The organism is Streptomyces sp. NPDC012474 (assembly GCF_042955185.1).
GTDB lineage: Bacteria > Actinomycetota > Actinomycetes > Streptomycetales > Streptomycetaceae > Streptomyces > Streptomyces cahuitamycinicus.
Window position 1 is genome coordinate 1 of record NZ_JBIBEP010000013.1, and the last position, 227,938, is coordinate 227,938.

At 71.8% G+C, this 227,938-nt stretch carries 205 protein-coding genes, 1 tRNA gene, 2 rRNA genes and 3 pseudogenes (1 of these 211 cut by a window edge); 131 read left to right on the forward strand and 80 right to left on the reverse strand.

What is annotated here, in order from left to right:
- From ACFY9S_RS25965 to ACFY9S_RS25980, 4 genes are all read left to right on the forward strand, one after another.
- Window positions 1-73 (forward strand): 23S ribosomal RNA (locus ACFY9S_RS25965); the annotation flags it as partial.
- Between the two features lie 105 nt (window positions 74-178).
- Window positions 179-295 (forward strand): 5S ribosomal RNA (gene rrf / locus ACFY9S_RS25970).
- Window positions 296-348: 53 nt separating this feature from the next.
- Window positions 349-1,950, forward strand: a complete 1,602-nt coding sequence (locus tag ACFY9S_RS25975; RefSeq protein ID WP_391132800.1) for a beta strand repeat-containing protein — start codon at window positions 349-351, stop codon at window positions 1,948-1,950.
- Complete coding sequence (locus ACFY9S_RS25980) at window positions 1,887-2,690, forward strand: hypothetical protein (RefSeq protein WP_391132763.1); 804 nt, start codon at window positions 1,887-1,889, stop codon at window positions 2,688-2,690. Before ACFY9S_RS25975 ends, ACFY9S_RS25980 begins: the two co-directional genes overlap by 64 nt.
- Window positions 2,691-2,773: 83 nt before the next feature.
- Here the strand turns inward: ACFY9S_RS25980 and ACFY9S_RS25985 are convergent, their stop codons facing one another.
- Window positions 2,774-4,066: a DUF1015 family protein gene (locus ACFY9S_RS25985; RefSeq protein ID WP_391132426.1), complete on the reverse strand. Its 1,293-nt coding sequence runs from the start codon at window positions 4,064-4,066 to the stop codon at window positions 2,774-2,776.
- Between the two features lie 72 nt (window positions 4,067-4,138).
- Here ACFY9S_RS25985 and ACFY9S_RS25990 point away from each other — a divergent pair, with 72 nt between their 5' ends.
- The 4 genes from ACFY9S_RS25990 (at window position 4,139) to ACFY9S_RS26005 (ending at window position 8,236) form a co-directional block, all read left to right on the forward strand.
- Window positions 4,139-5,170, forward strand: coding sequence for an HAD hydrolase-like protein (locus tag ACFY9S_RS25990; protein ID WP_391132428.1), 1,032 nt, complete (start codon window positions 4,139-4,141; stop codon window positions 5,168-5,170).
- Between the two features lie 104 nt (window positions 5,171-5,274).
- Entirely contained in the window at window positions 5,275-6,318 is a 1,044-nt protein-coding gene (locus ACFY9S_RS25995; protein ID WP_391132430.1) for an iron chelate uptake ABC transporter family permease subunit, read from the forward strand.
- Window positions 6,315-7,355 carry an iron chelate uptake ABC transporter family permease subunit gene (locus ACFY9S_RS26000; protein WP_391132432.1) on the forward strand — a complete coding sequence of 347 codons (1,041 nt, stop codon included), beginning with the start codon at window positions 6,315-6,317 and terminating at the stop codon, window positions 7,353-7,355. The genes ACFY9S_RS25995 and ACFY9S_RS26000 overlap by 4 nt, the downstream gene beginning before the upstream one ends.
- Window positions 7,352-8,236 (forward strand): ATP-binding cassette domain-containing protein, encoded by an 885-nt coding sequence (locus ACFY9S_RS26005; RefSeq protein WP_391132434.1) that lies wholly within the window; start codon window positions 7,352-7,354, stop codon window positions 8,234-8,236. The genes ACFY9S_RS26000 and ACFY9S_RS26005 overlap by 4 nt, the downstream gene beginning before the upstream one ends.
- On the opposite strand, the gene ACFY9S_RS26010 is transcribed toward ACFY9S_RS26005, so the two are convergent.
- Window positions 8,220-8,567, reverse strand: a complete 348-nt coding sequence (locus tag ACFY9S_RS26010) for a hypothetical protein (protein ID WP_062926032.1) — start codon at window positions 8,565-8,567, stop codon at window positions 8,220-8,222. The genes ACFY9S_RS26005 and ACFY9S_RS26010 overlap by 17 nt on opposite strands.
- A 42-nt stretch (window positions 8,568-8,609) precedes the next feature.
- Here ACFY9S_RS26010 and ACFY9S_RS26015 point away from each other — a divergent pair, with 42 nt between their 5' ends.
- From ACFY9S_RS26015 to ACFY9S_RS26035, 5 genes are all read left to right on the forward strand, one after another.
- A complete protein-coding gene (locus ACFY9S_RS26015; RefSeq protein WP_391132436.1) occupies window positions 8,610-8,885 on the forward strand; it encodes a hypothetical protein in 276 nt (91 codons plus the stop codon).
- Between the two features lie 7 nt (window positions 8,886-8,892).
- Window positions 8,893-9,708 (forward strand): TlyA family rRNA (cytidine-2'-O)-methyltransferase, encoded by an 816-nt coding sequence (locus ACFY9S_RS26020; RefSeq protein WP_391132438.1) that lies wholly within the window; start codon window positions 8,893-8,895, stop codon window positions 9,706-9,708.
- On the forward strand, window positions 9,705-10,610 hold the full coding sequence (locus ACFY9S_RS26025; RefSeq protein ID WP_031112347.1) for an NAD kinase: 906 nt from the start codon (window positions 9,705-9,707) through the stop codon (window positions 10,608-10,610). Before ACFY9S_RS26020 ends, ACFY9S_RS26025 begins: the two co-directional genes overlap by 4 nt.
- Before the next feature lie 168 nt (window positions 10,611-10,778).
- Window positions 10,779-12,497 (forward strand): DNA repair protein RecN, encoded by a 1,719-nt coding sequence (gene recN, locus ACFY9S_RS26030; protein ID WP_391132765.1) that lies wholly within the window; start codon window positions 10,779-10,781, stop codon window positions 12,495-12,497.
- A gap of 210 nt (window positions 12,498-12,707) precedes the next feature.
- A complete protein-coding gene (locus ACFY9S_RS26035) occupies window positions 12,708-13,850 on the forward strand; it encodes a glycosyltransferase (RefSeq protein ID WP_391132440.1) in 1,143 nt (380 codons plus the stop codon).
- 41 nt (window positions 13,851-13,891) lie between these two features.
- Here ACFY9S_RS26035 and ACFY9S_RS26040 read toward each other — a convergent pair whose 3' ends face one another.
- Window positions 13,892-15,571, reverse strand: coding sequence for a PucR family transcriptional regulator ligand-binding domain-containing protein (locus ACFY9S_RS26040; RefSeq protein ID WP_391132442.1), 1,680 nt, complete (start codon window positions 15,569-15,571; stop codon window positions 13,892-13,894).
- A 173-nt stretch (window positions 15,572-15,744) separates the two neighbouring features.
- Between ACFY9S_RS26040 and ACFY9S_RS26045 the strand changes: the two genes are divergently transcribed.
- A complete protein-coding gene (locus tag ACFY9S_RS26045; protein WP_391132444.1) occupies window positions 15,745-16,701 on the forward strand; it encodes an LLM class F420-dependent oxidoreductase in 957 nt (318 codons plus the stop codon).
- A gap of 21 nt (window positions 16,702-16,722) precedes the next feature.
- Here the strand turns inward: ACFY9S_RS26045 and ACFY9S_RS26050 are convergent, their stop codons facing one another.
- Entirely contained in the window at window positions 16,723-18,525 is a 1,803-nt protein-coding gene (locus ACFY9S_RS26050) for a glycoside hydrolase family 15 protein (RefSeq protein WP_102908654.1), read from the reverse strand.
- Window positions 18,526-19,053: 528 nt separating this feature from the next.
- Here ACFY9S_RS26050 and ACFY9S_RS26055 point away from each other — a divergent pair.
- The 11 genes from ACFY9S_RS26055 (at window position 19,054) to ACFY9S_RS26105 (ending at window position 31,872) form a co-directional block, all read left to right on the forward strand.
- Entirely contained in the window at window positions 19,054-20,712 is a 1,659-nt protein-coding gene (locus ACFY9S_RS26055; protein ID WP_391132768.1) for a CTP synthase, read from the forward strand.
- A 94-nt stretch (window positions 20,713-20,806) separates the two neighbouring features.
- On the forward strand, window positions 20,807-21,433 hold the full coding sequence (locus ACFY9S_RS26060; RefSeq protein WP_391132446.1) for an NUDIX domain-containing protein: 627 nt from the start codon (window positions 20,807-20,809) through the stop codon (window positions 21,431-21,433).
- Window positions 21,434-21,685: 252 nt separating this feature from the next.
- The gene (locus ACFY9S_RS26065; RefSeq protein WP_391132448.1) at window positions 21,686-23,725 is read left to right on the forward strand and encodes a tetratricopeptide repeat protein; all 2,040 of its coding nucleotides are present in this window, start codon (window positions 21,686-21,688) and stop codon (window positions 23,723-23,725) included.
- A 137-nt stretch (window positions 23,726-23,862) separates the two neighbouring features.
- Complete coding sequence (ald, locus tag ACFY9S_RS26070) at window positions 23,863-24,987, forward strand: alanine dehydrogenase (protein WP_391132450.1); 1,125 nt, start codon at window positions 23,863-23,865, stop codon at window positions 24,985-24,987.
- Window positions 24,988-25,412: 425 nt separating this feature from the next.
- On the forward strand, window positions 25,413-26,540 hold the full coding sequence (locus tag ACFY9S_RS26075) for a ParA family protein (RefSeq protein WP_079128914.1): 1,128 nt from the start codon (window positions 25,413-25,415) through the stop codon (window positions 26,538-26,540).
- Window positions 26,525-27,109: a hypothetical protein gene (locus tag ACFY9S_RS26080; RefSeq protein ID WP_391132452.1), complete on the forward strand. Its 585-nt coding sequence runs from the start codon at window positions 26,525-26,527 to the stop codon at window positions 27,107-27,109. Before ACFY9S_RS26075 ends, ACFY9S_RS26080 begins: the two co-directional genes overlap by 16 nt.
- 18 nt (window positions 27,110-27,127) lie before the next feature.
- Window positions 27,128-28,327, forward strand: a complete 1,200-nt coding sequence (locus tag ACFY9S_RS26085; protein WP_391132454.1) for a segregation/condensation protein A — start codon at window positions 27,128-27,130, stop codon at window positions 28,325-28,327.
- On the forward strand, window positions 28,324-29,013 hold the full coding sequence (gene scpB / locus ACFY9S_RS26090) for an SMC-Scp complex subunit ScpB (protein ID WP_102908647.1): 690 nt from the start codon (window positions 28,324-28,326) through the stop codon (window positions 29,011-29,013). The genes ACFY9S_RS26085 and scpB overlap by 4 nt, the downstream gene beginning before the upstream one ends.
- Window positions 29,013-30,074 (forward strand): pseudouridine synthase, encoded by a 1,062-nt coding sequence (locus ACFY9S_RS26095; RefSeq protein ID WP_102908646.1) that lies wholly within the window; start codon window positions 29,013-29,015, stop codon window positions 30,072-30,074. The genes scpB and ACFY9S_RS26095 overlap by 1 nt, the downstream gene beginning before the upstream one ends.
- 62 nt (window positions 30,075-30,136) lie before the next feature.
- Entirely contained in the window at window positions 30,137-30,856 is a 720-nt protein-coding gene (locus tag ACFY9S_RS26100; protein ID WP_391132771.1) for an NUDIX domain-containing protein, read from the forward strand.
- Window positions 30,853-31,872: an ADP-ribosylglycohydrolase family protein gene (locus ACFY9S_RS26105; protein ID WP_391132456.1), complete on the forward strand. Its 1,020-nt coding sequence runs from the start codon at window positions 30,853-30,855 to the stop codon at window positions 31,870-31,872. The genes ACFY9S_RS26100 and ACFY9S_RS26105 overlap by 4 nt, the downstream gene beginning before the upstream one ends.
- 24 nt (window positions 31,873-31,896) lie before the next feature.
- On the opposite strand, the gene ACFY9S_RS26110 is transcribed toward ACFY9S_RS26105, so the two are convergent.
- Complete coding sequence (locus ACFY9S_RS26110; protein ID WP_391132458.1) at window positions 31,897-32,337, reverse strand: Rieske 2Fe-2S domain-containing protein; 441 nt, start codon at window positions 32,335-32,337, stop codon at window positions 31,897-31,899.
- Window positions 32,338-32,517: 180 nt separating this feature from the next.
- Here ACFY9S_RS26110 and aroH point away from each other — a divergent pair, with 180 nt between their 5' ends.
- The 5 genes from aroH to der all read left to right on the forward strand — a co-directional run bounded on the left by aroH (window position 32,518) and on the right by der (window position 37,121).
- Window positions 32,518-32,880, forward strand: coding sequence for a chorismate mutase (gene aroH, locus ACFY9S_RS26115; protein ID WP_031106761.1), 363 nt, complete (start codon window positions 32,518-32,520; stop codon window positions 32,878-32,880).
- Window positions 32,877-33,962, forward strand: a complete 1,086-nt coding sequence (locus ACFY9S_RS26120) for a prephenate dehydrogenase (protein WP_391132460.1) — start codon at window positions 32,877-32,879, stop codon at window positions 33,960-33,962. Before aroH ends, ACFY9S_RS26120 begins: the two co-directional genes overlap by 4 nt.
- A 283-nt stretch (window positions 33,963-34,245) precedes the next feature.
- On the forward strand, window positions 34,246-34,908 hold the full coding sequence (gene cmk / locus ACFY9S_RS26125) for a (d)CMP kinase (protein WP_391132462.1): 663 nt from the start codon (window positions 34,246-34,248) through the stop codon (window positions 34,906-34,908).
- Entirely contained in the window at window positions 34,905-35,552 is a 648-nt protein-coding gene (locus ACFY9S_RS26130) for a 1-acyl-sn-glycerol-3-phosphate acyltransferase (protein ID WP_391132464.1), read from the forward strand. The genes cmk and ACFY9S_RS26130 overlap by 4 nt, the downstream gene beginning before the upstream one ends.
- A gap of 78 nt (window positions 35,553-35,630) precedes the next feature.
- Window positions 35,631-37,121: a ribosome biogenesis GTPase Der gene (der, locus tag ACFY9S_RS26135; RefSeq protein ID WP_391132466.1), complete on the forward strand. Its 1,491-nt coding sequence runs from the start codon at window positions 35,631-35,633 to the stop codon at window positions 37,119-37,121.
- A 61-nt stretch (window positions 37,122-37,182) separates the two neighbouring features.
- Here der and ACFY9S_RS26140 read toward each other — a convergent pair whose 3' ends face one another.
- Both ACFY9S_RS26140 and ACFY9S_RS26145 read right to left on the reverse strand, forming a co-directional pair.
- Window positions 37,183-37,572 (reverse strand): hypothetical protein, encoded by a 390-nt coding sequence (locus ACFY9S_RS26140; protein ID WP_391132468.1) that lies wholly within the window; start codon window positions 37,570-37,572, stop codon window positions 37,183-37,185.
- An 85-nt stretch (window positions 37,573-37,657) separates the two neighbouring features.
- Window positions 37,658-38,455 (reverse strand): hypothetical protein, encoded by a 798-nt coding sequence (locus ACFY9S_RS26145; RefSeq protein ID WP_391132470.1) that lies wholly within the window; start codon window positions 38,453-38,455, stop codon window positions 37,658-37,660.
- 543 nt (window positions 38,456-38,998) lie between these two features.
- On the opposite strand from ACFY9S_RS26145, the gene ACFY9S_RS26150 reads away from it, so the two are divergent.
- Window positions 38,999-39,631, forward strand: a complete 633-nt coding sequence (locus ACFY9S_RS26150) for a transglycosylase family protein (protein WP_391132472.1) — start codon at window positions 38,999-39,001, stop codon at window positions 39,629-39,631.
- 72 nt (window positions 39,632-39,703) lie between these two features.
- On the opposite strand, the gene ACFY9S_RS26155 is transcribed toward ACFY9S_RS26150, so the two are convergent.
- The 3 genes from ACFY9S_RS26155 to ACFY9S_RS26165 are packed head-to-tail and all read right to left on the reverse strand — an operon-like array spanning window position 39,704 to window position 43,892.
- Complete coding sequence (locus ACFY9S_RS26155) at window positions 39,704-40,345, reverse strand: ATP-binding cassette domain-containing protein (RefSeq protein ID WP_391132474.1); 642 nt, start codon at window positions 40,343-40,345, stop codon at window positions 39,704-39,706.
- On the reverse strand, window positions 40,342-43,416 hold the full coding sequence (locus tag ACFY9S_RS26160; protein WP_391132476.1) for an ATP-binding cassette domain-containing protein: 3,075 nt from the start codon (window positions 43,414-43,416) through the stop codon (window positions 40,342-40,344). Before ACFY9S_RS26160 ends, ACFY9S_RS26155 begins: the two co-directional genes overlap by 4 nt.
- The gene (locus tag ACFY9S_RS26165) at window positions 43,416-43,892 is read right to left on the reverse strand and encodes a hypothetical protein (protein ID WP_391132478.1); all 477 of its coding nucleotides are present in this window, start codon (window positions 43,890-43,892) and stop codon (window positions 43,416-43,418) included. Before ACFY9S_RS26165 ends, ACFY9S_RS26160 begins: the two co-directional genes overlap by 1 nt.
- Window positions 43,893-44,037: 145 nt before the next feature.
- Here ACFY9S_RS26165 and ACFY9S_RS26170 point away from each other — a divergent pair, with 145 nt between their 5' ends.
- Genes ACFY9S_RS26170 through ACFY9S_RS26180 form a run of 3 tightly spaced genes read left to right on the forward strand, consistent with a single transcriptional unit; the run spans window position 44,038 to window position 46,929 of the window.
- Entirely contained in the window at window positions 44,038-44,589 is a 552-nt protein-coding gene (locus tag ACFY9S_RS26170; RefSeq protein ID WP_391132480.1) for a hypothetical protein, read from the forward strand.
- Window positions 44,564-45,850, forward strand: coding sequence for an ABC transporter substrate-binding protein (locus ACFY9S_RS26175; protein ID WP_391132481.1), 1,287 nt, complete (start codon window positions 44,564-44,566; stop codon window positions 45,848-45,850). The genes ACFY9S_RS26170 and ACFY9S_RS26175 overlap by 26 nt, the downstream gene beginning before the upstream one ends.
- A 38-nt stretch (window positions 45,851-45,888) precedes the next feature.
- On the forward strand, window positions 45,889-46,929 hold the full coding sequence (locus ACFY9S_RS26180) for a WYL domain-containing protein (protein ID WP_391132483.1): 1,041 nt from the start codon (window positions 45,889-45,891) through the stop codon (window positions 46,927-46,929).
- 43 nt (window positions 46,930-46,972) lie between these two features.
- On the opposite strand, the pseudogene ctaD reads toward ACFY9S_RS26180, so the two are convergent.
- Window positions 46,973-48,499: pseudogene (gene ctaD, locus ACFY9S_RS26185) on the reverse strand (cytochrome c oxidase subunit I); the annotation flags it as partial.
- A 430-nt stretch (window positions 48,500-48,929) separates the two neighbouring features.
- On the opposite strand from ctaD, the gene ACFY9S_RS26190 reads away from it, so the two are divergent.
- The gene (locus ACFY9S_RS26190) at window positions 48,930-49,145 is read left to right on the forward strand and encodes an I78 family peptidase inhibitor (protein WP_191847553.1); all 216 of its coding nucleotides are present in this window, start codon (window positions 48,930-48,932) and stop codon (window positions 49,143-49,145) included.
- 100 nt (window positions 49,146-49,245) lie between these two features.
- Here the strand turns inward: ACFY9S_RS26190 and ACFY9S_RS26195 are convergent, their stop codons facing one another.
- Both ACFY9S_RS26195 and ACFY9S_RS26200 read right to left on the reverse strand, forming a co-directional pair.
- The gene (locus ACFY9S_RS26195; protein WP_391132486.1) at window positions 49,246-50,217 is read right to left on the reverse strand and encodes a phosphatase PAP2 family protein; all 972 of its coding nucleotides are present in this window, start codon (window positions 50,215-50,217) and stop codon (window positions 49,246-49,248) included.
- Between the two features lie 227 nt (window positions 50,218-50,444).
- A complete protein-coding gene (locus ACFY9S_RS26200; protein ID WP_391132488.1) occupies window positions 50,445-51,629 on the reverse strand; it encodes a mannosyltransferase family protein in 1,185 nt (394 codons plus the stop codon).
- A 263-nt stretch (window positions 51,630-51,892) separates the two neighbouring features.
- On the opposite strand from ACFY9S_RS26200, the gene ACFY9S_RS26205 reads away from it, so the two are divergent.
- Both ACFY9S_RS26205 and ACFY9S_RS26210 read left to right on the forward strand, forming a co-directional pair.
- Window positions 51,893-53,494, forward strand: coding sequence for an MFS transporter (locus ACFY9S_RS26205; RefSeq protein ID WP_391132490.1), 1,602 nt, complete (start codon window positions 51,893-51,895; stop codon window positions 53,492-53,494).
- Window positions 53,495-53,739: 245 nt separating this feature from the next.
- The gene (locus ACFY9S_RS26210; protein WP_102913535.1) at window positions 53,740-54,930 is read left to right on the forward strand and encodes an acyl-CoA dehydrogenase family protein; all 1,191 of its coding nucleotides are present in this window, start codon (window positions 53,740-53,742) and stop codon (window positions 54,928-54,930) included.
- Window positions 54,931-54,979: 49 nt separating this feature from the next.
- On the opposite strand, the gene ACFY9S_RS26215 is transcribed toward ACFY9S_RS26210, so the two are convergent.
- Window positions 54,980-55,420 (reverse strand): cell division protein SepF, encoded by a 441-nt coding sequence (locus ACFY9S_RS26215; protein ID WP_388250965.1) that lies wholly within the window; start codon window positions 55,418-55,420, stop codon window positions 54,980-54,982.
- A 289-nt stretch (window positions 55,421-55,709) separates the two neighbouring features.
- On the opposite strand from ACFY9S_RS26215, the gene ACFY9S_RS26220 reads away from it, so the two are divergent.
- The 3 genes from ACFY9S_RS26220 (at window position 55,710) to ACFY9S_RS26230 (ending at window position 59,653) form a co-directional block, all read left to right on the forward strand.
- On the forward strand, window positions 55,710-56,960 hold the full coding sequence (locus tag ACFY9S_RS26220) for a DUF5685 family protein (protein WP_391132493.1): 1,251 nt from the start codon (window positions 55,710-55,712) through the stop codon (window positions 56,958-56,960).
- Between the two features lie 279 nt (window positions 56,961-57,239).
- On the forward strand, window positions 57,240-58,145 hold the full coding sequence (locus ACFY9S_RS26225; protein WP_391132494.1) for a trypsin-like serine protease: 906 nt from the start codon (window positions 57,240-57,242) through the stop codon (window positions 58,143-58,145).
- A 425-nt stretch (window positions 58,146-58,570) separates the two neighbouring features.
- Window positions 58,571-59,653 carry an alpha-lytic protease prodomain-containing protein gene (locus ACFY9S_RS26230; protein WP_391132496.1) on the forward strand — a complete coding sequence of 361 codons (1,083 nt, stop codon included), beginning with the start codon at window positions 58,571-58,573 and terminating at the stop codon, window positions 59,651-59,653.
- A gap of 285 nt (window positions 59,654-59,938) precedes the next feature.
- On the opposite strand, the gene ACFY9S_RS26235 is transcribed toward ACFY9S_RS26230, so the two are convergent.
- Window positions 59,939-60,961: a DUF3533 domain-containing protein gene (locus tag ACFY9S_RS26235; RefSeq protein WP_391132498.1), complete on the reverse strand. Its 1,023-nt coding sequence runs from the start codon at window positions 60,959-60,961 to the stop codon at window positions 59,939-59,941.
- A 154-nt stretch (window positions 60,962-61,115) separates the two neighbouring features.
- Here ACFY9S_RS26235 and ACFY9S_RS26240 point away from each other — a divergent pair, with 154 nt between their 5' ends.
- On the forward strand, window positions 61,116-64,607 hold the full coding sequence (locus ACFY9S_RS26240; RefSeq protein ID WP_391132500.1) for a DNA polymerase III subunit alpha: 3,492 nt from the start codon (window positions 61,116-61,118) through the stop codon (window positions 64,605-64,607).
- Window positions 64,604-65,587, forward strand: a complete 984-nt coding sequence (locus tag ACFY9S_RS26245; RefSeq protein ID WP_391132502.1) for a hypothetical protein — start codon at window positions 64,604-64,606, stop codon at window positions 65,585-65,587. The genes ACFY9S_RS26240 and ACFY9S_RS26245 overlap by 4 nt, the downstream gene beginning before the upstream one ends.
- Window positions 65,588-65,603: 16 nt before the next feature.
- On the opposite strand, the gene ACFY9S_RS26250 is transcribed toward ACFY9S_RS26245, so the two are convergent.
- Complete coding sequence (locus tag ACFY9S_RS26250) at window positions 65,604-65,978, reverse strand: cupin domain-containing protein (protein ID WP_102914264.1); 375 nt, start codon at window positions 65,976-65,978, stop codon at window positions 65,604-65,606.
- Window positions 65,979-66,057: 79 nt separating this feature from the next.
- Here ACFY9S_RS26250 and ACFY9S_RS26255 point away from each other — a divergent pair, with 79 nt between their 5' ends.
- Both ACFY9S_RS26255 and ACFY9S_RS26260 read left to right on the forward strand, forming a co-directional pair.
- Window positions 66,058-66,504, forward strand: a complete 447-nt coding sequence (locus ACFY9S_RS26255; RefSeq protein WP_391132504.1) for a MarR family transcriptional regulator — start codon at window positions 66,058-66,060, stop codon at window positions 66,502-66,504.
- A gap of 172 nt (window positions 66,505-66,676) precedes the next feature.
- Window positions 66,677-67,549, forward strand: a complete 873-nt coding sequence (locus tag ACFY9S_RS26260; RefSeq protein ID WP_391132506.1) for an alpha/beta fold hydrolase — start codon at window positions 66,677-66,679, stop codon at window positions 67,547-67,549.
- A gap of 117 nt (window positions 67,550-67,666) precedes the next feature.
- Here ACFY9S_RS26260 and ACFY9S_RS26265 read toward each other — a convergent pair whose 3' ends face one another.
- Window positions 67,667-68,680, reverse strand: a complete 1,014-nt coding sequence (locus ACFY9S_RS26265) for a lytic polysaccharide monooxygenase (protein ID WP_391132508.1) — start codon at window positions 68,678-68,680, stop codon at window positions 67,667-67,669.
- Between the two features lie 302 nt (window positions 68,681-68,982).
- Here ACFY9S_RS26265 and ACFY9S_RS26270 point away from each other — a divergent pair.
- Window positions 68,983-69,090: pseudogene (locus tag ACFY9S_RS26270) on the forward strand (GNAT family N-acetyltransferase); the annotation flags it as partial.
- Window positions 69,091-69,121: 31 nt separating this feature from the next.
- Here ACFY9S_RS26270 and ACFY9S_RS26275 read toward each other — a convergent pair.
- Complete coding sequence (locus ACFY9S_RS26275) at window positions 69,122-69,256, reverse strand: hypothetical protein (RefSeq protein ID WP_102913163.1); 135 nt, start codon at window positions 69,254-69,256, stop codon at window positions 69,122-69,124.
- 138 nt (window positions 69,257-69,394) lie between these two features.
- On the opposite strand from ACFY9S_RS26275, the gene ACFY9S_RS26280 reads away from it, so the two are divergent.
- Window positions 69,395-70,027 carry a methyltransferase domain-containing protein gene (locus tag ACFY9S_RS26280; protein WP_391132510.1) on the forward strand — a complete coding sequence of 211 codons (633 nt, stop codon included), beginning with the start codon at window positions 69,395-69,397 and terminating at the stop codon, window positions 70,025-70,027.
- Here the strand turns inward: ACFY9S_RS26280 and ACFY9S_RS26285 are convergent.
- Together ACFY9S_RS26285 and ACFY9S_RS26290 are read right to left on the reverse strand one after the other, a co-directional pair.
- Window positions 69,986-70,486, reverse strand: a complete 501-nt coding sequence (locus ACFY9S_RS26285; protein WP_391132512.1) for a DUF402 domain-containing protein — start codon at window positions 70,484-70,486, stop codon at window positions 69,986-69,988. The two genes, ACFY9S_RS26280 and ACFY9S_RS26285, sit on opposite strands and share 42 nt — an antisense overlap.
- The gene (locus ACFY9S_RS26290) at window positions 70,467-71,396 is read right to left on the reverse strand and encodes a GNAT family N-acetyltransferase (RefSeq protein WP_391132514.1); all 930 of its coding nucleotides are present in this window, start codon (window positions 71,394-71,396) and stop codon (window positions 70,467-70,469) included. Before ACFY9S_RS26290 ends, ACFY9S_RS26285 begins: the two co-directional genes overlap by 20 nt.
- A 71-nt stretch (window positions 71,397-71,467) precedes the next feature.
- Between ACFY9S_RS26290 and ACFY9S_RS26295 the strand changes: the two genes are divergently transcribed.
- The gene (locus ACFY9S_RS26295; protein WP_391132516.1) at window positions 71,468-71,836 is read left to right on the forward strand and encodes a GntR family transcriptional regulator; all 369 of its coding nucleotides are present in this window, start codon (window positions 71,468-71,470) and stop codon (window positions 71,834-71,836) included.
- A gap of 13 nt (window positions 71,837-71,849) precedes the next feature.
- On the opposite strand, the gene ACFY9S_RS26300 is transcribed toward ACFY9S_RS26295, so the two are convergent.
- The 6 genes from ACFY9S_RS26300 to ACFY9S_RS26325 all read right to left on the reverse strand — a co-directional run bounded on the left by ACFY9S_RS26300 (window position 71,850) and on the right by ACFY9S_RS26325 (window position 77,205).
- On the reverse strand, window positions 71,850-72,626 hold the full coding sequence (locus ACFY9S_RS26300) for a DUF72 domain-containing protein (protein ID WP_391132518.1): 777 nt from the start codon (window positions 72,624-72,626) through the stop codon (window positions 71,850-71,852).
- An 80-nt stretch (window positions 72,627-72,706) separates the two neighbouring features.
- Complete coding sequence (locus ACFY9S_RS26305) at window positions 72,707-73,102, reverse strand: hypothetical protein (RefSeq protein ID WP_391132520.1); 396 nt, start codon at window positions 73,100-73,102, stop codon at window positions 72,707-72,709.
- A gap of 305 nt (window positions 73,103-73,407) precedes the next feature.
- Window positions 73,408-74,502, reverse strand: a complete 1,095-nt coding sequence (locus tag ACFY9S_RS26310; protein WP_391132522.1) for a DUF5925 domain-containing protein — start codon at window positions 74,500-74,502, stop codon at window positions 73,408-73,410.
- A gap of 75 nt (window positions 74,503-74,577) precedes the next feature.
- Window positions 74,578-75,378 (reverse strand): polysaccharide deacetylase family protein, encoded by an 801-nt coding sequence (locus ACFY9S_RS26315; RefSeq protein ID WP_391132524.1) that lies wholly within the window; start codon window positions 75,376-75,378, stop codon window positions 74,578-74,580.
- On the reverse strand, window positions 75,371-76,387 hold the full coding sequence (locus tag ACFY9S_RS26320) for a glycosyltransferase (RefSeq protein ID WP_391132526.1): 1,017 nt from the start codon (window positions 76,385-76,387) through the stop codon (window positions 75,371-75,373). Before ACFY9S_RS26320 ends, ACFY9S_RS26315 begins: the two co-directional genes overlap by 8 nt.
- On the reverse strand, window positions 76,384-77,205 hold the full coding sequence (locus ACFY9S_RS26325; protein ID WP_391132527.1) for a glycosyltransferase: 822 nt from the start codon (window positions 77,203-77,205) through the stop codon (window positions 76,384-76,386). The genes ACFY9S_RS26320 and ACFY9S_RS26325 overlap by 4 nt, the downstream gene beginning before the upstream one ends.
- A gap of 712 nt (window positions 77,206-77,917) precedes the next feature.
- Here ACFY9S_RS26325 and ACFY9S_RS26330 point away from each other — a divergent pair.
- Entirely contained in the window at window positions 77,918-78,724 is an 807-nt protein-coding gene (locus tag ACFY9S_RS26330; protein ID WP_391132529.1) for a GDSL-type esterase/lipase family protein, read from the forward strand.
- Between the two features lie 4 nt (window positions 78,725-78,728).
- Here ACFY9S_RS26330 and ACFY9S_RS26335 read toward each other — a convergent pair whose 3' ends face one another.
- The 4 genes from ACFY9S_RS26335 to ACFY9S_RS26350 form a co-directional block, all read right to left on the reverse strand.
- Window positions 78,729-80,372, reverse strand: a complete 1,644-nt coding sequence (locus tag ACFY9S_RS26335; protein ID WP_391132531.1) for a protein kinase — start codon at window positions 80,370-80,372, stop codon at window positions 78,729-78,731.
- A gap of 114 nt (window positions 80,373-80,486) precedes the next feature.
- Complete coding sequence (locus ACFY9S_RS26340; protein ID WP_391132532.1) at window positions 80,487-82,097, reverse strand: nickel transporter; 1,611 nt, start codon at window positions 82,095-82,097, stop codon at window positions 80,487-80,489.
- A complete protein-coding gene (locus ACFY9S_RS26345; RefSeq protein WP_391132534.1) occupies window positions 82,094-83,704 on the reverse strand; it encodes a tetratricopeptide repeat protein in 1,611 nt (536 codons plus the stop codon). Before ACFY9S_RS26345 ends, ACFY9S_RS26340 begins: the two co-directional genes overlap by 4 nt.
- A 101-nt stretch (window positions 83,705-83,805) precedes the next feature.
- Window positions 83,806-85,338 (reverse strand): DUF4331 family protein, encoded by a 1,533-nt coding sequence (locus ACFY9S_RS26350; protein WP_391132536.1) that lies wholly within the window; start codon window positions 85,336-85,338, stop codon window positions 83,806-83,808.
- A gap of 227 nt (window positions 85,339-85,565) precedes the next feature.
- Here ACFY9S_RS26350 and ACFY9S_RS26355 point away from each other — a divergent pair, with 227 nt between their 5' ends.
- The 3 genes from ACFY9S_RS26355 (at window position 85,566) to ACFY9S_RS26365 (ending at window position 87,310) form a co-directional block, all read left to right on the forward strand.
- Window positions 85,566-86,108: a sigma-70 family RNA polymerase sigma factor gene (locus ACFY9S_RS26355; RefSeq protein WP_102911009.1), complete on the forward strand. Its 543-nt coding sequence runs from the start codon at window positions 85,566-85,568 to the stop codon at window positions 86,106-86,108.
- Window positions 86,105-86,917 (forward strand): anti-sigma factor domain-containing protein, encoded by an 813-nt coding sequence (locus ACFY9S_RS26360; protein WP_391132538.1) that lies wholly within the window; start codon window positions 86,105-86,107, stop codon window positions 86,915-86,917. Before ACFY9S_RS26355 ends, ACFY9S_RS26360 begins: the two co-directional genes overlap by 4 nt.
- Window positions 86,918-87,043: 126 nt before the next feature.
- Complete coding sequence (locus ACFY9S_RS26365) at window positions 87,044-87,310, forward strand: hypothetical protein (RefSeq protein WP_033312817.1); 267 nt, start codon at window positions 87,044-87,046, stop codon at window positions 87,308-87,310.
- Between the two features lie 173 nt (window positions 87,311-87,483).
- Here ACFY9S_RS26365 and ACFY9S_RS26370 read toward each other — a convergent pair whose 3' ends face one another.
- Window positions 87,484-88,266 (reverse strand): ABC transporter permease, encoded by a 783-nt coding sequence (locus tag ACFY9S_RS26370; RefSeq protein WP_391132540.1) that lies wholly within the window; start codon window positions 88,264-88,266, stop codon window positions 87,484-87,486.
- Complete coding sequence (locus ACFY9S_RS26375) at window positions 88,263-89,255, reverse strand: ATP-binding cassette domain-containing protein (protein ID WP_391132542.1); 993 nt, start codon at window positions 89,253-89,255, stop codon at window positions 88,263-88,265. Before ACFY9S_RS26375 ends, ACFY9S_RS26370 begins: the two co-directional genes overlap by 4 nt.
- Window positions 89,256-89,318: 63 nt before the next feature.
- On the opposite strand from ACFY9S_RS26375, the gene ACFY9S_RS26380 reads away from it, so the two are divergent.
- Window positions 89,319-90,035 carry a TetR/AcrR family transcriptional regulator C-terminal domain-containing protein gene (locus ACFY9S_RS26380; protein ID WP_391132544.1) on the forward strand — a complete coding sequence of 239 codons (717 nt, stop codon included), beginning with the start codon at window positions 89,319-89,321 and terminating at the stop codon, window positions 90,033-90,035.
- Here the strand turns inward: ACFY9S_RS26380 and ACFY9S_RS26385 are convergent.
- The 3 genes from ACFY9S_RS26385 to hmgA all read right to left on the reverse strand — a co-directional run bounded on the left by ACFY9S_RS26385 (window position 90,032) and on the right by hmgA (window position 93,376).
- The gene (locus ACFY9S_RS26385) at window positions 90,032-91,186 is read right to left on the reverse strand and encodes a type ISP restriction/modification enzyme (protein WP_391132546.1); all 1,155 of its coding nucleotides are present in this window, start codon (window positions 91,184-91,186) and stop codon (window positions 90,032-90,034) included. The genes ACFY9S_RS26380 and ACFY9S_RS26385 overlap by 4 nt on opposite strands.
- Window positions 91,187-91,212: 26 nt before the next feature.
- The gene (locus ACFY9S_RS26390; protein WP_391132548.1) at window positions 91,213-91,962 is read right to left on the reverse strand and encodes a UTRA domain-containing protein; all 750 of its coding nucleotides are present in this window, start codon (window positions 91,960-91,962) and stop codon (window positions 91,213-91,215) included.
- A gap of 67 nt (window positions 91,963-92,029) precedes the next feature.
- Entirely contained in the window at window positions 92,030-93,376 is a 1,347-nt protein-coding gene (gene hmgA / locus ACFY9S_RS26395; protein WP_391132550.1) for a homogentisate 1,2-dioxygenase, read from the reverse strand.
- A 153-nt stretch (window positions 93,377-93,529) separates the two neighbouring features.
- Here hmgA and ACFY9S_RS26400 point away from each other — a divergent pair, with 153 nt between their 5' ends.
- The 11 genes from ACFY9S_RS26400 to ACFY9S_RS26450 all read left to right on the forward strand — a co-directional run bounded on the left by ACFY9S_RS26400 (window position 93,530) and on the right by ACFY9S_RS26450 (window position 107,941).
- Window positions 93,530-94,126, forward strand: coding sequence for a hypothetical protein (locus ACFY9S_RS26400; RefSeq protein WP_391132552.1), 597 nt, complete (start codon window positions 93,530-93,532; stop codon window positions 94,124-94,126).
- Window positions 94,123-94,743, forward strand: a complete 621-nt coding sequence (locus ACFY9S_RS26405; RefSeq protein ID WP_391132554.1) for a TetR family transcriptional regulator — start codon at window positions 94,123-94,125, stop codon at window positions 94,741-94,743. Before ACFY9S_RS26400 ends, ACFY9S_RS26405 begins: the two co-directional genes overlap by 4 nt.
- 93 nt (window positions 94,744-94,836) lie before the next feature.
- Window positions 94,837-97,104 (forward strand): molybdopterin-dependent oxidoreductase, encoded by a 2,268-nt coding sequence (locus ACFY9S_RS26410; protein ID WP_391132556.1) that lies wholly within the window; start codon window positions 94,837-94,839, stop codon window positions 97,102-97,104.
- Between the two features lie 135 nt (window positions 97,105-97,239).
- A complete protein-coding gene (locus ACFY9S_RS26415) occupies window positions 97,240-98,658 on the forward strand; it encodes a citrate:proton symporter (RefSeq protein ID WP_391132557.1) in 1,419 nt (472 codons plus the stop codon).
- A 24-nt stretch (window positions 98,659-98,682) separates the two neighbouring features.
- Complete coding sequence (locus tag ACFY9S_RS26420; protein WP_391132774.1) at window positions 98,683-99,990, forward strand: MFS transporter; 1,308 nt, start codon at window positions 98,683-98,685, stop codon at window positions 99,988-99,990.
- A 100-nt stretch (window positions 99,991-100,090) separates the two neighbouring features.
- Window positions 100,091-100,678: a hypothetical protein gene (locus ACFY9S_RS26425; RefSeq protein ID WP_391132559.1), complete on the forward strand. Its 588-nt coding sequence runs from the start codon at window positions 100,091-100,093 to the stop codon at window positions 100,676-100,678.
- 445 nt (window positions 100,679-101,123) lie between these two features.
- Window positions 101,124-102,278: a class F sortase gene (locus ACFY9S_RS26430; RefSeq protein ID WP_391132561.1), complete on the forward strand. Its 1,155-nt coding sequence runs from the start codon at window positions 101,124-101,126 to the stop codon at window positions 102,276-102,278.
- Window positions 102,279-102,448: 170 nt separating this feature from the next.
- Entirely contained in the window at window positions 102,449-103,783 is a 1,335-nt protein-coding gene (locus ACFY9S_RS26435; protein WP_391132563.1) for an ATP-binding cassette domain-containing protein, read from the forward strand.
- A gap of 128 nt (window positions 103,784-103,911) precedes the next feature.
- A complete protein-coding gene (locus ACFY9S_RS26440) occupies window positions 103,912-105,300 on the forward strand; it encodes an aldehyde dehydrogenase family protein (protein ID WP_391132564.1) in 1,389 nt (462 codons plus the stop codon).
- A 22-nt stretch (window positions 105,301-105,322) separates the two neighbouring features.
- Window positions 105,323-106,405, forward strand: coding sequence for a zinc-binding dehydrogenase (locus tag ACFY9S_RS26445; protein ID WP_391132566.1), 1,083 nt, complete (start codon window positions 105,323-105,325; stop codon window positions 106,403-106,405).
- A gap of 192 nt (window positions 106,406-106,597) precedes the next feature.
- Window positions 106,598-107,941 (forward strand): MFS transporter, encoded by a 1,344-nt coding sequence (locus tag ACFY9S_RS26450; RefSeq protein WP_391132568.1) that lies wholly within the window; start codon window positions 106,598-106,600, stop codon window positions 107,939-107,941.
- Here ACFY9S_RS26450 and ACFY9S_RS26455 read toward each other — a convergent pair.
- From ACFY9S_RS26455 to ACFY9S_RS26465, 3 genes are all read right to left on the reverse strand, one after another.
- Window positions 107,930-108,892, reverse strand: coding sequence for an EamA family transporter (locus tag ACFY9S_RS26455; RefSeq protein WP_391132777.1), 963 nt, complete (start codon window positions 108,890-108,892; stop codon window positions 107,930-107,932). The genes ACFY9S_RS26450 and ACFY9S_RS26455 overlap by 12 nt on opposite strands.
- 62 nt (window positions 108,893-108,954) lie before the next feature.
- Window positions 108,955-109,665 carry a helix-turn-helix domain-containing protein gene (locus ACFY9S_RS26460; protein WP_391132570.1) on the reverse strand — a complete coding sequence of 237 codons (711 nt, stop codon included), beginning with the start codon at window positions 109,663-109,665 and terminating at the stop codon, window positions 108,955-108,957.
- Between the two features lie 46 nt (window positions 109,666-109,711).
- On the reverse strand, window positions 109,712-110,353 hold the full coding sequence (locus tag ACFY9S_RS26465) for a TetR/AcrR family transcriptional regulator C-terminal domain-containing protein (protein ID WP_391132571.1): 642 nt from the start codon (window positions 110,351-110,353) through the stop codon (window positions 109,712-109,714).
- A gap of 76 nt (window positions 110,354-110,429) precedes the next feature.
- Here ACFY9S_RS26465 and ACFY9S_RS26470 point away from each other — a divergent pair, with 76 nt between their 5' ends.
- The 3 genes from ACFY9S_RS26470 (at window position 110,430) to ACFY9S_RS26480 (ending at window position 112,594) form a co-directional block, all read left to right on the forward strand.
- On the forward strand, window positions 110,430-111,581 hold the full coding sequence (locus ACFY9S_RS26470) for an acyl-CoA dehydrogenase family protein (RefSeq protein WP_391132573.1): 1,152 nt from the start codon (window positions 110,430-110,432) through the stop codon (window positions 111,579-111,581).
- A 60-nt stretch (window positions 111,582-111,641) separates the two neighbouring features.
- Window positions 111,642-111,887, forward strand: a complete 246-nt coding sequence (locus ACFY9S_RS26475; RefSeq protein WP_391132575.1) for a YiaA/YiaB family inner membrane protein — start codon at window positions 111,642-111,644, stop codon at window positions 111,885-111,887.
- A gap of 71 nt (window positions 111,888-111,958) precedes the next feature.
- On the forward strand, window positions 111,959-112,594 hold the full coding sequence (locus tag ACFY9S_RS26480) for a TetR/AcrR family transcriptional regulator (RefSeq protein ID WP_102912100.1): 636 nt from the start codon (window positions 111,959-111,961) through the stop codon (window positions 112,592-112,594).
- 179 nt (window positions 112,595-112,773) lie between these two features.
- Here ACFY9S_RS26480 and ACFY9S_RS26485 read toward each other — a convergent pair whose 3' ends face one another.
- Window positions 112,774-113,235 carry a MaoC family dehydratase gene (locus tag ACFY9S_RS26485; RefSeq protein ID WP_102912099.1) on the reverse strand — a complete coding sequence of 154 codons (462 nt, stop codon included), beginning with the start codon at window positions 113,233-113,235 and terminating at the stop codon, window positions 112,774-112,776.
- A 106-nt stretch (window positions 113,236-113,341) separates the two neighbouring features.
- On the opposite strand from ACFY9S_RS26485, the gene soxR reads away from it, so the two are divergent.
- Window positions 113,342-113,809, forward strand: a complete 468-nt coding sequence (gene soxR, locus ACFY9S_RS26490) for a redox-sensitive transcriptional activator SoxR (protein WP_102912098.1) — start codon at window positions 113,342-113,344, stop codon at window positions 113,807-113,809.
- Here soxR and ACFY9S_RS26495 read toward each other — a convergent pair.
- Together ACFY9S_RS26495 and ACFY9S_RS26500 are read right to left on the reverse strand one after the other, a co-directional pair.
- A complete protein-coding gene (locus ACFY9S_RS26495) occupies window positions 113,766-114,533 on the reverse strand; it encodes a 3-keto-5-aminohexanoate cleavage protein (RefSeq protein ID WP_391132779.1) in 768 nt (255 codons plus the stop codon). The genes soxR and ACFY9S_RS26495 overlap by 44 nt on opposite strands.
- 75 nt (window positions 114,534-114,608) lie before the next feature.
- Window positions 114,609-115,211, reverse strand: a complete 603-nt coding sequence (locus ACFY9S_RS26500) for a hypothetical protein (RefSeq protein ID WP_391132576.1) — start codon at window positions 115,209-115,211, stop codon at window positions 114,609-114,611.
- Between the two features lie 262 nt (window positions 115,212-115,473).
- Here ACFY9S_RS26500 and ACFY9S_RS26505 point away from each other — a divergent pair, with 262 nt between their 5' ends.
- A complete protein-coding gene (locus ACFY9S_RS26505) occupies window positions 115,474-118,272 on the forward strand; it encodes a penicillin acylase family protein (protein WP_391132577.1) in 2,799 nt (932 codons plus the stop codon).
- A 157-nt stretch (window positions 118,273-118,429) separates the two neighbouring features.
- Here the strand turns inward: ACFY9S_RS26505 and ACFY9S_RS26510 are convergent, their stop codons facing one another.
- A complete protein-coding gene (locus ACFY9S_RS26510; protein ID WP_391132578.1) occupies window positions 118,430-119,746 on the reverse strand; it encodes a serine-threonine protein kinase in 1,317 nt (438 codons plus the stop codon).
- 93 nt (window positions 119,747-119,839) lie between these two features.
- Window positions 119,840-121,075 (reverse strand): exo-beta-N-acetylmuramidase NamZ domain-containing protein, encoded by a 1,236-nt coding sequence (locus tag ACFY9S_RS26515; RefSeq protein WP_391132580.1) that lies wholly within the window; start codon window positions 121,073-121,075, stop codon window positions 119,840-119,842.
- Window positions 121,076-121,271: 196 nt separating this feature from the next.
- Here ACFY9S_RS26515 and ACFY9S_RS26520 point away from each other — a divergent pair, with 196 nt between their 5' ends.
- Genes ACFY9S_RS26520 through ACFY9S_RS26530 form a run of 3 tightly spaced genes read left to right on the forward strand, consistent with a single transcriptional unit; the run spans window position 121,272 to window position 124,328 of the window.
- Window positions 121,272-122,045, forward strand: a complete 774-nt coding sequence (locus ACFY9S_RS26520) for an SDR family NAD(P)-dependent oxidoreductase (protein WP_391132581.1) — start codon at window positions 121,272-121,274, stop codon at window positions 122,043-122,045.
- On the forward strand, window positions 122,042-123,706 hold the full coding sequence (locus ACFY9S_RS26525) for an AMP-binding protein (protein ID WP_391132583.1): 1,665 nt from the start codon (window positions 122,042-122,044) through the stop codon (window positions 123,704-123,706). The genes ACFY9S_RS26520 and ACFY9S_RS26525 overlap by 4 nt, the downstream gene beginning before the upstream one ends.
- A gap of 28 nt (window positions 123,707-123,734) precedes the next feature.
- The gene (locus tag ACFY9S_RS26530) at window positions 123,735-124,328 is read left to right on the forward strand and encodes a TetR/AcrR family transcriptional regulator (protein WP_102911776.1); all 594 of its coding nucleotides are present in this window, start codon (window positions 123,735-123,737) and stop codon (window positions 124,326-124,328) included.
- 133 nt (window positions 124,329-124,461) lie between these two features.
- On the opposite strand, the gene ACFY9S_RS26535 is transcribed toward ACFY9S_RS26530, so the two are convergent.
- Both ACFY9S_RS26535 and ACFY9S_RS26540 read right to left on the reverse strand, forming a co-directional pair.
- Window positions 124,462-125,676 (reverse strand): acyl-CoA dehydrogenase family protein, encoded by a 1,215-nt coding sequence (locus ACFY9S_RS26535; protein ID WP_391132586.1) that lies wholly within the window; start codon window positions 125,674-125,676, stop codon window positions 124,462-124,464.
- A 5-nt stretch (window positions 125,677-125,681) separates the two neighbouring features.
- On the reverse strand, window positions 125,682-126,716 hold the full coding sequence (locus tag ACFY9S_RS26540; RefSeq protein ID WP_391132588.1) for a phosphotransferase: 1,035 nt from the start codon (window positions 126,714-126,716) through the stop codon (window positions 125,682-125,684).
- 198 nt (window positions 126,717-126,914) lie between these two features.
- Between ACFY9S_RS26540 and ACFY9S_RS26545 the strand changes: the two genes are divergently transcribed.
- The gene (locus ACFY9S_RS26545) at window positions 126,915-127,859 is read left to right on the forward strand and encodes a zinc-binding dehydrogenase (protein ID WP_391132590.1); all 945 of its coding nucleotides are present in this window, start codon (window positions 126,915-126,917) and stop codon (window positions 127,857-127,859) included.
- Between the two features lie 59 nt (window positions 127,860-127,918).
- Here the strand turns inward: ACFY9S_RS26545 and ACFY9S_RS26550 are convergent, their stop codons facing one another.
- The 4 genes from ACFY9S_RS26550 to ACFY9S_RS26565 form a co-directional block, all read right to left on the reverse strand.
- On the reverse strand, window positions 127,919-128,254 hold the full coding sequence (locus tag ACFY9S_RS26550) for a DUF202 domain-containing protein (RefSeq protein ID WP_391132592.1): 336 nt from the start codon (window positions 128,252-128,254) through the stop codon (window positions 127,919-127,921).
- The gene (locus ACFY9S_RS26555; protein ID WP_391132594.1) at window positions 128,251-128,643 is read right to left on the reverse strand and encodes a DUF202 domain-containing protein; all 393 of its coding nucleotides are present in this window, start codon (window positions 128,641-128,643) and stop codon (window positions 128,251-128,253) included. Before ACFY9S_RS26555 ends, ACFY9S_RS26550 begins: the two co-directional genes overlap by 4 nt.
- A gap of 10 nt (window positions 128,644-128,653) precedes the next feature.
- Window positions 128,654-129,196, reverse strand: a complete 543-nt coding sequence (locus ACFY9S_RS26560; protein WP_391132596.1) for an NUDIX domain-containing protein — start codon at window positions 129,194-129,196, stop codon at window positions 128,654-128,656.
- A gap of 201 nt (window positions 129,197-129,397) precedes the next feature.
- Window positions 129,398-130,303 (reverse strand): DMT family transporter, encoded by a 906-nt coding sequence (locus tag ACFY9S_RS26565; RefSeq protein ID WP_391132598.1) that lies wholly within the window; start codon window positions 130,301-130,303, stop codon window positions 129,398-129,400.
- 364 nt (window positions 130,304-130,667) lie between these two features.
- On the opposite strand from ACFY9S_RS26565, the gene ACFY9S_RS26570 reads away from it, so the two are divergent.
- The 4 genes from ACFY9S_RS26570 (at window position 130,668) to ACFY9S_RS26585 (ending at window position 134,632) form a co-directional block, all read left to right on the forward strand.
- Window positions 130,668-131,618, forward strand: a complete 951-nt coding sequence (locus tag ACFY9S_RS26570) for a hypothetical protein (protein ID WP_391132600.1) — start codon at window positions 130,668-130,670, stop codon at window positions 131,616-131,618.
- 34 nt (window positions 131,619-131,652) lie between these two features.
- Entirely contained in the window at window positions 131,653-133,188 is a 1,536-nt protein-coding gene (locus ACFY9S_RS26575; RefSeq protein WP_391132602.1) for an APC family permease, read from the forward strand.
- A gap of 87 nt (window positions 133,189-133,275) precedes the next feature.
- Window positions 133,276-134,025, forward strand: a complete 750-nt coding sequence (locus ACFY9S_RS26580) for a molybdopterin-dependent oxidoreductase (RefSeq protein ID WP_391132604.1) — start codon at window positions 133,276-133,278, stop codon at window positions 134,023-134,025.
- The gene (locus tag ACFY9S_RS26585; protein WP_102912533.1) at window positions 134,009-134,632 is read left to right on the forward strand and encodes a cytochrome b/b6 domain-containing protein; all 624 of its coding nucleotides are present in this window, start codon (window positions 134,009-134,011) and stop codon (window positions 134,630-134,632) included. The genes ACFY9S_RS26580 and ACFY9S_RS26585 overlap by 17 nt, the downstream gene beginning before the upstream one ends.
- Window positions 134,633-134,707: 75 nt before the next feature.
- Here ACFY9S_RS26585 and ACFY9S_RS26590 read toward each other — a convergent pair whose 3' ends face one another.
- The 4 genes from ACFY9S_RS26590 to ACFY9S_RS26605 are packed head-to-tail and all read right to left on the reverse strand — an operon-like array spanning window position 134,708 to window position 138,509.
- A complete protein-coding gene (locus ACFY9S_RS26590) occupies window positions 134,708-135,739 on the reverse strand; it encodes an alcohol dehydrogenase catalytic domain-containing protein (RefSeq protein ID WP_391132606.1) in 1,032 nt (343 codons plus the stop codon).
- 20 nt (window positions 135,740-135,759) lie between these two features.
- Complete coding sequence (locus tag ACFY9S_RS26595; RefSeq protein WP_391132608.1) at window positions 135,760-136,524, reverse strand: SDR family oxidoreductase; 765 nt, start codon at window positions 136,522-136,524, stop codon at window positions 135,760-135,762.
- Window positions 136,525-136,537: 13 nt separating this feature from the next.
- Complete coding sequence (locus ACFY9S_RS26600; RefSeq protein WP_391132610.1) at window positions 136,538-137,935, reverse strand: gluconate:H+ symporter; 1,398 nt, start codon at window positions 137,933-137,935, stop codon at window positions 136,538-136,540.
- A gap of 55 nt (window positions 137,936-137,990) precedes the next feature.
- Window positions 137,991-138,509: a gluconokinase, GntK/IdnK-type gene (locus tag ACFY9S_RS26605; protein ID WP_391132612.1), complete on the reverse strand. Its 519-nt coding sequence runs from the start codon at window positions 138,507-138,509 to the stop codon at window positions 137,991-137,993.
- Window positions 138,510-138,647: 138 nt separating this feature from the next.
- On the opposite strand from ACFY9S_RS26605, the gene ACFY9S_RS26610 reads away from it, so the two are divergent.
- Window positions 138,648-139,349: an FCD domain-containing protein gene (locus ACFY9S_RS26610; protein WP_391132614.1), complete on the forward strand. Its 702-nt coding sequence runs from the start codon at window positions 138,648-138,650 to the stop codon at window positions 139,347-139,349.
- A gap of 64 nt (window positions 139,350-139,413) precedes the next feature.
- Here the strand turns inward: ACFY9S_RS26610 and ACFY9S_RS26615 are convergent, their stop codons facing one another.
- Together ACFY9S_RS26615 and ACFY9S_RS26620 are read right to left on the reverse strand one after the other, a co-directional pair.
- Window positions 139,414-139,788 (reverse strand): YchJ family metal-binding protein, encoded by a 375-nt coding sequence (locus tag ACFY9S_RS26615; protein ID WP_391132616.1) that lies wholly within the window; start codon window positions 139,786-139,788, stop codon window positions 139,414-139,416.
- A gap of 63 nt (window positions 139,789-139,851) precedes the next feature.
- Window positions 139,852-139,936, reverse strand: a tRNA-Leu gene (locus ACFY9S_RS26620).
- Between the two features lie 195 nt (window positions 139,937-140,131).
- On the opposite strand from ACFY9S_RS26620, the gene ACFY9S_RS26625 reads away from it, so the two are divergent.
- The 3 genes from ACFY9S_RS26625 (at window position 140,132) to ACFY9S_RS26635 (ending at window position 142,811) form a co-directional block, all read left to right on the forward strand.
- Complete coding sequence (locus ACFY9S_RS26625; protein ID WP_391132617.1) at window positions 140,132-141,457, forward strand: M20/M25/M40 family metallo-hydrolase; 1,326 nt, start codon at window positions 140,132-140,134, stop codon at window positions 141,455-141,457.
- Between the two features lie 161 nt (window positions 141,458-141,618).
- A complete protein-coding gene (gene chpH / locus ACFY9S_RS26630) occupies window positions 141,619-141,852 on the forward strand; it encodes a chaplin ChpH (protein ID WP_391132619.1) in 234 nt (77 codons plus the stop codon).
- 131 nt (window positions 141,853-141,983) lie between these two features.
- Window positions 141,984-142,811, forward strand: coding sequence for a chaplin family protein (locus ACFY9S_RS26635; RefSeq protein WP_391132621.1), 828 nt, complete (start codon window positions 141,984-141,986; stop codon window positions 142,809-142,811).
- A gap of 79 nt (window positions 142,812-142,890) precedes the next feature.
- Here ACFY9S_RS26635 and ACFY9S_RS26640 read toward each other — a convergent pair whose 3' ends face one another.
- A complete protein-coding gene (locus ACFY9S_RS26640) occupies window positions 142,891-143,079 on the reverse strand; it encodes a DUF5703 family protein (RefSeq protein WP_033311872.1) in 189 nt (62 codons plus the stop codon).
- Window positions 143,080-143,126: 47 nt separating this feature from the next.
- Here ACFY9S_RS26640 and ACFY9S_RS26645 point away from each other — a divergent pair, with 47 nt between their 5' ends.
- Entirely contained in the window at window positions 143,127-143,825 is a 699-nt protein-coding gene (locus ACFY9S_RS26645) for a hypothetical protein (protein ID WP_391132623.1), read from the forward strand.
- A gap of 62 nt (window positions 143,826-143,887) precedes the next feature.
- Here ACFY9S_RS26645 and ACFY9S_RS26650 read toward each other — a convergent pair whose 3' ends face one another.
- The 3 genes and pseudogenes from ACFY9S_RS26650 to ACFY9S_RS26660 all read right to left on the reverse strand — a co-directional run.
- Window positions 143,888-146,254 carry an ATP-binding domain-containing protein gene (locus ACFY9S_RS26650; RefSeq protein ID WP_391132625.1) on the reverse strand — a complete coding sequence of 789 codons (2,367 nt, stop codon included), beginning with the start codon at window positions 146,252-146,254 and terminating at the stop codon, window positions 143,888-143,890.
- Entirely contained in the window at window positions 146,251-147,237 is a 987-nt protein-coding gene (locus ACFY9S_RS26655) for an aldo/keto reductase (protein WP_102910098.1), read from the reverse strand. The genes ACFY9S_RS26650 and ACFY9S_RS26655 overlap by 4 nt, the downstream gene beginning before the upstream one ends.
- Before the next feature lie 112 nt (window positions 147,238-147,349).
- A pseudogene (locus ACFY9S_RS26660) lies at window positions 147,350-148,450 on the reverse strand (polysaccharide lyase family 1 protein); the annotation flags it as partial.
- A gap of 209 nt (window positions 148,451-148,659) precedes the next feature.
- Between ACFY9S_RS26660 and ACFY9S_RS26665 the strand changes: the two are divergent.
- Entirely contained in the window at window positions 148,660-149,715 is a 1,056-nt protein-coding gene (locus ACFY9S_RS26665) for an LLM class F420-dependent oxidoreductase (protein WP_391132627.1), read from the forward strand.
- A gap of 252 nt (window positions 149,716-149,967) precedes the next feature.
- Window positions 149,968-150,756: a ferritin-like domain-containing protein gene (locus ACFY9S_RS26670; protein WP_391132629.1), complete on the forward strand. Its 789-nt coding sequence runs from the start codon at window positions 149,968-149,970 to the stop codon at window positions 150,754-150,756.
- A gap of 10 nt (window positions 150,757-150,766) precedes the next feature.
- Here the strand turns inward: ACFY9S_RS26670 and corA are convergent, their stop codons facing one another.
- Window positions 150,767-151,762 (reverse strand): magnesium/cobalt transporter CorA, encoded by a 996-nt coding sequence (gene corA / locus ACFY9S_RS26675; protein ID WP_391132630.1) that lies wholly within the window; start codon window positions 151,760-151,762, stop codon window positions 150,767-150,769.
- Between the two features lie 61 nt (window positions 151,763-151,823).
- On the opposite strand from corA, the gene ACFY9S_RS26680 reads away from it, so the two are divergent.
- From ACFY9S_RS26680 to mshC, 4 genes are all read left to right on the forward strand, one after another.
- A complete protein-coding gene (locus tag ACFY9S_RS26680; protein ID WP_391132632.1) occupies window positions 151,824-152,510 on the forward strand; it encodes an MSMEG_4193 family putative phosphomutase in 687 nt (228 codons plus the stop codon).
- A 78-nt stretch (window positions 152,511-152,588) separates the two neighbouring features.
- Window positions 152,589-153,176 carry a DUF3090 family protein gene (locus ACFY9S_RS26685; RefSeq protein WP_391132634.1) on the forward strand — a complete coding sequence of 196 codons (588 nt, stop codon included), beginning with the start codon at window positions 152,589-152,591 and terminating at the stop codon, window positions 153,174-153,176.
- On the forward strand, window positions 153,140-153,970 hold the full coding sequence (locus tag ACFY9S_RS26690) for an SCO1664 family protein (RefSeq protein ID WP_391132635.1): 831 nt from the start codon (window positions 153,140-153,142) through the stop codon (window positions 153,968-153,970). Before ACFY9S_RS26685 ends, ACFY9S_RS26690 begins: the two co-directional genes overlap by 37 nt.
- Before the next feature lie 94 nt (window positions 153,971-154,064).
- On the forward strand, window positions 154,065-155,294 hold the full coding sequence (mshC, locus tag ACFY9S_RS26695) for a cysteine--1-D-myo-inosityl 2-amino-2-deoxy-alpha-D-glucopyranoside ligase (RefSeq protein WP_391132637.1): 1,230 nt from the start codon (window positions 154,065-154,067) through the stop codon (window positions 155,292-155,294).
- 62 nt (window positions 155,295-155,356) lie between these two features.
- Here the strand turns inward: mshC and ACFY9S_RS26700 are convergent, their stop codons facing one another.
- The 6 genes from ACFY9S_RS26700 to ACFY9S_RS26725 form a co-directional block, all read right to left on the reverse strand.
- On the reverse strand, window positions 155,357-156,340 hold the full coding sequence (locus ACFY9S_RS26700) for a PAC2 family protein (protein WP_391132639.1): 984 nt from the start codon (window positions 156,338-156,340) through the stop codon (window positions 155,357-155,359).
- 158 nt (window positions 156,341-156,498) lie between these two features.
- Window positions 156,499-157,170: an FCD domain-containing protein gene (locus ACFY9S_RS26705; RefSeq protein ID WP_391132640.1), complete on the reverse strand. Its 672-nt coding sequence runs from the start codon at window positions 157,168-157,170 to the stop codon at window positions 156,499-156,501.
- Window positions 157,171-157,297: 127 nt separating this feature from the next.
- Entirely contained in the window at window positions 157,298-158,914 is a 1,617-nt protein-coding gene (locus tag ACFY9S_RS26710; RefSeq protein WP_102910722.1) for a glycerol-3-phosphate dehydrogenase/oxidase, read from the reverse strand.
- 8 nt (window positions 158,915-158,922) lie between these two features.
- Entirely contained in the window at window positions 158,923-160,461 is a 1,539-nt protein-coding gene (gene glpK / locus ACFY9S_RS26715; protein WP_391132643.1) for a glycerol kinase GlpK, read from the reverse strand.
- Between the two features lie 84 nt (window positions 160,462-160,545).
- On the reverse strand, window positions 160,546-161,340 hold the full coding sequence (locus tag ACFY9S_RS26720; RefSeq protein WP_102910724.1) for an MIP/aquaporin family protein: 795 nt from the start codon (window positions 161,338-161,340) through the stop codon (window positions 160,546-160,548).
- Window positions 161,341-161,615: 275 nt separating this feature from the next.
- Window positions 161,616-162,389 carry an IclR family transcriptional regulator gene (locus ACFY9S_RS26725; RefSeq protein ID WP_102910725.1) on the reverse strand — a complete coding sequence of 258 codons (774 nt, stop codon included), beginning with the start codon at window positions 162,387-162,389 and terminating at the stop codon, window positions 161,616-161,618.
- A 305-nt stretch (window positions 162,390-162,694) separates the two neighbouring features.
- Between ACFY9S_RS26725 and metH the strand changes: the two genes are divergently transcribed.
- The 4 genes from metH (at window position 162,695) to ACFY9S_RS26745 (ending at window position 170,750) form a co-directional block, all read left to right on the forward strand.
- Window positions 162,695-166,216 carry a methionine synthase gene (metH, locus tag ACFY9S_RS26730; RefSeq protein WP_391132645.1) on the forward strand — a complete coding sequence of 1,174 codons (3,522 nt, stop codon included), beginning with the start codon at window positions 162,695-162,697 and terminating at the stop codon, window positions 166,214-166,216.
- Between the two features lie 126 nt (window positions 166,217-166,342).
- The gene (locus ACFY9S_RS26735) at window positions 166,343-167,044 is read left to right on the forward strand and encodes an HAD-IA family hydrolase (protein ID WP_391132647.1); all 702 of its coding nucleotides are present in this window, start codon (window positions 166,343-166,345) and stop codon (window positions 167,042-167,044) included.
- 409 nt (window positions 167,045-167,453) lie between these two features.
- Window positions 167,454-169,058, forward strand: a complete 1,605-nt coding sequence (locus ACFY9S_RS26740) for an ABC transporter substrate-binding protein (RefSeq protein WP_391132648.1) — start codon at window positions 167,454-167,456, stop codon at window positions 169,056-169,058.
- Between the two features lie 108 nt (window positions 169,059-169,166).
- Window positions 169,167-170,750, forward strand: a complete 1,584-nt coding sequence (locus ACFY9S_RS26745; RefSeq protein WP_391132650.1) for an ABC transporter substrate-binding protein — start codon at window positions 169,167-169,169, stop codon at window positions 170,748-170,750.
- Between the two features lie 72 nt (window positions 170,751-170,822).
- Here ACFY9S_RS26745 and ACFY9S_RS26750 read toward each other — a convergent pair whose 3' ends face one another.
- Window positions 170,823-171,494, reverse strand: coding sequence for a response regulator transcription factor (locus ACFY9S_RS26750; protein ID WP_062925905.1), 672 nt, complete (start codon window positions 171,492-171,494; stop codon window positions 170,823-170,825).
- Window positions 171,495-171,548: 54 nt separating this feature from the next.
- Entirely contained in the window at window positions 171,549-172,556 is a 1,008-nt protein-coding gene (locus ACFY9S_RS26755; protein ID WP_391132652.1) for a PD-(D/E)XK nuclease family protein, read from the reverse strand.
- A 606-nt stretch (window positions 172,557-173,162) separates the two neighbouring features.
- On the opposite strand from ACFY9S_RS26755, the gene ACFY9S_RS26760 reads away from it, so the two are divergent.
- From ACFY9S_RS26760 to ACFY9S_RS26770, 3 genes are all read left to right on the forward strand, one after another.
- A complete protein-coding gene (locus tag ACFY9S_RS26760; protein WP_391132782.1) occupies window positions 173,163-174,842 on the forward strand; it encodes a site-2 protease family protein in 1,680 nt (559 codons plus the stop codon).
- A 52-nt stretch (window positions 174,843-174,894) separates the two neighbouring features.
- A complete protein-coding gene (locus ACFY9S_RS26765) occupies window positions 174,895-175,797 on the forward strand; it encodes a tRNA (adenine-N1)-methyltransferase (RefSeq protein WP_102912043.1) in 903 nt (300 codons plus the stop codon).
- 319 nt (window positions 175,798-176,116) lie between these two features.
- Complete coding sequence (locus tag ACFY9S_RS26770; RefSeq protein ID WP_391132654.1) at window positions 176,117-176,695, forward strand: hypothetical protein; 579 nt, start codon at window positions 176,117-176,119, stop codon at window positions 176,693-176,695.
- Window positions 176,696-176,754: 59 nt separating this feature from the next.
- Here ACFY9S_RS26770 and ACFY9S_RS26775 read toward each other — a convergent pair whose 3' ends face one another.
- On the reverse strand, window positions 176,755-177,060 hold the full coding sequence (locus tag ACFY9S_RS26775; protein WP_102912045.1) for a ferredoxin: 306 nt from the start codon (window positions 177,058-177,060) through the stop codon (window positions 176,755-176,757).
- 245 nt (window positions 177,061-177,305) lie between these two features.
- On the opposite strand from ACFY9S_RS26775, the gene arc reads away from it, so the two are divergent.
- The 6 genes from arc (at window position 177,306) to prcA (ending at window position 183,467) form a co-directional block, all read left to right on the forward strand.
- Complete coding sequence (gene arc / locus ACFY9S_RS26780) at window positions 177,306-179,072, forward strand: proteasome ATPase (protein WP_391132656.1); 1,767 nt, start codon at window positions 177,306-177,308, stop codon at window positions 179,070-179,072.
- Window positions 179,073-179,306: 234 nt separating this feature from the next.
- A complete protein-coding gene (gene dop / locus ACFY9S_RS26785) occupies window positions 179,307-180,818 on the forward strand; it encodes a depupylase/deamidase Dop (RefSeq protein WP_342751761.1) in 1,512 nt (503 codons plus the stop codon).
- Between the two features lie 178 nt (window positions 180,819-180,996).
- Complete coding sequence (locus ACFY9S_RS26790; protein ID WP_019757212.1) at window positions 180,997-181,215, forward strand: ubiquitin-like protein Pup; 219 nt, start codon at window positions 180,997-180,999, stop codon at window positions 181,213-181,215.
- Between the two features lie 44 nt (window positions 181,216-181,259).
- Complete coding sequence (locus tag ACFY9S_RS26795) at window positions 181,260-181,871, forward strand: endonuclease domain-containing protein (protein ID WP_391132658.1); 612 nt, start codon at window positions 181,260-181,262, stop codon at window positions 181,869-181,871.
- Window positions 181,823-182,668, forward strand: a complete 846-nt coding sequence (gene prcB / locus ACFY9S_RS26800; RefSeq protein WP_102912048.1) for a proteasome subunit beta — start codon at window positions 181,823-181,825, stop codon at window positions 182,666-182,668. The genes ACFY9S_RS26795 and prcB overlap by 49 nt, the downstream gene beginning before the upstream one ends.
- 67 nt (window positions 182,669-182,735) lie before the next feature.
- The gene (gene prcA, locus ACFY9S_RS26805) at window positions 182,736-183,467 is read left to right on the forward strand and encodes a proteasome subunit alpha (RefSeq protein ID WP_102912049.1); all 732 of its coding nucleotides are present in this window, start codon (window positions 182,736-182,738) and stop codon (window positions 183,465-183,467) included.
- A 206-nt stretch (window positions 183,468-183,673) separates the two neighbouring features.
- Here the strand turns inward: prcA and ACFY9S_RS26810 are convergent, their stop codons facing one another.
- On the reverse strand, window positions 183,674-184,726 hold the full coding sequence (locus ACFY9S_RS26810) for a substrate-binding domain-containing protein (RefSeq protein ID WP_391132660.1): 1,053 nt from the start codon (window positions 184,724-184,726) through the stop codon (window positions 183,674-183,676).
- A 56-nt stretch (window positions 184,727-184,782) separates the two neighbouring features.
- On the opposite strand from ACFY9S_RS26810, the gene ACFY9S_RS26815 reads away from it, so the two are divergent.
- The 10 genes from ACFY9S_RS26815 (at window position 184,783) to tatC (ending at window position 193,398) form a co-directional block, all read left to right on the forward strand.
- Complete coding sequence (locus tag ACFY9S_RS26815) at window positions 184,783-186,042, forward strand: MFS transporter (RefSeq protein ID WP_391132662.1); 1,260 nt, start codon at window positions 184,783-184,785, stop codon at window positions 186,040-186,042.
- Window positions 186,043-186,051: 9 nt separating this feature from the next.
- Window positions 186,052-187,413 (forward strand): Pup--protein ligase, encoded by a 1,362-nt coding sequence (gene pafA, locus ACFY9S_RS26820; RefSeq protein ID WP_184913310.1) that lies wholly within the window; start codon window positions 186,052-186,054, stop codon window positions 187,411-187,413.
- A 190-nt stretch (window positions 187,414-187,603) separates the two neighbouring features.
- Entirely contained in the window at window positions 187,604-188,584 is a 981-nt protein-coding gene (locus tag ACFY9S_RS26825; protein ID WP_391132665.1) for an FKBP-type peptidyl-prolyl cis-trans isomerase, read from the forward strand.
- Between the two features lie 56 nt (window positions 188,585-188,640).
- On the forward strand, window positions 188,641-189,012 hold the full coding sequence (locus ACFY9S_RS26830; protein WP_102910350.1) for an FKBP-type peptidyl-prolyl cis-trans isomerase: 372 nt from the start codon (window positions 188,641-188,643) through the stop codon (window positions 189,010-189,012).
- 129 nt (window positions 189,013-189,141) lie between these two features.
- The gene (locus ACFY9S_RS26835) at window positions 189,142-190,119 is read left to right on the forward strand and encodes a WYL domain-containing protein (protein WP_391132666.1); all 978 of its coding nucleotides are present in this window, start codon (window positions 189,142-189,144) and stop codon (window positions 190,117-190,119) included.
- A gap of 17 nt (window positions 190,120-190,136) precedes the next feature.
- Entirely contained in the window at window positions 190,137-191,213 is a 1,077-nt protein-coding gene (locus ACFY9S_RS26840; RefSeq protein ID WP_391132668.1) for a WYL domain-containing protein, read from the forward strand.
- Window positions 191,214-191,312: 99 nt separating this feature from the next.
- Window positions 191,313-191,606 carry a hypothetical protein gene (locus tag ACFY9S_RS26845; protein WP_391132670.1) on the forward strand — a complete coding sequence of 98 codons (294 nt, stop codon included), beginning with the start codon at window positions 191,313-191,315 and terminating at the stop codon, window positions 191,604-191,606.
- A 45-nt stretch (window positions 191,607-191,651) separates the two neighbouring features.
- The gene (locus tag ACFY9S_RS26850; protein ID WP_097215657.1) at window positions 191,652-191,846 is read left to right on the forward strand and encodes a hypothetical protein; all 195 of its coding nucleotides are present in this window, start codon (window positions 191,652-191,654) and stop codon (window positions 191,844-191,846) included.
- 257 nt (window positions 191,847-192,103) lie between these two features.
- Window positions 192,104-192,391 carry a Sec-independent protein translocase subunit TatA gene (gene tatA / locus ACFY9S_RS26855; protein WP_391132672.1) on the forward strand — a complete coding sequence of 96 codons (288 nt, stop codon included), beginning with the start codon at window positions 192,104-192,106 and terminating at the stop codon, window positions 192,389-192,391.
- 47 nt (window positions 192,392-192,438) lie between these two features.
- Entirely contained in the window at window positions 192,439-193,398 is a 960-nt protein-coding gene (gene tatC, locus ACFY9S_RS26860; protein ID WP_391132673.1) for a twin-arginine translocase subunit TatC, read from the forward strand.
- Window positions 193,399-193,465: 67 nt separating this feature from the next.
- Here the strand turns inward: tatC and ACFY9S_RS26865 are convergent, their stop codons facing one another.
- Window positions 193,466-193,966, reverse strand: a complete 501-nt coding sequence (locus ACFY9S_RS26865) for a hypothetical protein (protein WP_391132675.1) — start codon at window positions 193,964-193,966, stop codon at window positions 193,466-193,468.
- A gap of 160 nt (window positions 193,967-194,126) precedes the next feature.
- Between ACFY9S_RS26865 and ACFY9S_RS26870 the strand changes: the two genes are divergently transcribed.
- The 6 genes from ACFY9S_RS26870 (at window position 194,127) to ACFY9S_RS26895 (ending at window position 202,013) form a co-directional block, all read left to right on the forward strand.
- On the forward strand, window positions 194,127-196,976 hold the full coding sequence (locus tag ACFY9S_RS26870) for a DEAD/DEAH box helicase (RefSeq protein WP_391132677.1): 2,850 nt from the start codon (window positions 194,127-194,129) through the stop codon (window positions 196,974-196,976).
- A gap of 371 nt (window positions 196,977-197,347) precedes the next feature.
- A complete protein-coding gene (locus ACFY9S_RS26875; RefSeq protein ID WP_391132679.1) occupies window positions 197,348-198,991 on the forward strand; it encodes an ATP-binding protein in 1,644 nt (547 codons plus the stop codon).
- Window positions 198,988-199,395 (forward strand): roadblock/LC7 domain-containing protein, encoded by a 408-nt coding sequence (locus ACFY9S_RS26880; RefSeq protein ID WP_031141974.1) that lies wholly within the window; start codon window positions 198,988-198,990, stop codon window positions 199,393-199,395. The genes ACFY9S_RS26875 and ACFY9S_RS26880 overlap by 4 nt, the downstream gene beginning before the upstream one ends.
- A complete protein-coding gene (locus tag ACFY9S_RS26885) occupies window positions 199,392-199,790 on the forward strand; it encodes a DUF742 domain-containing protein (RefSeq protein WP_391132681.1) in 399 nt (132 codons plus the stop codon). Before ACFY9S_RS26880 ends, ACFY9S_RS26885 begins: the two co-directional genes overlap by 4 nt.
- Window positions 199,771-200,391: an ATP/GTP-binding protein gene (locus tag ACFY9S_RS26890; protein ID WP_391132683.1), complete on the forward strand. Its 621-nt coding sequence runs from the start codon at window positions 199,771-199,773 to the stop codon at window positions 200,389-200,391. The genes ACFY9S_RS26885 and ACFY9S_RS26890 overlap by 20 nt, the downstream gene beginning before the upstream one ends.
- A 68-nt stretch (window positions 200,392-200,459) precedes the next feature.
- Window positions 200,460-202,013 (forward strand): cytochrome P450, encoded by a 1,554-nt coding sequence (locus tag ACFY9S_RS26895; RefSeq protein WP_391132685.1) that lies wholly within the window; start codon window positions 200,460-200,462, stop codon window positions 202,011-202,013.
- On the opposite strand, the gene ACFY9S_RS26900 is transcribed toward ACFY9S_RS26895, so the two are convergent.
- The gene (locus ACFY9S_RS26900; RefSeq protein ID WP_391132687.1) at window positions 202,007-202,999 is read right to left on the reverse strand and encodes a pseudouridine synthase; all 993 of its coding nucleotides are present in this window, start codon (window positions 202,997-202,999) and stop codon (window positions 202,007-202,009) included. The two genes, ACFY9S_RS26895 and ACFY9S_RS26900, sit on opposite strands and share 7 nt — an antisense overlap.
- Before the next feature lie 79 nt (window positions 203,000-203,078).
- On the opposite strand from ACFY9S_RS26900, the gene ACFY9S_RS26905 reads away from it, so the two are divergent.
- On the forward strand, window positions 203,079-203,675 hold the full coding sequence (locus ACFY9S_RS26905) for a GNAT family N-acetyltransferase (RefSeq protein ID WP_391132689.1): 597 nt from the start codon (window positions 203,079-203,081) through the stop codon (window positions 203,673-203,675).
- Between the two features lie 12 nt (window positions 203,676-203,687).
- Here the strand turns inward: ACFY9S_RS26905 and ACFY9S_RS26910 are convergent, their stop codons facing one another.
- Window positions 203,688-204,530, reverse strand: coding sequence for a siderophore-interacting protein (locus ACFY9S_RS26910; protein WP_391132691.1), 843 nt, complete (start codon window positions 204,528-204,530; stop codon window positions 203,688-203,690).
- Window positions 204,531-204,633: 103 nt separating this feature from the next.
- A complete protein-coding gene (locus ACFY9S_RS26915) occupies window positions 204,634-205,563 on the reverse strand; it encodes a 5'-3' exonuclease H3TH domain-containing protein (protein WP_391132785.1) in 930 nt (309 codons plus the stop codon).
- A 169-nt stretch (window positions 205,564-205,732) separates the two neighbouring features.
- On the opposite strand from ACFY9S_RS26915, the gene ACFY9S_RS26920 reads away from it, so the two are divergent.
- The 4 genes from ACFY9S_RS26920 (at window position 205,733) to ACFY9S_RS26935 (ending at window position 211,050) form a co-directional block, all read left to right on the forward strand.
- Window positions 205,733-206,824 (forward strand): betaine/proline/choline family ABC transporter ATP-binding protein, encoded by a 1,092-nt coding sequence (locus ACFY9S_RS26920; protein WP_391132693.1) that lies wholly within the window; start codon window positions 205,733-205,735, stop codon window positions 206,822-206,824.
- Window positions 206,817-209,432, forward strand: coding sequence for a glycine betaine ABC transporter substrate-binding protein (locus ACFY9S_RS26925; RefSeq protein WP_391132694.1), 2,616 nt, complete (start codon window positions 206,817-206,819; stop codon window positions 209,430-209,432). The genes ACFY9S_RS26920 and ACFY9S_RS26925 overlap by 8 nt, the downstream gene beginning before the upstream one ends.
- 332 nt (window positions 209,433-209,764) lie before the next feature.
- Window positions 209,765-210,334 carry a helix-turn-helix domain-containing protein gene (locus ACFY9S_RS26930; protein ID WP_102912170.1) on the forward strand — a complete coding sequence of 190 codons (570 nt, stop codon included), beginning with the start codon at window positions 209,765-209,767 and terminating at the stop codon, window positions 210,332-210,334.
- Window positions 210,331-211,050 carry a helical backbone metal receptor gene (locus ACFY9S_RS26935; protein WP_391132697.1) on the forward strand — a complete coding sequence of 240 codons (720 nt, stop codon included), beginning with the start codon at window positions 210,331-210,333 and terminating at the stop codon, window positions 211,048-211,050. The genes ACFY9S_RS26930 and ACFY9S_RS26935 overlap by 4 nt, the downstream gene beginning before the upstream one ends.
- Here the strand turns inward: ACFY9S_RS26935 and ACFY9S_RS26940 are convergent.
- The gene (locus ACFY9S_RS26940; RefSeq protein WP_391132700.1) at window positions 210,962-212,113 is read right to left on the reverse strand and encodes a TDT family transporter; all 1,152 of its coding nucleotides are present in this window, start codon (window positions 212,111-212,113) and stop codon (window positions 210,962-210,964) included. The two genes, ACFY9S_RS26935 and ACFY9S_RS26940, sit on opposite strands and share 89 nt — an antisense overlap.
- Before the next feature lie 71 nt (window positions 212,114-212,184).
- Between ACFY9S_RS26940 and ACFY9S_RS26945 the strand changes: the two genes are divergently transcribed.
- Window positions 212,185-213,114, forward strand: coding sequence for a LysR substrate-binding domain-containing protein (locus ACFY9S_RS26945; protein ID WP_391132702.1), 930 nt, complete (start codon window positions 212,185-212,187; stop codon window positions 213,112-213,114).
- A gap of 98 nt (window positions 213,115-213,212) precedes the next feature.
- On the opposite strand, the gene ACFY9S_RS26950 is transcribed toward ACFY9S_RS26945, so the two are convergent.
- The 3 genes from ACFY9S_RS26950 to ACFY9S_RS26960 form a co-directional block, all read right to left on the reverse strand.
- A complete protein-coding gene (locus ACFY9S_RS26950; protein ID WP_391132788.1) occupies window positions 213,213-213,887 on the reverse strand; it encodes a gamma-glutamyl-gamma-aminobutyrate hydrolase family protein in 675 nt (224 codons plus the stop codon).
- Between the two features lie 36 nt (window positions 213,888-213,923).
- Window positions 213,924-215,369: an ethanolamine permease gene (gene eat / locus ACFY9S_RS26955; RefSeq protein WP_391132705.1), complete on the reverse strand. Its 1,446-nt coding sequence runs from the start codon at window positions 215,367-215,369 to the stop codon at window positions 213,924-213,926.
- 153 nt (window positions 215,370-215,522) lie between these two features.
- Entirely contained in the window at window positions 215,523-216,263 is a 741-nt protein-coding gene (locus ACFY9S_RS26960; protein ID WP_391132708.1) for an FCD domain-containing protein, read from the reverse strand.
- Window positions 216,264-216,347: 84 nt separating this feature from the next.
- Here ACFY9S_RS26960 and ACFY9S_RS26965 point away from each other — a divergent pair, with 84 nt between their 5' ends.
- From ACFY9S_RS26965 to ACFY9S_RS26980, 4 genes are read left to right on the forward strand one after another with little or no spacing between them, the layout of a single operon-like run.
- Complete coding sequence (locus tag ACFY9S_RS26965; protein WP_391132711.1) at window positions 216,348-217,712, forward strand: glutamine synthetase family protein; 1,365 nt, start codon at window positions 216,348-216,350, stop codon at window positions 217,710-217,712.
- An 8-nt stretch (window positions 217,713-217,720) separates the two neighbouring features.
- Window positions 217,721-219,094, forward strand: coding sequence for an aldehyde dehydrogenase family protein (locus tag ACFY9S_RS26970; RefSeq protein ID WP_391132714.1), 1,374 nt, complete (start codon window positions 217,721-217,723; stop codon window positions 219,092-219,094).
- A complete protein-coding gene (locus tag ACFY9S_RS26975) occupies window positions 219,091-219,876 on the forward strand; it encodes a 3-oxoacyl-ACP reductase (RefSeq protein WP_391132715.1) in 786 nt (261 codons plus the stop codon). The genes ACFY9S_RS26970 and ACFY9S_RS26975 overlap by 4 nt, the downstream gene beginning before the upstream one ends.
- 48 nt (window positions 219,877-219,924) lie before the next feature.
- The gene (locus ACFY9S_RS26980; RefSeq protein ID WP_391132791.1) at window positions 219,925-220,824 is read left to right on the forward strand and encodes a DUF2510 domain-containing protein; all 900 of its coding nucleotides are present in this window, start codon (window positions 219,925-219,927) and stop codon (window positions 220,822-220,824) included.
- Window positions 220,825-220,853: 29 nt separating this feature from the next.
- Here the strand turns inward: ACFY9S_RS26980 and ACFY9S_RS26985 are convergent, their stop codons facing one another.
- Window positions 220,854-222,056, reverse strand: a complete 1,203-nt coding sequence (locus tag ACFY9S_RS26985) for an alanine racemase (RefSeq protein ID WP_391132717.1) — start codon at window positions 222,054-222,056, stop codon at window positions 220,854-220,856.
- A 400-nt stretch (window positions 222,057-222,456) separates the two neighbouring features.
- On the opposite strand from ACFY9S_RS26985, the gene ACFY9S_RS26990 reads away from it, so the two are divergent.
- The 3 genes from ACFY9S_RS26990 to ACFY9S_RS27000 all read left to right on the forward strand — a co-directional run bounded on the left by ACFY9S_RS26990 (window position 222,457) and on the right by ACFY9S_RS27000 (window position 226,343).
- Window positions 222,457-224,331, forward strand: a complete 1,875-nt coding sequence (locus tag ACFY9S_RS26990; RefSeq protein ID WP_391132719.1) for a hypothetical protein — start codon at window positions 222,457-222,459, stop codon at window positions 224,329-224,331.
- A complete protein-coding gene (gene mycP, locus ACFY9S_RS26995) occupies window positions 224,328-225,536 on the forward strand; it encodes a type VII secretion-associated serine protease mycosin (protein WP_391132722.1) in 1,209 nt (402 codons plus the stop codon). The genes ACFY9S_RS26990 and mycP overlap by 4 nt, the downstream gene beginning before the upstream one ends.
- A gap of 75 nt (window positions 225,537-225,611) precedes the next feature.
- Complete coding sequence (locus tag ACFY9S_RS27000; RefSeq protein ID WP_391132725.1) at window positions 225,612-226,343, forward strand: SseB family protein; 732 nt, start codon at window positions 225,612-225,614, stop codon at window positions 226,341-226,343.
- 25 nt (window positions 226,344-226,368) lie between these two features.
- On the opposite strand, the gene ACFY9S_RS27005 is transcribed toward ACFY9S_RS27000, so the two are convergent.
- Window positions 226,369-226,725: a DUF1844 domain-containing protein gene (locus tag ACFY9S_RS27005; protein ID WP_031142026.1), complete on the reverse strand. Its 357-nt coding sequence runs from the start codon at window positions 226,723-226,725 to the stop codon at window positions 226,369-226,371.
- Between the two features lie 395 nt (window positions 226,726-227,120).
- On the opposite strand from ACFY9S_RS27005, the gene infC reads away from it, so the two are divergent.
- Both infC and rpmI read left to right on the forward strand, forming a co-directional pair.
- Complete coding sequence (gene infC / locus ACFY9S_RS27010; RefSeq protein WP_102913429.1) at window positions 227,121-227,783, forward strand: translation initiation factor IF-3; 663 nt, start codon at window positions 227,121-227,123, stop codon at window positions 227,781-227,783.
- 108 nt (window positions 227,784-227,891) lie between these two features.
- A protein-coding gene (gene rpmI / locus ACFY9S_RS27015; protein ID WP_003977225.1) for a 50S ribosomal protein L35 crosses the window boundary here: on the forward strand, window positions 227,892-227,938 show its beginning. It continues 148 nt past the right edge of the window; 47 of the gene's 195 nt are visible here — the first part of the coding sequence; it begins with the start codon at window positions 227,892-227,894; its stop codon lies beyond the right edge, outside the window.

Here is a 227,938-nt window from a genome sequence, read left to right on the forward strand (position 1 = left end):
GTTGATAGGCCGGATATGGAAGCACGGTAACGTGTGGAGTTGACCGGTACTAATAGGCCGAGGGCTTGTCCTCAGTTGCTCGCGTCCACTGTGTTAGTTCTGAGACAACGAACAGTTGTCGGCTTTGAGCAGAACAGACAATAGAAGAGTGTGCTTGTTCGCTCGAAACCATTAGGGTTTCGGTGGTTATAGCGTAGGGGAAACGCCCGGTTACATTTCGAACCCGGAAGCTAAGCCTTACAGCGCCGATGGTACTGCAGGGGGGACCCTGTGGGAGAGTAGGACGCCGCCGAACAATCTTTGGAAGGACCCTTGGTCCCAGCGTTCAGCTGGGACCAAGGGTCCTTTTTGTTTTTGCAGTGCGCACCGGGCAGCCGGCTGCGCGAGAATGACTTGCGGTACCTAAGACAGGAGTCACCATGTCCACCAACTCTCCCGACGACCGACCGGAGCGCGACCAGCGGCGACGGGAGGGCGACCGGAACGACCGTGGCGGTCAGCGCGGGGGCCGCGGAGACCGTGGAGGCTTCAGCCGCGACAATGACCGGGGCGGCAACGACCGGGGCGGAAACGACCGTTCGGGTCACGGGCGTCGTGAAGGCGACCGGGGCGATGGCCCTGACCGCGGAGACCGTGGCGGCTTCCGCCGGGACGACAACCGCGGTGGGGGATACGTCCGGCGTGACGACCGCGACCGTGGGCCGCGCAGGGATGACCGCGACCGCGGTGGGTTCCGGCGTGACGACCGTGGTGACCGCCCCGCCCCCCGGCGGGACGACCGTGGTGAGCGTCGAGACGACCGGGACCGTGGCGGTTTCCGGCGGGACGACAACCGCGGTGGTGGGCACGTCCGGCGTGACGACCGCGACCGTGGGCCGCGCAGGGATGACCGCGACCGCGGTGGGTTCCGGCGTGACGACCGTGGTGACCGCCCCGCCCCCCGGCGCGACGATCGCGGTGACCGCCCGGCCTTCCGTCGGGACGAGCGTAGTGACCGCCCCGCCCCCCGGCGCGACGATCGCGGTGACCGCCCGGCCTTCCGTCGGGACGAGCGTAGTGACCGCCCCGCCCCCCGGCGCGACGACCGTAGTGACCGTCCCGCCTTCCGTCGCGACGACCGTAGTGACCGTCCCGCCTTCCGTCGGGACGACAGGCGTGACGACCGTCGCGATGACCGGCGTGATGATCGTCGGGGCGAAGGGCGCGAGGGCGACCGCGGTGGCTTCCCCCGCCGCGACGACCGTGGCGGTTTCCGTCGCGACGACAACCGCGACCGCGGCTTCCGCAGCGACGATCGTGACCGTTCCAGGGACGGCGACCGCGGTTTCCGGCGTGACGACCGCGGTGGATTCCGGGGCCGTGACGAGCGCCGCGGGGACGACCGTGGGGAGCGTGGCGGTTTCCGCCGAGACGACGCCGGTCGGGGCGACCGTCCGGCCTTCCGTCGCGAAGACGGCCCTCGCGGTGACCGTCCGGCTTTCCGTCGGGACGACAGCCGCGGTGACCGTCCGGCTTTCCGTCGGGACGACAGCCGCGGTGACCGTCCGGCCTTCCGTCGCGAAGACGGCCCTCGCGGTGACCGTCCGGCTTTCCGTCGGGACGACAGCCGCGGTGACCGTCCGGCCTTCCGTCGCGAAGACGGCCCTCGCGGTGACCGTCCGGCTTTCCGTCGGGACGACAGCCGCGGTGACCGAGGTGGCTTCCGCGGCCGTGACGACCGTGGCGCGCGCGGTCCCCGGCGTGACGACCGTGGCGATCGCCCGGGCTTCCGGCGTGACGGCGATCGGCGTGACGGCGACCGGGGTGGTTTCCGCGGCCGTGACGACCGGCATGGTTCCGGCCGGTTCCGCGAGGAGCGGGAGCGGGACAGGGAGCCCATCAAGCGGCTGCCGATCCCGGAGGACGTCACGGGCGAGGAGATCGACAAGGATGTACGGCAGGAGCTGCTGAGCCTGCCCAAGACGCTCGCCGACGATGTCGCCAAGAACCTGGTGATGGTCGCGCGGCTCCTCGACGAGGACCCTGAGGGCGCGTACGGCTACTCCAGGGTGGCGCTGCGGCTGGCATCGCGTGTCGCCGCCGTACGGGAGGCCGCCGGATTCGCCGCGTACGCCAGCCAGAAGTACGGCGAGGCGCTGGCCGAGTTCCGGGCCGCCAAGCGGATGACCGGGAACATCGACCTGTGGCCCGTCATGGCCGACTGCGAGCGCGGGCTCGGGCGGCCGGAGAAGGCGCTGGACATGGCCGGGGCGCCCGAGGTGCACAAGCTGGACAAGGCCGGGCAGGTCGAGATGCGACTCGTCGCGGCCGGTGCGCGGCGGGACATCGGGCAGCTCGACGCGGCCATCGTGACGCTGCAGAGCCCGGAGCTGGCCGCGAACTCCGTGCAGCCGTGGACCGCGCGACTGCGGTACGCGTACGCCGACGCGCTGCTCGCCGCCGGGCGGGAGAGCGAGGCGCGGGAGTGGTTCGCGAAGGCCGTCGAGGCCGATCGCGACGGCAGCACCGACGCCTCGGACCGGCTCGCCGAGCTGGACGGCGTGGAGTTCGTCGACGCCATGGTCGAGGACGAGGGCGACGAGCCCCAGGATCCGGCCTCGCCGACGGCGGACGAGGACGACCAGCACGAGGGCGACAAGCTCGAGAGCGACAAGCTCGAGAGCGAAGAGGACGAGGGCGACAAGGACTGACGTCCGTAGGGGAAGGGGCGGGATCCGGGCCGAGAGGCCTCGGGGTCCCGCCCCTTCGTCGTGTCAGCGCTGTTCCGGTCCGGTCAGAGGTCCAGCGCCCGCAGGACCAGACCCGTCGCCGGCTTCGGGCCGAACGACGTCGACTTGCGGGGCATCGTGACGCCCTGGCGGGCCAGGTCGCGGACGACCTCCTCGCGGACCGGGTGCATCAGGACGGCCGTTCCGCCGTCGCGTTCCGCCTTCTCCACCGTGGCCGTCGTGTCGTGGATGTAGGCGACGTGGGCGGGGGAGTCCTCGGAGATGCGCCACACGTGCTCCAGGAGCGTGGCGTGCAGGACCGTCGCGTCGAGGGTGCGCCAGGCCTCCGGGCGGTCGGCGGGGATCGTGCGGGCCAGCAGGTCCGGGTCCGGGTGGTCCACGAGGTGGAAGGCGCCGTCCCCGGCCAGCAGGAACGCGTTGCCCGCGCGGGCCGCTCCGGCCAGCGTGTCCAGGGCCTCGGGCAGCGGCACTTCGAGGCGGCGTACACGGAAGCGGCCCTCCAGGGCGGCCACGGCGTCGCCGACCGGCAGGTCGTGCAGGAGACGGTGGATGGCGCGCACCCGGAGGGGATAGCGGGCCGTGTCGACGAGGAGGACCAGGCCGTGGTCCCACGGGCTGGGGGAGGGGTGCTCCGTGCGGAGGCGGCGGTAGGTCGCCCAGCGGTGGTGGCCGTCGGCGATGAGGGCCTGGTGCCGGCCGAGGTCGGTCTGGATCGTGGCCAGGTCGTCGGGGGAGGTCACCGACCACAGGCGGTGGCGGAAGCCGTCCTCCGTCGTGGTGGCGAGGAGCGGAGGCCGTTCGGCGGTGCGCTCGATCAGGTCCGCCGTGACGGCCGTCGAGCCGTCGCCCCGGTAGGTGAGGAGCAGGGGTTCGAGGTTGGCGGAGGTGGCGCGCATGAGGGCGGCGCGGTCGGCGACGACGTGCGGCATGACGTCCTCGTGCGGCAGCACCACCTGCTCGGCGGGGTCGGACACGCGCAGGGCGCCGATGATGCCGCGTTGCAGCATGCCGTCGCCGTCCTGCTGCTCGTAGACATAGAGACCCGGTTCCGGGTCGGTGGTCAGGACGCCCTCGGACAGCCAGCGGCGCAGGGTGTCGGCGGCCCGTTCGTTGCGGGCGCTGGGCGTGGCCGCCTGGGGGAGGATCAGGCGGACGATGTTGTACGGGTCGGCGGACTCGAGGTGGTGCAGGCCGTCGGGGCGCACCACGACGTCGTACGGCGGAGATGTGACGGCGGCAAGACTGCCGACCCGGTCGGGGTCGTAACGAAGGCCTCGGAACGGGGTGAGTTCCAGGCCTCGGTGCGTCGTTGCCTCCGAGTGACCTGCTGAGTTCATCCCGGCATCGTACGGCTGTCGGTGGCATGGGGGATGATCGGGGGAAAGCCGTCGAACGAGGAGCGATGCGGGATGAGCCGGAGCGTCAGGACGAGGCCCGAGGCCAGTGGGCAGGCCCTGAGCGAGGCGTACGACACGGCGCTGCTCGATCTGGACGGAGTCGTGTACGCGGGCGGGAGCGCGATCGCGCACGCGGTCGAGTCGCTGGCCCGGGCCCGGGAGGGCGGGATGCGTCTGGCGTACGTGACGAACAACGCGCTGCGGACGCCGGACACGGTGGCCGGGCATCTGACCGAGCTGGGGATACCCACGGGCGCGGAGGACGTCATCACCTCGGCGCAGGCGGTCGCGCGGCTGATCAGCGAGCAGGTGCCGCAGGGCGCCCGGGTGCTCGTGATCGGCGGTGAGGGGCTGCGGGTCGCGTTGCGCGAGCGCGGGCTGGTGCCCGTGGAGTCCGCGGACGACGATCCGGCGGCCGTGGTGCAGGGGTTCGGCGGGCCCGATCTGCCGTGGGGCCGGTTCGCCGAGGCGTCCTACGCGGTGGCGCGGGGCGTGCCGTGGTTCGCGTCCAACACCGACCTGACCATTCCGAGCGGGCGGGGGATCGCACCGGGCAACGGCGCCGCAGTCGAGGTCGTCCGGATCGCCACGGGTGCCGAGCCGCAGGTCGCGGGCAAGCCCCTGCCCCCGATGCACCGGGAGACGATCCTGCGGACCGGGGCGCAGCGACCACTGGTGGTGGGGGACCGGCTGGACACGGACATCGAGGGTGCGTTCAACGGCGACGTCGACTCGCTGCTGGTCCTGACCGGTGTCACCGACGGCGCGCAGCTGCTGGCCGCACCTCCGCAGCACCGGCCGACGTATGTGGACGCGGATCTGCGCGGGATGCTCGGCCGTCAGCCGGAGGTCGTCGCAGTGGGCGAGGCCGGGTTCCGGTGCGGTGGCTGGACGGCGACGGCCGGTGCGGACCGGCTGGAGCTCGACGGCGAGGGTGGGGCTCTGGACGGGCTGCGCGCGTTGTGCGCCGCGGCGTGGACGGCGGCCGGTGAGGGTGCGTGCGGGCTGGACGGGGGGAAGGCGCTGGCGCGGCTGGGTATCTGAGCGCCTGTCAGCGCCCGGGCCGGGTACCCGGAACGGACCGGGAAGCCGGAACGGACCGGGAAGCCGAATCTTGCTCGAATGCGAGGGTAGGCTAACCTAACTGGGTGTTGGTCGAGAGTCCCCCTGAACAGCGCGCGGAGACCGCCCCCGCGCCCCCGACCCGAGGGGCGGTGCGAGCCTTCGGGCTGTTGCTGTCCGTCGCGATCCTGGTGCTCGTCGCGCTGGCGAGTATCGCGATCGGTGCGAAAGAGCTCTCCCTCGGTCAGGTCTGGCACGGCCTGTTCGATGACTCGGGGACCTACGGGGACGTCGTCGTCGCGGAGCGGCTGTCGCGGACCGTGCTCGGGCTGCTCGCGGGCGCCGCGCTCGGCCTGGCCGGAGCGGTCCTGCAAGCCCTCACCCGCAACCCGCTGGCCGACCCGGGTCTGCTCGGCATCAACGCCGGTGCCTCCGCCGCGGTCGTCACGGCCATCACCTACTTCGGGGTGACCTCGCTCAGCGGCTACGTATGGTTCGCGTTCTCCGGCGCGGCCGCGGTCGGGGCGCTGGTGTGGTTCCTCGGCGGCAGCCGGGGCGCGACGCCGGTGCGGCTCGCGCTCGCCGGTACGGCCATCAGCGCCGCGCTGTACGGCTACCTCCAGGCCGTGATGATCATGGACGAGGCGGCGCTCGGCAAGATGCGCTTCTGGACGGTCGGTTCGCTGGCCTCGGCGACCGACTCGACCATCACACAGGTCCTGCCGTTCCTGCTGACCGGCACGGTCCTGGCGCTGGCGTTGGCCCGGCCGCTCAACGCGATGGCCATGGGCGACGACACCGCCAAGGCCCTCGGAGCCAACCTGAACCGGACGCGGGCGCTGGCGATGCTGGCCGCGACCGTACTGTGCGGGGCCGCGACCGCCGCGTGCGGGCCGATCGTGTTCGTCGGGCTGATGGTGCCGCACGTCGTGCGCTCCTTCACCGGGCCCGACCTGCGCTGGATCCTGCCGTACGCGGCGCTGTTGTCGCCCGTGCTGCTGCTCGGCGCCGATGTCATCGGCCGCATCGTGGCCCGGCCCTCGGAGCTCCAGGTGGGCATCGTCACCGCGATCCTCGGCGGGCCGGTGTTCATCTTTCTCGTACGACGGCGGAGGACGGCGCAGCTGTGAGGACCACCAACCGTGCCGTGCGGAGCCCGGGCGGGCTCTCGATACGCCTGGACGTGCGGGCCGTCACCGTCGTGCTCCTGCTGATCGTCGCGACGCTCGTGGCGAGTGTCGTGCTCATCGGCACCGGCGACTTCCCGATCCCGGCCGCCGACGTGCTGCGGACGCTCGTCGGCGGGGGCAACCCGGGCCAGGAGTTCATCGTCACCGAACTGCGGCTGCCGCGGGTCCTCGTCGGGCTGCTGGTCGGCGCCTCACTCGGACTCGGCGGGGCGCTGTTCCAGGCCATCTCCCGCAACCCGCTGGGCAGTCCGGACGTGCTCGGTCTCGGGCAGGGGGCGACGGCCGGCGCGCTCGTGGTGATCGTGCTGAGCTCCGGGAGCGCCAACCAGGTCGCCGCCGGGGCGCTGGTCGGCGGCCTGGTGACCGGGCTCGCCATCTATGTGCTCGCCTGGAAGCGGGGTGTGCACGGCTACCGGCTGGTCCTGGTCGGTATCGGCGTCTCCGCGATCGTCACGGCGGTCAACGGCTACCTGCTCACCAAGTCCGACATCGTGGACGCGGCCCGCGCGGTCGTGTGGATGACCGGGTCCCTCGACGGCCGGGACTGGGACCAGGTGTGGCCGCTGCTCGCGCTGACCGCCGTGCTGGTGCCGCTCGTCCTCGTCAACGCGCGGGGCCTGCGGATGATGGAGATGGGCGACGACGTGTCGTACGCCCTGGGGGTGCGGGTCGAGCGTGTCCGGCTGCTGCTGATGGTGGCGGCGGTGCTGCTCACAGCGTCCGCCACCGCCGCGGCCGGCCCCGTCAGCTTCGTCGCGCTCACCGCGCCGCAGCTGGCCCGGCGTCTGACCCGCTCGCCCGGGCCGAACCTGCTGCCCTCACTGTGCATGGGCGCCGCCCTGCTGGTCGTCGCCGACTGGGTCTCGCAGCGGGCGTTCGGCGCCGAGCAGTTGCCCGTGGGGGTGGTCACCGGCGTGCTCGGCGGGGTCTACCTGCTGTGGCTGCTGGTCAGCGAGCGCAGGGCGGGCCGGATATGAGCACCGGGACGGAGAAAAGCACCAGCGGACTGAACAACCAAGGGAGCACCGTGAACCGCCTGTCCGCCGAGAACGTCACCCTCGCCTACGACCAGCGGATCATCGCGGAGCAGTTGTCGGTGGAGATACCCGACAACTCCTTCACCGTGATCGTGGGCCCCAACGCCTGCGGCAAGTCGACACTGCTGCGGGCGCTGTCGCGCATGCTCAAGCCGAGCGAGGGCCGGGTGCTGCTCGACGGGCAGGTCATCCAGTCGATGCCCGCGAAGAAGGTCGCGCGGACCCTCGGCCTGCTGCCTCAGTCGTCCATCGCGCCCGACGGCATCACGGTCGCCGACCTGGTCGGCCGCGGCCGTTACCCGCACCAGGGCATCCTGCGCCAGTGGTCGGCCGAGGACGAGCGCGTCGTCCAGGAGTCCATGCGCCAGACCGGCGTCGCAGAACTCGGCGACCGCTACGTCGACGAACTCTCCGGCGGCCAGCGCCAGCGGGTGTGGATCGCCATGGCCCTCGCCCAGCAGACGCCGCTGCTCCTCCTCGACGAGCCGACGACGTTTCTGGACATCCAGCATCAGATCGACGTACTGGACCTGTGCGCTGAGCTGCACGAGGAGCAGGGGCGCACGCTCGTCGCCGTGCTGCACGACCTGAACCACGCCGCCCGCTACGCCACCCACCTCATCGCCCTGCGCGAGGGCCGGGTCGTCGCCGAGGGCCCCCCGAAGGACATCGTCACGGCCGGACTGGTCGAGGAGGTCTTCGGGTTGCGCTGCCAGGTCGTCGAGGACCCGGAGACGGGCACGCCGCTGGTCGTGCCGGCGGCCCGCAAGGCTCGCGCCCGGGCCACGGTCGCGAAGGTCGCGGCTACAGAAGCTTCCTGAGCTGGAGCAGGTCCCGCACGCCCGCGTGCAGTTTCACACGGCCGGAGCCCCAGGCCTTGGCGAAGCTCAGTTCGCCGCCGACCAGCGCGACCAGGTCGTCGCCGGTCATGGCCAGTCTGATCTCGGCCTTGCCGGGCGGCGGCCCCGGCACGGTGTCGTGCACCTCGATCCGCCCGCCGCGCATCCGGCCGGCGAAGGTGACGTCGAGGTCCGTGATGTGGCAGCTCACCGAGCGGTCCAGGGCCGCGGCGTCGCGGACGTCCCCTTCGGCGCGCTGCATCGTGTCCGAGAGCTTGTCGAGTGCGCTGCGGCACTCCTCGATCGTGGCCATCGCGATCGACGGTACCGCAGCGGTTCGCGGTAGCGTCGGGGCATGGACGACGCAGTTCCCGAGATGCCGCCGGCGGCGGAGGACGAGCCGGCGTACGACCCCGCCGCCCCGGCCCCCCTGAACGTGCCGCGCTCGCCGACCGGCGACGCCGGTGTGGACGCCGCCCTGGACCGGCTCGGCGACGCGGACCACCTCGCCACGGACGGGCATGTCGGGGTGTACGAGGATGTACACCGGGGGCTGCGCGACGCGCTGACCGCGCTCGACGCACGCCCGGGACCTCCCGCGCCCCCGACGCCGCCTGGACCTAGGAGCTGAACCGAACGTGGCAGGAGTCGCACGCCGCCGTCTGGACGCGGAGCTGGTCCGCCGGAAGCTCGCGCGCTCGCGCGAGCATGCCGCGCAGCTGATCGCCGCCGGGCGGGTCTCCGTCGGCAGGACCGTCGCGACCAAACCCGCCACGCAGGTGGAGACCGCGGCAGCGATCGTGGTGACCAAGGACGACAGCGACCCCGACTACGTCTCGCGCGGCGGCCACAAGCTGGCCGGCGCGCTCGCGGTGTTCGGGCCGCTGGGGCTGGCCGTCGAAGGGCGCAGGGCGCTCGACGCGGGCGCCTCCACCGGCGGTTTCACCGATGTCCTGCTGCGGGCGGGCGCCGCCCATGTCGTCGCCGTGGACGTCGGATACGGACAACTCGCGTGGTCCCTGCAGAAGGATGAACGCGTCACCGTCAAGGACCGTACGAACGTACGCGAGTTGACGCTTGAAGCGATCGATGGGGAGCCAGTGGATCTTGTCGTGGGGGATCTGTCCTTCATCCCGCTCGGGCTGGTCCTGCCCGCTCTGACGCGGTGCGTGAAGCCGGACGCCGACCTGGTGATGATGGTCAAGCCGCAGTTCGAGGTGGGCAAGGAGCGCCTCGGCAGCGGGGGAGTGGTACGCAGCACCCAGCTGCGGGCCGACGCGGTACGGGGGGTGGCCGGGAAGGCCTGGGCGCTGGGGCTCGGGGTGAAGGGCGTGACGGCCAGTCCGCTGCCCGGACCGTCGGGAAATGTCGAATACTTTCTGTGGCTGCGGTCCGGGGCACCGGCACTGGACCCGGCCGAGGCAGACCGTGCAGTGGCGGAGGGGCCGCGTTGACCGAGAACCGAGCTCGTACTGTTTTCCTGCTCGCCCACACGGGGCGGCCCGCCGCCGTCCGCAGTGCCGAGCTCGTGGTGAAGGGGCTGCTGCGCTCCGGTCTCGGCGTGCGCGTCCTGGAGGCCGAGGCGCGCGACCTGCCGTTGCCGGCCGAGGTGGAGCTGGTCAAGGAGGCCACTCCCCAGTGCCTCGACGGTTGTGAGCTGCTCATCGTGCTGGGCGGTGACGGCACGCTGCTGCGCGGTGCCGAGTTCGCGCGGGCGTCGGGCGTGCCGATGCTCGGCGTCAACCTCGGGCGCGTCGGGTTCCTCGCGGAGGCCGAGCGGGACGACCTCGACAAGGTCGTCGACCGGGTGGTGACCAAGGCGTACGAGGTCGAGGAGCGGATGACCGTCGACGTCGTCGTGCACCGCAACGGGGACATCGTGCACACGGACTGGGCGCTGAACGAGGCGGCCGTGCAGAAGGTGTCCGCCGAGCGCATGCTGGAGATCGTCCTGGAGATCGACGGGCGGCCGGTGACGGGGTTCGGCTGCGACGGGATCGTGTGTGCGACGCCCACGGGGTCGACGGCGTACGCCTTCTCGGCGGGTGGGCCGGTGGTGTGGCCGGAGGTCGAGGCGCTGCTGATGGTGCCGATCTCCGCGCACGCGCTGTTCGCGAAGCCGCTCGTGACATCGCCGGATTCTGTGTTGGCTGTGGAGGTTCTGCCCCACATTCCGCCCGGGGTGCTGTGGTGCGACGGGCGGCGGACCGTGGAGTTGCCGCCGGGGGCGCGGGTGGAGGTGCGGCGTGGGGCCGTGCCGGTGCGGCTGGCGCGGCTGCACCACGCCTCGTTCACGGACCGGCTGGTGGCGAAGTTCGCACTGCCGGTTTCCGGGTGGCGGGGGGCTCCTCACTAGCGGTTCGCAGGGGGTGGTCGCTCGTCGGCGGCGGGTGCGGGTCGGCTGTGGCCGTGCGCGCAGTTCCCCGCGCCCCGTGAGGTCGGTGTCCACCCGCGTGGGTGACAGAGACGGGCCAGTCGCAATTGGTTGCCCGGACCTCGTAAGGTCGTGTCCGTGTTGGAGGAGATGCGGATACGGTCGCTGGGCGTGATCGACGATGCTGTCGTCGAGCTGTCGCCCGGGTTCACCGCGGTCACCGGTGAGACGGGTGCGGGCAAGACCATGGTGGTCACCAGCCTGGGGTTGCTGCTGGGCGGGCGGGCCGACCCGGCGCTCGTGCGGATCGGGGCCGGGAAGGCCGTCGTGGAGGGGCGGATCACCGTCCCCCGGGACGCCGCGGTCGCCGTACGCGCCGAGGAAGCCGGGGCCGAGCTCGACGACGGGACCCTGCTGGTCAGCCGTACCGTCTCCGCCGAGGGGCGCTCACGGGCGCACCTGGGTGGGCGCAGCGTGCCCGTGGGCGTACTGGCCGAGCTCGCCGACGAGCTGGTGGCCGTGCACGGGCAGACCGACCAGCAGGGGCTGCTCAAGCTGTCCCGGCAGCGGCAGGCGCTCGACCGGTACGCGGGCGACGCGGTCGCCGGGCCGCTGGCCAAGTACGGCGAGGCGTACAAGCGGCTGCGGGCCGTCGCCGCCGAACTCGACGAGATCACCACCCGGGCCCGGGAGCGGGCCCAGGAGGCCGACCTGCTGCGCTTCGGGCTCGACGAGATCGCCGCCGTCGAGCCCCGCGCCGGTGAGGACGTGGAGCTGGCCGAGGAGGCCGAGCGGCTCGGGCACGCCGAGGCGCTGGCGTCCGCCGCCGCGGTCGCGCACGCCGGTCTCGCGGGCAACCCCGAGGACCCGGAGGGGGTCGACGCCGGGACGCTCGTCGCGGGCGCGCAGCGGGCCCTGGACGCCGTACGGGCGCACGACCCGGCGCTGGCCGCGCTCGCCGAACGCATCGGAGAGATCGGGATCCTGCTGCGCGACGCGGCCGGCGACCTGGCGGGGTACGCCGACGATCTCGACGCCGATCCGCTGCGGCTGGCGGCCGTCGAGGAGCGGCGGGCCGCGCTCACCGGGCTGACGCGCAAGTACGGCGCGGACATCGCCACCGTGCTGGCCTGGGCCGAACAGAGCGCCGCCCGGCTGACCGAACTGGACGGCGACGACGAGCGGATCGGGGAGCTGACCGCCGAGCGGGACGCGCTGCGGTCCGAACTGGGCGGGCTGGCGCAGGCGCTGACGGACGCCCGGACGGAGGCCGCCGAGCGGTTCGCCGCCGCGGTGACCGCCGAGCTGGCCTCGCTCGCCATGCCGCACGCGCGTGTGTCCTTCGACATCCGGCAGACCGAGGATCCGGAGGGCGTCGAGGTCGGCGGGCGCCCGGTAGCCTACGGTCCCGCGGGTGCCGACGAGGTCGAGCTGCTGCTCGCCCCGCACCCGGGGGCGCCGCCCCGGCCGATCGCCAAGGGCGCGTCCGGCGGTGAACTGTCGCGTGTGATGCTGGCAGTGGAGGTCGTGTTCGCGGGGACGGATCCCGTGCCGACATACCTCTTCGACGAGGTCGACGCCGGAGTCGGCGGCAAGGCGGCGGTCGAGATCGGCCGGCGGCTCGCACGGCTGGCGAAGACCGCGCAGGTCGTGGTCGTGACGCATCTGCCCCAGGTGGCCGCCTTCGCCGACCGCCAGCTGCTGGTCGAGAAGACCAACGACGGGTCGGTGACCCGGTCCGGCGTCAAGGTCCTCGAAGGCGAGGACCGGGTCCGGGAGCTGTCCCGTATGCTCGCCGGGCAGGAGGACTCCGAGACGGCCCGGGCGCACGCGGAGGAGCTGCTGGCGGCGGCTCGGGCGGACGGCTAGCCCGCAGCGGCGCACCGGCAGTGGTGCGGCAAGGCCGGGCGGGTCGCCCGATTTCACTCGTGTGGGTGACCCGGCCCGGGGCATTCCCCCGGTGCCGCGCCCCGCTGCCACGGCGCAGGGGTTCCGGCGTTCCCGGAACCCCCTTGTGTCCTGGCATCCTTGGCGGAGTACGCGTCGTGACCGCCCGACCCGAACCAGGAGCCCGGCCACGTGACCCCCGTGAGCAGCCACTCACCGCATGGCCAGTCGCCGCTGCGCACCGTGCAGGTGCTGGGCGGAGGCAACGCCGCCAGCAGTGCGCATGTGCGCTCGCTGGCCGCGGGGCTCGTCGCGCGGGGCGTGAAGGTCACGGTGTGCGCCCCCTATGAGGCCGATCGCGCCTATGACTTCAGTGGTATCGGGGCCGACCACGTGCACGTGCCGCGCAGCAGCGACCCGGTGTCGGTGGCCGCGCTGCGGGCGGCCTGCGCCAACGCCGATCTGGTGCACGCGCACGGGCTGCACGCCTCCTTCCGTACCGCGCTCGCCCTCAGCGGGCGGCGCGTGCGTACTCCGCTTGTGGTGACGTGGCACGACCGGGCGCACGCCGACGGGGCGCGGGCCCACATGCTGCGCGTGCTGGAGCGAAGGGTCGTGAAGGCGGCCACGGTGGTGCTGGGGACGACCTCGGCGCTGGTGGACCGGGCCCGGCTCACCGGCGCGCGCGACGCCCGGCTCGCGGCGGTCGCGCTGCCCGGCCCCCGCAGGCCCCGCGAACCCGACGACCCCGACCGGCGTCGGCCCAAGGTGCGCGCCGAACTCGGCGCCATCGGAAGGCCGTTGCTGATGGCCGTCGGCTCCCTGGAACGCCACCGTGGATACGACGTGCTGCTGGACGCCGCGCGCGCCTGGCGCCGCCTCGATCCCGTGCCACTGGTCGTGATCGCCGGGGAGGGACCGCTGCGCGGTGAACTGCAGGGGCGGATCGAGGAGGAGGGGCTGCCGGTCCGGCTCGTCGGGCGGCGCGACGACATCACCGACCTGCTCGCCGCGGCCGACCTCGCCCTGCTGCCGAGCCGCTGGGAGGCGCGCTCCGTCCTCGCCCAGGAGGCCCTGCACGCCCGCGTGCCGCTCGTCGCGACGGATGTCGGCGGCATCCCCGAACTCGTCGGCGACGCGGCCGAACTCGTCCCGTACGGGGACGCCAGGGCCCTCGCCGACTCCGTCGTCCGGCTGCTCGGCGACCGGGAGCGCCGGGAACTGCTGGCCGACAGGGGAGCCCGGCAGGCCGCCACGTGGCCGACCGAGGACGAGACGGTCGCCCAGGTGCTCAGCGTGTACGACGAGCTGACCCAGCCCCAGCCCCTGCCCTGAAGGCTGAGGCTGGAGGGCTGAGGGTCGAGGGCCGCCGGCCTCTAGGGCACGTGCCGGCGGGCCCGCAGTGCCAGGCTCAGGGCCAGGACCGTCTGCGGGTCGTCGAGGTCCGTGCCCAGCAACTCCCCGATGCGGGCCAGGCGGTTGTACAGGGTCTGCCGGTTCAGATGCAGTTCGCGGGCCGTCTCCGCCTTGCGTCCCGCGTGGGCGAGGTAGGTCGTGAGGGTGGGCAGCAGCGGCGGCCGGGAGCGGCGGTCGTGCTCCAGCAGCGGGCCGAGGGCGCGGTCGACGAAGGCCGCCAGGTCCTCGTGGTCGCGCAGCCGCCACAGCAGCAGGTCGATGTCGAGGCGGCGGGCGTCGTACCAGGGCCGGTCCGGCAGGCCCTGGGCCGCCGTGGCCGTCTCGGCAGCGTGCCGCAGGCCCGAGGCGGCCGCCGGCCACCCGCCGGCCGTCCCCACGACCATCACGGGCGGCTGTCCGCCGGGTCGCGGCAGCCCGGCCCGGCCCACACCGGCTCGCAGCGCTGCCGCGACCCGGTCCGCGACCGCCGCCCGCTCCGACTCCGCACGCAGCCCGAGCAGCACCAGCACCCGGCCCTCCACCGGCCGCACCCCGAGCAGCACCGGCACGCCCACCGACGCCAGCTCCTCCGAGACCGCCCGGGCCAGCACGGCCCAGCCGCCGCCGCTCTCGGCTCCACCGGGGCGGCCGCCGCCCCCGTCCGGGGCCAGGGCGTCCCCCAGCCGCATGACCACCGGCAGCAGCGGGCCGCTGCCCGGCCGGAAACCCAGCACGCGGGCCTGCGCCGGGGCGTCCTGGGCCGTGACCCGGCCTTCGGCGAGGTCGGTGAGGAAGTCGCCGCGACCCCGCGCCGCCAGTTCCTCCTCCTGCCGGGCCTGCATCAGCACCACGGCCAGGATGCCCGCGGCCCGCTCGGCGGCCATCCGGTGCACCGGAGCCAGGGGAGACCGCACGGGCAGCAGAATGAGCCGGGCCCGGACGCCCCCGCTGCCGGGCCCGCCGCCCGGCACGTCCACGAGCACCGAACCCGCCAGCTGCGGCTCGTCCTTGTGCTGGCCGCGCAGCCCCTCCCACACCTGGAGCGGGTCCGCGCCCTCGGGCCCGGACCCGGCCGCGTACAGCAACTGGCCGTCCGCCGTCTCCAGGAACACGGGGTTCCCGGCGAAGTCGGCCAGGATCCCCAGCACTTGGGGCACACCGCCGCCGCCCAGCACGGCCTGCGTGCACCGCCGGTGCACCTCCTCGGCCCGCTGCAGCAGCGCGTAGTGGCCGTTGACGATCTCGGTGTGCACCTCCTCCGTGACCGTGACGAAGGGCACCTCGCGATGCAGCTGGACGAGCGGCAGCCCGGCTGCGCGTGCCGTGTCGACGAGCGCCGCGGGCAGCCGGGTGAAGCGCGGACCGAGCTCCACGACCAGGGCCGCGATGCCGCGATCGGCCAGGGTGCGCACGAACGCCCGCTGCTCGGCGGGGCGGGTACCGAGCCCGTAGCCCGTGGTCAGCAGGAGTTCGCCGCCCTTGAGCAGGGAGGCGATGTGCGGCACCTCGCCGGCGTGCACCCAGCGCACGGTCCGCCCGAGCCGCTCGGCGCCCGCCAGCACCTCGGGCAGCCCGCTGCGCAGCCCCGGCAGCTCCAGCGCCCGCTGCACGGTGATCCCGGCGCCCTGGGTGTCGTAACCGCTGTCCGTCCCGCTGTCCATGTGCCGGACGCTACCCGCGCGGATGCCTCCCGGACATCTCCGGCGGGGCACCCAAACGATCACCCCTGGGAGCCCGCACTGGACCAGGCGCCGAATCACGCACTGGATCATGCATGGGAAACGCTCTGGAATTCCCCGGATTGGCGCGTGATCGACCGGGTACGGGCGCGGTCATGGACATGAGCGTGGTGGCGGTAGGGCGGGAGGACGACAGTCCGGTCGAGGAGCCGTTGCGGGTCGCGGTGCTCGCCGACCGGCTCGGGTACCGGGAGGTCTGGGCGGGCGAGGGACCCACGTGGGACTCGTTCGTCCTGGCGGCGGCGATCGGCGCGGCCACCGAGCAGGTCGCGCTGACCGCCGGGCCCGTACCGGTGTCGGTGCGCGATCCGCTCACCATCGTCCGGGGCGCCGCCTCCACCGCGGCCGTCACGGGCCGGCCCGTCGGCGTGGCCCTGGGCACCTCCAGCAAGCGGGTCGTCGAGGGCGTGCACGGCCGGCCGCGGATCCGGCCCGCGGCGGCCCTCGCGGAGTCGGCGGCGGCCGTACGGGCTCTGATGGACGGCGTGCCGGGCGAGCCGATCGTGCCCGGCAGCGGGTTCCCGCGCCGGCTGCCACCGCCCGGAGGCATGGTCACCGTCGCCGCGTTCGGGGAGCGGGCGGTCGCCGCCGCCGTCGCGCACTCCGACCGGATGCTGCTCGACCTCGTCTCGCCCGAGCAGGTCCGCATGCTGCGCGGCCGGATGCTCGCGGCCGCCGAGAAGGCGGGCCGTACGCCGCCGCGGCTGGCCGCCTGGCTCCCCGCCGCCGTCGATCCGGAGCCGGAGACGCTCAGGCAGGTCCTGCGCAGCGTCGTCGGCTACCTCGCGGTGCCGGGCTACAGCGACATGTTCGTCGACGCGGGCTTCGCCGAGGTCGTCGAGCTGGCCGCCAAGGGCGCCGACGCGGACACATTGCTGCGGGCGCTGCCGCCCGAGGCCGCCGGCACGGTAGCTCTCGTCGGCGACACCGACACCGTCCGCGCCCGTGTCGCCGCCTACGCCGAGGCCGGACTGGACGAGATCGCCCTCGTCCCGGCCACGGCCGGTGATCCCGCGGGGGAGCGCACGCTCACGGCCCTCAGGCCGGAGTGAGACCCCGGCGGGCCGCCCCGCTCAGCCGCCGTACGCGCCCGAAGCCGTCAGGCGCAGTGCCGTGTCGATGAGCGGCACGTGGCTGAAGGCCTGCGGGAAGTTGCCGACCTGGCGCTGCAGACGCGGGTCCCACTCCTCGGCCAGCAGACCGAGGTCGTTGCGCAGGGACAGCAGCTTCTCGAACAGCTTGCGGGCCTCGTCCACGCGGCCGATCATCGCCAGGTCGTCGGCCATCCAGAACGAGCAGGCCAGGAACGCGCCCTCGTCACCGGGCAGACCGTCGACGTTCTCGTCACCGCTGGTGGTCGGGTAGCGCAGGATGAAGCCGTCCGACGTGGACAGCTCACGCTGGATCGCCTCGATCGTGCCGATGACCCGCTTGTCGTCCGGCGGCAGGAAGCCCATCTGCGGGATCAGCAGCAGCGAGGCGTCCAGCTCCTTCGAGCCGTACGACTGTGTGAAGGTGTTGCGCTCCTTGTCGAAGCCCTTGTCGCACACGTCCCGGTGGATGTCGTCGCGCAGCTCCCGCCAGCGCTCCAGCGGGCCGTCCGCGTCGCCGGACTCGATCAGCTTGATCGTGCGGTCCACCGCGACCCAGGCCATCACCTTGGAGTGCACGAAGTGGCGGCGCGGCCCGCGCACCTCCCAGATGCCCTCGTCCGGCTCCTGCCAGTGGTCCTCCAGGTAGCGGATGAGCTTCAGCTGGAGCAGCGAGGCGTAGTCGTTGCGGGCGAGGCCCGTCATGTGGGCCAGGTGCAGGGCCTCGGTGACCTCGCCGTACACGTCCAGCTGGAGCTGGTGCGCCGCGCCGTTGCCGACCCGGACCGGGGTGGAGCTCTCGAAGCCCGGCAGCCAGTCCAGCTCCGCCTCGCCGAGCTCGCGCTCCCCGGCGATGCCGTACATGATCTGCAGGTTCTCCGGGTCGCCGGCCACCGCGCGCAGCAGCCACTCGCGCCAGGCCCGGGCCTCCTCGCGGTAACCGGTGCGCAGCAGGGAGGACAGGGTGATCGCCGCGTCGCGCAGCCAGGTGTAGCGGTAGTCCCAGTTGCGGACGCCGCCGATGTCCTCCGGCAGGGAGGTGGTCGGCGCGGCGACGATGCCGCCGGTCGGGGCGTACGTCAGGGCCTTCAGCGTGATCAGCGAGCGCACCACGGCCTCGCGGTAGGGGCCGTGGTACGTACAGTGATCGACCCACTCGCGCCAGAAGTCCTCCGTCGCCTCCAGCGACTGCTCCGGCTCGGGCAGCGGTGGCGGCTCCTTGTGCGAGGGCTGCCAGGAGATCGTGAACGCGATCCGGTCACCCGGCGCGACCGTGAAGTCCGCGTACGTGGTGAGCGACTTGCCGTAGGTCTCCGCGGATGTGTCGAACCACACGGAGTCGGGGCCCGCGACGGCCACCGTGCGCCCCTCGTGCTTGTGCACCCACGGCACCACCCGCCCGTAGGAGAACCGCATCCGCAGCGCCGAGCGCATCGGTACCCGGCCCGAGACGCCCTCCACGATGCGGATCAGCTGCGGAGCGCCGTCACGCGGCGGCATGAAGTCCGTCACCCGGACCGTGCCCCGCTGGGTGTCCCACTCGGACTCCAGGATCAGCGAGTCGCCCCGGTAGCTGCGCCGCGCGGCGGTGGGGGGCTGCTGGTCGGAGGCGTACGCGGGGCCGAGCCGCCAGAAGCCGTGTTCCTCGGTGCCCAGCAGGCCGGCGAAGATGGCGTGCGAGTCGAAGCGGGGCAGGCACAGCCAGTCGACCGTGCCGTCCCTGCAGACCAGGGCAGCGGTCTGCATGTCTCCGATGAGTGCGTAATCTTCGATGCGCCCGGCCACGTGCAACTCCAGTCGAACGGCCACGTCACCCCACGAGGGGGGCTGTCGCTAGTGCGGTCAAGGGGGGTTTCAGCAAGTCTTGCAATGCGTCGTTGAGCACTGAAGCAAAACAGGTCACTCAGCCGTGATGCAAAGCGCCAATTGTTGCTCAACGAACTGACGAGCTCACGTTGTTCCGGTGCTTACGGGCGGGGGGTGGTGCCGTTGGGCCGGACGGGCTCGGCAGCGAGTGTCCGAGCAGGATACGACGCACGAGGATGATCCGGGTGCCCGTCCGGACAAGGGGAGTACGCCGAACGAGTGAGCAACGGGTGAGGAAGCGGTGAGTGTGGTCGCCTCCGTGTCGGAATGTGTGCGGAGCGTGGCCGGAAGCCATCGCCCCGCGGCGCTGATACGCTGGTAGCCCGTGGACCGGTGGGCCCCTTCCCGACAGGGAACCCCCGAACCGCAGCGACGGCACCCCGGAGATATCCGGTGGGCAGCCGCACCGCACCCCCAGACCGCGACCACGGGAGCCCCGTCTTGGCCATGCCGCCCGCCGCTTTTCGTAATTCGACGACCAAGCACATCTTCGTCACCGGGGGTGTCGCCTCCTCGCTGGGCAAGGGCCTGACAGCCTCCAGCCTCGGCATGCTGCTCAAGGCCCGGGGCCTGCGCGTCGTGATGCAGAAGCTCGACCCGTACCTGAACGTGGACCCGGGCACGATGAACCCCTTCCAGCACGGTGAGGTGTTCGTCACCAACGACGGCGCCGAGACCGACCTGGACATCGGCCACTACGAGCGCTTCCTCGACCGCGACCTCGACGGCTCCGCCAACGTCACCACCGGCCAGGTGTACAACACCGTGATCGCCAAGGAGCGGCGCGGCGAGTACCTGGGCGACACCGTGCAGGTCATCCCGCACATCACCAACGAGATCAAGCACCGCATCCGCCGCATGGCGACGGACGAGGTCGACGTCGTGATCACCGAGGTCGGCGGCACGGTCGGCGACATCGAGTCGCTGCCGTTCCTGGAGACCGTCCGCCAGGTCCGTCACGAGGTCGGCCGCGACAACGTGTTCGTGGTGCATATCTCGCTCCTGCCGTACATCGGCCCCTCGGGTGAGCTGAAGACGAAGCCCACCCAGCACTCGGTTGCGGCCCTGCGCAACATCGGTATCCAGCCGGACGCGATCGTGCTGCGCTGCGACCGCGAGGTCCCGACCGCGATCAAGCGGAAGATCTCGCTGATGTGCGACGTCGACGAGGCCGCCGTGGTGGCCTGCCCCGACGCCCGCTCGATCTACGACATCCCGAAGACGGTGCACGGCGAGGGGCTGGACGCCTACGTCGTCCGCAAGCTCGACCTGCCGTTCCGCGACGTCGACTGGACGACCTGGGACGACCTGCTCGACCGCGTCCACAACCCCGACCACGAGATCACCCTCGCCCTGGTCGGCAAGTACATCGACCTGCCCGACGCCTACCTGTCGGTCACCGAGGCGCTGCGCGCGGGCGGCTTCGCCAACCGGGCCCGCGTGAAGATCAAGTGGGTCACCTCCGACGACTGCAAGACCGCGGCGGGCGCCGCGGCGCAGCTCGGCGATGTCGACGGCATCTGCATTCCCGGCGGCTTCGGCGACCGCGGTGTGCTCGGCAAGGTCGGCGCGATCAAGTACGCACGCGAGAACAAGATCCCGTTGCTCGGCCTCTGCCTCGGCTTGCAGTGCATCGTGATCGAGGCCGCGCGCAGCCTGGCCGACATCACCGACGCCAACTCCACCGAGTTCGACCCGGCCACCTCCCACCCGGTCATCTCCACCATGGCCGAGCAGCTCGACATCGTCGCCGGTGAGGGTGACATGGGCGGCACCATGCGGCTCGGCATGTACCCGGCCAAGCTGGCCGAGGGCTCGATCGTGCGCGAGGTGTACGACGGCAAGGAGTACGTCGAGGAGCGTCACCGGCACCGCTACGAGGTGAACAACGCCTACCGGGCCGAGCTGGAGAAGCAGACGGGCATCCTGTTCTCCGGCACCTCGCCGGACGGCAAGCTCGTCGAGTACGTCGAGTACCCGCGCGACGTCCACCCGTACCTGGTCGCCACGCAGGCCCACCCGGAGCTGCGCTCGCGCCCGACGCGCCCGCACCCGCTGTTCGCCGGGCTCGTCAAGGCCTCGGTCGAGCGGAAGACTTCGAAGTAACACACCAGTTGTACGGTGGCCGGGGTGCATCCCTTCAAAGGGTGTGCACCCCGGTTTCGTTTCGGCAGGTCGGGTGGCACGTGGAAGGACAGGCATGACGATCAAGGACGCCCCGGAGGAGTGGGAGATCCGGGCGACGCAGACTCCCTTCGTGGGCAACAAGACCTCCGTCCGCACCGACGACGTGGTCATGCCCGACGGCACCGTGGTCGGCCGTGACTACCAGGTCCACCCCGGATCCGTGGCCGTCCTCGCCCTGGACGCGGACGACCGCGTGCTGGTGCTGCGCCAGTACCGCCACCCCGTGCGCCACAAGCTGTGGGAGATCCCGGCCGGACTGCTCGACGTCCCCGGCGAGAACCCGCTGCACGCCGCGCAGCGCGAGCTCTACGAGGAGGCGCACGTCAAGGCCGAGGACTGGCGGGTGCTGACCGACGTCTACACCACGCCCGGCGGCTGTGACGAGGCCGTCCGGATCTTCCTGGCGCGTGACCTGTCCGAGGCCGAGGGTGAGCGCTTCGCCGTCGAGGAGGAAGAGGCCGACATGGTCCTCGACCGGGTGCCGGTCGAGGACCTCGTGCGAGGAGTGCTGGCCGGCGAGCTGCACAACAACTGCCTCGTCGTGGGCGTCCTCTCGCTGGTCGCCGCCCGGGGCGGTGACGGCCTGGAGGCCCTGCGCCCGGCCCAGGCGCCCTGGCCGGCCCGCCCGTTCGAGGTGTAGGCGCTCCGCTGGGGGCCGTGTAGGCCGTCGGCCGTGTGCGGCGGTGTCGTGGCTTGTCGCGCAGTCCCCGCGCCCCTATGGGGCGGCCCCTGACGCTGTCAGTCCTACGATCTGCTGATCCGATCGGGGGATGCGCCCGCCGTGCCCGCCGTGCTCCTCCGGGAACGTTGCAGAGCGTGAACTAGGCTCTGGAGCACGCCCGAACCGGAGTCCCGGCGGGCTCGCGTGCGCGGTGGGACGGGAGTGTGGCCCGTGGCGGATCAGGTCGTGGAGACAGGCGACGTGCGGCCGGCCGGGCGCGCTGCCGGGGAGATCGAGTTCCTGGGCCGCACACGGGAGTTGAAGGAACTGCGCGCCGACATCGAGCGTGCCGGGCTGGACACCCTGGCCGGCCGGAAAGCACCTCGCGCGCGCGTGCTGCTCATCGCCGGCAGGCCCGGTTCGGGCCGCACGGCACTCGCCGAGGAACTCGTCCGGCAGGTTGCGGACCGTTACCCCGACGGAGTGCTGCGGGCGAGCCTGACCGAGCCCGGCGGCACCCCGGTCCCCGTCGGACGTGCCGCCCGTGACCTTCTCACCGCCCTGGACGAGCCGGCGCCGGCCGGGGCCTGCGACGACGACCTCACCGACGCCCTGCGCACCGCACTGGCCCACCGCCGCGCCGTGCTCCTGCTCGACGACGCGGCCGACGCCGAGCAGGTCGACGCCCTGCTGCCCGACACCCCGGACTGCCTCGTCGTCGCGGTCTCCGGAGGCCCGCTGACCGGCATCTCCGACGTCCGCCCCTGCACCCTGGGCGGCCTGGACGCCAAGTCCGGGGTGGAACTGCTGACCCGGCACACCGGCTCGGTCCGCATCACCGTCGACCCCCGTGCCGCCGAGGGCCTCGCCGAGGAGTGCCAGGGGCAGCCCGCCGCGCTGATGCTGGCGGGGGGCTGGCTCGCGGCACGCCCCCAGGCCGCCGTCTCCGACCTCGCCAAGCAGCTGCGCGCCGAGGACACCGAGGGCACCGCCCTGACCCGGGTGTTCCGGCTCGCCCACGCCGCCCTGCCCGCCGGCGCCGCGCGGATGCTGCGCCTGCTCGCCCTCGCCCCGGCCGGACTGGTCGACCCGCAGACCGCCTCCGCGCTCGTCGGCTGCTCGGTCGGCAGCGCCCGCACCACGCTCGACGACTTCGTCGCCCTGGGCTTCCTGCACACGGTGGACTCACCGCTGCCGCAGTACGAGGTGCCCGCCTGCCTGCACCCCCAGCTGCGGATCCTCGCCGAGCACCACGAACGCCCGGCCGAGCTCCAGCTGGCGCGCGCACGCATGCTGGAGCGGACCGTACGGCTGCTCCAGGCCTGCCGGGCGATCACCGAGACCGACAGCCCCCAGGCGCGCCAGAAGCTCCTCGACATGCCGCGCGCCCTGCGCTTTCCCACCCCGCGGGACGCCGCCGACTGGCTGCGCCTGACCCGGCCCGCCCTGCTGGCCTCGGCCCGGCTCGCGGTCGCCGACGGGGAGCTGGACACTCTGGCCCGGCGGCTGATGTCCCAGCTGGTCCGGGCGATGGCGGCGCACATCGGCACCCAGGCCGCCGCCGCCGACCTCTACGACATCCACAGCCTCGTCCTCGGCATCGCCGAACGCCGCGACCTGCCCCGGGAGCGTGCGGCGGCCCTGCTCAACCTCGGCGACCTCGACGCCCGCACCGGCCGCACCGCCGACGCCCTGACCCGCTACCGGGCCGCACTGGACGCCGGGCGCGAGGTGAACGACCCGTACGCGACCGGCCGCGCGATGGAATCCGTAGGCGGCGCGCACCTGGAGCTCGGCGACTACGACCGGGCCGCCGACTGGTTCGGGCGCGCGCTGGCCGAACGGCTCGCCCGGGACGAGCGCGCCGAGGCCGCCCGGCTCTACGGGCGGATCGCCGCCGCCCACACCTTCGCGGGCCGCTACGGCGAGGCCCTGCGGAACTGGCGCGCGGCGGTCGCCGGTCACCGCAAGAACGGCGACGTGGCCGCTCAGGCGCGGGCGCTGAGCGAGCTGGCGCGGGTCCAGGAGTACGCGGGCCGGCCCGAGGAGTCGCTGCGCACCTGCCGGGAGGCCGTGGAGTGGGCGCGGCGCGCCGAGGATCCGCGGTTGCAGGCCGCCCTGCACCTGCGGGTCGCCGACACCCTGGAACGCCTGGGTGATCCCGCGTCGGCCGGGCTGCACCGGGGCGCCGCCGAGCGGATTCTCGGCGACTCAAACCTTCAAAACGACCCTGACGCCTGCGAAATCCGTACCGCATCACCTGGAGATTGATGCAATGAAAGGCTAGACAGCGAGAACGCCTTCATTAGACTGGCTCTGCCGCACGTTCTCCTGCGGTCTCTCCCGGTGTGCCCGCGTGTGCCCGGGTATGTCTTAGTAAGACCCCCATACCCTCTGAGCCAAGGACCGTGATCGACGTGAAGGTCGGCATCCCCCGCGAGGTCAAGAACAACGAGTTCCGGGTGGCCATCACCCCCGCCGGCGTGCACGAGCTGGTGCGCCACGGCCACCAGGTCGTCATCGAGCGCGGCGCCGGCGTCGGCTCCTCGATCCTGGACACCGAGTACGTCGCCGCCGGTGCGCACATCCTGGACACCGCCGACGAGGTGTGGGCCGCCGCCGACCTGCTGCTGAAGGTCAAGGAGCCCATCGCCGAGGAGTACCACCGCCTCCGCAAGGACCAGACGCTCTTCACCTACCTGCACCTGGCCGCCTCCAAGGAGTGCACGGACGCACTGCTGGAGTCCGGCACCACGGCGATCGCCTACGAGACGGTCGAGCTGCCCAGCCGCGCGCTGCCGCTGCTCGCCCCGATGTCCGAGGTCGCGGGCCGGCTGGCCCCGCAGGTCGGCGCCTACCACCTGATGCGCGCCAACGGCGGCCGCGGCGTGCTGCCCGGCGGCGTCCCCGGCGTGCTGGCCGGCCGCGCCGTCGTGATCGGCGGCGGCGTCTCCGGCTGGAACGCCGCGCAGATCGCCATCGGCATGGGCTTCCACGTGACCCTGCTCGACAAGGACATCAACAAGCTCCGCGAGGCCGACAAGATCTTCGGCACGAAGATCCAGACCGTCGTCTCGAACGCCTTCGAGCTGGAGAAGGCCTGCCTCGAGGCCGACCTCGTCATCGGCGCGGTGCTGATCCCCGGCGCCAAGGCCCCGAAGCTGGTCACCAACGAGCTCGTCTCGCGGATGAAGCCCGGAAGTGTTCTTGTCGACATCGCGATCGACCAGGGCGGCTGCTTCGAGGACTCCCGCCCGACGACCCACGCCGAGCCGGCCTTCCAGGTCCACAACTCGGTCTTCTACTGCGTCGCCAACATGCCCGGCGCCGTGCCGAACACCTCCACCTACGCGCTGACCAACGCGACGCTGCCGTACATCGTCGAGCTGGCCGATCACGGCTGGGCGGACGCGCTGCGCCGCGACCCCGCGCTGGCCAAGGGCCTCAACACCCATGACGGCAAGGTCGTTTACCGCGAGGTCGCCGAGGCGCACGGCGTGGAGCACGTGGAGCTGACCTCGCTGCTCGGCTGAGCCGCCGACCCGCACGCGACGGCCGGTAAGTCGGCTAAGTCATCAACCGGCAAAGGCGATACGTCAACACAGGTCGTCAACGCCGCACGCCCGGCCGGACCTTGCCCGACAAGGTCCGGCCGGATGTGTGTATGGTCACTTCGCGATTCTCGCGCAACTCGCCTCGAACGTAACCCTTCAACCGATTCGCACACCGGTGAAACCTGCCGTGCGACGGCCGTACGCCCTTGACAGCGGGATGTTTCATTGCCGACACATCGGGCCGGGTCCGGCGGATTGTGTTGCTGCGGACGCCCGACACGCCATAGAGTCGCCAACCGTCGGCATGGTGCCACGCTGACCTGTCTAGAAGTTTCCTGGTCACCAAGGAGGTAAGACGACTTGTGAATGAGTCGACATTTACTCCCGGGGGTGGTCAACCAGGAATGCCTGCACCGGGCCAGGGGCCCGCGGGGTTCGAGGCTGTCGGCTCCGTCGCTGTGCGCACCTTCGCAGCCCACCAGAGTCAGCAGGCGACTCACACTGCACACCAGAAGATGGATGGCCATCACGTGAACGCCATGGCCGGCGACGGAAGTGGCGCGCCCCACAACCACTTCGCCGACTACGACGAACTGCCCGAGGGGCACTTCTACGACCCCGACGCGGAGTACGAGCCCGACCCCGAGTACGCGGCCACTCTCGCGCCCGACGCGGCCAGACAGCGCCGCGAGCGGGTAGGTCCGACCGGGCGCCCGCTGCCGTACTTCCCGATCCCGGGCCCGCTGCCCGAACACGGACCCGCGAAGATCATCGCGATGTGCAACCAGAAGGGCGGCGTCGGCAAGACCACGTCGACCATCAATCTGGGTGCCGCGCTCGCGGAGTACGGACGCCGGGTCCTGCTCGTGGACTTCGACCCGCAGGGCGCGCTGTCGGTCGGACTCGGCGTCAACCCGATGGAACTCGACCTCACCGTCTACAACCTGCTCATGGAGCGGGGAATGGCGGCCGACGAGGTGCTGCTGAAGACGGCGGTCCCCAACATGGACCTGCTGCCCAGCAACATCGACCTGTCGGCGGCCGAGGTCCAGCTGGTCTCCGAGGTCGCCCGCGAGTCGACGCTGCAGCGCGCCCTCAAGCCGCTGCTGCCCGACTACGACTTCATCGTCATCGACTGCCAGCCCTCGCTCGGCCTGCTCACGGTGAACGCCCTGACGGCCGCGCACAAGGTGATAGTGCCTCTGGAGTGCGAGTTCTTCGCGCTGCGCGGCGTGGCCCTGCTGACGGAGACCATCGAGAAGGTCCAGGAACGGCTCAACCCCGAGCTGGAGCTCGACGGCATCCTCGCCACGATGTACGACTCGCGCACGGTGCACAGCCGTGAGGTGCTCGCACGTGTGGTCGAGGCGTTCGACGACCACGTCTACCACACGGTCATCGGGCGCACGGTCCGCTTCCCGGAGACCACGGTCGCCGGTGAGCCGATCACCACGTACGCCTCCAACTCCGTCGGTGCCGCCGCCTACCGCCAGCTCGCCAGGGAGGTGCTCGCCCGGTGTCACGCCGAGTGAGTCTGCCGGGGGCCGACGAACTCTTCCGTACGACAGGGGGGATGGCGCTTCAGTCGTCCCAGCCCAGGCGTCAGGCCAACGGCGACGCCCGGGTGCCCGCTCCGGCGGGGGAGGGCGACGCGGCAGCGGCCGGGGAGGACGCACCGCAGTCGGTGCCCGCGCAGGGCGGTGACGGCGGGGGTGCCGAGCACGTCGCGGCGGACGCGGAGCCGGCCGAGGCCGGGGAGGCGCACAGCCGTTCCGCGACCGCCGAGCGCTCCGGCTCCGCCCGTCGGCAGACGGCGCAGGAAGGTTCTGCCGCCGGTGCCGCCGGGGCCGCGCCCCGCAAGCGCGGGCGGAACCCCTCGCGCCGCCCCAGCGGCCGTGAACGGCACGACGAGAAGATCACGGTCTACGTGTCGGCCGAGGAGCTCATGGACCTCGAACACGCCCGTCTGGTGCTCCGCGGCGAGCACGGCCTGGCCGTCGACCGCGGGCGCATCGTCCGCGAGGCGGTCGCGGTGGTCCTCGCCGACCTGGAGACCCGCGGAGACGCCAGCATCCTCGTACGACGACTGCGCGGGCGGTAGCGGTAGCCTGCGGGGGCCATGACCTCGAACGCTTCCCCTCCTCCCCCCGGCGTCCCGGCCGGCCGCCGGCGTGCGCTGGGGAGGGGGCCGGCGGCTTCGCCAGTGGAGGAGCCCGGGGCTTCTGTGGAGGCGGGCCGGGCGGTCGCGTCGGCCGAGGAGCCCGGGTCGCCCGGTGAGGCGGGCCGGGCGGCTTCCCCGGGGGACTCCCCGAGCGCCGTGGTCCCCGGGCCGGTGAAAACGACCGAGCCCCTGGCACCGCCTGCGGACGCGGCCGGGCCGGTGGCCGTGGGTGAGCCGGGCGGGACCACTGCCCGGACGCGGCCCGGGAGTCCGCAGGCCGCGTCCGAGGAGTCCTCCGGGACCGCCCAGGGACCCCGGCCTCCGGCCGATGACGCCGAGGCGGCCGGCAGCGGGGTCTTCAAGGTCCGGCTCGCCAACTTCGAGGGACCCTTCGATCTGCTCTTGCAGTTGATCTCGCGGCACAAACTGGACGTCACCGAGGTCGCGCTGTCGAAGGTGACCGACGAGTTCATGGCCTACATCCGGGCGATGGGGCAGGACTGGGACCTGGACGAGACGACCGAGTTCCTGGTCGTCGCCGCCACCCTGCTCGACCTCAAGGCCGCGCGCCTGCTGCCTGCCGCCGAGGTCGAGGACGAGGGCGATCTCGCGCTGCTCGAAGCGCGGGACCTGCTGTTCGCCCGGCTGTTGCAGTACCGCGCGTACAAGCGGGTCGCCGACATCTTCAGCGGGCGCCTCGACGACGAGGCCCGGCGCTACCCCCGTACCGTCGGCCTGGAAGCGCACCACGCCGAACTGTTGCCGGACGTCGTCATCAGCATCGGGGCGGAAGGATTCGCCAAGCTCGCCGTGAAGGCGATGCAGCCGCGGCCCAAGCCGCAGGTCTACGTGGACCACATCCACGCCCCGCTGGTCAGCGTGCAGGAGCAGGCGCAGATCGTCGTGGCCCGGCTCAGAGAACTCGGCGAGGTCGCCTTCCGTGCCCTCGTGGCGGACACCGACGACACCCTGACCGTCGTGGCGAGGTTCCTCGCCCTGCTGGAGCTGTACCGCGAGAAGGCCGTCGAGCTGGAGCAGGAGACGGCGCTCGGGGAGCTGCTCGTGCGGTGGACCGGCGGGGACGGGGACGAGACACCGGCCGTCACCGACGAGTTCGACCGGCCGCCCGAGCCGCCGAAGGAGGAGAAGAAGGCGTGAGCGAGCGAACGACAGACCTGCCGGCCGGGCCGAGTGCCGTCGCCGGACTCGATCTGAAACCGGCCCTGGAGGCCGTCCTCATGGTCGTGGACGAGCCCGCGACCGAGGAGCACCTCGCGAAGATACTGGAGCGGCCCAGGCGCCAGATCGCGGACGCCCTGCGCGAGCTGGCCGACGAGTACACCGTCCAGGGCCGCGGTTTCGAGCTGCGGTACGTCGCGAACGGCTGGCGCTTCTACACCCGGGCCGCCTACGCGCCGGCCGTCGAACGCTTCGTCCTGGACGGCCAGCAGGCCCGCCTCACCCAGGCCGCCCTGGAGACCCTGGCCGTCGTCGCCTACCGCCAGCCGGTCAGCCGCAGCCGGGTCTCGGCCGTACGCGGAGTCAACTGCGACGGTGTCATGCGCACCCTCCTCCAGCGCGGTCTGATAGAGGAGGCGGGCACGGAACCCGAAACAGGTGCGATCCTGTACAGGACGACGAACTACTTCCTGGAGCGGATGGGCCTGCGTGGTCTGGACGAGCTCCCGGAGCTCGCGCCCTTCCTCCCGGAGGCGGAGGCGATCGAGGCCGAGACCCAGGAAGGCGTACCGTCGTTCGACCCGGACGCGCCTGACGACGACGTGCCGGGCAGCCGCCCGGCCACCCCGGGTACCGACGACGAAGACGACCAGACGGAACTTTGATGCGAAGCAGCGGCAGCGGCAAGAGCGGCGGACGCGGTAACCACCGCGGCGCCGGCAACAACAGGGACCAGAAGCAGGGGCAGGGCCGCCCCAGCAAGCCCCGCCCCGAGGAGCGCCGCTACGACGTGGGCCCCGGGGGGACGAAGGAGGGCCCCAAGTCCGGGCGCGGCGGCTCGGCCCGGGGCGGCGCCAAGGGCGGCCCCAAGCAGCCCCAGAAGCAGGGGCGTACGGCCCCGGCTCGCCCGCGTGAGTACGAGGCGCAGGTCGAGGAGCGCAACCGCGACCGGTACGCCGGGAAGAAGGAGGTCAAGCTCCCGAAGACCTTCCCCGGTGCCGAGCAGGAGGGCGAGCGGCTGCAGAAGGTCCTCGCCCGGGCGGGCTTCGGCTCCCGGCGGGCCTGCGAGGAACTGATCGAGCAGGCCCGGGTCGAGATCAACGGCGAGATCGTCCTGGAGCAGGGGCGGCGCGTCGACCCCGAGAAGGACGAGATCAAGGTCGACGGGCTGACCGTCGCCACGCAGCGCTTCCAGTTCTTCGCGCTGAACAAGCCCGCCGGTGTCGTCTCGACGATGGAGGACCCGGAGGGCCGGCAGTGCCTCGGTGACTACGTCACCAACCGCGAGACCCGGCTCTTCCACGTCGGCCGGCTCGACACCGAGACCGAGGGCGTCATCCTGCTCACGAACCACGGTGAGCTGGCCCACCGGCTGACCCACCCGAAGTACGGCGTGAAGAAGACCTACCTCGCGCACATCGTCGGACCCATCCCGCGCGACCTGGGCAAGCAGCTCAAGGACGGCATCCAGCTGGAGGACGGCTACGCCCGCGCGGACCACTTCCGGGTCGTCCAGCAGACCGGCAAGAACTACCTCGTCGAGGTCACCCTCCACGAGGGCCGCAAGCACATCGTGCGCCGGATGCTGGCGGAGGCCGGCTTCCCGGTCGACAAGCTCGTCCGGGTCGCCTTCGGGCCGATCACCCTGGGCGACCAGAAGTCGGGCTGGCTGCGGCGGCTGTCCAACACGGAGGTCGGGATGCTGATGCAGGAGGTCGACCTCTAGGCCTTGTGAGCAACCCCCACCCCCTTTTATAGTCGCACTGACTATAAAAGGGGGTGCTCTTGATGGACGGCTACGACAAATACGCCCACGAACCCTTCGCGGTGACCGTCGACCTCGCGGTGTTCACCCTGCGGGACGCCGCGCTGCACGTGCTGCTCGTCGAGCGCGGACAGGAGCCGTACGCCGGACGCTGGGCCCTGCCCGGCGGATTCGTGCAGCCGGACGAGTCCGCGGAGACGGCCGCCCGGCGTGAACTCGCCGAGGAGACCGGCCTGTCCGATGTTTCCGCACTCCATCTGGAGCAGCTGCGGACGTACAGCGAACCCGGCCGCGACCCCCGGATGCGGGTCGTGTCGGTCGCCTTCGCCGCACTGCTGCCCGACGCTCCGGAGGCGCACGGCGGCAGCGACGCCGCCGACGCCCGCTGGGTGCCCCACGGCACGTCCGGGCCGCTCGCCTTCGACCACGACCGCATCCTGGCCGACGCCCATGACCGGGTCGGCGCCAAGTTCGAGTACACCTGCCTCGCCACCGCCTTCTGCCCGTTCGAGTTCACCCTCGGTGAGCTCCAGCAGGTCTACGAGACCGTGTGGGGCACCGAACTCGACCGGCCCAACTTCCGGCGCAAGGTGCTCGCCACGCCGGGGTTCGTCGAAGCCGTCCCGGGCGCCGCGCGACTGACCGGCGGCCGCGGCAAACCCGCCGCGCTGTACCGCGCCGGAACCGCCACCGCCCTCCACCCGCCTCTCCTCCGGCCCACCCGGGAAGGACGCCCCGCATGACCATGCTCGTCCACAAGCAGGCCGCCACCGGAGCGCTCACGGGCCTGGCCCTCGGAGACGCATTGGGGTATCCGACCGAGTTCAGTGACGTTCCGTCGATACTCGCCGCGTTCGGCCCCTGGCGGCAGCTGGACCTGCCCGAGCGGGCCACCGTCTCGGACGACACCCAGATGACGCTGGCGCTGGGCCGGGCGGTGCGGACGGCCATGGACCGAGGGCTGCTCACCCCGCTGCGACTGGCCCGGTCCCTGCGTGAGGAGTTCGTCGACTGGTACCAGTCCCCCGAGAACAACCGGGCCCCGGGCCGCACCTGCATGAAGGCCTGTCACCTGCTGAAGGACGAGAACCGCCCCTGGCAGGACGCCAGCCAGATCGGCTCCAAGGGCTGCGGCGCCAACATGCGCGTCGCGCCCCTGGGTCTGGTCCCCGGCCTCAGTGACGAACAGCGCGCGGGCGCCGCCCAGTTGCAGTCCGCCCTCACCCACGGGCATCCCACCGCGCTGGCCGCCTCCGACCTCACCGCACACGCCGTACGGCTGCTCGCGCGGGGCGCCGAGCCGACGGGGCTGATCGGCCTGCTCCGCTCGTACGCCCTGGAGAACCGCAGCCGCTACCACGAGCGCTGGCTCGGCGACCTGTGGCGGCGGGCCGGGGACCCGAGTCCCGAGCGGTTCATCGCACGCGGCTGGGACGAGTGCCTGGAGGCCCTCGAACGGCTCCGGCACGCCGTGCGCACCGTCTCGCGGGAGACCGACCCGTGTCTGGCCACCGGCGAGGGCTGGATCGCCGAGGAGGCCCTGACGACCGGGCTGCTGTGCTTCCTGCTCTTCGTCGACGAGCCGCTGACGGCCCTGCGCCGTGCCGCCTGCACCGCCGGCGACTCGGACTCGATCGCCTGTCTGGCGGGCGCCTTCGCCGGCGCGTACCAGGGTGCGGAGGCCTGGCCCGCCGAGTGGGCCGACCGCGTGGAGTACCGGAGCGACCTGCTCACCCTCGGGGCGCTGTGGGACGCGTGACACCGCGGAGCCGTCCGCGGGGCCTCACGTCAGGCGAATCGCGTTTCCCTCCACGGTGATCTGCTCGGCGGGCAGTGGCCGGGTCGCCGGGCCCTGGGCCACCGCGCCGTCGGCGATCTGGAACCTGCTGCCGTGGCAGGGGCAGTTGATCGTGCCGTCGGAGACGGACCCCACCGTGCAGCGCTGGTGGGTGCAGATCGCTGAGAAGGCCTTGAACTGCCCCTGCTCCGGCTGGGTCACCACGACTTCCTCGTCCTTGAAGATCTTGCCGCCGCCGACCGGGATCTCGTCGATGTTGGCCAGGACCTGGCCGGCGGGTGCGCTCGTCGCGTCCTGGCCGGCGGGAGAGCTCGTCGACGCGGAACCGTTGTCGTCGCCCCCGCCGCCGCAGGCCGCTACGAGCGCCGCCGCGCCCGTAGCACCCGTCGCGAGGAGAACCGTGCGGCGCGTGGTCTCGTGGGTCATGTCGTCACTCCGGAGATGCAGAAAAGGGGGTAAATCGCAATGTGCCTCATCTTGGCACTGAACCTGCCCAAAGGTGTCGATCCCGGCGTCTCAGCGAGCGAGCGCCGCGCACCCGGGCCGCGCGGGCTGACTAGGCTGGTCGGACGTAGAGCGACACGCACGTCAGCAAGGAGCATCGCCGTGGCGGTACGAGCGGTCCGGGGCGCCGTCCAACTCGAACGGGACGAGGCCGGGCACATGGACGAGCAGGTCGGAGCCCTGCTCACGGAGATCCTGGAGCGCAACGATCTCGCCGCCGACGACCTGATCAGCATCTGGTTCACGGCCACCCCCGACCTGCACAGCGACTTTCCGGCGGCGGCCGCCCGCAAGCTGGGCATCGTCGACGTGCCGCTGATCTGCGCCCAGGAACTGGACATCGAAGGCGCCATGCCGCGTGTCGTCCGGGTTCTCGCGCACATCGAGTCCGACCGGCCCCGGGCCGATATCGCCCACGTCTACCTCGGCGCCGCGGCTGCCCTGCGCAAGGACATCGCCCAGTGAGGACCGCACTCGTCATCGGCACCGGCCTCATCGGCACGTCCGCCGCGCTGGCCCTGTCCCAGCGCGGCGTCACCGTGCACCTCGCCGACCCGGACCCGGAGCAGGCCCGTACGGCGGCCGCGCTCGGCGCCGGCACGGACGAGGCACCGGACGGGCCCGTCGACCTCGTGATCGTCGCCGCCCCGCCCGCGCACGTGGCCGACGTGCTCACCGACGCCCTGCGCCGCGGTGCCGGACGCGGCTACCTCGATGTCGCCAGCGTCAAGGGCGGGCCGCGCCGAGAGCTGGAGGCGCGCGGTCTCGACCTGTCGGCGTACATCGGCTCGCACCCCATGTCGGGGCGTGAGAAGTCCGGCCCGCTGGCCGCGACGGCCGACCTCTTCGAGGGCCGTCCCTGGGTGCTGACCCCCAACCGGGACACCGACACCGAGGTGCTGAACCTCGCCCTGGAGCTGGTCTCGCACTGCCGGGCCGTGCCGGTCGTCATGGACGCCGACGCCCACGACCGGGCCGTCGCCCTCGTCTCGCACATGCCCCACCTGGTCTCCAGCCTGGTCGCCGCGCGCCTGGAGAACGCCGAGGAGTCCGCCGTACGGCTGTGCGGGCAGGGCATCCGGGACGTGACGCGCATCGCCGCCTCCGACCCGCGGATGTGGATCGACATCCTCTCCGCGAACCCCGCGCCGGTCGCCGACCTGCTCACGGACGTCGCCGCCGACCTGGAGGAGACCGTGCGGGCCCTGCGCGCCCTGCAGTCCTCCGACGACCACAAGCGCCGCGAGGGCGCCGGCGGGATCGAGGACGTGCTGCGGCGCGGCAACGCCGGGCAGGTCCGCGTCCCCGGCAAGCACGGATCCGCGCCTCGGGCCTACGAGGTCGTGGCCGTGCTCATCGACGACCAGCCCGGACAGCTGGCCCGGATCTTCGCCGACGCGGGTCTGGCCGGCGTCAACATCGAGGACGTGCGGATCGAGCACGCGACGGGGCAGCAGGCCGGTCTGGTGCAGCTGATGGTGGAGCCCAAGGCGGCCCCGGTACTGAGCGCCGCGCTGCGGGAACGGGGCTGGGCTCTCCGGCAGTAGCGGGGTGTGGGCCGGTGGGCCGGTTCCCTGGGCTGCCGCCCTCCGGGGCCCCGCTCCGGCCTGACCGGCCTTGTCCTCGAACGCCGGACGGGCCGGGTGGTGCCGGGCGCGGCCGTCGGCCGTATGCCGGGTCGGCCGAGCGCCGTCGGCAGTCGCGCCCAGCCGTCCCGGACGCGCGGCCGGACGAGTGACGCGAACCCAGTAACCTTGTGCGGGGCACTCGCGCCCTCACCCACGCCGAGCCCGGTCCAGGAAGGTCCCCACTGTGGAAAGCGCCACGCCAGTGATTGTCGCCATCGACGGCCCCGCCGGCACCGGCAAGTCGAGCACCTCGAAGGCCGTGGCGGCCCAGCTCGGGCTGAGCTACCTGGACACCGGCGCCCAGTACCGGGCGATCACCTGGTGGATGGTGAGCAACGGCATCGACATCGACGACCCCTCCGCCATCGCCGCCGCCGCGGGCAAGCCCGAGATCGTCTCCGGTACCGACCCGGAGGGCCCCGCCATCACGGTCGACGGCGTGGACGTGGCCGGTCCGATCCGCACCCAGGAGGTCTCCTCCAAGGTCAGCGCGGTCAGCGCGGTGCCCGAGGTGCGCGCCCGGATCACCGAGCTGCAGCGCTCGATCGCCGCCTCCGCGGAGCAGGGCATCGTCGTCGAGGGCCGGGACATCGGCACGACCGTGCTGCCCGACGCCGACCTCAAGGTCTTCCTCACCGCCTCCCCGGAGGCGCGCGCCGCCCGCCGCAGCGGCGAGCTGAAGGGTTCGGACGTCCACTCCACCCGTGAAGCCCTGATCAAGCGGGACGCAGCCGACTCCAGCCGCAAGACCTCCCCGCTCGCCAAGGCGGACGACGCCGTCGAGGTGGACACCACCGAGCTCACGCTGGCCCAGGTCATCGAGTGCGTCGTCACCCTCGTCGAGGAGAAGCGGGCCGGAAAGTGACCGAACTGCCTTCGGCGCGGGGCGCCGAGGTCGGGCGGCGCATCGGCGTCGGCCTGATGTACGGGCTGTGGAGGCCGCGCGTGCTCGGCGCCTGGCGGGTGCCCGCGAGCGGGCCGGTGATCCTCGCGGTCAACCACTCCCACAACATCGACGGCCCGATGGTCATGGGCGTTGCGCCCCGGCCGACACACTTCCTGATCAAGAAGGAAGCGTTCATCGGGCCGCTGGACCCCTTCCTGCTCGGCATCGGGCAGGTGAAGGTCGACCGCGACACCACCGACCGCACGGCGATCACCCACGCGCTGGGCATCCTGGCGGGCGGCGGCGTGCTCGGCATCTTCCCCGAGGGCACCCGGGGCGAGGGCGACTTCGCCTCGCTGCGCGCCGGGCTCGCGTACTTCGCGGTGCGCAGCGGCGCCCCCATCGTCCCGGTCGCCGTGCTGGGAAGTTCCGACCGGCCCGGACGGTTGATAAAGATGCTGCCTCCGCTGCGCTCCCGCGTCGACGTCGTCTTCGGCGAGCCCTTCGAGGCGGGCGACGGCAGCGGTCGCCGGACGCGCAAGGCCCTGGACGAGGCGACCGGGCGCATCCAGAAGCAGCTCGCGGCCCACCTGGAAAACGCCAGGCGCCTCACCGGGCGCTAGGCGAGACTGAGTAGTGGACCAGCCCGGAACAGCGGGTACTCCACCGACCACCACGATGAACGACGAGGTACGGACTTCATGAACGACCACATCCAGCCCGACGGCTCGGACGCGTCCGAGGGCGCGCACGAGCACGACCACGGGGCGCTCGGCGACGCCGAGTTCGCGGAGTTCATGGAGCTCGCCGCGGAGGAGGGCTTCGCCCTCGAGGACGTCGAGGGCGCCATCGAGGCGGCGGGCCACGGTCCGCTGCCCGTGCTCGCCGTCGTCGGCCGCCCCAATGTCGGCAAGTCGACCCTGGTGAACCGCATCATCGGGCGCCGCGAGGCCGTCGTCGAGGACAAGCCCGGCGTCACCCGCGACCGCGTCACCTATGAGGCCGAGTGGGCGGGCCGCCGATTCAAGGTCGTCGACACCGGCGGCTGGGAGCAGGACGTCCTCGGTATCGACGCCTCCGTGGCCGCCCAGGCCGAGTACGCCATCGAGGCCGCCGACGCGGTCGTCTTCGTCGTCGACGCCAAGGTCGGCGCCACCGACACGGACGAGGCCGTCGTCCGGCTGCTGCGCAAGGCCGGCAAGCCGGTCGTGCTGTGCGCCAACAAGGTGGACGGCCCCAGCGGCGAGGCCGACGCCTCCTACCTGTGGTCGCTGGGCCTGGGGGAGCCGCACCCGGTCTCCGCGCTGCACGGCCGCGGCACCGGCGACATGCTCGACCAGGTCCTGGAGGTGCTCCCCGAGGCCCCGCGCGAGACCTTCGGCGGCGGTATCGGCGGCCCGCGCCGGATCGCCCTGATCGGGCGCCCGAACGTCGGCAAGTCCTCCCTGCTGAACAAGGTTGCGGGCGAGGAGCGTGTCGTCGTCAACGAGCTGGCGGGCACCACCCGCGACCCGGTCGACGAGCTGATCGAACTCGGCGGAGTCACCTGGAAGTTCGTCGACACGGCGGGCATCCGCAAGCGCGTCCACCTCCAGCAGGGCGCCGACTACTACGCCTCGCTGCGCACCGCGGCCGCCGTCGAGAAGGCGGAGGTCGCGGTCATCCTGATCGACGGCTCCGAGTCCATCTCGGTGCAGGACCAGCGGATCGTCACCATGGCCGTCGAGGCGGGCCGCGCTGTCGTCCTCGCGTTCAACAAGTGGGACACCCTCGACGAGGAGCGCCGCTACTACCTGGAGCGGGAGATCGAGACCGAGCTCGGCCAGGTGGCGTGGGCGCCGCGGGTGAACGTCTCGGCACGCACCGGGCGGCACATGGAGAAGCTGGTCCCGGCGATCGAGACGGCTCTGGCGGGCTGGGAGACCCGGGTCCCGACGGGCCGGCTGAACGCCTTCCTCGGTGAGCTGGTCGCCGCCCACCCGCACCCGGTCCGGGGCGGCAAGCAGCCGCGCATCCTGTTCGGCACGCAGGCGGGCACCAAGCCGCCGCGGTTCGTGCTGTTCGCCTCCGGTTTCATCGAGGCGGGCTACCGGCGCTTCATCGAGCGCCGGCTGCGCGAGGAGTTCCGCTTCGACGGGACACCGATCCACATCTCCGTGCGGGTGCGCGAGAAGCGCGGCAGGAAGAAGTAGCGCGAACCACTGGAAAGGGCGGCCCCGAAGGGGGCCGCCCTTTCCAGTGTCCGGTGCTCGCTCAGACGCCGCCGCGCCGCCCGGGCGGCAGCGCGGCCGGTACGTGGTGCATCCCCGTGCTGTGTGAGCCGATGGTCCCGACGCGCTGCCACTGCGGCTGCTGCCCGGCGGCATGGCGGGCGCTCTGGGCGCCCGCGCTGTAGGCACTGTAGGAGCTGCCGTACGCCCCTGCGTACGAGCCCGGACTGTGCGGGGTGTTCCCGAAGGCGGTGAAGCCCAGCTTCTCCTCGCCGCTGCGGTCGCCGGGCAGTGCGCGGAAGGACTTGACGTACTCGGCGTAGAGCGCGTCATAGATCGGCGTGGCCGATGGGCCGCCCTGGGAGTCCTGAGCCGATCGCGCGGACGGGATCGGCGAGAAGGACTGGCGGCGGGGAACGTCGTATGCGTGCACGTATGTCCAAACGACCCCGCGGGTCAGGGGATGCGGTCCGGGTACGGCTTTCGCAGGTCTGCGGCGTGCGCGGGTGACGGGCGGTTCAGGTGCCGGCCAGCGGCAGCGCCGAGCCGACCAGCTTTCCGTTCGCCGCCGCCTTGTCCAGCGCGTCCCGCAGCAGGTCCTCGCGCGGCTGGCGGCCGATCGAGCCGACGGGCGCGGCGAACATCAGCACCTGCTGGTGCTTGTTGGCCGCCGCGCGCCAGCCCTCGGTCACCTGGAGCGGCTGGTGCGCCTGCCACCAGGCCACCGGCTGGCCGCCGTCGCTGCCCGGCTGGAGCACCGCGTGCAGCTGGCCCACGGCGAGCAGCACCGACCAGCCGTGCAGCACCGGAGGTACGGAGGACAGCTCCGTCAGCGGCATGAAGCCCTGCTCGATGAGCAGCGGCAGGAAGTCGTCGCCGGTGCCGCTCGTGCCGGGCCGGGCGATGGGGCCGGTCGGCTCCACCACCAGGGCCGGGTGGAGCTCCCCGCCGATCAGGACGAGCCCGCTGGTCACGCCGAGCACCGCCTGCTCGGGCACCGCCTTGTCGGGCACCACCCTGTCGGGCTCCAGGTCGACGGTGTCGCCGGCGATGGACTTCACGGCGCCCCGCAGCTGCTCCTCGGTGACCTGCACGACCTGCGAGGGCAGACAGCCGGCGTGGGCGAAGGCGAGGACGGCGGTCTCGTCACCGATGAACAGGACGGTGCTGGTGCGCTCCTGCTCGGAGTCGCCCGGAGTGCGGCAGGACGTGCAGTCGTAACTGCCCGGGGCGGTCTCTCCGGCGAGCAGGCGGTCGGCTTCTTCGTCGCCGATCTCGGCGCGTACCTCGTCGCTGACGTCGAGCATGCGCGGCACGGGTGGCTCCCTCGGGGGTGCGGTGCGTGGCTAAGCCGGGTGGCTCCCGGCCTGTGGTCCGGGTAGGTCCCGGCTCATGAAGAAGACAACGGGCGATCTGTGGCGGGAGTCACGCCCCAGAGCGAACGGAATCGAACCAACCGGCGCGCAGGGTCACGCTTCACGCGGAATCGCGCACTCACCGTCAACTCGCCGGTATGCAAAGGGCGTTGGCGGGGTGAAGTGGGTCACAGATCGTCAGGGGAGTTGGTGAACAAATCCGGAAATCAACGAATGAAGTGGGTGTCCGGAAATGGCCGTTACCCGAGGTATCGGTGAACTGGCCTGCCCGGACGGGTGACCGGTTGATGTCGGCCGCCGGCCTCCTTGGATTCCTCCGCCGTGTGCAACGAGCACCGCTCGGGTACGTCCACCGGCCGCCGGGTTCCCAGGAACCGGGCACGGCACCGCTCCGGTGGACGGGGCGAGCGCGACCCTCGCGCCCCATGGCGCGGGAGTGGCGCTCCGCCTTGGGGGATCCCGGGTGTTCCGAAAGGGACTTACATGTCCGAATGTGCCGATTCCTCTCGCCCCGACGCCCGGAAGAGCCGGGTTCGTACGACGGCGGTCCTCGCCGGGGCGGCACTGCTCGCGCCCCTCGGACTGCTCGCCGCGACCGGTAACGCCGCGGCGGCCGACAGCGGAGTGTGGGACCGCATCGCCCAGTGCGAGAGCGGCGGCAACTGGCGCATCAACACCGGCAACGGCTACTACGGCGGACTCCAGTTCGCCGCCTCCACCTGGAACGCCTACGGCGGCACGGCCTACGCGCCCACCGCCGACCGGGCGAGCAGGTCCCAGCAGATCGCCGTCGCCACCAAGGTCCAGCGCGCCCAGGGATGGGGCGCCTGGCCGACCTGCTCGGCACGCGCCGGGGCGAGCGGCGGCGCACCCGCCGCCGACCCGGTCACGTCCACCGCGCCGGCCCCGGCGAAACCGCCGAAGGCGCCGGCGCGTCCCACGGAACACGCGGACCGCGGCGCCTCCCGCGGTGACTACACCGTCCGCCGGGGCGACACCCTGAGCGGTGTCGCGGCCCGGCACGGGACCACCTGGCAGCGCCTCTACGCCGCCAACAAGGACGCCATCGGCGAGGACCCCGACGTGATCGTGCCCGGCCTGCGCCTCACGTTCTGAGCCGCTGATCCCCCTCGCCGGGACACGGGCCCCGTCCGGTCGGCCGACCGGACGGGGCCTCGGTGTCCGGCATCACCCCGGGAGTTCGCCCGCCTCCCCGGCGAACACGACGGTCCCGCGGCGCAGTTCGTAGACGATCGCGGACCGGTCCCGCAGAGTGGGCGGCAGCCGCTGCTCGGCGACCACCACACACGCGTCCAGTGCGCCCAGCAGCTCGTACGTCCGGGCCGCGACCGGGGGCGACATGCCCTGGGCGGGCTCGTCGACGAGCACCACACGCGCGCGTGCGAGCAGGGCCCGCGAGAGGGCGAGCATGCGCTGCTCCCCGCCCGAGAGGGTGCCGGCGCGCCGCTCCAGCAGGGGCCGCAGCTGCGGGTAGGCGTCGAGGGCGGTGGTGTGGTCGCGGGCGGCGAGTGCCAGATTCTCGCGCACGGTGAGCGAGCCGAACACGGCCTGCCGCTCCGGCACCAGGCACATCCCCCGCCGGGCCCGTTCGTACGCCGGGACGCGGGTCACGTCCGTGCCGTCCCACACCACCGTGCCGCCCGACAGGGGCACGGTGCCGGCCAGAGCGCGGAGCGCGGTGGTGCGGCCGGAGCCGTTGCGGCCGAGCAGCACGGTGAGGCCCGGGCCGGGGGCGGCGAGGGTGACGCCGTGCAGGGCCTCCAGGGGGCCGTAGCGCACGCGGGCGTGGCGCAGGGAGACGGTCGTCATCGTCCGGCCCCCGGCTTCAGGGCGTCCAGCACGCGCCCGGGCGGGCCGGAGGCGACGATCCGGCCCGCGGTCATCACGTGCACGACGTCGGCGAGACCGGCCACCAGATCCAGGTCGTGCTCGACGACGAGGAGGGCCGTGCCGTCGGCGGCCAGGGCCTTCAGGACCCGGGTCAGGGCGCTCACTTCGGCGGTGTCGAGACCGGCGGCGGGCTCGTCGAGAAGCAGGACGCGGGGACTTCCCGCGAGGACCCGGGCCAGTTCGACGCGGCGCAGCGTCCCCGTGGGCAGCCCGGCGGCGGGCCGTGCGCGCAGGGGTCCGTCGAGCCCGAGCAGCCTGAGGGCGTGCTCCACGGCGCCCGGGTCGGTCACCAGGCCCTGCTCGGCGCCGACACGGACGTTCTCGGCCACGGTCAGCGAGGGGAAGACGGCCAGTTGCTGGAAGGTCCGTGCGACACCGAGCCGGGCGCGGGCGTGGGCCGGCAGCGCGGTGATGTCCCGCCCGCCGAGACGCACGGTCCCGCGCGCGGGCGGCAGCGTCCCGGCCAGGCAGTGGAACAGGGTGCTCTTCCCGGCCCCGTTGGGCCCGACGACCGCGGTGATCCGGCCGGGGGAGAGGTCCAGGTCCACTCCGTCGAGGGCGGTGAAGCCGCCGTAGCGGGCGTGGAGGCGGCGGGCGGTGAGGAGGGGGACGGCGGAGCCATCGGCCGTCGGGGCTGTGGGCGGCGCGGCGTCTCCCCTGGGCGCCGCCGCACGCGGCCCGGGGCCTGGGGGCGGCTCGGGCCGGGGGGCGGGGGAGGGCTCGGGGGGCGGCTTGGAGTGTGTGGTTGGAGGGGGTTTGGGGGGTGCCTCGGGCCGGGGGGCTGGGGTCGGCTCGGGCCGGGTGGTCGGGAAGGGCTCGGGCGGTGCCTGGGGCGGGGTGGCCGGAGAGGGTTCGGGGGTCGGCTCGGGCCGGGTGGTCGGGAGAGGCTTGTGTGGTGCCTGGGGCCGGGTGGTCGTGGAGGGCCCGGGTGCCTCCGGGGCTCCCTCGGGCCGGGTGGCCCGAGGGCCGTTGCCGTCGCTCGGCAGGCCCGGGACGGTCCGGCCCGGCGGGCGGCGTTCCGGGCGGCGCTCGCCGTCTCGGGGCTCGCGCCGGCCGGACGCTCCCGCACTCTCCGCCCGGTGCGCCACCCGCGTCGCCCCGGTCGGCACGCCCGCCCCCGCGGCCGCCCGCGCCGCCGAGGGGCGCAGCCGCCCGCGGGCCCGGGCGCCCACCGGAGTCGGAGCCGGGGTGCGGCGCAGCCGGAGACGTTCCGATGCCGTGCGCAGAGCCTCGTAGGGGCCGCCCGGGAAGCGGCCCACCAGGATCGCCAGGACGCCGATCAGGGCTGCCGCGACGCCGCCCCGGGTACCCGCGTCCAGCCCGACCAGAAGAGCCGCCGCCGCGAGGGCGCCGAGCGTGCTGTCGGCACCCAGCACCACCACCGCGGCGAACCACAGCAGGCCGCGCACGGGGTCGTAGGCGGCGGCGTCGAAGGCGCGCAGGCCCATGCCGAGCATGCCGCCGCCCAGCGCTGCCAGTGCGGCGCCCGCGACGAAGGCCAGCAGCTTGAGGGACGGCACCCGCACGCCCGCCGCCTGCGCGCCCCGCTCGTGGTCCCGCATGGCGGCGAGGGCCCGGCCCGTCCGCCCCCGGCGCAGCGCGTGCGTCGCCAGCAGCGCGACCGCCAGCAGGAGCAGCTCCAGGAGGTAGTACGCCCGGTCCCCGTCGAAACCCGCCGGGCGGTCCAGTGACAGGCCCGAGGTGGCGTACGGCTGGGCGAAGACGAAGCGGCTCACTCCCACCCCGACCGCGAACGTCGCGAGCGCCAGTGCGAAGCCCCGGCGGCCGATCGCCGGCCAGCCCGTCAGCAGGCCGAGCGGTGCCACCAGGACCACCGACACCCCGAGGGCCGCCAGCTCCGGCAGGGCGGGCAGCCCCGGGAAGCGGCCCGACGCCAGCATCGCCGTGAACAGGGCGCCCAGGCCCGCGTACGCCGCCTGCCCCAGGGAGATCTGGCCACCGCGCCCGGTGACGACCACCAGGGACAGCAGGATCACGGCCAGCGCCGGCACCTGGACCGAGGTGTGCAGGTCCCGGCCGGCCAGGCCCAGCGGCAGCAGGAACAGCACGAACACCACGATCCAGGCACCCGGCGGGGTCGGCACGCGCGCGGTGGCCGTGTGCGGCAGCGCGTCCCGTTGCCCCGTACCCGGCAGTACCAGCGCCGCGACCAGCAGCGCGACGACGAACAGGTTCGTGCCCACCGCCTGGAGCAGCGGCTCGGCCCAGCCCGACGGGTGCAGCCGCGTCAGCTGGCTCTGCGCCACCCCGACGCCGAGCGCCACCACCACCGCGACCGGCAGGCTCCGCATCCGCGCCGCCACCGCGACCGCCACGACCTCCATGACGAGCAGCGACAGACCGTACGGGTCGAGCCGCACGTACGGCGCCAGCAGCACACCCGTCAGACCGGCCGTGAACGAACCGAACGCCCACCCCGTGGCCGCGACCCGGTCCGCGTCGACACCGCCCAGCACGGCCAGCCGCCGGTCGTCGACCACGGCCCGCAGCTCCCGCCCGAACCGCGTCCGGCGGACCACCGCCGCGACCCCGGCGGCCAGCACGAGCACCACCGCCAGCTGCCCCCACGGCTCGTCCGGCACCAGCACCGGAGCGTCGTCCCGCGCCCCCTGCCCCCACAGCAGCGCCGCCCCGCCCACCAGCAGCACGAACACCCCGATGGACGCCACCAGCGTCTGGGCCGGGTCGTCGCCCAGGACCGCCAGGGGCCGGAAGACGAACCGTTCCAGGACCACCCCCAGACCCGGAGCCAGCACCAGCAGCGTCACCACCGCACCGAGCCACAAGGGCCAGCCCCACTCGACCACGCACTGCCGCAGTACGTACGCACACACCATCGCGATCGCGCCGTGGGCGAAGTTCAGCACGCCCGTCGCGCGGTACGTCACGATCAGTCCGATCCCGGTCAGCGCCGCCGCGCTGCCCACCGAGAGCCCGGCGAGGGTGAGGTCGTACGTCAGCGACGACATCAGTCGGTTTCTTCGGCCGGCTCGCAGATCGGGCAGGGGTCCAGCTCACCACTCGCCACCAGCTTGGAGTCCACCGGGACCGCCTCCGCCTTGCCGGCGACCAGCGGGCAGTCCGCGCGGTGCCACAGCGTGCCGCCCGGCACCATCAGCAGGTCGCCGCTGACCGCGAGCGGGGCGAGCCCGGCCCGGCCGGCTCCCTCCGGCTCGTCCGGCTCCGCCGCCACCAGCAGGTGGTACAGCTCCTCCACGCGCGCGGCGGCGATCGCATCCCGGCCCCGGGCCAGCAGCACCGCCCCGGCGACGATCAGCGCGGCCCCGGGGACCGTGCAGGAGGCGAGGTAGGGCAGCTGCCGTTCGGCGTAACGCTCGCCGGAGACCCCGTACCAGCCGACGACGCACAGCACCGCGCCGGCGGCCAGGGCGGCCCAGCCGGCCCACAGGACGGGATGCACGGTCCGCAGTCGGCTGGTCCGCATCGCTGGCTCCCACACGTCGGGTTCGGCTGTGCGTGCGTCGGGCTGCCTGTTCAAGTCCGCCGATCGCTTGCACTATGCCCTGTGGAAGCTGACCCTGAAAGCACCGGGCGCCCATGGCCCGGACCGACACCCGGTGGTGAGCCAGATGGTTCTCGGCAGCGACCTCAAGCGGGGGAACGCGAGGGGCGGTCCGCGCACCGCGGGACGGGGCACGGCGATCGCCGCCACCCTGGTCCTGGCCCTCGCGGCCTGCAGCGACGACAGCGGCGGCGGAAGCGAGTCCACGCCTCCGACCCCGACCGCGGAGCGAACCACCAGCGCTCCGGCCACCGCGCCGGCCGACCGGGCCGCCGCCGAGGCGGAGATCAGGCAGAACTGGCAGAAGTTCTTCGACCCGAAGACCTCGACCGAGGACAAGCAGGCCGTCCTGGAGAACGGCGACCGGATGGGCCCGGTCCTGCAGGCCTTCAGCGGCGACGAGCGCGGCGGGCAGGTCCAGGCGAAGGTCACCGAGGTCGAGTTCACCTCGGCGACCGGGGCGGACGTCACCTACACGCTCACCCTGAAGGGCGCGACCGCCCTGCCCGACGCCTCCGGAAGCGCCGTCGAGCAGGACGGCACCTGGAAGGTGTCCGCCAAGACGCTGTGCGCGCTGGTGCAACTGAGCGGCAATGCGTCCCCGATTCCGGGCTGCTGAGGCACTCGCCGCGGTGCTGCTGCTCGCCCTGAGCGCGGCCTGCGGCAGTCGGCTCCCGGAGAGCGACTTCGAACGCGACGACCCCACCCGGGCGCCCCGCGACGCCGCGCCCCTGCGGGTCGGCATCATCACCAGCGCCACAAGCCCGGTCGGCGGCAGCGCCTTCACCGGCCCGCGCGACGGCGCCCAGGCCTTCTTCGACCGGCTCAACGCGCGCGGGGGCATCGACGGCCGCCGGATCGAGGTGCGCCACTGCGACGACGGCGGCAGCGGCGTCGGCAACAACGAGTGCGTGCACCGGCTCGTGGCGGAGGACAAGGTCGTCGCCCTGGTCGCGACCACCGCCCTGGACTACGCGGGGGCCTCCCGCGTCTCCCGCGCGCGCGTGCCCGACATCGGCGGCCAGCCCATCGGCACCGCCTACGACACCTTCCCGCACCTCTACGGCATCTACGGCAGTCTCGCGCCCCGCGACGGCACCCCCGGCTGGGACGGAGAGCTGTACGGCGGCACCGAGGTCTACCGCTACTTCGAACGCGAGCACGGCGCCCGCACCGCCGCCGTCGTCTCCTACAACCAGTCCGCCTCGGCCGCCTACGCCCGGCTCGTCGAGCGGGGGCTGCGCGCCGAGGGCTACAAGGTCGTCACCGAGCAGGTCGACTTCGCCCTGCCCAACTTCCGCGCCGTCGCCGCCGATCTGAAAGAGCAGGGCGCCGACCTGGTGTTCGACGCGATCGACGGGCACGGCAACGCCCGGCTCTGCCAGGCCATGGACGAGGCCGGCGCCGACGTCACCGCCAAGGTGACCAACGTGCAGAACTGGACGTCCACCGTCGCCGAGGACTACAAGGACGCCCCGCGCTGCCGCAACGCCCTCTGGGCGACCGGCGCCAGCCGCAACTTCGAGGACACCGGCCACCCGGCCGTACGGGAGTTCCGCGAGGCGACGAAGGACCTGAAGACGCACTCCCAGTGGCAGCTGGAGGGGTGGGCGGCCGCGCGGTGGTTCACGGACGCGGCGACGTCCTGCGCGACGACGGGCATCACGCGCGCGTGCGTCGACGCCTACATGGACCGCAGCCAGGGCTACACCGCCGGGGGGCTGCTGCTCCCCGTCCGCTTCGAGCGCCTGCCGGAGCCGCCGGAGAGCAGCAGGACCTGCCTGTCGGTGGCCCGCTGGCAGGACGGGAAGGGCTGGGTGGGCCAGGGGGACATGAACCGCACCTGCTTCACCGTCCCGCAACTGGCCTACGCACCTTGAGGACAGTGGTTGTCCGCAAGGCCTGGCAGACTCGCCCCATGTTGGAGACCTCGGCCCGTCTGCTGCGTCTGCTGTCCCTGCTCCAGGCCCACCGCGAGTGGTCCGGCGCCGACCTCGCCGGCCGGCTCGGCGTCAGCGCCCGCACCCTGCGCCGGGACGTCGACCGGCTGCGCGAGCTGGGCTACCCGGTCAACGCCAGCCCCGGCACCGGCGGCGGCTACCAGCTGGGCGCCGGCGCGGAACTGCCGCCGCTGCTCCTGGACGACGACGAGGCCGTCGCCGTGGCGGTCGGGCTGCGCACCGCCGCCGGGCAGGGTATCGACGGCATCGGAGAGACCTCGGTACGGGCCCTCGCCAAGCTGGAGCAGGTGCTGCCGAACCGGCTGCGCCGCCGGGTGAGCGCCCTGAACGCCGTCACCGTGCCGATGCTGCGCAGCACGCTGCCCTCCTCGGTCGACCCGGCCGTGCTCACCGAACTCGCCCACCTGTGCCGGGACGCCGAACGGCTGCGCTTCGAGTACCGCGGCCACGACGGCACCACCACCCGCCGCAGCGTCGAACCGCACCGCCTGGTGTGCACCGAGCGCCGCTGGTACCTGGTCGCCTGGGACCTCGACCGGGACGACTGGCGTACGTTCCGCGTGGACCGCGTCACGCCCAGGCCACCGCACGGCCCGCGTTTCGCCCCGCGCCGCCCGCCCGCCGAGGACCTCGCCGCCTACGTCTCCCAGGGCGTCTCCACGCGCGCGTACGCCACCCACGCCGTCGTGCGGCTCTTGGTGCCCCTGGAGGAAGCAGCCGAACGCATCTCGCCCTCCGCCGGGGTGCTGGAGGCCGAGAGCGAGGACACCTGCCTGCTGCGCTGCGGCGCCGGCAGCCTCGACGTGATGGTCATCCACGTGGTGATGCTGGGCTTCGAGTTCGAGGTGCTGGAGCCGGACGGGCTGATCGAGGCGATCAGGACGACTCGGGACCGGCTTGATGGCGCTCTGGCTCGGGCTGAGACGTCACCGCCGCGTACTCGGGATGGTGCAGGTCGAACGCCGGCGACTCGGAGCGGATCCGGGGCAGCGTCGTGAAGTTGTGCCGCGGCGGCGGACAGGAGGTCGCCCACTCCAGGGAGCGGCAGTAGCCCCAGGGGTCGTCGACCTCGACCTTCTCCCCGTACTTGGCGGTCTTCCACACGTTGTAGAGGAACGGCAGCGTCGACATGCCGAGCAGGAACGCGCCGATCGTCGACACGGTGTTGAGCGCGGTGAACCCGTCCGCCGCGAGGTAGTCCGCGTACCGGCGGGGCATGCCCTCGGCGCCCAGCCAGTGCTGCACCAGGAACGTGGTGTGGAAGCCGGTGAACAGAGTCCAGAACTGGATCTTGCCGAGCCGTTCGTCGAGCATCTTCCCGGTGAACTTGGGCCACCAGAAGTAGAAGCCGGCGAAGATCGCGAAGACGACCGTGCCGAAGACGACGTAGTGGAAGTGCGCGACCACGAAGTACGTGTCCGTCACGTGGAAGTCCAGCGGTGGCGACGCCAGGATCACCCCGGTCAGCCCGCCGAACAGGAACGTCACCAGGAAGCCCGTCGCCCACAGCATCGGCGTTTCGAAGGACAGCGAGCCCTTGAGCATGGTGCCGGCCCAGTTGAAGATCTTCACGCCCGTCGGCACCGCGATCAGGAAGCTCATGAAGGAGAAGAACGGCAGCAGCACCGCGCCGGTGGCGAACATGTGGTGTGCCCACACGATCATCGACAGGCCGGTGATCGCCATGGTCGCCCCGACCAGCGTCAGATAGCCGAACAGCGGCTTGCGGCTGAAGACGGGGATGATCTCCGTGATGATGCCGAAGAACGGCAGCGCGATGATGTACACCTCGGGGTGGCCGAAGAACCAGAACAGGTGCTGCCACAGGATCGCGCCGCCGTTGGCCGCGTCGAAGACCTGCGAGCCGAACCGCCGGTCCGCCTCCAGCACCAGCAGCGCCGCCGCGAGCACCGGGAACGCCATCAGGATCAGGATCGACGTGAACAGGGTGTTCCACACGAAGATCGGCATCCGGAACATCGTCATGCCGGGGGCGCGCATCCCGATGATCGTGGTGATGAAGTTGACCGCGCCGAGGATCGTGCCGAAGCCCGACAGCGCCAGCCCCATGATCCACAGGTCGGCCCCGATGCCCGGCGTGCGTTCCGCGCTGTTGAGCGGGGCGTAGGCGGTCCAGCCGAAGTCGGCGGGTCCCGAGGGCACCAGCAGGGAGCCGAGCACGATCAGCCCGCCGAACAGGAACAGCCAGTACGAGAACATGTTCAGCCGCGGGAAGGCGACGTCGGGCGCGCCGATCTGCAGCGGCATCAGCTCGTTGGCGAAGCCCGCGAAGGTCGGCGTCGCGAACAGCAGCAGCATGATCGTGCCGTGCAGCGTGAACGCCTGGTTGAACTGCTCGTTGTCGATGATCTGCAGGCCGGGGCGGGCCAGTTCGGCGCGCATCAGCAGCGCCATCGCCCCGGCGACCAGGAAGAACAGGAACGACGTGAGCAGGTAGAGATGGCCGATCTTCTTGTGGTCCGTCGTCGTCAGCCAGTCGACCACCGCTCGTCCGTGCCGCGTCCGCGGCTCGGACGGCGCGGCCGCCTCTACGGTCTGCGTCCCCATCGCTCGCTCGCCCCTTCGCTGATCGCGCACCGGGCCCGCCGCAGCCCACGCCTCACGTACCCGCGAGCTCACGCCATGATGCTCGCGTCATCGTGCGCTCCGACAGGGGGCGTATCGGCCCCTGTGTGCCGAAGCCATGCATTTCCCGTACCGCGCCGACTTCGCCGGGCCGGTGCGGCACAGGAAAGGAATGGAGCCCCGGAGGCACTTCACCCGGCACTTTCCGCCGGGCTTTTCCATGAGCTCATGGGACACGCGGGAATTCCGATCGAATGCCTGCGGAAGGCGTACGGAACCGCTCGTCCGTGTGACGGACAGCTTCCGAAACGCTTGTCGTGATCTTGTGACAGAAGCGTGACGGGAGGGGGACAGTGACCGGGGCCGCGGGCCTGGACTTCCGTGGTCGGCGGGCAGCACATAGCGTGGCGGCATGGCACCGACTCCGACACCCTCCGCGGAACCCGACGACAGCCCGGACACCTATGTCGGCCTGGAGGCCGACCGGGCCGAACGCCTCGCGCGAGAGCGCGGCTGGCCGACGGTGCGCTCGCTGCCGCCGGGGGCGATCATCACGATGGAGTACCGCGTGGGCCGGCTGAACTTCGAGGTCAAGGGCGGTCGGGTGGCGCGGGCCTGGAAGGGCTGAGACCTGGCGTAGGCCCCTGGAAAGCACCCACCACCCTCCCGCAATCGGGGCTTCGCGGCGCCGGGGGGGGGGTGCGCACCGGCCCGTGGTCAGCCGCCCGTCATGGGCGGGCCGACGATGCCGAACCGTGCGGGTGGCGCTCCGGGTGCGGCTGCCGGCGGCTGCCGGCGGGTGTGACCGGCGTGCGCTCCGAGCGGGACGTGTGCGGGCCCGGCGCCAGGCAGACCGGGGCCCGGGCCGCTCGGGCCGGCACGTCCTCCCGGTCGGCGGGCAGCGGCGTGATCAGGACGGGAGCCCCGGCCGGGGTGCGGCGTCTGCGGTCCCGCAGACGATCGCGCAGGTCGAAGATCGCGACCTCGGCCCGGGCGATCAGCGGCTCGAACCACGGCAGGCCGAGCAGGATCAGCAGACCCGCGGTCCAGCCGAGGAGCACATCACTCAGCCAGTGCGTACCGAGGTAGACCGTGGCCATCCCGACGCCGAGCGAGGTCACCGCGGACACGGCGGACAGCCAGCGCTGCGCTCTCGCGGAGGACGCCAGGTAGGCCAGGATTCCCCAGGTCACCACGGCGTTGGCGGTGTGACCGCTCGGAAATATATCGCCGCCGCGCCACATCTCGTTCGAGCCGATCACGGTCGCGTAGTGCGGGCCCAGGCGGCCCATGCCGTACTTGGCGGCGCCGACCGTGACGTTCAGCAGCAGCAGCGAGACGCCGAACACGAGCAGCGGCCGGAGGGTGTGCTGCCGCCAGGAACGCCAGCCCAGCCACGCCGCGACCATCACGGCGGTCGGGCCGCGCTGGCCGAGGACCACGTAGTAGTCGACGAACCAGTGGATCTCCGACCACTGCTGGTACGGGCGGAAGAACATGACCTGCCAGTCGAGCCGGACCAGCCAGGACGTGATCACCACGGCCCACACGATCGCGCCGTAGAAGGCCAGGGTTCCCGCGAAGAGCACGATGCGGTGCCTGCTCATCTTCGGCACATCGATGTGGGCCGGTCGTTCCGGCTCACGGTCCAGCCGGGCGAACACCCGGTCCAGACGGGTGAGCTTCGGTTCGGTACGCACCCAATCGACGTTACAGCGAGTGAGCTCAGATCCCGGGCGAATCAACGGCTTTGTGATGACGATGTGATGTGGGATTCCTCTCAGGAGGGGGTTTATTTCCAGCGAATCTGCAATCGCCGACCGCTGTGACCTTCAATTCCTTTGATCATTCCGGATGCGGGTTTTATCGCGCTTTTGAATTCGTTCACCGGGGCATGGGGCGGAATTCCCCCGGCGCTCACAGCGGGTCAGGGCGGACCGGAGCCGTTCAGCCAGAACGCGCCGTACACCGCGGAGACCACCGCCACGGCCCCGAGAACGGTCGCTGACCTGCGCGTACGCACCTTGGCCAAGGCCGACGCGAGAGGCAGCAGCAAGGGGAAGGCGGGCATCAGCAGACGCGGTTTCGAGCCGAAGTAGCTCGACGCGCACAGGGCGAGCGCGGTCACGACCCCGGTGTAGACCAGCAGCGGCAGCGGCTGGCGCTGACGAACTCCGGTCACATACAGCCAGACGACTGACACGACCCCGGCGATGAGCCCCACTCCGGCCAGGGCCGACGGGAACGACGTGAACTTCTCGGCGACGAAACGGGCGAAGGCGTAGCCGCCGTCGAAGCCGTTGCGCCATCCGGCCTGGACATCGAGATAGCCCAGCGGGCCCTTGCCGGTGCGGTGGCCGACCCAGAGCACGTAGCAGGCGGTGCCGAGGGGGGCCAGGGCCATGCCGAGGACGCGCCGGGCCCGGGTCCCGGCGGCGGGGACGCGCGGAGTGTCCTGCCCGGCCGCGCGCCGGTCGCGGACGAAGGAGGCCACGGCCGCCACCCACACCGCCGCCACCACGGCCAGCCCCACCGGGCGGGTCAGCCCGGCGAACAGGGCCAGTGCGCCGGCCGTCACCCAGCGGCCGGTCAGCACGGCGTACAGCGCCCAGGCCGCGAGCGCCGTGAACAGGGACTCGCTGTACGCCATCGACTGCACGATCCCGACCGGAAGAACGGCCCACAGCAGCACCGCGCACACCCCGGCCCGGCGGCCGTACACATGGTCCGCCACCGCGAAGATCCCCCAGGCCGCGGCGAGCGAGGCGACCGTGCTGACCAGGAACCCCCCGTCCGCGTACGACAGCGGCGACACCGCCGCCACCAGTCGCTCCAGCCAGGGCAGCAGCGGGAAGAACGCCAGGTTCGAGTGCACGTCCCCGTTCGCCAGCCGCACCTCGTAGCCGTAGCCGAGCTCGGCTACGCGGACGTACCAGAGCGCGTCCCACCTGGCGGTCAGCAGCGTGTACGCGCTCTTGTCCCGCGCCGCGCTCCACAGGAACAGAGAGAGCAGGCCCAGGGCGCGGACGGCCGCGTACCCGGCGAGCGCCGGAGCCGCCCGGCGCAGCGCCCCGGCGCGGGACGGGGCCGCGCGCGTCTCAAGATCGGTCACGGCCCCGATTATCGACCCGGGCCGGAACCGCCCGGCCGACCGGGGCGTGAACCACGAAGGAGCAAGTGGCGTACGCCACATCCTTCCGCCGAAGGTGTGAGAGGTCCGCCACTGGTCTCCGTCGGGGACTCGCGTACTCTGACGTGTCACTCGCTTTTCGTTTGCGCGGGCCGGAGACCACCGCTCCTCTCCGGCCGAGTCGCGGGGGCGTCCCCCACCCCGTGAGCCCGCCGATCGCGAGGGAACATCTGGGAGGTACGTACATGTCCGGGACGACCACGGCCGCCGCCGCGCTGCGCCGTCGGGCGGCCGGGGCCGGTGCCAACCGCTGGGTGGTTCTCGTCGTCCTCTGCGTCAGCCTGCTGCTGGTCGCCGTCGACGCCACCGTGCTGCACGTGGCGGTCCCCGCCGTCACCGAGGACCTGAGGCCCGGCGGGATAGAGCTGCTCTGGATCGTCGACGTCTACCCACTGGTCTGCGCCTCGCTGCTGATCCTTTTCGGCACGCTGGGCGACCGCATCGGCCGCCGAAGAGTACTGCTCCTCGGCTACACGCTGTTCGGTGTCGCCTCCGGTCTCGCGGCCCTGGCCGACAGCGCCCAGGTACTGATCGTGGCGCGGGCGCTGCTCGGCGTGGGCGGCGCGATGATCATGCCCGCGACCCTGTCGATCCTGCGGCAGGTCTTCCCGGACCGGCGCGAGCGGGCGCTCGCGATCGGCATCTGGAGCGCCGTGGCCGCGGTGGGCGCGGCGGTCGGTCCGCTGCTCGGCGGCTTCCTGCTGGAGCACTTCTGGTGGGGCTCGGTGTTCCTCGTCAACATTCCGTTGATGCTGGTCAGCCTCCCGGTGGGACGACTGCTGCTGCCCGAGTCGAAGGGGGACGGCAAGGGCCCCTGGGACGTCGTCGGGGCGCTGATGGCGGCGGTCGGGCTGTTCGGCGTCGTACTGGGCGTGAAGCGGCTCGGCAGCGGGGAGTCGGTGGGCAGTCTGGCCACCGTGCTGCCGCTGGTGGTGGGCGCGCTCCTGCTGGCCGGCTTCGTACGGCGGCAGCGGCGGCGGGCGTATCCGCTGGTCGACCTCACGATGTTCGCGCGGCCGGCGTTCAGTACGTCCGTCGGGTGCATCGTGCTGGCGATGCTCGCGCTGGTGGGACTGGAACTGATCGCGGCGCAGTACCTGCAACTGGTGCTCGGGCTGTCGCCGCTGGAGACGGGGCTGCGGCTGCTGCCGCTGACGTTCGCGGCCATGGCGGCCGGGCTGGCCGGGGCGCGGATGCTGCGGCGGTTCGGGCCGCGGCGGATGGTGTGCGCCGGGTTCTGCCTCACGGCGTTCGCGGTGGTGCTGCTGACGGCGCTGGGCCGGACGGACGACTGCGCACTGATGCTGAGCGGGTTCGTGCTGCTCGGCTTCGGGCTGGAGACGACGCTGTTCGGGGCGTACGAGTCGATGCTGAGCGAGGCGCCGCAGGAGCAGGCCGGTGGGGCGGCGGCGATCGGGGAGACGTCGTACCAGCTCGGGGCGGGCATCGGGATCGCGCTGCTCGGCACGGTGATGAACGCGGCGTACGCGCCCGGGCTGTCGGGCGTGCCGGGGGTGCCGGCGTCGGCGTCCTCCTCGGCGGGGCATTCGCTGGGGGAGGCGTACGAGGTCGCCGCGCAGCTGGGCGGGTCCGCCGGTGCCGCTCTGCGGCATGCCGCCCGGGACGCGTTCGTACACGGGCTGCATGTGACGTTGCTGGTGAGTGCGGGGTTGTTGCTGCTGGGGGCGGTCATGGCGCTGCGGTTGCCGCGCGTCATGCAGTGTGAGTCGGAGCCGGTGGAGCTGCCTGCTCCCAGGGACGCGGCGGAGTCGCGCGTCTCGGTGTGACACCCCTTCGCCCACCCACGCGCCGCCCGTAGCTGTCAGGGGAGGGGCGGTGTCCGCCGTTGGCGGCTTGCGGTGTGCGGCCGTTGCCCGCCCAGGCGTCGTCCGTTACGGGCGGTTGAGGCGTTGGGGGTCGCCCACGGGCGACCTCGGGCTGTCACTCGGCAGGTACGGGTGGTGCGTGGGTGGGCTGAGGCCTTAGCGTCGGACTAGCGGTGCTAGTTATAGACCTTCGGAGGGTGTCGATCATGTCCGGTTCATCCAAGCTGCCTCCCTTCGATCCCGCCGATCCCCTCGGCCTGGACGACCTGCTGGAGCCGGAGGATCTCGGGATCAGGGACACCGTGCGGTCCTGGGCCGCGGACCGGGTGCTGCCCCATGTCGCCGAGTGGTACGAGAAGGGGGAGCTGCCCGGGATCCGGGAGCTGGCCAAGGAGCTCGGCGGCATCGGCGCCCTCGGCATGTCACTCGACGGGTACGGCTGCGCCGGTGCGTCCGCCGTGCAGTACGGGCTGGCCTGCCTGGAGCTGGAGGCCGCCGACTCCGGCATCCGTTCCCTGGTCTCCGTGCAGGGCTCCCTCGCCATGTACGCCATCCACCGCTTCGGCAGCGAGGAGCAGAAGCAGCAGTGGCTGCCGCGGATGGCCGCCGGCGAGGTGATCGGCTGCTTCGGGCTCACCGAGCCCGACCACGGCTCCGACCCCGCCTCCCTGCGCACGTACGCCAAGCGCGACGGCTCCGACTGGATTCTCAACGGCCGCAAGATGTGGATCACCAACGGGTCGGTCGCCGGCGTCGCCGTCGTATGGGCGCAGACCGAGGAGGGGATGCGCGGCTTCGCGGTGCCCACCGACAGCGGCGGGTTCTCCGCTCCCGAGATCAAGCACAAGTGGTCCCTCAGGGCCTCGGTCACCAGCGAGCTCGTCCTCGACGACGTGCGGCTGCCCGCCGACGCCGTCCTTCCGGAGGTCACCGGCCTCCGCGGACCCCTCAGCTGTCTGTCCCACGCCCGGTACGGCATCGTCTGGGGAGCCATGGGCGCGGCCCGCAGCAGTTTCGAGGCAGCGGTCGACTACGCGAAGTCACGGGAGCAGTTCGGTCGGCCCATCGGCGGCTTCCAGCTCACCCAGGCCAAACTCGCCGACATGGCGGTCGAACTGCACAAGGGGATTCTGCTCGCCCATCACCTGGGGCGGCGTATGGACGCCGGCCGGCTGCGCCCCGAGCAGGTCAGCTTCGGCAAGCTCAACAACGTCCGGGAAGCGATCGAGATCTGCCGCACGGCCCGGACCATTCTCGGCGCCAACGGGATCTCGCTCGAATATCCCGTGATGCGGCACGCGACCAATCTCGAGTCGGTGCTCACCTATGAGGGCACCGTCGAGATGCACCAGCTCGTGCTGGGCAAGGCGCTCACCGGACTCGATGCCTTCCGGTAGGCCGGTCCGGTAACCCTGCGCGGGGGCAGGGCCGGTGAGCGGCCCTGCCTCAGCTCTGGTTGAAGAATCCGTCCGTACGGCGCCCGGCCGGGTCGCCGTTGACGATCTCCGTGTTGGCGGGAGTCAGCAGGAACACGCGGGTCGACACTCTCTCGATCGAACCGCGCAGGCCGAAGATCAGCCCGGCCGCGAAGTCGACCACGCGCTTGGCGTCGGACGCCTCCATGGCCGTGAGGTTCATGATGACCGGCACGCCCTCGCGGAACAGTTCGCCGATGGCGCGCGCGTCCCGGAAGCTGTCCGGGGTCACCGTGCCGATGCGGCGGCCCTTCTCCTCGGCGACGTCCGAGGCCACCTTGACCCGCGGATCGGTGACCCAGGCCTCCCCGGGCTCGTTCCCGTCGGAGTAGTCGTCGTCGTCGTAGTAACGCTCGTCTTCGTTGTCGTCGACGAGGCCAAGCCAGGCACTTGCCTTGCGTACCGATCCCATGGACGCCTCCTCTCACAGCGGTCTTTCTGCTTTCCGCATCCCTATGGTCGTCCATGATGCGGATGGCGCGCCAAGTGGATAGACGCCGCACGGGGGGTTTGTGACGGTACTGGTGCACAGCGAATCCGTCGAGAGTCCGTGTGTCCCAAGGGCCGTTTCCCAAACGGCTGCTGACTGTGAGTGAAATATGATTCTTCTCGGCGTACGGGTGACGCCGGGGCGTATGGGTGAATGCCGGGGTCGATACGATGCCGCAGCTCAACGTCGTCACAAACCTCGGGGGAGCGTTGTGTTCGGAATCGTCAGGCCCTGCAGGCACCGGCTCGGGGAGGAGCTCGCGAGCCAGTGGATGGCGCATTTGTGCGGGCTCTGCCTCGCGCTGCGCGGTGACCACGGGCAGTTCGCCCGGATAGTCACGAATTACGACGGGCTGCTCCTATCGGTTTTGACGGAGGCTCAGTCGCAGAGCGAGGGGGCCGGCCGGCGTACGGCGGGACCGTGCCCGCTGCGCGGCATGCGCACCGCCTCCGTGGCGCACGGCGAGGGGGCCCGGCTCGCGGCGGCCGTGTCCCTGGTGCTGGCCTCGGCGAAGGTCCGCGACCACGTCACGGATGGTGACGGACTGTTGGCCCGCAGGCCGGTGTCGCGTGCGGCGCGCCGGGTTGCCGCGAGCTGGGACACGGCAGGGGCCCGGACCGGCACCGTTGTGGGATTCGACACCGCGCTCCTGGTCGACGCCGTGGACCGGCAGGCCGGGATCGAGGCGCTGGCCGGGCCCGGGACGCCGCTCCTGGTGGTCACCGAACCGACCGAGACCGCGACCGCCGCGGCCTTCGCGCACACGGCGGTTCTCGCCGGCCGGCCGCACAACGCCGGGCCGCTCGCCGAGGCCGGACGGCTCTTCGGACGCCTCGCGCACCTGCTGGACGCCGTGGAGGACCTGCACGCCGACGCCGCGTCAGGCGCCTGGAACCCGATCGCCGCGACCGGCACTCCGCCGGCGGAGGTCCGGCGGCTCGCCGACGACGGGGTGCAGGGGGTGCGGCTGGCGCTGCGCGATGCCGAGTTCACCGATGCCCGGCTCGTACATCTGCTGCTCGTGCACGAACTGCGGCGCTCGGTGGACCGGGCGTTCGGCACGGTGCCGGTGTGCGCCTCCCACCAGGGCGGCGGACCTTACGGACAGCAGGGAGCCCAGGGGCAACCGCCACAAGGCCCCTACGGCTCCCCGCACCCCCCGTACGCGGGCGGTGGCGGGAACCCGTACGGCGGTGGCGGGAATATGTACGGCGGTGGGGGAGGCGCGTACGGCGGTGGCGGGTTCGGCGGTCCGGGGTTCGGTGGTGGCGCGCCGGTACCCCAGCCGCCCCGTCGACGTGGGTTCTGGGCCGGCTGCGGGATGTTCTGGCTCCTGTGCTGCACCTGCAAGCTGTGCTGCGCCAAGGAGTACGAGGGGCCGTGGTCCCGTAAGAAGCGCGAGGGTGTCTGCCGGGACTGCGACTGCGACGGGTGCGACTGCTGCTGCCCCTGCGACGGCTGACCCGGCCACCCCGTACGGGCCCGCACGACGCTCCAGGGTGGACGCTCCAGAGTGATGGTGAGGGCCCGGAATCCGGCCGCGGTGCGGCTTCGTAAAGATCCATCAAAGGTTGAAGTCCGAAAGGCACTCTTGCGCCGACCGGCCGTTCGGCCGAATACTCCCCATCAGCGCTTGTCAGGGGCACGGCGTGTTCGGAATCCGAACCGCCGGCCCCGGACTGCGCCTCACGGGCCCGAAACCCCACGAGGGCCCCCTACTTCCTTTGTGGAGGAACGAAAAGTGAGGATCAAGCGCACCACCCCCCGCAGTGGCATTTCGAGACGGACCCGGCTGATCGCCGTTTCCACCGGCCTCGTTGCCGCCGCAGCGATCGCGATCCCCAGCGCGAACGCCTCCGACGCCCCCACCACCTTCAGCGCCGCCGAGCTCAAGAGCGCCAGCGGCTCGCTGCTGAAGGCCGACATCCCGGGCACCGCCTGGGCCGTCGACAGCAAGACCAACCGCGTGCTCCTGACCGTGGACAGCACGGTCACCCAGGCCGAGATAGCGAAGATCAAGCAGCAGGCCGGCGGTAACGCCGACGCGCTCACGATCAAGCGCACCCCCGGCAAGTTCAACAAGCTCATCCAGGGCGGCGACGCCATCTATGCGAGTAGCTGGCGCTGCTCCCTCGGCTTCAACGTCCGCAACAGCAGCGGGCAGCAGTTCTTCCTGACGGCCGGTCACTGCACCGACGGCGCGGGCACCTGGTACTCCAACTCCGGCCGCACCTCGGTCATCGGCTCGACCGCCGGCTCCAGCTTCCCGGGCAACGACTACGGCCTCGTGCGCTACAGCGGGTCCGTCAGCCGTCCCGGTACCGCCAACGGCGTGGACATCACGCGTGCGGCCACCCCGAGCGTGGGCACCACCGTCATCCGTGACGGCTCCACGACCGGTACGCGCAGCGGCCGCGTCACCGCCCTCAACGCCACCGTCAACTACGGCGGCGGCGACATCGTCTCCGGCCTGATCCAGACCACCGTCTGCGCCGAGCCCGGTGACTCCGGCGGTTCGCTCTACGGCAGTAACGGTGTCGCCTATGGCCTGACCTCCGGCGGCAGCGGCAACTGCTCCTCCGGCGGCACGACGTTCTTCCAGCCCGTCACGGAGGCCCTGAGCGCCTACGGCGTCAGCGTCTACTAGGCCCCCGGCGGCAGTTCGCAGCACTTCACGGCCCCCGCACGCCACCGCGTGCGGGGGCTTCGCGCTGTGCGCCGGGGCTCGCGCTGGGGGCGGGGGCTTCGCTCTGCGCGGGGGCGCGCGCTGGGTGCGGGCCGCCTGCCGCAACCGGGGGTCGGAGGGGTGAAATCCAGCCATGGACAGACCTCACAGAGTGGGCACACATTACTCACGCGTAATGTTTGCAGTGTGAACGCGCGGGAGTTGGGTCCGATTTGATCGTGGACGGTCAAAATGAGGGGGCGTGCGAAGCGCTGTCTACGCGCGTCTCGAACTCACCCTTGTGTGCTCCCCGTTGTCCTCGGAATAGTGGGCGCTCGTCAACGAAGCCTTCCGGCTCGTGAGGTCCCCACAACCTCTCGGGCCGACCCCCCACAGGAGGACAGAAGTTGAAGCACCGACGCATACCCAAGCGGCGTGCAGCCGTGGCAGGCGCGGGCATCGCCGCGCTGGTCGCCGCGGGAGTGACGTTCCAGACCGCGAACGCCAGTGAGGCCCCTGAGGCGTCCGCACCCCGGACCCTGTCGGTCGCCGCGGCCGGAAAGCTCGCCTCGACGCTGGCCGAGGACCTGGGCGGCGACGCGGCCGGGACGTACTACGACACCAAGAGCAAGAGCCTCGTGGTGAACGTGCTCGACGAGGCCGCCGCGCAAGCCGTCGAGAAGGCCGGAGCCAAGGCGAGAGTCGTGGCGAACTCCCTCGCCGAACTCAAGAGCGCCCGCGGCACGCTGAAGCAGGACGCGACGATCCCGGGCACCGCCTGGGTGACCGACCCGACGACGAACAAGGTCGTCGTGACCGCCGACCGCACGGTCTCCAAGGCCGAGTGGGCGACCCTGACGAAGGTCGTGGACGGGCTCGGCGCCAAGGCCGAACTCAAGCGGTCGAAGGGGGAGTACAAGCCCTTCATCGCCGGCGGTGACGCGATCACCGGCGGCAGCGGGCGCTGCTCGCTGGGCTTCAACGTGGTCAAGGGCGGCGAGCCGTTCTTCCTGACCGCCGGTCACTGCACCGAGGGCATCTCCACGTGGTCGGACTCCGACGGCAAGGAGATCGGCACCAACGCGGACTCCAGCTTCCCGGACAACGACTACGGGCTGGTCAAGTACACCGCGGAGGTCGCTCACCCGAGTGAGGTGAACCTCTACGACGGCTCCAGCCAGAAGATCTCGGGCGCCGCGGACGCGACCGTCGGCATGGCGGTCACCCGGAGCGGGTCGACCACGCAGGTGCACGAGGGCAAGGTCACCGGGCTGGACGCCACGGTGAACTACGGCAACGGCGACATCGTCAACGGACTGATCCAGACCGACGTGTGCGCGGAGCCGGGTGACAGCGGCGGGTCGCTGTTCTCCAGCGACAAGGCGGTCGGGCTCACGTCCGGCGGCAGCGGTGACTGCACTTCCGGAGGGGAGACGTTCTTCCAGCCGGTGACCGAGGCGCTGTCGGCGACCGGGACGCAGATCGGCTGACGACCGAGTGTGTGAAGTCCCGCCCCTTGTGCGAGGGGCGGGACTTTTGCGTGCTGTGCGCCGTCCTTGCGTCGCGTGTCGCCTCTCCGTTTCGTCGTGTGCGGCTTTCGTTCGGCTTCGCGTGAAGCCGGGTGGTGGGTCGGGGCCGCGCCGCTGGGTGTCCGTCCTCCGAACGGCCCGATGGGGTCGGACGCCGACCGACTGTTCGTCGACGCGCCGACCGCTGCGGGCGGCCCCCCCTGGCACGGTCCCCTCTCGCCGTGCGCGGGTGCGGGCCGGGAGCGGTTACGGGATCTGCGTCGCGTTCGCGCGCTTTCGTGCCGCGGCTGCCGCCAGGGTGATCGCGGTTCCCGCCACCGCCCACGCCGCCAGGACCAGGAGTGACGTCGTCATCGCGTTGTCGTCGAAGTAGGCGATGGAGCGGGTCGACCAGGTGCCGGCGCCCGGCGGCAGGGCCGGGCCGATCGCCTTCCAGAAGGGTGGGAGGAGGGGTGGGGGCAGTGCGCCGCCCGCGCTGGGGTTGCCGAGGATGACCACCAGCAGGATGACCAGGCCGATGCCGATCGTGCCGAAGAGGCCCTGTAGCGCGAGGGTGGCCGCGCCCACGGCGAAGATGATCAGGGTGCCCAGACCCCAGAGGGCCGCGGTGCTGCCCGGCAGGGCGTCCAGGGCCGGGCCGGCGATGAGGGCTCCGCCGAGACCGCCGGTGAGGGCGACCAGGGCCATGACCGCCAGGCGGATCGCCGCGCGGGAGGGGTTGGAGGGTTTCGCCCCGGCGCTGATGGCCAGGGCCGCGGCGCCCAGGTAGCCGCCCACGCACCAGCCGATCACCAGGTAGAAGGACGAGAGTCCGTTGGGGTCGTGGGGTGCGGACGGGATCACGTCGACCGTTCGGACGGTGCGCCGCTCGGACTTCTCCAGGTCGGTGACCAGGGTCGTCAGCGTGGTGGAGAGGATCCTGCCGCTCCCGGAGGCGACCAGGAGGGTGTCGGTACCGCCCCGGGGGTCGATGATCAGGGCCGCGTCGATGTCGCGGTGGGTGAGCTGGGACCGGGCCGTGGCCTCGTCGGGCAGGGCGCGGGGGTCCAGGGGCGAGCCGGGCAGCCGTTCCAGCCGGGTGACGGCCTGTCCCGCGGCGGCCTGCGGGGCGACCACGCCGAACGGCACGTCCTTGGGTTTCGGGTCGTGCAGTGCTCCCACGTACGAGGCGATGAACAGCAACTGGAGGGCGATCACGCCGACGATGAGCAGGGTGGCCCGCGGGGTGACGGCGTCTCTCACCTCCGTGCGGAACGAGCTGTGCGGCATGCCTCCACGGTCGGGGGTTTTGGGGTGTTTCCGCAGGTGGGGCGGGGCCGAACGGATGTCGCACATACATTCGAGGATGGGGGTATGGTGGGGGTGAGGTAGCTGGGAACAGATGTTCGAGAGCTGGTGTGGCTCACAAGTGCGGGAGGTGCGTGTGCCGGGGTTCACGCATCTGCACACCGTCTCCGGATTCTCGTCGCGCTATGGAGCCTCGCACCCGGAGCGGCTGGCCGAGCGTGCCTCCGAGCGGGGCATGGACGCTCTGGCGCTGACCGATCGCGACACGCTCGCCGGTGCTGTCCGGTTCTCGAAAGCCTGCGCGAAGGCGGGGGTCCGGCCGCTGTTCGGAGCCGAGCTGGCGGTGGCGGGTGCGGAGCCCGGCGCCGGAGCCGAGCGGCGGGGGCGGCGCCGGACCCCGGTGCGGGGTGGTGCCTTTGTCGACGAGTCGGCTCCCCGGGTGACCTTTCTCGCCCGGGACGGCGCCCGGGGATGGGGGGAGCTGTGCCGGCTCGTCTCGGCTGCCCATGAGGGGGAGGGAACGCCCCTGCTGCCCTGGGAGCGCAATCACGCGGAGGGGCTGACCGTGCTGCTCGGCCCCGGATCGGACGTCGGGCGCGCCCTGGCCGCGGGGCGGCCCGACCGTGCGGCGCGACTGCTCGCGCACTGGCGTGACGTCTACGGCGACACCCTGCGGCTGGAGGCCGTCTGGCACGGCCGGAAAGGGACGGGGCCCGGGTCGCTGCGGCTGGCCGCCCGGACCGTCGGCTTCGCCGCCGAGCAGCGGATCCGGCCCGTGCTCACCAACGCGGTGCGGTACACCGACCCGGGTCTCGGGCCGGTCGCCGATGTCCTGGACGCCGCCCGGCGGCTGGTGCCCATCGACCCGGCCAAGGGGCTGGACTCCGGTGAGGCCTGGCTCAAGGACGCCGGGGACATGTTCGCTGCGGCGGAGCGGATCGTGGAGGCCGCGGGGTTCCGGCGGGAGACCGCGCACCGGCTGGTGGAGCAGACGCAGGCCACGGCCGCCGAGTGCCTGGTCGATCCCGAGGACGATCTCGGGATCGGTACCGTCCACTTCCCCGAACCGCATCTGGTCGGCGCCGGGCGCCGGACCGCCCAGCGGACGCTGGCCTCGCGGGCGGCGGCGGGGATGGTGCTGCGCGGCTACGACCGGCGGCGGGAGTACTGGGAGCGGATGCACCACGAGCTGGACATCATCGCCCACCACGGTTTCGCCTCCTACTTCCTGACCGTCTCCCAGGTGGTGGAGGACGTACGGAGGATGGGCGTACGGGTCGCCGCCCGGGGATCCGGGGCCGGGTCGCTCGTCAACCATCTGCTCGGTATCGCGCATGCCGACCCGATCGAGCACCGGCTGCTGATGGAGCGGTTCCTGTCGAAGGAGCGGGTCGTGCTGCCCGACATCGACATCGACGTGGAGTCCGCGCGGCGGCTGGAGGTCTACCGCGCGATCATCGGCCGGTTCGGCACCGAGCGGGTGGCGACGGTCGCGATGCCGGAGACCTATCGCGTACGGCACGCCATCCGTGACGTGGGGGCCGCCCTGTCCATGGATCCGGCCGAGATCGACCGGGTCGCCAAGTCCTTTCCCCATATCAGGGCGCGGGACGCCCGCGCGGCGCTGGAGGAGCTGCCCGAGCTGCGCGCGCTGGCGGGGGAGAAGGAGAAGTACGGGAAGCTGTGGGAGCTGGTCGAGGGGCTGGACGCACTGCCGCGCGGCGTGGCCATGCACCCGTGCGGGGTGCTGCTGTCCGACGCCTCCCTGCTGGCGCGTACGCCGGTCATGCCGACCAGCGGCGAGGGCTTTCCGATGTCGCAGTTCGACAAGGACGACGTCGAGGACCTCGGGCTGCTGAAGCTCGATGTGCTGGGCGTGCGGATGCAGTCGGCCATGGCGCACGCGGTGGAGGAAGTGGAACGGGTGTCGGGGGTGAGGGTCGACCTGGACGGGCTGCCGCCGGGGGATCCGCAGACGTACCGCCTGATCCAGTCCACCGAGACCCTCGGGTGCTTCCAGATCGAGTCGCCCGGGCAGCGGGATCTGGTCGGGCGGCTCCAGCCGGCCGGCTTCCACGACCTCGTCGTCGACATCTCGCTGTTCCGGCCCGGGCCGGTGGCCGCCGACATGGTGCGGCCGTTCATCGAGGCACGGCACGGGCGGGCGCCGATCCGGTATCCGCACCCCGACCTGGAGGGGCCGCTGAAGGAGACCTACGGGGTCGTCGTCTTCCACGAGCAGATCATCGACATCGTCGACATCATGACCGGCTGCGGGCGCGGCGAGGCCGACCGGGTGCGGCGCGGGCTGTCGGATCCGGAGTCGCAGGAGCGGATCAAGGTGTGGTTCGCGCAGCACGCTGCGGTGAACGGCTATGACGCGGAAACGATTCAGCGGACCTGGGAGATCGTCGAGGCCTTCGGGTCGTACGGCTTCTGCAAGGCGCACGCGGTCGCCTTCGCCGTACCGACGTACCAGTCGGCGTGGCTGAAAACGCATCACCCGGCCGCCTTCTACGCGGGGTTGCTCACGCACGACCCCGGCATGTACCCGAAGCGGCTGCTGCTGGCGGACGCGCGGCGGCGCGGAGTGCCCGTGCTGCCGCTGGACGTGAACACGTCGGGCGTCGCACACCGTATCGAACTGGTGTCCGGTAAATGGGGTCTGCGGCTGGCTCTCTCCGATGTGCACGGCATCAGCGAGGCCGAGGCGGCGCGGATCGCCGAGGGGCAGCCGTACGCCTCGCTGGTCGACTTCTGGGAGCGGGGCCGGCCCAGCCGTCCGCTGGCCCAGCGGCTCGCACAGGTGGGAGCGCTGGACGCGTTCGGCGCCAATCGCCGGGATCTGCAACTGCATCTGACCGAGCTGCACCGGGGCGCCCGGGGCGGGGGCGGCGGCCAGCTCCCCCTGGCCGGGGGGCGCGAGACCGCACCGGCCGGACTGCCCGACCTCACCTCCTCGGAGCGGCTCAGCGCCGAGCTGGGCGTGCTGTCCATGGACGCCTCGCGGAACCTGATGGACGATCACCGGACGTTCCTCGACGAGCTCGGTGTGGTGTCGGCGCGGCGGCTGCGCGAGGCCCGGCACGGGGAGACGGTGCTGGTCGCGGGCGCCAAGGCGGCCACGCAGACGCCGCCGATCCGGTCCGGAAAGCGCGTCATCTTCTCCACCCTGGACGACGGCACGGGCCTGGTCGACCTCGCCTTCTTCGACGACTCCCACGACGCCTGCGCCCACACCGTCTTCCACTCCTGGCTGCTGCTGGTGCGCGGGGTGGTGCAGCGCCGCGGCCCGCGCAGCCTCAGCGTGGTGGGCGCCGCCGCCTGGAACCTCGCGGACCTGCTGGACGTACGCCGGGAGGAGGGGCTGGAGGGAGTCGCGGCCCGGCTGGCCGGTGGCGGTGGTTCCGGTGACGACGGTGACGGGGCCGTGCGCCGGCGGCTCGCCGGCTCGGAAGGGGCGCCCGCGCCGACGGGTTCCGCGGCCCAGGACCCGATGGAGCAGCGGAGGATCCGCATGGCCACGGGGTACGAGATGCACCCCTGGGCCGATCTGCGTCCCGCGGGGGAAGGGCCCGCGGCGGTCGGAAGAAAGTTGTGGCACCAGAGTCCGGGGAGTGCGGGATGACCATCCTCTGCGTACGTTTCCAGCTGCCTCCGGCGAGCGAGGCGGATCTGCCCCGTCTGCTCGGGATGCTGGAGGAGTTCACGCCCGTGGTCCAGGCCCTGCCACCGGACGGGGCGCTGGCCGACCTGCGCGGCGCCGAGCGGTACTTCGGGCGGGACGCCGTCGAACTGGCCTCGGTGATCCGGGTGCGGTCGCTCGCGCTCCACGGCGTCGACTGTGTGATCGGGGCCGGGCCCGGGCCGATGCTGGCCAGGATGGCGCTGCGCGACGCCGCGCCCGGTGTGACGCGTACGGTGACCGGCGAGCCGGACGCCATCGCGGAGTTCCTCGCGGACAAGCCCGTCGCGGCGCTGCCCGGTGTGGGCGCCGCGACCGCCCGCACGCTGGGCGACTACGGCCTTGACACCCTCGGCCGGGCCGCCGCCGCACCGCTGTCCACACTGCAGCGGCTGATCGGCGCGAAGGCCGGCCGCGAACTGCGCGAGAAGGCGAACGGCGTCGACCGCGGCCGGGTCGTGCCGAACGCCGTCTCCCGGTCCCTCGCGGCGGAACGCCCTTTCGGGCGCGACGAGCTGGATCCGGACCTGCACCGCCGGGCGCTGCTGTCGGCCGCCGAGGAGATCGGCGCCCGGCTGCGGGCCCTGGAGAAGGTCTGCCGCACACTCACCCTGACCGTGCGCTACGCCGACCGGTCCGCCACCACCCGCAGCCGCACCCCGCCCGAGCCGACCGCGCACTCCCCGGCGCTGACCCGGACCGCGTACGGCATGTACGAGGCCCTCGGCCTGCAGCGCGCCCGGGTCCGCGCGATCGCCCTGCGCGCCGAGGGGCTCGACCCCGCCGACCAGGCCTCCCACCAGCTGACCTTCGACCCGGTGGACGAGAAGGTCCGCCGCATCGAGGAGGTCGCGGACCGCGCGCGAGCGAAGTTCGGGCCGCGGGCGGTGATGCCCGGGGGACTAGGGGGGCGGGCGGCGTAGAGCCTTCCCCGTGACGTCAGTTGGCCCACGGCGGCGCGATGCGGGTGCCGTCGGCCAGCCGTGCCTCCAGGCCGATCGAGGTGGTGACCCAGGAGAACGCGGTCCGGTCGGTCGGGTTCTCGACGGCCAGGGTGGCGCCGGGGTTGATGATCACCGTGTCGCCCGCGGCGATCCGCTCGGTGCGGCCGTCGAGGGTGATCAGCAGTTCGCCGTCGAGCAGATGGAAGATCTCCTCCCGGCTGACCGTGTGCGCGGGCGCCTTGAGGCCGGCCGGGATCTCGCCGCGCCAGGCGCACAGCTCCTTGCTGCCGCTGTTCGGGGTGGCGTACGAGACGAATCGGGCGCCGTGGATCTCGTGGATGACGGCTTCGGACGAGCGGACTATGGGCATGAGACCTCCAGATGGTCAAGCTGCTTGACTATATGGTCAAGCAGCTTGACCATCACGTCAAGGGTGTTTCAATGCATGCGTGCAGAACTCCGAGGCCATGGCCCTGTCCGCCGCCCTGCTCGCCGCCGCCGGCGGGCTCACGCAACGCATCAACGAGGGCGTGCTCGCCCGCGGCTTCGAAGGGGTGCGCCCCGCGCACGGCTTCGCCTTCGCCCGGCTCGCCCCGGACGGCGCGACGGTCACCGACCTCGCCGCCCATCTCGGGGTGACCAAGCAGGCCGCGAGTCAGCTCGTCGACGAGATGGTGCGCAAGGGGTATGTCGAGCGGCGGCCGCATCCCGGGGACGCGCGGGCCCGTCTGGTCGTGCTGACCGAGCGGGGGTGGGGGTGTACGCGCGCCGCGGAGGAGGTGGCGGCGGAAGCGGTTCGGGAGTGGGGGGAGCTGCTGGGGGAGCGGGAGGTGCGGTCGCTGGGGCGGCAGTTGCTGCGGATCGCTCCGCACGGGCCCATCCGGCCCGCCTGGTGAGGGGGTCTCAGTCGTGGCCGTGGGTGCCGGTTACCGCTGCAAGTTTTTACTGACGCGTAACTTCCCAGTTTGACTACTCGCCCGTAACTTGACGAATGAACAGCATCCTCGTGATCCGGATCACAGGGCCAAGTGCCGTCGCACCTCCCTTGAGCCGCAAGGAGATCACCCGATGCTGCCCTGGAAACGAGTGCTCAGACCCCTGGCCGCGCTGCTGCTGACCGCCGCGGCCGTCACCGTCCCCGCCACCACGGCCCAGGCCGCCGGTGCCCCGGGCTCCGGCTGGAACTCCGGCTGGAACGACTACTCCTGCAAGCCGTCCGCCGCCCACCCCCGCCCCGTCATCCTCGTCCACGGCACGCTCGGGAACTCCGTCGACAACTGGCTGGGCCTCGCCCCCTACCTGAAGGTCCGCGGCTACTGCGTCTTCTCCCTCGACTACGGGCAGTTGGAGGGAGTCCCCTTCTTCCACGGCCTCGGCCCCGTCGAGAAGTCCGCCGGACAGCTGAAGGACTTCGTCGACAAGGTGCTCGCGGCCACCGGCGCCGCCGAGACCGACGTCGTCGGACACTCGCAGGGCGGCATGATGCCCCGCTACTACCTGAAGTTCCTCGGCGGAGCCGCCAAGGTGAACGCCCTCGTCGGCATCGCGCCCAGCAACCACGGCACCACCCTGAGCGGTTTCACCCACCTGCTGCCGTACTTCCCGGGCGCCGCGGACCTGCTGGCGAAGAACACCCCCGCCCTCGCCGACCAGGTCACCGGCTCCGCCTTCCTCACCAAGCTCAACGCGGGCGGCGACACCGTGCCCGGCGTGCGCTACACCGTCATCGCCACGCGGTACGACGAGGTCGTCACGCCGTGGCGCAGCCAGTACCTGAGCGGGCCGGACGTGCGCAACGTCCTGCTCCAGGACCTGTGCCCCGTCGACCTGTCCGAACACGTGGCCATCGGGCTGCTCGACCGGGTCGCCTTCCATGAGGTGGCCAACGCCCTCGATCCGGCGCGGGCCAGGCCCACCACCTGTGCTTCAGCATTCGAATGACACGTGTCACCGATGGACACATGTCAGGGGAATCGTTTCGGGGCCTGTCCGGCCTGAGCCGCCGGACAGGCCCCGGGTCATGGGACGGTGGGGATCAGCCGCCGTGCGGCCCGCCGCTCACCGTCCGGCGCCGGGCCTCACCGTCCGGCGCCGGGACGACAGGAACAGGGCCGACGAGCCGAGCGCAAGCGTGGCCGCGCCCCCGATCGCGAGGTACGTGGTGCCGCTGTCGCCGCCGGTCTCGGCGAGGTTGCCGGTGGCACCGGCCGCCTTCGGCTGGTTGGGCGCGGACGCGGCGGCCTTCGGCCGGTCCGCCGTGCTCCCCCGCGGAGCCGCGGCCGGAGCCGCCGAGGTGCCGGGGTCGTTGTCGCCGTGCCCGTGGTGCTCGATGGTCGACTTGTCGTTGCCCTCCTCGATCTGCTTCTCGCTGGGAGCCGAGGCGGACGGGGCCGGTGCGGCGGCGCCGCCCGCGGTGCTGCCACCGCCGCTGCCACCGCCGCCGAAGCTGACGTCCGAGCAGGAGTAGAACGCCTCCGGGCTGTCCGACCGCTGCCAGACCGCGTACAGCAGGTGCTTGCCGGAGCGCTGGGGCAGGTTGCCGGAGAAGGTGTAGAAGCCGCCGGTGGCGGCCGGGTCGGTGGACGTCGCGACCGGGTTGGCGAGATCCAGGTCCTGCCAGGCGAGCGGCTTGGCCGGGTCGTAGCCGGGCTTGGTGATGTAGACCTTGAACGTGCCCTTGTGAGGGGCCGTCACCCGGTACTGGAAGGTGTGCGAGCCGCTGCTCACGCTGGTCGCGGGCCAGTCGGCGCGGGCCAGGTCGAGGCCCTTGAACTGCTCGTTGTTCGCGCTGCACAGCCTGCCGTCCGGGATGAGCCGCTGGTGCCGGCCGTCCGCGTCGCCGATGCGGATGCCGTTCCAGTCGTACAGGGCCTGGGTGCCGCCCGCCGCGACCGCCGCCTTGCACGCGGCCGACTTCGGACTCTCGGGGCCCTCGGCGTAGCACTGCGAGACCCGGCTGACCGGGTCGCCCATCGAGCCGTGCGCGGCGGCCGGGGCGGCGGCCAGGGCGGTCAGGGCGAGCGGGAGGCTGCCGAGAGCGGCGACGGTGGCTGCTGTGCGGCGTGCGGGCATGCGGGAACTCCTCGAAGCGGTGCGGGGGACAGGCCCGGGCCCGGTGGACCGGATCCCGTGGGGTGCTCCCGAAGCTAGCCCCTGGGAACCGCGAAATCGCCTGCTGAGGGCGGGTGGAGGAGATCCTTATGGCCCGCTTAAGGGAGGGTTCGGACTGGCATCAGGTAGGTACCGTCGCGGCATGGCGGAAGAGAGGATCCGGCCGGCCGGGCCGCCGACGTATCGGTCGTCGCGGACGTGATCGACGCGGCCTTCCGCCCCTGCATCGAGCGCATCGGGCGCGTGCCGCAGCCCATGGAGGTCTGATGTGGGAGAACCAGGAGATCTGTCCGAGATACGGCTACGAGCAGGTGGAACGCCGCGTGGACGGGCCCTATGACCGCGTCCACTACCGCAAGCGGCTGCTCTGAGGCGTGCGTCTCATGATCGGTACCGGCCCGTTCAGGCGTCCGGCCACCAGGTGCGGGCGATGTCCTTGCGAACCTCGGGGCGCCCCGAGGGGCGCTCGTCGGCCTCTTCGCGGACCCGGCGGACATCCGTCTTCTTCAGGGGCTTCTGCACGGTCACACGGCGCATGGCTGCCTCCTTAGGGGCTACCGGGTTCCGCGTTCTCACGGAGGTAGACCTTTCGGGGGAGGGTTACTCATCGCTCCCGGTCTGTCAGTGGCGGCAGTCACGATTCGAGTGTCAGTGGCGGGTGTCACTCTTGGAACCATGACCAATGTGGACTGGGACGCCGAGGCCGCCTCCTTCGACGAGGAACCGGACCACGGCCTGCGCGACCCGCGGGTGCGCCGCGCCTGGGCCGGGCGGCTGCGCGGCTGGCTGCCCGCACGGGCGTCAGACGTCCTCGACCTCGGGTGCGGCACCGGCAGCCTGTCGCTCCTCGCGTCCGAGCAGGGGCACCGGGTGACGGGCGTGGACCTCTCCCCGGCGATGGTGACGCTCGCCAGGGAGAAGCTCGCCGGGCGTGACGCCGTGTTCCTCGTCGGTGACGCCGCGGCACCGCCGGTCGGGGAACAGCGCTTCGACGCCGTGCTCGTCCGGCACGTCCTGTGGGCCCTGCCCGACCCCGGCCGCGCCCTCGGGCACTGGTGCGGCCTGCTGCGGCCGGGCGGGCGGCTCGTGCTGGTCGAGGGCGTGTGGGGGAGCGTGGATCCGGTCGGCATACCCGCCGAGCGGCTCACCGGCCTGCTCGCCCCGATCGCCGGGCGGGTGTCCGTGGAGCGGCTCTCGGACGACCCGCTGCTGTGGGGCGGGCAGGTCACGGACGAGCGGTACGCGGTGGTCGCTCAGGTCCGGACGTCAGGCCAGGAGCGCGGTGAAGTCGCCGCCGCGGGCGAGTGACTCCAGTTCGTCGAGCGCGCCCAGGGCGGCCCGCGCCGCCTCCGGGTCCGTCTCGGCGAGGCCGCTCTCGGCGAACTCGTCCTCGTCCAGGCGCCGTACGTCCGTGCCGTCCGCGGAGCGCCACAGGTCCAGGTCCAGATCCTCCACGACCAACTCCGACCCGGAGCGCACGGCGGGGCGGGTGATGTCGCAGTACCAGCCCTTCAGCGCGCCCGTGGCGGAGCGGACCTCCTTGATCGCGTACCAGCGGTCACGCCAGTAGTACTCCGTGAAGACGTCCCCGGGCTCGAAGCGGACGAAGCCGAAGTCGCGGACGCCGGAGCCCGCCCACGGGGCGCGGACCGCCAGGCGGGTGCCGTCGTCCGTCAGCAGCTCGCCGGTGTAACGGATCTTCGTACGGCCCGCCTTGACGAGCACGACGTCCAACTGCGGGATGCGGTCAGCCGAGTTCGCGGACATACCGTATTTCCTTCGCGCAGGTCTCGTAGCCGAACCACTTGTTGATGGCGATCATCGGCTCGTTGCCGGTGTCGTTGCCGGTGAACGCCTCGGTGTACCCCGCGGCGCGGGCGCGGTGCAGGGAGTCGTTCTTGGCGAGCTTCGCCAGGCCCCGCCCCCGGAACGCGCGGGAGGTGCCGGTCATGGCCGTGGCGTAACGGGAGCCACCGTCGGTGAACGCCGAGGTGAAGGCGGCGAGGCGCCCGTCGACGACCGCGATCGTGGTCAGGTCGCGGTTCAGGAGCGGGTTCTTCCAGGTCTCCTCGATCCAGGCCTCGTAGTCCGTGAACTCCACGTCGATGTCGCTCGGTTCGTCCGACGAGGTCTCCGCGTCCAGTTCGAACACGGGACGCGGATCGTCCGCGAAGTCGGCCGCCGTGCGCAGCTCGACGCCCGCCGGCGGATCCTGGCGGGGTGGCAGGGTGCCCGCCGCCAGGTCCAGGCGCAGGAACCAGGCGGAACGGCTGGCCCGGAACCCGCGCCGCTCGGCGAAGGCGCGATTGTCCGGCTCGTCCAGCACCCACGTGAACAGCTTGGTGACACCCAGGCGTCCCAGGCGCTCCTCGGCGGTGCGCAGCAGGAGCGAACCGGCGCCGCGCCCCGTGTGGCCGGGGCGCACATAGATGTTGGCGGAGCCCTGGCCGGGCTCCGGACTGTCATGGGCGACGCTGATCTGGGCCGTGCCGATGACCTCGCCGTCCTCCTCGGCGACGAGCTGCCCGAAGCGGGCGTCCGGGTGGGCGTGCGTGAGGGTGTGCACCACGGACTCGGGTGTGGAGAGCATGTACGGAAGGGCGAGGCGGCGGGTGGCTGAGAACCCCTCGGCGTCGGCTCGGACGTCGGGGCGCAGGTCGCGCACGATCACGGTCATGGGGACGCACGCTACGCGTGGACCTGTTCGGGGTGCCTCTCATTTTCCGGCGGGTGCGCGACAATCGGGCTGTGACCTTGAAGATCGACATCGACGACAGCGCCCCGCCGTACGAGCAGGTGCGGGCGCGGATCTCCGAGCAGGCCCGGTCGGGTGCGCTGCCGGTGGGGTACCGGCTGCCGACCGTCCGGGGGCTGGCCGAGTCGCTGGGGCTCGCCGCGAACACGGTCGCCAAGGCGTACCGGGCGCTGGAGGCGGACGGGGTGATCGAGACGCGCGGCCGCAACGGCACGTTCGTGGCCGCCGCCGGCTCCGCGGCGGACCGCGAACTGGCCTCGGCCGCACAGGCCTATGTGGAGCGGGCCAGGAGGCTCGGGCTGGGCGAGGACGTCGCGCTCGCCGCGGTACGGGACGCCCTGCGGGCGGCGTCCGGGGAGTAGGGAGGCCGGGGGCCTAACCGGACCGCTGTGTCAGTCGCTCCGGTGTCCTCGTGATGTCCAGCCCCGCGGACCTCCCCGCCCGTGCGAACGCCATCGCGTCCTCCACCGCCGCGCCGCCCGGGTCGTTGTTGAAGTACGCGTAGACGTCCTCGCCGTCGGACCAGGTCGTGGCGATGCGGTCGAGCCAGGTGGCGAGGGAGCGGCGGCCGTAGCGGGGCCAGGGCCGGGCGCGGCCCTGGTGGAAGCGGACGTAGCCCCAGTCGGTGGTGCGCCACAGAGGTGTCGCCGGGCGGGCCAGGATGTCGGCCCAGCACAGGGCGGCACGCCGGGACTCCAGGACGCGGCGGACCTGTGGGGTCCACCAGGAGTCGTGGCGCGGCTCGACCGCGACCCTGGCCGGGGCCGGGAAGCAGGCCAGGCACGCGTCCAGCAGGCCCGGGTCGGCGCGCAGGGTGGGCGGGAGCTGGAGCAGGACCGGGCCGAGACGGTCGCCGAGGCCCGCCGCGTGACTCAACAGGCGGTGCACCGGCTCCTCGGGATCCTTGAGCCGCTTGATGTGCGTCAGATAGCGGCTCGCCTTGACCGCGACGACGAAGTCCCCGGGCACCCGCCCCCGCCAGTCCTCGAAGGTCTCCCGGGCCGGCAGCCGGTAGAAGGCGTTGTTGATCTCGACGGTGGCGAACTGCGCCGCGTACTCCTCCAGCCAGAGCCGCATCGGCAGCCCGGACGGGTACAGGACGTCCCGCCAGTCCTTGTACTGCCACCCGGACGTGCCCACGAACAGGGTCATATCCCTATCAAAGCACCGCAGGCCCTGGAGGGCGGTCGTGGCAGTCGTAGCCGTCATGGCGGCCTGGCCCGCCGGATCCGCTACGTGTCGGTGCGCGTGTGGAAGCGGTAGAACAGCAGGAGGAAGACGACTGCCGTGACCAGCAGTGCCGTGATGACCACGGGGCGGATGTCGTCGCCGGTCTGGCTGTAGAGGAAGCCCAGGGCGACACCGGCGAAGGCGGCCCGGAGCAGGGCGTGCAGGGCGTGCAGGTCGCGTCTGAGGCGCCGGATCACCTGGACCACGGCGATGCAGAGCGCCGTGAAGGCCAGTGCGCTCCACACTCCCGACGCCACATCCGCTCCGGTGATCGGGCCGCCGTGACGCCGGTTCACGGCGACCCAGTTGCCGTAGACGACACCGAGTGCGACGGGCAGGACCCACCGTGCGACGCGGTGGGCGGGTTCGCTGAACACGGTGGGCGCCGTGTGCGCCATCGGAGGCCTCCCTGGTCCATGCGGAGCGCGGCGTCGCTCCGCGGCACACCTTGGCACGCCTGGGTAACAGGGAGGTGAGAAGCGGTTGTGAGGGCCCGGTGGGTGACCCCGCGGCGGGTCCCGGCGGGGTGGCTCCGCGGCGGGTCCCGGCGGGGTGGCTCCGCGGCGGGTCCCGGCGGGGTGACCCTGCGACGGGTCCCGGCGGGGTGACCCTGCGACGGGTCCCGGCGGGGTGGCTCCGCGGCGGGCCCGGTGGATGGCACCCCGCCACGGGCCCCGCTGAATAACCCCGCTGGATGACCCCGCTAGAGATACAGCCCCGCGTCGACGCCCCCGCGTGGCTCCGGGAGGGCGGTCGGGGAGGTGCCCCGGCGCAGTGCGTACAGCTCGGCCAGCGTCGCGCCCTCGCGGCCGATGCCGTCCTCCCCGCCCAGCCAGTTCGCCGCCTCGGAACGGGTCAGCGGACCGACCTCGATCCGGGCGAGGCAACGGCCCGGGCGGACCACGGCCGGGTGCAGCCGCTCCAGGTCCTCGTTGGTCGTGACCCCGACCAGGACATTGCGGCCCTGGCCGAGCAGTCCGTCCGTCAGGTTCAGCAGCCTCGACAGGGCCTGGCCCGCCGTGTGCTTGGCCTCGCCGCGGATCAGCTCGTCGCAGTCCTCCAGGAGCAGCAGCCGCCAGCGGCCCTTGCCCGTCGCGTCCTCCTCGCCGATGGCGATGTCCATGAGGTAGCCGACGTCGGAGAAGAGCCGCTCGGGGTCCAGGACGCAGTCGACCTGGCACCAGTCGCGCCAGGATCGGGCCAGTGTCCGCAGCGCCGACGTCTTGCCGGTGCCCGGCGGGCCGTGGAGCAGCAGGAGACGGCCCGCGATGTCCTCCGGGGTCGTCTTCATCAGGCGGTCCATCGCGTCCGCCACCGGCGCGGTGTAGTTGGGCCGGACCTCCTCCCAGGTGCCCGCCGCGATCTGGCGGGTGGTGCGGTGCGGGCCGCGCCGCGGGGAGACGTACCAGAAGCCCATCGTGACGTTCTCCGGCTGCGGTTCGGGCTCGTCCGCCGCGCCGTCCGTGGCCTGGTCGAGGACCTTCTTCGCGAGCTCTTCGCTGGTCGCCGTCACCGTGACGTCGGCGCCCCGGTTCCAGCGGGAGACCAGCAGCGTCCAGCCGTCGCCCTCGGCGAGCGTCGCGCTGCGGTCGTCGTCCCGGGCGACGCGCAGCACCCGGGCGCCGGACGGCATCAGCGTCGCCCCGGACCGCACGCGGTCGATGTTCACCGCGTGGGAGTACGGCTGCTCGCCCGTCGCGAAGCGGCCGAGGAACAGCGCGTCGACGACGTCGGACGGGGAGTCGGAGTCGTCGACGTTGAGCCGGATCGGCAGTGCCTCGTGCGGGTTTGCAGACATGCCGCCATGATCCGGCACGGGGACGCCGCGTGCACCCGGTTTCCAGGTGCACGCGGCATGTTGACCCCGTGCAGGTCAGCCCATGGAGCGGGAGACCAGCCGGCGGGCCTGCCGAACCCTGCGGACGACGGCGTACCCCTTGGTCAGGGCACGGTCCCCGGCGTACGAACGGGCGATCGCGCGGGCCTCGACGACCCGCTCGAACTCCTCGATGCCCGTGCTGCGACGCACCGTCACCCGCCGCAGCGCGTACGGCCCCTGCGCGCGCCGCGCGAGCCCGTTGCCGACGGCGAGGGCCTGGGCGTAGCCCGTCTCGCGCACCGCCTGCCGGACCCGGCGGCTGGAGTAGCCGTAGGGGTAGGCGAACGAGGCCGGGACGGTGCCCAGCTGGTCCGAGACGATCTCCTTGCAGTGGATCAGCTCGAAGCGCAGCGTGGCGTCGGAGACCTGGTCGAGCTGCGGGTGAGTGTGGCTGTGCCCGCCGATCTCCACGCCTCCCGCCGCGAGTTCGCGGACCTGGTCCCAGTCCAGCATGGTGTCCAGGCCGCCCCCGGTGTCGTACGGCCCCCTGAGCCACCCGGTCGAGACGAACAGGGTGGCCGGGAAGCCGTGCTTGGCGAGTGCGGGGAGGGCGTGCCGGTGCACGCCCTCGTAGCCGTCGTCGAAGGTGATGAGGACCGGCCGCTCGGGCAGCGGCCGGCCGGAGCGCCAGCACGCGGCCAGTCGGGCCGTGGTGACGGGCGTGAGACCCCGGTCGGCGAGCACCGCCATCTGCTCGGCGAAGGCCTCCGGGGTCACCGACAGGGCGCGGGTCGCGTCGTTCGGGTCGGTCGCGACCGCGTGGTACATGAGGATCGGTACGCGGGCGTCACTCACGGGCCGCCACCTCCACCTGCGGCACCCGGAACGTGGTTCCGCCCCGGCGCGCCCGGACGCTGCCGACGACGTAACCGCCCGCCGCCGTCAGCACCCCGGCCACGATCGCCCCGGCCCGCCCCGCCCCGCCCGGCCTGGCCAGCAGGGCGTCCCGCAGGCCCCGGCCCACCCCGGCCGGCAGGACCCGGGCGGCGTACCGGCGCTCCGACTCCAGACCCTTCCCGGCCCCGACACTGCGGGCCACCAGCGCCTTGGACAGCCCCTCGGCGTAGGTGCGGGTGCGGAAGTAGCGGAAGTGCTCGCGCACCTCGGGCACCCGGTGGTGGATCACCGCCCGGTCGTCGATCAGCAGCACCGCGTCGGGACGGGCGCGGCTGAGGCGGATGCACAGTTCCGTCTCCTCGCAGCCCAGTGGGCGTTTGTCGCCGTCCCGTCCGATGCCGGTGGCGAAGCCGCCCGCCGCGTCGAAGGCGCTGCGGCGGAACGAGGCGTTGCCGCCGAGCACGTTGCGCACCCGGACCCGGCCGCGCGGCAGGCCCCGGTACGTGCAGCCCACCACCCAGTCGAACTCCTCCGGGAACCAGTCCGGCCGGCGTCCCGACGCCCAGACCGGCACCGTGCGCCCGCCGACCGCCATCACCCGCGGGTCGCCGTACGCCTCGGCGAAGTGGCGCAGCCAGTCGCGCTCGGCCACGGCGTCGTCGTCGAGGAAGGCCACGACCTCACCGCGCGCGACGGCGATGCCGGTGTTGCGGCCGGCGGACAAGCCGCGGGGGCCCGCGTTGGCGAGCACCCGCACCACGGCGTCCCCGGAGGACTCCGTGTACTCGTCGTACTCCTTGTACTCCTTGGCGAGCCGCTCCCGGAGCGTCTCGTTGTGGTCGACGACCAGCAGCGTCTCCAGGGCCGGCCGCGACTGCGCGCGGACCGAGGAGACCGCCGCGAGGATGTCCTCCCAGCGGTCCTCGGTGTACGCGCAGATCACGACGGAGATGCCGGGACCGCTCAAGACACCTCTCCCCGCATCGCGGCCGGCATCGACGAACGGGGCGAACGGCGGCGCAGGGCACGGCGGTTGGAGCGCTCCTGAAGGATCACCCTGAGCACGCGCAGGCCGTCCCGCACGGCCCGCAGATTGCTGACGCCGTGGATGCGCAGGTACTCGTGGCTCGGGATCTCCTGCACCTTGAGCCCGGCCTTGACGACCCGGATGTTCATCAGGGTCTCGACCTCGAAGCCGGTGCAGTCGAGGTCGATCTTGTCGAGGCAGTGCCGCCAGAAGGCGTTGTAGCCGTAGCACAGGTCGGTGTAGCGGGCGCCGAACTTGCGGTTGACGACGGTGCACAGCGCCCAGTTGCCCATCTTGCGGATGAAGGTCATGTCGTCGGTGCCGCCGCCGTTGGCGAAGCGGGAGCCCTTGGCGAAGTCCGCGCCGGAGACCAGGGCGGAGACGTAGGAGAGGATTTCCCCGCCGTCCGCCGAGCCGTCCGCGTCGACCATCACGATGATGTCGCCGGTGCAGGCCTGGAATCCGGTGATCAGGGCGTCGCCCTTGCCCTTGCCGCGCTGCTCGACGACCTTGACCTCGGGCCACAGCTCACGGGCCACCTGGACGGTGTCGTCGCTGGAGTTGCCGTCGACCAGGACCACTTCGTGGATCCAGTCGGGCAGTGTCTTGAAGACGTACGGAAGGTTCTCCGCCTCGTTCATCGCCGGGATGACCACGCTCACCGGCGGCGCTATGGCCAGGTGCGAGGAGACGGGCCGGTACTTTCCGGCGGTCGGCGGATGCGGGTCCGTCGCGGCCGGTTGCAGAACTGAACTCATGAGTCTGGTCCCTCTCGTCCGGTGGACCGCCCCCCCAGGGCAGTCCGGATCCAGTCCGGTTCGAAAGGGGGGTTCTCACCCGTGGCACGCCGAGATGGAGCTTCGGGCACGCCGGGTGAGCTGGCAAAGCTGGCCGACTGCGAGAACGGCAGCCGACCGCGCGGCACGGCCCGGAGACAGTTGAGATCACCGAGCACGGCACCCCCCTACCGCGCCCCGCGCCGGTACGTCGCGGTCCTTGAGCCCTCCCCTAGAGCCGCGTACTGACGGACCGATGCGGGTGAGATGTATGACGGTATTGACGATTGAACCCGTATGGCAAGACCTGGAACGGCCTCTCACGTTTTTGTTGGTTTGTTCGTTGTGTCAGGCGTCTTGTGCGACGCAAGTTGCACGTTCCCGTCGCATAAACATGCGTTCCCCGGAGGCAATCAGGGCCTTTGGGGAACGCGTGTTCAGGTGCCGGTGCGGGCGGCGGTCACCGCGCGATCGCAGCAGCCGGTTCAAACGCCGGTGCGCAGGAAGGAAGTTGAGCACCCGTCGACAAGCTTGTCATGAGCACCTAATAGCAGAACCCTGACGCGCGACGTGAGACGTGGGGAACGTGCCAAGCATCCGGGGATGGGCCGAAAAGACTTGGCATGGACACTTCCTGTCAACACGCGTAGCTGCTACCACGGTTATGGCAGAGATCCTGCTAAAGGGAGGTTCCATGAGACGTTCCCGACTTGTCGTCCTCGTGAGCTCGCTCCTCCTCGCCGTCGTCACCGCCCTTACCGGGGCAGCGACGGCGCAGGCGTCCTCACTCGCCGCAACTGGCGGCTACGTGGCGCTCGGTGACTCCTACTCCTCCGGAGTCGGAGCGGGCAGCTACATCAGTTCCAGCGGCGACTGCAAGCGCAGCACCAAGGCCTATCCCTACCTCTGGGCCGCCGCCAACTCACCCTCGACCTTCGCCTTCACCGCCTGCTCGGGCGCCCGAACGAGTGATGTTCTCGCAAATCAGCTCACCCCGCTCAGCGCCTCCACCGCCCTCGTCTCGATCAGTGTCGGCGGCAACGACGCCGGATTCGCCGACGTCATGACGACCTGTGTCACCCAGTCCGACAGCGCCTGCGTCTCCCGCATCAACACCGCCCGGGCGTACGTCGACTCCACGCTCCCCGGCAAGCTCGACGGCGTGTACTCGGCCATCCGCTCCAAGGCCCCCGTCGCCCGGGTCGTGGTCCTCGGCTACCCCCGCTTCTACAAGCTCGGCGCCACCTGCCTCGGCCTGTCCGAGACCAAGCGCAAGGCCATCAACGACGCCTCCGACCACCTCAACACCGCCATCGGCAAGCGCGCCGCGAACCACGGCTTCGCCTTCGGCGACGTCCGCACCACCTTCACCGGCCACGAGATCTGCTCCGGCGACTCCTGGCTGCACAGCGTCAGCTGGCTCAACATCGGCGAGTCGTACCACCCGAAGGCACCGGGCCAGTCGGGCGGCTACCTGCCGGTGCTCAACAGCAACGACTGACCGCTCAACCGGATTCGGAATCGGAGCCGGACTCCGAATCCGGGTCCTGGCCCGAGTCCGGATCCGTGCCGGAAGGAGAAGGGGAGGCCCCGTCGGACGGGGTCTCCGTCTCGCACGTCACGGAGAACGGCACCGACTCGGACGTCGTCCGCACCGGCTCCCGCACCTCGACGCTGATCTCGTTCTCGAACGTCCCGGTCTCCGCCTCGGTCGACACCCGCACCGTGTCCCGCTTCGAACGGCCGCCGCCCTCCGCGAACGACAGCGTCTTCCAGCCCCCGTCCAGCACCTGGCCGTCCCGCGTCACCCAGCGGTAGCTCACCTCGGCCGGCTCCCGTCCCACCGTGAGCGTCGCCGTGAACTCCGGCGCCTGGGCGTTCGGCGGCGGACAGGTGCCCGTGTAGTCCGTGCGCCGGCCCTCCAGGGAGACCCGCACCGACTGCGGCGGTGGACTGCTCTCCTTGCTCTCGCTCGGGGTCGGCGACGGGCTGGACTTCTCGGTCGCGGTGTCCCGCGGGGGACTCTTGGGCGCGGTGGGCGTGGCGTCCCCGGCCCCCTGGTCGTTGCCGCCGGAACCGTCCCCGTTGTTGAGCAGCGCGTACGTCAGACCGCCCGCCGCGAGCGCCAGCGCGATCACCCCCGCCACCAGCACCCGCCCGGTCCTGCGGTCCCGGTCCCGGCCGGTGGCCGCCGGGGTGGCGGTCGACCCCGATGCCGCCGGCGGGCCGGGGAACGGCATCGGGGGAGTGGGAGCGGGCTCGGGGTGGCCCGCGACCGTCGGCGGGAACGCCACCGCCCGCGTCAGGTCCGGGCCCGGCGAGCCGCCCGCCGCGACGGCCCGCAGATCCTGCTCGGCCCGCTCGGGCGGAAGCCGCTGCTCGGGGTCCTTGCGCAGCAGCCCCTCGATCACCGGGGCGAGCGGACCCGCTCGGTACGGCGGCGGCAGCTCCTCGTCGACGATCGCCCGCAGCGTGCTCAGCGGTGTGTCGTGACGGAAGGGGGAATGGCCCTCGACCGCCGCGTACAGCAGCACCCCGAGCGACCACAGGTCCGACTCCGGGCCCGGAGTACGGCCGAGAGCCCGCTCCGGGGCGAGGAACTCCGGCGAGCCGATGACCTCCCCGGTCATGGTCAGCGCCGAGCTGCCCTCGACCATGGCGATGCCGAAGTCGGTGAGCACGATCCGGCCGTCGTTCGAGATCAGCACGTTGGCCGGCTTCACATCGCGGTGCAGGACCCCGGCCTCGTGCGCCGCCCGCAGCGCGGCCAGTACCTCGGCGCCGATGTGCGCGGCCCGCTGCGGTGCCATCGGGCCCTCGGCGTCCAGGACCTCCGCCAGGGAGAGTCCACGGACCAGTTCCATGACGATCCACGGCCGGTCGTCGTCCGTCGCCACGTCGTACACCGTCACCACGTTGTGGTTGGCGACCCGGGCCGCGGCCCACGCCTCCCGCTCCAGCCGGGCGTACATCCGCTGCACGTCGTCGCCCGCCAGCCCGGCCGGGGCGCGCACCTCCTTGACGGCGACCTCGCGGTGCAGCACCTCGTCGCGGGCGCGCCACACCGTTCCCATGCCGCCCTCGCCGAGCGGCGCCAGCAGCCGGTAGCGGCCCGCGATCACACGCTCATGGCCCGGTTCTTCGAACACGGCGCCCCCATTCGCAGCCGGGCGGAATCTCCATGGAGTGTGTTTTCCCCACGAGGACGGACTTCCTCACGACGTCCGCGTTTCTCCTGACGTCCGACGCCTCACGAACGTAACTCAGCCGAGTGCGGATGCCGCCCCCTTGAACACCAGTCCGGCGCCGAGAACCACCACGGCGAAGGCCGAGCCGAGCGGAGCGGTCCGGCGCACCAGGGCCGCCATCGGGCCCACCCCCCAGCGGGGGCGCCGGTCCAGGAGCCGGGTCATGCCGCTGCCCGCCTTCACGACGGCGTACCCGGCGGCCGTGAGGGTGAGCGCCAGGCCGACGCCGTACGCGACGACGAGCAGCAGCCCGAACCAGGCCTGTCCGAGGGCCGCGGCGCCCACCAGCACCACCACGGCGGACGGGCTGGGCACCAGCCCGCCCGCGAAGCCCATGAGGATCGTGCCGCGCAGGGTGGGAGCCACGGGGTGGCTGTGGGTGAAACCGCCGTGGGTGTGCTCGATCGCGTGGGGATGGGCGTGGGGGTGGTCGTGGCCCTTGTGATCGTGGCGGTGGTCGTGGTCGTGGTGGTGGTGATCCTTGTGGTCGTGCGCGTGCGCGTGGTCATGGTCGTGATCGTGGTGGTGGCCGTCGTGGTCGTGGGTGTGGCTTCCGTGGTCGTGTTGACGGCCGTGCGGGTGGGTGTGCGCGCGGTTGCGCAGGGCGCGGCGGAGCAGGCTCGCGCCCGCCAGGGTCACCAGGAGGCCGCTGGCGACACCGAGCCAGGCGATCACCGAGGGCGCCGCCGCCGAGCCGGCCGTGACCAGGAGGCCCAGGGCGATCACGCCCAGGGTGTGCGTGACGGTCACGGAGGCGGCCATGGGCAGGACGTCCTTCATCCGGGCCTGCCCGCCCCGGGCCGCAGCAGTGGCGGCCATGATGGTCTTGCCGTGGCCCGGGGCGAGCGCGTGCATCGCACCCAGGACGACGGCGATGAGGAGGGCCAGCGCGGCGAAGCCGGGGCTGAGGTCCTGCCGGGCCACCAGGTCGTCCAGGGCACGGGTCCAGCGGTCCGCGCCGCGCGGGAGCACCGAGGCCGCGGGGGCGTCCGGCTCACCCCCGGCCAGGGCGGCGCCGCCGGGGCGCACCCGCAGGGCGGCCGACGCCGTGTCGGCCGGGGAGGACAGCAACTCCTCCGGGTAGCGGGTCAGCTCGGCCGATATCGACTTCTCCGGCACGTCCGAGGCGGCGAGCGTCATACGGTCGCCCCGAGCCGTGATCTCCCGCCAGCCCGGGCCGCCGGAGGCACCCGCACCGCGGAAGCCGAGAGACACGGTCTTCTCGCCCGCCGGGAGAGGAGCGGTCAGCTCGCACTCCACACGCAGGGTGTCGAGCCCGGCCTGCCCGGGCCGCACGAGCGCGCGGCTGCGCTCGGCGGAGAGGGCGACCTCGCGTCCGTCGACGGTCGCGCGGCTGTCCCCGGCTGCCGCGGCGCACCGCTCGCGGGCCCACATGGCGATGCCCAGACGCTCGATGTCCGGCCCCGCCTGGGTCGCCGGGATCTCGGCGAGGTCCTCGACGTGGTGGACCCGCAGCTCGCCGGGGGCGGCGACCAGGCCGTCGTAGCGGTTGACGGTGAAGTTGCCCAGCGGGTGGGCGCTCGCCGCGGCGGCGGGCAGCAGGGTGAGCGCGCAGGCGGCCGTGAGGACGGCGGCGCCGGACGCGAACAGCCGGCGCAGGGTCACCGGTTCCCCTCCAGGTCCTTGAGTGCGGTACGGGCCTCGCGCGCGCCGAGGGGCGAGAAGCCGGGGTTCAGGTCCAGCGCGGCCTTCAGATGCGTGCGGGCCGCGCGCTCGTCGCCGGCGGCGCGCTCGATGACGCCGCGGTGGTAGAGGAAGACGGCGTTGCGGTACCCGGTCGCGGTCGCCCGGCGGGCGTACGGCAGGGCCTCCTCGTCGCGGCCGTTGACGTGCAGGGCCCAGGCGAGGGCGTCGGCGGTGTGCACGCTCCGGCGGCGGTCCCACTCGGCGCGGGCGGAGCGCAGGGCCTCCTTCTTGTCGCCGTGGTCGGCGGCGGCCATGGCCGAGTCGAGGTCGGCGTTGACGCCGCCGGCCCGGGCGAGGGCCGTCCAGGCGTCGACGAGGGCGTACTGGTCGCCGGCCTTGGCCCGGTCGCCGTCGGCGCCCCGGGCCTCGTACAGCTCGCCGAGGGCGACGAGCGGACCGGGCAGCGGGAACCGGGCGACGACCTGCTCGAGCCCGGTCACGGCGGCGGCCCGGTCACCGCTCGCGGCCTGGGCGCGGGCGCGCCCCTCCAGAGCGGGCAGGTACGCGTCGTCGGCGGCGAGGGCACGGGCGTAGTGGCCGAGGGCCGTCTTGTACTCGCCCTGGTTCCAGGCGAGTTGCCCGAGGGCGGTGGCCACGTACGCGATGTCGGCGGGGGCGCTCGCGGAGCCCAGGGCGCGCTCCAGCACGGCACGCGCCGTACGGACATCGCCGCGCAGCTCGTGCACGTACGCGTACCGCGTGAAGACGGGCACGCCCGGGCGCCTGTCATCGGCGGTGTCGGCGGCCTTCGCGGCGTCGTCGTACCGGCCGAGTTCGACGAGGGCGTCGATACGGGTGCACAGGGCGCGTTCGTTGTAGGGGTTCTGCTGCAGGGCCCGGTCGGCGTGGTTCAGGGCGCCGGGGAAGTCGTGCCTTGCGGCGGCGAGGGCGGCCTGCCCGGCCAGGGCCCGGTCGTTGCCGGGTTCCAGCTCGAGGGACCGCCGCAGGGCGCGCTCGGCCTGCGGGTACCGGGAGGGGTCGCCCTTGGTGCGGGCCTGCTCGACGTAGGCGACCCCGAGGGTGGACCAGCTGCCGAAGTCCCGCGGCTGGGCGCGGAGGTGCTTCTGCAGGGACGCGATCCCCGCGTCGAGATCCCCCCGCGCGAGATCGCCGGGCGACAGCGCCCCGGCCGCCGACACGGCGGCGACGCCACTCCCGCCGTCCTGCCCGCCGCCGAAAGCGACGGCCCCACCCGTCACCGCGACCGCCAGCAGCACGGCACACCCGGCCATATGCAGGGCCCGCCACCGCCGCCCCCCGTCGGCGGCCCGCCGCATCGCGGCGACCCGCTGGTCCGTGCCGTCGTCGCCGGCCGGAGCGTGGGGGGTCGCTGTGTGTCCGGCGCCGGAGCCGGTCTCGGCGTGGCGGGCGTCGGATGAGCTGTCGGCGCCCTTGCCGGAGTCGGCCCCCGCCCCGGCAGCCGCGCCGCCCTCCCGCTCCCCGGTGATCCGGGGCTCCGGGTCCGTCGAAGGCGCTCGGTCGTCGTCGCGCCTCTCCGGTGTGCTGTCGGTCGTACGCGGAGGCATGACCTCTCCTCGGTCGGATGTGCTGGTGCGTGAGTCGGCGACACGGCCCGCGCCGTGGGGGACGGGGAACGGGCCGTGCCGGTCGGGGGGAGCGGAGCGGGTCAGTACGCCCGGTTCCGCATGCGGCGCCACCACATCAGGGCCGCGCCGATCAGGACGATGCCGCCCGCCCCGGCCCCAGCGGAGGCGGCGATCAGGCGCATGTCGTCCGAACCCTGCGCGCCGGCCGGCTGGAGCGCGTCGCCCAGCTGGCTGCGCACGTCGTTGCCGCCGTCGACGCCCTTGGCGAGCGGGCCGCGCGAACCCTCCGTCGGCAGGGCGACGTACGGGAAGGACTTCTCGAACTTCTTGTCGTTCTCGTCGACCGCGTCACCGAGGTCGTTCTTCGCACCCAGCAGCTCGCCCTCGACGACCTGCAGCGAGGCGTCGATCACGTCGTCGGTGAGGCGACGGCCGTTGGGGAAGCCGGCGTTGTCACCGTCGAGGACACCCAGCCGCTTGGGCTTCGCGGCCGGCTTGATCGAGGTGTTGAGTCGCAGCTGCTCGGAAGGCGTCACGTGCGGGGGCTGGTTGAGGTCCTTGACGCCCTTGAGGTAGACGTCGACCAGGTCGTTGCGCGGCTCGTCCGGCGCCGGGATCTTGTAGATCGCCTCGATGAGCTTGGGCAGCTCCGGGTTGGTGACGTTCTGCAGGAACGCGCCGTCGTCCCGCGGCGTGGACGCGTTGAACTTGTCCTTGTCCTTCAGCGGGTTGACGACCTCGTTGACCAGCGGGTTGCCCAGGCGCGAGACCTGCGCGAAGTACCCCTTGGCGTTCTTGCGCTGGGTCGTCGACCAGATGCCGACGACCGGCTGGTCGTGCGACTCGGCGATGAAGCTGTTGGGGACCTGCAGGGCGATCGAGTTGACGTTGTAGCCCTTGAGCGTGTCGTTGCCGACCTCGGAGAGGTTCCCGCCGTACAGCAGGTCGAAGACGCGCAGATCCAGGAAGAACGGGTCGTCGGCCTGCCCGGCGAACGTCTGGGCACCCCCGGCGAGCTTGTGCACCGCCTGCTTGCGCAGGGCGTCGTAGTCCGGCATCGACGCCTTGCCGACGTTCGACGGCGCCACCGGCACGTCGTCGGCGACCTTGGTCTTCGACACGGCCTTCAGGTTCCGCAGCTTGATCAGTTCGAGGTCGTACGTCTGCGTGATGTTCAGGTCGGGATCGTCGAGGCTCTCGACCGGGCCCGTGTTGTAGAGGAACGTCTTGTCGTTCTTCGTATGAGTCTTGAACGTGTACCGGAAGAGCAGGTCCTCCTTCGCGTCACCGTTGCTGTCGATGCGCAGGTCGTACTGGGCGTCCTCGGCGAACGTGAAGAAGTTGGGCCCGCCGGCCGGTTCCTCGAAGGGGATCCAGTTGGCGACGATGGTCGTCGTGTCCGGCTTGTCCGGGCTGACGAACGCGTACACGTCGGTGTTGTCGTACTGCGGGGTCCCCGAGATCAGCGGGGCCTCGCGGTGGCTGGAGGCGGAGGCCGCCTCGGGTTGCAGCGCGGTCACACCGGCGGCCGTGAGCCCGCCGGTGGCCAGTGCGCCACAGATCACGGTCGCGATGCTCGTGCGTCCCGCGCCGGTCCTGGAGATAGGTGTCATGCCGTCCGTCCTCCGTGCCAACTTGCCTGACACACGCCATTCGGAGCGGTCGGCGAAGCGGATTGGTCGAATCTCAAACGTTCTTACGGGGAGTCGGGGAAGTTGTTTCACCGCCGGGGGACCCGCGTTTTCGGCGCGCCGATCCGTAACACCGTCCGGAGGTGTGTGTGTTGCGAATGCCTCGTGCGAGGGGACAGGCCCGGTGCGGCCTCGGAGAGGGGGACCGAGTGGAGGCGGACGAGCTGCTGCTGCTCGTGGCAGGTGGGGACCAGAAGGCCTTCGAGGAGTTGTACGGACTGGTGTCCGGGCCGGTGTTCGGTCTCGTGCGGCGTGTGGTGCGCGACCCCGCCCAGTCGGAGGAGGTGGCTCAGGAGGTGCTGCTCGAACTGTGGCGGTCGGCGGCGAAGTTCGACCCGGGCCGGGGCAGCGCGATGTCGTGGGTCCTCACCCTCGCCCACCGCCGCGCCGTCGACCGGGTCCGCAGTGCCCGGGCGGCCGGGGAGCGTGAGCAGCGCGAGGCGCTGCGCGCGAACCAGCCCGCCTTCGACCAGGTCACCGAGGAGGTCGAGGCCGGCCTCGAACGCGAGTGGGTGCGCCGCTGCCTGGACCGGCTCACGGTCCTGCAGCGCCAGTCGGTCACCCTCGCCTACTACGAGGGCTACACGTACCGTGAGGTGGCCGAGCAGCTCTCCCTGCCGCTGGGCACCGTCAAGACCCGGATGCGGGACGGTCTGACCCGTATGCGCGAGTGCCTGGGAGGTGTGGCATGAGCCTCTTCCGCCGCGAGGATCCGCACTCGCTCGCCGCGCCCTACGCGCTCGACGCCCTGGAACCCCCGGAGCGGATCCGTTTCGAGAGGCACATGAAGGACTGCGACCGCTGCACCGCCGAAGTGCGCGCCCTGTCCGAGGACGCCGTCCGGCTCGCCTGGTCGACGGCGGCCCCGCCCCCGGCCGCGATGCGCGACCGGGTCATGCTCGCCGTACGGACGACTCCGCAGGACCCGGCGCCGCAGGGCGGCTCTCACGCGCCGGCCCGGACACGCGCCACGCAGCTGCCGCCGCACGTGTGGGGTGCCCAGCCACCGCCGCGGCAACGGCGGCGGATCCCGCTGTTCGTGCCCTTCGCGACGGCCACCGCCGCCGCGGCCCTCGTCGTCGCGTCGCTCTTCGCCGTGCAGGCGAACCGGACCCAGGACCGGCTGACCGCCGAGCAAGATCGGTCACGTGAGATCGCCCACGTTCTGGCCGCTCCGGACGCCCGTGCGGGCAGTGGCCGGGACGGGCGGGGCCGCACCATCGGAGTGATCGCTTCCGCCACGGAGGGGAGTGCGGTGGTCACCCTCGGCGGATACGGCGCCCCCGCGGGCGGTCGAGTGCACCAGCTGTGGCTCATGCGCCCGGGCGCGCAACCACGCTCCCTCGGCCTCTTCGAGAGCGACACGCCCCTGGTCGCAACGGGTCTGGGCACCTCCGCGACGTCACTGGCCGTGACCGTGGAGCCCGCCGGGGGATCGCCGCAGCCCACTACCCAGCCGATCGTCCAACTCGCCCTGAAATCTGTTGGATTCGGAGAGTAATCGGAGATACATCGTCAACCCCCTTATGGGGAAGGTGAATCCTGTGACCGCGATACACGCGTGCCCGGACGGGGCGATAGGGTTAACCTGCCCGGGCCGGGTGGACTCGTACGGGTGGGGAGTGACATGGAACAGATAACAGTGCGCAGCAGGGCCAGGGTCCCTGCGATCACCTGCGGGAGCAGCGCGACCAGTTCGCGCCTCGACCGCCACCTCTCGGTGCTGGGCGGCCCTGCCGTCCCCCAGCGGGAGACGGTCGAGGCGACCTCGCTGATGCGGGAACTGACCGCGCGTCAGCCGCACGACCGCAGTGGCAGGGGCGCGCGCGTGCGTCGCGTCTCCCTCTTCGCGCCGCTGCGCCGGTTGCGCCGCTCGCTCTTCGGCAGCAGGTAGGGGCCCGCGCTCGGGCGGTCACACCGCTCCCGACGCCAGCGCTGCGACACCCGTCGTCCGTCATCCCCGCGGCACGCAGCGGCGCCAGGTGTGTTCCCGAGCGCGGCACGCCCCCTGTCGGTGCCTCATCCCCGCCCGGCAGTGACCGGGGGCGAAAGTCCGCGACCGCCTGTTCACCGCTCCCCGTGCGCGTACTGACGCACGGCCAGCGGCACGAACACGCCGAGCAGCACGGCGCACCACAGGAGTGACCCCGCGACGGGGTGGGCCACCGGCCAGGCCGCCCCGTCGGGAACCGGCGCGTTGCCGAGGAGCTCCCGCAGGGCCGTCGCCACCGCGCTGATCGGATTCCACTCGGCGACCGTCCGCAGCCAGCCCGGCAGCCCGCTCGTCGGGATGTACGCGCTGGACAGCAGGGGCAGCAGGAACGTCGCCCCGCCCAGCTGGCCGGCCGCCTCCTCGTTGCGGGTGAGCAGGCCGAGGTAGATCCCGGCCCAGGTGCACGCGAAGCGGAACAGCATCAGCAGAGCGAACGCGCCCGCCGCCGCGGGCAGGCTCCCCTCGATCCGCCAGCCCACCGCGAGGCCCACCAGCAGGAACGGGACCGTCCCGACGGCCGTGGCCACCAGATCCGCCGCGGCCTGCCCCAGCGGTACGGCCGCCCGGCTCGTCGGCAGGGTACGGAAGCGGTTCGTCACGCCCCGGTGTGTGTCCTGGGCCGCCTGGAACATGCCGGCCATGATCCCGCCCGAGGCGGTCGCCACCAGCAGGCCCGGCACGAGGAAGGCCCGGTACGCCTCGCCCGGCACCGCCAGGGCGCTGCCGAAGACATAGCCGAAGAACAGCAGCATGCTGATCGGCATCGTCTGGGTGAGGATCAGCAGGCCCGGGTTGTTGCGCAGCCGCAGCAGCTGGCGGCCCAGCATCGCGGTTCCGTCGTACGCCAGCACGCTCACGCGGCACGCTCCTTCTCGTCGGTCGTCTGGGTCGTCTGGGTCGTCTCGGTCGGTTCGGGTGCGGTCTCCGTCAGGCGCAGGAACACGTCGTCGAGGGTCGGCGGCCGCAGGCTCACGTCGAGCAGCGGCACACCCGCCGTGTCCAGGGCGCGCACCAGCAGCGGGATCGTGAGCGTCGGGTCCTTGCTGACCGCGCCGACGGCGTTGCGCTCGTGGTCGAACGACGGCTGGGCGCCCGTCAGCCGGTCCAGCACGGCCGCCGCCTTCGTGAGGACGTCCGCGTCCGGCACGACGACCTCGGCGTGCGCCCCGACGAGCGACTTGAGCTGCGCCGGTGAACCGGTGTGGGTGACCCGGCCCCGGTCCACCAGGGCGATGTCGTCGGCCAGCTGGTCCGCCTCCTCCAGGTACTGCGTGGTGAGCAGCACGGTCGTGCCCTCGGCGGTCAGGCCGCGCACCACGTCCCGGATGAGGGTGCGGCTGACCGGGTCGAGGCCGGTCGTCGGCTCGTCCAGGAACAGCACGTCGGGGTGGCGGACCAGGCTCGCCGCGAGGTCCAGACGGCGGCGCATGCCGCCGGAGTAGGTGGACGCGGGGCGGTCGGCGGCCTCCGTCAGGCCGAAGCGGTCGAGGAGTTCAGCGGCCCGGCCGGCCGGACCGCGGACCCGGTGCAGCCGGCCGAAGAGCCGGAGGTTCTGGCGTCCGGTGAGGTCCGAGTCGATCGAGGTGTCCTGCCCGGTGACGGAGATCCGGGTGCGGACGGCGGCGGCCTCGCGGACGAGGTCGTGCCCCGCGACCCGGGCGGAGCCCGCGTCCGGCCGCAGCAGTGTGGTCAACAGCCCTACGGCCGTCGTCTTCCCCGCCCCGTTCGGTCCGAGGACCCCGCAGACCGTCCCCTCGGCGACCGCGAGATCCAGCCCGCGCAGGGCGTGGACCTGCCCGAACCGCTTCTCCAGTCCTTCACTAAGTACGGCGTACGTAGAAGTCATGGCATGACCATAGCGCACTACGTACGCTGTACGTAACTAGGATGGTGGCCGAGGTGATGATCGATGGCGGACCGAGCGGCCGTACCCGAAGTGATCTGGGCGCGCCCCGAGCGCACCGGCCGTGGGCCGAAACCGGCGTTCACCCGCGCCGACATCGCGGCGGCGGCGGTGCGGATCGCCGACGCGTCGGGGCTGGACGGGGTCACCATGCGGCAGGTCGCCGCGGAGCTGGGCTGCGGCACGATGTCGCTGTACAACTACGTCCCCCGCAAGGAGGACCTGTACGAGCTGATGATCGACGCCATCGGCGCCGAGCACGAGATGTTCGAACCCTCGGGCGACTGGCGCGCCGACATGCTCCGCAACGCGGAGCAGACGCGCGCCATCATGTACCGCCACACCTGGGTGCCGCGCCTGATGCCGGGGGTGTTCGGCTTCAGCCCCAACACACTGCGCTACCTGGAGCACTGCCTGGCCTGCCTCGAACCGCTCGATGTGCCGGCCGGCACGAAGACGGAGCTGATCGCGCTGCTCAACGGCGTGGTGACGACGTACACCGGTAACGAGATCGCGACCGCCGAACGCGCCCGCGCGATGCCGTGGTCGGCGGAGGAGGAGAACGCGGTCCGCATGGCCTATCTGGGCGGCCAGATCGCCACCGGCGCGTATCCGCGGCTGACAGCGGCCTTCACGGAGCAGAGCGGCCCGGTCGACCTGGAGGCGGTGTTCCGAAGGGCCCTCGAACGCATCCTGGACACCTTCGACCCCGACCTCCGCTAGAGCAGCGCCAGTTGACCCTCCGGACCCTCCTCGGGGCCCTCCAGTACCGACGCGGGCCGGCGGGCCGTGCTCGGCACCGGGAGGACGCCCGCCGCGCGCAGGTCCGTGGCCGTGACCGGGTCGGGAAGGTCCGGCTCTTCCGGTCGGCGCAGTTCCGCGAGGAGCGCGAGGACGGTGATCAGCTCCAGCAGCTCCGTCGTCCAGGACTGGGGCCAGGTCACGGGACGGATCGCCGCCAGGGTGCCCGGCTCGGCGACGGCGACGCGGGTCGCGAACCACTGCTCAAGGACGCGCACGGAGCCCACCTCGAAGTCCCAGGCCTCCGGCGGCACCGGGGAGATGCGTCCCTCGTCCAGGAACAGGGCCTCCTCGTCCCGGTCGTAGTGCAGCGTCACGGGCCGGGCGGGCAGCGGGGCGCGGACGTAGGGGCGGCGGCCGCCGGGGAGCTTCGGGCGTTCGCCGTCGCGGCGCATCAGCCACAGCATCCGGTGGCCCAGCTCCAGACCCCGCTCCCACTGCTCGGCGTCCCCGGTGAGCGGGACGGTGAGGTCCGGGCGGGCCGTGGCGGTGATCCACGCCAGTACGTCCAGCGGCGCCGGGGTGCCTCCCAGTCGGGCGCCGAGATGCTCCGGCAGGCCCGGGGCCAGGTTGGGCTCGCGGCCGCCCGGGCGCCGGAACAGCGGGCGGATCCGGCCGGTGCGCAGCAGCGGGAGCAGCGAGGTGACGAGCAGGGGCGGGGTGGCCTCGGGCGCCTCCACCACGAAGACCTGCCGTTCGTCCGCCACCCGCCACAGCTCCGGGCGGGCCGCGTCGATCAGCCGCTGGTCGGGGATCAGCCACTGCTCGTCGTAGGGCGCGAGCAGGACGCGCTCCGGTTCCGGACAGGGCCCCGCGGCACGCACCAGCTTTCCCGTGCCGCTGCCGGTCCGGCCGGGCAGCTGCCCGACCGCCGTGTGCAGCGTGCGCGAGCGGGTCGGTGCGAACAGGGCCTCGCGGTCGGGCCCCTCGGCCTTCACCAAGGCGTCCCAGCGGGCCTTGAGGGACGCCGCGTCGGGCGCCGTCGGCCAGCCCCGGCCGAGCCGCGGCGGTGCGACGGACCACGGCATGAGGTCCGCCAGCAGCGGAGCGTCGTCGTGCGTCACGCTGGGCATCGTACGACCTGACGTCGGCCCGCGGGTCAGGTGGCTTCCAGGGTCACCGTGAAGGAGAACCGGTCGCCCCGGTAGTGGATGACCGCCGCGTCGAGGACCCGCCCCGCGGCGTCGTAGGTCACGCCCGTGTAGTGCAGGATCGGGCTCAGCAAGGGGACTTGGAGCAGTTTCGCGGTCTCCGGGTCGGCCAGCCGCGCCTCCACCGTGTCCGTGATGCGGCTGATGTCCGCCCCCACCACGTCCCGCAGCACCTTGGTCATGGGCCACCGGACGAGGTCGTCCAGATCGATCCGCGCGGCCAGTTCGGGCCGCACGTAGTTGCGGGCGTGATTCGTCGGCTCACCGGTGTTCTCGTCGCTCCGCAGCCGGTGGTACGACGCGACCTCCCGCACGTCCGGGAAGAACTCGGCGAGTCCGGCCGGCACGGGTGTGCTGCCGTGGTCCAGCAGTTCGGTCGTCATGCCGGACTGCTGGGCCACGATCGCGTCCACCGAGCCGAGGAGCCGCACCGGGGAGCCCCTGCGGACGTGCGGCTCGATGAAGGTGCCCCGCCGCCGGTGGCGCGTGATCAGCCCCTCGTCCTCCAGCTCCTTCAGCGCCTGCCGCATCGTCAGCACGCTCACTCCGTAGTGCCCCGCCAGCTGCTCCTCCGTGGGCAGCCGCAGTGGGTCCTGGGCCGAGCGGCCGAGGATCGAGGCGCGCAGCGACTGCGACACCTGATACCAGAGCGGCAGCTTGCGGTTCAGGACGATGGAGTCCGGGGCGAAGGAGGTCACGGGCCATCCGTACCGCTAGGAAATGATCAGTGCAAGGGGCTTCTGACGGAGAACCGTCAGAAGCTCTCTAGGCGCGGAAGTGCCGCTCCAGGCCCTGCCAGACGTCGTCGTAGCGCCGCTGGAGGTGTTCCGCGCGGGCCGCGTGCGGGGTGAGGGTGAGCGGCCAGCGGGTCTCGAACATGAACGCCAGACCGTCGTCGATCTTCTGCGGCTTCAGTTCGGCGGCGCTCGCGCGGTCGAACGTCTCCCGGTCCGGGCCGTGCGCCGACATCATGTTGTGCAGCGAGCCGCCGCCCGGCACGAAGCCCTCGGCCTTCGCGTCGTACGCGCCCTCGATCAGGCCCATGTACTCGCTCATCACGTTCCGGTGGAAGTACGGCGGGCGGAACGTGTCCTCGCCCACCAGCCAGCGCGGCGCGAACACCACGAAGTCGACACCGGCCAGCCCCGGGGTGTCCGACGGGGAGGTCAGCACCGTGAAGATCGACGGGTCCGGGTGGTCGTAGGTGATGGTGCCGAGCACATTGAAACGGCGCAGGTCGTAGATGTACGGCACATGGTTGCCGTGCCAGGCCACCACGTCGAGGGGGGAGTGGTCGTAGGTGGCCGTCCACAGGTTGCCGCAGAACTTGTTCACCACCTCCACCGGGCCCTCGACGTCCTCGTACGCGGCGACCGGGGCGTGGAAGTCCCGTGGGTTGGCGAGGCCGTTCGCGCCGATCGGGCCCAGGTCGGGGAGGCGGAAGGGCGCGCCGTAGTTCTCGCACACATACCCGCGGGCCAACTCGTCGAGCAGCTCCACACGGAAGCGGACACCACGCGGAATCAGTGCCACATGTCCCGGCTCCACATGGAGCAGGCCGAACTCCGTGCGCAGCAGCAGCCCGCCGCGCTCCGGGACGATCAGCAGCTCGCCGTCGGCGTCGCTGAACACCCGGTTCATCGACGTGTTGGCCGCGTACAGGTGCACGGCGATGCCGGTGCGCTGGGTGGCGTCGCCGTTGCCGCCCAGGGTCCACAGGCCCGCCAGGAAGTCGGTCTCGGGCGCCGGGTCGGGCAGTGGGTTCCAGCGCAGGCGGTTGGGATCGGGCACGGTCTGGTTGAAGGGGGCGGTGCGGACCGAGCCGTTGTGGGTCCGGGTGAACGCCGGGTGCGCGGCCGACGGGCGGATCCGGTACAGCCACGAGCGGCGGTTGTGCGCCCGCGGCTCGGTGAACGCCGAACCGCTCAGCTGCTCCGCGTACAGCCCCAGCGGGGCACGCTGGGGCGAGTTGCGGCCCTCGGGCAGTGCGCCCGGGACGGCCTGAGAGCTGTGCTCGTTGCCGAAGCCGGAGAGGTAGGCCAGTCCTTCGGCGGTCTTCCGTGCCTCCCCTTGCTCGAACCCGCTCGTGCGGGAGGTACCCCCATCGCCCATGATCGCTGCTCCCTTGCGTCTGATTCCTATGCAGTACCGTAGGATTGCGATTTCCCCGACGCAAGGGGGGCGCGCCCCCTCCTCTCGGGGGATGACACGAACCCGACTTGAGGACGATCCGCCGGGCCGGACGTGTGTTCTAGGCTCCCGAACATGTCGTGGACACGAAGATCTCGCGCCGCGCTCGCGGTCTGTGTCCTCCTCCTGGCCGGATCCGCGGGCTGTGACACCGATGGCTCGCGAGAGGGCGATGCGTCACCCACCCCGGTGGGCGAGGTCCTGGAGGACCGGGACCAGGAGGGTCGGCCCCTTCGTGAGGTCGGGCAGGAGGGCGCCCCGGGCGTCGGCATCGAGGTGCAGCCCGGCACGTCCGGCGGCTGGGACGTACGCCTGACCGTGCGCAACTTCCGCTTCTCGCCGGCCGGCGCGGCAGCCCGCGCGGTGGCCGGGCGGGGCCTCGTCCGCCTCTACGTCGACGACCGTCCCGTCGCCCGGCTCCGCGCCCCCGCCTACCGACTGGACACCCGCCTCGTCCCACGCGGCACGCACCGCGTCACGGCCCGCCTCTGCGCCGACGACGGCACCGTGTGGGCCGTGGACGGCAAGCCCGTGGAGAGCACGGCCGACGTCACCGCGTCGGAGTCCGGCCGGGGGGCGACGCCGGAGGCGGCCTCCCGGCGCAAGGCCCGCACGCAGGGAACGGACAGCGGGGGGCGAGGTTCACCGGACCGCGCCCGAGGGGCATCATGAAGCCCGTGCCCCACGCGACATCGCTCCGTCGCGCGCCCGTGCAGCGGCGCAGCGCCGAACGCCTGACCAGGATCCTCGATGCCTGCGCCGACCTCCTCGACGAGGTCGGCTACGACGCTCTGAGCACCCGTGCCGTCGCCCAGCGGGCCTCGGTCCCGATCGGCTCCGTCTACCGCTTCTTCGGCAACAAGCGCCAGATGGCCGACGCGCTGGCGCAGCGCAACCTGGAGCGGTACTCCGAGCGCGTCACCCAGCGCCTGCGGCAGGCCGGCGAGGACGGGGGCTGGCGGACGGCCATGGACGCCGTGCTCGACGAGTACCTGGAGATGAAACGCACCGCGCCCGGCTTCTCGCTCGTCGACTTCGGCAACCAGATCCCGGTCGGTGCCCGCCACGCCGAACCGAACCACCGCGTCGCCGGCCGGCTGGCCGAACTCCTCTCCGGTCACCTCGACCGCGAACCCGACGACGATCTGCGCCGGGTCTTCCTCATAGCCGTCGAGACCGCCGACACCCTCGTGCACCTGGCGTTCCGGGTCGCACCCGAGGGGGACGAGCGGATCATCGCCGAGGCCCGGGAGATGCTGCGCGCCTACCTGGCCCGCGCCCTCGACTGACCTCGGTTCCGCCAGGCCCTCCCCCAGATGCATACCGGTCGGTATGCTCGGGCGTGTCAGTGCGTCACCGTAGCCGCCGCCCCGGGAGGACCCGTGTCCCGCACCGCCCTGCGTATCTGTCCCCTGTGCGAGGCCACCTGCGGCCTGACGCTCACCATCGAGGGGACGCGCGTCACCCACGCCCGCGGTGATCGCGACGACGTGTTCAGCCGGGGGTTCATCTGCCCCAAGGGTGCCTCCTTCGGGGCGGTCGACTCCGACCCCGACCGGCTGCGCACGCCGCTCGTGCGGCGGGACGGCGAGCTGCGGGAGGCCACCTGGGAGGAGGCCTTCGACGCGGTCGCCGCCGGTATCCGGCCCGTCGTGGAGCGCCACGGCCCGGACTCCGTCGGGGTCGTCCTCGGTAACCCCAACGTGCACACCATGGCCGGCGCCCTCTACCCGGCCGTCCTGCTCGCCGGGCTCGGCACCCGTAGCGTCTTCACCGCCTCCACGGTCGACCAGATGCCCAAGCACGTCTCCAGCGGCCTCCTCTTCGGCGACGCGAACGCCATCCCCGTGCCCGACCTCGACCGCACCGGCCATCTGCTCCTGATCGGCGCCAACCCGCTGGAGTCCAACGGCAGTCTGTGCACCGCCCCCGACTTCCCGGGCAAGCTGAAGGCGCTCAAGGCCCGGGGCGGCACCCTCGTCGTGATCGACCCGCGGCGCACCCGCACCGCGAAGCTCGCCGACCGCCACATCGCCGTCCGGCCCGGCACCGACGCGCTGCTGCTGGCGGCGATGGCGCAGGTGCTCTTCGAGGAGGGGCTGACGGAGCCGGCCCCGCATGTCCAGGGGGCCGGCGAACTGGCCGAGGCACTGCGGGAGTTCACCCCGGAGGCGGTCGCCGGGGCCTGCGACGTCGAGGCCGGCGTCATCCGCGCCCTCGCCCGCGACCTGGCCGCAGCCCCGGCCGCCGCCGTCTACGGCCGTATCGGCAGCTGCACCGTCCCGCACGGCACCCTGGCCAGCTGGCTCGTCGACGTCCTCAACGTCCTCACCGGCAACCTCGACCGGCCCGGCGGCGCGCTTTTCCCGCAGGCCGCCACCGACAAGACCCCGCGCCCCGCCGGACCGGGCCGGGGCTTCGCCCTCGGACGCTGGCACTCCCGGGTGAGCCGGCACCCCGAGGCGAAGGGCGAACTGCCCCTGTCGGCCCTCGCGGAGGAGATCGACACCGCCACCGCAGAGGGCGAGCCGGTGCGCGCCGTGATCGCCGTCGCCGCGAACCCCGTGCTGTCCGCGCCCGACGGCGACCGGCTCGACAAGGCGCTCGACTCGCTCGACTTCATGGTCAGCGTCGACCCGTACCTCAACGAGACCTCGCGCCACGCCGACGTGGTCCTGCCCCCGCCCCCGCCCTCCCAGAGCCCGCACCACGACTTCGCCTTCAACACCCTTGCCGTACGCAACCAGGTCCGCTACACCCGCCCGGCCGTCCCGCTGGAGCCGGGCCGCATGGCCGAGACGGAGATCCTCGCCCGGCTGATCCTGGCCGTCACGGGCATGCACGGGGCGGATCCGGCAGCCGTCGACCAGATGGTCGTCGACCAGACCCTCGGCAAGGCGGTCGAGGAACCGCACTCACCCGTGCACGGCCGTGATCCCCGCGAACTCGCCGCGCAGCTCACCGGCGACACCGGCCCCGAGCGACGCCTCGACATGATGCTGCGCCTCGGCCCCTACGGCGACGGCTTCGGCGTACGACCGGACGGCCTCAGCCTGGACGAGCTGCTGGCACACCCGCACGGCATCGACCTCGGCCCGCTGGAACCCCGCCTGCCGCAGCCCCTGAAGACCCGCAGCGGCCGGGTGGAGCTGCTGCCCGGCCCGATCGCGGACGACCTGCCCCGCCTGCGCGCGGCCCTGACCGAACGCCCTGAGGGGCTCGTCCTGGTCGGCCGCCGTCATCTGCGCTCCAACAACAGCTGGATGCACAACGTGCCCGCCCTCACCGGCGGCTCGAACCGCTGCACCCTGCACATCCACCCCGAGGACGCCGAACGGCTGGGCGTCGAGGACGGGGCCGCAGTACGCGTGAAGGGCGCCGGGGGAGAGGTCACCGCACCCGCGGAGGTCACCGACGCGATCCGCCGGGGCGTGGTCAGCCTGCCGCACGGCTGGGGCCACAACCGTCCCGGCACCCGCCTCAGCCACGCCTCCACGGACCCCGGCGTCAACGTCAACCAGCTCCTGGACGGCCGTCTGCTCGACCCGCTGTCGGGCAACGCGGTCCTCAACGGGGTGCCGGTCGAGGTGGCCCCCGAGACGGGCCCGGAAGCCCCCTCCGTGACCGAAAAGCACACCGCCCTGACCTGAGCAAAGCTGTGACCAGCAGTTTTGCGCTTATTGCTCGCACGTCAACGTCTTGTTAACGCTGCTTGAACGCACCTAACGTCTCGGACACCGCCGGCCCTGGTGGGATGTTCAAGGGCGAACGTTAGGTATCAACTCATGCTGACCATCCTCGGCTTCGCCATGATCGCGACCTTCCTGGTCCTGATCATGATGAAGAAGATGTCGCCGATCGCGGCGCTCGTGCTGATTCCCGCGCTCTTCTGCGTGTTCGTCGGCAAGGGCGCCAAGCTCGGCGACTACGTCCTCGACGGCGTGACCGACCTCGCCCCCACCGCGGCGATGCTCATGTTCGCGATCGTCTACTTCGGCGTGATGATCGACGTCGGTCTCTTCGACCCGATCGTGCGCGGCATTCTCAAATTCTGTAAAGCCGATCCGATGCGGATCGTCGTGGGCACCGCCCTGCTCGCCGCGATCGTGTCCCTGGACGGCGACGGCTCGACGACCTTCATGATCACCGTCTCGGCGATGTACCCGCTGTACAAGCGCCTGAAGATGAGCCTGGTCGTGATGACCGGTGTCGCCGCCATGGCCAACGGCGTCATGAACACCCTCCCGTGGGGCGGCCCGACCGCCCGCGCCGCGACCGCGCTGAAGCTCGACGCCAGCGACATCTTCGTCCCGATGATCCCGGCGCTTCTGGTCGGTCTGCTCTTCGTCTTCATCCTCTCCTACGTGCTCGGTGTGCGTGAGCGCCGGCGGCTGGGCGTGCTGACGCTGGACGAGGTGCTGGTGGACGAGAAGGTCGAGGAGAAGGAGACCGAGACGGTCCTCGTGGGCGCCGGCGGCTCCGGCGACGGCAAGGTCTCCATGCGCAAGAGCGTCGCGGGCGGTGCCGGCTCCGGCACGGACGCCGACGACCAGGACGACGACTTCCAGGGCCTCGACCCCCACCGCGCCACGCTGCGCCCCAAGCTGTACTGGTTCAACGCGCTGCTCACGGTCGGCCTGCTCACCGCCATGATCATGGAGTGGCTGCCGATCCCGGTGCTGTTCCTGCTCGGTGCCGCGCTCGTCCTCTCCGTCAACTTCCCGCACATCCCGGACCAGAAGGCCCGCATCGCCGCCCACGCCGAGAACGTCCTGAACGTCTCCGGCATGGTCTTCGCCGCCGCCGTCTTCACCGGCGTCCTCCAGGGCACCGGCATGGTCGACCACATGGCCAAGTGGATGGTGGACGTCATCCCCGCCGGCATGGGCCCGCACATGGCGCTCGTCACCGGCGTCCTCAGCCTGCCGCTCACCTACTTCATGTCGAACGACGGCTTCTACTTCGGTGTCCTGCCCGTCCTCGCCGAGGCGGGTGCCGCGCACGGTGTCTCCCCGCTGGAGATGGCCCGCGCCTCCCTGGTCGGCCAGCCGCTGCACATGTCCAGCCCGCTCGTCCCGGCCGTCTACGTCCTGGTCGGCATGGCCAAGGTGGAGTTCGGCGACCACACGAAGTTCGTCGTGAAGTGGGCCGCCCTCACCTGCCTGGTCATCCTCGGCGCGGGCATGCTGTTCGGGATCATCTGAGCCACGTTCATGGAGGACGTCATCGTGAGGCCCGGTGGGAACCGCGGCTGGCTGCTCCGCCTCGTCATCGCCTTCGGCTTCGCGCAGGGGGCGGTGTCGATGGCCCGGCCCGCCGTCTCCTACCGGGCCCTCGCGCTGGGTGCGGACGAGCGCGCGATCGGTGTGATCGCCGGTGTGTACGCCCTGCTGCCCCTCTTCGCCGCCGTTCCCCTCGGCCGCCGCACCGACCACGGCCGCTGCGCGCCCCTGCTGCCGGCCGGCGTCGTCCTCATATCCGGCGGCTGCGCCCTCAGCGGCGTCGCCGGTTCCCTGTGGACGATGGCCCTGTGGAGCGGGGTGATGGGCCTCGGGCACCTGTGCTTCGTCATCGGCTCCCAGTCCCTCGTCGCCCGCCAGTCCGCGCCGCACGAACAGGACCGCAACTTCGGGCACTTCACCATCGGCGCGGCCCTCGGCCAGCTGGTCGGCCCGATCGCCGCGGGCGCGCTGATCGGCGGCGACGACATGGCGGGCAGCAGCGCGCTCGCCCTGCTCGTGGCGGGCGCCACTGCGGCGGTGGCGTTCACCTCGCTGTGGCGCATCGAGCACCGCCGTACGGCGCCCACGTCCCGCGCGGACAAGCGCGACCGGGTCCCGGTCCGGGGCATCCTGCGCACCCGGGGGGTGCCGGCGGGCATCTTCATCAGCCTCGCCGTGCTGTCCGCGACCGACATCCTGACCGCCTACCTCCCGGTGGTCGGGGAGCACCGGGGTATCGCGCCGTCCGTGATCGGCATCCTGCTCAGCCTGCGCGCGGCGGCCACGATCGCCTGCCGCATGGTGCTGACGCCCCTGCTGCGGCTGCTCGGGCGGACCCTGCTGCTGACGGTCACCTGTCTGCTGGCGGCCCTGCTCTGCGCGGGCATCGCCCTGCCGGTGCCGGTGTGGGCGCTGGGACTGCTGCTCGCCGCGCTGGGCTTCTGCCTCGGGGTCGGCCAGCCGCTGTCCATGACGACGGTCGTCCAGGCCGCACCCGACGAAGCCAGGTCCACGGCCCTGGCCCTGCGTCTGACCGGCAACCGGCTCGGCCAGGTGGCCGCGCCCGCCGCGGCCGGGCTGATCGCCGGAGTCGCCGGTGTGGCGGCGCCGTTCGTGATGCTGGGAGTGCTGTTGCTGCTGTCGTCCGGCGTCGCCGTACGGTCACGGAGCGAACCGGGAGAGCCGGGGGAGGAGTCGGGGGAACCGGGGGAGCCGGGGGAGCGGGTGCCGGAGCCGGAGGCTGATGGCGAGGTCCGCGGTGCGCGAAGAGGCTTCCGATGCCGGGTGCCGCTGCGCCGGAAGAGCGATATCTGACGCGTCGTAGGGCGGTGCTGCGCCTCTTTCGGTGCCGAGGTGACAGAGAGTCAGGTGACGAGGTGTTTGTATGTAAATCATCTGACTTGGAGGCATGTTCATGCCCGTCGTACCCCTCGCGCGTCGTGCCGGCACCCGCACCGCCGCCGTCGCCGCCCTCGCCCTCGCAGGGACCACCCTGAGCGGGGTCTCCGCCGTCGCCGCTCCCGTGCCCGGGGACAACGGAGACGTCAAGATCCACGCCAGCACGACGGCCTCGGACAACCAGCGCAACGACCCGAGGGTCTGCGACTTCTACCTCGCCGCGTTCAACTTCGACTCGGGCGAGAAGGTCAACTGGACCATCCAGACCCAGCCCGAGGTTCCGGGCGGGGCCACGCGCACCGGCAGCTTCACGGCCGACCCGACCGGCCAGGGCCGTACCGCGGCCGTCGACCTGCCCAACGGCCAGTACAAGCTGACGTGGCTCACCGACCAGGCCCACGGCGCCGGCAAGTTCAAGGTGTTCAAGGTCGACTGCCCGACCTCCAAGCCGACGACGCCGGTCGGCGGCCCGCCGGCGGGCGGTGGCGGCATCGCCCGCGGTGAGGCCTTCACGCCGGTCACCGGCGCGGCCGCGGTCGGCCTGGCCGCCGTCGCCGGGACGGTGTGGTTCCGGCTCCGCCGCCGCCCCGATGGCGCCGCGTAAGCCACGTTCCGCGGATCGCTCCGCCCCGCCGGGGCGGGGCGGAGACGCGCTCGGGTCCGACGCCGGGCCGGTGAGGCGACGTGCAGACGGCGCCGGCTCCGGCGCCGCCCCGGCGGTCCGGCGAGCGGCGGGCTCCGGTTCCGCCGGCGGGGCGTCGTCGGGGTGGCGTGAGGGCGGTTCCCGTTCCGTCCGCGTGTCGTCCGGGCGGCGTGGGGTCGGTGCCGGTCCCGCCGTCGTTCCGGAGGTTCGGCGGGGTGGTGTCGGTCCGGGGCGTCGGGTGGGTTCTGGTCCTGCCGACGGTCCCGCGGGGCGGCGCGGTTCCGGTTCCGCGGGAGTGTCTGCGGGGTGGCGTGGGGGCGGTACCGGACCTGCCCGGGTGTCGTCGGGGCGGCGTGGGGGCGGGGCCGCCGCGGGCCCGGTCGTCCGGCGTGGAGCCGGGTCCGCTGTGGCCCCCGCCGCGCGGCGGGGTTCCGGTTCCGGCGCCGTCCCGGCCGGGCGGTACGCGGCGGCCGCCGGTGTCCCCGGCGGGTGGCCCGGGCGGGCCCGTAGGCCCTGGTACCGCACGCGTGCCTACCGGCTGACGCGGACGGCCGTGGTGGCCGTCTCACTGCTGCTGATGGCCGGGGTCTGCTGGGACCGGGGCGAAGAGCCCGGCCCGACGGTCACGGCCCTACCGCCGGACCTCACGACGGCTGCGCACCCGGCCGGCTCCGGCACGGGCACCGCGGCCCTGCCCACGGCCTCCGGTGCCGGCCCGGCAGCCTCCGCCCCTCGCACCGGCCCGGCAGCCTCGCCGGGGGCCTCCCGCCCCCGCACCGGCACCGCTGCCCTCCCGGCCGAGTCCACCGCCCCCGGCCCCCGCACTGGCCCCACCACCCGGCCACCCGCGCCCCCTACGGCCGCGCCCCGCACCCCGGGGCCCGCCACCAACGGACCCCGCGGCTCCGGGCCCGCCGCCGACAAACCCCGCACCCAAGGGCCTCGCGCCGCCCCCCAGCCCTCCGCCCCAGGGCCCCGCAAGGGCAGGCCCGCCCCGCCGCACAGCCGGCCCGCGGCCGCCACCCCGCGCCCCGCTCCTCCCCGGCCCGCCGGTGCTGCCCAGGCCGCCCGGAAGCCCCACCGCCCGGCCGGCGTCCGCCCCCTGCCCCGCTCCCGGGCCACCCGGCTCCTCATCCCCTACCTCCGCGTCGACGCCCCGGTCATGGGCCTCGGCCTCGACCGCGACCGCCGCCTCACCGCGCCGCCGGACGACGACCCCGAGCTCGTCGGCTGGTACCGGCACGGTGCCTCACCCGGCGAGCAGGGCACCGCCGTGGCCGTGGGGCATCTGGACACCGACAGCGGGCCCGCCGTGTTCGCGGGGCTGACCGAGCTGAAGCGGGGCCGGATCGTCGAGGCCCGGCGCGCCGACGGGCGGGTCGCCGTCTACACCGTCGACAAGATCAAGTCGTACGAGAAGACGCACTTCCCCAGCCAGGAGGTGTACGGCACCCGGGGCCGCCCCGAGCTGCGTCTGATCACCTGCGGCGGCAGCTACGACCGCAGGAAGGGCTACTCCGGCAACGTGGTCGTCTTCGCCCACCTCACCGGCATCCGCTGAACCGGGCCGTCCGCCTTCTCAGCAGATGGACCGAAGCCCCCGATCTTGTCCGGTGTCTTCCCCCGGCCGCACACATTCCGTTAGCTTCCGTGACCCACAGCCCCGTACGACCCGCACGGGGCTTCCGACCGCGGAGCACCAGCGCCCTGATGACCCCTCGGGGGCCCCTCATGACACGCGCCATCTCCCTGCACGACGTGAGCAAGGCCTACCCGCGCGGCCCCCGCGTGGTGGACCGGCTGTCGCTGGACGTCTCGCCCGGCGAGTTCCTCGTGCTGCTCGGCCCGTCCGGCTGCGGCAAGTCGACCGTGCTCAGAATGATCGCCGGGCTGGAGGAGATCGACGAGGGCCACCTGCTGCTCGACGGCGAGTACGCCAACGACCTGCTGCCGTCCGGCCGGGACATGGCGATGGTCTTCCAGAACTTCGCCCTCTACCCGAACATGACCAGCCGCGCCAACATCGGCTTCCCGCTGCGCATCGAGGACCCGGGCGCGGACCCCCGCCCCCGCGTCGACGCCACCGCCCGCATGCTCGGCATCGAGGACCTCCTCGACCGCCTGCCCGGCCAGTTGTCCGGCGGCGAACGCCAGCGGGTCGCCATGGGCCGGGCCATCGCCCGTCATCCCTCCGCCTTCCTGATGGACGAGCCGCTGTCCAACCTCGACGCCAAGCTCCGCGCGCATCTGCGGGCCGAGATCTCCCGGCTCACCCGGGAACTGGGCGTCACCACGATCTACGTCACCCACGACCAGGCCGAGGCCATGTCGCTCGGCGACCGGGTCGCGGTGCTGCGCGGGGGTGTGCTCCAGCAGGTCGACAGCCCCCGGGCGGTCTACGCGCTGCCACGCAACGTCTTCGTCGCGGCCTTCATCGGCACCCCGCGCATCAACCTGCTGCGCGGCCTGGTGCGGGCCCCGCTCGACGGGGCGATGACCATCAGCCTGGGCAAGCAGTTCCTCCGCCTGCCCGAACCGCTCTCCCTGGACCACCAGTTGCTGCGGGTCCAGCAGGGCCGTGAGGTCATCGTGGGTCTGCGCTCGGAGGCCATCAGGATTGCCGAGCGCAGCGCGGCCCGCCCCGGCGAGGTGCCGATCACCGGCCTGGTCGAGCACGTGGAGTTCCAGGGGCACGAGGTCCTGGTCCACTTCAACACCGGCTCCAGCCCCGCCGTCGTCCCCGACCTGGAGGCCCCGCGCCCCCGGCCCGGCCGCCCCGCCCGGCGGCGTCGCCGCGAGGGCTCGGTCCTCACCAGGCTCCGGGAGCGGTCCGCGGCCGGGCGGGCCGGACCCGTGATCGCCCTGGACCGTCCCGAGCCCGCCGCCCCCGCGAGCACCGACGTACGCCTGCCCGGCGACCTCATCGTTCGCACCACCCCGGACCTGGCCCTCCGGCACGGCATGCAGGTGCCGCTCCTGGTGGACCTCGCCCACCTCTTCGTCTTCGACCAGCACGGCGACCGGATCTGTCCGCACCCGGACCGCCTGCCCGATCTGGGGGAGTGAGGAGCGGCACATCCGGGAGTGGCGGTCCGCGTGCTCTGATGAGCAATGAGCAGGCGTGTCTGGCGCCAGAAAACTATCGCCGCTAGTTTATGTGTCGGACGACGACGCCCCGCCCCGGAGGAAGCGCGATGAAGGCACACGACGGCATGTACATCGACGGCGCCTGGCGCCCCGCCGCCGGCCAGGACGTGATCGAGGTCGTGAACCCGGTCGACGAGCAGGTCATCGGCACGGTCCCGGCGGGCACCGCCGAGGACGTCGACACGGCGGTACGGGCCGCCCGCGCAGCCCTGCCGGACTGGGCCGCCACCCCGCCCGCCGAGCGTGCGGCACGCCTGGGCGCCCTCCGGGACGTGCTCGTGGCCCGCGCGGACGAGATCGCCGGGACCGTCACGGCAGAACTCGGCTCGCCCCTGAAGTTCTCGCAGGCCGTGCACGCGGGGGTGCCGATCGCCGTGGCGGGCTCGTACGCCGAGCTGGCGGCCACGTACGCCTTCGAGGAGAAGACCGGCAACTCGGTCGTGCACCACGAGCCGGTCGGTGTCGTGGCCGCGATCACCCCCTGGAACTACCCGCTGCACCAGATCGTCGCCAAGGTCGCCCCGGCCCTCGCGGCCGGCTGCACGGTCGTGGTGAAGCCCGCCGAGGACACCCCGCTGGTCGCCCGCCTCTTCGCCGGCGCGGTGCACGAGGCGGGGCTCCCGGCGGGCGTCTTCAACCTGGTCACCGGCCTCGGCCCGGTCGCGGGGCAGGCCCTCGCCGAGCACCCCGGGGTCGACCTGGTCTCCTTCACGGGCTCCACCGCCGTCGGCCGCCGTATCGCCGCGATCGCCGCCGGGCAGGTCAAGAAGGTCGCCCTCGAACTCGGCGGCAAGTCCGCCAACGTCATCCTCCCGAGCGCCGACCTGGCCAAGGCGGTCAACGTCGGTGTCGCCAACGTCATGTCCAACTCCGGGCAGACGTGCAGCGCCTGGACGCGGATGCTGGTCCACCGCGACCGGTACGACGAGGCCGTCGAGCTCGCCGCTGCCGCCGCCGCCAAGTACGGCGACCGCATCGGCCCGGTCGTCAACGCGGGGCAGCGGGACCGGGTGCGCGGCTACATCGAGAAGGGCGTCGCCGAGGGCGCCCGCCTGGTCGCCGGCGGTCCCGAAGCCCCCCGCGAGACGGGCTACTTCGTCAGCCCGACCGTCTTCGCCGACGTCACCGAGGACATGACCATCGCGCAGGAGGAGATCTTCGGACCGGTCCTGTCGATCCTGCGGTACGAGGACGAGGAGGACGCCCTGCGCATCGCCAACGGCACGGTGTACGGCCTGGCCGGCGCCGTCTGGGCAGGCGACGAGGCCGCGGCGGTGGCCTTCGCGCGCCGCATGGAGACCGGCCAGGTCGACATCAACGGCGGCCGCTTCAACCCCCTCGCCCCCTTCGGCGGCTACAAGCAGTCGGGTGTGGGCCGCGAACTGGGCGTGCACGGCCTGGCCGAGTACCTCCAGACCAAGTCCCTCCAGTTCTAGAAGCAGGGGAGTCCCTTCCGTCATGGCTGTCCGCGCCGCCGTCCTGCCCGCCATCGGCTCCCCGCTGGAGATCACCGGTATCGACCTGCCCGACCCCGGGCCCGGCCAGGTCCGCGTCCGGCTCGCCGCCGCCGGGGTCTGCCACTCCGACCTGTCCCTGTCCGACGGCACCATGCGCGTGCCCGTCCCGGCCGTCCTCGGCCATGAGGGCGCCGGCACGGTCGTCTCCGTCGGGGAGGGCGTCGCCCATGTCGCGCCCGGCGACGGGGTCGTCCTCAACTGGGCCCCCTCCTGCGGCGCCTGCCACGCCTGCTCGCTCGGCGAGGTGTGGCTGTGCGCCGACGCCCTCACCGGCGCCGCCGCCGTCTACGCCCGCACCACTGACGGCACCGACCTGCACCCCGGCCTGAACGTCGCCGCGTTCGCCGAGGAGACGGTCGTCTCCGCCTCCTGCGTGCTGCCCGTCCCCGACGGCGTCCCGCTCACCGATGCCGCCCTCCTCGGCTGCGCCGTCCTCACCGGCTACGGTGCCGTCCACCACTCGGCCCGGGTCCGGCAGGGCGAGACGGTCGCGGTGTTCGGCGTCGGGGGAGTGGGCCTGTCCGCACTCCAGGCCGCCCGGATCGCGGGTGCCTCGAAGATCGTCGCGGTGGACGTGTCGGCCGAGAAGGAGGAGCTGGCCAGGGTGGCCGGCGCCACCGACTACGTCGTCGCCTCCGACGCCACCGCCCGCGAGATACGCGGCCTGACCGGCAAGCAGGGCGTCGACGTCGCCATCGAGTGCGCCGGCCGCGCGGTCACCATCCGCACCGCCTGGGACTCCACCCGCCGCGGCGGCCGCACCACGGTCGTCGGCATCGGCGGCAAGGACCAGCAGGTCACCTTCAACGCCCTGGAGATCTTCCACTGGGGCCGCACCCTCTCCGGCTGCGTCTACGGCAACTCCGACCCGGCCCGGGACCTCCCCGTCCTGGCCGGACACATCCGCGCGGGCCGCCTCGACCTGAGCGCGCTGGTGACGGAACACATCTCCCTGGACGGCATTCCGGCGGCCTTCGAGAACATGCTGGCGGGCAGGGGCGGCCGGGCCCTGGTCGTCTTCTAGTCCGCCCCGTGCGGTACCCCGGCCTCCCGCGAGGCCGGGGTCTTCGGCGTGCCCGGACCCGCGGTCGATGCCGAGTACAGGCAAAAGTCCTGGTGCGCGACCCGTTGACGCACATACCGTCCGGTCAGTACGTTCCCCGGAACTCGAGCCACCCCCCGTTCCGTCCCCCGCACCCCCCGGAGCGTGCACCACATGGACACGGCACCTTCCGCTCAGCCCGCCACGACCACACCCGCCGCCGGCAACCGTCGCCGCGTGGCCACCGCGGCGGCGCTCGCCTCGGCCGTCGAGTGGTACGACTACTTCGTCTTCGGCATCGCCGCCGCCCTCGTACTCGGTGACCTGTACTTCCCCGCGGGCAGCACCACGGCAGGCGTTCTCGCCTCCTTCGCCACCTTCGCCGTCGGCTTCCTCGCCCGTCCCATCGGCGGCATCGTCGCGGGCCACCTCGGCGACAAGCGCGGCCGCAAGCCGATGCTCGTCCTCGCGCTCACGCTGATGGGCGTGGCCACCACAGGCATCGGTCTGCTGCCCACGTACGACACGATCGGCGTGGCCGCCCCGATCCTGCTCGTCCTGCTGCGCGTCGCCCAGGGCGTCGCCGTCGGCGCCCAGTGGGGCGGCGCGATGCTCCTGGCCACCGAGTACGCCCCGGAGGGCAAGCGCGGTGTCTACGGCAGCGTGGTCCAGCTCGGCGTCCCCATCGGCGTGGTCACCGCCAACACCGTCTTCCTGCTGGCCGGCGCCCTCACCACCGACTCGGCGTTCGCGGCCTGGGGCTGGCGCGTGCCGTTCCTGGTCGGCCTGCTGGTCCTCGGCCTGGCCTGGTACATCCACAGGCACGTCGAGGAGACCCCGGCGTTCCGGGAGGCCGAGCGGGCGCTCGCCGAGAAGGAGAAGTCCGAGCAGAACTCGCCGCTGCGCACGATCCTGCGCGGCCACCTGGGCACGGTGCTCCTGGCCGGCGGCTCCTTCGCCGTGAACACCGCCACCTTCTACATCCTCATCACCGGCGTCCTCGACTACACCACCCGCGAGCTGGACATGAAGAAGAGCGCGGTGCTCACCGTCTCGCTCTGCGTCAGCCTCACCCAGCTGGTGCTGATCCCGGCCTCCGCCGCGCTCTCCGACCGCGTCGGCCGCATCCGGGTCTACGCTTTCGGCGCTGTGGGCATCGCGGTGTGGGCCGTACCGCTCTTCCTGCTGATCGACACCGGTTCGCTGCTGTGGCTCGCGGTCGGCACGTTCGTCGCCAGCTGCTTCCTGAGCATCATGTACGGCCCCCAGGCCGCCCTGTTCGCCGAGTTGTTCACGCCCGAGATGCGCTACACCGGCGCCTCCCTCGGCTACCAGATCGCGGCCGTCGCGGGCGGCGGGCTCGCGCCCTTCATGATGGTGCTGCTCCTGGAGGCGACGGGCACGTCGATGGCCGTGTCCGGGTACATCATCGTGCTCTCGGTGATCGCTCTGGTGTCGATCAAGGTCCTCGCGGACCGGGCGCGTGCGGCAGAGGCGCAGGCCGGGTCAGCGAGCTGAGTCCGTGGTCTGCTCGGGCCGCGGCGCCGGATCCCCTCCCGGAGCCGCGGCCCGGGCCGCCGCCCGCGACCTCGACACCGCCACCCCCGCCAGGCAGAGCACACCGCCCACCAGCGTGAGCACCCCCGGCACCTCGCCGAGGAACAGCCACGACATCAGGACGACCAGCGCGGGCGCCGCGTACGTCGTCGCGCCCATCCGGCTCGCGGTCGTCCGGGACAGCGCGTACGCCCACGTGGTGAAGGCGAGGGCGGTCGGGAAGACGCCCAGGTAGATCATGTTGAGCGTCGCCGAGGCGGGTGCCGATGCGGCCTCCTGGACGAGCTGCCCCGCGAACGGCAGGCACAGCACCGCGCCGACCAGGCACCCGAACGTCGTCACCTGCAGCGGGCTCGCCGAGCCCAGCGCAGGCTTCTGCGCCACGACACCACCGGCGTACGCGATCGCCGCCAGCAGACACAGCGCCACCCCGAGCACCGAGGAACCGCCCTCGCCCGACATCGACAGGCCCACCGTCACCGCACCGGCGAACGACACGGCCATCCCCGCCAGCAGCCGCGGCGGCATCGGATCGCCGAGCAGCCGGGCACCGAGCAGCGCGATCAGGATCGGCCCCGTGTTCACGACCAGGGCGGCCGTACCCGCGTCGACCTGCTGCTCGCCCCAGTTGAGGGCGACCATGTAGAAGCCGAACCACAGCAGCCCCGATATCGCGATCCCGCGCCAGGCCGGGCGCGGCGGCATCCCCTCCCGCCGCAGCAGGCAGATCACCCCCAGCGTCAGCACCCCGGCCAGCAGCCGCCCGAGCGCCAGCGCCCCGGGTGAGTACGCGTCGCCGGCGCTGCGGATCGAGACGAAAGCGGACGCCCACAGCACGACGGTGACCGCCGCGGCACCGGCGGCGAGCAGTTCCGCCCGGCGCGCGGAAGGGGACGGGGAGGTGTTCGGCATCATGCTCCAGAGGCTAGGAGGGCAAGGACCGGGAAGCTCGCGGTTTTCGGACGACGGCGCGGCTACCGCAACGCCGCCGACTGCACCCCCAGCAGGTCGGACAGGGCGCGTTCACCGGCCGCCGTCACCTTCACGGCCCGCTGGGAGCCGATGCGCACGCACCAGCCCGTGTCCAGGGCGTGCCGGCACAGCGCCGCGCCCGCGACGCCGGCGAGATGGGGCCGGCGTTCGGTCCAGTCGAGACAGGCCCGGGCGAGCGGCCGGCGGCTCCGCCGGTCGAGGGCGATACCGGCCGAGACGAACCACTCCATCCCCGCGTCGGTGAGCGCGAACCCCGTCTCCTGCCGCAGCAGCCCGCGGGCCGTCAGCGCGTCGGTGACCGCGATGCCGAGCCGCCCGGCGAGATGGTCGTAACACGTACGGCCCCGGGCCATCGCCGAGCCGGCGTTCGACTCCCGGAGGCTCTGCGGCCGTACGGCCGGGCCCGGCGGGACCTGGGCGGCCAGTTCCTCCACCAGTTGGGCGATCCGGGCGTCGGCCAGCCGGACGTAGCGGTGCCGGCCCTGTCGCTCCTCGGCGAGGAGCCCGCCCGCGACGAGCCGGCCCAGGTGCTCGCTCAGCGTCGAGTCGGCCACCCCCGCGTGCCGTGCCAGCTCGCCCGCGGTCCAGGCCCGGCCGTCGAGCAGCGCCAGCAGGCAGGCGGCCCGGGTCTCGTCCGCGAACAGCGCGGCGAACCGGGCCAGGGCCGTGGCCCGTGGGTCCCTCGTCGTCATGCCCCCAGCATGGGACACGGACGCTTCGGTGGTCGCCGAAGCGTCGCTACGCCGTGCGCCGCACCTGCTCGTACTGGCGTGCCAGCCCGTCCAGCAGAGCCGTCAGCCCGGTCTCGAAGGCGCGCTCGTCGATCTTCTCCTGCTGCTCGGCGAGGAGATGGGCCTGCTGGAGGTGCGGGTAGTCGGCGGGGTCGTAGGCGTTCGCGTCGTCCACGAATCCCCCGGCGAAGGAGCCGAGTGCGGAGCCCATCACGAAGTAGCGCATCAGCGCGCCGATGGACGTGGCCTGCGCGGGCGGCCAGCCCGCGGCGACCATCGCGCCGTAGACGGCGTCCGCGAGGCGCAGTCCGGCCGGGCGGCGGCCGGGGCCGCGGGCCAGCACCGGGACGATGTTCGGGTGGTCGCGCAGCGCGGCCCGGTAGGAGACGGCCCAGTCGTGCAGCGCGGTCCGCCAGTCCCGGCCGTCCTGGAACATCGACAGGTCCACCTGACCGCTCACCGAGTCCGCGACCGCCTCCAGGATCTCGTCCTTGGTGCGGAAGTGGTTGTAGAGCGAGGGCCCGCTGACCCCCAGTTCGGCGGCGAGCCGGCGCGTGGAGACGGCGGCCAGCCCCTCCGCGTCCACGAGCGCGCGGGCCGCTTCGACGATCCGGTCGGTGCTGAGCAAGGGCTTGCGCGGTCGGGCCATGGCGCACATAGTAGGGCTGCACAGCAAAACTAGCAGTGCTAATTTAAATGTACGGCTTTCAATGGGGTGACCTGTGGTGAATCTGGGGCTCAGTGAGGAGCAGAGCGCGGTCCGGCAGCTCGCGCGGGACTTCGTGGAGCGCGAGATCACCCCGCACGTCGTCGCCTGGGACCGCGCCGAGGAGGTCGACCGGGCGATCGTCGAGAAGCTCGGCGAGGTCGGCTTCCTGGGCCTGACGATCGACGAGGAGTACGGCGGCTCCGGCGGCGACCACCTCGCGTACTGCCTGGTCACGGAGGAACTGGGCCGGGGTGACTCGTCCGTGCGCGGCATCGTCTCCGTTTCCCTCGGGCTGGTCGCCAAGACCGTCGCCGCCTGGGGGAGCGAGGAGCAGAAGCGGCGCTGGCTGCCCGGGCTGACCTCCGGCGCGTCGGTCGGCTGCTTCGGCCTGACCGAGCCGGGCACGGGCTCCGACGCGGGCAACCTGGCGACCCGGGCCGTACGGGACGGCGACGACTACGTCCTCAACGGCACCAAGACGTTCATCACCAACGGCACCTGGGCCGACGTCGTCCTGCTCTTCGCCCGCTCCACGGACGCCCCCGGCCACAAGGGCGTCTCCGCCTTCCTCGTCCCGGCCGACACGCCCGGCCTGACCCGCCGCACCATCCACGGCAAGCTCGGGCTGCGCGGCCAGGCCACCGCCGAACTCGCCCTGGAGGACGTGCGCGTACCGGCCTCCGCGCTGCTCGGGGAGGAGGGCAGGGGCTTCTCCATCGCCATGTCGGCTCTCGCCAAGGGCCGGATGTCGGTCGCCGCGGGCTGCGTCGGCATCGCCCAGGCCGCCCTCGACGCGGCCGTGCGCTACGCGGGGGAGCGTGAGCAGTTCGGCAGGACCATCGCGCACCACCAGCTGGTCCAGGAACTGCTCAGCGACATCGCCCTGGACGTCGACGCCGCCCGGCTGCTGACCTGGCGTGTCGCCGACCTGATCGACCGGGGGCAGCCGTTCGCCGTCGAGTCGTCCAAGGCCAAGCTGTTCGCCTCGGAGGCCGCCGTCCGCGCCGCCAACAACGCGCTCCAGGTCTTCGGCGGCTACGGCTACATCGACGAGTACCCGGCGGGCAAGCTGCTGCGGGACGCCCGCGTGATGACCCTCTACGAGGGCACGAGCCAGATCCAGAAGCTGGTCATCGGGCGTGCGCTGACGGGTGTCTCGGCGTTCTGAGTACGCGTCTGAGTACTTCGGCGGATGTGGCGCGGGCCACGTCCGCCGATGCTTTCCCTCATGAGTGAGACACCGGGCAAGCAGCAGAACACGGCCGCCTTCTACGGCCAGGCCGTCGCCTCCTTCGCCGTCGCCATGGCGGCCACCGCCGTCGGCATCTACCAGCTGAGCGCCGACGCCTGGGTTCGGGGCTTCCTCGCCATCGCCGTCCTGTACCTGGTCACGTCCTCCTTCACGCTGGCCAAGGTCATCCGTGACCGGCAGGACGGCGCGGCCCCCTCCTACGCCCCCTTCGAGAAGCACTGACCGGCCACGCTAAGCGCTCGCTCACCTTCGGCGGTATGGTGTTCCTCCTGCCAGTGGAGAGGGGCGAGCGGATGAGTACGGCGGAGGAGACGGCCGGCGGCGAGGCGCAGGCGTGGGGCGAGGTCACGCCCGACGCGGCGCGGCGGCTGCTGATCGCCGCGGTGGAGGCCTTCGCCGAGCGCGGCTACCACGCCACGACGACCCGTGACATCGCGGGCCGCGCCGGAATGAGCCCGGCGGCGCTCTACATCCACTACAAGACCAAGGAAGAGCTGCTGCACCGCATCAGCAGGATCGGGCACGAGAAGGCCCTGGAGATCCTGCGGACGGCGTCCCGCCGCGAGGGCAGCGCCACCGAGCGGCTCGCCGACGCGGTGAGCTCCTTCGTGCGCTGGCACGCGGGCGGGCGTACCACCGCGCGGGTCGTGCAGTACGAACTCGACTCGCTCGGGCCCGACGCCCGCGCCGAGATCCTCGCGCTGCGCCGCCAGGTCGACGGTGAGGTGCGCGGGATCATCGAGGAGGGCGCGCGGTCGGGCGAGTTCGAGGTCGTGGACGTGCACGGCACCACGCTGGCCGTGCTGTCGCTCTGCATCGACGTGGCGCGGTGGTTCAACGTCGACGGGCCCCGGACGCCGGAACAGGTCGGCGAGCTGTACGCCGACCTGGTGTTGCGGATGGTCGGGGCCCAGGGCCCGGCGGCCTGAGGGCCGGCCACGTCCACCGACCGGCTCGACGCGAGCGCCGTGCTCCGGTGCTCCGGCGCCCCCACCGACCGCTCGACGCGAGCGCGGCGCTCCCGCGCTCCGGCGCCCCCACCGACCGCTCGACGCCGGCGTCGCGCTCCCGGCGCGCCGGACCGGCCGCCTCCAGCCGCTTGTCCGCCTCAGAGGTAGTAGCGCGCCACGGACTCGGCGACGCAGACCGGCTTGTCGCCGCCCTCACGCTCGACGCTGAAGGCGACGGCCACCTGGACGCCGCCCGGCACCTCGTCGACGGCGCTGATCGCCGCGGTCGCGCGCAGGCGGGAGCCGACGGGGACCGGGGCGGGGAAACGCACCTTGTTCGTGCCGTAGTTGACGCCCATCTTCACGCCCTCGACGGCGATCAGCTGCGGTCCGAACAGGGGCAGCAGCGACAGGGTCAGATAGCCGTGCGCGATGGTGGTGCCGAAGGGGCCCGCGGCGGCCTTCTCCGGGTCGACGTGGATCCACTGGTGGTCACCGGTGGCCTCCGCGAAGAGGTCGATCCGCTTCTGGTCGATGTCGAGCCAGTCGGTGTACCCCAGTTGTTCGCCCACCGCCGACTTCAGGTCGTCGACGGACGTGAAGATCCTCGGCTCTGCCATGTCTTCCAGGCCTCTCGTGTGCAGGGCTGCGTGCTCCGTGTCTAAGCGACTGCTTAGCATGGTCGGCCGTGCGAGCTGTGTCAACGGACTCGGTAGGGTTCGAGGGGTGCCCCAGATCCCAGAGAAGATCCATGAGCTCACGGTCGGCCAGCTCGCGGCGCGGAGCGGCGCCGCCGTCTCCGCCCTGCACTTCTACGAGTCCAAGGGTCTGATCAGCAGTCGCCGGACCGCGGGCAACCAGCGCCGTTACTCCCGCGACACGCTTCGCCGGGTCGCCTTCATCCGGGCCGCGCAACGGGTCGGCATCCCCCTGGCGACGATCCGCGACGCACTCGCGGAACTCCCCGAGGAACGCACCCCCACCCGGGAGGACTGGGCGCACCTCTCCGAGGTCTGGCGCACCGAACTGGAAGAGCGCATCAAGCAGCTGAACCGCCTCAGGGACCACCTCACCGACTGCATCGGCTGCGGTTGCCTCTCCCTGGACACCTGCGTCCTGTCCAACCCGGACGACGTCTTCGGCGAACGCCTCACCGGTTCCCGTCTGATGGTGGACCGGGGCGGTCACGGGTAGCGCCCGCCCGGCCCGCCCCGTACTCCGCCAGACCGGTTTCGACCAGTTGCCCGTTGGAGGCGGCCCGTTCCCCGCCCGGCAGAACCAGGACGTCCTCCAGCCCGATCCGTGCGGCCAGGCCCAGCCGGCCCGCGAGCCGCAGCACCGGCCACGCGCCGCCGTCCTCGCCGTGCAGCAGGACCGGACGTCCGTGCGCGTCCCCGATGCCGGACAGCAGTGCGTGCGCGCGGGAGACCGAGCCCAGCGGGTCCGTGTCCGTCACCTCCGCCAGGACGCGCAGCACCTTCGGCCCGAGCGGCGAGGCGGCGAACCGCTCCGCGCCGTCCGTGCCGGACCAGATGCCCGCCTCCACGCCCACGCCGAGCTCCATGAGCAGCGCGGCCGTCTCCTCCGCCCCCGGTTCATGCCAGTTGACCGAGGCGTGGTCGGGCAGCACCGTCCACGCGCGGATCCGCTCCAGCCGGGCGGCGGGGCCGGGCTCCGCCCAGGCGCCCGTGGTCACTCCGACCGGCACCGGCACCCGCGCCCGGATCGCCGACAGCGTCACCGCGAGCACCCGCGGCGACAACGTGTCCCGCCCGCACGGCGTCTTGGGGTGGACATGGATGTCCCTCGCCCCCGCGGCCACGGCCCCGGCGGCCGACTCGGCCATCGACTCGGGTGTCAGCGGCACGGCCACACCGTCAGCGGCCGTCCGCGAACCGTTCAGGCACACCTGCATCATGGTGTCGATGGTGCCGGTCACCACCGACAGTGGGGGTGCGGCATCCCCGGCGCACCCCCCGCGCACCCGCATCCGTCAAGCCGACACCAACAGCCTCGCCCGCCGGGCGTACGCCAGGGACTCGGGCGTGAGCACGGGACGCGGCACCAGGATCCCGCAGGCCGTGCAGACCGGACCGGACGAGGGTTCGTGGTCCAGGTCGTACCTCCACACGAGCTGCTCCCCGCGGCACACCGGGCAGGCCGAGCCCGGCTCGCGCTCCAGCGCGGCGATCAGCCGGCGCAGCACCTCGGCCAGCGGTTCACGGGGATGGACCGCCGGATCGTCGCACCACGCCACACCGAAACCTCCCCAGGTCAGCCGGTGCCAGTCGTCCACACTGCCCGGCCTGCGCAGTCCGTCGTGCTTCTCCTTCCTGCGGCGCTCGGCGAACCCGACCTCGTAGGCCTGCCAGACCGCCCGCGCCTCCTCCAGCTCGTCCAGTGCGGCCACGAGCCGCACCGGATCGGGGGAGCGGTCCTCGGGACCGAACCCTGCCCGGGAGCACAGATGGTCCCAGGTCGCCCTGTGTCCGTAAGGGGCGAACCTCTCAAGGCACTTACGCAGCGAATAGCGCCGCAGGGCCAGATCGCACCGCGGATCGCGGACCTGTCTCGCCAGACTCCGGAAACCGGCCATCGTTCTGCACCTCCGTCACACCTGCACGTAATCCGGTCACTTCGGCGTCGTCGAACGGACGTCGCCGAATAGACGTATCGACAAGCGAATCGGCTCCATCCGATTTCAAATGGCCTCCATAAGTGGCCCCGAGAGGCTCGCGAGCCGATTGCCGTGGTCCGTGTGTCTGTTGTGCCGACTTCAAAAAGTGACGCTTGTTCATCTTCAAGCCGGGGGATACCGGCGGTAACATCCGGCCCACCCCCGTCGGGAGGATCCCCCCATGCCACGGCGTGCCCCACGCACCGTTCTCGACAGAATGAGAACTCCCAGCGGAATCCCCGGGTTCCTGAAGACAGCCTCGGTATGCGTCCTGATCGCAGGTCTCTTGTCGCCGCTTGCCCCGGCTGCCGCCTCGGAAACAGCTACCGCGCAGGCCACGGCCGCGGCGAACGACCACTGCGGCACCCAGTGTTCGGACATCCTGCCGCCCGGCCAGAACGGCAACGCCACCCTCGCCCAGATCCTCCTCAACCAGGCCTTCGGCACCCAGCCCGAGCACGCCGAGGACCAGCTCGGGCCCTACGCCGACCTCGCCAAGGGCTACCCCGGCCTGACCAACGACAAGATCAACACCTTCTTCAACGACGCGTCCTTCGGGGTCCCCGCCGACCAGGTCGCCTCCACCCTCAAACCCGCCGGACGCAGTGACGTGACGATCGTCCGGGACAAGAAGACCGGTGTGCCGCACATCACCGGCACCACCCGATACGGCACGGAGTTCGGCGCCGGCTACGCGGCAGCCCAGGACCGGCTGTGGCTGATGGACGTCTTCCGGCACGTCGGGCGCGGACAGCTGACCTCCTTCGCGGGCGGTGCGCCCTCCAACCAGGGCCTCGAGCAGCAGTTCTGGCGGCACGCCCCGTACACCGAAGCCGATCTGCAGGCGCAGATCGACAACGCCGTCGCCACCAACGGCGAGCGCGGACGCCAGGCCCTCGCCGACGTCAAGGCCTACCTCGACGGCATCAACTCCTATATCGACACCTCCGACAGCGGGCGCACCTTCCCCGGTGAGTACGTACTGACCGGGCACAAGGACTCAGTCACCAACGCCGGCACGATCGAGCACTTCAAGGTCACCGACCTGGTCGCGCTGGCCTCGGTCATCGGCGCGCTGTTCGGCGCGGGCGGCGGCGGCGAGGTCAACAACGCCCTCTCCCTCATGGCGGCCCAGGAGAAGTACGGCGTCACCGAGGGCACCGAGGTCTGGGAATCCTTCCGGATGCGCAACGACCCGGAGGCGGTCCTCACCCAGCACGACGGCAGCTTCCCGTACGGGACCAAGCCCGCCGACCCGCAGGGCGCGGCCCTGCCCGACGCGGGCTCGGTGAAGCCGGAGCCGCTCGTGTACGACCGCACCGGCAGCGCCGCCACGGCCGGTGCGACCAGCGCGTCCCGCGAAGCGGTGAAGACCGCCACGTCGTCCGCCAAGCGCGGCATGTCCAACGCCCTCGTCGTCAGCGGCAAGCACACCGCGAGCGGCCATCCCGTCGCCGTGTTCGGCCCGCAGACCGGCTACTTCGCCCCCCAGCTGCTGCTGCTCCAGGAGATCCAGGGCCCTGGCATCAGCGCCCGCGGCGCCTCCTTCGCGGGCCTGAGCATGTACGTCGAGCTAGGCCGCGGCCAGGACTACGCGTGGAGCGCCACGACCTCCGGCCAGGACATCATCGACTCCTACGCCGTCGAACTGTGCCAGGACGACTACCACTACCTGTACCGCGGCACCTGCACGCCGATGGAGAAGATCGAGCAGAAGAACGCCTGGAAGCCCACGGTCGCCGACGGCACCGCGGCGGGCTCGTACACCATGCGCGTCTGGCGCACGAAGTACGGCCCCGTCGAGTCCCGCGCGACGGTCGGCGGCAAGCGGGTCGCCTACACCACCCTGCGCTCGTCCTTCCTGCACGAGGCCGACTCCATCATCGGCTTCCAGATGCTGAACGACCCGGGCTACGTCAAGGGCCCGGACTCCTTCCAGAAGGCGGTGCAGCACATCAACTACACCTTCAACTGGTTCTACGCCGACTCCGAGCACACCGCGTACTACAACAGCGGCGACAACCCGGTGCGCGCGACGGGCGTGGACAGCGAGTTCCCGGCGTGGGCCCGGCCTGCGTACGAGTGGCGCGGCTGGGACCCGGTGACCAACACCGCCGACTACACCCCGCCCTCCGCCCACCCCCACTCCACCGACCAGGACTACTACGTCTCCTGGAACAACAAGCAGGCCCGGGACTACACGACCGCCCCCTGGGGCAACGGGTCCGTGCACCGCGGCAACCTCCTGGAGGACCGGGTGAAGAAGCTCGTCCAGCAGGGCGGGGTGACCCGGGCCGCCCTCGTGCGGGCCATGGCCGACGCGGGCCTCGCCGATCTGCGGGCGGAGGACGTCCTGCCCAAGCTGCTGAAGGTGGTCACCGGTGCACCGGTCACCGACCCCGCCGCCGCGGCCGCCGTGACCAAGCTCCGGACCTGGGTGGCCAACGGTGCCAGACGCACCGAGACCGCCGCCGGCTCCAAGAAGTACGCCGACGCCGACGCGATCCGCATCCTGGACGCCTGGTGGCCCCTGCTGGTCAAGGCCGAGTTCGAACCCGGCCTCGGCAGCGGGCTCTACGGGGCCATGACCGCCAACCTCCCCGTCGACGAGGCCCCGTCGGCCGGGCACGGCCCGACCGGGTCGCACGCGGGAAGCTCCTTCCAGTACGGCTGGTGGAGCTACGTCGACAAGGACATCCGCGCCGTCCTCGGGGAGCAGGTGAAGGGGCCGCTGGCCCGGACGTACTGCGGCGACGGCAGCCTCGGCGCCTGCCGGGACACCCTCGTCAGCACCCTGAAGGCGGCGGCCGGCAGGACGGCGGCCCAGGTCTACCCCGGCGACGACGTGTGCGCGGCGGGCGACCAGTGGTGCGCCGACTCGATCAACCACCGCACCCTCGGCGGCATCAAGCACGGCAAGATCGGCTGGCAGAACCGGCCGACCTACCAGCAGGTCGTGGAGTTCACCTCACACCGTTGACGCCCTGCCCGGCGGCGGGCCGACGGACCCGGCCCGCCGCCAGGACCAGGTGGGCCGGTTCCGGGTGCAGGGTGTCACCTGCGCGCCTGGCGGCGGGTCGGCGCCGAGCGGGCCCGCGCCGGCCTGGCACGGGCGGCCCGACATCCGCCGTCCACCATCAGCGGACCCGGCCCGCCGTCAGGACCAGCCGGGTCAGTTCCGCGTGCAGGATGTCGCTGTGCGCGCCGGCCGGAGGCCCGCCGCGTCTGACCACCGCCGCCGTGTCGACGTTCACGCAGCCCGACGCGGGCAGCTTCGCCGCCAGGGCCTCGGCGAGGGTGTACGCGCGCGTGCCCGGCACGCCCTGCACTCCGTCGTAACCCATCGCGCCCCACTTCGCGCCCAGGACCCGCCCCAGGACCGGCTCCGCGGCCGACCGGCTGTCGCCCGCCATCCGCGAGGCCAGCGGATACATCGTGCCCAGGGCCGCGTCGTGCCGGGAGTGGCAGCACACCAAGGGGCCGTCGACGCGGTTCTGCTGTCCCTGGAGCACCCCTCCCGCCCGGGCGTCGTGGGGCAGCCGGGCCGCGAACGCGTAGTGCGAGAACGCCCCCTGGAGCAGCGTCACCGACTTCACCGTGCGCACGCCCTCGGGCAGGCCGCGCAGCGCGAACGACACCAGCCGCGCCCCGAAGCTGTGCCCCACCAGGTGCACCCGCACACCCGGAGCCGCCTTCGCGAGCTGCCCGACGACCCGGCCGAGCCCCCGCTCCCCGACCGTCCCCGCGCGCCGCTTCATCGCGTAGTACGTGGCCTGCCGCAGCAGTTCGTGCGCACCGTCCCAGGGGTTGGGGAGCCCGAACTCCTGCTGGGCCCCGGGCGCCTCCAGCTCCGCCAGCGCCCGTGCGAACTCCTCGCAGGCCGCCGCCGACGACCCGGCGAACATCTCCGGCTCGCTCTGCGGCACGCCCTCCGCCAGCGTGTCCGCGGCGAACAGCGCCTGCGGTCCGGGCGCCACCACCTCCACCAGTGTCCGAACCAGCCGCCCGAACTCCTCCAGCTCCGCCTCCTCCGGCGGTTGCTGCTCCAGCAGCCGGGCGATCTGGTCGACCAGGATCGCCCGGCCCGGGAAGGTGTCCAGCAGGGCGTGACGGGTGTCCTTGTCCAGCACCGGGCGCCTCGGCGGCCCGGCCGCCACGGCCCTGGGGAAGTCCGGGATCGGCTCGTCGGAGAACCGCATCGCCGGCCACAGCACGCCGACGTACCCGATCCGGGCCGCCGGGGCCAGCCGCGGCACGGGCGCGAAGAAGCGGTCGTAGACGCGGGTCGCGCCCGAGCGGTCGGTGTTCCAGCCGTGCGCGAAGACGATGAGATCGCGAACGCCCCGCTCGGTCACCCCGGCGAGCAGCCGGTCGCGCCGGCGGCCCTCGGGGTCTCCGTCCGCGTCGAAGGCCACCTCCCAGTAGGGAGTCACGCTCATCGCCGGATCCGCCATGACAGGCCCCCTAGCCCCCGGGTGACGCGCGCGTTGTGGGCGCATCGTCCTGCCAACGGGGGAGCTTGGCCATACGTCACGGGCGCATTCGGCTCAGCGATAGTGGAGGTACTTCCGCCGCATCCTCCGGAACGCCGCCAGGTCCTCCTGCCACCCGGCCACCACCTCGTCGGTGTCCGCACCCGCGTCGATCATCGTGCGCACGCGCGCGGAGCCGGTGAGCTTGTCGATCCAGTTGTCCGGGCGCCAGGCGAAACCGCTCCAGACCCGCTTGGCGGTGACGAGCAGGGCGATCCCCGTCCGTACGGGATCGAACGCGGCCCGGTCGTGCACATGGAGCTGCACACCGCCGATCGTCCGGCCCTGGTACTTGGAGAAGGTGGGCGCGAAGTACGCCTCCCTGAACCGCACCCCGGGCAGGGCGAGTTCGTTCGCGGCGGCCGCCCAGCGCCGGTCGACGCCCTCCGCGCCCAGCAGCTCGAACGGCCGGGTCGTGCCGCGCCCCTCCGACAGGTTCGTGCCCTCGAACAGGCACGTGCCCGAGTACACCAGGGCCGTCTCCGGCGTCGGCATGTTGGGGCTCGGCGGCACCCAGGGCAGTCCGGAGTCGTCGTAGAAGTCCGACCGTTTCCAGCCCGGCATCGTCACGGTCTCCAGCGGCACGGGCTCGGTCAGGAACTCCCCGTTGAACAGCCGCGCCAGCTCGGCGACGGTCATCCCGTGGGCCTGGGCGATGGGCTGCCGCCCGACGAACGTGGCGAACTCCTTGTGCAGGACCGGACCGAGGGCCGCCCGGCCGGTCACCGGGTTCGGCCGGTCCAGCACGACGAACCGCTTGCCGGCGAGCCCGGCGGCCTCCATGCAGTCGTACAGCGTCCAGATGTACGTGTAGAAGCGGGCGCCGACGTCCTGGATGTCGAAGACGACCGTGTCGACGCCGGACGCGGTGAAGACGTCGGCGAGCGGCCGGCCGCTCTTGAGATACGTGTCGTAGACGGGCAGGCCGGTCGCCGGGTCGTCGTAGCGGCCCTCGGAGCCGCCGGCCTGGGCGGTGCCCCGGAAGCCGTGTTCAGGGCCGAAGACGGCCCTCAGATCCACCCGGGTGTCCGCGTGCATGACGTCGACGATGTGGCGGGCGTCGCGGGTGATGCCGGTGGGGTTGGTGACGATGCCGACCTTCTCGCCGTCGAGCAGGGAGTAGCCGTCCTGGGCGAGACGTTCGAAGCCGGTGCGCACTTGCCTGTGGCGCTGGGCGGCGGACGGTGTGGAGGCGGCCGATAAGGCTGCCGCCGTGGCGGTGGTGATGACGGCTCGTCTGGAAGGGCGCATGCGGTGACCTCCTTGAGCGGGGACGGTCGGCATGGGCACGGTATGCGCTCCCGCGGCCCGGGGGGAGTCCGCGGGCCGTCCGTGGTCGATCGCGCAGTTCCCCGCGCCCCTCTCAGGGGCGTTGCCGATGCCCCTTCCCTGGTACATACCGACCGGTTAGTCTGGCGCCACTGCAGAGCCGCGACTGAGGAGACCGATGGTGGGAGCCTTTCAAGGGGCCGGAGTCGTTGTCACGGGGGCCGGAGGCGGGATCGGGGCCGCGCTGGCCCGGCGCTTCGCCGCCGAGGGGGCCCGGGTCGTCGTCAATGACCTGGACGCCGGGCGGGCCAAGGGCGTCGCGGACGGGATCGACGGCATCGCCCTGCCCGGCGACGCCTCCGCGATCGTCGCCGACGCCCGGGACGCACTCGGTGGGACCGTCGACGTCTACTGCGCCAACGCCGGTGTCGCCTTCGAGGGCGGGACCGCCGGCGGGCCGCTGGACGAGACGGCCTGGGCCGCCTCCTGGGACGTGAACGTGATGGCCCACGTCCGGGCCGCCCACGCCCTGCTGCCCGCCTGGCTGGAGCGCGGCAGCGGCCGGTTCGTCTCCACCGTGTCCGCCGCCGGGCTGCTCACCATGATCGGGGCGGCGCCGTACGCTGTCACCAAGCACGGCGCGCTCGCCTTCGCCGAGTGGCTGTCGCTGACCTACCGGCACCGCGGCGTGAAGGTCCACGCCGTCTGCCCGCAGGGAGTGCGCACCGACATGCTGGCCGCCACCGGCAGCGCGGGCGACCTGGTGCTCCAGCCGACCGCCATCGAGCCGGAGGCCGTCGCGGACGCCCTGCTCCAGGGCATCGAGGAGGACCGGTTCCTGATCCTGCCGCACCCCGAGGTCGCCGCCTACCACCAGGCCCGGGCGGGTGACCCCGACCGGTGGCTGTCCGGCATGAACCGCATCCAGCAGCAGTGGGAGGAGCGCCGATGACCGTGTCCCGCTACGCGGCCAAGCCCTGGCTCGCCCTGCTCAGCGAGGCGCAGAAGGGCGCGATCAGCCCCGCGGGCTCCCTCGTGACCGCCCTGCGCCGGGCCGTGGCCGAGACGCCCGACAGTGACTTCCTGGCCTACTTCGACGGCCGGCTGACCTATCGGGAGACCGACGAGCTCAGCGACTCCGTCGCCGGGCACCTCGCGGCGCGCGGACTCCGACGCGGCGACCGGGTCGCGGTGCTGCTGCAGAACTCCCCGCACTTCGTGCTCGCCCTGCTGGGCGCGTGGAAGGCGGGCGCGATCGTCGTGCCCGTCAATCCCATGTACAAGTCGGGCGAGGTGTCCCATGTCCTGCGGGACGGCGAGGTCGCCGCGCTCATCTGCTCGGACCGGGCCTGGGAGTCGTATCTGCGCGAAACGGCGGCGGACTCGCCCGTGCGGATCGTGCTCACCGGGTGCGAGCTGGACTTCCAGAGCCGCGGCGACGCGCGCGTGCTCTCCTTCGAGCGCCTGCCGCAGGCCCCGGACGCCGACGACCTGACAGCCGTCGCGCGGGCCGGGCACAAGGCGCCCGAGGACCGGGAACCGGGCGCCTCCGACATCGCGCTGATCAGCTACACCTCCGGCACGAGCGGCGCGCCCAAGGGCGCCACCAACACGCACGGCAACATCATGTACAACGCCGAGCGGCAGCGGACCGGGCTCGGTCTGCCCGAGCGGCCGGTGTACTTCGCGCTGGCGCCGCTGTTCCACATCACCGGCATGGTCTGCCAGCTCGGGGCCTGCCTGAACAGCGCGGGCACCCTCGTACTGGCCTACCGCTTCGAGTCGGGCGTCGTGCTGGACGCGTTCGCCGAGCACCGCCCGCACTACACCGTCGGGCCCTCCACGGCCTTCATGGCGCTGGCCGCCCACCCCTCCGTCACCCCCGACCACTTCTCCTCCTTCCGGGTGATCTCCTCGGGCGGAGCCCCGCTGCCGCCCGCACTGGTGGAGAAGTTCCGGGCCGGCTTCGGGCCGTACATCCGCAACGGCTACGGCCTGACCGAGTGCACCGCACCCTGCGCCTCCGTGCCGCCCGGCCTGGAGGCGCCGGTCGACCCGGCGTCCGGGACCCTCGCCGTGGGGCTGCCCGGCCCCGACACGGTCGTCCGGATCATCGACGACGCCGGCGAAGAGGTGCCCTTCGGCGAGCAGGGCGAGATCGTCGTCGCCGGTCCGCAGGTCGTACCCGGCTACTGGCGCCGCCCCGACGCCACCGCCGCCACCTTCCCCGGCGCCGAACTGCGCACCGGCGACATCGGCTTCATGGACGAGCAGGGCTGGCTCTACGTCGTCGACCGCAAGAAGGACATGATCAACGCGTCCGGCTTCAAGGTGTGGCCGCGCGAGGTCGAGGACGTCCTCTACACGCACCCGGCGGTGCGCGAGGCCGCCGTCGTCGGGGTGCCCGACGGGTATCGCGGCGAGACGGTCAAGGCCTACATCAGCCTGCGTCCGGACGCCGACACGGACCCGGATGCACTAGCCGCCTACTGCAAGGAGAGACTGGCCGCCTACAAATACCCGCGCCAGGTGGAGATCCTGCCGGACTTGCCGAAGACGGCCAGTGGGAAGATCCTCCGTCGGGAGCTTCGTTCCCGTACACGAGGCGACTGACAACAGAACGGAAAGGCAGGTGGCGGCAGTGCCCAGGACCACGGACTCGGACGGCACGCCCGTACCTCAGCGGCTCCTCGCCGCCGCCACCCGGCTCTTCGCCGAGCAGGGCTACGACCGCACCTCGGTGCAGGAGATCGTCGAGGCGGCCGGCGTCACCAAGGGAGCGCTGTACCACTACTTCGGTTCCAAGGACGACCTGCTGCACGAGGTGTACGCGCGCGTCCTGCGCATCCAGCAGGAGCGGCTGGACGCCGTGGCCGGTGCCGACGAGCCGGTCGAGAAGCGGCTGCGGCACGCCGCCGCGGACGTCGTGGTGACGACCATCGAGAACCTCGACGACGCCATGATCTTCTGGCGGTCGATGCACCACCTCAGCCCCGAGAAGGACAAGCAGGTCCGCGCCGAACGCCGCCGTTACCACGAACGCTTCCGCGCGCTCGTGGAGGAGGGCCAGGAGTCGGGCGTCTTCTCCCGGACGACCCCGGCGGACCTCGTGGTCGACTACCACTTCGGCTCGGTCCACCACCTGTCGACGTGGTACCGCCCCGACGGCCCCCTCACACCCCGGCAGGTCGCGGACCACCTGGCCGATCTGCTGCTGCGCGCCCTGCGCCCGTAGCGGCCGCCCCGGCGCCCTGGGGAGCCGTCGGGCGCTCGCAGGTTTCACATCCCGCCCACAACCCGGGGCGGGTCGTCCTCGCCCGCCGGAAACGCACGGGCGGTGGAGGCGATGCCCCACCGCCCGCACCACGTCACAGGTAGCGCTTCAGCTCCCGCCGCGCCAGCGACCGCTGGTGCACCTCGTCCGGCCCGTCCGCGATCATCAGCGTCCGCGCCCCGGCGTACAGCTCCGCCAGCGGGAAGTCCTGGCTCATCCCGCCGGCGCCGTGCAGCTGGATCGCCCGGTCGAGGATGGCCACCACCGCCCGGGGCGTGGCGATCTTGATGGACTGGATCTCGGTGTGCGCGCCCCGGTTCCCCACCGTGTCCATCAGCCACGCGGTCTTCAGCACCAGCAGCCGCAGCTGCTCCACCGTCACCCGCGCGTCCGCGATCCAGTTGTGCACCACACCCTGCTGTGCCAGCGACTTCCCGAACGCGGTCCGCGACACCGCCCGCCGGCACATCAGCTCGATGGCCCGCTCCGCCATGCCGATGAGCCGCATGCAGTGGTGGATCCGTCCGGGACCGAGCCGCGCCTGCGCGATGGCGAAACCGCCACCCTCCTCACCGACCAGGTTCGACACCGGCACACGCGCGTGGTCGAAGGCCACCTCGGCGTGACCGCCGTGGTAGTGGTCCTCGTACCCGAACACCCGCATGGCCCGCTCGATGGTGACGCCCGGGGTGTCGCGCGGCACCAGCACCATCGACTGCTGGCGGCGGATGTCCTCCCCGTCCGGGTCGGTCTTGCCCATCACGATGAAGACCTTGCAGTCGGGGTGCATCGCCCCGGAGATGTACCACTTGCGGCCGGTGACGACGTACTCGTCGCCGTCCCGCTCGATGTGCGTGGTGATGTTGGTGGCGTCGGAGGAGGCCACATCAGGCTCGGTCATCGCGAAAGCCGAGCGGATCTTCCCGGCGAGCAGCGGCTCCAGCCACTGCTTCTGCTGCTGCTCGTCGCCGAACTGGGTGAGCACCTCCATGTTCCCGGTGTCGGGCGCCGCGCAGTTCGTCACCGTCGGCGCCAGCTGCGGGGAGCGGCCCATGATCTCGGCGAGCGGCGCGTACTGGAGGTTCGTCAGCCCGGCCCCGTACTCGGAGTCCGGCAGGAAGAGATTCCACAGGCCCTGCCTGCGGGCCTCGGCTTTGAGCTCCTCCACCACGGGCACGGTCTCCCACGGCGAGGCGAGCCGGGCGCGCTGCTCTTCCGCGACCGCCTCGGCCGGGTAGACGTACTCGTCCATGAAGGCGAGGAGTTTGGCGCGCAGCTCTTCGGTGCGCGCGTCGAAAGCGAAGTCCATGTGGATCAGCCCTCCTGGAGGCCTTCGTGGAGCGTGGTGAGTCCGTGCCGGACGAAGACGGGCACGAGGTCGCCGATGCGGTCGAAGCCGGGCCCGACCGTCTGGCCCAGCGTGTAGCGGTAGTGGATGCCTTCGAGGATCACGGCGAGCTTGAACCAGGCGAACGCCGTGTACCAGGAGACCGCGGAGACGTCGCGCCCGGAGCGCGCGGCGTACCGCTCGATGAGTTCCGACGGTGCCGGATGCCCGGGTGCCTCGGCGGTCGTGGAGACGGGGGACTCGGGCATGCCGAGCGGCATGCTGTACATCACCAGCAGGCCGAGGTCGGTGAGCGGGTCGCCCAGCGTCGACATCTCCCAGTCGAGGATCGCCCGGATCGCGTCGTCCTCGCCGATCAGCACGTTGTCGAGCCGGTAGTCCCCGTGCACGACGGCCGGGGCGGGGGAGCGGGGCAGCTCGCGCCCGAGGGCCGCGTGCAGCTCGTCGATGCCGTCCAGGTCGCGGTTGCGGGAGGCGTCGAGCTGCTTGCCCCAGCGCCGCAGCTGCCGGTCCAGGAAGCCCTCGGGCCGGCCGAAGTCCGCGAGACCCACCTCGCCCGGGTCGACCGCGTGCAGCTCCACCAGCGTGTCGACGAGGTTCAGCACCGCGCCCCGGGTCCGCTCCGGACCGAGCGGGCCGAGCTGGTCGGCGGTGCGGTACGGGGTGCCGTCGACGAACTCCATGACGTAGAACGGCGAGCCGAGCACCTCCTCGTCCTCGCACAGCAGGACCGGCTCCGGGACCGGCACGGCGGTCGGGTGCAGCGCGCTGATCACCCGGTGCTCGCGCTTCATGTCGTGCGCGGTGGCCAGGACATGACCGAGCGGGGGCCGGCGCACGACCCACCGGGAGGCGCCGTCGGAGACCGCGTAGGTGAGGTTCGACCGTCCGCCCTCGATCAGCCGGCCGGACAGCGGGCCGTTCACCAGGCCGGGCCGCTCGCGGTCGAGCAGGCCGCGCAACCGGTCGAGATCCAGTCCGGGCGGATGGTCGGGGCTCATGCGTCGCTCCTACGGGCAGGCGGACAGTTCCCGACTCATGATGCCGACCGGTCGGTATGTCGTCCAGAGCGGGACCGAAACGTGATCGGAGCCACGATAGGCGGACGACGCCCTCCGCGCGGCGCCGGGGAGGTTTCGGCCGGTTCGTTCAAGCCATCCGGCTTGCGCGGCGCGTGGGGAGACTGGAAGGTCGGACCCATGAAGGCCATCAGCTACTCACGGTACGGCGGACCCGAGGTGCTGGCGTTCGGGGAGGTCCGCGATCCGAAGGTCGGCCCGGACGCGGTGCTGGTGAAGGTGCGGGCGGCGGCCGTGAACCCCGTCGACTGGAAGGCCCGCGAGGGCTACCTCGACGGCATCCTCGCCCCCGTCTTCCCCGTGGTGCCCGGCTGGGACCTCTCGGGCGTCGTGGTGCGGCCCGGCGTGGCCGTCTCGGAGTTCGGCGCCGGGGACGAGGTCATCGGGTACGTCCGCGAGGACTTCCTCTCCCGCGGCACCTTCGCCGAGTACGTGGCCGCACCCCTGCGCACCCTCGCGCGCAAGCCGCCCAACCTCTCCTTCGAGGAGGCGGCCGGGCTGCCGCTGGTCGGGCTCACCGCCTACCAGGTGCTGATCGACGTGCTCCAGGTGAAGCGGGGCGAGACCGTCCTGGTGCACGCCGCGGCCGGGGGCGTCGGCTCGATCGCCGTGCAACTCGGCGTCCACCTCGGTGCCCGGGTGATCGGTACGGCGAGCGAGTCCAACCACGACTTCGTGCGGGGCCTCGGCGGGGAGCCGGTGGTGTACGGCGAGGGCCTGGGCGAGCGGGTGCGCGGACTGGCCCCGGAAGGCGTGGACGCCGTCTTCGACACCGTCGGCGGGGACGCGCTGAAGGTGTCGGCGAACCTGCTGGCCCCCGAGGGCCGCCTGGTGTCGATCGCCGACAACGACGTCGTGGCCTACGGAGGCCGCTACTACTTCGTCCGCCCCGACGCGCGGGACCTCCAGCGCCTGGCCGACCTGGCGGAGCAGGGCGTGGTGAGCGTGCACGTCGACGAGACGTTCCCGCTGGAGCGGGCGGCGGACGCGCACCGGTTGAACCAGGAGGGCCGCACCCGCGGCAAGATCGTCGTGACGGTGGACTGGGAGAGCGACGGCGAGTGAGGAGCGGGGACGCGCCTACAAGAGCGGTGCGCCCCCACAACACGAGGAGCGGGGCACCCCTACAGCACGAGGGCGGCCCCGCACACCGCCATCGCCACCGTGCACAGCACCGCGGCCGCCGCGTGCCGGGGCGCGAAAGCCACGGGGGCCGGGGTGGCCGCGAGGGTGCGGACGCGTCGGTGGGCGATGCTCAGGAAGCCCAGCCAGAGCACACAGCACAGCGCGCCCGCCGTGACCCCCGCCGCCGACGCCCCGCCGTGCAGCACGGTCTTCACCGCGAGTACGGCGACGACGGTGCCCGACAGTGTCGTACGCCGCCACGCGAGCCGGGTCCGCTCGGGCTGCAGCCCGGGGTCGCGGTCGGGGTGCTGCCGGCGGGCGGCCGGCGTGCTCACCCCTCCCACCTCACGAGCACCACCAGGACCATGGCGACCGCCACGACCGCGACGACGAGACTCAGCAGCGCCGGGAACCGGGACACCGGCAGGTCCTCGCCCCGGCGCATGGCCCGCTCGCAGCGCACCCAGTGGTTGACGGCCCGCAGCGAGCACAGCACGCCCGCGGCCAGCAGCGCGAGCGCCAGCCCGACCCGCCAGGCCCAGCGCAGGTCCGGCAGGAACTGGTCCACGGCGAAGCCGCCGCCGATCAGCGCGAGCGCGGTGCGCAGCCAGGCCAGGAAGGTGCGTTCGTTGGCCAGCGAGAACCGGTAGTCGGGCGTCTCACCCTCCTTGCGGACCTCCGTCGGCACGAACCACAACCGGACGTTCCGTACGAACTCGATCACGTGCGCGACCCTACCCGGCGCTCCGTCCGGCTCCGTCCGAGCCGTCCGACCGGAACGCCTTGAGCCGCTCGTACGCCGCCAGCCCGTCCGGCACCCACACCCAGTCGGTCAGGCGTCGCTCGACCTCGGCCTCGGGCAGGAAGCCGTACCAGGCCACCTCCTCGGCCTGCGGCCGCACGGGCAGGTCGCAGCGCACCTCGTGGACCGCCGACCACCAGCTCTGGCCGGAGCCGTCGTCGTAGAGGAACGTGAAGAGGTGCCGCGGCTGCGGCAGGCCGCTCACGCCCAGTTCCTCCTCGGCCTCGCGCAGGGCCGCCGTCCCGTAGGACTCGCCCGCGCCGACCACCCCGCCGACGAACATGTCGTAGAGAGAGGGGAAGACCAGCTTGGTGGCGGTGCGCCGGTGCACGAAGATGCGGCCCTCGGCGTCCCGGGCCTGGACGAACACGCAGCGGTGGCGCAGCCCCCGGGCGTAGACCTCGCCGCGGGGGGACTGCCCGATGACCTGGTCGTGCTCGTCCACGATGTCGAGGATCTCGTCGGCGGCGCTCATGCCCTCATCCAAGCAGGGCGCGGACGTCGGCGGGGCGGGGCCGGTCAGGGCAGGGGTGGGGTTCGGCGGGGTGTGGCCAGTGTCCGGCCCGGCGCGGGCGGTCGGCGGAGCGCGACCGGTCAGGGCAGAGGACGGCGGGGGTGTGGCCACCGTCTCCGGTCCGGCGCGGGCGGTCGGCGGAGCGCGACCGGTCCGGCCCCGTCAGGGCGAGGCCGGGCTCACCGCGGGTGCGGCCACCCGTGCCCGCTCCGGCGCCCCCTGCGGCATCGCCGGGTGCAGACCCAGCAGCACGATCCCGGCGACCACGGCCAGCAGACCACCGGCCTCCCAGCTCAGGGCCATCGCGTCCGTGCGCAGCCGGTCGCCGAGAAAGCCGACGCCGCAGACGATGCCGGCGAGCGGCTGCGCCGCGGTCAGGGCGGGCAGCGACTTGCGCAGGGACGCGGTCTCGAACGCGCTCTGCACGAGTACCAGCCCCGTGACGCCCAGCGCGAGCACCGCGTACGGTTCCCAGCCGGTGAGCAGCTCGGCGAAGCCGCCTTCGGAGACCTTCTGTCCGCTGACCCGGGTCAGCGCGTCCTGCACGCCGTAGAGCAGTCCGGCGGCCAGTGCCAGCAGGACGGGGCCCGAGCTGAGGCGGGAGCGCTTGCCGTGCGCGGTGAGCAGCAGGGCGAGGCCGATCATGACCCCGATGATCATCCACTGCCGCACCGGATCGGCCGTCGCGGCACCGCCCTCCGGCCGGCCCGCCACGATGAACGCCGTGACTCCGCCGGCCAGCAGGAGGAGGCCCGCCCAGCCCTGGCGGCCCAGTGGCTGCCGGGTCTGCTTGCGGGAGAGCGCGAGAGCGAAGAGCAGGTTCGTCGCCAGCAGCGGCTCCACCAGCGACAGCTCACCCTGCCCCAGTGCGGCGGCGCCGAGCCCCATGCCGGCCACCATCAGCGCGATGCCGCCGAGCCAGCGCGGAACCTTCACGAGGTCGATCAGCAGACGGAAGGAGAGGAAGTCGCTCAGTGGGGCACGCTGAGCCGCGTTCTGCTGGAGGACGAAGCCGAAGCCCAGACAGCAGGCGGCGCCCAGGGCGAGCGCCAGTACAAGAACCGACACGCGGTGTACCTCGATCGTCAGGTCGGGTCACGGTTGCGTAAGGGCCGACTGTACCGGCCGGCTCCGCCCGGCGCGCCCGTACGTCATGCCATCGTCGGGGGCGGCGACAGCCCGCGCTATGACGTACGTCACACGGGGCGAATCGGAAAAATCGGATGCTGCTCACGCCGGTCTCTCCTGTCTCTCGGATCACAAGATCCTCACAAGTGGCGGGAGTTGACGCGTGTAACGCCCCGGCGGCTCTTGACGGCGACCATTGGCTGGGGGTTGGCTGTGTGTGATCAGTTCATGGCGATGCGCACACCCGCGCTCCCTCTGCCGCCGTGAGCCGAAACACCAGAAGAGTGCGTGAGGAAGTCCCGCGGTGTCCCCACCCCCGCCTCCCCTCGGCCGTGGCCGCAGACGCGCCGCACAGGCCTTCGACGAGGCCCTCGACGACGCCGACCTCATGGCCGCGCGCACCGCACTGGTGCAGGGCCGCTGGCAGAACGCCCGTTCCCTGCTGGTGCACACCGGGGACGACTGGGACCGGCGCGGCCACCGCGTCACCGTCCTCGCGCGGGAATCCTCCTGCGCCGCGTGGGCCCGGGAGTGGCTGCTCGCCGAACCCGAGTCCGCCGACGCCTCCGTGCTGCTCGCCCTCGCCCAGGTCCGGCGCGCCCTGCACGGCAAGGCCAAGCCGGTCCGTGCCCGCGAGGCCTGCCGGACCGCCGTGGACCGTGTCCCAGCCGACCCCACCCCCTGGCTCGGCCTGCTCCTGCTGGAGTGCGCGGCCGGCACCGACCAGGACGTGGTCCGGGCCTTCGAGCAGGTCCGAGCCCGGTACGCCGACCACCACCACGCCCACCACCTGATGATCGCCCGGCTCGCCGCACGCCGCACGGAGTCCGGCCCGGACCCGCTGCACGAGGTCTACGACTTCGCCGGCTGGGCCGCCGAGCAGGCGCCCGCCGACTCACCGCTCGCGATCCTGCCGGTCATCGCGCACGCCGAGCGCTACCGCGTGCTGGCCGCCGCCGGGCACGAACCCGCCGACCCGGCCGCCTCCGGTCACTGGACGGGCCGCCGCGCCCGGCAGGTCATGAAGGCCGCCTTCGACTGGTGGCTGGAGTGGGAGCTGGAGGGGCACCCGCGGCGGCTGATCGACCTGAACTTCCTGGCCCACGCCAAGTTCTGCGAGGGGCGGGGCGCCGAGGCCGCCGCCCTGTTCCACCGGATCGGCCGTCACGCCACCCCGGCGCCCTGGTCGTACCCGGACCGCGACCCGCACACCGCCTTCGCCGCCGCCCGTGCGGCCGCGCTCGGCACGGCCTGACACCCCCGACCCGAAGAGTGAGGACGCTCCCCCGATGACCACGGACAGTTCGCGAACGAGCACGACCGCCGCCGGCGGCATCAGTACGTTCAAGGGGGAGGAGCGTGCCCTGCGCGCCGACCGGCTCGGCACCGGGGGTCTGCTGCTCTCCGTCCTCGCCGCGACCGCCCCGCTCATGGTCGTCGCGGGTGTCATGCCCACTACATTCGCGGTGATGGGCATCGTCGGCCAGCCGCTGCTCTTCGTCGTCCTCGGCGTCGTCCTGATCCTGTTCAGCATCGGATACGCCGAGATGAGCCGCCACGTCCACAACGCGGGCGCCTTCTACGCGTACATCTCCCGTGGCCTCGGCGGCACCGCAGGCGCGGGCGCCGCCCTGGTGGCCCTCGTCGCCTACAACGCGCTCCAGGTCGGCATCTACGGCATCTTCGGCTTCGAGGTCTCCGGGCTCCTGAACACCTACGCCGACGTGGAGATCGCCTGGTGGATACCGGCGCTCGTGGCCGCGATCGCCGTCGGGCTGCTGGGCTGGCTCAAGATCGACGTCAATGCCCGGGTGCTGGGTGTGCTGCTGGTCATCGAGGTGCTCCTCGTCGTCATCTTCGACATCGCCGCGATCGCCGACCCCGCCAAGGAGGGCCTGTCCCTGCACGCCTTCAACCCCGACACCCTCACCGGCGCGGGCGTCGGCACCGCGCTGTGCTTCTGCATCGCCGCGTTCCTCGGCTTCGAGCAGGCCCCGGTGTACGCGGAGGAGACCAGCCGCCCCCACGTCCTGGTGCCGCGCGTGATGTTCCTCGCCGTCGGCGGGGTCGCCGTCTTCTTCGCGCTGAGCAGCTGGGCCCTCACCGTGGCCACCGGCCCCTCCGCCATCGTCGGCACATCCCAGAAGCAGAGCGCCGGGCTGCTGTTCTTCCTCACCGAGTCCCGCCTCGGCGGCACCTTCACGGACGTCCTCCACATCCTGTTCGTCACCGGCATGTTCGCCGCGCTGCTCAGCTTCCACAACGTCGTCGCCCGCTACGCCTTCGCCATGGGCCGCGAAGGCCTGCTGCCCGCCGCCTTCGGCCGCACCAGCGGCAGCAGCGGCGCCCCGGGCACCGGCTCGCTGCTCCAGACCGTCGTGGCCGTGGTGGTCGTGGTCGCCTTCGCGATCGCCGACGACAAGCCGGCCGGCGACCCGACCGCACCCGTCCTGCAGCTGTTCACCTGGTTCGGCAACATCGGCGCCCTCGGCGTGATCGTGCTGATGGCGGCGGCGTCCCTGTCCGTCGTCGTCTTCTTCGTCCGCCGCGGCGCCGCCGGCGCCCAGGCCTGGCGGCTCGTCACGTCCGGGCTGGCGGGCATCGCCCTGCTGGTGATCGCCGGCTACACGGTGAAGGACTTCGAGGTGCTGGTCGGCGCCGGCCCCGACTCGTCGCTGAGCTGGGTGCTGCCCGGCGTCATCGGCCTGGCCGCGCTCGCCGGTGTCGTCCTCGGCCTGGTGCTGCGCGCCCGCGCCCCCGAGAAGCACGCCCGGATCGGCCTCGGCAACGAGGCGTTCCAGCTGGACAAGGCGGCCTCCTCCTGAGGCGGCCCGCGTAAGAAGTGGTTACGGAAATCTGACGAGCACCCGCGATCCCTGTCGTACCGGGGCCGCGGGTGTTCGAATGAGTACGTGAATGAGGACGTACCCAAGGGTGTGAACGACGAGCACCCTGATCAGCGGGGCACCCCGGTCGGCCGCCGCGTCTTCCTCGGCACCCTCGCCCTGGGCGCCGCCGGCGTCGTCGCCGCGCCCCCGCTGCAACGCGGCCTGGAGGCCTTCCTCGGCGGAGCGGCCGACAAGGACCCCACGGGCCTGACCGGCCTGCTCCCCAACGGGGGAGGCTTCCGCTACTACTCGGTCGCCTCGTCCGTCCCGCGCAAGAACGCCGACACCTACCGCCTCACCGTGGACGGCCTGGTCGACCGCCCCACGGCCTACACCCTCGACGACCTCGAGGCACTGCCCCAGACCCGGCTGGTCCGCGACGTCCAGTGCGTCACGGGCTGGCGCGTTCCCGACACGCCCTTCGAGGGCGTACGCCTGTCCCGGCTCCTGGACGCCGCCCGGGTCCGCCCCACGGCCAAGGCCGTCCGCTTCACCTGCTTCGACGGCACGTACACCGAGAGCCTCACCCTCGCCCAGGCCCGCCGCGCGGACGTCCTGGTCGCCCTGCGCATGCAGGACAAGGGTCTGAGCCACTCCCACGGCGGCCCGGTCCGCCTCTACGTGGCGCCCATGTACTTCTACAAGTCCGCCAAGTGGCTCTCCGGCATCACCGTCACCGACGAGGTCAGGCCGGGCTACTGGGAGGAGCGCGGCTACGACGTCGACGCCTGGGTGGGACGCTCGAACGGACGGGACGATGACCCTACGAGCTGACGCACCACCGGCCACCGTCGACGTCCGCCGCTTCACCACCGTGCAGCGCTGGATCCACCGCACCACGGCCGCGCTGATGGGCATCTGCCTCCTGACGGCGGCCTGCCTCTACGTTCCCCAGCTCGCCGAACTCGTCGGCCGCCGCGCCCTGGTCGTCACCCTGCACCAGTGGGCCGGCCTCGCCCTGCCCGTCCCCGTCCTGGCCGGCCTCGCCTCCCGGGCGTTCCGCGCCGACCTGGGCCGCCTCAACCGCTTCGGCCCGCACGACCGCACCTGGCTGCGCGCCGCCCTGCGCCGCGACCGGCGCCACGCGTCCCGCCCCGCGGCCAAGTTCAACGCCGGGCAGAAGCTCTACGCCTCCTGGATCGCCGGCGCCACGCTGGTCATGCTCGCCACGGGCCTGATGATGTGGTTCACCCACCTCACCCCCCTGCTCTGGCGCACCAGCGCCACCTTCGTCCACGACTGGCTGGCCCTCACCATCGGCATCGTCCTGGCCGGCCACATCGGCATGGCCCTGGCGGACCCGGAGTCCAGAAGGGGCATGCGCACGGGCAGGGTGAGCAGCCAGTGGGCAGACCGGGAACACCCCTTGTGGCGCCCGTAGGTACGGCGCCTCAGGGGCGCGGGGAACGGCGCGAACACCCCCGACGCACCCGCGGACGCACGACGGCAGGCCCCGCTACGGCGACTGGGCGAATCCCAACAACACCTTGCACGACCGACTCCGATCAGCGGCCAGGGCGAAAGCCGACTCGGCCTCCGCCACGGAAACCACCGCACTGATCAGCCCGTCGAACGCCGGCTCCCCGGCCAGCAACGCCAGCGCGTCATCGAACTCCCCGTCGAAGCGGAACGCTCCGCGCAACTCGATCTCCCGGCTCACCACAAGGTTCCCCGCAAACTGACTCTGCCCCGGCGGCAGCATTCCCAGCTGCACCACGACCCCACCACGCCGCACCCGCCGCAGACACGCGTCGAGCCCCGCGGCCACCCCGGAGGCCTCGATGGCCACATCGACTTCGTCCGGCCACCCACGGTCATCGGGATCATCGGCCCGTACGAGACTCCCGGCCCCGGCGATCCGCCCGTACGCGAGCGCCTCGGGAACCAGATCCGTCACCGTCACGTGCGCGGCACCCGCCGCCTTCGCCGCCGCGACCACCAGACACCCGATGGGCCCGGCACCGGTCACCAGAACATGCCGCCCGGTTACCTCCCCTGCCCGCCGCACCGCGTGCAGCGCTACGGACAGCGGCTCGGCGAGCGCCGCCCTGCGCAGCCCCAGACCGTCCGGCAACGCCCGCAACTGCTCGCAGGGCACGACCACCCGGGCCGCGAAGCCGCCCTGCACATGCGGGAAGCGCGCGGCACTGCCCAGATAGCGGGTATCACGGCACACATTGCGGCGCCCGCCCTCGCACTCCGGGCACACCCCGCACGGGGTCGCCGGATGCACGGCGACGGCGGTGCCCGGAGCCGGGCCCGCGGCACCGGGGCCGTACTCCACCACCGTCCCGACCACCTCGTGCCCGAGCACCATCGGCTCCCGCAGCCGGAAGTCACCGACCCCGCCGTGCCGCCAGTAGTGCAGATCGGACCCGCACACCCCGCCGTACCGCACGGCGACCAGCGCCTGCCCCGGCCCGGGCTCCGGCACCGGCAGCTCCGCCACCCGCAGGTTGCCCTGACCGTGGATCACACACCCCAGCATCACAGCCGCCTCCCGGCACGTCACAGCACGCTCGTCATACCGCCGTCGACATACAGCACCTGCCCGCTGACGAAGTCCGCCGCCGGGGAGGCGAGGAACAGCAACCCGCCCACCAGGTCCTGGGTACGGCCCCAGCGCCCGGCCGGCGTACGCCGCCGCACCCAGGAGCTGAACTCCTCGTCCTCCACCAGCGGCCGGGTCAGCTCGGTCTCGATGTAGCCCGGGCCGAGCCCGTTGACCTGAACACCGCTCGGACCCCAGTCGGCGCACATGCCCTTGGTGAGCATCTTCAGCGCGCCCTTGGTGGCGGCGTACGGCGCGATCCCCGGCCGTACCACCTCGCTCTGCAGCGAGCAGATGTTGATGATCTTCCCGTGGCCGCGTCCCGTCATCCGCCGCGCCGCCTCACGGCCGACCAGAAAGGCACTGGTCAGATTGGTGTCCAGGATGCGGTGCCAGTCGGAGTCGGTGAACTCCAGCAGCGGGGCCCGCAGTTGCATGCCCGCGTTGTTGACGAGGATGTCGAGCGGGCCCACCCGCTCCTCGACATCGGCGACCCCCGAGGCCACCGAGGGTCCGTCCGTCACGTCGAACGCGGCCGTGTGCACCCGGTCGCCCGGCAGCCCGGCGGCGGCCTCGGCGAGCCGGTCCTTGTCGCGCCCGTTCAGGACGACCGTGCAGCCGGCCTCCGCCAGAGCGCGCGCGAAGGCGAGTCCGATGCCCCGGCTGGAGCCGGTGACCAGGGCCGTACGGCCGCCGATGTCGAAGAGGGGATGAGCCGTCATCGCCGCAGCACTCCTAGATCACGAGGGACAACAGCAGGACGATGCCGCCGGCGACCACCGAGATGATCGTCTCCATGACGGACCAGGTCTTGATGTTCTGGCCGACACTCAGCCCGAAGTACTCCTTCACCATCCAGAACCCGGCGTCGTTGACATGGCTGAAGAAGAGCGAACCGGCGCCGATGGCCAGGACCAGGAGGGCCGCGTGCGTGCTCGACATGTCCGCCGCGAGCGGGGCGACCAGACCGGCGGCCGAGACCGTGGCGACCGTCGCCGAACCGGTCGCGAGGCGGATCACCACCGCGATCAGCCAGGCCAGCAGCAGCGCGGGGATCGCCCAGTCCTCGGAGATGTCCAGGACCATCTGGCCCACACCGGTGTCGATCAGCGTCTGCTTGAAGCCGCCACCCGCGCCGACGATCAGCAGGATCCCCGCGATCGGCATGAGGCTCTTCTCGACGAGCGGCGATATCCGCTCCTTGGAGAACCCGGCGGGCCGCAGCAGCGTGAAGATGCCGACCAGCACCGAGGCGAGCAGCGCGATCATCGGGGCGCCGACCACGTCGAAGACGCGCTGGACGAGGTTCTCCGGGTCGTCGATGACGATGTCGACGAGCGCCTTGGCCAGCATGAGGATCACCGGCAGCAGGACCGTGAACAGCGTGGCACCGAAGCCGGGGCGCTTGTCGAGCTCCTCGGAGGCGCGCTGCGGGATCATCTTCTCGGGGGCGGGCACGTCGACCCAGCGGGCCGCGTACTTCGAGAACACCGGACCGGCGATGATCACGGTGGGGATGGCGACGAGGACACCGAGCGCCAGGGTGATGCCGAGGTCGGCGCCGACCGCGTCGATCGCGACCAGCGGGCCGGGGTGCGGCGGGACCAGGCCGTGCATCACGGACAGACCCGCGAGCGCCGGGATGCCGATGCGCATCAGCGAGTAGTTGCCGCGCTTGGCGACCATCAGCACGACCGGGATCAGCAGCACGATGCCGACCTCGAAGAACAGCGGCAGGCCGATCACGGAGGCGATCAGCACCATCGCCCACGGCATCGACCGCCCGCCGGCCTTCTCCAGGATGGTGTCGACGATCTGGTCGGCGCCGCCGGAGTCGGCGAGCATCTTGCCGAGGATCGCCCCGAGGGCGATCAGCACACCGACGCCCGCGACCGTGGTGCCGAGGCCGGCGCTGAAGCTGGTGAGCACCTTGTCCAGCGGCGCCCCGGCGATCGCGCCGAGCGTCAGCGACCCGATGGTCAGTGCCAGGAAGGCGTGCAGTTTGAACTTCGTGATGAGCAGGACGATGACGGCGATGCCCGCCAGGACGGCGATGCCCAGCTGAGCGTGGCCGGCCGAGGTGATCGGCTCGGGTGCGTCCGCTGCCAGCATCTCGACGCTGAGTCTGGTCACGGTGGGTTCCCTTGCGTTGGGGAGAAGGGGAGGGGAAGGGGGAAACCGCCAGGGGCTACTGGACGGGCTCGGGGAGGTCCCGCAGGGCGTGCGCCGCCCGCTCGGTGATCTCCTCCGGGCCTCCCGCGACGTCCACCCCGACCCCCGCCTCGTCCGCCGCGAGGGGCTGGAGCGTGGCGAACTGGGAGTCGAGCAGCGCCGTGGGCATGAAATGCCCCTGCCGATGCGACATCCGGTCCTCGATCAGCGCGCGGTCACCCGTGAGGTGCACGAAGACCACGCCGGGCGCGGCGGCCCGCAGCCGGTCGCGGTACGACCGCTTCAGTGCCGAGCAGCTGACCACTCCGCCGTGCCCCGCCCGCCCGTGCGCCCACGTGCCGATGGCGTCGAGCCAGGGCAGGCGGTCCTCGTCGGTGAGCGGGGTACCGGCCGACATCTTGTCGATGTTGGCCTGCGGGTGGAAGTCGTCGCCCTCGGCGTACGGAACGCCGAGCCGGGCCGCGAGCAGGGGACCGATGGTGGTCTTGCCGGTGCCCGCTACGCCCATGACCACGACGACATGGGGGGTGTTCATCGCTGCCTCACTGTCTGCTGTCCGAGGTCGACACGTGATGTCGACGCAACTGAAACCCATTAGGTAGGACGAATTCAAGAGGTCGTCATGAATAAGTCTGACTTTTTGTCTCCGTGATCTACCCCGTACGCTGAGTGCATGAGCACAGCGGGCCGGGGGCTGCACGGCCACGTACTGGACACCCTCGGCCCCGAGATCACGGCGGGTGAGTACCCGCCGGGAAGCGTCCTGCGTACCGACGAACTCGCCCAGCGTTTCGACGTGTCCCGCTCCGTGATGCGCGAGGCGGTCCGCGTCCTGGAGTCCATGTACCTGGTCGAGTCCCGCCGCCGCGTCGGCGTGACGGTCCGCCCGAAGTCCGAGTGGAACGTCTACGACCCGCAGGTCATCCGCTGGCGTCTGGCCGGCGCCGACCGCCCCCGGCAGCTGCGGTCCCTCACGGTGCTGCGCTCGGCGATCGAACCCGTCGCGGCCGGCCTGGCCGCCCGGCACGCCACGTCCGAGCAGTGCGCCGCACTCACCGAGTGCGCCCTCGGCATGGTCGCCCACTCACGCGGTCACAAACTGGAGGGCTACCTCCTGCACGACGTGGCTTTCCACCGCGTCGTCCTGGAGGCCTCCGGCAACGAGATGTTCGCCCGCCTCGGTGACGTCGTGGCCGAGGTCCTGACCGGCCGCACCCAGCACGACGTGATGTTCGAGGACCCCGACCCGGCGGCCGTCACCCTGCACGTGCAGGTCGCCGAAGCGGTCCGCGCGGGCGACGCAGGCCGCGCGGAGGAACTGACCCGCGAGATCACGGTCGGCGCCCTCCAGGAACTCGACATTCTGGCGCCGTAGCAGCGACTCGGCGATCGCCGCCGTCGCCTCGCGCATGCCGGCGGCCGGGGGTGACCGGCCCTCCCTAGGCCGGAAACTCGCCGTCGACGTAGACCCAGGCCCCGTCGACCCGCTCGAAGCCGCTCCGCTCGTGCAGCGAGCCACCCCGGTACGACGCCCGGAACTCCACGGTCCCGGTGTGGTGGAACGCGGATCCGCCGGTCGTCCCCAGGATCTCCAGCCCGGTCCACTTCATCCCCGGATCCAGCTCCAGCGTCCCGGGCCGCGTCCTCGGATGCCAGGTCCGCAGCAGATATCCGGCGTCCCCCTTCACGAAGGCGCAGTACCGCGACCGCATCAGCGCCTCCGCGGTCGGCGCGGCGGCGGCCCCGAAGTGGTAGCGGCCGCAGCAGGCCTCATAGGCCTCGGGGAGCCCGCAGGGGCAGGAACGCCTGGTCATGGTCACCTCTCCGCGGCAACGCACAAGGGCCGTGACCTCGCGGTCACGGCCCTCAGCCTCATGTGTCCGAGGGGGGACTTGAACCCCCACGCCCGATAAAGGGCACTAGCACCTCAAGCTAGCGCGTCTGCCATTCCGCCACCCGGACAAGGTGTCTGTCGCGCGGGTTCTCCCCGCGGCGACGACGTAAACATTACCAGGCTCTCGGGGGTGGCCGATCACCCCCCGTCGGCGTCCGGCCGGGCGTGAACGGCGTGTGACGGGCCCGGAGCGCTCTTGGGGTGTGGGCCGGGGAGAGGGAGGATGAGGGGGACCCACCAGCAGTGACACCGGGAGGAAGCACGTGAGCGAGACGGACACGGCCAGGAGCGTCACCGGCGAGGACGAGGTCGTGGACCTCTGCCGCGAGCTGATCCAGATCGACACCAGCAACTACGGCGACCACTCGGGTCCCGGTGAGCGGAAGGCGGCCGAGTACGTCGCCGAGAAGCTCGCCGAGGTCGGGCTCGAACCGCAGATCTTCGAGTCCCACCCGGGCCGCGCCTCCACGGTGGCCCGGATCGAGGGCGAGGACCCCTCCCGGCCCGCGCTCCTCATCCACGGCCACACCGACGTCGTGCCGGCCAACGCCGACGACTGGACCCACCACCCCTTCTCCGGCGAGGTCGCCGACGGCTGCGTGTGGGGCCGCGGGGCCGTCGACATGAAGGACATGGACGCGATGACCCTCGCGGTCGTCCGCGACCGGCTGCGCAGCGGGCGCAAGCCCCCGCGCGACATCGTCCTCGCGTTCCTCGCCGACGAGGAGGCCGGCGGCACGTACGGCGCCAAGCACCTCGTGCGCAACCACCCCGGCCTGTTCGAGGGCGTCACCGAGGCGATCAGCGAGGTGGGCGGATTCTCCTTCACCGTGAGCGAGCAGCGGCGGCTGTACCTCATCCAGACGGCCGAGAAGGGCATGCACTGGATGAAGCTCACCGTGGCCGGCACGGCAGGGCACGGGTCGATGATCCACCGGGACAACGCGATCACCGAGCTGTCGGAGGCCGTCGCACGGCTGGGGCGGCACAAGTTCCCGGTGCGGGTCACCAAGACCACCCGCGCCTTCCTCGACGAGCTCGGTGACGCGTTCGGCACCGAACTCGACCCGGAGGACATGGAGTCGACCCTCGCGAAGCTCGGCGGCATCGCCAAGCTCATCGGCGCGACCCTGAGCAACACGGCCAACCCCACGCAGCTCGGTGCCGGTTACAAGGTCAACGTCATCCCGGGCGAGGCGACCGCCCACATCGACGGACGGTTCCTGCCCGGCCACGAGGAGGAGTTCCTCACCGACCTCGACCGGATCCTCGGCCCGAAGGTGCGGCGCGAGGACGTCCACGCCGACAAGGCCGTCGAGACCACCTTCGACGGGGCGCTCGTCGGGGCGATGCAGTCCGCGCTGCTGGCCGAGGACCCGACCGCCAAGGCGATCCCCTACATGCTCTCCGGCGGGACGGACGCGAAGTCCTTCGACGACCTGGGCATCCGCGGGTTCGGCTTCGTGCCGCTGAAGCTGCCGCCGGAGCTGGACTTCGCCGGCATGTTCCACGGCGTGGACGAGCGGGTGCCGGTGGAGGGCCTGCAGTTCGGCGTGCGGGTGCTCGACCGCTTCATCGACGCGTCCTGAAACCCAGCCCGCGGGACGGTGGCATGACGGCGGTATTCGCTCGCGCGTGCGGAATCGACTGGGAAGAGTGAATGCGACCATAAGCTCGTAGCCTCATTACTCCCTCCTCGTTACAGGTAATGCGATCGCAAGATGGGTCGCTTTGCCAACTAGGAGGAATAATGATCAAGAAGGTCGTCGCTGCTGCGGCTGCCACCGGTGGGCTGGTTCTCGCGGGCGCGGGCCTGGCCGTCGCCGACTCGGGTGCTCAGGGTGCCGCCGTGCACTCCCCGGGCGTCCTGTCCGGCAACGTTGTCCAGGTGCCCGTTCACGTCCCGGTGAACGTCTGCGGCAACACGGTCTCCGTGATCGGTCTGCTGAACCCCGCCTTCGGCAACGTCTGCATCAACAAGTGATGCTTCCCCCTCGCTGAGGGGAGTCCAAAGCCATCGGTCCCGGAGCGCGCGCCATGCGCTCCGGGACCGAACGCTTCTTTCGGGGAATTCGAGAAGAATTCGAGACACGGTCGAAGGCAGGTATTCAGTAAATGCGACAGGTCACCCGCAAGGGTCTGATGACCGTGGCGGCCGCGACCGGCGTGATCGCCGCCGCGGGCGGCTCCGCTCACGCCGCCTCGGGCGCTCAGGGCTCGGCGTCGGGCTCGCCCGGCGTGCTGTCCGGGAACTCGGTGCAGGCGCCGGTCCACGCACCGGTCAACGTGTGCGGGAACACGGTCGACGTCGTCGGTCTGCTCAATCCGTCGGTGGGCAACTCGTGCGCCGACAAGGGCGGTGGATCGTCGGCGGGGGGATACGGCGAACACGGCGGCAAGGGCGGCTCCCACGCGGGCGGGCACGCCACCGACTCGCCCGGCGTCGGCTCGGGCAATCACGTCCAGGCGCCGGTCCACGTACCGGTGAACGTCTGCGGCAACAGCGTCGACGTCATCGGCGTCGGCAACCCCAGCACGGGCAACGACTGCTCCAACGGTGGCGGCGGACAGCACGGCACCCCGCCCGGCGGCCACGAGCCGGGCCAGCCGGGGAACCCCGGTGACCCGGGCGACCCGGGGACCCCCGGAAAACCGGGTGAACCCGGTCACCCCGGCACCCCTGGTGAGCCCGGGCAGCCTGGTCACCCCGGCGATCCCGGTCACCCCGGCGATCCGGGCACCACGCCCTCCACCGGTGGCGAGACCGCGGGCGGCTCCTCGCACGTCAACAACCCCGGCGCCCAGTTCGTCACCCAGCCCGAGGGCGAATCCCAGCTCGCCAGCACAGGCAGCGACCTGCCGCTCGGCCTCGCCCTCCCGGCCGGCGCGGGCGCGCTGCTCGCGGGAGCGATCCTCTACCGCAAGGCTCGCGCCTCCGCCTGACGCCCCCCACGAACGGAGCGGGCCCCGCCGATGCGGGGCCCGCTCCGTCATGCGTCTTCTTCCCGTGCTCCGTCCCAGCTCACCACGTGGCCCGCGCCTGGCGGATGATCCGCCGGCGCAACCGCACCCTGCGGCTGCCGTCGCGCAGCAGGCTCAGACGGTACAACTCCCAGTGTCCGTACTCCGCGTGGTCGGTCAGCAGACGTGCCGTTTCCTTGCGGGAAACCCCGCGAGGCACGTACACGTCGACAAATTCGTATTCCGGCATCGCATCTATTGTGCGGGCTGGGGCCAGGTACGGATAGCGTCTGCACTATGTCTGATGCTGCGCAGTCCACCGCTGCCGAGGTACGCGCCGCCGCCGAGGCGGTCAAGACCGCGCTCGACCGCCACCTGGCCGCGGTCGAACGCAGGTCGGGAGAGGACGACCCGGCGGTCTACGAGGCGTTCAACCAGCTCGCCGCGGCCGCAGAGGTGTACGACGAACTGCTCTACGACCGCTACGACGAGGTCACGCCCTTCGAGATCCCAGGTGCGGAGGACGCCCTGCCCCCGTACGCGGGCCCCGAGGAACCGAACGCGCTGAGCGTACTGATCCGCCGCGACTACGCCGTCGCCGAGCCCCAGCGCCTGCTGGCGCAGGCACAGCGGATCGAGGCGGCGGAGGGCGAGGACGGCACCCCCGCCTCCGGGACGGTGCACGGCGCGCTCGGGCTGCTCTTCGGCGAGTTCGAGCCCGACGAGATCGCCTCCCGGCACAAGGAGTTCGGGCTGGAGGAGGGCGACTCCACGCTCTGGGTGACGGCGGCGGACGAACCGGCCGAGCCCGGCGAGTGGCTGGAGGCACCGTTCGATCAGGTCGACCCGCAGCAGGTGGTCTGCCGCTTCGACGTCAGCGCCGTCTTCGACGACGAGATCGACGACGACGATGACGAGGAAACGGACGAGCTGGAGGACGAGCTCGCCGGCGACCCGGACGAGGACCTGGAGCCGCTGGACGCGGACCGCCGCTGAGCGCGCACGACGGCGACCCGGGGGTGGTGGTCATGGACCCGGGCCCATGACCACCACCCCCGTCACGTGCCGCTGATCTGCGGCGCGAGCAGCGCCGGCAGCCGTGTCGTCCGCGGCTTCGCCTGAACCTCTGCCACGGCCCGGGGAAGTGCCTGCTCCACGCCGTGCACCACGGACAGATGCCGGTCGGCCCGCCCGAACGCCGTGTACACCCACGGCCGGCTGAGAGCCTGCGCCGCATCGCCGGGCAGCACCACGACCACCGCGGGCCAGCGGCTTCCCACGGCCTGGTGCGCGGTCAGCGCCCACCCGTGCCGCACGGACTGCTCCACCCATTCCCTCGGTACGACGACGGCCTCGCCCTCGCACGACAGATGCAGCCCCTCGGCGTCCGCCGTCACCACACGGCCCGGCAGCGCACGCCCAGGGGCCGGGGAGTGGACGATCCGGTCACCGGGGTCGAAGCCGCCGAAGCGGCCCGGGCCCGGATTGAGCCGTTCCTTCAGCGCCGCGTTGAGCGCACGCGTCCCGACGGCCCCGCCGTGCCCGGGGGTGATCACCTGGGTCTTCTCGGCCGGTACCCCGATCGCGCGCGGCACCGAGTCCACGACGAGCTGCACCGTCCGGTGCACTGCCTCGGCCGCGTCCCGCACGGGCACGATCACGACCTCCTTGCCGGGGGCCTCGACCTGGTTCAGCTCGCCGACGCCGATGCCGGACACCAGCTCGCCCAGCGGCCCCGGATCCGGCCGCCGCGAGGCCACCTGGGGGCAGATCCGCGCCGCGAGCAGATCCGCGAACACCCGCCCCGGCCCCGCGGACCACAGCACCGCCGGATCGCCGGCCAGTACCAGCCGTGCCCCGTCCGGCAGCGACTCGGTCAGCAGAGCCGCCGTCTCGACATCCAGCTGGGGCGCGTCGAGCACGACCAGCAGATCCAGATCGAGGGCTCCGTCCGCGTCACGGCCGGGGCCTTCGAGGCCGGCGAGAAGCCCGGAGACGGTGGCGACGGGGGAGTCGGCGGGTGCCTCGCCGGCCTGTCCGGGGACGTCCGCCGTCTGGCCGGACCGTCGCAGCAGGGCCGCGAAACGGTTGCGGCCGATCGGGTTGTGCGTGGCCGCCCACGCCCGCAGGCCGAGAGAGCTGGCGGCGGTCAGCAGGGCCGCAGGCTCGGCCAGGGACGCCTCCCCGCCGGTGTGCAGCACCAGGCCCTGGCCGGCGACCGCGCGGATCAGCTCCGCCGCAGACCCCTGGGCCGCGGCGGCGGCCCGCTCCCAATCCTCGGCCGAACCATCCTGCTTGGGCGCCGAGTTGACCAGCCGGGCCAGCCCGTCGGCCAGGCTCTCCTCCGCCAGTGCGTACCGCTCCAGCCCGACCAGCACACGGACCGGACGCTCCGCGTCCTCCTCCGCGCCTTCCTCAGCCGCCGGGGCAGGGGTAGCGGCCTCGCCCTCCAGGGCGTCCTGGAAGACCAGGGCCTCACCCTCCGCGATCGCGCCCTGTACGGCGCTGTCGGGCTCCGGCACGCCCCGCTGGGAGAGGGCCGCGAGGAGTGCGGGCATCTCCAGTACGGTGTGCCCGGCCAGCGCCGCCTGCTCCAGGAGCCAGCCGGTGACGGCCCGGCCCCGCCGCTCGTCGTCCGGGCCGCACTCGGCGCCGAGCAGGGCCCGGGCGAAACCGTCGGCCTGCTCGGGCCGCACACCGGCGATCCGCAGCAACTGCCAGGGGTCGGCGCGCAGCTGGTCGTCCGCGCCCTCGCCGAGAACCGTGGCGCCCTGTGGCGCGAGCACCTCCGGGGCACCGCCCTCACCGAGCACCTGCCGCACGGCCCGGACCGCCTCCGGGGTGGGGCCGATCGGCGCGGAGACGGGCCCGGGCGCCACCGGCCGTGGTCGCCGCTCCGGCTCGGGGGCGGAGCGGGGGGCGGCGGGCGGCTCTTCGAACACCGTCGCTGCGGGCTTCTCTCCGCTTTCGACGGCCCGTACGGCCGCCAGCAGATCGGCGGCCTTGCCGCTCAGCTTGGTGCCGCTCGCGATCGGTGCCTTCTTCTCGGCCTTGCGCTGCTCGATGCGCTCCCGCTCGGCCTGCTGGGCACGCAACTCGGCCTCGGCCTCGGAAACCTGCGGGGTTCCGGTGTCACCGCCTTCGGCGTCGGCCCGGGCTCCCTCCCCCGAGGCCGCCCGCCCGGTGCCGGCTTCGGCGCTCTCCGCGTCGGCACCCTGCCCAGTGCCGGCGTCACCGCCTTGGGCCCCGGTCCTCTCCTCGGTTCCGGCGTCACCGCCCCCGGTGCCGGCCGTCTCCCCGGTGCCGGTCTCACCACCGCCGGTGCCGGTCTCACCACCTCCGGTACCGGGCCCACCTGCCGATGTGCTCTCGGTGCCCGGCGGCCCCGGCTCGGCGTCCTCCGTGGTCTCGGGCTCCGTGCTCACAGCGTGCTCCAGTCGTGATCGGGATAGCGGTGCACAGGCGCCGACACATCGTCGAGCGCCCGGCAGATCTCGTCAGGAAGACTAAGGGTCTCCACTGACAACGCCGCCGTGAGCTGCTGCGCGTTGCGCGCGCCGACGATCGGCGCGGCCACCCCGGGCCGGTCGCGGACCCACGCCAGGGCCACCTGGAGCGGCGTCACCGCGAGCCCGTCCGCCGCGGTCGCCACGGCGTCCACGATGCGGCTCGCCGTGTCGTCGAGGTACGGCGCGACGAACGGCGCGAGATGCTCCGAGGCGCCGCGCGAGTCCGGCGGCATCGTGTCGCCCCGGTACTTGCCCGTCAGCACCCCGCGCCCGAGCGGTGAGGACGGCAGCAGGCCTATGCCCAGTTCGAGCGCGGCCGGCAGCACCTCGCGCTCGACACCGCGCTGCAGCAGGGAGTACTCCAGCTGCGTACCGGCCAGCCGGGTCCGGGTTCCGGGCGCCGCCAGCTGCCAGGTCGCGGCGCCGGCCAGCTGCCAGCCGCAGAAGTTGGAGACGGCGGCATAGCGGGCCCGCCCGCTGGAGACCGCGAGGTCGAGCGCCTGGAGGGTCTCCTCCAGCGGGGTGGCCGGGTCGAACGCGTGCACATGCCACAGGTCGACGTAGTCGGTGCCGAGCCGGGAGAGCGAACCGTCCAGTGCGCCGAGCAGATGGCCCCGGGAGCCGTCGAAGCGGCGCTCGGGGTCCGGCACGCTGCCGGCCTTGGTCGAGACGATCAGGTCACGGCGCGGAACCAGGCCGTCCATGAGCCTGCCGAGCAGGTACTCGGCCTCGCCGTCGCCGTACACGTCCGCGGTGTCGACGAGGGTCCCGCCCGCTTCCCAGAACGTCTTCATCAGGTCCGCGGCGTCGTGCTCGTCGGTGTCCCGTCCCCAGGTCAGGGTGCCGAGCCCGATCCGGGACACACGAAGGCCGGTGCGGCCGAGATGCCTCTGCTCCATGAACGCCGAGATTACTGGCCAGAACCTACGGTGTGGGTGCCTGTGGACGACGGATTTACGGGAGCGGCCGGTCCGTTGCCCCGAGCCGGCCGCGGCCTGTCGTGCTAGGTCAGCACCTGCCGTCCGACACCTGAAGCCCCTTGTTCGCGCCCGCCGTCCGGCTCACGACGGCCGGCACGCAGCCTGCCTCGTCCAGAGTGTGGGAGTAGGGGATGGAGACCGTGGTGTTCGATTTCGGGTCGGGGCCGGCCGGACGGTTCTCGCTGCCCGGGGCGGACCAGGTGACGTTGTCGAAGATGTTGCCGCCGACCTGCCAGTAGCCGGCCGCGTCGGTGTAGAAGGTGCCCAGGACGTCCTTGGAGTCCTCGAAGTAGTTGTTGTCCACCTTGGCGCGGGCCCCGGCCCGGGAGTTGATGCCGGAGTCGTTGAGGCGCACGTAGTGGTTGTTGTAGAGGTGCGCGATGCCGCCGCGCAGCAGCGGGGCGCGGGAGTCGATGTTCTCGTACCGGTTGTGGTGGTAGGTGATGTAGCCGTTCGACCGGTCGCTCTCGCTGTTGCCGACCAGGCCGCCGCGGCCGGAGTTGCGCAGGACGCTGTAGGACAGGGTGACGTACTGGGTGTTGTCCTTGAGGTCGAACAGGCCGTCGAAGCCCTCCGACTCGCCGCCCGACGCCTCCAGGGTGGTGTGATCGATCCAGACGTTGCGAACATTGCGCTCGATGCCGATGGCGTCCCCGCCGTTGGACGTGGGGGAGCCCGACTTCTTGACGTTCCGGACGGTCACGTTCTGGACGATGATGTTCTTCGATTCGCGGATGTGGATGCCCAGTTGGTCGAAGAGGGCGCCGCTGCCGACTCCGACGAGGGTCACGTTGCTGACCTTCTTGAGCTCGATCACGCCGTCGGCGGTGTCGCAGCCGGCGCCGGAGACCTTCTTGGTGTTCGCGTGGTTGATGGTCCCGGTGACCTCGATGGTGATCGGGGTGCTGGTGCTCGCCCGGCCGCAGAGGGCCTGATGGATCGCCGTTCCCGTCGTCGCCCGGACCGTCCGGCCTCCGGCGCCGCCGGTGGTCCCGCCGTTCTGGGTCGCGTAGCCGGTGGCGCTGCCGGTCGCCGCCGAGGCCTCGGGCATCGACACGAGCGTGCCGGTCGCGGCAGCGAGGGCCATCGTGGCGAGGGCCGCGTGAAGCCTCAGGGGGAGTGCTCGCTTCATCCTTGCCTCTCCGTTCGTCTGCGGAAGACGGGTGATGGAAAGCGCTTTCCAGGTGAAGGTACGAACTTGCCGTGGACGCGTCAATGGGTCGCGTTCATGATTTCTGTTCACGCATCTAAACGGCAGGTGGGCTGTGGCCATGTACCGTGCCCCTGCCCCCGCGCTAAGGTCTCCGCAAGGCACGTTACTGATCAGTAAGGGGATTCGGCATGCAGCTCGGTATCAACCTCGGCTACTGGGGTGCCGGAATGGACGCGGACAATCTGGCCGTCGCCCAGGAGGCCGACCGCCTCGGATACGCCGTCTGCTGGGCCGCCGAGGCCTACGGCTCCGACGCCGCCACCGTACTGAGCTGGGTCGCCGCCCAGACCGAGCGCATCGACGTCGGCTCCGCCATCTTCCAGATCCCGGCCCGTCAGCCCGCGATGACGGCCATGACCGCAGCCACCCTCGACTCCCTCTCCGGCGGACGCTTCCGCCTCGGCCTCGGCGTCTCCGGTCCCCAGGTCTCCGAGGGGTGGTACGGCGTCAAGTTCGACAAGCCGCTGGCACGCACGCGTGAGTACGTCGAGATCGTCCGCAAGGCCATGACGCGCGAGCGCCTGTCGTACGAGGGTCGGCACTGGACGCTGCCCCTGCCCGACGGCCCGGGCAAGCCGATCAAGCTGACCGTGCACCCGCAGCGCGAGTACATCCCGCTGTACATCGCCGCGATCGGCCCGAAGAACCTCGAACAGACCGGCGAGATCGCCGACGGCGCCCTGCTGATCTTCCCGTCCGCCGAGCACCTCGAGGACACCACGATCACCTACCTGCGCGCCGGGCGCGAGAAGGCCGGAAAGACCCTCGACGGGTTCGACGTCTGCCCGACCCTGCCGCTCGCCGTCGGCGACGACAAGGACGTGGCCACGCTCGCCGACACCTTCCGCCCCTACACCGCGCTGTACGTCGGCGGCATGGGCAGCCCCAAGCAGAACTTCTACAACCAGCTCGCCCAGCGCATGGGCTACGAGCGGGAAGCCGCCGAGATCCAGGGCAAGTACCTGTCCGGCGACAAGCAGGGCGCCGCGGCCGCCGTGCCGCACGACCTGATCGACAAGACGACCCTGCTCGGTTCCGTCGACCGGATCGCGGACCGGATGAAGGCCTATGCCGCGGCCGGGGTCACCACCCTGTCCCTCGCCCCGGCGGGCTTCACGCTCGACGAGCGGCTCGCGTCCCTGAGGGCCGGCACGGAGGCCCTGGAGCGGGCCGGACTCGCATAAAGTTTCAGCGGCCGTGGTGGGGGCTCGGGGGTCTTCCCCGCCACGGCCGTCACGCGGAACAACGCGCCGGCCCGCCGTCGGTTACGGCACAGCGCCCCCGCCGGGCCCGGCCCGCCTCCCTCCGGTGTCCTCCATTCGGCGGAGTTGTCCCTCACACCTGTTGCAGTGCTCTTCACCCCGCACTTGACTCGTTCTTCGCGGAAACCTGCGGAATGCCGCAGAACGTCCACGCGCGCGGGAGAGGTGCCCACGATGCTTTCGGCCAAGAGCCTGTTCCAGGAGATCCTCGACAACGACGAGTCCTTCGCCCTGTTCTGCTCCGTCGCCGCGAGCGGCGAGACTCAGGGCGGCTGGGAGAACGCCCGCATCGCAGCACTCGTGCCCGAGGCCGAGCGTGAACTCGCGCCCAAGATCAGCCGGCACGGCGCCGACGAGGACAAGCACGGCCGGATCTTCAACGCCCTGATGAAGAAGCGGGGCCTCGACCCCGTCCCGGTCCCGCCGGAGACCGACTACACCATGCTCCTGGAGAAGAACGGCATCGGACTCGCCCACGCCCGGCTGAACCGCGACGAGCGGCTCACGCTCCAGGACATCGTCACCTACCTCTCGCACAGCAGGGTCACCGAGCAGCGCGCCTCCGAGCAGATGGACCTGCTCCGCAAGCACTTCGCCGCCCATCCCGGCATCGGCCGCGCGGTCAAGCAGATCTCCAACGACGAGGACAACCACCTCGCCTACTGCCACGAGGAACTGCTGCGCTTCGCCCACGCGGGCCACGGCCGGGCCATCCAGCGCACTCTGCGCGAGTGCGCGCTCGCCGAGATCCGGATCTACCGGGACGTCAGCCTCGCCGTGATGGCGCACATGGGCCGCATCCTCGGCTGGTCAAAGGCCAGGTCGGCGGTGCTCGTGGCGGGCATCCACGCGGTGTACGCCTATGAACGCATGGGCGGCTGGCGCCGGATGGTGTCGCTGACGACGCCCGAGCGCCGCAACGCCCTCGGCGGCCCCGCCTCCGCGGAACCCGAGTTCGCCTGAGCCGGCCCGGTCACAACCACCCGCGGCGCTTGAACAGCCGGAAGACCATCACCTCCAGGACCGCCATCAGAACGAGCAGTGCCGGATACGACCAGATCCAGCGCAGCTCGGGCATGTGCTCGAAGTTCATGCCGTAGATCCCCGCCAGCATCGTGGGGATCGCGGCCATGGCCGCCCACGCGGAGATCTTGCGCATGTCGTCGTTCTGCCGGACGCTCATCTGCGCCAGATGTGCCGAGAGGATGTCCGACACCAGCCGGTCCAGGTTCTCCACGGACTCGTTCACGCGCGTGAGGTGGTCGTTGACGTCGCGGAAGAACGGCCGGGCCCGGTCGTCCACGAACGGCACGGCCACGCCGGACGACGCCGTGCCCGCCAGCCGGCTCATCGGCGGGGCCAGCGGCCCGGTCGCCCGGCGGAACTCCAGGACCTGCCGCTTGAAGTCGTAGATCCGGGACGCCGTGTTCCGGGATCCCCCGCCGTCCGGCGAGAACACCTCCGCCTCCAGCTCCTCCAGGTCGGTCTGCAACTCGGTCGCCACGTCCAGGTAGTGGTCGACGGCGGCGTCGGCGACGGCGTACAGCACAGCCGTGGGGCCTTTGCCGAGCAGGTCCGGCTCATGCTCCAGCCGGTGCCGCACGGCCTTGAGCGGGGCGCCCTCGCCATGCCGGACGGTCACCACGAACGAGTCGCCCAGGAAGATCATGATCTCGCCGGAGGAGACGGTGTCGCTCTGCGGCTCGTACGCCACCGGCTTCAGCACCACGAAGAGCGAGTCGTCGTACACCTCCAGCTTGGGCCGCTGGTGGGCCTTGAGGGCGTCCTCGACGGCCAGCGGGTGCAGCCCGAACTCCCGGGTCACGTGGTCGAACTCGCTCTCCGTCGGCTCGTGCAGCCCGATCCACACGAACCCGCCCGCCGTGCGGGCCTCACCCAGGGCGTCGGAGAGGTCCTCGGGCCCTTCCGTCCGCTGTCCCTCGCGGTAGATGGCACAGTCGACGATCACGAAGCGAGTCTCCCGTCACTCGAACGACACCGCACGCGCGCGTGCGCCTACGCTGGACCGCATGCCCACGCTCATCCTGGTCAGGCACGGACGATCCACCGCCAACACCGAGGGACTGCTCGCCGGCTGGACGCCCGGTGTCGCCCTCGACGAGCGAGGCGCCGCACAGGCCGCCGCGCTCCCCGGCCGGCTGGCCGAACTGCCCCTCGCCGAAATCGTCACCAGTCCGCTCCAGCGCTGCCGGGAAACGATCCGGCCGCTGCTCGACGCCCGGCCGGAACTGAGCCCGCACACCGACGAGCGCATCGGCGAGTGCCACTACGGCGACTGGTCCGGACGCAAGCTCGCCGAGCTCACGGACGAGCCCCTCATGGAGGTCGTACAGGCGCACCCCTCCGCCGCGGCGTTCCCCGGAGGGGAGTCCATGCGCGCCATGCAGACGCGCGCCGCCGAGGCCGTACGCGAATGGAACGCGCGCGTGGAGCGCGACCACGGCGCCGACGCCGTCTACCTCATGTGCTCGCACGGCGACATCATCAAGTCGCTCGTCGCGGACGCACTCGGACTTCACCTGGACCTCTTCCAGCGGATCTCCGTCGAACCGTGTTCCATCACCGCGATCCGCTACACACGACTGCGGCCGTTTCTCGTCCGGCTCGGTGACACCGGCGACTTCACGTCCCTCGTGCCGCGCGCGGAACCCCCGGCCGGAGAGGCCGAAGTCGGGGGCGGTGCGGGCGCACCGTGATCGTTCGCCGCAGTAGGGTGAAGCGGTCGCAGCAGTGCCGTGGTCACACGGCTCCCACGATTCCAATGGAGACAGGACGTGTCCCGTCAGGTGTTCCTCTACGACGATCCGGAGCGTTTCGTGGCCGGTACGGTCGGACTGCCCGGACGCCGTTCGTTCTTCCTCCAGGCCACCGAGGGCTCCCGGGTGACCAGTGTGGCCCTGGAGAAGACCCAGGTCGCCGCCCTCGCCGAGCGCATGGACGAACTGCTCGACGAGGTCGTACGCCGTAGCGGCGGCAGCGCCCACGTCCCGGCCGTCGCGCCGTCGGACACCGACACCGCCCCGCTGGACACCCCCATCGAGGAGGAGTTCCGGGTCGGCACCATGGCGCTCGCCTGGGACGGCGACGAGCAGCTCATGATCGTCGAAGCGCAGGCGCTCGTGGAGCTCGACGCGGAATCCGAGGAGGACCTCGCCGAGGCCGAGGAGCGGCTGCTCCAGGACGAGGAGAACGGGCCCCCGATGCTGCGGGTCCGCCTCACCGGCGCACAGGCCAGGGCCTTCGCCAAGCGCGCTCTCGACGTCGTCAACGCCGGGCGGCCACCGTGCCCCCTGTGCAGCCTCCCGCTCGACCCGGAAGGACACGTATGTCCGCGCCAGAACGGATACCGCCGCGGAGCGTGACACCTCCTGAGAACGCCGCCGAGCTGCTCGCCCGGGGCGAACTGACCGTGCGCGGACGCATTCGTGAGGCCTCCAACGCGGCCCTGTACTGCACGGTTTCCCACGACGGCCGGGAAGCGGCCTGCATCTACAAGCCGGTCGCGGGGGAGCGGCCCCTGTGGGACTTCCCCGACGGGACACTGGCCCAGCGCGAGGTCGCCGCGTACGAGGTCTCCGAGGCGACCGGCTGGGGCCTCGTGCCGCCCACCGTGCTGCGCGACGGCCCCTACGGCGAGGGCATGTGCCAGCTGTGGGTCGAGGTGACGCCCGGGGCGGAACTGCTCGCCCTGGTCGACGGCGAGGAACCCGAGCCGGGCTGGAAGGCGATCGGCTTCGCCGAGGTCGGCGAGGGGCGCACCGCGCTGCTCGTGCACGCCGACGACGAACGGCTGCGGCGACTCTCGGTCCTGGACGCGGTCATCAACAACGCCGACCGCAAGGGCGGTCACCTGCTGCCCACCGGTGAGGGACGGCTGTACGGCATCGACCACGGCGTCACGTTCAACGCCGAGAACAAGCTGCGCACCCTGCTGTGGGGGTGGGCGGGGGAGTCCCTCCCCCCGGAGGCCGCCGGCGTCCTCGAAGGCCTCAGGAAGGGCCTGGCCGAGGGCGGGACGCTCACCGCGCGGCTGGAACCGCTGATCACCGCAGCCGAGATCGACGCCACCCGTGCCCGCGTCGGCGCCCTGCTCGCCTCGGGAACCCACCCCGAGCCGAGCGGTGAGTGGCCGGCGATTCCCTGGCCACCCGTGTAGCGGCACAGTCGCCGGATCACCGCAAGAGCGCCTTCTCGGCCGTGTGGCCCGCTCCCATTCGTATATGGAACTTCAGTCCGGTTAGGCTCAGGGCATGCATGCCTGGCCCGCTTCCGAGGTCCCCGCCCTGCCTGGTCAGGGCCGCGACCTGAGGATCCACGACACCGCGACCGGTGGTCTCGTCACCCTCGCCCCCGGTCCCGTCGCCCGTATCTACGTCTGTGGCATCACCCCGTACGACGCCACGCACCTGGGACACGCGGCGACCTACAACGCGTTCGACCTCGTGCAGCGCGTGTGGCTCGACACCAAGCGGCAGGTTCACTACGTCCAGAACGTCACGGACGTCGACGATCCCCTCCTGGAGCGGGCGCAGCGCGACGGCATCGACTGGGCCGCGCTCGCCGAGAGGGAGACGGCCCTCTTCCGCGAGGACATGACGGCGCTGCGGATGCTGCCGCCGCGGCAGTACATAGGCGCCGTCGAGGCCATACCCGGGATCGTCCCGCTCGTCGAGCGGCTCCGGGACGCCGGCGCGGCCTACGAACTGGACGGGGACGTGTACTTCTCCGTCGAGTCCGACCCGCACTTCGGCAAGGTCTCGAACCTCGACGCGGCGGCGATGCGGCTGCTGTCCGCCGAGCGCGGCGGCGACCCGGACCGGCCGGGCAAGAAGAACCCCCTCGACCCGATGCTGTGGATGGCGGCCCGTCAGGGCGAGCCCAGCTGGGACGGCGGATCGCTCGGGCGCGGACGTCCCGGCTGGCACATCGAGTGCGTGGCCATCGCCCTCGACCACATCGGCATGGGCTTCGACATCCAGGGCGGCGGCTCCGACCTGGCCTTCCCGCACCACGAGATGGGCGCCTCGCACGCCCAGGCCCTCACCGGCGAGTTCCCCATGGCCAAGGCCTACGTGCACGCGGGCATGGTGGCCCTGGACGGCGAGAAGATGTCCAAGTCCAAGGGCAACCTGGTCTTCGTCTCCAAGCTCCGGCACGACGGCGTCGACCCGGCCGCGATCCGGCTCACGCTCCTCGCCCACCACTACCGCGCCGACTGGGAGTACACCGACCAGGCCCTCCAGGACGCGGCCGCACGGCTCGGCCGCTGGCGGGCCGCCGTGTCCCGGCCCGACGGGCCGCCGGCGGAGGCGCTCGTCGACGAGATCCGCGAGGCCCTCGCCGACGACCTGGACTCCCCGGCCGCGCTCACCGCCGTCGACCGCTGGGTCGCCCTGCAGGAGCAGAGCGGCGGCACGGACATCGGCGCCCCCGGGGTGGTCTCCCGGGCGGTGGACGCGCTGCTGGGCGTGGCGCTCTAGCGCAAAGCGATGCCAGAAGGGGCGTCTCCCAGCCGGGAGACGCCCCTTCTGGCGTGTGCCCCTCAGTCCTCCGAGGACTCGTCGTCCTCCGTGCCCGGCTTCGGCGGTTTCGGCGGGCGGGTGCGGCCGCTGGGGTTGTCCCGCAGGTACGACGTGCTGTCGCTGCCGTCCGCCGTGGCGTGACCGCCGGCCGCGGGCGGTCCGCCGCCGTCGTGGCGCCGCAGATAGCGCTCGAACTCCCGGGCGATCGCGTCGCCGGACGCCTCCGGCAGCTCGGCGGTGTCCCGGGCCTCCTCCAGCGACTGGACGTACTCGGCGACCTCGCTGTCCTCGGCGGCCAGCTGGTCCACGCCGACCTGCCAGGCGCGCGCGTCCTCGGGCAGCTCGCCCAGCGGGATGCGCACGTCGATCAGGTCCTCGAGGCGGTTCAGCAGGGCCAGGGTGGCCTTCGGGTTCGGCGGCTGCGACACGTAGTGCGGCACCGCCGCCCACAGCGAGACGGCCGGGACACCCGCGTGCGTGCACGCCTCCTGGAGGACGCCGACGATGCCCGTGGGGCCCTCGTACTTGGTCTCCTCCAGGTCCATGCGGCGGGCCAGGTCGGGGTCGGACGTCGTGCCGCTGATCGGAACCGGACGGGTGTGCGGGGTGTCGCCGAGCAGGGCGCCCAGGACGACCACCAGTTCCACCCCCAGCTCGTGCGCGAAGCCCAGCAGTTCGTTGCAGAACGAGCGCCACCGCATGGACGGTTCGATGCCCCGGACGAGGACCAGGTCACGCGGCTTCTCGCCGCCGACCCGCACCACGGACAGCCTGGTCGTGGGCCAGGTGATCTTGCGGACGCCCGCTTCCATGAACACCGTGGGGCGGTTGACCTGGAAGTCGTAGTAGTCCTCGGCGTCCAGCGCCGCGAACACCTCGCCCTTCCATTCCCTGTCCAGATGCGCGACCGCGGTGGAGGCGGCGTCGCCGGCGTCGTTCCAGCCCTCGAACGCGGCCACCATGACCGGGTCGACCAGCTCGGGAACCCCCTCGAGCTCGATCACCCAGCGCCTCCTTCCGACGTGCCCTCGCTTGACCACCCAACCTTACGGCGTGCCGCGGGGGCGCCCGCAGCCCCCTCGCAGGGGGAGTGCCCCCATCACTGCCCCGCGATCCGCCCCTGAACACCCCGGATTCATCCGAGCAGTCCGTGAGGCCCTGGTCACAGCGTGGAGCGCAGCCACTGCTCGACACTCGCGATGTGGACGGTCGCCCACGAGCGTGCCGCCTCGGCGTCCCGGTCGCGCAGGGCGGCGAGGATCGCCCGGTGCTCGCGCAGGGTGCCGGCGACGGCGTCCTCCTGGGTGAGGCCGCGCCAGATGCGGGCCCGGGTGGTGGGGCCCGACAGGCCGTCGAGCAGCGAGCACAGCACGGAGTTGCCGGAGCTGTGCACGATGCCCCGGTGGAACTCCAGGTCGCCGGCGACGAGATCCTCCACGGACGGGGACTCGCCGAGCTTGTCCAGCCGGGCCGTCAACGCGTCCAACTGCTGCTCGCTGATCCGCAGCGCCGCCATCGCGGTCGCGGCCGGTTCCAGGATGCGGCGCACGGCGAGGAACTCCAGGACCGTGTCGTCGCGGTGGAAGTCGACGACGAAGCTCAGCGCCTCGAGGAGGAGTTGCGGGTCGAGGCTGGTGACGTACGTGCCGTCGCCCTGCCGTACGTCCAGGATCCTGATCAGCGACAGGGCACGCACCGCCTCCCGCAGGGAGTTGCGCGACAGTCCGAGGTCGCCGGCGAGTTCACTCTCCTTCGGCAGCCGGTCGCCCGGGCGCAGAGCGCCGGAGACGATCATTCCCTTGATCTTCTCGATCGCCTCGTCGGTGACTGCCATGGCCGGCCTCCCAGTGCGCCTCAAAACCTCCGACGTATCAGGTCATTATGGGGGTGGAGGAACGCGGAAGAGGCGGCTCCGTCGGCGTGGAGCCGCCCCGTCCGGGATGGGTCCCCCGTACCCGGGTCTACTTCTTGTCGAGCATGTCCTGCACCTTGGCGCGGACGTCGTCCGTGGCGAGGCCGCGGATCGTCAGCGTCGTACGCCGGCGCAGCACGTCGTCCTGCGTCTCGGCCCACTCGTGGTCCCGGGCCCAGACGACCTGCGCCCAGATCTCCGGGGCGTCGGGGTGGACGCGCTCGGCGAGCTCGGGGCTCTCGTTGGCCAGCCGGGCGATGTCGAAGGCCAGCGAGCCGTAGTGCGTCGCCAGGTGCCTGGCGGTGTCGGCCGCCATGCGCGGGCCGGGCGCCGGCCGGTCGGTGAGCAGCCGGTGGGCGACCGCCCGCGGGTTGGCGATGCCTGGCAGCGGCAGCCTCTTCGGCAGCGCGCTGATCGGCTCGAAGTCGTCGCCCAGCGGATGGCCCGGCAGCGCCTCCAGCTTCTTCATGATCGTCCGGCCGATGTGGCGGAAGGTCGTCCACTTGCCGCCCGCGACGGACAGCATGCCGCCCCGCCCCTCGGTCACCACCGTCTCGCGCTTGGCCTTGGACGTGTCGCCGGGACCGCCCGGCAGCACCCGCAGGCCCGCGAAGGCGTAGGTGATGAGGTCGCGGTCCAGCTGCTGGTCGCGGACCGAGAAGGCGGCCTCGTCGAGGATCTGGGATATGTCCTGTTCGGTGACCGAGACGTCCGCCGGGTCGCCCTCGAACTCCTCGTCGGTGGTGCCGAGCAGCAGCATGTCCTCCCACGGGAGGGCGAAGGTGATGCGGTACTTGTCGATCGGGGTCGCGAGCGCCGCCTTCCAGGGGGAGGTGCGCTTGAGGACCAGGTGCGCGCCCTTGGACAGGCGGATGGAGGGCGCCGCGTTCGGGTTCTCCATCTTGCGCAGGTGGTCGACCCAGGGGCCGGTCGCGTTCAGCACGAGCCGGGCGCTGACGCCGAACTCGTCGCCGGACAGACGGTCCTTCAGCTCGGCGCCGGTGACACGGCCCTGAGTGAAGCGAAGGCCCGTCACCTCGGCGTGGTTGAGGACGACCGCGCCCGCCTCGACGGCCCCGCGGACCGTCATCAGCGCCATGCGGGCGTCGTTCATCTGGTCGTCGCCGTAGACGGCCACGGCCTTGAGGTTCTCGGTGCGCAGCTCGGGCACGTCCTGCGCGGCCTTGGCCGGCGACAGCAGATGTCCGACGCCGTCACCGAAGGCCGACAGCGCGGAGTAGGCGAAGACGCCCGCGCCGAGCTTCGCCGCGCCGTGCGGCCCGCCCTTGTACACGGGGAGGTAGAACGTGAGCGGGTTCGCCAGGTGGGGGGCCACCTGGCGGGAGACCGCACGGCGCTCGAAGTGGTTCTCCGCCACCAGCTTCACCGCGCCGGTCTGCAGGTAGCGCAGACCGCCGTGGAGCAGCTTGGAGGAGGCGGAGGACGTGGCGCCGGCGAAGTCGCCGGCGTCCACCAGGGCCACCCTGAGGCCGGACTGCGCGGCGTGCCAGGCGGTGGAGATGCCCAGGATGCCGCCGCCGATCACAAGAAGGTCGTACGACGCCTTGGAGAGCTGCTCCCTGGTCTCGGCTCGGCTCGGGTTCGAGCCGGAGGCCGGGTGCGTCCCCAGGGCAGGCACGGACTGCAGGGTGGACTTGGTGGTCATGCTGTTTCTTACTCCTCGTCCTCGAGCCAGCCCATGGTCCGCTCGACGGCCTTGAGCCAGCTCTTGTACTCACGGGCGCGGGTCTCCGCGTCCATGCGGGGGGTCCACTCGGCGGCCCGCCGCCAGTTGGCGCGCAGGTCGTCGGTGCTGTTCCAGAAGCCGACGGCGAGACCGGCGGCGTAGGCGGCGCCGAGGCAGGTGGTCTCGGCGACCATCGGGCGCACCACGGGGGCGTCCACGAAGTCGGCGAGGGTCTGCATCAGCAGGTTGTTGGAGGTCATGCCGCCGTCGACCTTCAGGGCCGCCAGCTCCACGCCGGAGTCCTTGGTCATGGCGTCGGCGATCTCGCGCGTCTGCCAGGCGGTGGCCTCCAGGACGGCGCGCGCGAGGTGGGCCTTGGTGACGTACCGGGTGAGGCCGGCGATCACACCGCGGGCGTCGGAGCGCCAGTACGGGGCGAACAGGCCGGAGAAGGCCGGCACGAAGTAGGCGCCGCCGTTGTCCTCGACCGACAGGGCGAGGGTCTCGATCTCGGCGGCCGTGGAGATCAGGCCCATCTGGTCGCGCATCCACTGCACCAGCGAACCGGTGACGGCGATCGAGCCCTCCAGGGCGTAGACCGTCTTCTGGTCGCCGATCTTGTAGCCGACCGTGGTGAGCAGGCCGCTGTAGGAGTTGATGATCTTGTCACCGGTGTTCATCACCATGAAGGTGCCGGTGCCGTAGGTCGACTTGGTCTCGCCCTCGGCGAAACAGGTCTGGCCGAACAGGGCCGCCTGCTGGTCGCCGAGCGCGGAGGCGACCGGGATGCCGCCGAGCAGGTCGCCCAGCTTTCCGCCGGTGATCTCGCCGTAGACCTCGGCGGAGGAGCGGATCTCGGGGAGGATCTGCTTCGGGACACCGATGGACTCGCAGATCTTGTCGTCCCACTGCATGGTGTGCAGGTTCATGAGCATCGTGCGCGAGGCGTTGGTGACGTCGGTGACGTGCTTGCCGCCGTCGGTGCCGCCGGTCAGGTTCCAGATGACCCAGCTGTCCATGGTGCCGAAGAGGATGTCGCCCGCCTCGGCGCGCTCCTTCAGGCCGTCGACGTTGTCGAGCAGCCAGCGGGCCTTCGGGCCGGCGAAGTAGGAGGCCAGCGGCAGGCCGGTCTCGCGGCGGAAGCGGTCCTGGCCGACGTTGCGGCCGAGTTCGCGGCAGAGGGCGTCGGTGCGGGTGTCCTGCCAGACGATGGCGTTGTGGACGGGCTCACCGGTGTTCTTGTCCCACAGCACGGTCGTCTCGCGCTGGTTGGTGATGCCGATGGCCTTGATGTCGTCACGGGTGATGCCGGCCTTGGCGATGGCTCCGGCGACGACCTCCTGGACGTTGGTCCAGATCTCGGTGGCGTTGTGCTCGACCCAGCCCGGCTTCGGGAAGATCTGCTCGTGCTCCTTCTGGTCGACGGAGACGATCCGGCCGTCCCGGTCGAACACGATGCAGCGGCTGGAGGTGGTGCCCTGGTCGATGGCGGCGATGAAGGGGCCGGCGGTGTGCGCGTCGGTCACTGTGTGCTCCTGATAATTCCGGGTTTATGGGGCTTTACGTACGGCGCGTGCTGGAAGTTTCCCGGCAGAGCGGGGAAATCGCTCCTAGGCGAATGCGACGTTGTATATGCCTGCCGCGATGGCGCCGCCGATCAGCGGACCCACCACGGGGACCCAGGCGTAGCCCCAGTCGGAGCCGCCCTTGTTGGGCAGCGGCAGCAGGGCGTGCACGATCCGCGGTCCGAGGTCACGGGCCGGGTTGATCGCGTACCCCGTCGGGCCGCCGAGGGAGAGGCCGATGGAGACCACGACGAGCGCGGTGATCAGAGCGCCCAGGGTGCCCAGGCCGTTGCCCTTGTCGTTCAGGCCCTGGGTGAGCACGGCGAGCACCAGCACGACGGTGCCGATGATCTCCGTCGCGACGTTCTGCCAGGCGACCCGGACCTCGGGGCCGGTGGAGAAGACGCCCAGCACGGGGCCCGCGCCCTTCTCCCGGGCCTCGACGGCCTTGGCCGTGGTGTCCTGCGCACCCGGGCCGCCGACTATCTCGCGGTCGGTGAGGTGGGCGTGGAACTGACCGTAGTAAGCGATCCAGACCAGGGCGGCACCGATCATGGCGCCCAGGATCTGGCCGGCCCAGTAGACCGGGACGTTCTTCCAGTCGCCGTCCTTGATCGCGATGCCCACGGTCACGGCCGGGTTCAGATGGGCGCCGGACAGCGGCGCCGAGGTGTAGACGGCCGTGAGCACCGCGAAGCCCCACCCGAAGGTGATGGCGAGCCAGCCGGCGTTACGGGCCTTGGAGGCCTTCAGCGTCACGGCGGCGCAGACGCCGCCGCCGAGCAGGATGAGTATGGCGGTACCGATGGTCTCGCCGATGAAGATGTCGGAGCTGGACACCCGCGACTCCTTTGTCCTTCGTCCAGGGGTGAAGTGCGATACCGGCCTGGCGTTGTCACACTCTAGCGCGTATTGCCGGTAGCTGTTCGACAATGTCGACCGATGGACGGGAGTCTTGCTTCGGCGTTACGAGCACGTCAAGGGCTGTGGACTCGAAAATCTGATCGTTACTGATCGCCACCGTCCCGGTGATCTTCTCCGCAGGTGAGCGCGGACATGCCGAGGACCGGGCCGCCGTACCGCGACCCGGTCCTCGGCAGGTGCCGGCCTGGGCGTCAGAACCGCCCGGCGCCCAGATCCCGTGACACCGCGCGGGCGCAGTCCCGCACCGCCGCGATCAGCTCGGGGCGCAGGGCTCCCTCGTCGTCGGACCGGCACAGCCGCTCCACGGCGCCGGTGATGCCGACCGCGCCGACCGGCATGCGCCGCCGGTCGTGGATGGGTGCGGCCAGGGAGGCGACGCCCTCCCAGGTCTCCTCCACGTCGGCCGCGTACCCGCGCGCGCGGGTCACGTCGAGGATGTGCTCGAAATCCCCCGGCTCGCACACCGTCCGGTCGGTGAACGCCTTGCGGTCGGCCTCCAGGGCCTCGCTGTGCGCCACCGGGTCGTAGGCGGACAGCACCTTGCCCAGGGCCGTGGAGTGCAGCGGCTGCATGGCCCCGATCTCCAGGACCTGCCGGCTGTCGTCGGGCCGGAAGACGTGGTGCACGATCAGTACGCCCTGCTGGTGCAGGACGCCCAGGTAGACGCTCTCACCACTGGAGCGGGCCAGGTCGTCGGCCCAGACCAGGGCGCGCGCCCGCAGCTCGTGCACGTCGAGGTAGGTGGTGCCCAGACGCAGCAGCTCGGCACCCAGCTGGTAGCGCCCGGAGGCGTCGTCCTGCTCCACGAAGCCCTCCTGCTGGAGGGTGCGCAGGATGCCGTGGGCGGTGCCCTTGGCCAGGCCCAGCGACGAGGCGATGTCCGACAGGCCGAGCCGCCGCTCGCCGCCCGCGAGCAGCCGCAGCATCGCGGCCGCCCGTTCGAGCGACTGGATGTTCCGTGCCATCGCCGTACTGCCTCCGTCCCCTTCGACCGCCGACGAGCGGCACAACAGCCCTCGTTCGGCAATGTCGAACACTACCGGTCGATGTCGACCTCCCGCTAATGGCCGGTCGCCATTTGTTGCGCCGCCGGTGCCGGAAGCGCCGCCCGTCGGCCGTCCCGGCACGCCGCGACGTCCGGCCCGTGGACGCGGTGCCCATACAAGCCCACTCCCGGTTACGCTGGCGCGGTGCGCCTCTTCCCGGATGCCTTCCGGCTGTCCGGGAAGCCGCAAAGCCGACAGCCGTCGCATCCGAGGGAGCCCTTTTCATGGCCTCGTTGCCGCCGACCCCTTCCGCAGACAGCCGGACCCGTGCGTCCGCGTTCCGAGAAGCCCTGGCCACCCGCGTGGTCGTGGCCGACGGAGCCATGGGCACCATGCTCCAGGCGCAGGACCCCACGCTCGAGGACTTCGAGAATCTCGAAGGCTGCAACGAGATCCTCAACCTGACGCGCCCGGACATCGTCCGTTCGGTGCACGCCGCGTACTTCGACGTCGGTGTGGACTGCGTGGAGACCAACACCTTCGGCGCCAACCTCACCGCCCTCGGCGAGTACGACATCCCCGAGCGCGTCACCGAGCTGTCCGAGGCCGGTGCCCGGATCGCCCGAGAGGTGGCCGACGAGTTCACCCGCAGCACCGGGCAGCAGCGCTGGGTGCTCGGCTCCATGGGACCGGGCACCAAGCTGCCGACCCTCGGCCACACCACCTTCGGCGCCATCCGGGACGCGTATCAGCAGAACGCCGAGGGCCTGCTCGCCGGCGGCGCCGACGCGCTCCTCGTGGAGACCACGCAGGACCTGCTCCAGACCAAGGCCTCCGTCATCGCCGCCCGCCGGGCCATGGAGGCCACCGGCCACTCCGTACCGCTGATCGTCTCCGTGACCGTCGAGACGACCGGCACCATGCTGCTCGGCTCCGAGATCGGCGCGGCCCTGACCGCCCTGGAGCCCCTCGGCATCGACATGATCGGCCTGAACTGCGCCACGGGCCCGGCCGAGATGAGCGAGCACCTGCGCTTCCTGTCCCGGCACTCGCGCATCCCGCTGTCCTGCATGCCCAACGCGGGCCTGCCGGTGCTGACCAAGGACGGCGCGCACTACCCGCTGACCGCGCCCGAGCTGGCCGAGGCGCAGGGCACCTTCGTCCGGGACTACGGCCTCTCCCTCGTCGGCGGCTGCTGCGGCACCACCCCCGAACACCTGCGGCAGCTGGTCGAACGGGTGCGGGACGTGGCCCCGACCGAGCGCGCCCCGGAGCCCGAGCCCGGCGCGGCCTCCCTCTACCAGTCCGTGCCGTTCCGGCAGGACACCTCCTACCTGGCCATCGGCGAGCGCACCAACGCCAACGGCTCGAAGAAGTTCCGCGAGGCCATGCTGGAGGGCCGCTGGGACGACTGCGTGGAGATGGCCCGCGACCAGATCCGCGAGGGCGCGCACCTGCTCGACCTGTGCGTGGACTACGTCGGCCGTGACGGCGTCGCCGACATGGCGGAGTTGGCCGGCCGCTTCGCCACCGCCTCCACCCTGCCCATCGTGCTGGACTCCACCGAGGTCGACGTCCTGCGGGCCGGTCTGGAGAAGCTCGGCGGCCGCGCGGTGATCAACTCGGTCAACTACGAGGACGGCGACGGCCCCGAGTCCCGCTTCGCCAAGGTCACGGCGCTCGCCCAGGAGCACGGCGCCGCCCTCATCGCGCTGACCATCGACGAGGAGGGCCAGGCCCGCACCGCCGAGAAGAAGGTCGAGATCGCCGAACGGCTCATCGACGACCTGACCGGCAACTGGGGCATCCACGAGGAGGACATCCTCGTCGACTGCCTGACCTTCACCATCTGCACCGGCCAGGAAGAGTCCCGCAAGGACGGCATCGCCACCATCGAGGGCATCCGCGAGCTCAAGCGGCGCCACCCGAAGGTGCAGACCACCCTCGGCCTGTCCAACATCTCCTTCGGCCTCAACCCGGCCGCCCGCATCCTGCTCAACTCCGTCTTCCTCGACGAGTGCGTCAAGGCGGGCCTGGACTCGGCGATCGTGCACGCCTCGAAGATCCTGCCCATCGCCCGCTTCAGCGAGGAGGAGGTCCAGACCGCCCTGGACCTCATCCACGACCGCCGCGCCGAGGGCTACGACCCGCTGCAGAAGCTCATGCAGCTGTTCGAAGGCGCCACCGCCAAGTCCCTCAAGGCCGGCAAGGCCGAGGAACTGGCCGCCCTGCCGCTGGACGAGCGCCTCAAGCGGCGCATCATCGACGGTGAGAAGAACGGCCTCGAAGCGGACCTCGACGCGGCCCTCCAGGAGCGGCCCGCGCTGGACATCGTCAACGAGACCCTCCTGGACGGCATGAAGGTCGTCGGCGAGCTGTTCGGCTCCGGCCAGATGCAGCTGCCGTTCGTCCTGCAGTCCGCCGAGGTCATGAAGACGGCCGTCGCCCACCTCGAACCGCACATGGAGAAGGTCGAGGGCGACGAGGCCGGCAAGGGCACCATCGTGCTCGCCACCGTCCGGGGCGACGTGCACGACATCGGCAAGAACCTCGTCGACATCATCCTGTCCAACAACGGCTACAACGTCGTCAACCTCGGCATCAAGCAGCCGGTCTCCGCGATCCTGGAAGCCGCCGAGGAGCACAAGGCCGACGTCATCGGCATGTCCGGACTGCTGGTGAAGTCCACGGTGATCATGAAGGAGAACCTGGAGGAGCTGAACCAGCGCGGCCTGGCCTCCGGCTACCCGGTCATCCTCGGCGGCGCCGCCCTCACCCGGGCCTACGTCGAGCAGGACCTGCACGAGATCTACCAGGGCGAGGTCCGCTACGCCCGCGACGCCTTCGAGGGGCTGCGTCTGATGGACGCCCTCATCGGCGTCAAGCGCGGCGTGCCGGGCGCGAAGCTGCCCGAGCTGAAGCAGCGCCGTGTCAGGGCGGCGGCCCCGGCGGACGTGGAGGAGCGCCCCGAGGAGGGGCACGTCCGCTCCGACGTCGCCACCGACAACCCCGTTCCCGAGCCGCCCTTCCGCGGCACCCGTGTGATCAAGGGCATCCAGCTCAAGGAGTACGCGAGCTGGCTCGACGAGGGCGCCCTGTTCAAGGGCCAGTGGGGCCTGAAGCAGGCCCGCACCGGCGAGGGCCCGTCGTACGAGGAACTCGTCGAGAGCGAGGGCCGGCCCCGGCTGCGCGGACTGCTGGACCGGCTCCAGACGGAGAACCTGCTGGAGGCCGCCGTCGTCTACGGCTACTTCCCGTGCGTCTCCAAGGACGACGACCTGATCATCCTCGACGAGCAGGGCAACGAACGCACCCGCTTCAGCTTCCCGCGCCAGCGCCGGGGCCGCCGCCTGTGCCTGGCCGACTACTTCCGCCCGGAGGAGTCCGGCGAGAGGGACGTCGTCGGCCTCCAGGTCGTCACCGTCGGCTCGCGCATCGGCGAGGAGACCGCGCGGCTCTTCGAGGCCAACGCCTACCGCGACTACCTCGAACTGCACGGGCTGTCCGTGCAGCTGGCCGAGGCGCTCGCCGAGTACTGGCACGCCCGCGTGCGCTCCGAACTCGGCTTCGCCGGCGAGGACCCGGGCGAGATGCAGGGCATGTTCGAGCTGAAGTACCGCGGCGCCCGCTTCTCCCTCGGTTACGGCGCCTGCCCCAACCTGGAGGACCGGGCGAAGATCGCCGACCTGCTCCAGCCGGAGCGCATCGGCGTCGAGCTGTCCGAGGAGTTCCAGCTGCACCCCGAGCAGTCCACGGACGCCATCGTGATCCACCACCCGGAGGCCAAGTACTTCAACGCCCGCTGAGCCCCCCACCCGGGCACCCGGGCCAAAAGAAGCGCTCCGTCCGCGCACGACGTAGACTGGTCGGTCCACCGCAGGCCGGTTCCCCTCGTGGGAACCGGCCTGATCGTCCCTCAAGGAGGTACGTGGATGACCAGTACGGTCCCCGCGCTCGGCACCCTCACGGCCGAAGGCTCAGCTCTGCAAGCCGTGCTGCTCGACATGGACGGCACCCTGGTGGACACGGAGGGCTTCTGGTGGGACGTCGAGGTCGAGGTCTTCGCCTCCCTCGGCCACACGCTCGACGAGTCCTGGCGGCATGTCGTGGTCGGCGGCCCCATGACCCGCAGCGCGGGCTTCCTCGTCGAGGCCACCGGCGCCGACGTCACCCTCGACGAACTCACCGTGCTCCTGAACGACGGCTTCGAGAAGCGCATCGGCCGCGCCCTGCCGCTGATGCCGGGCGCCGGGCGGCTGCTCGCCGAGCTCTACGAGTACGAGATCCCCACGGCCCTGGTCTCCGCCTCGCACCGGCGCATCATCGACCGCGTCCTGACCTCGCTGGGCGCCCACCACTTCAGCCTGACGGTGGCCGGTGACGAGGTGCCGCGCACCAAGCCCCACCCCGACCCGTACCTCGCGGCCGCCGCCGGACTCGGCGCCGACCCGGCCCGGTGCGCCGTCATCGAGGACACCGCGACCGGCGTCGCCGCCGCCGAGGCCGCGGGCTGCCAGGTCGTGGCAGTGCCCTCCGTGGCCCCCATCGCCCCGGCCCTGCGCCGCACGGTCGTCACCTCCCTCGAAGAGGTCGACCTGACTTTTCTGCACGGGCTGATGACGGAAATGCGCTAGGCGTTCACCCAGCGTGCAGCGGCGTTAGGACGGGAATTCCACAAGCGAATTCGAATCCCTCCGGACGATCGAATTCCCGTGCCTCCGAACCTGTTTACGCGTGTGACGTTCCCCACCCGGCCCGGGGTCGACAGCCGATCCGGCATGTGCTGCGCACCCCCTCCGCGGGGCCGTCCACGTGCCCTTGTGTCCCGATTGATGGAACGCTGCACCAAAGCTTCCCCTGTCGGGTTTTCGGTCTGTCCACACCCGGTTCCGCAGCGTGATGGGCGCTCAACTCCGGTGACTGCGAACCCTCCTGCCGGTCCGGACTAATCTCGATGCGAGAACATCGCCCCACCTCCGTGATCGGCTGCGCCACCCCTGCATGCCGGGTACACGGAGTCGACAGCTCTGGAGAAACTCGAGCATGAACCGCAAGACTTTGGTGCTGCCGGCCGTGATCGGCCTGCTCGCGCCGGTGCTCGCCGCCTGCGGCGGGTCCGACAGCGGGAGCGGCGACAGCGGCGCGATCGTCGTCGGCACCACGGACCGGTTCACCGCCTCGAAGGACGCCCCAGCGCCCCTCGACCCGGCGTACGCCTACGACGTCGGCACCTGGAACATCCTGCGCCAGACCGTGCAGACCCTGATGATCCAGCCGCGCGGCGAGGGCGAGCCGGTCCCGGAGGCCGCCGAGCGCTGCGGCTTCACCGACACCGGCAACGAGCGCTACGCCTGCACCCTGCGCGACGGCCTGACGTTCGCGGGCGGCAACGCTGTCACGGCGGCCGACGTGAAGTACTCCATCGACCGCGCCCGCTCGCTCAAGGCCGACAGCGGCGTGTTCGCGCTGCTGTCCACCATCGACACCGTCGAGACGCAGGGCGACCGCGAGGTCATCTTCCACCTCAAAACCGCCGACGCGACGTTCCCGTACAAGCTGTCGACCCCGGTCGCCGGCATCGTCGACCCCGACGACTACCCGAAGAACAAGCTGCGCGACGGCTTCGACCTGGAGGGCTCCGGCCCGTACACCCTCAAGGCCGACGTCGAGGACGGCGAGCTGGTCAAGGCCGAGTTCACCAGGAACCCCGACTACAAGGGGGCCCTCGAGGTGAACAACGACAAGGTCGACATGGTCTCCTACAAGGACGCCGACGCCATGGGCAAGGCCCTGGACGAGGGCGACATCGACCTGATGACCCGCACCATGTCACCCGATCAGATCCGCGAGCTCTCCGCCGACTCGGACACCGACATCGACCTCGTCGAGATGCCCGGCCTGGAGATCCGCTACCTGGGCTTCAACACCGACGCCCCCACGGTGAAGTCCAAGGCCGTACGCCAGGCGATGGCCCAGGTCGTCAACCGCAGCGCGCTGGTCTCCAAGGTCTACGGCTCCCAGGCCGAGCCGCTGTACTCGCTGGTCCCGGCCAGCGTCACCGGCCACTCCAACTCGTTCTTCAACAAGTACGGCGAGCCCGACGTCAGCAAGGCCCGCTCCCTGCTCAACCAGGCGAACATCAACACCCCGGTGAAGCTCACGCTCCACTACACGACCGACCACTACGGCCCGGCCACCAAGAAGGAGTTCGAGGTCCTGCGCGACCAGCTGAACTCCAGCGGCCTGTTCGACGTCGGCATCAAGGGAACCCCGTGGGACACGTTCCGCCCGGCCGAGAAGAAGGGCGAGTACGACGTCTACGGCATGGGCTGGTTCCCGGACTTCCCGGACGCCGACAACTTCCTCGCGCCGTTCCTCGACGCCGACAACACGCTCGGCTCGCCGTACGACAACAGCCGGATCCGGGGCACCCTGATCCCGGAGTCCCGACGTGAGGCGGACCGGCTGTCCGCCTCCTCCAGCCTGACGGACATTCAGGACATCGTCGCCGGTGACGTGCCGGTGCTGCCGCTGTGGCAGGGCAAGCAGTACGTCGCCGCGCGCGACGACATCACGGGTACCGCCTACGCGCTCAACTCCGCCTCGACTCTCCAGCTGTGGGAGCTCGGGCGGGGCGTGAGCGGCTGACGGACCCGCTGGATCCCCGGGGCCTGTGACCGCGGCCCCCGGGGAGCCGTGCCCCGGAGCCAGGGAGATGCTCCGGGAGTTCTCGAGAACCGACGACAAGGCACACACGTGAACATACGCAACCAGTGGCCGGTCCTGCCCATCGTGGCGGGCCTCGCCTCCGGACTGCTGACCGGCTGTGGCACGGAGAGCGGAGACTCCGCGGGGGACGGCTCCAACGTGGTGGTGGGGATGTCCGACGACGTCCTGGCCACCGACCCGGCCTCCGGCTACGACCCCGGCTCCTGGCTGTTGTTCAACAACGTCTTCCAGTCCCTGCTCAGCTTCCCCAAGGGCGCCACCGAACCGCAGCCCGAGGCCGCCGAGAACTGCGCGTTCACCGACACGCAGACGACGGTCTACAAGTGCACGCTGAAGGACGGGCTCAAGTTCAGCAACGGTGACGAGCTCACCTCCGAGGACGTCAAGTTCTCCTTCGACCGCATGCTGAAGATCAACGACCCCGACGGGCCCGCGATCATGTTCCCCATGCTCGACAAGGTCGAGACGCCGGACGCCAAGACGGTCGTCTTCCGCCTCAACACGGCCGACGCCACCTTCCCGAGCAAGATCGCCTCCGGCGCCGGCTCCATCGTCGACCACAGCGAGTACGACGCCGACGGGCTCCGCAAGGACGGCAAGGCGGTCGGCTCCGGCCCCTACCAGCTCGACTCGTTCGACGACGGGCAGGCGGTCTTCTCCGTCAACGAGCATTACAAGGGCACAGCAAAGGTGAACAACACCGGCGTGACGCTCAAGTTCTTCGACGGCGACCAGACCGCCCTGAAGCAGGCCATCCAGAACGGGGACGTCGACATCGCCTACCGCGGTCTCACCGCGGGCGACATCGCGGACACGGAGAAGGCCGACGACGGCACCGGCGTCGAGGTCGTCGAGGGCAGCAGCGCCGAAGTCCAGCACCTGGTGTTCAACATGGACGACCCGGTCACCGGAAAGCTCGGCGTCCGCAAGGCCATCGCCCACCTGCTCGACCGCGAAGCCCTCATCAAGGACGTCTACCAGGGCACCGCGACCCCGCTGTACTCGATCATCCCGGCCGGCATCGCGGGCCACAACACGGCATTCTTCGACACCTACGGCGCCCGCCCCTCCAGGTCCAAGGCCCAGGCCGCGCTGCGCGAGGACGGCATCACCGGCAAGGTGAACCTGACCCTCTGGTCGACCCCCTCCCGCTACGGCCCCGCCACCGACCAGGAACTGAACGCCATCGCCGCCCAGCTCAACGCCAGCGGCCTGTTCGACGCGAACGTCAAGTCCGTCCCGTTCGGCCAGTACGAGAAGGACATCGCCGCCGGCAAGTACGGCGTGTACGTGAAGGGCTGGGTGCCGGACTACCCGGACGCCGACAACTTCACGGCCCCCTTCTTCGGCAAGGGCAACGTGCTGAGCAACAACTACGACAACGACACGATCACCGGCTCGCTCATCCCGCGCACCGCCGCCCTGACCGACCGGGCCGCCACCGACAAGGAGTACGGGGAGCTGCAGGACATCGTCGCCGAAGAACTCCCCGTCCTGCCGGTCTGGCAGGCCAAGCAGTACGCCGTCGTCCGCGACGGCGTCTACGGCCTGGAGTACTGCCTCGACGCCTCGACGGTCTTCCGCTTCTGGGAGCTCAGCAAGGACGCCTGACGCTCAGCAACGCAGAAGGGCGCCCCCCCGCTCTACGGGGGGGCGCCCTTCTCGCAAACCTGCTCCCGGACGCTACTGCGCGCCGGGGCGCACCAGCCCGCTCTCGTACGCGTACACCGCCGCCTGCACGCGGTCGCGCAGACCCAGCTTGGTCAGCACATGCCCGACATGCGTCTTGACCGTGGTCTCACTGACGAAGAGGTCGGCGGCGATCTCCGCGTTGGACAGCCCACGCGCCACCAGCTTCAACACCTCGACCTCCCGGTCGGTGAGCGTGTGCAGAACGTCCGGCACCGGCTCGTCCCCCGACGGCAGATGCGTCGCGTACTTGTCGAGCAGCCGGCGCGTGATGCTCGGCGCGAGCATCGCCTCACCCCCGGCCACGACGCGGATGGCCTGCACCAGCTCGTTGGCGGGCGCGTCCTTGAGGAGGAACCCACTGGCACCGGCGCGCAGCGCCTCCACCACGTACTCGTCCAGATCGAAGGTGGTCAGCACCAGCACCTTCGCCGGGCCGTCCCGCCCCGGGCCGGTGATCTGCCGGGTCGCCTCCACACCGTCCATCCGCGGCATGCGGATGTCCATCAGAACCACATCGGGCTGTAGCGCACGCACCTGGTCGAGTGCCTGCAGTCCGTCACCGGCCTCCCCGACGACCGCGATGTCCTGCTCCGCCTCCAGAATCATCCGGAAGCCGGTACGCAGCAGCGGCTGGTCGTCGACCAGTAGGACGCGGATGGCCACGTGAGTCTCCTTCGCTAGTCCGGCCCCATTCTGCCCTGCACCGGCCCGGCCGACTCAGCCGCCCTCACCGGCAGCGCCGACACCGTCCGCCGCGCGCACCGGCAGCGGGTACGGCGGGGGAGTGCCGCCGAACTCCGGGCAGTGGGCCTGGTGGTCACACCAGCCGCACAGCTTCGTGGGACGCGGCCGCCAGTCGCCCGTCTCGGTCGCCAGCCGGATCGCCTCCCACAACGCCAGCAGCTTGCGCTCCACCCGCTCCAGATCGGCGAGCACCGGGTCGTACGTCAGCACCTGGCCACTGCCCAGATAGACCAACTGGAGCCGCCGGGGGACCACGTTCTTCAGCCGCCACACCACCAGGGCGTAGAACTTCATCTGGAACAGGGCACCCTCGGAGTACTCCGGCCTGGGCGCCTTCCCCGTCTTGTAGTCGACGATCCGGACCTCGCCCGAGGGCGCCACGTCGACCCGGTCGATGATGCCGCGCAACCGCAGCCCCGACTCCAGCTCCGCCTCGACGAACAGCTCCCGCTCGGCCGGCTCCAGACGGCTGGGATCCTCCAGGGTGAACCAGCGCTCGACGAGCTGCTCCGCCTCACCCAGCCAGCGCGCCATCCGCTCGCCCTGCGGATCGTCGGCGAACAACTCCACGACCTCCGGCCGCGTCTCGCGCAGCCGGTCCCACTGCCCCGGGATCAGCGACTTCGCCCGCGGCGGCGTGCGCTCGGCGGCGGGGGCGTCGAAGAGCCGCTCCAGAACCGCGTGCACCAGCGTCCCCCTGGTCGCCGCCTCGCTCGGCTTCTCCGGCAGCCGGTCGATGACCCGGAAACGGTAGAGCAGCGGGCACTGCATGAAGTCACTGGCACGCGAGGGGGACAACGAGGCGGGCGCTATGGCGGCGGAGCCGGTCACGAGGTCGCTCACGGCGGCGGTCTCGGCCGCTGCCTCCGCCACCGTCCGCGCCTCTGCCGCCGTCTCCACGGCCCCCGCCGGGAGCCCCGGATCCGCCGCCGCGCCAGTGCTGCTCCCGGACGCCGCCACGCCCTCGCTGCTCGTCTCCATGTCCCAGACCATACGGCCCGCCACTGACAGTGACCCAGCCGCGTTCGTGGGGGAAGCCGGGAGGGGAGGTCGACGTACGGGAAACACAGGGGTGCCGGGGCGAAACGCACCTCGACGGCCGCATACCATCGACTCGAGACCCTCCCGTCCGGCAGGCGCGGGAGACGCATCGACGAGGGGACACCGGTGGACGAGAGCGGCGGGCGCGGGGAGCCGCGGTCCGGCAACGACGAGTCGGCCGAGCGCCACACGGGGCTTCCGCCCCGGGCCACCGACCCGGCCCCCGCCGAGGAACAGCCCACGGACGAGCACGGTTCCGCTCCTGAGCAGCCCACCCCGGGACCAGAGCCGACCGGCTCGCCCACGTCCGCAGGCATCCCGGACGCCGGCACACCGGCACCCCCTCGGAACACCCCGGGGAACCACCCGACGCCGCCCCGGCCCTCCGCCGCCGGCGCTTCGCCGACCCCGCGGACTCCGGATGACGCCCCCGCCCGTGCAGAGGGCGAGAGCGACGGCCCGCCGGAAGCCGGCACACACCCCGACCGCACGGACGCCGACGGCCCGCACACGGGGCCTGCCCCCGCAGACGCCGATGCGAACCGGGTGACACCGGCCCGCGCCGAGGCCGCCGGCGACGCTTCACCGGAAGCCGGCACACACCCCGAAGGCCCGCACACAGCACCCGCCGGCACCGAGGGCGACAGCCCACCCGCGGCACCCGCCCCCGCCGAGGGCGACGGTGACGGTGCGCCGGAAGCCGGCACGCACCCCGACCGCGCCTACGCCGAACGTCCGCAGGCGGCAGCCGGGGACACCGGCGTGGCGTCGGCATCGTCGGTCCCGGCCGAGGGCGACGGTGACGGTGCGCCGGAAGCCGGCACGCACCCCGACCGCGCCTACGCCGGCGGTCCCCACGCGGCACCAGCAGCCCGTGAGCCCGAAGAGGACCGGCTGCGCAAGGCCCCGGCCCTGCCCCGGACCCCGGGTCCCGGTGACCCGCATCGCCGGCAGCAGCCCTCCGCCCCGGCCCCGGACCCCGGCCCCCCGAACCACCGCCCGGACACCCCCGCCCACGGCGACCGGCCCCTCGCCCACTCCGCCGACGGCAAGGGTCCCGCCCCCCAGCGCCCGGAGCCCCGAGGCGGGCTGCTCATGGGGCGGCCCTTCGGCGTGCCCGTGTACGTCGCGCCGAGCTGGTTCCTCGTCGCCGCGCTGATCACCTGGGTCTTCGGCGGCCAGCTGGAGCGCGTACTGCCCGACCTCGGCGGCGCCCGCTACCTGGTCTCCCTCTTCTTCGCAGTCGCCTTCTACGCCTCCGTGCTCGTCCACGAACTGGCCCACACGGTCGCCGCCCTCCGCTTCAAACTCCCGGTCCGCCGCATCCGGCTCCAGTTCTTCGGCGGCGTCTCCGAGATCGAGAAGGAGGCCGAGACCCCCGGCCGGGAGTTCGTCCTCGCCTTCGTCGGGCCCCTGCTCTCCCTCGTCCTCGCCGGCGTCTTCTACGCCGCCGCACAGGCCGTGGAACCAGACACCGTCCCCGGCGTCCTGCTCGCGGGCCTGGTGATCTCCAACCTCATCGTGGCCGCCTTCAACCTCCTGCCCGGCCTCCCCCTCGACGGCGGCCGCATGCTCCGCGCCGTCGTCTGGAAGATCACCGGCAAGCCGATGAAGGGCACCATCGCCGCCGCCTGGGTCGGCCGCGCCCTGGCCGTCTCGGTGCTCATCGGGCTGCCGCTGCTCACCCAGTCCGGCGCCCTCGGCACCGACGCCGCCGACAACGTCGGCATGGACACCGTCCTGGACGCCCTGCTCGCCGCGATCCTCGCTGCGATCATCTGGACCGGCGCGGGCAACAGCCTGCGCATGGCGCGCCTGCGCGAGCACCTCCCCGAGCTGCGCGCCCGGGCCCTCACCCGCCGCGCCGTCCCCGTCGAAACCCACACCCCGCTCTCGGAGGCCCTGCGCCGCGCCAACGCGGCCGGAGCCCGCGCCCTGGTCGTCGTCGACACCGACGGCCAGCCCCTCTCCCTCGTCCGCGAGGCCGCCATCGCCGGCGTGCCCGAGCACCGCCGCCCCTGGGTCGCCGTCAGTGGCCTCGCCCAGGACCTCACCGACGGCATGCGGGTCTCCGCGGAACTGTCGGGCGAGGAACTCCTGGACGCCCTGCGCGCCGCCCCGGCCACCGAATACCTGGTTGTGGAGGAAACCGGCGAGATCTACGGCGTCCTGTCAGCGGCCGACGTGGAGCGCGCCTTCGTCAAGGCGATGGCGAGGCCCTCCTAGCTCCGCCGCCCGAGTGGTCGGTGGCCCCCTCCAGGGCCGGTAGGCTGGTCACATGTCCGAACCGACCGGTGCCGCCCGCAGGCGCGGGCCCTTCAAGGTCGGGGACCAGGTTCAGCTGACCGACCCCAAGGGCCGCCACTACACGTTCACGCTCGAGGCCGGGAAGAACTTCCACACCCACAAGGGTTCCTTCCCGCACGACGAACTGATCGGTGCTCCCGAGGGCAGCGTTGTCCGTACCACGGGGAACGTCGCCTACCTCGCGCTGCGCCCCCTGCTCCCCGACTACGTCCTGTCCATGCCCCGCGGCGCCGCCGTGGTCTACCCCAAGGACGCGGGGCAGATCCTCGCCTTCGCCGACATCTTCCCCGGCGCGCGCGTCGTGGAAGCGGGCGTCGGCTCCGGCTCGCTCAGCAGCTTCCTGCTGCGCGCCATCGGCGACCAGGGCATGCTGCACTCCTACGAGCGCCGCGAGGACTTCGCCGAGATCGCCCAGGCGAACGTGGAGCGCTACTTCGGAGGCCCGCACCCCGCCTGGCAGCTCACCGTCGGCGACCTCCAGGACAACCTGTCCGACGCCGACGTCGACCGCGTCATCCTCGACATGCTCGCCCCCTGGGAATGTCTTGAGGCCGTCTCCAAGGCGCTCGTCCCCGGCGGCATCCTGTGCTGCTACGTGGCAACCACCACCCAGCTCGCCCGGACCGTCGAATCCATCCGCGAGATCGGCTGCTTCAACGAGCCGAGCGCCTGGGAATCGATGATCCGCAACTGGCACATCGAGGGCCTCGCCGTCCGCCCGGACCACCGGATGATCGGCCACACCGGCTTCCTGCTCACCGCCCGCCGCCTCGCCGACGGCGTCGAGCCGCCCATGCGCCGCCGCCGCCCCGCCAAGGGCGCCTACGGCGAGGACTACGCGGGCCCCAACGCCGACGGCGGCTCCGGCCGCTGAGGCAGTCCGTCACCCCACCCAACGCACCGGCGCCGTGCCGCAGTTCCCGGACCCGAACCGGAACTCCGCCACGGCGCCACCGCGTTACCGCCCCGGGTGAACCCCGCCAGAACGCCGTTGACCTGCCGCGAAGCCCGCAACCGCCAGATCCCGCCCCAGCAGCGGCCCAGCCCGCACAGGACCGCTGACACAGCGACAGGAAACCGCAACCCCTCTGACTTCCCCGGCACGGAACGTGCACACCCCGCCGTTCCCTCACGATGTGACGTGTGGCACCATGCTGGCCACCCCACCGGCACCGCCTCAGGAGACACTCCTAGTGCAGTCTTCCGCCGTCCCGGAGCTCGCCCACACCCACACCCGCCCCATCCACTGGCTCGCCACCGCGACGGCCGTCGCGGGCGTCGTGGCCTTCTCCTCGGTCCTGCAACCCGGCGCGGCGACAGCGGCCCAGCCGGCCGCCCCGCAGACCAGCAGCGCCCCGGCCCACACGACTCCACCCGACCCGGCCACGGTGACCTTCCCGATCGAGTGCGGCCCGGTGAAAGCCGTGGTGAAGAAGCGGGCATCCGCAGACCTCGACGGCGACGGCCGACCCGAGACGGTGGCCGTCGTCCACTGCGACTCCCCGATGGGCACCCCGCCCGACGGCGTGTACGTCCTCACGCGCGACACCGACGGCGGCAAACCGCGCGTCGTGGCCACCCTGCTGGACCCCAAGGACGGCACCACCGTCTCCGACTTCGCCCTCTCCGACGGCGCCGTCACGGCCACGCTCCTCGGCTACTCGTCGACCGACGTGCCGCGTTGCTGCCCCGACGAGAAGAGCGACGCGAAATGGCGTTGGCACAGCGGCTCGTTCGTCCGCTCGACCCCCGCCGGAGCTCGCAGCGTGTGAGGCCCCTGCGACGCTCTGTGTGAGATATCAGACAGCGGTGACAGAACGTAGAGAAGCAGTCACTCCGCGTCCGGACCGTAGACCTCGGCCCTGTCCGAAACGCGACGTACATGAATGCAGTCGCCCGGACACTCCTTCGCGGAGTCGATCACATCAGTGAGGAGCGGCAGCGGAACAGGCGTTGTCGCGCCCTTGCCCTGGAGCAACTCGTCGTCGGCGCTCTTCACATACGCCAGACCGTCGATGTCCAGCTCGAACACCTCAGGCGCGTACTGGGCACAGATGCCGTCGCCGGTACACAGGTCCTGATCGATCCAGACCTCCAGCTCCGCACCTTCGGCCCCGGCCACCTGCTCCACGCTCATCTCTCCTGCCGTTTCTCCGCCGAGCCGCATCGGGAATCCGGCCAGCTCCGACGGGTGTTGAACAGTTCGACCCTACCCCCGGCTGGGTTCCAATCATGTTCGCTGGGTATTCCCCTGGCGTGAGGGAGAGCGCAAGGGTGAAGATCGGACACACCCCGACCGTCTTTGTGATCTAGGGGTTTCAATCGACACCCGCCCAGGTAGGGTCTGGAAGCGTCCAGCTCCCCTTGGAGGAGGTGAGGACCGTGGCAGCCCACGACGACGACATGAACCGCGGCATCCGCCCGGGACGCGGGTCCGACGACCCGGCCGGGCAGATCGCCTATCTTGAGCAGGAGATCGCCGTCCTGCGACGCAAGCTCGCCGACTCTCCGCGACACACGAGGATTCTCGAAGAGCGGATCGTCGAGCTGCAGACCAACCTGGCCGGCGTGTCCGCGCAGAACGAGCGACTCGCCAGCACACTCCGTGAGGCCCGCGACCAGATCGTGGCCCTCAAGGAGGAAGTCGACCGGCTCGCACAGCCGCCGGCCGGCTTCGGCGTCTTCCTGACGGCCAACGAGGACGGCACCGCCGACATCTTCACCGGCGGCCGCAAGCTCAGGGTCAACGTCAGCCCCAGCGTCGAGCTCGACGAGCTCCGACGCGGCCAGGAACTGATGCTCAACGAAGCGCTCAACGTGGTCGAGGCCATGGAATTCGAGCGCGTCGGCGACATCGTCACCCTCAAGGAGATCCTCGAGGACGGTGAACGAGCCCTGGTGCTCGGCCACACCGACGAGGAACGGGTGGTGCGGCTCGCCGAGCCACTGATGGACGTCACCATCCGCCCCGGCGACGCCCTCCTGATGGAACCCCGCTCCGGCTACGTCTACGAGGTCGTACCCAAGAGCGAGGTAGAAGAGCTCGTCCTCGAAGAAGTCCCCGACATCGGCTACGAGCAGATCGGCGGCCTCGGCGGCCAGATCGAAGCCATCCGCGACGCGGTCGAGCTGCCGTACCTCTACCCGGACCTGTTCAAAGAGCACGAGCTGCGCCCACCCAAGGGCGTCCTGCTCTACGGGCCCCCCGGATGCGGCAAGACACTCATCGCCAAAGCCGTCGCCAACTCGCTGGCCAAGAAGGTCGCCGAGGTCACCGGCCAAGCCGCCGGCAAGAGCTTCTTCCTCAACATCAAGGGCCCCGAACTCCTGAACAAGTACGTCGGCGAGACCGAGCGGCAAATCCGCCTCGTCTTCCAGCGCGCCCGGGAGAAGGCCAGCGAGGGCACCCCCGTCATCGTCTTCTTCGACGAGATGGAGTCCCTCTTCCGCACCCGTGGCTCCGGCGTCAGCTCGGACGTGGAGAACACCATCGTCCCGCAGCTGCTCGCCGAGATCGACGGTGTGGAGGGCCTGCAGAACGTGGTCGTGATCGGCGCCTCCAACCGCGAGGACATGATCGACCCCGCCATCCTGCGGCCCGGCCGTCTGGACGTGAAGATCAAAATCGAGCGTCCCGACGCCGAAGCGGCGAAGGACATCTTCGGCAAGTACCTCACCGAGCGCCTCCCGCTGCACTCCGACGACCTCAACGAGCACGGCGGCAGCAAGACCACCACCGTCCAGAGCATGATCCAGACAGCGGTGGAACACATGTACACCGAGTCCGAGGAAAACCGCTTCCTGGAGGTCACCTACGCCAACGGTGACAAGGAAGTCCTCTACTTCAAGGACTTCAACTCCGGCGCCATGATCGAGAACATCGTCGGCCGCGCCAAGAAGATGGCGATCAAGGACTTCCTCGAGAAGAACCAGAAGGGCCTCCGCGTCTCCCACCTCCTCCAAGCCTGCGTGGACGAGTTCAAGGAGAACGAGGACCTGCCCAACACCACCAACCCCGACGACTGGGCCCGGATCTCCGGAAAGAAGGGCGAGCGGATCGTGTACATCCGCACACTCATCACCGGAAAGCAGGGCGCGGACACCGGACGCTCCATCGACACGGTGGCGAACACCGGTCAGTACCTGTAAAAGGCAGGGCGGCTGCGGGTGCCCTCGACGGGTACCCGCAGCCGACTGTTTTTCAGGCCACGGCTGGAGCAACGCAATGACGCAAATGATCTCCCCACCAGCGCAAAGGCGTTCTAGGCTCTTGCGTACCGCCAAGTCGCGCAGTGCGGGGACGGGCACCGCACACGCAACCGAGCGCCAGCGGTATCTGAGTGGCGCCCACGACCGAGGGCGCCGCCGGGCAAGGAGGGCCGCATGACCGTACGGCGAGTAATGGGCATCGAGACGGAGTACGGGATCTCCGTCCCCGGCCACCCCAACGCCAATGCCATGCTCACCTCGTCCCAGATCGTGAACGCCTACGCGGCGGCGATGCACCGGGCCCGCCGGGCCCGATGGGACTTCGAGGAGGAGAACCCGCTGCGGGACGCCCGAGGCTTCGACCTCGCCCGCGAAGCCGCCGACACCAGCCAGCTCACCGACGAGGACATCGGCCTGGCCAACGTGATCCTCACCAACGGTGCACGGCTCTACGTCGACCACGCACACCCCGAATACAGCTCCCCCGAGGTGACCAACCCCCGCGACGCCGTCCTCTGGGACAAGGCCGGCGAGCGGATCATGGCCGAGGCCGCAGAACGGGCCGCCCAGCTGCCCGGTGCCCAGCCGATCCACCTCTACAAGAACAACACCGACAACAAGGGTGCCTCCTACGGCACGCACGAGAACTACCTGATGAAGCGGGAAACCCCCTTCTCGGACATCGTGCGCCACCTGACGCCGTTCTTCGTCTCCCGCCAGGTCTTCACCGGAGCCGGCCGCGTCGGCATCGGCCAGGACGGCCACGAGCACGGCTTCCAGCTCAGCCAGCGCGCCGACTACTTCGAGGTCGAGGTCGGCCTCGAGACAACACTCAAACGCCCGATCATCAACACCCGCGACGAGCCGCACGCGGACGCCGAGAAGTACCGGCGCCTACACGTGATCATCGGCGACGCGAACCTGTCGGAAATCTCCACCTACCTCAAACTGGGCACGACCGCCCTCGTCCTGTCGATGATCGAAGACGGTTTCATCGCCGTCGACCTGGCCGTCGACCAGCCCGTGCGCACGCTCCACCAGGTCTCGCACGACCCGTCGCTGAAGCGCCTGGTCACGCTCCGCAGCGGCCGCACGCTCACCGCGGTCCAGTTGCAGATGGAGTACTACGAGCTGGCCCGCAAGTACGTCGAGGAGCGGTTCGGGGCCGACGCCGACGACCAGACCAAGGACGTCCTGTCCCGCTGGGAGGACACCCTCACCCGTCTGGAGCACGACCCGATGAGCCTGGCCGGAGAGCTGGACTGGGTCGCCAAGCGGGAGCTCATGGAGGGCTACCGGCGCCGGGACAGCCTCGACTGGGACGCCCCGCGACTGCACCTGGTCGACCTCCAGTACGCCGACGTGCGGCCCGAGAAGGGCCTGTACAACCGTCTGGTGGCCCGCGGGCGCATGAAGCGGCTGCTGACCGACGCGGACGTCGAGCGAGCCCGTACGGTGCCGCCGGAGGACACCCGCGCCTACTTCCGCGGCCGGTGCCTGGAGCAGTACGCGGACGACGTCGCGGCGGCTTCCTGGGACTCGGTGATCTTCGATCTGCCGGGCCGGGACTCGCTGCAGCGCGTCCCAACCCTGGAACCGCTTCGCGGAACGCGTAATCACGTCAAGGAGCTCCTGGACCGCTGCCGCACCGCGGAAGACCTGGTCAGGGTCCTGTCGGGCGGGTGAACGCGGTGAGCGGGTACTCGTCCGGAACCGGCCGGACAGGGTGGAAAGTCCCTGGTCCGGGAATCATCGAGATGGTCCCCGTACGTTGGAGCAACTGCGGGGCCATTGTCAGACCCGGCGAGTAGGGTCTGATCTTGACCGAGCAACTGTGTCGGGCGAACCGAGCGGGGTGAGGGATATGGCGACCAAGGACACCGGCGGCGGACAGCAGAAGGCCACCCGGTCCACCGAGGAGGTCGAGGAGCAGGCGGCGGAGACGCAGGCTTCCGAGGACCTCAAGGAGCGTCAGGAGAAGCTGAGCGACGACGTGGACTCGGTCCTCGACGAAATCGATGATGTACTCGAAGAAAATGCCGAGGATTTCGTTCGAAGCTTCGTGCAAAAAGGCGGACAGTGAAGGCGATTGGTGCGCTCTAGCCTTTGATCTGAAGGTGGCGGGGGATGGAAGCGGCCAGCGAGCCGAACGCGAAACAGTGCAGGAAGTGTCAGCGGTATCTGCCTCCTTCTGCATTTGCCCGTGACAAGAATCGGCGTGACGGCCTCCAGGTGCACTGTCGGGAGTGCGTGGCGAAGTACAGCGCCGCGCACTACCGGCGTCGCCGGGAGGCCGTGGGGAAACCGGTCCGGGAGCGGGTCGACGTTCCGGCTGGATACAAGCTCTGTCGGACGTGTGGCGAGATCAAGCCTCACAGCGAGTGGCACCGCAACGCGACGGCCTCCGACGGGCTGTCAACGCGCTGCAAGGCATGCCGGGCGGTGCAGGGTCGGCAGGGGCATCTGAAGCGCCAATACGGCATCACGGAAGGCGAACGCGACGGTCTGATCGCCTCTCAAGGAGGCGTGTGCTGTATTTGTCTGTCAGCCGTGCCCGAGCATGTGGATCACTGCCACAAGACGGGTAGGGTCCGAGGCGTACTGTGCTTCAGCTGCAACGCCGCACTGGGGCAGTTCAAGGATCGGCCCGATGCCATAAGGCGGGCTGCCGCTTATGTGGAAGGAATCGCGTGGAAGCCAACACTCGTAGCACCGGGCGTCTACCAGCTGCCTTCCTGACGCCAGGGTCTTCCTCCTTCATGGACTTCCTGTCCGAGCACCAGCCGGAGATCCTGCCCGGCAACCGGCAACTGCCCCCCACGCAGGGCGTGATCGAGGCACCGCACGGGACCACGATCGTCGCCGTGACGTTCCCCGGTGGTGTGGTCCTCGCCGGTGACCGCCGGGCCACCATGGGCAACGTCATCGCGCAGCGGGACATCGAGAAGGTCTTCCCGGCCGACGAGTACTCGGCGGTGGGCATCGCCGGTACGGCGGGCCTGGCCGTGGAGATGGTGAAGCTGTTCCAGCTGGAGCTGGAGCACTTCGAGAAGGTCGAGGGCGCGCAGCTGTCCCTGGAGGGCAAGGCGAACCGGCTGTCGACGATGATCCGCTCCAACCTCGGCATGGCCATGCAGGGTCTGGCCGTGGTGCCGCTGTTCGCCGGGTATGACGTGGACCGCGGCAGGGGCCGCATCTTCTCCTATGACGTCACCGGTGGCCGCTCCGAGGAGCACAACTTCGCCGCCACCGGCTCGGGGTCGATCTTCGCGCGTGGTGCGATGAAGAAGCTCTTCCGGGACGACCTCAGCGAGGCCGACGCCACGACGCTGGTGGTGCAGGCGCTCTACGACGCGGCAGACGACGACTCGGCGACCGGTGGTCCCGATGTCGCCCGCCGGATCTATCCCATCGTCACCGTGATCACCGACGACGGCTTCCGCCGGCTCACCGAGAGCGAGGCGTCCGAGATCGCGCGCTCGATCCTGGAGCGGCGGCTGGAGCAGCCGGACGGGCCGCGGGCCGCGCTGCTGTAGCGGCGATCGTCTTCGTGAGGGTGGTCCAGTGAACCGACGGAATCTTCAAGAGAGGGATGGATAACCGGTGTCGACGCCGTTCTATGTCTCACCTCAGCAGGCCATGGCCGACCGGGCGGAGTACGCCCGCAAGGGCATCGCCCGTGGTCGCAGTCTGGTCGTGCTGCAGTTCGCCGACGGCATCGTGTTCGTCGGCGAGAACCCGTCCCGTGCGCTGCACAAGTTCAGCGAGATCTATGACCGGATCGGTTTCGCGGCCGCCGGCAAGTACAACGAGTACGAGAACCTGCGGATCGGTGGGGTTCGGTACGCCGACCTGCGGGGTTACACCTATGACCGCGACGATGTGACGGCCCGGGGTCTGGCGAACGTCTACGCCCAGACGTTGGGCACGATCTTCTCCAGTGCCGCCGAGAAGCCGTACGAGGTGGAGCTGGTCGTTGCCGAGGTGGGGGAGACGCCCGAGGGTGACCAGATCTATCGGCTGCCGCACGACGGGTCCATCGTGGACGAGCACGGCTCGGTCGCGGTGGGTGGCAATGCCGAGCAGATCAGCAGCTATCTGGACCAGCGTCATCAAGAGGGCATGACGCTGGCCGAGGCGCTGAAGCTGGCGGTGCAGGCGCTGTCCCGTGACACCAATGGCAGCGAGCGGGAGATTCCCGCGGAGCGGCTGGAGGTGGCGGTGCTGGACCGTACGCGTCCGCAGAAGCGCAAGTTCAGGCGGATCAGTGGGCCTCAGCTGTCGCGGCTGCTCGGCGGCGGTGCGGAGGACTCGGCGTCGGAGGACGACGAGTAGCACTGAGGACGACGAGTAGTTCTGACGTGGTGCGATGTGCCCCGGCCGGGTGGTGGCCGGGGCGCGTCGTCGTATGCGGGTAGTTCGTCGTGGCGTCTTCTCGCCGGTGGTGGGTCGGGGCCGCGCCGGGGGGCGTCCGTTCTCGCATGCGTCCCGCTCCGCCGGGTTGCGGACTCGCCCGGCTCCGGCGTCGACGCCCAGCGCCGCTAACGCGGTCCGGCCGTGGAGCCTCGGAGTATCAGCTGTACCGGGATGTCGCCTGCCTCCGGGGCCCGGCCGTCCAGTACGGCGAGCAGGGCGCGCATGCCGCGCTCGCCGAAGAGTTCGGCGTTCAGGTGGACCGTCGTGAGTTCCGGGTCCATGGCCGTGGCGAGGGCCAGGTCGTCGACGCCCGTGACCGACAGGTCGTCCGGGATGCGCAGGCCCAGACGGCGGGCTGCCTTGTAGGTGCCGGCCGCGAGTTGGTCGTCGTCGCAGATGACGGCGGTGGGGCGAGGGCCGGGGGCCGAGAGCGCCGCTTCGGCGGCGGTGACGGCTCCTTCGATGTGGATGGGGGAGTGGGCCGTTCGGATCGACGTGCCCGGTACGTCCGACAGCCTTGCGGCGAGTTCTCGGGCGCGTACGTCGAAGGTCCAGGAGGGGACGTCGGCGGCCAGGTGGAGGAAGTGGCGGTGGCCCAGGGCCAGTAGGTGTTCCGTGGCTTGGCGGATGCCGTCGGCGATGTCCAGGTTTACCGTCGCCGCGCCGAGGCTGCCTTCCGGGTCGCTGTCGAGCATCACCAGTGGCAGTGCCTCGCCGCGGATGGCGGTCAGGGCGTCCGCGGCCATGGAGGAGGCGATCACGCCGTCCAGTGCGGCTTGTGCGGAGGCGAAGGGGTCGCGGGCGGGGCCGATGCCCTCGGGGGAGGGGTAGAGGACCACGCCGAAGCCGTGCTCGGCGGCGACCCGGGCGGCACCCGTGTAGACGCCTGCGAAGAACTCCGTGGTGAGGGCCGGGACGACGAGGAGGACGGTGCGGGTGCGGCCCAGGCGTAGGTTGCGGGCGGCCAGGTTCGGGCGGTAGCCCAGGTCGCGGGCGGCTTCCCGTACGCGCTCCGCGGTGGCCTCCGAGACGCGGCCGCGCCATTTGTCGCCGAGGACCAGGGAGACGGCCGCCTGGGAGACGCCGGCGGCCTGGGCGACGTCCCGGCTCGTGGGGCGGGTGCTGCCTCGTGCCACCGTGGGCCTGCTCCTTCGTCTGGACTCGTGAACAGCGGACATGGTACGTATGGAAGCTGACGTTATACGTAAAACCTAGCGCGGGGGGCGGCGGGGACATGGCCACGGGGTACCTGGAGATCCTTCGGGCGCGGCACGCCACGCGGCTGCTCGTCGGCACACTGGTGGGCCGGCTGCCCAACGCCACGGCCGCCATCGCGATCGTGCTGTTCGTTCGGGCGGAGGGCGGGACGTACACCCTGGCGGGGGCCCTGGCGGCCGTCTACGGCGTCGCCAACGCCGTGGGGCAGCCCGTGCTGGGCAGGATCGTGGACCTGCGCGGGCAGCCGCGTGTGCAGCTTCCTGCGGCCGTCCTGTCCGGGCTGGCCATGGCCGTCTTCGCCTTCGCCGGCATCGGGTCGCTGCCGCTGGCCTACGCCGCCGTGGCCGGCGCCGGGCTCTTCACGCCGCCTCTGGAGGGCGGGCTGCGTGCGCTGTGGCCGTCCGTGCTGCGCAGGGAGGACCAGGTGCACACGGCGTACGCCATGGACGCCGTGGCCCAGGAGGTGATGTTCACCGTCGGGCCGCTGCTCGTGACGCTGTGCGTGTCCCTCTGGTCGGCGCAGGCCGCGCTGCTCGTGCTGAACGTGATCGGGGTGCTGGGGGCGCTGTCCGTCGTGGTGTCGGAGCCCTCGCGCGCCTGGCGGTCGGCGCCGCGCGAGGCGCACTGGCTCGGCGCGCTGCGCTCGCCCGGACTGCTCGCGCTGCTGGCGGCGTTCCTGTTCATCGGGATGGCGCTCGGATCCATCACGGTCGCGTCGGTGCCCTACGCGGACGACCACGGCGGAGACGCCGTGTACGGCTGGCTGATGGCGGCCCTGGGCTTCGGGGCCCTGGTCGGCGGCACTGTCTACGGCGCCCGGCAGTGGGCGGGTGAGCCCGCGCGGCGACTGCGGATACTGGTGGCCCTGCTGGTGGTGTGTTACCTCCCGCTGATGCTCATGCCGGACGCGGTGCCCATGGTGGCGCTGACCGCGCTCGCCGGGGTCTTCCTCGCGCCCGCCATCGCCTGCGCGTTCGTCCTGGTGGACCGGCACGCCCCGCGCGGCACGGTCACCGAGGCGTTCTCCTGGCTGGTGACGACGTTCACCGTGGGCCACTCGGTCGGAACGGGCGTGGCGGGGCCCGTGGTCGAGGCGGGCGGGGCCCTGTGGGGCTTCGCCGTGCCGGGTGTCGCAGGTGGCGTGTCCCTGCTGGTTTTGACCGCCACAGGACGGGTAGTCGCAGCTCCCGGCCAGGGAGCGGTCGTTGCGGCCGGTTCGGAAAATGATCCAAACCGTGCCGTCGAACCCCGTTTCAGTTCAGGGGATCGGGCGTAATGTTCCCTCATGGACCGCCGCATTTTCGGGCTGGAGAACGAGTACGGCGTCACGTGCACGTTCAGGGGACAGCGCCGCCTGTCTCCTGACGAGGTGGCGCGGTACCTCTTCCGCCGTGTCGTGTCATGGGGCCGCAGCAGCAATGTCTTTCTGCGAAACGGCGCCCGCCTCTATCTCGACGTGGGATCGCATCCGGAATACGCGACACCGGAATGCGACAACGTGACCGAACTGGTCACCCACGACAAAGCAGGCGAGCGCATTCTCGAAGGACTCCTGGTGGACGCCGAACGACGCCTGCACGAGGAGGGAATCGCGGGCGACGTCTACCTCTTCAAGAACAACACCGACTCTGCGGGCAACTCCTACGGCTGCCACGAGAACTATCTGGTCGCCCGGCACGGGGAGTTCTCCCGGCTCGCGGACATTCTCATTCCGTTCCTGGTCACACGGCAGCTGCTGTGCGGTGCCGGCAAGGTGCTGCAGACGCCGCGCGGTGCCGTGTACTGCGTCAGCCAGCGGGCCGAGCACATCTGGGAGGGCGTCTCCTCGGCGACGACCCGCTCCCGGCCCATCATCAACACGCGTGACGAACCGCACGCGGACGCCGAGCGCTACCGCCGCCTGCACGTCATCGTGGGCGACTCCAACATGTCCGAGACGACCATGCTGCTCAAGGTCGGCGCCACCGACCTGGTGCTGCGCATGATCGAGGCGGGCACGGTGATGCGGGACCTCACCCTGGAGAACCCGATCCGGGCGATCCGCGAGGTCAGCCATGACATCACCGGCCGGCGCAAGGTGCGCCTGGCCAGCGGACGCGAGGCCTCCGCCCTGGAGGTGCAGCGCGAGTACTACGAGAAGGCCCTGGACTTCTGCGAGCGCCGGGGCATCCGCACCGGCACCGTCGAGCAGGTCCTGGAGCTGTGGGGCCGCACACTGGACGCGATCGAGGCCGAGGACCTCGACCGTATCGGTACCGAGATCGACTGGGTGATGAAGTACAAGCTCATCGAGCGGTACCGCGCCAAGCACAACATGACCATGTCGCATCCGCGGGTCGCGCAGATAGACCTCGCCTACCACGACATCCACCGCCGTCGTGGCCTGTACTACCTGCTCGAGAAGAAGGGCCAGGCGGCCCGTATCTGCAACGACTTGAAGATCTTCGAGGGCAAGTCCGTTCCCCCGCAGACCACTCGGGCCCGGCTGCGCGGCGACTTCATCCGGCGGGCCCAGGAACAGCGCCGTGACTTCACGGTCGACTGGGTTCACCTCAAGCTCAACGACCAGGCCCAGCGGACCGTGCTGTGCAAGGACCCGTTCCGTTCCGTGGACGAGCGGGTGGAGAAGCTGATCGCCGGAATGTGAGCCGGTTCCGGCCACTGCGTGAAGCCGGTGCCCGGAGGTTTTCACACCTCCGGGCATCCGGCTTTTCCCGCCCGTTCCGGCCGTCCCGAGCGGCCCGGGCGACGCGGTGTCGCGCGGTGAGACGAGTGCGGAGCGTGTACGCCGTAGAGTGGCGGACATTGCCCCCACACCACCGATCCCAGTTGGACTGATGAACTACAACACGAAACGACGCGTGGCCGCGTTGCTGGCCGTTCCCGCCCTGTTGTTCACCGCCGCGTGCGGATCGGACGACGGGAACAACGGCGACACGGCGGGAGGCGTCGCCGAGATCAAGGGGAAGGTCGGGGCGAAGCCCGAGATCTCCGTGCCCAAGGACGGCAAGCCGTCCGACAAGACCGTGGTCAAGACGGTCTCGGCGGGCAGCGGAACCCCGATCAAGGGCTCGGATTTCGTCCGCCTGGACTGGACCGTCGAGAAGTGGGGCGGGGGCCAGGAGCTCGGCGGCACCTGGGCCGCGGGAGCGACGGGTGACAAGGCTCCCCGCCGGCAGTCCATCGAGCAGATCGGCAAGCCGAGCCAGCAGCTCCCCGAGAAGGTCCTCGACGCGGTGAAGGGCAAGAAGCCCGGCAGCCGGGTCCTCGTGCAGGGCACGGCGGGCGATCTGATCGGCCAGAGCCTGAACACCTCCTCCGGGATCGCCGCCAAGGACGTGCTGATCTGGGTGGTCGACCCGGTCGGTGCCGCGAGCGTCGACACCAAGGCCGAGGCCAAGGGCGAGCAGGCGGCCTCCGAGGCGGGCATGCCCGAGGTGAAGTCGCCGTCGCAGAAGGCCGCGGACATCACCGTCCCCAAGGGCGAGAAGGCCCCCAAGGACCTCAAGGAGCAGGTGCTGATCAAGGGCGACGGCAAGAAGGTCGAGGCCGGCCAGGGCCTCATCGCCCAGTACACCGGCGTCAAGTGGGAGGACGGCAAGAAGTTCGACTCCTCCTGGGACCACGGCGGCGCAACCGCCTTCCAGATCGGCAACGGCTCCGTGGTGGCAGGCTGGGACAAGGGCCTGGTCGGCAAGCACGTGGGTGACCGGGTGCTGCTGGTGATCCCGCCCTCGCTGGGCTACGGCGCGAGCCCTCAGAGCGAGCTGGCCAAGAACACGCTGGTCTTCACGGTGGACATCCTCGGCACGGTCTGACCCGGCCGGTCTGTGAGACTGTCCCCGACGCAGGTCACGTAACAAGGAGAGATGAAGTGAGCATCGACAAGCCCGAGATCGACTTCCCGGGCGGCGAGCCCCCGGCGGACCTCGAGATCAAGGACATCTGGGAGGGCGACGGCCCGGTCGCGCAGGCCGGCCAGACCGTCACCGTGCACTACGTGGGTGTCTCCTTCAGCACGGGCGAGGAGTTCGACGCCAGCTGGAACCGCGGCACGCCCTTCCGCTTCCCGCTGGGTGGCGGCCGGGTCATCAAGGGCTGGGACCAGGGCGTGCAGGGCATGAAGGTCGGCGGCCGCCGCCAGCTGACCATTCCCGCCCACCTCGCCTACGGCAACCAGAGCCCGACCCCTCTGATCAAGCCGGGCGAGACGCTGATCTTCGTGGTCGACCTGCTCGGGGTCTGAGCAAGCTCCGAACAGACTCGATCATGTGGGGCCCATGCCTGTTCGGGCATGGGCCCTCGGCTTTTGCCGTGCCACCGTGTGGCGGTACGGTCATCGCTCGTAAGCACCATAGGGAGGCGAAGCGCGTCGATGGCCATTGCCAAGGCGGAGCGGCTCATGAATCTGGCGCTGTGTCTGCTCGGGACCCGGCGGCCGCTCAGCAAGCGTGAGCTGCGCGACTCCATCGAGGCCTACGTCGAGGCCTTCGGGCCGGGCAACGGCGCGTCCGGCTCCGATGATTCCTTCAACCGCATGTTCGAGCGCGACAAGGACGATCTGCGCGAACTCGGCCTTGTCATCGAGACCGTCGAGAGCCTCGACGGCGAGATCGGCTACATGGCCCGCCGTGACAGCAACCGCCTCCCGCCCATCACCCTGGACGCCGAGGAGGCCGCCGCCCTCGGGCTCGCGGCCAAGGTGTGGCAGCAGGCCCGGCTCGCCGGCGCGGCCAGTGGCGCCCTGCAGAAGCTGCGCGCGGCCGGACTCCCCGAGGACGTCGACCCGTACGGGTCGCACGGCGCGCTGGAACCGCGTATCCCCGTGCACGAGGCCGCCTTCGAGCCGCTGATGCTGGCCTGCCGGGACCGCCGGCCGGTCGCTTTCGAGTACCGCAAGGCGACCGCCGCCCACCCCGAGCAGCGGCACGTGGAGCCGTGGGCGCTGGAGTGCTGGCGGGGCCACTGGTACCTGGCGGGCTGGGACCGCGACCGGGGTGCCGAGCGGGTCTTCCGGCTGTCCCGCATCACCGGCAAGGTCCGCTCGCGCGGCGGCCGGTACACGGCGCCCGTCCCGGACGTCGTCACCGTCCGGGAGACCGTCGCGGGCTGGGCCGGGGAGATCGCCGACCGCTCGGCGCGTATCCGGCTGCGCGCGGGCGCGGGGTACCCCCTTCGGGCGAAGGCCACCTCCGTCCGGGAACTCGGCGGAGGCTGGGACGAGTTGGAGATTCCGTACGGCCATGGGCTGGACGCCTGGCTGGTGGAGTTCGGGCCGGACGTGGTCGTCCTGGAGCCCGCCGAGCTGCGGGCCGACGTGGTGGACCGGCTGCGGGCCGTGGCAAAGGGCTGAGGGGGAGCGGAAAGACAGTGGCAGGCAAACCGGTCAGGCCCGTGAACGCCATCGACCAGACCCGGCGGATGCTCTCGCTGGTGACGTATCTGAAGGAGCGCCCCGGAGCCCGGGTCGAGGACGTCGCGCGCGCCTTCGGCATCAGCGAGGACGAGCTGGTCTCCGACCTCGACGTGCTGCCCATGTGCGGCACCAGCTTCCGCGGCGGCGACCTGCTCGACATCGACACCGACGGCGAGCGCATCTGGTGGCACAACCCGGCCGCCCTCGCGGCGGAGGCCGCCGAGCCGCTCAGACTCGCCGCCGACGAGGCCACCGCCCTGCTCGTCGCCGCCCGGGCGGTCTCCACGCTGCCCGGACTGCGCGAGAGCGACCGGCAGGCGCTGCTGCGGGCGACGGCCAAGGTGGAGACCGCGGCGGGTGAGGCGGCGGGCGCCAGTTCGCGTCTGTCCGTGACCTTCGAGTCCGAGGGCGGCGTCTTCGCGGACGTCGACCGGGCGATCGCGGAGCGCCGCAGGCTGTGGATCCGCTACTACTCGCCGGCGCGCGACGAGGTCACCGAGCGGGAGATCGACCCTATCCGCCTGGTCAGCGTCGGGCACACGTACGTCGAGGCCTGGTGCCGCCGCTCCGAGGCGCGTCGCACCTTCCGGCTCGACCGGGTGGCCGAGATCAGGATCCTCGAGGAGCCGTCGGCGCCGCCCGAGATCGAGCTGCGGGACCTCTCGGAGGCCTTGGTGCAGCCCGCGGCGGAGGATCCGGAGGTCGTGGTCGAGGTCGGGCCCGGCGGCCGCTGGGTCGGGGAGTACTACCCGCACGACAGTGCGGATGAACTGCCGGACGGCGGGTTGCGTATCACCCTGCGGACCCCCGACCCGGCGTCGCTCCGGCGCCTGGCCCTGCGGCTCGGCCGGGACGGCCGGATCGTCTCGCCGGCGGAGCTCGCCGACAGTGCCCGGCAGGCGGCCCGTGAGGCGCTGGCGGCATACGACGGGATCGAGGTGGAGCGGACGGCTCGCGTCGCGGAGGCCGGTGCCCACGGGCCGCGGGCGGTGCGCGCGGTTCCGGACGGGCCCGGCGACGGACCCGGGTGAGCCGCAGGCGCCCACCGGAGTCCACGGCCGGTACGGCCGGACCGCGACACCGGCCGTGGCGCACCGGAGGCGAACCACCCCAGAAAGAGGAGCGAGGGCTTGAGCGAGTCGGCGACGTCCGGTGTGCGGGGCATGACGGTGGAGTCCGCGTTCGCCGGGATGAGAAGCGTGACCCCGGTCGTCTTCAAGGCGGGCTGCCCCGACTGCCGAGGGTGCTTCGAGCTCGCCGCGGGCGCCCTGCGCCTGGCCATCGGCGCCACCAGCCGCACCACCTTCTACTCCTTCACCTGCCCGGCCTGCGGCGCGGCCGTCCGCAAGCCCGCGGGCGAGCGGATCGTGGAGCTGCTCACCGGCGGCGGTGTGCGGACCCTGCGGCTGCATTCCACCGTCTAGTGGGCCGGAGCGTTCGCCCGTTCAGGAAGGTCTAGGCTCGGCGTCATGTTCTGGCCGATGTTCGCGGTTGCCGTGGGATTCGTGGGTCTCGTCGTCCTCGGGGTGCTCGCCGTGCGGGTGTTCGTGGAGGCACAGCGCCTGGGCAGGCAGGTCACGGACTCGGCGCGCCGTATCAACCGGGCCGCCGAGGACCTGGAGCGGGCGGCGGAGACCGCGGCCCGATCCGTGGACGCTCTCTGAGCCGTGCAGGCGCAGGCCATGGGTTGCTTTTGGGACACTTCGCCCTGTCACCCGGGCGGTTCGGACAGGTACGCTGCTGGTCGCGGCCCGGTTAACGAGGCACTGGTCGCGGACGGGAGTACGCACGGGGATGCAGAGGGATTGCCCCACGTTCACCCCCGAGCGTTACGATCGCTGCCAGCACGATCGTTCGGACATGTGTCCGACCGGTCGGACAGCACCCCACCACAGCCGCCTCGGTGAGAAGGTAAAGACTTATGTTCGGAAGGCTCGGAGCCCCCGAGATCATTCTCATCCTCGTCGTCATCATCCTGCTGTTCGGCGCGAAGAAGCTTCCGGACATGGCTCGGTCGCTCGGTAAGTCGGCCCGCATCCTCAAGAGCGAGGCCAAGGCGATGAAGGACGAGAGCAAGTCGTCCACCACCCCGGCCGGCCCGCCCAACAACGACGACGAGCAGTCCTCGCACCGCACCATCCAGGCAGCGCCCGGCGACGTGACCAGCTCGCGTCCGGTCAACGAGCCCACGGACACGACCAAGCGCTGACGCAGGGCCGGTGACCTCCGGCCCGCCGCACGAGATGGGAACGTGGGTTGCTGAAGTCTGCCCGCAAGCAGGAGAGGGATCCCGAGGGGCGCATGCCCCTCGCGGAGCACCTTCGCGAACTCCGCAACCGGCTCGTGAAGAGCCTGCTGGCGATCGTCGTCACCACTGTCGTCGCCGCCTTCTTCTACAAAGACATCATCCAGTTCTTCACGGACCCCATCCTTGAGTCGGTGGGATGCCAGTACAGCTTCGCCGAACTTGCGAAGGGCACTGATGAGACCCAGTGCGCGCGGATCGTCCAGAACGGTCTGCTGAGCCCCTTCACACTCGCCCTCACGGTCTCGCTGTCCTCGGGTGTGGCCTTTGCGGCTCCGATCTGGCTGTACCAGCTGTGGGCCTTCGTGGCGCCAGGTCTGCACCGGCACGAGAAGAAGTACTCGCTGGGCTTCGTGGCTGCGGGATTCCCGCTGTTCCTCATGGGCGGGTTCTTCGCCTACTGGTCGCTGCCCAAGATGGCGTCAGTGATGATCGAATTCTCGATCATCGGCAGTGACAACCAGCTTCCCCTTGATGATCTCCTCCAGCTGGTCATGCGGATGATCATCGTTTTCGGCCTCTCGTTCGAGCTGCCACTGCTGTTGGTCATGCTGAACTTCGGCGGGGTCCTCTCCGGCAAGAAGATCGCCGGCTGGTGGAGGGGCATGATCATGGGCATCACTGTGTTCGCCGCAATCGCCACGCCTAGCACCGACCCGATCTCCATGCTCGCGCTGGCGGGTCCCATCTGGGTCTTGTACTTCGGCGCGAGCGCCATCGCCCTCGCGAACGACAGGCGACGTGCCCGCCGAGAGGCGTCAGGCCCCGCCGACGACGAAGCCTCCGAGCTCGACCTCACCCCCGACGACATCGGCGAGATCGAGCCCGTGACCACTAGCCGGGCCGCGCTGCCCGAGCAGGCGGGCTCGGACCGCTCGGAGCGGGTCAACGGTTATGACGACGTGACCTGAGAAGTCACAAAAGCGGCCCACCGACGAGAATCGATGGGCCGCTGTTGTGTTTGTCAGAGGTCAGGCATCAGATGCTGGGAGAACCGCCCAGCCCCCAGGTGCCACCTCCCGCGCCATCGTTCTGAATGTCCCACGCGATGTGTCCGTCAGCCGTCCAGCCGCCCGTCGTGTTGCTGTGGTACCTCGCACCAGTAACTCGCATGCTTCCGGAGTCCTTGTAGTTGACGGACCCCGCGATGTTGATGTTTTCGTTCCTGTAGTCCGCGTCGTTGCGCTCGAGTCGGAGATTCAGGACCAAGTCCTCCATGCCGGCGCTCAGGCCGCCGCCACCGTCCTTCCAGGAGATGTCCGCGTACGAGTTGTAGTCGTTGCCGGAGCTACGGTGTACACACAGGGTGACGTAGAGGTCGAGATTGGCTCCGATCGTGTCGAATTCCTTGTGCTGAGACGCGCTGCACTTAGTCGCGGCAGCGGCTATGGCGGAGCCTGGCGTCATCACTACGCCCGTCAGGGCGGCTATGCCCACGGCGGTTGCAGTATTGACCAAGCGTACGATCTGACGCTTCACGGAGTTCCTCGTTTCACTGTCTGAACAAGTACATGCCATCTCTCGTATGTGATCGTTTCATGAAGATCGGCGTAGTTGTCAAGAATCTTTGATGGGGGGCTGAAAGTGCTCGCCATGTGGGGTGGTCGCCGACAGGTGCGTGAAGGAGCCCATCCGGATAATGATCGTCCTGTTGTCAGTGCGGCCCGGTACGCTCGAAAGCACGATGACAGAGGATCTCTCCCCGGCCGAGCGGTACGCGGCAGCCCGCCTGCGGGCAGCCGAGCAGGCCACCGCGCTCGCGGGCTTCCGCGAGATGTACGACTTCGGTCTCGACCCCTTCCAGATCGAGGCCTGCCAGGCGCTCGAGGAGGGGAAGGGCGTGCTGGTCGCCGCGCCCACCGGCTCCGGCAAGACGATCGTCGGCGAGTTCGCCGTCCACCTCGCCCTCGGGCAGGGCAAGAAGTGCTTCTACACGACACCCATCAAGGCGCTGTCGAACCAGAAGTACGCCGACCTGTGCCGCCGCTACGGCACGGACAAGGTGGGCCTGCTGACCGGCGACAACAGCGTCAACTCCGATGCCCCGGTGGTCGTGATGACCACCGAGGTGCTGCGGAACATGCTGTACGCCGGTTCCCAGACCCTCCTGGGCCTCGGCTACGTGGTCATGGACGAGGTGCACTACCTCTCCGACCGCTTCCGCGGTGCCGTCTGGGAAGAGGTGATCATCCACCTCCCCGAGTCGGTCACGCTCGTCTCGCTCTCGGCGACCGTGTCGAACGCCGAGGAGTTCGGCGACTGGCTCGACACGGTTCGCGGCGACACCGAGGTGATCGTCTCCGAGCACCGGCCCGTGCCGCTGTTCCAGCACGTGCTGGCCGGGCGGCGGATGTACGACCTCTTCGAGGAGGGCGAGGGCCACCGGAAGGCCGTCAACCCCGATCTCACGCGCATGGCGCGCATGGAGGCGAGCCGGCCGTCGTACCAGGATCGCCGGCGCGGCCGGTCCATGCGCGAGGCCGACCGTGAGCGCGAGCGCCGCCAGCGCTCCCGGATCTGGACGCCGAGCCGGCCCGAGGTCATCGAGCGGCTCGACGCCGAGGGGCTGCTGCCCGCCATCACCTTCATCTTCAGCCGCGCCGCCTGCGAGGCCGCCGTCCAGCAGTGCTTGCACGCGGGGCTCAGGCTCAACGACGAGGAGGCGCGCGACCGGGTCCGCACCCTGGTGGAGGAGCGCACGGCCTCCATCCCGCGCGAGGACCTGCACGTCCTCGGCTACTACGAGTGGCTGGAGGGCCTGGAGCGCGGCATCGCGGCCCACCACGCGGGCATGCTGCCGACCTTCAAGGAGGTCGTCGAGGAGTTGTTCGTGCGCGGCCTGGTCAAGGCCGTGTTCGCCACCGAGACCCTCGCCCTCGGCATCAACATGCCGGCCCGCTCGGTGGTGCTGGAGAAGCTCGTCAAGTGGAACGGCGAGCAGCACGCGGACATCACCCCGGGCGAGTTCACCCAGCTGACGGGCCGGGCCGGGCGGCGCGGCATCGACGTCGAGGGCCATGCGGTGGTGCTCTGGCAGCGCGGCATCAGCCCCGAGCACCTCGCGGGCCTGGCCGGCACGCGCACGTATCCGCTGCGCTCCAGCTTCAAGCCGTCGTACAACATGGCGGTCAACCTGGTCGAGCAGTTCGGGCGGCACCGCTCGCGCGAGCTGCTGGAGACGTCGTTCGCGCAGTTCCAGGCGGACAAGTCGGTCGTCGGCATCTCCCGGCAGGTGCAGCGCAACGAGGAGGGCCTGGAGGGCTACAAGGCCTCCATGACCTGCCACCTCGGCGACTTCGAGGAGTACGCGCGGCTGCGCCGCGAGCTGAAGGACCGGGAGAACGAGATCGCCCGGCAGGGCGTGGCCCAGCGACGCGCGGAAGCCGCCGTCGCGCTGGAGAAGCTGAAGCCCGGTGACGTCATCCACGTGCCCACAGGCAAGTACGCGGGCCTGGCGCTGGTGCTGGACCCGGGGCTGTCGGCGGGCCGTTCGAACGGCCACCGCGGCTTCGAGCACCACGACGGGCCGCGCCCGCTGGTGCTGACCGCGGAGCGGCAGGTGAAGCGGCTGGCGTCCATCGACTTCCCGGTGCCGGTGGCGCCGCTGGAGCGGATGCGGATCCCCAAGTCCTTCAACCCCCGCTCCCCGCAGTCCCGCCGGGACCTCGCGTCGGCGCTGCGCACCAAGGCCGGGCACATCCCCGCCGAGCGGCACCGCAAGCAGCGCTCCCAGGCGGCTGACGACCGCGAGATCGCCCGGCTGCGGACCGCGCTGCGCGCGCATCCCTGCCATGGCTGCAACGACCGTGAGGACCACGCCCGCTGGGCCGAGCGGTACCACCGGCTGATGCGCGACACATCGCAGCTGGAGCGGCGGATCGAGGGCCGTACGAACACGATCGCCCGGACGTTCGACCGCATCGTGGCGTTGCTGACCGAGCTGGACTATCTGCGCGCCGACGAGGTCACCGAGCACGGCAAGCGGCTCGCGCGGCTCTACGGCGAGCTGGACCTGCTCGCCAGCGAGTGTCTGCGCGAGGGTGTCTGGGAGGGACTCGGCCCCGCCGAACTGGCCGCGTGCGTCTCGGCCTTGGTGTACGAATCGCGTGTCGCCGACGATGCGATGGCCCCGAAGGTGCCGTCCGGCAAGGCCAAGGCAGCGCTGGGCGAGACGGTGCGGATCTGGGGGCGGCTGGACGCGCTGGAGGAGGATTTCCGGATCACGCAGACCGAGGGGGTCGGGCAGCGGGAGCCCGACCTCGGCTTCGCCTGGGCCGCGTACGAGTGGGCCTCGGGGAAGGGGCTCGACGAGGTGCTGCGCGAGGCGGAGATGCCGGCGGGGGACTTCGTGCGGTGGTGCAAGCAGGTCATCGACGTGCTGGGGCAGATCGCGGCGGCCGCGCCGCAGGGGTCGTCCGTCGTGAAGAACGCCCGTAAGGCCGTTGATCTGTTGCTGCGGGGTGTTGTCGCCTACTCGTCGGTGGGGTGAGCTTGTCGCGCGGGTGCCGGTGGTTCGTGGTTGCTCGCGCAGTTCCCCGCGCCCCTGAAGGTACGTTGTCCTGAAGGTCCCTCACCCGAGACGGTGAGGGACTTTCGTATGCCCGTTCGTAGCTACGCACAGTATTCGAACGATGTCGCACCGTGTAAACGACCGAGCGTACTATCCCTTCGCGTCCGGTTTCCGGCAGTTGCTGAATATGACACGGCGATGATCCGGTCGGACTAAGCTCGCCCGCAGCGCACCGGCTTGAGATGAATTCGTGCGCTTGTTCCCCAATGTGTGGAAGATCCCGACAGCTTCATGACATACCCCCCTGCAAGTCCTTCCGAACCTCAGTCGACTCCTGTCAGAAGGCCCACATGGTGAGTGTTCAATCCCCTCCCGGTCGCCGTGAACTTCCCTACGCGCGCGTGCTGTTGCTGCCGGCCATAGTCATGGCCGCGGCGACCGGAGCCGCCGTCGCCCTGGTGACGGAGCCGGCCCGGGGCGCCGTCGGCTGGTGCGGCGGCATCGCCACGGCACTGGTACTCGCGACGGCGGCCGAGGCGGTGCGCCGCAGCCGTGCGCTGCGCAACCAGCGTGCGGAGCACGCCCGGCACACCGCGCATCTGGAACAGCGGATCGCCGCCCACGAGAACGAACTGGTCCATTTCTGCAGGGAGATCGTGCCCGCCGCGCTCGATCTGCTGCGCACCGGAGAATCCCCCAGGGAGGTGATTCGCAAGCTCGGCCTCGCCAACCCCGTCTTCCGCAACCTCCCCGACCCGCAGGCCGAGACGCTGCTGACGGTCCTGAAGATCGTCGACCGCGAAGTGACCATGCGTGACGCCGCCGCGCGCTCCTTCGTCAGTGTCGCCCGCCGCGTCCAGGCGATCATCCACCAGCAGGCCGAGGAACTCCGGGAGATGGAGGAGGACCACGGCCGCAACCCGGAGGTCTTCGACGACCTGCTGCGCATCGACCACGGCAACGCCCTGATCGGGCGCCTGGCCGACTCCGTCTCCGTCCTCGGCGGCGGCCGCCCCGGACGGCAGTGGCCCGAGCCGGTGTCCCTCTACAGCACCCTGCGCGGTGCCATGTCCCGCATCCTGGAGTACCGGCGCATCCAGCTGTCCTCCATCGCCAAGGTCAGCGTCAAGGGCATCTACGTCGAGCCGGTCATCCACGCCGCCGCCGAACTCCTCGACAACGCCACGCGCTACTCACCACCGCAGACCAAGGTGCACGTCACCGCCACCGAGGTCCAGACCGGCGTCTGCATCGAGATCGAGGACGGCGGTGTCAACCTCAACGAGGAGGCACGCGCCCGCATCGAGGGCATGCTGGAGGCCGCCAAGGCGGGCGTCGACCTCCAGGACATCGGCGAGCACCCGCGCCTCGGCCTGGCCGTCGTCGGCCGCCTCTGCACGGCGTACAACATGCAGGTCTCGCTGCGCGCCTCGGCGTACGGCGGCGTCCGGGCCATCCTCATCGTGCCGAGCGAGATGATCACCCACGAGCCCGGTGTCGGACTCGCCCACGGCATCGGCGCCACCGGCATCCCCATGACGGTCGGCATCCCCGAGGGCCCGAAGCGCGCGCCCAAGAGGCGCCGTCCCACCAGCCCGAAGATCCCCGCCACGGTCTCCCTGGAGGACGACGACGTCCCCGAGGTCACCGAATGGACCGCGAACGGTCTGCCGCAGCGCCGCAGCCGGGTGAAGATGCCGCTCGCCGAGCGACTCGCCCAGCAGGCCGCCAACGAGAAGGCCGACCGGGAGGCCGCCGAGCGCGGCGAGTACAACCCCTGGGCGGCGACGCAGGAGCCCGAGATCAAGCCCCTGCGCGACATGTCGGCGCCCGACGCCCCCGGCAAGGGCCTGGAGGCCTTCTGGGAGGGACTCAAGCAGGGCATCGAGCCCGGCACCCACCCGACCGACTTCATTCGGAACCCGACCAAGTACCTGCATCTGCTCAACGACCCGGCTCCCACCGAGGCCGACGACGAGGGGGACCTCAAGTGATCCAGCAACGGGGCAACTTCGACTGGATGCTCAAGCAGCTCGCCGACGGCGTGCCGGGCATCGAGATGATCGTGGTGCTGTCGGCCGACGGTCTGCGCATCGCCCGCTACGGCGGGGAGCCCGACGCGGCCGACCGGGTCGCCGCGGCCTGCGCCGGCCTGCAGTCCCTCGCGGGCAGCGTCTGCCAGGAACTCACCGTCGGCGACGGCGAGATGAAGCTCGTCATGATCGAGATCGACCGCGGCTACTTCTACCTGATGAGCGCCGGAGCCAACGCCTTCCTGGCTGTCCTCTCCGACGTGCGGTGCGAACCCGGCCGGATGAGCGCGATGATGCGCGACCTGGTCGTCCGGATCGGCGGCCATCTCACCAGTCCGCCCCGGCGGAACGGGCAGATCGTATGACGCCTCCCCAACGCCAGAAGCGTGACCTCACCCCGGAGCCGGCCAAGCCCCAGGAGGGCGAGGGCAAGCCCGGGAATCCGGAGCGGATGTACGTGGTGGCAGGCCCGGACGGTGAACGGGCCGAACTCGACCTGGTGACGTTAATCGTGGCGCGTGCCACGGACCCGCCGCCCTCAGCCTCTCCCGAGCAGGCGGCGCTGCTCCGACTCTGCGCCGCCCCCCTGTCCGTGGCCGAGCTGTCGGCCTACCTCCACCTGCCGTTCAGCGCGATGGGCGTGCTGCTCACCGAGTTGCTGACGGCGGAACTGGTGCAGGCGCGTGCCCCGATCGTCCGCAAGGCGCGCTCCGACCGTTCCCTCCTCGAAGCGGTGATGAATGGACTTCAACGGCTCTGACACCATCCCGGGCCCCCGGACCGAGGACCAGCTGCCCCACACGGCACAGGCCGCGGCCAAGATCGTGATCGTGGGCGGCTTCGGTGTCGGCAAGACGACCATGGTCGGATCGGTCAGCGAGATCACACCGCTGACCACCGAGGAGACCATGACGCAGGCCGGCATCGGTGTCGACGACAACTTCGGCTCCGCGTCCAAGACGGCCACCACCGTCGCCATGGACTTCGGCCGGATCAGCATCACCGACCAGCTGGTGCTGTACCTCTTCGGCACCCCCGGCCAGCAGCGCTTCTGGTTCCTGTGGAACGGCCTGTTCGAGGGCGCGCTCGGCGCGGTCGTGCTGGTCGACACCCGGCGGCTGGAGGTCAGCTTCGACGTCATGGGACGGCTGGAGGAGCGCGGCGTGCCGTTCGTGGTGGCCATCAACTCCTTCCCCGACGCCCCTCGTTACGACGTCGAGGAGCTGCGCACGGCCCTCGACCTCACCCAGGACATCCCGATCATCGAGTGCGACGCGCGGCGGCGGGCCTCCAGCCGTGACGTCCTGATGACCCTCATGCGCTTCCTGCACTCGCTCGCCATGACGGGCTCGCGGACCTGATCCGTGTCCGTCCACCCCATCCCCCGACATCCCCCCGATGACACCTGGAAAGCTTCGGAGCGACCACTGTGACGCCTGAATCCCACGCCCCGGCCGGTACGGACGAACTCCGTCCCGGCCCGCCCCCCGGCTGCCCCGCGCACGGCCTCGGGCCAGGGGGGCTGCACCGGCTGCACGAGGCGGAGGACCTGGGAGCGCTGTACGAGCAACTGCGGGACCAGCACGGTCCCGTGGCACCCGTGCTGCTCCACGACGACGTGCCGATGTGGATCGTCCTCGGCCACGCCGAGAACCTGCACATGGTGCGCTCGCCCTCGCAGTTCTGCCGGGACAGCCGTATCTGGAACCCGCTCAGGGAGGGCCTCGTCAAGCCCGACCATCCGCTGATGCCGCACATCGCCTGGCAGCCGATCGCCTCGCACGCCGAGGGCGACGAGCACAAGCGGCTGCGCGGCGCGGTCATGGGCGCGATCTCCACCATCGACTTCCGCAGCCTGCGCCGCTACATCAACCGCAGTACGCAGGCGATCGTCAACCGGTTCTGCGAGGCGGGCGAGGCGGACCTCGTCGGCCAGTTCACCGAGCACCTGCCGATGGCGGTCATGTGCGAGATCCTCGGCATGCCCGACGAGTACAGCGACCAGCTCGTCGAGGCCGCCCGCGACGCCCTCAAGGGCACCGAGACCGCCATCGCCAGCCACTCCTACGTCATGGACGCCCTGAGCCGGCTCACCGCCACCCGCCGCGCCCGGCCGGAGGAGGACCTCGCCAGCTACCTGATCACCCACCCGGCCCGGCTCAGCGACGACGAGGTCAGGGAGCACCTGCGCCTGGTGCTCTTCGCCGCCTACGAGGCCACCACCAACCTGCTCTCCAACGTGCTGCTCACGGTGCTGATCGACCCGCGCTTCCGTGCCCAGCTCAACGGCGGCCAGATGACGGTGCCGGAGGCGGTGGAGCAGTCCCTGTGGAACGAGCCGCCGTTCAGCACGGTCTTCGCCTACTTCGCCAAGCAGGAGACAGAGCTGGGCGGGCAGCGCATCCGCCGTGGCGACGGACTGCTCTTCGCGCCGCTCCCGGCCAACGTCGATCCACGGGTGCGGCCGGACCTGCAGGCCAGCATGCAGGGGAACCGCTCCCACCTCGCCTTCGGCGGCGGACCGCACGAGTGCCCCGGGCAGGACATCGGCCGCTCCATCGCCGACGTGGGCGTCGACGCACTGCTGATGCGACTGCCCGACGTCGAACTCGACTGTGACGAGGAGGAGTTGCGCTGGACGGCCTCCATCGCCTCACGGCACCTGGTGGAATTGCCGGTGCAGTTCGCGCCCAAGCCGCCGCAGGACGTGCAGGAGGTGCCGAACCACAAGCCGGTCGCCGCGCAGCGCTCGGACTGGCAGATCGGCATGGCGCAGCCGCAGGCCGCACCGGCCGCGGCTCAGCCCCAGCCTGCCGCAGCGCAGCCGCAGCCGCAGCCGCCCCCGGTTCAGGTGCAGCCGCAGCCGCAGCCGGTTCCGGTGCAGCCCCAGCCGGTGTCGGGGCCGCCGCAGCCCGCCGTCGCGGTACCGCCCCGCCGCAAGGGCGCCTGGCAGCGGTTCCTGAGCTGGTGGCGCGGCTACTGACCGTCTGACGGGCCGTCGTACGTCGCGGTGGCCGACTGGACACAGGACGCCCAGGCCGCGAGCACCCGGCCGCTGCGGAACCGGTGCTCCTCGCCCGTGACCGGGTCGGTGAAGTCCAGCGACCGTGCCAGCAGTTGGAGCGGGCGCCGGAAGTCACCGGCCGGCACGGGGGCGGTCACCTCCGGGTAGAGCGGGTCGCCGAGGATCGGCAGGCCCAGGGCGGCCATGTGGACGCGCAGCTGGTGCGTCTGCCCGGTGGTGGGCGTGAGCCGGTACCGGGCGAGTCCGCCGGGCTCCCCGGGCCGGTCGCGGTGTTCGACGAGTTCGACATGGCTCACGGCGTTCGGCTCGCCCGGCACCTCCCGGGCGGTGAGCACTCCCCGCTCCTTGACGATCCGGCTGCGCACGGTTCGAGGCAGCGGGAGGACGGGATCGTGCGGGGCCACCGCCTCGTACTCCTTGCGGACCCGGCGGTCGCGGAACAGCGTCTGGTACGCGCCGCGCTCCCCTGGGCGCACGGTGAACAGCACGAGGCCGGCGGTGAGCCGGTCCAGGCGGTGCGCGGCGGTGAGCTCCGGGAGGTCCAGTTCGCGGCGCAGCCGGGCCAGTGCGGTCTCGGCGACATGGCTGCCGCGCGGCGTGGTGGCGAGGAAGTGCGGCTTGTCGGCGACGACGATGTGCTCGTCCCGGTGCACCACCTCCAGCGCGAAGGGCACCGGCACCTCGTCGGGCAGGTCCCGGTGGAACCACACGAACAGCCCGGGCACGAAGGGGGCGTCCGCCGCGACGGGCCGTCCGTCCGCCCCGACGACGCGGCCCGAGTCGAGCATGCCGTCGACGACCCCGGCACCCGCTCCGGACAGCCGCTCCACCAGGTGCTCGCGCACCGTCCCCCAGGTCCCCGCGACGGGCAGCCGCACCCGCACCGGGTCCACGCCGTGGCGCTGCGGCAGGGGAGAGGGCGGGGTGTGGCTCTTGCGTCTCATCGAGGCCCAGCGTACGAGGCCGGTGCGCGAGGGTGGAAAACCGGTGGGAGTGCCCGGCGGACCTTGCCAGGATGCGGGAATGCCGTTCCTCATCAGCCCGGTCATGACCGCCGGGACGCTCGCAAGCCGCCCCCAGCCCGCTCTCCCCGCCGACGGCGGACTCCTGCTGCGACCCTGGCGGGCCGGGGACGCGCCCGCGGTGTACGAGGTCTTCCAGGATCCCTTGATGCACCAGTGGCACGCCCGGGCCGCCGACTCCGTGGACGAGGCCGGTGCCTGGATCCGTGAGTGGCTTCAGGCGTGGGACGGGGAGCAGGCCGCGCACTGGGCCGTGGCCGACGCGGACTCCGACACGCTGCTGGGCCGGGTGGCGCTGCGCGAGCTACGGCTGTACGACGGGACGGCGGAGATGGCGTACTGGACCGTCCCGGCGGCCCGGGGCCGGGGTGTCGCCGCCCGGGCCGCGACCGCGCTCACGAACTGGGCCCTCGACGAGGCCGGCTTCCACCGGCTGGAACTCCTGCACGCCCTGCCCAACGAGGCGTCGTGCCGCGTCGCCACGAGAACCGGCTTCGCCCTGGAGGGCACCAAGCGCAGCGCCGTCCTGCACCCGGACGGATGGCACGACATGCATCTGCACGCGCGGATCGGTACCCGCACACCTCGTCCCTCGTGAGGACAAGCGTCCTCAGGCCGCGGACACCCTCTCCTGCTCCGCCTCGACCCGGGCGTTCCACTCGCGCTTGGATTCCTGCCAGCCGTCCTCGTTGTGGCCCTGGCGCCAGTAACCGGAGATCGAGAGGGATTCGCGCGGGACGGTGCGCTCGACGCGGAGCAGATGGCGCAGCTCCTTAACGAAGTGCGCCTCGCCGTGGACGAAGGCGTGCACGCGGCCCTCGGGGAACTCCAGGTTCCGTACGGCCTCGACCAGCGCCTCTCCGAGGGGGCGGGCGCCGCGGTGCAGCCAGACGACCTCCACGTCGGAGTCGATCTTCTGCTCCTCCTCGGGGCCGGAGACCTCCACGAAGGCGTACGCCCTGGCACCGCGCGGCAGTGCCTCCAGGGCACAGGCGATCGCGGGGAGCGCGCTCTCGTCACCGGCGAGCAGATGCCAGTCGGCGTCCCGGTCGGGGGCGTAGGCACCGCCGGGTCCGCTGAAGCGCACGGTCTCGCCCGGCTGGACGCGCCTGGCCCACGGGCCGGCCAGGCCCTCGTCGCCGTGGATGACGAAGTCCAGCGTCAGCTCGCGGTGCTCGGCGTCCCAATGGCGAACCGTGTAGGTCCGGGTCACCGGCCACTGGTCGCGCGGCAGCTCGTCCCGGATGCGCTGCAGGTCGAAGGGCTCCGGATAGGTCACGCCCTCCGGCGGGAACAGCAGCTTCACATAGTGGTCGGTGCACGCGCCCGCCACGAAGTCGGCGAGGCCCTCGCCGCCGAGCACGACACGCTGCATGTGCGGGGTCAGCCGTTCGGTGCGGACGACCTGGGCGGAATGTGCCCTGCGCTGCTGTCGTCCCGGTCGCTCAGCCATGAGGACCTCCCTGTCTCACATAGTTAGGGTCACCTAAGTTAGCACCTCGGCCCCGCATCACACCTCTTGTGCTGACACTTCACGTCGTCCTCTTACGAAAGGGTCAGGTCGCGAGAGTCGTCAGCAGGCGCTCCAGTGATCCGCCCAGCCCCCAGCGGGCCGCCAGCGCCTCCAGCGCCGCCGGATCGCGTGGCGCCCGCGGCAGTGCCGTGGAGACGTCCGGCAGCGGCACGTCGTCCGCGACCCGGACCACCTTCGGCGCGACCGCGAGATAGGGGCGTGCCTCGTCCAGCCGCCTGCGCTGCGTCGGCGTCAGCTTCGACCGCCGGTCCTCGACCGCCGCCAGGATCCCGGCCAGGTCCCCGAACTCGGCCAGCAGTTTGGCGGCCGTCTTCTCACCGACGCCCGGCACCCCCGGCAGGCCGTCGCTGGGGTCGCCACGCAGCAGGGCCAGGTCCGCGTACCCGCTGCCGCCGACCCCATACTTCCCACGGAGCCATGCCTCATCGGTGAGCTGCAGCGTGCCCACGCCCTTCAGTGGGTACAGCACGCGCACTCCGCGCGCGTCGTCCACCAGCTGGTACAGGTCGCGGTCGCCGGTGACGATGTCGACCGGGCCCTGCGCCTGCGCGGTGAACGTGCCGATCACGTCGTCCGCCTCGTAGCCGGCGACGCCCACGCGCGCGATGCCCACCGCGTCCAGCACCGCCTCGATGACCGGGACCTGCGGCGACAGTGTGTCTGGCACCTCCTCCTCGTCCGGGCCCACCGCGTGCTCCTCCGCGACGCGGTGGGCTTTGTAGGACGGGATCAGCTCCACGCGCCACTGCGGCCGCCAGTCGGCGTCCATGCAGGCCACGAGCCGGCCGGGCCGGTGGTCCCGGACCAGGCGGTCGATGAAGTCGAGCAGTCCGCGCACGGCGTTCACCGGCGTGCCGTCCGGGGCCCTGACCGAGTCCGGGACGCCGAAGTAGGCGCGGAAGTACAGGGAAGCGGTGTCGAGGAGCATCAGTCGTCCGGTCACGCCAGGCATCATGCCGTACGCCACCGACAGTCACCCGTCTCATGTGTGACGCGCCCCACTTGTGCGTTTGGGATCCGTGATCGGGGGGAGGTGCCGCCCCGCAGCGAGGGTGGTTGCGTATTTCAACTTTTGCATCCTGCTCTCGCGCTGTTCAGTTGCCGTGGAAATCGAGGTGCACGTGTCAGCAAGGCTGCAGGCAGAGAGCCTGTACAAAGTGTTCGGCCGGAGACCGGACCAGGCGGTCCAGCGGCTCCGCGACGGAGCCGACCGGGAAGAGCTGCGCGCCGAGGGCGCGACCGCCGCCGTCATCGACGCGTCCTTCACCGTGGAACCCGGCGAGATCTTCGTCGTGATGGGCCTGTCCGGCTCCGGGAAGTCCACCCTGCTGCGCATGCTGAACGGCCTGCTCGACCCCACCGCCGGGCACGTGCGCTTCGACGGCCAGGACCTGACCACGCTCGGCGACCGTGAACTGCGCGAGGTCCGCTCCAGGAAGATCAGCATGGTCTTCCAGCACTTCGCGCTCTTCCCGCACCGCAGCGTGCGCGAGAACGCCGCCTACGGTCTGGAAGTGCAGGGCGTGCCCCGCGCCGAGCGCGTACGCCGCGCCGACGAGGCGCTCGCCCTGTGCGGCCTGGCCGGCTGGGAGAAGTCCTGGCCCGACGAGCTGTCCGGCGGCATGCAGCAGCGCGTCGGACTCGCCCGCGCGCTCGCCACCGACGCCGACCTGCTGCTGATGGACGAGTCCTTCAGCGCCCTGGACCCGCTGATCCGCCGCGACATGCAGGACCAGCTGCTGGACCTCCAGCAGAAGCTGAAGAAGACGATCGTCTTCATCACCCACGACCTGAACGAGGCCATGCGCCTCGGCGACCGCATCGCCGTCATGCGCGACGGCCGCATCGTGCAGAACGGCACCGCGCAGGACATCCTGCTGCGGCCGGCCAACGACTACGTCGCCTCCTTCACCCAGGACGTCGACCGCTCCCGCGTCCTGACCGCGGGCGAGCTGATGGACACCTCGGTCACCGCCGACGACCCCGGCTGCCACTGCGAGACAGCCACGACCGGCACCCCGTTCACGGAGCTGTGCGCGATCAGCGCCCGGCTCTCCCACCCCGTCTCCGTCGTGGACGAGGACAACAAGCTGATCGGCGTCGTCCCCCTGCAGCGCCTGGTCGGCTTCCTCGGGGACGAGCGGGACGCCACCCCGGAGCCCTGCGACTCGCCGCGGGACAAGGGCGGAGAGAAGGTGACCGCCCGTGCCTAGGATTCAGCTCGGCACCTGGGTCAACGACGCCGTCGACTGGCTCACCACCCACATGGGGTGGCTGTTCGACTTCTGCAAGACCGTCTTCCTCGGCCTCTACGACGGCATCAACGCCGTCCTCCAGGCCCCCCAGCCGCTGCTCCTCGCGGGCATCTTCGCCGTGATCGCCTTCTGGCTGCGCGGCACCCTCGCCGGTGTCCTCGCCTTCGCGGGATTCGCGTTCATCGACTCCCTCGATCTGTGGGAGAACGCGATGATCACCCTGGCGCTCGTCCTCGTGGCGACCGTCATCGCACTGGTGATCTCCATACCGGTGGGCATCTGGGCGGCCCGCTCCGACCGCGTCAGCGGTCTGGTCCGGCCCGTCCTGGACTTCATGCAGACGCTGCCCGCGATGGTCTACCTCATCCCGGCGATCCTCTTCTTCGGCACCGGCGCCTCCGCCGGCATCGTCGCCACCCTGATCTTCGCTCTCGCCCCGGGTGTGCGCATGACCGAACTCGGCATCCGCCAGGTCGACAAGGACCTGGTCGAGGCTGCCGACGCGTTCGGCACCACACCCCGCAACACCCTGCTGCGCGTCCAGCTCCCCCTCGCCCTGCCCACGGTCATGGCCGGCGTCAACCAGGTCATCATGCTCGGACTGTCCATGGCCGCCATCGCGGGCATGGTCGGCACCGGCGGGCTCGGCGGCGACGTCAACCAGGCCATCGGCCAGCTCAACGTCGGCCTCGGCGCCGAGGCCGGTGTCGGCATCGTGATCCTCGCGATCTACCTCGACCGCATGACCAGTGCGCTGGGCACCCAGGTCTCCCCGCTCGGCCGCCGCACCGCCGCCCGGCTGCGCGCCGCCCAGGGGCTGAAGATCTGGTCGTACCGGCCCCGGCCGGCCGTCGCCGTGATCGGTGTCGTCGTCCTCGCGCTCACCGCGGGCGGCATGGGCGTCCTCGGTGGCGGCGCCGGCACCGAGGCGGCCGCGAATGGCAAGAACGTCGGCCAGGGCAAGAAGATCAGCATCGGCTACATCCCCTGGGACGAGGGCGTCGCCTCCACCTTCCTGTGGAAGGAGGTCCTGGAGCAGCGCGGCTACCAGGTCGAGGCCAAGCAGTTCGATGCGGGCCCGCTGTACACCTCCCTCGCCCAGGGCGACGTCGACTTCCAGACGGACGCCTGGCTGCCCACCACCCACGCCCAGTACTGGAAGAAGTACGGCAAGCAGCTCGACGACCTGGGTGCCTGGTACGACAAGACGTCCCTGGAGCTCTCCGTGCCCTCCTACATGAAGGGCATCGACTCCCTCGCGGACCTCAAGGGCAAGGCGTCGCAGTTCGGCGGCAAGATCACCGGCATCGAGTCCAGCGCCGGCGAGATGGCCCTGCTCAAGAGCAAGGTCCTCAAGGAGTACGGCCTGGACAAGGAGTACGACGTCGTCGACAGCTCCACGCCCGCGATGCTGGCCGAGCTGAAGCGCGCCTACGCCAAGAAGGAACCGATCGTCGTCACGCTCTGGTCGCCGCACTGGGCGTACAACGACTACGACCTGAAGAAGCTCAAGGACCCCAAGGGCGCCTGGGGCAAGGGCGACGGTGTGCACACCCTGTCCCGCAAGGGCTTCGCGGACGACGACCCGACGGTCGCCGGGTGGCTGAAGAAGTTCAGGATGAGCGAGAAGGAGCTCACCGGCCTCGAAGCCGAGATCAACAAGGCCGGCAAGGGCAACCAGCAGGACGCCGTGCGCGCCTGGCTGAAGCAGAACCCCGGCTTCGCCGACACGATGGCCCCGGTCAAGGACACCGGCGGCAGCACGCCCGCCGAGGCGAAGCGGCCGCTGGACGTGGCGTGGTTCCCCTGGGACGAGGACATCGCCGTCACCTACCTCTGGAAGAACGTCCTGGAGCGGCGCGGCTACCGGCTGAACCTGAAGCAGATGGACGTCGGCCCCGTCTACACCGGCCTGGCCTCGGGCGATCTCGACCTCAACTTCGACGCCTGGCTGCCCTACGCCCAGAAGAACTACTGGGACAAGAACAAGGACCGGCTCAGGGATCTCGGCACCTGGTACGAACCGACCTCCCTGGAGATCGCCGTACCGTCCTACATCAAGGGCGTCGACTCCCTGGAGGACCTCAAGGGCAAGGCCGGCACCTTCGACGGGAAGATCATCGGCATCGAGCCGGGCACCGGTGAGATGGACCTCGCGAAGAACAAGGTCCTGCCCGCCTACGGCCTCGACAAGGAGTACGAGGTCGTCGACGGCTCCACGCCCGCGATGCTCGCCGAGCTGAAGCGCGCCTACGCCAAGAAGGAGCCGATCGCCGTCACCCTCTGGTCGCCGCACTGGGCGTACAGCGACTACGAGCTGACCAAGCTGAAGGACCCGAAGAAGGCCTTCGGTGAGGGCAACACGATCCGCACCATCTCCAACGAGAAGTTCCCCGCCGAGTACCCGCAGCTCACGAAGTGGATCAAGAACTTCAGGATGAGCGAGGACGAGCTCGGCAGCCTGGAGAGCGAGATCAAGAACCGCGGTCAGGGCCATGAGGAAGAGGCCGTGGCCGAGTGGCTCCAGCAGCACCCGGACATGGTGCGGCGGATGACACCGCAGTAGGGTTCCGGGGTGGGACGCGCGACACGCCGCGTCCCGCCCCGACTCCCGATCCACGAGCGGGATCCGGACAACCACAGAACGCTACGTCACCCCCAGAACCCCCTCTCCGCGCCTGTTCCTCCGGCAGGCGGACGGCATGCGCCGCCCCCTTCGGCGGCGGATCGCCTGGCGCGAAGTGTGAGGTCGCGCACCGTCCCGTACGAGGTCGATGTGACGGGCGCATGAAACGGTTTGCCGAACATGCGTAGGGTGCAGACAACTCAACAGGAGCAGTGCGCCGGGACACCGCCGCACGGGGAGCGGATCGACGGGCGAAGGAGGGAGCCGGAGCGATGGGCGACCACAAAGAGCAACCCCTTCGGGTGGGCGCGGCCGTGCGCCGACGGCGCCGCGCGCTGGAGCTCACCCTCGCCGTCGTGTCCGCGCGCAGCGGCCTGTCGGTCCCTTTCCTGAGCCAGATCGAGAACGACCGGGCGCGGCCCAGCACCAGCTCCCTGGAGAAGGTCGCCGACGCCCTGCGCACCACGGCGGTGGAACTCCTTGCCGCGGCCGATCCGGCGTGCAGCGTGGACGTCGTCCGCGGCGACGACGGCGAGCCGCTGCCCCGTCCCCGGTCCCGCTCCCTGGTCCGCGGACACCATCAGATGCACGCCTCCGAGTTCACCGGCGACCACGACGCGGGCCGTGAATTCCAGTACCGCAACGACCAGTTGATGTACGTCGCCGACGGCGCGGTGGAGATCGAGGCGGAGGGCCGCGCCTACCGCCTCGGCCGTGGCGACACGCTGTACCTGACCGGCGGCGTACGGCACCGCTGGCGGGCGGCCGAGTCGGACACCCGCGTGATCGTCGTCGCCGTGGCGGAGCACATCGAGGCGGTCCGCGACCGGCCACGCCGGTGAGAGTGGTCTCGCTGGTCCCCTCGCTGACCGAGGCCGTGGCCCGCTCCGCGCCCGGAGCCCTGGCCGGCGCCACCGACTGGTGCACACATCCGCCCGGCCTGGACGTCGTACGCGTCGGCGGCACCAAGAACCCGAAGACCGAGCGGATCATCTCCCTCGCGCCCGATCTGGTGATCGCCAACGAGGAGGAGAACCGCGCACCCGACCTCGCGGCCCTGCGTGCGGCGGGCGTCGAGGTGCTGGTGACGGAGATCCGCGACGTGCCGCAGGCCTTCCGGGAACTGGCCCGGGTGCTGACCGCCTGCGGGGTGACGGTCCGCCCGCGCTGGCTGGACGAGGCGGAGGAGACCTGGTCGTCGCTGCCGGAGCCGCAGACTCGGCTCACGGCGGTCGTACCGGTCTGGCGCCGCCCCTGGATGGTCCTGGGCCGCGACACCTTCGCCGGCGACGTCCTCGCCCGCCTCGGCGTCGACCACGCGCACGCGACCCACCCCGACCGCTACCCCCGAGTTCCGCTGGAGGAACTCCGCGCCTCGGCACCGGACGTGGTGGTCCTCCCGGACGAGCCGTACCGCTTCACCGCGGACGACGGCCCCGAGGCCTTCCCCGGTCTGCCCTGCGCGCTCGTCAGCGGACGGCACCTGACGTGGTACGGGCCGTCACTGGCCGAGGCGCCGCGGGTACTGGGCCGGGCGCTGCGAGCAGCTCGCCCCTGAGCAGCCCGCGCGCGGTGCCCACGACGGCGGTGACCCACGCCGCGACCAGCACCGCGTACAGCACGACCGCCGGCCCTCCGTAGGCCACGAGCCCGGTGTGCCGGGCCAGCGCCTCGGCGCCCGTGACACAGGTGCCGACCGGGAAGGTGAACGACCACCAGGTCATCGAGAACCGCATCCCGTGCCGCCGGGCGCGCAGCACATGGGCGGCGGCCAGGCAGAACCACAGCAGCGCGAACCCCATCACGGGCACGCCGTACAGCACGGCGAGGGCTGCGAGACCCTCGCCGTACGGCTCCGGTACGACCCCGGGCGCGACGTCCGCGAAGGCGCCCACGGCCGTGGTGGACTGCCCGAGAGGGCCCAGCACCAGGAACAGCGTCGGGGTGAGGGCGAGGGGCAGCGGCCCGCCGGTGAGCGACCGGGCGAAGACCAGCGGCAGCATGACCAGGGTCGCCAGCAGGCTCAGACCGAACAGTGCGAAGCAGACGAGCAGCATCGTCTCCCGGGCCTGACCGGGCGGAAGATACGGCACCAGTGGCGGCCCGACGGCGGCGGACACCATGGGCGCGACGAGCGGCAGCAGCCACACGGGCGTCGCCTGCCCCGGCTCCACGCGATGCCGTACGGCCATCAGATACGGCACGGCGACGGCCGCGGCCAGGCCGGTCGCCGTACCGGCGGTGAACAGCACGGCGTCGAGCGCCACGGCCGCCCGCAGGCCGATCACGTCCCGGCCGACGGTCAGGGCACCGCCGCCCACGGCCAGCAGGGCCATGGCGAGGCAGCCGTAGAAGGGCGCCGTCGCCGGGTCGAGGAGGTGGGCGCGGGCCTGGTCCCGGTGCCGGTACCAGTGCACGGCCCGTCCCGCGAGCAGGATCAGGAGCAGGGCGAGCGACAGGGCCCACGCCCCCACGAGCACCCCGCGCAGCCCCGGGACGTGCGGCGGGAGGGAGGCTCCGGCGGTGGCGACGACGGCGGTGCCCATCACGGTGGCGTACCAGTTGGGTCCGAGGTGACGCACGGAGAGCGGGTGCGCGAGGGGCCGGGCTGTGGTGACCATGACTTCCACGGTGGGGCCGCGGCAGGCGCACCACCAGGGACTATGCCTCTATGGCGGCATAAGCTGGGTTTATGAGCAACGCGGATGAGCAGACCGGGCCGACCGTCTCCGCTTCCCTGGGGCACCGGGTGCCGGATCTGGGCGCCCTGGAGCTGCTGCTGGCGGTGGCGCGGCTCGGCAGCCTCGGCGGCGCGGCGCGGGAACTCGGCATCACCCAGCCCGCGGCCAGCAGCCGGATCCGGTCGATGGAGCGGCAGCTCGGTGTGGCGCTGGTCGACCGGTCGCCCCGCGGGTCCCGGCTCACGGACGCCGGGGCGCTGGTGACGGACTGGGCGCGGCGGATCGTGGAGGCGGCGGAGGCTTTCGACGTGGGGGCGCAGGCGCTGCGCGTACGCCGTGACTCCCGGCTGCGGGTGGCCGCGAGCATGACCATCGCCGAGTACCTGCTGCCGGGCTGGCTGCTCGCGCTCCGGGCGCAGCGGCCCGACACGGCGGTGTCGCTGCACGCGGGCAACTCGACGGTGGTGGCCGAGCGGCTGCTGTCGGACGAGGCGGATCTGGGGTTCGTGGAGGGGCTGTCGGTGCCGGCCGGTCTCGACTCGGCGGTCATCGCCCACGACCGGCTGATAGTGGTGACCGCGCCGGGGCACGCCTGGGCCCGGCGGCGGCGGTCGCTGGCCGCGGAGGAACTGGCGTCGACGCCGCTGATCCTCCGCGAGAAGGGGTCGGGGACCCGGCAGGTGCTGCACGCGGCGCTCGGCGGGCTGGCCCGGCCGCTGATCGAGTTGTCGTCCACGACGGCGGTGAAGGCGGCGGCGGTGAGCGGGGCGGGGCCGGCGGTGCTGAGCGAACTGGCGGTGGGGGAGGAGCTGGCGATGCGGCGGCTGGTGCCGGTGCCGGTGGAGGGGGTCGCCCTGGCGCGAGACCTGAGGGCGGTGTGGCCGACGGGGCACCGCCCGACCGGGCCTGCGCGGGACCTGCTGTCGCTGACGCGGGGGTAGTCCCCCGGCCCCGCCGCCCCTGCGCTCCCTCAAGTTCCCGGCTTCGCTCCAGCAGCGTCATCCCCAGGGGCACTGCCCTGCCCCTTCGACCGCGGGCTTCAGCCCCTTGCTGCCGCCTCCACCAGCGCCCTCATCACCCGCACGTCCTCCCCCATCTCCGGATGCCACTGCACGCCCAGGACCCAGCCGGACGAGGGGAGTTCCACCGCCTCCACCGTGCCGTCCGCCGCGTACGCCGAGGGGACCAGGCCCTCGCCCAGGCGGTCGACGGCCTGGTGGTGGTACGTCGGGACGAACGACTCCTCCGGCACGACCCCGGCGTACAAACTCCCCGGCACCGGCTTGACGGCATGCCCCCCGAAGACGCCCACGACCTCCGCGTGCCCGTCGATGTGCTGCACGAGCGTGCCCCCGAGAGCGACGTTCAGCAGCTGCATGCCCCGGCAGATCCCCAGCAGGGGCACGCCCGACGCCAGCGCCGCGTCGATCAGCGCCAGCTCCCACGCGTCCCGGTCGGGCGCCGGCGGCCCCGTCCGCTCCTCGCGCTCCGCCCCGTAGCGGACCGGCTCGACGTCCGGCCCGCCCGCGATGACCAGCCCGTCCAGCCGGGCCACGGCCTCGGCGGCCAGCTCCGGGGCGTCGGGCGGCAGCATCGCGGCCAGGCCGCCCGCCCGCTGCACCAGCCTGGGATAGCCGACCGGCAGCAGTGCGGCCTCCAGCTCCCACACGCCCCAGCGCGCCCCGGACTCCAGATAGGTGCTGACCCCGATCAACGGCCTGGCCACGACAACGCCCTCTCCACTCGACAGCTAGTCCCGTGCCAACTCTGCCTCGGCCGCGGCCAGCGCCGCGAACTCCTCCTCCGGCGCCTTCGCCACCAGCCGCTTGCGGCTGTACAGGCCGAAGTAGCCGACGGCCACCGCGTAGACCACGAGCGCGATCAACGCCGCCGTCACGTCCACGAGGAACGTGGCCACCAGCGCCGCGCACGCCAGCACCAGGGCGACCGAGGAGGTCAGGACCCCGCCCGGCGTCCGGTACGGCCGCGGCAGCTCAGGCTCGCGGCGCCGCAGCACGATGTGCGACAGGGACATCAGCGCGTAGGAGATGGTCGCCCCGAAGACCGCGATGTTCAGCATCCGCGCGCCGTTGCCGGAGAGAGCCGCCAGCAGGAAGCCGATCGTGCCGGGCACCAGCAGGCCCAGGTACGGCGCCTTGCGGCGGCTGGTCAGCGACAGGAAGCGCGGCAGGTAGCCCGCCCGGGACAGCGCGAACAGCTGGCGCGAGCCGGCGTAGATCAGGGAGAAGAACGACGCCACCAGGCCGGCCAGGCCCGCGTAGTTCACGATCCGGCTCAGTGTCGTGGCCTCGCCGTTCGGCTGGAGCGCCTCGACCAGCGGGTTGCCCGCCCCCTGGATCGCGTCGGAGCCGCGTGCCCCGGCCGCCGCGAAGAACGTGACCACCGCCAGCACCACCAGGATGCCCATCGACCAGCGGATCGCCTTCGGCAGCGTACGGGCCGGATCCTTCGTCTCCTCGGCGGCCAGCGGTACGCCCTCCACGCCCAGGAAGAACCACATGCCGAACGGGAACGCCGCCCAGATGCCGAGCAGGCCGAACGGCAGCCAGGAACTCGCCCCGGCGTCGGAGGCGTCGACCGGGATGTCGTCCAGCGACGCGAAGGAGAAGTCGGGCAGGGCTGCCAGCGCGAACACGATCAGGGCGACCACGGCGATGCCGGTGACGACGAAGCTGAAGCGCAGCGCCTCGCCCACGCCCCACAGGTGGATGCCGAGGAAGATCGCGAAACAGACCAGGTACATCGGCCAGCCGGACTCCAGCCCGAACAGGCCCAGCGACTCGACGTAGTCGCCGATGAAGATGACGATGGCGGCCGGCGCGAGGACGTACTCGATCAGGATCGCCGTGCCGGTCAGGAAGCCGCCCCACGGGCCGAGCGCCCGCCGGGCGAAGCCGTAGCCGCCGCCGGCCGTGGGCAGGATCGAGGACAGCTCTGCGAGGGCGAAGACCATGCAGGTGTACATGGCGCCCATGAGGACCATGGCGATCGCCAGGCCCCCGAAGCCGCCTTCGGCCAGGCCGAAGTTCCAGCCCGAGTAGTCGCCGGAGACGACGTAGGCGACGCCGAGGCCGGTCAGCAGCACCCAGCCGGCGCTGCCGCGGCGCAGCGCTCTGCGTTCCAGATAGTCGTCGCCCTCCGGGGCGGCGGGTGTGAGAGTGGGTTCCTGGGACATAAGCAGACTCCCGACGGGGCGGCGGCGGTCAGGGGGGGCGAGCGGGCTCCGACTCAATGGAATGGAGCCATACCTTTGCGGTGCCGACCCGGGAAGGCAATACCCCTGCGTTAATCGCCCGTAAATCCTCACCGCGCCACGACAGCGCCCGGCTCAGCCGAGGAACCCCCGCAGCAGCGCCGCCGTGCCCCCGCAGTGCTCGCGCATGATCTCCCGCGCCTGGTCGGCCTCGCCCTCGATCACCGCCTCCACCAGGGCGGTGTGCTGCCGCTGGGAGTGCTCCAGGTTGCGCACCAGCAGCGGGATGCAGTCGAGCAGGTCGTTGACCCTCGCGCGGACGGCCGCGTACTGGGCGGTGAGCGTGGGGGAGCCGGACAGCTCGGCGATCGTGAGGTGCAACAGCGTGTCCAGGCGGCGGTAGTCGGCGAGCGGCGCGTCGTGTGTGCGGGCCAGGGCCTCACGGAGCCGGCCGGCCTGCCTCCGCTCCAGCCCGTGCGCCGCGCACAGCCCGGCCGCGCCCACCTCCAGCACCTCCCGGAAGCGCAGCACGTCCTCTATGTCGACCTCGGCGATCCGGCGCCGCAGCTCGTCCTCCCCGACGGCGTCGGCCCGCGGCAGCACGAACGTGCCGCCGTACCGGCCGCGCCGCGACTCGACCAGACCCTGGTCCTGGAGGACCTTCAGCACCTCGCGCAGCGTCACCCGGCTGATCCCCAGCCGGTCCGCCAGCTCCCGCTCGGCCGGCAGCCGCTCGCCTCCGGGCACCAGCCCCAGCCGTACGACCTGCAGGATCTGCTCCAGCGCCTCCTCGAAGCCGTTGCCCGCGCGCACCGGCCGCAGCACCGGCGTCAGCCCGTCGCGCTCCACCCCGCCGCCGTCAGCTTCCTCCGGCATGTGGCCGCACCCCCTTCCCAAGCAATGGTTCTCCGCAATACCTTATGGCTCCCGGCGGACCCAAGGAGCCTAGGAGGCCCTCCCGTGGCAGACCGCACACCCCCGCTGAGCGTCGAGGAGCTGCACACCCTCGTCGCCGGCGGTGAGATCGACACTGTCGTCCTGGCCTTCCCCGACATGCAAGGGCGGCTCCAGGGCAAGCGGTTCGCCGCACGCTTCTTCCTCGACGAGGTCCTCGAGCACGGCACCGAGGGCTGCAACTACCTGCTCGCCGTCGACACCGAGATGAACACCGTCGACGGCTACGCCATGTCCTCCTGGGACCGCGGCTACGGCGACTTCGCCATGCGCCCCGACCTCGCCACCCTGCGCCGCGTCCCCTGGAACGAGGGCACGGCCATGCTCCACGCCGACCTCGCCTGGAGCGACGGCTCCCCGGTCGTCGCCGCCCCGCGCCAGATCCTGCGCCGCCAGCTGGAGCGCCTGGCCGAGCTCGGCTACACCGCCCAGGTCGGCACCGAGCTGGAGTTCATCGTCTTCAAGGACACCTACGAACAGGCCTGGGACTCCGGTTACAAGGGCCTCACCCCCGCCAACCAGTACAACATCGACTACTCGGTCCTCGGCACCGGCCGCATCGAACCCCTGCTGCGCCGCATCCGCAACGAGATGGCCGGCGCCGGCCTCACCGTCGAGTGCGCCAAGGGCGAGTGCAACCCCGGCCAGCACGAGATCGCCTTCCGCTACGACGAGGCCCTCGTCACCTGCGACCAGCACTCCGTCTACAAGACCGGCGCCAAGGAGATCGCCGCCCAGGAGGGCATGTCGATCACCTTCATGGCCAAGTACAACGAGCGCGAGGGCAACTCCTGCCACATCCACCTCTCGCTCGCCGAAGCCGACGGCACCAACGCCATGGCCGGCGACCTCGAAGGCGGCATGTCCGAGGTCATGCGCCACTTCCTGGCCGGCCAGCTCGCCGCCCTGCGCGACTTCTCCCTCCTCTATGCCCCCAACATCAACTCCTACAAGCGGTTCCAGCCCGGCTCCTTCGCCCCGACGGCCGTCGCCTGGGGCCAGGACAACCGCACCTGCGCGCTGCGCGTGGTCGGCCACGGCCGCTCCCTGCGCTTCGAGAACCGCCTGCCCGGCGGCGACGTCAACCCCTATCTCGCCGTCGCCGGACTGGTCGCGGCCGGACTGCACGGCATCGAGCAGAAGCTCGAACTGCCCGAGCCCTGCCCCGGCAACGCCTACGCCGCCGACCTGGACCATGTCCCCACCACCCTGCGCGAGGCCGCCGAGCTCTGGGAGAACAGCACCGTCGCGCAGGCCGCCTTCGGCGACGAGGTCGTCGCCCACTACCGCAACATGGCGCGCGTCGAACTGGACGCCTACGACGCCGCGGTGACCGACTGGGAGCTGCGCCGCTCCTTCGAACGCCTGTGAGGTCCCTCTTGTCTTCCGAGCACCTTCTGGAAGTACTCAACCCCGCGACCGAGGAGGTCGTCGCGGCCGTCGCCGGGGCGAGTCCCGCCGACGTCGACGCGGCCGTCACCCACGCCGCCAGGGCTCAGCGCATCTGGGCCGCCCTCGCGCCCGGGGACCGCGCCCGGCTGCTGCGCCGCTTCGCGGCCACCGTCGACCAGCACCTGGAGGAACTGGGCCGGCTGGAGGTCCGCGAAGCCGGGCACCTCATCGGCAACGCCCGCTGGGAGGCCGGCAACGTCCGCGACCTGCTGGACTACGCCGCCGGGGGAGTGGAGCGGCTCACCGGCCGGCAGATCCCGGTGCCCGGCGGCCTGAACGTCACGATCCTCGAACCGCTCGGCGTCGTCGGCGTGATCGCGCCCTGGAACTTCCCCCTGCCGATCGCCGCCTGGGGCACCGCTCCCGCCCTCGCGGCCGGCAACGCCGTCATCCTCAAGCCTGCCGAGACCACCCCGCTCACCGCCCTGCGCCTCGCCGAACTCGCCCTGGAGGCCGGGCTCCCGGAGCACCTCTTCCAGGTCCTGCCGGGACGCGGGGACATCACCGGCGACGCCCTGGTCCGGCACCCCGGAGTCGCCAAGATCGTCTTCACCGGCTCCACCCGGACCGGGACGCGCGTCGCGGCCCTCGGCGCCGAGCAGGTCAAGCCCGTCACCCTCGAACTGGGCGGCAAGAGCCCCAACATCGTCTTCGCCGACACCGACCTCAAGACCGCCGTCGACCCCTTCTCCTTCCTGGACAACTCCGGCCAGGACTGCTGCGCCCGCACCCGCTTCCTGGTCCAGGAGTCCGTCTACGACGAGGTCCGCGAGCTGCTCGCCGAGGCGCTGGAAGCCGTGGTGGTGGGTGACCCGGCCGACGAGAAGACCCAGATGGGCCCGCTGATCTCCCGGCAGCAGCTGGACCGCGTCCGGAGCTTCGTGCCCGACGACGCCCCGGCCCTGCGCGGCAGCGCCCCCGAGGGACCCGGCTTCTGGTTCCCGCCGACCGTCCTCACCGGGGAGAGCCCCGACTCGCCCGCCGCCTGCGAGGAGATCTTCGGCCCCGTCGCCGTCCTCCTGCCGTTCACCGACGAGCAGGACGCGATCCGCCTGGCCAACGACACCCCCTACGGCCTCTCCGGCTCCATCTGGACCCGGGACGTCGGCCGGGCCCTGCGCGTCTCCCAGGCCGTCCGCGCCGGGAACCTGTCCGTCAACTCCCACGCCAGCGTCCGCTACTGGACGCCGTTCGGCGGCTACAAGCAGTCCGGTGTCGGGCGCGAGCTCGGCCCCGACGCCCTGGCCGCCTTCACCGAAACCAAGAACGTCTTCATCAGCACGGAGGGCCCCGCACAGTGACTGCCCAGGAAAACTTCTGCCGCCGCCTGGTCGGCCGCACCGCCGTCGTCACCGGAGCCGGCAGCGGCATCGGCCTCGCCGCCGCCCGCCGCCTCGCCTCCGAGGGCGCCCACATCGTCTGCGGCGACGTCGACGACACCCGCGGCAAGGCCGCCGCCGAGGAGACCGGCGGCACCTTCGTGAAGGTCGACGTGACCGACCCCGAGCAGGTCGAGGCCCTCTTCAAGACCGCCTACGACACCTACGGCAGCGTCGACATCGCCTTCAACAACGCCGGCATCTCCCCGCCCGACGACGACTCCATCCTGGAGACGGGCCTCGAGGCCTGGAAGCGCGTCCAGGAGGTCAACCTCACCTCCGTCTATCTGTGCTGCAAGGCCGCCATCCCCTACATGCGGCGCCAGGGCCGGGGCTCCATCATCAACACGGCGTCCTTCGTCGCCAGGATGGGCGCGGCCACGTCGCAGATCTCGTACACGGCCTCCAAGGGCGGCGTCCTCGCCATGTCCCGTGAACTGGGCGTGCAGTTCGCCCGCGAGGGCATCCGCGTGAACGCCCTGTGCCCCGGCCCGGTCAACACCCCGCTCCTCCAGGAACTGTTCGCCAAGGACCCCGAGCGGGCCGCGCGCCGCCTGGTGCACATCCCACTGGGCCGGTTCGCCGAGGCCGAGGAGATCGCCGCCGCCGTGGCCTTCCTGGCCAGCGACGACTCCTCCTTCGTCAACGCCACCGACTTCCTGGTCGACGGCGGGATCGCCGGGGCGTACGTCACACCCCTGTAGGCGAGTGCCCGCACGGTCCGGGTCGCGCCCTACAGTGCCGGGATGAGCATGACGCCGCCGCCCGGCTGGTATCCCGACCCGCACGCCCCGCACCTGCAGCGCTGGTGGGACGGCACGGCCTGGACCGCACACCACCGCGCGACCGAGGCCACCGCCGCCCCGCCACCGGGCGGCGGCACCGGCCGGACGAAGGCGGTCGCCCTGACCGCCGCCGGCGCCGTCCTGGTCGCGGTGATCGTCACCGGAGCCGTGGCCCTCGGCGGGGGCGACGGCGGCGGCACGGAGACCAGGACGGCCCCGACCTCCGCGCCCGGATCCACGCCCGGCTCGCCGGAGCCGACCCCCGAGGCGTCCACGTCACAACCGTCCGCGGACGACCCCGCGGTCGTCGAGGACCAGCTCAACGGCATCACGTTCCCGCTGCGCGACGGCTGGGTCCGCCCGCAGCACGTCGCCCAGGACGACGTCGTCATGACGACCGACGGCACCTACGACTGCCCGGCCGGCGTCGGCCTGTGCCGCCACGGCATGGTCTTCTCCCGCACGGTGACCGAGAACGACGAGAAGTCCCCCGAGGCCCTCGCCAAGGCGGACATCTCCGAGGCCGCCGACGAGGCCTACGACCGCGACCGGCTCGACCGCGAGCTCTACGGCGGCCTGGAGTCGCACCAGGTCGTCAAGTCCGGGCCGGTCGCGGTGGCGGGCCGCGCCGGGTACCTCGTGCGCTGGCGCGTCAAGACCGCCAAGGGCCCCGGCGGCTACGTGCAGTCGCTCGTCTTCCCCTCCAGCGTCGGCACCGAGTCACCCGTCCTCGTCCGGTACGTCTTCGACGCCGGCGAGGACGGACCGCCACTCGCCGACATGGACCGCATCACCAAGGGCATCCGCCCGGTCGGCGACGCGGACACGGGCGGCGGCGTCGGCAGCAGCATCGGTCCGACGGACTGACGCCACAGGCCCCCAGGCCCTCTACAGGCCTACAGGAACGTGTGGCCCTCGCCGCGGTAGGTCGGCACGGTCGCCGTCACGGCGTCGCCCTCGATCAGGTGCAGCCGGTCGAACCGCTCGCACAGCTCCCCGGCCTTCGCGTGCCGGAACCACACCTTGTCCCCGATCAGCAGGTCGTCGGCGGGCGAGCCCAGCAGCGGCGTCTGCACCTCACCGGCACCCTCCTGCGGGTCGTAGCGCAGGCCCTCGGGCAGATACGGCACGGGCGACCGGTCGGCCCCCGCCGCGCCGGAGGCGGGATAGCCACCGCCGAGGACCGTCACGACCCCGACCCCCGGCCGCCGTACCACGGGCTGGGCGAACAGGGCCGACGGACGGCCGCTGAACGACGTGTAGTTGTCGAACAGGCGCGGCACGTACAGCCCCGACCCGGCGGCGATCTCGGTCACCGCGTCCTCGGCCGCCGTGTGCTGCACCGAGCCGGTGCCGCCGCCGTTCACGAACTCCAGACCCGGCACGACGGCCCGCACCGCGCGCACCACCTCCGCACGCCGCGCGGCGAGTTCACGCTTGGCGGCCGCCTGCATCAGCCGGATCGCGCGGGACCGCAGCGGACGCCCCGCCACCGCGTCCCCGACACCGGCGACATGCCCCTCGTACGCCATGATCCCCACGACCTCGAAGCCGGGCCGCCGGGACACCGCCCGCGCCACGTCGGCGACCTGGGCGGCGGAGTGCAGCGGCGAACGCAGGGCCCCGACCCGGACCCGTCCGCCGAGCAGCTTCAGGGACGTGTCCAACTCCAGGCACACCCGCACCACTTCACGCCCGCCGCCCCGGGAGGCGTCGATCAGGTCCAGCTGGGCGACGTCGTCGACCATCACGGTCACGGCGGCGGCGAGCTTGGGGTCACCGGCCAGTTCGGCGTACGCCGCGCGGTCGGCGGACGGATAGGCGAGCAGCACGTCCTCGAACCCGGAACGGGCCAGCCACAGCGACTCGGCCAGGGTGAACGACATGATCCCCGCGAAGCCGTCCCGGGCCAGGACGCGCTCCAGCAGCGCCCGGCAGCGCACGGATTTGCTGGCGACCCGGATCGGCTTGCCCTCGGCACGTCGGACCAGATCGGCGGCGTTGGCGTCGAAAGCCTCCAGGTCCACGATCGCGAGGGGGGCATCGAGATGGGCGGTGGCCCGGTCGTATCGGGCCCGGTCGGCGGCGCGCGCAGTCATGAACGCAGCCTGCCAGACGGGATTACCGCGGGGTAGGGGGACGTTCCGGGCAGATGCCCCGGCGTTGCGGACTGGTTCCCGTTCGCCCAGGAACAAGCCGTAGAGTGACGCGAACGTACGACGGACGCCGCCGGCCGGGGATCTCCGCCGGGATGACGCTCCGTTCGTACGGGTATGTGTGCTCGGGACGATTCCGTACCGGGCCTCGGGCAGGACGCCAACGGCCCGCGCGAGACGAGCGGCCCGGGCATGAGGAAACGGGGGGTGCATGAGCACGGAAGCGCCACGCGCCTCCTTCCCCCCACCCCCCGCCACGCCCCCGCGTCCGTCGCACCCCCCGGCCCCGCCGGAAGCGCCGACGGCGGATGAGCGGGACACCCCGGGCAGCACGTCCGCTCCTGTGGCGGGACCGGCAGCCACCCCGGACGGCCCGTCCTCCGCCAGGTCGAACGGCCGCCCCCGCTTCCCGTCGCTCGGGGCCACGAACGTCGGCCCCGCCGCACCCCGGCGCACCGAGCCCGCCGCCCCGCCCCCACCCCACGCCTCGACCCGCTTCCCGGACGCGCGGCCCAGCGCCGGCCGCGAGACTCGTGCTGCCTCGGACCGGCCGTCGGGTGTCGGCGGTGAGACCGGCTTCGGCTCGGACCGGCCGCCCCGCGCCTCCACTCGTGTCCCCGAGGCGCAGTCCGGCGTCGGCCGCGAGACTCGTGCTGCCTCGGACCGGCCGTCGGGCGTCGGCCGCGAGACCCGCCCCGGCTCGGGTCGGCTGTCCGGCCCAGGCGGTGCGACCGGCTTCGGCTCGGACCGGCCGTCGGGTGTCGGCGGTGCGACCGGCTTCGGCTCGGACCGGCCGTCGGGTGTCGGCGGTGCGACCGGCTTCGGCTCGGACCGGCCGTCGGGCGTCGGCCGTGAGACCCGCCCCGGCTCGGACCGGCCGTCCACCTCCCCGGCACCCGGCACACCCGACACTCCTCCGCCGCCGCGTCACCTTCCCACGCCGGGCTTCTCCGGCCGGGCGGGGCGTCCGGACGCCCCGGAGGGGTCCTCGCCGGAGACGCCCGGCCGGCCCTTCCGCCTAGCCGCCCCCGGCGGTTCCGGTGCTCCGGCCGGAGCACCGTCGGACACGCTCGGCCGGCCGTTCCGGCTCCCCCCGCCCCGCCGTACCGGCGCCCCCGGCGAGAACACGTCCGAGACGACCGCCCGCCTTCGCCCGGTCCCCGCCGACCCGGCACCGGACAAGCCCGCCGGGCCCTTCGCCCGCCCTGCCGCCTCGGGGGTGACGGCAGCCCGCCCCGCCGCTCCGCCGCGCCCCGCACACGAGCCGCAGGGGACGGCAGCGGCCCGTCCCGCAACCCCGCCGCGCCCCGCACACGAGCCGCAGGCCCCCTCCGCCCCACCGCACCGGGGCCCGGCCCCGGTCTCTCCCGACCCCGCCCTCTCCTGGAGCGCCACGCGCCCCATGGTGTCGTTCGGTGAACCCGAGGGGTACGACGCCGACGCCCGGCCCCGGCCGCTCGGCCGGCGCGGGGCGCCGCAGGCCGCCGCTGCCGCCGTCTGCCTCGTACTCGGAATGGGACTCATCTCGGGTGCGCTCACCGGCAGCTGGCTCGTCGGCGGCTCGGGGGAGGAGGGCACGCCCAGCACCTTCGCCGCGGCCGGAAGCCTCTGGCACAGTGTCCCGGTCGACCAGCTCTTCCCGCCCACCGTGCAGGGCCGGGGCGCCGGCCCCGGCGGAGCCGACCGCACCTGGACCCGCATCGCCGTCGCCCCGGACAGCGGCTGCAAGAACGCCTTCGACCCGCTGCTGCGCAAGGCTCTCGCCCCCGTCGGCTGCGAACGCCTCCTGCGCGCCACCTACACCGACGCCACCGAGAGCTACGTGACCACCGTCGGCCTGCTCTTCACCACCGCCGACGCCCCCGGCATGACCGCCCTCGCGAACCGTTTCCGCAAGGAGCGCCTGGACCGCCGCAGCGACCTGATGCCCCTGCCGTACGCCGCGAAGGGCACGCTCGCCGCCGGCTTCGGCGCCGGCCAGCGCGCGTCCTGGACCGTCTCCGTGCTCACCGAGGCCCCGGTCGTCGTCTACGCCGTCTCCGGCTGGGCCGACGGCCGTACCGTCGACGACCCGCAGCCCGCCGAGGACGCCCTGGAGGCCGACGCCACCACCGCCGCCGCGCAGGCAGGCCTCGGCAACGAGGCGCAGGGCCTCGCCGACCGCGTCGAACGCGACTTCCGCAGAAACGTCCGCTCGGCCTCGGAGCAGCCCTCGTGACCGCCACGCACCCCCCGGCCGGGAAACGCCCCCGCAGGCCGTCCCGCAGGGCCGCCGCCCTCGGCGTCCTGCTCACCGCCGGTCTCGTCCTCCTCCCCGCCGCCACCGCGCACGCCGACGGCATCCGCGCCCAGCAGTGGGCCCTGGAGGCCATGCACACCGAGGAGGCCTGGCAGACCACCAAGGGCCGGGGCGTCACCGTCGCCGTCCTGGACACCGGCGTCGAGGAGGACCACCCCGACCTGGCAGGCAACGTCCTGCCCGGCAAGGATCTGATCGGCTTCGGAGCCGAACCCGGCGACCGCGCCTGGGCCCGGCACGGCACCGCCATGGCCGGCATCATCGCCGGTCACGGACATGGCCCCGGCGACACCGAAGGCGTCCTCGGTATCGCCCCGGAGGCGCAGATCCTTCCGGTCCGCGTGATCCTGGAGGACGGCGACCCCTCCCGGGCCAAGGCCCGCAGCACGCGCGGCAACGCCCTCGCCGAGGGCATCCGCTGGGCCGCCGACCACGGCGCCGACGTCATCAACCTCTCCCTCGGCGACGACTCCGCCTCCGCGCACCCCGAACCCGGCGAGGACCAGGCCATCCAGTACGCCCTGAAGAAGGGTGTCGTCGTGGTCGCCTCCGCCGGCAACGGCGGCGAGAAGGGCGACCACATCTCCTACCCGGCCGCCTACCCGGGCGTCATCGCCGTCACGGCCGTCGACCGCGCCGGCACGCGTGCCTCCTTCTCCACCCGCCGCTGGTACGCCACGGTCAGCGCCCCCGGCGTCGACGTCGTCATCGCCGACCCCGACCACAAGTACTACGAGGGATGGGGCACCAGCGCCGCCGCGGCCTTCGTCTCCGGCGCCGCCGCCCTGGTCAAGGCCGCCCACCCCGGTCTCGCCCCGGCCCAGATCAAGACGCTGCTGGAGGACACCGCCCGCAACACCCCGGCCGGGGGCCGCGACGACTCCCGCGGCTTCGGCTTCGTCGACCCGGCCGCCGCCATCGAGGCCGCTCGCCGGATCGAGCCGGAGGGCCTGCAGTCGGCCTCCTACGGTGCCAAGTACTTCGGCAGCGGACCGGACGCCGACGCCTCCGGCGACGGCACCGCCGACTGGGCCGCACCCCTCGCGGGCGGCTCCGGCGGCGTCCTGCTGGTCGCGGCGGTCGTCCTGTGGCGCGGCCGCCGCACCGGCCGTGAGGACTTCTGAGCCCCTGCGGGGAACGCACCGCCCGGCCGACAGGGACCGGCGGGGAGCGCACCGCCCGGCCGATAGGGTCGACGCGTGGCGAACAAGAACATCCCGGACTCCGGCTTCTCCGACGACGACGGCTCCGCCGACCCCCGGCTGAGCGCGGCGCTCACCGCCTGGTCCGCGGACCGGGGCGCCGTGGGTGAGGTCCTGGCCGCCCTGAGGGACGCCCGGCTGCTCGTCCCGGTCGTCGCCGTGCTCGGCGAGGTCGAGGAGGACGAGCGGGGACTGCGCCGCGAGAAGACCAGCGACATGGCGGTCCCCACCCTGAAGGCCGGCGACCGCACGGCCCTGCCCGCCTTCACCTCCACGGACTCCCTCGCCCGCTGGGATCCCGAGGCCCGCCCCGTCGCCGTACCGCTGCACCAGGCCCTGCAGGCCGCCGCGCACGAGAAGGCCGACACGGTCGTGCTCGACATGGCCGGACCGGTGCCCTTCGAGCTGACCGGCCCCGCGCTGCTGTCGCTCGCCGAGGGCCGCACCACCACGGACCCGCTGGCCGACCCGGCTGTCGTGGACGCCGTGCGCTCCGTGGTCGCCGACGTGCGCGCCGTGGTCAGGGCCTACCTCGGCCCCGGCCGGGCCGACGGCATCCTCGCCCTGGTCTTCGAGCCGGCCGTGCCGCACGAGGCCGGCGTCCACGCGGTCGCGCGCCGCCTCGCCGCCGACGAGACGCTGAGGGCCCGCCTGGTGCACGGCCTCGACCTGGCAGTCCTGCCGGCCGGGGCGACGCCGCCGGGCGAGCCCTTGTACGTACGCGGATGATGCGTACGCGGATGAAGCGGATGAACTAGCCGTAGACCGGGCCCGTGTACTTCTCGCCCGGCCCCTGGCCCGGCTCGTCCGGGACGAGCGAGGCCTCGCGGAACGCCAGCTGGAGCGACTTCAGACCGTCGCGCAGGGGCGCCGCGTGGAAGGAGCTGATCTCGGTCGCCGTGGCGTCCAGCAGACCGGCAAGGGCGTGGACCAGCTTGCGGGCCTCGTCCAGGTCCTTGTGCTCCTCGCCCTCCTCGGTCAGACCGAGCTTCACGGCGGCGGCGCTCATCAGGTTGACGGCGACCGTCACGATCACCTCGACCGCCGGGACCTCGGCGATGTCGCGGGCCATGGCGTCGAAGTCGGGGGACTCAGGAGGGGTCTCACTCATGCCCACACGATAGGCGCAGGGAGCGGGTGCTCCCCACGTGCCCCCGGCCCGCCCCGATTGGCTGTCGCCTGCCGATACTGGTAGCCTCGTGTAACGACCGGTCGGACACGTGTGCCTCACAGCCCGCGGGCCCGGCCCACAAGTGGAGGCTTTCGAACTCCCACCCGATCACCCTCAGGGCGGCGGGTCACCGGTCAGACGGCCCCGTCCCAGCGGCGGGTGATCCGTCCGAAAGCGCGCCCCGCGGCTTCCCGCGGCGGTGCTCCGGTAGTTCGAGGAGCCCCGCCTGGGATCGTCCGGGGCATTTTTGTTGCTTCGGCGCGGTTAGGTCTATCGATCACAGACGTTACGCGGCCGTCCGCCAGACCGCCGCGTGGTGCTACCGAGGAGGATCCATCAGCGCCGAGCCCCGCATCAACGACCGGATTCGCGTTCCAGAGGTGCGACTTGTCGGTCCCAGTGGCGAGCAGGTGGGCATCGTCCCCCTGGCCAAGGCACTGGAGCTTGCGCAGGAGTACGACCTGGACCTGGTCGAGGTGGCGGCGACCGCCCGTCCGCCTGTGTGCAAGCTCATGGACTACGGGAAGTTCAAGTACGAGTCGGCCATGAAGGCCCGTGAGGCGCGCAAGAACCAGGCGCACACGGTCATCAAGGAGATGAAGCTCCGGCCGAAGATCGACCCGCACGACTATGACACCAAGAAGGGTCACGTCGTTCGGTTCCTCAAGCAGGGCGACAAGGTCAAGATCACGATCATGTTCCGTGGTCGCGAGCAGTCCCGGCCCGAGCTGGGCTACCGGCTGCTGCAGCGTCTCGCGGAGGACGTGGCCGACCTCGGGTTCGTGGAGTCGAACCCGAAGCAGGACGGCCGCAACATGATCATGGTTCTCGGTCCGCACAAGAAGAAGACCGAGGCGATGGCCGAGGCTCGCCAGGCGCAGGAAGCCCGCAAGGCGGAAGCGAAGGCCAACCCCGGCAAGTCGCAGAACGCCGCGGAAGCCGACGCGGACGCCGAGACGATGGCCGAGGCGCCGGCTGAGGAGCCCGCCGAGGCGTGACTCCCCGGGACGCCAGTCCCAGGAAGCAACCGATACAAGACGACGCTCCACCGTGCCCGGTTTAGCGACCGGGCACCGGAGTGCCGACGACGAGGAGAGAACGGCGCTATGCCGAAGAACAAGTCGCACAGCGGTGCCAGCAAGCGCTTCAAGAT

Coding starts and splice junctions, on each gene's coding strand:
- ACFY9S_RS25985 (WP_391132426.1), bottom strand. CDS start 4,066: ATGAACTCAGCAGGTCACTCGGAGGCAACGACGCACCGAGGCCTGGAA.
- ACFY9S_RS25990 (WP_391132428.1), top strand. CDS start 4,139: ATGAGCCGGAGCGTCAGGACGAGGCCCGAGGCCAGTGGGCAGGCCCTG.
- ACFY9S_RS26005 (WP_391132434.1), top strand. CDS start 7,352: ATGAGCACCGGGACGGAGAAAAGCACCAGCGGACTGAACAACCAAGGG.
- ACFY9S_RS26010 (WP_062926032.1), bottom strand. CDS start 8,567: ATGGCCACGATCGAGGAGTGCCGCAGCGCACTCGACAAGCTCTCGGAC.
- ACFY9S_RS26015 (WP_391132436.1), top strand. CDS start 8,610: ATGGACGACGCAGTTCCCGAGATGCCGCCGGCGGCGGAGGACGAGCCG.
- recN (WP_391132765.1), top strand. CDS start 10,779: ATGCGGATACGGTCGCTGGGCGTGATCGACGATGCTGTCGTCGAGCTG.
- ACFY9S_RS26040 (WP_391132442.1), bottom strand. CDS start 15,571: ATGGACAGCGGGACGGACAGCGGTTACGACACCCAGGGCGCCGGGATC.
- ACFY9S_RS26045 (WP_391132444.1), top strand. CDS start 15,745: ATGGACATGAGCGTGGTGGCGGTAGGGCGGGAGGACGACAGTCCGGTC.
- ACFY9S_RS26055 (WP_391132768.1), top strand. CDS start 19,054: ATGCCGCCCGCCGCTTTTCGTAATTCGACGACCAAGCACATCTTCGTC.
- ACFY9S_RS26060 (WP_391132446.1), top strand. CDS start 20,807: ATGACGATCAAGGACGCCCCGGAGGAGTGGGAGATCCGGGCGACGCAG.
- ACFY9S_RS26075 (WP_079128914.1), top strand. CDS start 25,413: ATGCCTGCACCGGGCCAGGGGCCCGCGGGGTTCGAGGCTGTCGGCTCC.
- ACFY9S_RS26085 (WP_391132454.1), top strand. CDS start 27,128: ATGACCTCGAACGCTTCCCCTCCTCCCCCCGGCGTCCCGGCCGGCCGC.
- ACFY9S_RS26095 (WP_102908646.1), top strand. CDS start 29,013: ATGCGAAGCAGCGGCAGCGGCAAGAGCGGCGGACGCGGTAACCACCGC.
- ACFY9S_RS26100 (WP_391132771.1), top strand. CDS start 30,137: ATGGACGGCTACGACAAATACGCCCACGAACCCTTCGCGGTGACCGTC.
- ACFY9S_RS26105 (WP_391132456.1), top strand. CDS start 30,853: ATGACCATGCTCGTCCACAAGCAGGCCGCCACCGGAGCGCTCACGGGC.
- ACFY9S_RS26110 (WP_391132458.1), bottom strand. CDS start 32,337: ATGACCCACGAGACCACGCGCCGCACGGTTCTCCTCGCGACGGGTGCT.
- der (WP_391132466.1), top strand. CDS start 35,631: ATGAACGACCACATCCAGCCCGACGGCTCGGACGCGTCCGAGGGCGCG.
- ACFY9S_RS26150 (WP_391132472.1), top strand. CDS start 38,999: ATGTCCGAATGTGCCGATTCCTCTCGCCCCGACGCCCGGAAGAGCCGG.
- ACFY9S_RS26155 (WP_391132474.1), bottom strand. CDS start 40,345: ATGACGACCGTCTCCCTGCGCCACGCCCGCGTGCGCTACGGCCCCCTG.
- ACFY9S_RS26160 (WP_391132476.1), bottom strand. CDS start 43,416: ATGTCGTCGCTGACGTACGACCTCACCCTCGCCGGGCTCTCGGTGGGC.
- ACFY9S_RS26165 (WP_391132478.1), bottom strand. CDS start 43,892: ATGCGGACCAGCCGACTGCGGACCGTGCATCCCGTCCTGTGGGCCGGC.
- ACFY9S_RS26170 (WP_391132480.1), top strand. CDS start 44,038: ATGGTTCTCGGCAGCGACCTCAAGCGGGGGAACGCGAGGGGCGGTCCG.
- ACFY9S_RS26175 (WP_391132481.1), top strand. CDS start 44,564: ATGCGTCCCCGATTCCGGGCTGCTGAGGCACTCGCCGCGGTGCTGCTG.
- ACFY9S_RS26180 (WP_391132483.1), top strand. CDS start 45,889: ATGTTGGAGACCTCGGCCCGTCTGCTGCGTCTGCTGTCCCTGCTCCAG.
- ACFY9S_RS26190 (WP_191847553.1), top strand. CDS start 48,930: ATGGCACCGACTCCGACACCCTCCGCGGAACCCGACGACAGCCCGGAC.
- ACFY9S_RS26205 (WP_391132490.1), top strand. CDS start 51,893: ATGTCCGGGACGACCACGGCCGCCGCCGCGCTGCGCCGTCGGGCGGCC.
- ACFY9S_RS26210 (WP_102913535.1), top strand. CDS start 53,740: ATGTCCGGTTCATCCAAGCTGCCTCCCTTCGATCCCGCCGATCCCCTC.
- ACFY9S_RS26215 (WP_388250965.1), bottom strand. CDS start 55,420: ATGGGATCGGTACGCAAGGCAAGTGCCTGGCTTGGCCTCGTCGACGAC.
- ACFY9S_RS26235 (WP_391132498.1), bottom strand. CDS start 60,961: ATGCCGCACAGCTCGTTCCGCACGGAGGTGAGAGACGCCGTCACCCCG.
- ACFY9S_RS26245 (WP_391132502.1), top strand. CDS start 64,604: ATGACCATCCTCTGCGTACGTTTCCAGCTGCCTCCGGCGAGCGAGGCG.
- ACFY9S_RS26250 (WP_102914264.1), bottom strand. CDS start 65,978: ATGCCCATAGTCCGCTCGTCCGAAGCCGTCATCCACGAGATCCACGGC.
- ACFY9S_RS26260 (WP_391132506.1), top strand. CDS start 66,677: ATGCTGCCCTGGAAACGAGTGCTCAGACCCCTGGCCGCGCTGCTGCTG.
- ACFY9S_RS26265 (WP_391132508.1), bottom strand. CDS start 68,680: ATGCCCGCACGCCGCACAGCAGCCACCGTCGCCGCTCTCGGCAGCCTC.
- ACFY9S_RS26275 (WP_102913163.1), bottom strand. CDS start 69,256: ATGCGCCGTGTGACCGTGCAGAAGCCCCTGAAGAAGACGGATGTCCGC.
- ACFY9S_RS26280 (WP_391132510.1), top strand. CDS start 69,395: ATGACCAATGTGGACTGGGACGCCGAGGCCGCCTCCTTCGACGAGGAA.
- ACFY9S_RS26285 (WP_391132512.1), bottom strand. CDS start 70,486: ATGTCCGCGAACTCGGCTGACCGCATCCCGCAGTTGGACGTCGTGCTC.
- ACFY9S_RS26290 (WP_391132514.1), bottom strand. CDS start 71,396: ATGACCGTGATCGTGCGCGACCTGCGCCCCGACGTCCGAGCCGACGCC.
- ACFY9S_RS26300 (WP_391132518.1), bottom strand. CDS start 72,626: ATGACCCTGTTCGTGGGCACGTCCGGGTGGCAGTACAAGGACTGGCGG.
- ACFY9S_RS26305 (WP_391132520.1), bottom strand. CDS start 73,102: ATGGCGCACACGGCGCCCACCGTGTTCAGCGAACCCGCCCACCGCGTC.
- ACFY9S_RS26310 (WP_391132522.1), bottom strand. CDS start 74,502: ATGTCTGCAAACCCGCACGAGGCACTGCCGATCCGGCTCAACGTCGAC.
- ACFY9S_RS26325 (WP_391132527.1), bottom strand. CDS start 77,205: ATGAGTTCAGTTCTGCAACCGGCCGCGACGGACCCGCATCCGCCGACC.
- ACFY9S_RS26330 (WP_391132529.1), top strand. CDS start 77,918: ATGAGACGTTCCCGACTTGTCGTCCTCGTGAGCTCGCTCCTCCTCGCC.
- ACFY9S_RS26345 (WP_391132534.1), bottom strand. CDS start 83,704: ATGCCTCCGCGTACGACCGACAGCACACCGGAGAGGCGCGACGACGAC.
- ACFY9S_RS26350 (WP_391132536.1), bottom strand. CDS start 85,338: ATGACACCTATCTCCAGGACCGGCGCGGGACGCACGAGCATCGCGACC.
- ACFY9S_RS26360 (WP_391132538.1), top strand. CDS start 86,105: ATGAGCCTCTTCCGCCGCGAGGATCCGCACTCGCTCGCCGCGCCCTAC.
- ACFY9S_RS26365 (WP_033312817.1), top strand. CDS start 87,044: ATGGAACAGATAACAGTGCGCAGCAGGGCCAGGGTCCCTGCGATCACC.
- ACFY9S_RS26375 (WP_391132542.1), bottom strand. CDS start 89,255: ATGACTTCTACGTACGCCGTACTTAGTGAAGGACTGGAGAAGCGGTTC.
- ACFY9S_RS26380 (WP_391132544.1), top strand. CDS start 89,319: ATGGCGGACCGAGCGGCCGTACCCGAAGTGATCTGGGCGCGCCCCGAG.
- ACFY9S_RS26385 (WP_391132546.1), bottom strand. CDS start 91,186: ATGCCCAGCGTGACGCACGACGACGCTCCGCTGCTGGCGGACCTCATG.
- hmgA (WP_391132550.1), bottom strand. CDS start 93,376: ATGGGCGATGGGGGTACCTCCCGCACGAGCGGGTTCGAGCAAGGGGAG.
- ACFY9S_RS26400 (WP_391132552.1), top strand. CDS start 93,530: ATGTCGTGGACACGAAGATCTCGCGCCGCGCTCGCGGTCTGTGTCCTC.
- ACFY9S_RS26405 (WP_391132554.1), top strand. CDS start 94,123: ATGAAGCCCGTGCCCCACGCGACATCGCTCCGTCGCGCGCCCGTGCAG.
- ACFY9S_RS26415 (WP_391132557.1), top strand. CDS start 97,240: ATGCTGACCATCCTCGGCTTCGCCATGATCGCGACCTTCCTGGTCCTG.
- ACFY9S_RS26425 (WP_391132559.1), top strand. CDS start 100,091: ATGCCCGTCGTACCCCTCGCGCGTCGTGCCGGCACCCGCACCGCCGCC.
- ACFY9S_RS26435 (WP_391132563.1), top strand. CDS start 102,449: ATGACACGCGCCATCTCCCTGCACGACGTGAGCAAGGCCTACCCGCGC.
- ACFY9S_RS26440 (WP_391132564.1), top strand. CDS start 103,912: ATGAAGGCACACGACGGCATGTACATCGACGGCGCCTGGCGCCCCGCC.
- ACFY9S_RS26445 (WP_391132566.1), top strand. CDS start 105,323: ATGGCTGTCCGCGCCGCCGTCCTGCCCGCCATCGGCTCCCCGCTGGAG.
- ACFY9S_RS26450 (WP_391132568.1), top strand. CDS start 106,598: ATGGACACGGCACCTTCCGCTCAGCCCGCCACGACCACACCCGCCGCC.
- ACFY9S_RS26455 (WP_391132777.1), bottom strand. CDS start 108,892: ATGCCGAACACCTCCCCGTCCCCTTCCGCGCGCCGGGCGGAACTGCTC.
- ACFY9S_RS26460 (WP_391132570.1), bottom strand. CDS start 109,665: ATGACGACGAGGGACCCACGGGCCACGGCCCTGGCCCGGTTCGCCGCG.
- ACFY9S_RS26465 (WP_391132571.1), bottom strand. CDS start 110,353: ATGGCCCGACCGCGCAAGCCCTTGCTCAGCACCGACCGGATCGTCGAA.
- ACFY9S_RS26475 (WP_391132575.1), top strand. CDS start 111,642: ATGAGTGAGACACCGGGCAAGCAGCAGAACACGGCCGCCTTCTACGGC.
- ACFY9S_RS26480 (WP_102912100.1), top strand. CDS start 111,959: ATGAGTACGGCGGAGGAGACGGCCGGCGGCGAGGCGCAGGCGTGGGGC.
- ACFY9S_RS26485 (WP_102912099.1), bottom strand. CDS start 113,235: ATGGCAGAGCCGAGGATCTTCACGTCCGTCGACGACCTGAAGTCGGCG.
- ACFY9S_RS26495 (WP_391132779.1), bottom strand. CDS start 114,533: ATGATGCAGGTGTGCCTGAACGGTTCGCGGACGGCCGCTGACGGTGTG.
- ACFY9S_RS26500 (WP_391132576.1), bottom strand. CDS start 115,211: ATGGCCGGTTTCCGGAGTCTGGCGAGACAGGTCCGCGATCCGCGGTGC.
- ACFY9S_RS26505 (WP_391132577.1), top strand. CDS start 115,474: ATGCCACGGCGTGCCCCACGCACCGTTCTCGACAGAATGAGAACTCCC.
- ACFY9S_RS26510 (WP_391132578.1), bottom strand. CDS start 119,746: ATGGCGGATCCGGCGATGAGCGTGACTCCCTACTGGGAGGTGGCCTTC.
- ACFY9S_RS26515 (WP_391132580.1), bottom strand. CDS start 121,075: ATGCGCCCTTCCAGACGAGCCGTCATCACCACCGCCACGGCGGCAGCC.
- ACFY9S_RS26520 (WP_391132581.1), top strand. CDS start 121,272: ATGGTGGGAGCCTTTCAAGGGGCCGGAGTCGTTGTCACGGGGGCCGGA.
- ACFY9S_RS26525 (WP_391132583.1), top strand. CDS start 122,042: ATGACCGTGTCCCGCTACGCGGCCAAGCCCTGGCTCGCCCTGCTCAGC.
- ACFY9S_RS26535 (WP_391132586.1), bottom strand. CDS start 125,676: ATGGACTTCGCTTTCGACGCGCGCACCGAAGAGCTGCGCGCCAAACTC.
- ACFY9S_RS26540 (WP_391132588.1), bottom strand. CDS start 126,716: ATGAGCCCCGACCATCCGCCCGGACTGGATCTCGACCGGTTGCGCGGC.
- ACFY9S_RS26545 (WP_391132590.1), top strand. CDS start 126,915: ATGAAGGCCATCAGCTACTCACGGTACGGCGGACCCGAGGTGCTGGCG.
- ACFY9S_RS26560 (WP_391132596.1), bottom strand. CDS start 129,196: ATGAGCGCCGCCGACGAGATCCTCGACATCGTGGACGAGCACGACCAG.
- ACFY9S_RS26575 (WP_391132602.1), top strand. CDS start 131,653: ATGACCACGGACAGTTCGCGAACGAGCACGACCGCCGCCGGCGGCATC.
- ACFY9S_RS26585 (WP_102912533.1), top strand. CDS start 134,009: ATGACCCTACGAGCTGACGCACCACCGGCCACCGTCGACGTCCGCCGC.
- ACFY9S_RS26590 (WP_391132606.1), bottom strand. CDS start 135,739: ATGCTGGGGTGTGTGATCCACGGTCAGGGCAACCTGCGGGTGGCGGAG.
- ACFY9S_RS26595 (WP_391132608.1), bottom strand. CDS start 136,524: ATGACGGCTCATCCCCTCTTCGACATCGGCGGCCGTACGGCCCTGGTC.
- ACFY9S_RS26605 (WP_391132612.1), bottom strand. CDS start 138,509: ATGAACACCCCCCATGTCGTCGTGGTCATGGGCGTAGCGGGCACCGGC.
- ACFY9S_RS26610 (WP_391132614.1), top strand. CDS start 138,648: ATGAGCACAGCGGGCCGGGGGCTGCACGGCCACGTACTGGACACCCTC.
- ACFY9S_RS26615 (WP_391132616.1), bottom strand. CDS start 139,788: ATGACCAGGCGTTCCTGCCCCTGCGGGCTCCCCGAGGCCTATGAGGCC.
- chpH (WP_391132619.1), top strand. CDS start 141,619: ATGATCAAGAAGGTCGTCGCTGCTGCGGCTGCCACCGGTGGGCTGGTT.
- ACFY9S_RS26635 (WP_391132621.1), top strand. CDS start 141,984: ATGCGACAGGTCACCCGCAAGGGTCTGATGACCGTGGCGGCCGCGACC.
- ACFY9S_RS26640 (WP_033311872.1), bottom strand. CDS start 143,079: ATGCCGGAATACGAATTTGTCGACGTGTACGTGCCTCGCGGGGTTTCC.
- ACFY9S_RS26645 (WP_391132623.1), top strand. CDS start 143,127: ATGTCTGATGCTGCGCAGTCCACCGCTGCCGAGGTACGCGCCGCCGCC.
- ACFY9S_RS26655 (WP_102910098.1), bottom strand. CDS start 147,237: ATGGAGCAGAGGCATCTCGGCCGCACCGGCCTTCGTGTGTCCCGGATC.
- ACFY9S_RS26665 (WP_391132627.1), top strand. CDS start 148,660: ATGCAGCTCGGTATCAACCTCGGCTACTGGGGTGCCGGAATGGACGCG.
- ACFY9S_RS26670 (WP_391132629.1), top strand. CDS start 149,968: ATGCTTTCGGCCAAGAGCCTGTTCCAGGAGATCCTCGACAACGACGAG.
- ACFY9S_RS26680 (WP_391132632.1), top strand. CDS start 151,824: ATGCCCACGCTCATCCTGGTCAGGCACGGACGATCCACCGCCAACACC.
- ACFY9S_RS26690 (WP_391132635.1), top strand. CDS start 153,140: ATGTCCGCGCCAGAACGGATACCGCCGCGGAGCGTGACACCTCCTGAG.
- mshC (WP_391132637.1), top strand. CDS start 154,065: ATGCATGCCTGGCCCGCTTCCGAGGTCCCCGCCCTGCCTGGTCAGGGC.
- ACFY9S_RS26705 (WP_391132640.1), bottom strand. CDS start 157,170: ATGGCAGTCACCGACGAGGCGATCGAGAAGATCAAGGGAATGATCGTC.
- ACFY9S_RS26710 (WP_102910722.1), bottom strand. CDS start 158,914: ATGACCACCAAGTCCACCCTGCAGTCCGTGCCTGCCCTGGGGACGCAC.
- ACFY9S_RS26725 (WP_102910725.1), bottom strand. CDS start 162,389: ATGGCACGGAACATCCAGTCGCTCGAACGGGCGGCCGCGATGCTGCGG.
- metH (WP_391132645.1), top strand. CDS start 162,695: ATGGCCTCGTTGCCGCCGACCCCTTCCGCAGACAGCCGGACCCGTGCG.
- ACFY9S_RS26735 (WP_391132647.1), top strand. CDS start 166,343: ATGACCAGTACGGTCCCCGCGCTCGGCACCCTCACGGCCGAAGGCTCA.
- ACFY9S_RS26740 (WP_391132648.1), top strand. CDS start 167,454: ATGAACCGCAAGACTTTGGTGCTGCCGGCCGTGATCGGCCTGCTCGCG.
- ACFY9S_RS26755 (WP_391132652.1), bottom strand. CDS start 172,556: ATGGAGACGAGCAGCGAGGGCGTGGCGGCGTCCGGGAGCAGCACTGGC.
- ACFY9S_RS26765 (WP_102912043.1), top strand. CDS start 174,895: ATGTCCGAACCGACCGGTGCCGCCCGCAGGCGCGGGCCCTTCAAGGTC.
- ACFY9S_RS26775 (WP_102912045.1), bottom strand. CDS start 177,060: ATGAGCGTGGAGCAGGTGGCCGGGGCCGAAGGTGCGGAGCTGGAGGTC.
- dop (WP_342751761.1), top strand. CDS start 179,307: ATGACCGTACGGCGAGTAATGGGCATCGAGACGGAGTACGGGATCTCC.
- ACFY9S_RS26790 (WP_019757212.1), top strand. CDS start 180,997: ATGGCGACCAAGGACACCGGCGGCGGACAGCAGAAGGCCACCCGGTCC.
- ACFY9S_RS26795 (WP_391132658.1), top strand. CDS start 181,260: ATGGAAGCGGCCAGCGAGCCGAACGCGAAACAGTGCAGGAAGTGTCAG.
- ACFY9S_RS26810 (WP_391132660.1), bottom strand. CDS start 184,726: ATGTCCGCTGTTCACGAGTCCAGACGAAGGAGCAGGCCCACGGTGGCA.
- ACFY9S_RS26815 (WP_391132662.1), top strand. CDS start 184,783: ATGGCCACGGGGTACCTGGAGATCCTTCGGGCGCGGCACGCCACGCGG.
- pafA (WP_184913310.1), top strand. CDS start 186,052: ATGGACCGCCGCATTTTCGGGCTGGAGAACGAGTACGGCGTCACGTGC.
- ACFY9S_RS26825 (WP_391132665.1), top strand. CDS start 187,604: ATGAACTACAACACGAAACGACGCGTGGCCGCGTTGCTGGCCGTTCCC.
- ACFY9S_RS26835 (WP_391132666.1), top strand. CDS start 189,142: ATGGCCATTGCCAAGGCGGAGCGGCTCATGAATCTGGCGCTGTGTCTG.
- ACFY9S_RS26850 (WP_097215657.1), top strand. CDS start 191,652: ATGTTCTGGCCGATGTTCGCGGTTGCCGTGGGATTCGTGGGTCTCGTC.
- tatA (WP_391132672.1), top strand. CDS start 192,104: ATGTTCGGAAGGCTCGGAGCCCCCGAGATCATTCTCATCCTCGTCGTC.
- ACFY9S_RS26870 (WP_391132677.1), top strand. CDS start 194,127: ATGATCGTCCTGTTGTCAGTGCGGCCCGGTACGCTCGAAAGCACGATG.
- ACFY9S_RS26875 (WP_391132679.1), top strand. CDS start 197,348: ATGGTGAGTGTTCAATCCCCTCCCGGTCGCCGTGAACTTCCCTACGCG.
- ACFY9S_RS26885 (WP_391132681.1), top strand. CDS start 199,392: ATGACGCCTCCCCAACGCCAGAAGCGTGACCTCACCCCGGAGCCGGCC.
- ACFY9S_RS26890 (WP_391132683.1), top strand. CDS start 199,771: ATGGACTTCAACGGCTCTGACACCATCCCGGGCCCCCGGACCGAGGAC.
- ACFY9S_RS26900 (WP_391132687.1), bottom strand. CDS start 202,999: ATGAGACGCAAGAGCCACACCCCGCCCTCTCCCCTGCCGCAGCGCCAC.
- ACFY9S_RS26905 (WP_391132689.1), top strand. CDS start 203,079: ATGCCGTTCCTCATCAGCCCGGTCATGACCGCCGGGACGCTCGCAAGC.
- ACFY9S_RS26910 (WP_391132691.1), bottom strand. CDS start 204,530: ATGGCTGAGCGACCGGGACGACAGCAGCGCAGGGCACATTCCGCCCAG.
- ACFY9S_RS26915 (WP_391132785.1), bottom strand. CDS start 205,563: ATGCCTGGCGTGACCGGACGACTGATGCTCCTCGACACCGCTTCCCTG.
- ACFY9S_RS26930 (WP_102912170.1), top strand. CDS start 209,765: ATGGGCGACCACAAAGAGCAACCCCTTCGGGTGGGCGCGGCCGTGCGC.
- ACFY9S_RS26940 (WP_391132700.1), bottom strand. CDS start 212,113: ATGGTCACCACAGCCCGGCCCCTCGCGCACCCGCTCTCCGTGCGTCAC.
- ACFY9S_RS26945 (WP_391132702.1), top strand. CDS start 212,185: ATGAGCAACGCGGATGAGCAGACCGGGCCGACCGTCTCCGCTTCCCTG.
- eat (WP_391132705.1), bottom strand. CDS start 215,369: ATGTCCCAGGAACCCACTCTCACACCCGCCGCCCCGGAGGGCGACGAC.
- ACFY9S_RS26960 (WP_391132708.1), bottom strand. CDS start 216,263: ATGCCGGAGGAAGCTGACGGCGGCGGGGTGGAGCGCGACGGGCTGACG.
- ACFY9S_RS26980 (WP_391132791.1), top strand. CDS start 219,925: ATGACGCCGCCGCCCGGCTGGTATCCCGACCCGCACGCCCCGCACCTG.
- ACFY9S_RS26985 (WP_391132717.1), bottom strand. CDS start 222,056: ATGACTGCGCGCGCCGCCGACCGGGCCCGATACGACCGGGCCACCGCC.
- ACFY9S_RS27005 (WP_031142026.1), bottom strand. CDS start 226,725: ATGAGTGAGACCCCTCCTGAGTCCCCCGACTTCGACGCCATGGCCCGC.